The following is a 230686-nucleotide window of genomic DNA, read 5'->3' as shown; positions in this document are numbered from 1 at the left end:
GTGACGATACACCAATGGCGGTACTCTCGCAGCAAATTCGCCATGTCGGTGATTTCTTCCGTCAGCAGTTTGCACAGGTGACCAATCCACCGATTGATCCGTTACGTGAATCTATCGTTATGTCGTTACAGACTTGTCTTGGTGCGGAAACCAATGTGTTTGCACCATCAGCAAGAGACGCACATCGTCTTATCTTGTCATCACCGGTGTTATCAGCAAGTAAAATGCAGCAACTTGAAACCTTGGATGATCCTGCCTTTAAGCTGGCACGTATCGATTTAAATTATGAGCGTACATTAAAGCTGTCTGATGCCATTATCGCTATCTGTGAGCAAGTTGCCAGTAGCATTCGTGCTGGTCATACCTTGATTGTCTTGTCTGATAAAGACATCGCAGCAGATAAAGTCCCTGCCAACGCCATAATGGTCACAGGGGCGGTGCATCATTATCTGATTGCACAAGGTATTCGTACTGATGCCAATTTAATTATCGAAACCGGTCTAGCGCGTGATTCACATCAAGTAGCGGTACTGATTGGATTTGGTGCGACCTGTGTTTATCCTTATCTAGCTTATGACGTGATTGATGATTTGGTTGCGACTGGCGAGCTGCTTGGCGATCCGATTCAGGCACGGGTAAATTTCCGTAAAGGCTTAGATAAAGGTTTGCTAAAGATTTTATCAAAAATGGGTATCTCTACCATTGTATCCTATCGCGGTGCACAGTTATTTGAAGCGGTAGGTCTTTCTGAAGAAGTGGTTAATCTGTGCTTTAAAGGCGTGCAAAGTCGTATTAAAGGCGCAACCTTTGCTGATTTGGCAGCAGATCAAACACAGCTCGCGGCAAATGCTTTTAAGCGCCGTGCACCACTTGATCAAGGTGGCTTATTAAAATTTGTCTTTAATAAAGAGTATCATGCCTTTAATCCTGATGTGATTAATAGCCTACATCTGGCGGTACGAACTGGTAATTATGACAATTACCGTCAATATGCAGAAATCGTCAATAGCCGTCCGGTCGCTACATTACGTGATTTACTACAGCTTAAAACTGATAACCCACTTGACGTTGATGAGGTTGAAGATATCTCAGCCATTTTGTCACGTTTTGACTCTGCAGGCATGTCGTTAGGTGCACTATCGCCAGAAGCGCATGAAGCTATCGCTATCGCTATGAATACCATCGGTGGTCGTTCAAACTCAGGTGAGGGCGGTGAAGACCCTGTACGATACGGCACGCTACGTAACTCAAAAATCAAGCAAATTGCTTCTGGTCGTTTTGGTGTAACGCCCGCTTACTTGCGCTCAGCAGAAGTCTTACAAATCAAAGTTGCTCAAGGCGCAAAACCTGGTGAAGGTGGTCAGCTACCAGGTGGTAAGGTCAATGCCTTAATTGCTCGCTTACGCTACTCTGTGCCTGGTGTAACCTTGATTTCACCGCCGCCGCATCATGATATTTACTCGATTGAAGATTTGGCGCAGCTTATTTTTGATCTTAAGCAAGTCAATCCAGATGCGTTGGTGTCAGTTAAATTGGTCTCGCGTCCAGGCGTTGGTACCATTGCAACTGGTGTGGCAAAAGCCTACGCCGATTTGATTACCATCTCAGGTTATGACGGTGGTACGGCAGCGTCGCCACTGTCTTCCATCCATCATGCTGGCTCACCTTGGGAGCTGGGTCTTGCTGAAACTCATCAATCACTACGAGTGAACGGCTTACGTCATAAGGTTCGTATTCAAACCGATGGCGGTCTAAAGACAGGACTTGATGTGGTCAAAGCCGCTATTCTTGGTGCTGAAAGCTTTGGCTTTGGTACCACGCCGATGATAGCGGTCGGCTGTAAATACTTGCGTATTTGCCATTTAAACAACTGCCCAACGGGCGTTGCCACTCAAAAAGCCCAGCTGCGCGATGATCATTTCATCGGTGAAGCTGAAATGCTGATTAACTTCTTTAAGTTTGTCGCAACCGAAACTCGAGAATGGCTTGCCAAGCTGGGCGTACGTACGATGGAAGAGTTGGTGGGACGTACGGACTTACTTGATATATTGGAAGGTAACACGGCTAAGCAGCAGCACCTTGATTTATCGCCTTTACTATTTAGCCATCCTGCCAGTAGCGGTAAAGCACAAACTTGTCAGGTTGAGCGTAATGAGCCATTTGATAAAGGCTTACTTGCTGAGCAAATGATTAGCGATATGCTGCTTAATATTCGTCAAGGCAATGGCGGAGATTATAGTTACCATATTGGCAACTGTGATCGCTCGATTGGCGCGCGTATCTCAGGCGAGATTGCAGAGTTATGGGGCAATCTTGGCATGAGTGACAAACCCATTAAGCTGCATTTGACCGGAACAGCAGGACAAAGCCTAGGTGTTTGGAATGCTGGTGGCTTGCATATTGAGCTTGAAGGCGATGCCAATGATTATGTTGGTAAAGGCATGGCAGGCGGTGAAATTGTAATTTATCCACCAAAAGACTCAAGCTTTGTGACGCAAGATACTGCCATTGTAGGTAATACCTGCTTGTATGGCGCAACAGGTGGCAAGCTATATGCTGCTGGTACGGCAGGGGAGCGTTTTGGCGTTCGTAACTCAGGTGCTCATGCTGTTATAGAAGGTACAGGCGATCATTGCTGTGAGTATATGACTGGCGGCATCATTACCATACTGGGGCGCACTGGTCTTAACTTTGGTGCAGGGATGACGGGCGGCTTTGCTTACGTACTCGATTTGGAAGGGGATTTCTTTGATCGCTGCAACCATGAGCTGATTGATTTAAATCGTATCTCAAGCGAGCAGATGGAAAGCCACCGTATCTACTTACAGCACGTTATCGAGCAGCATGTCGATAAGACGGGTAGCGCATGGGGTCAGACAATATTGGCGGATTTTGAACATTACGCACGTAAGTTCTACTTGGTTAAGCCAAAAGCGGCAAACGTTGCAACTTTGCTAAAAACCACGACCGCTGATCCACAATAATTGGTCTAACTTATTGATAGCGTTGTGGAACCTATAGATGTCAGAAGTACACAACGCTATTTTAAAGATAAATTTATAGATGTTTTGAGCAGGTAAATGACCGTCAGTATCCGTAAATTTGCCTCGGTGAGGCTACAGATACGGACGGTCGTTAGCCACTATAAAAGACCCCTATATAAAAGAGACAATACCATGGCAAAACGCTTAGAAAATAGTTTTCAGTTTTTAGATGTACCACGGGTTGAGCCGATCAAAAAAGACATTGCGACTCGTTCAACGGAGTTTGTTGAAATTTATCAGCCGTTTGAAAGTGAATCAGTCGCTCAGCAATCGCATCGCTGTTTAGAATGTGGTAATCCATATTGTGAGTGGAAATGCCCCGTACATAATTACATTCCTAATTGGTTAAAACTGGCCGCTGAAGGTCAAATTTTCCAAGCGGCAGAATTGTGTCATCAAACCAATACTTTACCTGAAGTCTGCGGACGTGTGTGCCCGCAAGACCGCTTATGTGAAGGCTCTTGCACACTTAATGACGGCTTTGGTGCCGTGACGATTGGCAATGTCGAGAAGTATATCAATGACACCGCTTTTGCCCTCGGTTGGCGTCCTGATATGTCCAAAGTAATTTGGACAGACAAGAAGGTTGCCATCATTGGAGCAGGACCTGCAGGACTTGGCTGTGCAGATATCTTGGTTAGAAATGGCGTCAAACCCGTTATCTTTGATAAACGCCCAGAGATTGGTGGTTTATTAACTTTCGGTATTCCAGAGTTCAAAATGGAAAAAGACGTCATGCGTAATCGACGTGTCATCTTTGAAGGCATGGGCATGGAGTTTCGTCTTGAGACAGAAATCGGTACAGATGTCACTATTGATGAGCTGCTCGGCGAGTATGATGCGGTATTTATGGGCATGGGTACTTATACCTATATGCGCGGCGGTTTTGCTGGTGAAGAGTTAGAAGGTGTTTATGATGCCCTAGATTACTTGATTGCCAACGTCAATCGCTGTAATGACTGGGAAAAAGACTCAGCAGAATACATCGACTTTAAAGGTAAAAAGGTGGTGGTGCTTGGCGGCGGCGATACCGCAATGGATTGTAACCGTACCAGTATCCGCCAAGGCGCACATCAAGTGGTCTGCGCTTATCGCCGTGATGAAGAAAATATGCCCGGCTCACGTCGTGAAGTGGTCAATGCCCGGGAGGAGGGCGTTGAGTTTTTATTTAACCGTCAACCAACTGAAATCATCGGTCTCAATGGCAAGGTTAATGCAGTTAAAGTCATCACGACCCAATTGGGTGCGCCAGATGAGAATGGTCGTCAGTATCCTGAGCCAATTGCCAACTCAGAGGAGATTATCCCCTGTGATGCGGTGATTATGGCATTTGGTTTCCGTCCAAGCCCTGCGGATTGGTTTGACGCGCAGCAGATTTCTATGGACAAATCTGGTCGAGTATTGGCAGCGGAAAAACAAACCTTTAAGTTCCAAACCAATAATCCTAAGATCTTTGCCGGTGGCGATATGGTACGTGGCTCTGATTTGGTTGTTACTGCTATCTGGGAAGGTCGTGAAGCAGCTGAAGGTATTTTAGATTATTTAGAAGTGTAGTCATTAGCCTGATTAACACCCAAATGCTCACTTAATCATATTTTTTTCTGGCGATGTGCGAGCTTGTTTTGACACTTAACGTCTTTTATCTTTTAATAGGTAAAAGGCGTTATTTTTATGCTTTTTTTAATTCTAATTCTCATTAATGATAAGAGATGTGCTGTGTGAAGCCGACTTTTTTACAACGATTTACCGCGCCTGTGATAGAGCCATACGCTCGCTATCAGCATGCTGATGTGCTGCATGCCATACGTTTGGGCGTGGCAGTTATACTCGCTTTATTAGTCAATAAAGTCACCAATTTTCCACATGGAGAATGGACGACTATTACTGTTTTTATTATTCTAGGATTGCTACAGTATCAAGGTGCAATCTATACTAAGGCTAAAGAGCGAGTCCTTGGTACTTTATTAGGTATTGGTGCTGCGCTCGGTATTGTATGGTTTAGTCAAGGTGTAGGGACATGGTTGTGGGTAGATTATGCCATCATCGGACTGATGAGTGGTATTATTGGCTATCTGGCGATTAGGAATCTTGGCTACACAGGGTTATTGACTGGTATAACCATGTTGATGATTGTCTCAGATTTGGGTCAAAGCACTATTGGCCAAGATGGTATCTACCGTGCCCTCAATATTTTACTTGGTACTGGCCTTGCCGTTGCAGCAACATTGATTTTGCCATTGAAGTCCACATTGATGTGGCGATTTTTACTGGCTAGTAACCTCGATGCTTGTGGTAATCTGTATGCTAGGGTAGGCAATCATATCGATACTGCTGAAGGATTGATTGATGGTACTGTTCAGTACGTCAATCCAGCTGTCTTTGCCGTTGATGGAGTACCTGTTGATAAAGCTTTAGTGACAGAGCTACAGCAGATCAATAAAAGACTCTTAGCGGTACGCCCACATATGGCAGCAACAACGAGCGAGTCTGGTATCGATAAAGAGACAATTGAGAGTATTCAACGTACCCACCGAAATATTATTGGCACGATTGATCTGCTGCTAACGGCAGCACCGCGCTTAGCCAGTATCGAGATCGATGAGGATAATCATATCCTGCTCAGACATTATCAGCACGAATTAACCCAAGTGATGCAAAATATGGCAGCAGTGTTGCGTAGCCCAAGTGATGAGGTGTTTCGTCCCATTACGCGTATTACCTTATCAGAATATCCAAGCGTAGAAAATTTAGGCTTTGAATGGCAGGGCTACTTTTGGTTGACACAAACTCTACAAGTGCAATTACAACAGCTCAGTAACTTATTGCAAGAGACTAAGCCGCAGTGGTTTGCGGCTTCTGGCCTGCGCTACCAGCGTCGTGAACAACGACGTATAGAGGAGCATGGCGGCGAAACCGACTTACATTTATAAATAAAAAACGCTGACTTTATAGAGTCAGCGTTTTTTACCATCATAATTACTAAAAACGGTTATCAACAATCAGCTATTAATAAACAATGATTAACGACCGGTTTTTAGCTTATCCCAATACTGCTGATATACTTGCAATGCTTCATCACCAACATCTTCTTGGAATTCAGCCTTTGCTAGCACTTCTTTACTAGGATATATGGTTGGATCGTTTTTAACCTCATCTGGCATCATTTCACGTGCGGCGATATTAGGCGACGCATAACCTATCTCTTCACTGACAATTTTGGAGTTCTCAGGACGTAGTAGATAGTCTATGAACTTGTGGGCTGCATCGACTTGCTTGGCATTTTTTGGAATGACAAAGTTGTCCATCCATAATATCGCACCTTCAGTTGGGTATTTATACACTAGACTGCTGAGACCTTCACTATTGGCGATGATAGCTTCCCCATTCCATGTCATACCGACGCTGGTTTCACCTTCCATATATGGCATACGTGAGGCATCTGAATTAAAGGTTTTGACATTTGGCATCAAGGTCGTCAGCTTCTCATAAGCAGCTTTGATCTCGTCAGGATTTTTACTATTACCTGAATAGCCTAGGGTCAATAGCGCCATGCCAAACACTTCGCGCATATCATTCATCAGCATCACTTGACCTTTATACTCAGGACGCCATAAGTCATTCCAGCTATTGACCGTAGCTGGATCGACGATCTCGCCATTGATAGCAAGTCCGGTACTGCCCCACATATAAGGAATCGAGTATTTGTTTTCTGGGTCAACCTTGGTATTGGTAAATGAGGTATCAAGGTTTTTAAAATTACTTAATTTAGACTTATCAAGCTCTTGTAGCAAACCTTCTTTTGCCATTTTTTCGACATAATAGGTCGATGGAATCGCCAAGTCATATTGGCTAGAGTCATCAAGCAGTTTTAGCTTGGCATACATGGCTTCATTAGAGTCAAAGGTGGTGTAATTGACTTTGATACCGGTCTCTTCAGTAAAGCCATCAAGAATCTCTTGTGGCATATACTCTGACCAATTGTAAAGGTTCAACGTGACATCGCTGGTCGCAGCCCCATCGGCAGGCGCGTTATCAGATTTGCTACAGCTGCTGATAGAGAGCCCGATGGCGGCACAGAGCAATGCTTTAGGCAGTATTTTAATAGAGGCGCGAATAGACCAATTGGATGAGGATAAATGGGACAAAATGTCTCTCCTAAATTAGGGCAAAAGGTGAAAAGCGGCGCATGAACCGTCATGAAATTCATTCATTATACGGTTATGATCATGGTAAGTCGAAATTTATAAGGCAGTGATTTAACTGAGTTCAGCACTAGCCAATGCTAGGAATACTGCTCATGAAATGATAGCAATCAATCATGCTATGATAAGCAAGACCTGGTCTTTAGCCAAAGCTTTTTAAGTATAGTCATACTCTAACCATAACCATAACATAATAATAAAGGATACAACATCATGGCTCAAACCGTTATTCCGGCACTTCTTACGGGTAAAGTTGCTATCGTTACAGGCGCCAGTCGTGGTCTTGGCGCTCAAATTGCCATGCAGATGGCCGCAGCAGGCGCAAGCGTTTGCGTGAATTATTTGCATAGTAAAGAGGCGGCTGAAAAAGTGGTTGCTGATATCGAAGCAGCAGGCGGGCGTGCTTTTGCTTACCAAGGGGATGTAACTGATTTAGCACAAATGCAAGCAATGGCAGCGGCAGTCATAGAACGTTTCGGGCGTATTGATATCTTGGTTAACAATGCTTTGCCGAGCTATCAGTTTAACCCGAGTGCTGATTACACCAGTATCGAGACTGTAAAATGGGCACATTTTTCTCAGCAAATTGACGGCATTGTCCAAGGTGCCGTCAATACAGTACAAGCAGTATTACCGCAAATGAAAACTCAGCAGATGGGTAAGATCATCAATATCTCAACCAACTTGGTTTACAATCCGGTGGTTACTTATTATGACTATACCACTGCAAAATCTGCATTGATTGGTCTGACACGTAATCTAGCAGCGGAGCTTGGGCAATATGGTATTCGTGTGAACTTACTAGCAGGTGGACTATTAAAAACGACTGACGCGAGTAAATTAACCACTGAAGAAGTGTTTGATTATATCGCCACGACAACGCCACTACGCCAAGCGACCTCAGTTGCCGATTTCGCCAATTCAGTACTATTGATGGCATCTGATTTGAGCTCAGCTATTACTGGTCAATCTATCGCCGTTGATGGTGGTTTAACGATGCCTTAACAGTAGAACTATTTTTTTTGGTTACTAAATTGATTTAATTGTACAAGAGAGACGAGATGACGAACCGTAAAATCGCTGGCATTATGATTGCTGTTATAGGACTGTGCGTCATTATTGCGTTTTTCAATGATGGTATGAATACACCCTTGTTAAGCTGGCCATTGGAAGCTTATCTTGGCGTGGCATTCACTATTGGCTGGTTGACCAATTTACCCACTTTTTTGGTTTATTTAATCGCCGCATTGATCTTTGTTTTGATCGCTGGCGCACTTTATAAACTAGGCATTTGGGTTTATGGGTTGGTATTTAAACGCAGTTAAATGTAGTGATAGATCAGATGAATGATTCAACCTGCCTATTTGCAGACCATCCATCTGCTTGACTAAACTAATAACCTATTTAAGCCCACACTGTCACGATGCTATATGAAAATGATCGAGTACCGCTTGTATTCCATATTCTTCAATTGTCCCAGTGACAAAATCTGCACGCGCGATCAGTTCAGGTTTTGCATCGCCCATTGCCACTGCATAGCCGACCAAATCAAACATCTCTAAATCATTTAGCCCATCACCAAACGCCATACAATCCTTTGCATCAATATCGTAATGCAGGCACAAATCGATAATACCGCGTGCTTTAGATGCCTCGATTGGTAATATATCTGCGCCAATATGATGCCAATGTACCAGTTTTAAGTCATCTTGGGCAAAATCGACATCCTGCATTTTTTCTTCTTGATGGTTAAAGAATACAGAACATTGATAAACGGTATTTGCCTTATGATAATCTGGGTCAAGGATAGAATTAGGCGTTATCGCATTGTATTCACGCAAGCGCGCGTTTTCATGTGACCATGCAATATGCGTTGCCGAATCAAACTTGTGAATGAGTTCACTTTTTTGGCATAGCATTACAATCTTGTTAATCTGCGTATCAGTTAATGGATAATGACTAATAACGCCATCTTTATTAAAGCTATATTGTCCATTCATACAGATAATGGCATCCAATACATCAGCCTCAAGCAAAGCTAATATATCAGCAGGCAATATCGCTTTGGAACGTCCAGTTGAAATCACCAGTTTAATGTCAGTTTGGGCAAGCGCTTCAAGCGTTGCTTGATTGTGTTCAGCAATGATGCCGTTGCGGCTCAAGGTATCATCGATGTCAAAGAAGATGATTTTAGGTATCGAGGTCTTGGCTTTTATACTTTCTTTGGAAACCTTATCTTTAATAAACATGATAATCCTATTATTTTTAGTCATTTAGATACTTATGATTCAGAGACTACTACAATCCACCTAAAGAGATAAACACCTATAAAGTAACCTGTGATGTTGCATATGTGCCTGCTGATCCATTATCAATCTTACTATCTCTACGATTGCTTATTACTCATCTAAAGAGTTAATAAAAATCCTAAACGATATAATTGCCTTAATGGCTTTGATTTATTATGAGGATATGATTAATTATCAAATTTTATCAGTGCATCAGCTACCTAAAAGAACGAATATGAACATCTTTACCTTGAAATTGTTCACCGCTATGACAGCGCTGGTACTATGTACTAAATATTGTGTATAGGCGGTTTTTTGGTGAAGAGTTGACAGGCGTCTATGATGCGCTAGATTATTTGGTGGTTGCTATTTTGGGGTTGAAGGACAGTTATAGGCAAATACAGACGAGACTTTTGAGCTATTAGAATAATGCAAATGCACTGATTACACCAATTTTTGTAGTATAGTCGATTCTAAATAAAACAGATGCATTATATTTCAACGCTGAACTAGAATAAATTTTTCTTGCTTGCTGTGCCTTCGCAGACAGAGGCTGCGAAAAATTCATTCCAGTCCCGCTGTATTATTTTTATACTGAACTCACTATATTATTTTACAATTATAGATATCGGCATGCGATACCATTAAATAAAACTTCTATGTAATAAATTATAGTAGAGGATAAAAATTTGGTCAAAACGCAACAATTTTATTGGTTATATTTTATAATAAAGTGTATCTTAAATTAGATTGGGTTTTTATAAATAAGGTTTCTTATGACTATAACGAAAAGCCAACCTTCAGAATATAGAAAAAGGCATGGCGAGCATATTCTTATCCATATGACATATATCGCCAAAAATGTCGACCTAAATTCGGGAATCGAGCTGACTCGTGCACTTGAGTATTGGCGAAGATATTTTGAAGAAAATAATATAGTTTCAGCTTTAGTCATTAGTGAAGGTTATTTCGTTCAAAGTTTTCAAGGGACAAGGCCTGCTATCAATACTGCCTTAGCAAAAATACTTGACGAGCATTCAACCATTTTTCCTAATATTGTTAATATTGAGGAAATAGAATCACGCCAATGGAATGGTTTTTTAGTCAAACATCTAACGTCAAGCGCTGAAGATGAAGAATATGCCCTAAAAAGCTTCTCAGCAGGTTCCGACTATAACCCATATCTAATGAAAAGCTCTCAGATTGAAAACTTTTTAACAGCGGTCTTTACAGAATCCAAATCCAAAAATTTTTAGAAAGGTAGTATCTGCTTATTATATAATAAGGCTCATCTATTCTAACTAGCGTAAAAAAGCCGTCTATATAGTGCGTATAGGCGGCTTTCTGCTCTTTAATGTATCTTAAATATTGAAACGATAAAACTTATTCTGCCACCTCAATACTCGTTACATTCTGAAAGCCTCTTGGCAGCTGACCGCCACGACTGCCACGCTTAGCAGTATAGTTGGCTAAGTCCATTGGCTTTAAGGTCACATGACGCTTGCCAGCCGTAATGACTAAGCTGTCCTGCAAGCTGAGTGGCGTAATAGTGAGCACTTCTTCATCACCTTTTAGAGTAATCATCTTATTACCCTTACCACGAGCCTGTTCAGGCAAATCATCAAGCGCAAATATCAACAAATAGCCAGCATTGGTCACGACAGCGATATGATCAAGCGTAGCGCTGTTTTCGCGAGCAGAGATGCCATTATTCTCAGCGCTTACCATTAAATCAGTTTGAGCATCGATACGTACGATAGGTAATAGGCAGCTATTAGCCGCTAGATTGATGATATTTTTACCGGCTTTTTGATTGCTATCTAGATTGCCAAGTGTGTTAATAAAACCATAACCTGCGGAACTAGCAAGGATGATGCGCTGGTCATTGGCACCCGTTAATAATTGTTCAAAAGTCGCGCCTGATGGCGGTTTTAAAACGCTGGTGAGCGGATCGCCTTGACCACGAGCAGAAGCGAGGCTATGCGCATCGATACTATAGCTGCGTCCGGTACTATCGAGCACGTAGATTCTCTCATTGGATTTAGCGCGGATGTGGGCTTGGTAGCTATCACCTGAGCGATAAGTCATTCCAGCAGCATCAACATCGTGACCTTTAGCCGCGCGAATCCAGCCAGCTTTCGATAGGATAGCGGTGACAGGCTCGCTTGGTACGAGGTCAGATTCTTTGAGCGCTTGCGCTTCTTCGCGGTCTGCCAATTGCGATACGCGCTCATTGCCGTGTTCTTTCATATCGGCAGTGAGCTCATCAATCATCAAATTGCTCAAGCTATCTGGATTATCCAAGTATTCTTGAATGATGGCGCGTTCAGCAGCTAGCTCATCTTGCTCGCGGCGCAACTCAATCTCTTCTAGTTTAGCTAACTGACGCAAACGAATATCCAAGATAGCATTGGCTTGTATCTCAGTCAGGTCATAATCTTGCATTAATGATAATTTTGGGTCGTCTTCTTCACGAATGATGCGTATAACTTCATCGATATTCAGATACGCAATCAGCAAACCTGCAAGAATATGCAAGCGCTTATCAATTTTATCAAGGCGATATTGCAAGCGGCGAGTGACCACAGAGCGACGGCAAACGAGCCATTCTTCAAGGATTTCTTTAAGGTTTTTAACTTGCGGTTTACCATTTAAGCCAATCATATTCATATTGACGCGGTAATTACTTTCTAAGTCGGTACTGGCAAATAAATGGCTCATGACGCGAGCGACATCGACCCGTGTTGATTTTAGCTCAAGCACGATACGGCAGGCATTTTCGTGGTCTGATTCATCATGAATATCAACAATCCAAGGCAGCTTCTTATCGGTCATCAGCTTGGCGATTTGCTCTTGAATCTTATTGCCTGAGACTTGATAAGGAAGCGCGTCGATGATGACAAGATTTTTCTCTTTTGGGTCAATATGAAAGGTCGCGCGCATTTTATAGCTGCCACGTCCAGTCTCATATATCGACTGCAAATCTTTCTTACTGGTAATGATTTCAGCTGGCGTTGGCAAATCAGGCGCTGGTATCGATTGGGTGAGCTGCTTAACCGACAGCTCAGGATTTTTTAGCAAACGAATCGCCGCGCGTATCACTTCATTAAGGTTATGCGGCGGAATATCCGTTGCCATACCGACGGCGATACCAGTTGTTCCATTCAATAAAATATTGGGCAAGCGGGCAGGTAGGGTTGTTGGCTCCAACATCGTACCATCGAAGTTATCTTGCCAATTAACCGTACCTTGACCAAGTTCCGTGAGCAAGGTGTTGGCATAAGCAGACATTTTGGCTTCGGTATAACGCATGGCGGCAAATGATTTTGGATCATCTGGACTGCCCCAGTTACCTTGACCGGTGATGAGTGGATAGCGATAGCTAAACGGCTGTGCCATGAGCACCATGGCTTCATAACAAGCGCTATCGCCATGCGGATGGTATTTACCTAAGACGTCGCCAACAGTACGGGCAGATTTTTTCGCCTTCGCTGTCGATTTTAGCCCAAGCTCACTCATGGCATAAACAATACGGCGCTGGACAGGTTTTAGACCGTCAGCGATATTGGGCAGCGCCCGATCCATGATGACGTACATGGCATAATTAAGATACGCTTGCTCAGCGAACTCTGCCACTGAACGCGTATCCATTGGTTCATTTACAAGGATTGGGTCAAGCATATGATCGATAACATCGGACATAAAATAGGGTTCACTTATCAGTTTTAATAGGTATAAAAAATCGGTGCAATCATGCAAATAGGATAGTGCTATCCTAAAGGATATTGGCGCAATTAAAAAGCCACTACTCAGTATAAACGACAGTGCATGACGTGCTTAGGACAATGGGCTTATTAAACATGATGATCCCATAACGTTTTGGTCGATAGTTTTTAGAAAATAAGAAGAGTGTCGTTCATGTTATTTTTTTTATCCTCTTACTTATCACAGTAACGTTTTCATCCATATAGCCTTAATAATGCTCATAATCATAAAATCGATGCAAGTAAGCGGTGTGCAGGCAGGCCAAGCGCTTATTGTCTTATTCAATGCCATTTCCAGATTTTAATGGATTTTATCTATGAATAGACGATAAATATTTATCAACAAAAAGTAGGTTTACTGCTTGGATTTCTGGCTAACTCACTGATATAAATGTAAATATTGACCGTCAAGTTACTTTGCGAACTCAAGTAGCATTTTTTTGTATTGAGTAGTTTGTATAAAGTGTGTATGTTAAACAATAAAGGGCTATTTACCACTAAATTGTTGACTCATCAAAATATCTTTGCATCGCCAACCTTGCTTGCCATCACTGTGGTGAGCTTGCACACCGAGTCTTTGTACGTTTATCACATTGTGATAATTATGGGTTTACAGCAGCGCATTATTTATTAGGAGTAAGAAGATTATGGAAAATCAAGGTAACCAGATTCGTCGTAATGACAAAGTATGGGTCAAAACGTATGAGAAGCTTGGCATTCAATATGATATCGATATGCCACCAGCCAATACGTCTTTAATCGATATATTTGAACGGAATTTTGTTAAATATGCTGGTAAAACAGCGTTTGTGTGTATGGATGTTAAGCTTTCCTACGAAGATTTAGATCGCTATAGTAAACAAATTGCTGCCTACTTACAGTCACTTGGACTGAAAAAAGGCGATAAAGTTGGTGTTATGATGCCAAATATTTTGCAGCTACCGGTTGCAGTATTGGGTGTGCTGCGTGCTGGTATGACCTTGGTCAACGTCAATCCGCTTTATAGCTCAAAAGAGCTTGAGCATCAGCTAACAGATTCTGATACCAAAGCATTATTTATTTTAGAGAACTTTGCCAAAACGTATGAAGAGATTGGCAAAGACTTGGTTGACCATGTCGTCGTAACCTCGATGGGCGACTTGATGAGTCCGTTGAAAGGCTTTATTGTCAATATGGTCGTGCGCCATGTGAAAAAACTGGTACCTGATTATAACCTTAAAAGCAGCACCAACTTTAAAACGGCACTGAATCGCTTTCCGACGGAAAATTATAAACGTCCAGATAATATCTGCCTTGATGATATAGCCGTTTTGCAATATACCGGTGGTACCACAGGTGTGGCCAAAGGCGCGATGCTTACCCATGGCAACTTAGTCGCCAATCTGATTCAGTGTGATACCTATCTTGGTGATGCTTTCGATAAATTTGACGGTATGGCTGAGCAGCCTGTTATCATGACGGCGTTGCCGATGTATCATATCTTCTCATTTACTGTTTGTGGCATGTTCGGCTTATATCGCGGCTGTATCGGTCTACTGGTGCCAAATCCACGTGATGGTGCAAGCTTAATCAAAGCTTATAAAGATTACCCACCTGCGTTTTTCCCAGCAGTTAATACCCTATTCAATGCGTTAGCGAACAGTGAGGTATTTAAAGCCTTAGATCATAGCAAGCTTGAGATGTCTATGGGCGGCGGCATGGCAGTTCTAAAGGATACTGCTGAGAAATGGCAAAAAATTACTGGTAACGTGATTGTACAAGGTTATGGTCTGTCAGAGACTTCTCCGGTTGCGTCTGCAAACCCACAAGGTAATGGCGAATTCTCAGGCAATATCGGTCTGCCAATGCCAGCGACTGAGATGGCTATCTTGGATGAAGAAGGCAATGAAGTAGCCCTTGGTGAGCGCGGTGAGATTTGTGTTCGTGGTCCGCAAGTGATGAAAGGCTACTGGAAACGTGATGATGCTACGGCTGAAGTCATGACGTCTGATGGTTATTTCCGTACGGGTGATATCGGTGTGATGGACGAAGAAGGCTATTTTAAAATTGTTGATCGTAAGAAAAACATGATTTTGGTATCAGGCTTTAACGTCTATCCAAACGAAGTAGAAGATGTGATGTCAGCACATCCAAAGATTTTGGAATGTGGTGTCATCGGTGTCGAAGACGAAAAGAGTGGCGAAGTTCCGAAGATTTATGTGGTACGTAGTGATGACAGCTTGACGAAAGAAGAGGTGCTTGCCTATAGCAAAGAAAACCTAACCGGCTATAAGCGTCTGCGTTATGTTGAGTTCATCGATGAGTTGCCAAAATCGAACGTCGGTAAGATTCTGCATAAAGATCTGCGTTTACTTGAAGAAAAGAACCACGGTTAGAGTATTTACCATCAAGTTAAAAGCGCTTTTTATCTGCTTTCATCTTTATCTATTAGTAAGAAGCAGGGGCGAAAACCGCTTAATAGCTGATGTGGCAGTTAGTAAAAACAGCCAGTAAAAATAGCTATGATACATTGATTGAAAAGATGGTTATCAATAATGATAAGGTCACTTATATAGGGCCTTATCATTTTTTTTGTTTTCCTATTATGATTTGGTGGTATTCATAGAGAATTCTCCATAAAGCTGATATAGTCCGTATCGATATTTTTTGCACTTAACGATAAAAGTGTAGATTTTTTAGCCCAGAGCTTTCACAGAGTGAGCACTATAAAGCACTATAAAGCACTATAAAGCACTATAAAGCACTGTAGCCGTGTTAGCTTTAACGGTTTCATAGTAAATAATAGAGTGGAGTGTGAAGGTGATAATGTTGATTTAAGAGATTTGTGAATGACAGGATCTGTTTGCTTGTGAGTGAAAAGACTTCTTATTCACAAGTTTTTGATTTTGCAAATGAGTGACTAACGACCACGGTGATTTAATTAGACATATTCTATATTTTAACGGCCACATTTAAGGAAAATTATGACTGATAATATCAATAAAGAGATGACAGACCATAAAGCTGCGAATAATATTCAGTCAAAGGCTGAAACTAACACGTTTCCTACTATGCCGACGATAGCGAGTGACAGTCCATGGTTAAGTGCTTATGAGCGCTATGGCATTAATGCTACCATTGAGATGCCAGATGACAGTACCTCTTTACTTGATGTGTTCGAGCGTAATTTCAGCCGTTATGGACAGAAAACTGCCTATATCTGCATGGGTGCTTCTATTAGCTTTAAGCAATTGGATTTATACAGTCGTCAAATTGCCAGCTATTTACAGTCATTAGGGCTCGTAAAGGGTGATAAAGTCGGTGTCATGATGCCCAATATCTTGCAGTATCCTGTGGTGGCTTTGGGTATCATTCGCGCAGGTATGGTGCTGGTCAATGTCAATCCATTGTATACCAGCCGCGAGTTATCGCATCAGCTGCATGACAGTGGCACCAAAGCATTATTCATCGTCGAAAACTTTGCAAAAACTTATCAAGATGCGCAAGATAAGGGTCAAGTGAAGCATGTCATCGTCTGTAAAATTGGCGATATGTTAGGTACGATCAAAGGACCTGTGGTCAATCTGGTCGCCCGCCATGTCAAAAAAATGATTCCCGCATATCGTTTGCCAGAGAGCACGAGCTTTAAGCAGGCATTAAATGCCGTATCAGCTAGCAAATATCAGCGTCCTGATTTGAACTTAAGCGATGTGGCATTATTGCAATATACCGGTGGTACGACTGGGGTAGCTAAGGGTGCGATGCTGTCTCATGGTAACTTAATCGCCAATATGTTACAGATTAGCGCGCTCATGGACAGCGCTTTTGAAGAGGATATAGACGCTACTGATGTGCTTTTGACCGCGCTACCGCTATACCATGTGTTCTCGTTTATGGTTTGCGGAATGTATAGTATGTACCAAGGTTGTGCTGGTTTGCTGATTCCAAATCCGCGTGATCTTGATGGTTTGATTAAAGAGATGGGCAAATATAAACCGGCCTTTATTCCTGCAGTAAATACTTTGTTTAATGGCTTGGTACATAAAGAAAGTTTTGCAGATTTGGATTTCTCTAGTTTAAAAGCCTCTATCGGTGGCGGGATGTCAGTACTACCAAGCGTGGCAAAAGAGTGGCATAAAATCACTGGTTTGCCTATCGTTGAAGGTTATGGCTTGTCTGAAACCTCACCAGTGGTTGCCTTTAACCCAATGACCATTGCTGAATTTACTGGGAAGATTGGTATCCCTGCCCCTAGTACCGATGTCATTTTGATTGACGATAATGAAAACATGGTGGCTATCGGTGAGCGCGGTGAAATCTGTGTCAAAGGTCCACAAGTCATGATTGGCTATCAAAACCGCCCTGAAGAAACGGCTGAAAGCTTTACTGCCAGTGGTCATCTTAAAACAGGTGATATCGGCATTATGGACGAAAAAGGCTTTATCAAAATTGTTGACCGCAAAAAAGACATGATTTTGGTCTCTGGTTTTAATGTCTATCCAAATGAAATCGAAGAAGCCATGAGCGAGCATCCAGGGATAGTAGAGTGCGGTGCGATCGGGATTCCAAATGATGATCGTGGCGAAGACCCAAAGCTATATGTGGTCAAAAAAGGTAATGTGACCGAGCAAGAGCTGCTTGATTTTGGCAAAAAACAACTGACCGGCTATAAGCGTCCACGTCATATTCAATTCGTTGACGAATTACCAAAATCAAACGTGGGCAAAATCCTGCGTAAAGAATTGCGTAAGATGGAAGGTTTAGAATAACTTTTACAGCTATTTTTAATCAAGACAGCGGTGCGATAGCTTGTGTGAATCTTGCTATTGCGCCGTTGTCACGTTAGGATAACCTAACATTTAGCCCTGTTAGAGCATTCAGCTGTCATTTATTTTAATATATAAATTTGCTGGAAATACTGATTGGCTAATCAGATAACGATAAACCTTTTATTTTATAACACTGCTTTTACAGCTTCATACTAGGGAATTTTATGCGTATTGACAACCGTGAGCTTAATCAACTTCGCTCAATCAGCTTTGAGCGCCATTACACTAAGCATGCTGAAGGGTCAGTATTGGTCAGCTTTGGCGACACCAAAGTACTGTGTACCGCAAGTGTAGAGTCTGGCGTACCACGCTGGCTCAAAGGTAAAGGGAAAGGCTGGATCACGGCTGAATATGGTATGTTGCCACGCGCGACCAATACTCGTAATCAACGTGAAGCGGCTCGCGGTAAGCAATCAGGTCGTACTCAAGAAATTCAGCGTTTAATCGGTCGTAGTTTACGTGCCATGATCGATTTAAGTAAGCTTGGTGAAAATACTATTTACCTAGATTGTGATGTCTTGCAAGCAGATGGTGGTACTCGTACTGCTAGTGTGACCGGTGCCGCGATTGCCCTTATCGATGCCTTAGAGAGTATTCAAAAAACTAAGAAACTAAAAGCGGATCCATTGATTGGTTTGGTTGCTGCCGTTTCTGTCGGTATGAAAGATGGTAAAGCGTACTTAGATTTAAACTACGAAGAAGATGCCAGCTGTGATACTGATCTAAATGTGGTTATGACCCAAAAAGGCGAGTTCATTGAGCTACAAGGGACGGCGGAAGAAAAGCCATTTACTCGTGCTCAAGCTGATGACATGCTTATTCTAGCCGAAAAAGGTATCGCTGAGCTGATTGCTATGCAAAAAACTGCCTTAGGTTGGTAGTCATATAAGACCGCAATATGGCTTACTATTCATATTTTTATAATACTTTCACTGCTTTTCTATAGGTAAACGTGCATGCTTAAGCTGACTGATGACGGCGCCAAAATCACCTTACAAGGACAGCCCCAAGCATTAGATAATGGGTTGTTTTGGTTTGGTGCGGCGTTATTGGTAGGCGCAGTATGCGTCGCGCTGGCGATAAGTTTGTTGCCGGTACGCTGGTCAATTGGTGCGCTTGCACTGCTGATTATTGGTAGTTTCTTTTTTAATCGGCAGCGTCAACAGCATAAAAAAGTGACAGCGGGTAATATCAGTAGCGGCATCTTATGGGTGCGAGCTGGTGAACTGGTACATGACAGTCAAGGCAAGCGTACGCCTATCCAGCTCACTGACAGCGATAGGATAAGTCTTGTGGGCGAGCAATTAGAGATTATTGATGGCAATTCTAAATGTAAATATTATATTAGCGGCTTTGATAATCTCCAAGAAGCCACTGCTACCAAAGCCATTCTACAAGGTCAAACATTGACCAAACGTCATGTCACTATCAAAATGAGCAGCGATTAATGCCTTTATTATTAAAGGCTTTTTTATGTTAAAGTTTTTTAACCCGCTCATCTTGCCTCGTTTGTGCACCGCTTATTCTTATATTTATACCTTTTATCGTTTACTTAAGCGTGATAAGGCTTGCAGAATCCTGTCCGAATGGTTTATAAGTAAGATTGAAAAATCTCATCATACTTATAATGAATACGGTTATCACTACTATGGTTATTGATACTATATTGACAAGGAGCTAGTCATGTCGCGTTTGCCCATTTGGTCAATCACAACGTCATGCAGTGCATTATTAATTACTTTGGGTGTCGTCGGTCAAGTTCACGCCGATAGTATGAGCAGCTTAATTGCTCAAAAATCTTTTTTAACTGATTATAGCGCCCGTTATACACCATCGTACCCCGCTGTCCCTGCTGCTAAAATCAGTACACGATCCACTATCCAACGTGCTGGTACTTCTAGTAGTTATCGTTCGAATACCAGTAATACACAACCAAGTTATTCTAATAGCAGCTATGCTAATAAAACTTACTCTAACCAAAATGCTTATGTTAGCAATAACCAAACTAAGTATCGTTACCCTGAAGTACAACGCCAAACATCATCAGTTCTGCCCGCATTTTTATCAGGCAACTATGACAATGTTGATAGCGAGTATCTACCGTTACTCAGTAATGCCGAAACGCAAAGTAGTCTGGCTGCCCGAGAAGTAATTAGCACTGCCCGTAAAATGGCGTTGAACGAACGTACGATTATTCAAGGCGGCTGCTGGGATTATCTGAATGCAGTGTTCAAACGAGCAGGGGTGATGCGCGATACCATCCATAAAGGTACTTATGGTCAAGGTCCTTATGCCAATAGTGATGAAATCAAAGTTGGTGACTGGCTCTACTATATCAATCATGGTTATAACGGTGTCGAGCACAGCGGATTGTTTGTCGGCTGGGTTGATGAGCAAGCAAAGCAAGCGCTGATATTAAGCTATGCTGGTGAGAGCCGCCGCGAGCCTGCACGCTATCGTGTTTATGATTTGAGCAATGTCTATCAAATTATGCGCCCGAACGTTTAATATAGACCTTCTTAATATAGTTTATTCAAACATAAAAAAGCGTCCCTCACTTCATCAAGTGAGGGACGCTTTTTTTGTTAAGTATGGCCTATACTAGAGTCAATTTTAGAACGGTTTAACCACCACTAGAATCACAATAATGACTAAAGCAAATACGGGTACTTCATTAAACCAGCGCCAAAATACATGCGATTTATATTGCGGGTTATCGACCAGCTTTTTACGATAAAAACCACAGGCACCATGATAAGCGGACAATAGAATAACTAGAAAGATCTTTATGTGTAGCCAGCCTTGGGTTTTATAGACATCCCAACCCAAAAACACCATCCATAACCCAAAAGCCCAAGTCGCTATCATAGCTGGCGTCATGATGCCGCGATATAGCTTGCGCTCCATGATAGTAAAGCGCTCTTGACTGATCTTGTCATCGCTCATTGCATGATAGACAAATAGGCGCGGCAAGTAGAAAATCGCTGCAAACCAGCACACCACGGATATAATGTGTGCCGCTTTAATCCAATTAAAATAATCTGCCATGCTGAAGTCTCTTTGGTTATTTTAAGCAATGATAAACGCGGGCAAGCTTAGCGCAGATTATCTGATAATGGTAGCGTTATGCCAAAACTACTCAGCCAAAACTACTTGTGATTGATGACCGCTCATAGCATCCATGACGGGCACTTGCTTTGGTGCACGAGGGGCGGCAAATTGTTTGGTCAAACCAAGCTCGCGCATAAGTCTATCATCGCCTGATTGACTGGCATTGCCCGTGGTCAGCAGTTTGTCACCATAAAAGAATGAGTTGGCACCCGCCATAAATGCCAATGCTTGCTCAGCGTCAGATAAGCTTTCGCGTCCAGCAGATAAACGTACATAGCTACTTGGACAGCAAATACGTGTCACAGCAATGGTACGAATCCACTCAAGCACTGACAATTGACCTTCTGCCAAGACCTTATCACCGATTGGCGTGCCCTGAATTGGAACCAATAAGTTGACTGGAATAGACTCTGGTGCTTTGGGCATTTTTAGTAGTTCGTGCACCCAATCGATGCGGTCATCACGGCTTTCACCCATACCGACGATATTGCCGCTACAGACATTGATACCTGAGTTGCGTACGTTTGTAATGGTATCTAGACGCTCATCGTAGCTGCGCGTACTGACTACTTGCTCGTAGTAACTTCTTGAAGTATCTAAATTATGATTGTAGTAATCCAGTCCTGCCTCTGCCAGTTGCGTTGCTTGCTCCGTATCTAGCATACCCAAAGTCATGCAGGTTTCAAGCCCTAAGGCTTTGACTTCTTTGACCAGCTCAACCACATAAGGCATGTCTTTGGCACTAGGGTGCTTCCATGCTGCGCCCATACAAAAGCGTGACGAGCCAGTGGCTTTGGCACGTTTGGCAGCAGCAATGACCTTATCGACCTCAATACGTTTTTCTGCTTGTAACTTGGTAGTATCGCGGTGGTGACCGGATTGTGAGCAGTAGCCGCAATCTTCAGGGCAGTTGCCAGTCTTGATAGACAACAAGGTGCTGATTTGTACTTCATTAGCATTGAAGTTTTGACGATGTATGGTTTGAGCTTGCAGTAACAAATCCATCAAAGGCAAATCGAACAATTGAGCAATCTGCTCACGGCTGTATTTTTTTGTGGCATCGGTCGTTAGTGATGCTAAAAAATCGTTGTCATTGCTATTAATGTTGGTATTCGGCTCTGTGATATTGAGCAGTGCTGACATAATATAAATCCTTTTATAGAGGTATTAAGCATGGTCGTAGAAGATAAACAGTAGCTGTCGCTCAGCTGTTTTAATTTTTCGTAGTACGAACTACAATAAAAAAGGTTGCGCTATAGTATAGCGCAACCTTTTTAGAAAATCAGAATCTAGCGAAACAGACATTTAGCTATCGCTTCTGATTATTCGATTATTTACCCAACTTGTGCTTAGCAACGCCGACCCAATGGTTAGTAAGTTTTTGTGCCTTATAAGCATATGGCTTGGCTTTTTGGATATAAGGTTTACATTCTTCTGGAATGGCTGGCACGATATGCTGAGCAAGTTTGTTGAACCACATCATTAGGCTGTAGTCGCCTTCGATGCTTAAGTTGCCTTCTTGTACGGCAGTCATAAAGGCGGGAAGGCTGCCTTTAGTTAAAAGCTTAACGCCTGTCATAGAGTCTTTAAAATTGATAGTCAGGTCAGCTTCTTTAGCATGACCACTATGTTGGCTAAAATCACCATTATCAAAGCTATAATAACGTGCCACATCGGCGTCAGTGCTAGCAAGCTCAATGATAACCTTACGATCTGCAAGTATGGCTTTAACATCTTCATTATCGCTATCAGCGAGCATAGACAAACGATAACCAATCACAGCTAATAAAACATCTAATGGATCAGACTTAATATCCAGAACAGGCACAGTAAACATAGACAAACTCCTAAAGGATGAGACGCAAATAATGCGTACTTTATAACAATTTTTGTGACAAATATATAAGTAGATTATAAACGATTGCTAGGTGTCATTTCTTTAGGAGTTACGTAGAGAGCCTTGAGTATCTTGTAACATTCGATGACAGCAATATGATAGCGCAGGGCTCAATGAAAGCGTGGCTGATAGTCGTCGTCATAGACGGGTGTATGCTCTATATAACGCGCTGCTTGTAGCTCACGCTCTTGTATCATACCGCGACTGACATCCTCATAACGTAACGCTCGATATAAGACCCATGCGCCCAAAGGCAGCCAACTGATACCCATAGCAATTACATAATTGTGCCATTCTGACCATAAGAACCAATGTGTCACTAAACTATGAATCATTTCTACGGCTAACCAATATCCCATGCCGCCAAACAAATACCAAAGCAACCAGCGCTGTGATGACACAGCAATGGCAACAACTGCGATTAAAAATAAACCATAGCCCAATATGGCACTTGTACTCAACGCCTCGCTACCAAATGTAGAAAATATTGTTAATAACATTGTTCATCTCGCTCTTCATAAGGTGAATTCCAACAAGGCTATTATGGAAGTTTGTAGCCCAAAGCTAAAGCCTCTGAAGGCGACTTTGCGACAACAGCTGACGTTTGATTTTTTAAAAGTATTTAGCAAAATAAATGGTAAATCTCACAGTTTTAGAGAACAAAAAAACGCCTTAATCTGGGCGCTTTTTTTTGATGGTAAGATTTAATATAGTGAGTTCAATATAGAAGAGTTATGTTAAGAATAGCATTATGCTGGTATAAATTTCTCTCGCTTGCTGTGCGCTTTGCACTCCAGAGGCTTCGCAAAATTTATCCCAGCAGTACTGTATTCTTTTTAAATTGAATCGACTATAGCAAGAGTAGACAATACTAAGGGCGAGGGCTACGGCGACCCCAAAGCGATAAGGCAGTCACTAGAATGGCACCTAATAGCATCAAGCTCAAGGTCGTTAACCACTCTGCGCCAGTAGGGTAATGCCATGGCATGACGTTATGTATGGCTTCACTATTTAATGTCCCTAGGGCATCTGTTTTCCAAGGCCAGACTTTGACTAACGAGCCTGCGATAAAGCCGATAAGTAGCGCTAAAGTAGCTTGATAATAACGGGACAATAACCATTTGAGCATACGGGTAAAGAGCAATAATCCCGTTGCCATCCCAGCCACCAATGTAAAGATAATAGCAAAGTTTAAAGTATGAACCGCTTCGAGCACCGTATCATAAGCACCCATCAACAATAAAATAAAAGATCCTGAGATGCCTGGTAATATCATCGCGCAAATAGCGATAGCACCGGCAACAAACAAATACGGCAAACTTGGCGTCGTGTTCATCAGAGGCAAGCTGCTAATGATAACGGCGCTGGCTACTCCAAGCAGGAACAAAAGCGCCCGTCCGATATTCCAGCGCTTAATCTCACTTAATAACAGAAAAACAGTTGCAATGACCAAACCAAAAAAGAAAGACCAAATCATTAAAGGCTGATTGTCTAATAAATGCTTAATAACACCGGCAAGCGTTGCAAGGCTGGTGGCAATACCCATCAACAAAAACAATAAAAAAGTGGCATCGACTTGTCGCCATACTGCAATTAAGCCTTTGATACCACCCTCTTGGCGAAAGACCTGCCAAAGATTGGGACCCATACTGCTCAAAGCGTTAATTAAGCGCTCATAAATACCTGCAATCAATGCAATCGTACCACCAGAGACGCCCGGTACAATGTCAGCAGCGCCCATTGCCAACCCTCGCACATAGACACCCAGTAATTCCTTGGGGCTATTTTTATAAATCGGGCTGCTTTCGTCAGCCGCAGGTTGGTTATCTAACTGGGTGGAAGATGACTGGGCATCTGGCCGTGGTGATTGTGATGCCGTCATGGACAATCCTTTTTATTGGACAAGATAAAGTTACTGGATAAGATAAAAGTGTCAATATGAAATGACAATCGTGAATGGCAGTATAGTAGCGCCAAAAAACACTGTAAAGCAGAGAATAAACCACAAAAGCTGGACCAATTAAAATGTATCAGCCCAGCTTTTGGTTTGAGATATTTTATAATTAGCTAAACTTTGCTGCGTTCAACACTGCGTACAAATGCAGGATAGCCTAGAGCATATAGCACACCTTCAAGCCCTGTGACATTCACAGCGGCATCAGCGCGCGCTTGTACGATAGGTTTGGCATTAAAAGCCACGCCCAAATCGGCCAAAGCCATCATCGGTAAGTCATTGGCGCCGTCACCGACACAAACCACTTGAGACATCGTAATACCTAGGCGCTCAGCCGTATGAGCGACGATAGCCGCTTTTTTGGCACCATTAATGATAGGCAACTGTATATGACCAGTGACTTCACCTTCTTCGATATCCAATGGATTGGCATGCACTTCATCAATACCTAATTGCTCGGCGATATAGCGAGCGAAGTACGTAAAGCCACCGGATACAAGCACCGTATGATAGCCCAAAGCTTTTAGAGCGTTAATGGTAGCCAAGGCACCTGTTGATAATGTTAAGCGATTGCAAATTTCATCAAGCACGCTGGTTGGAATACCTTGCAATAACGCCACGCGCTGTGCAAAAGATTCATCAAAATCCATCTCGCCCCGCATGGCGGCTTCAGTGATGGCTTCTACTTGCTCGCCAATACCTGCCGTTTTTGCCAGTTCAACGATGACTTCTTGTTCAATCAACGTAGAGTCCATATCAAAACAGGCAAGCTTATGAGTGCGCAGCATATGACCGACCGATAAGATATGACAATCGACGACATCCAAATGATCGCTTATGACGGCGTTTTGAGCGTTGTTATAAGCTTCAGTCAAGTCGCGACGCAAACGCGTGGTCAATTGGTCATCAATGATATGTGCAGCGGCAGTTTTTTTGGCAGGATGCATCAGAGTATCAGTCACTGGCACCAATAAATAACGGAACACTTGCACATCGATAAATGAGCGTTTGGCAAAAGGTTGCGCTGTGTCTACATCAGCAATATTAACATCTACAAAATTGGCATCAGCATCTTCTGCAACCGTGACCAGATGCCAATTGGGCTGCTCATCAACCCATGATTGCACATATTGGTGGATATCAAGTGAAGATACATGCGTCGGCAATACCACAATCAAGGCAAAAATAGGCAAGGATTGTAGTACATCAAAATCCTGTAAATTGGTCCCCTCTGGTAATAACGAGGCCACGGAATCAACCGCCTGTTGCCATGCTTTGCTGTCTTTTGGTAACGAGTAAGAGGTATTGTTTGGCATCGCTCAATTGTCCCTTGTATGCTGATATAAGATTAGGAATAATAACAGCTTTAGGGGGCAGCGACTATAGATGAGACGCAAAGCAACAGCAGCAAATAAAACGGCGACTGTTGCAAAAAAAATCTCAGTAGGATTGAAATGACTCATTACAAAAAAATTATGATACTCGCTAACGCCATAACTCTTACTATGGTGATATAGTAGATGTCAATGTGTGGGTAAGTGAGTCGTAAATGCTGCTCAAATGCTTGCGCCACACATAATTGAACAACATAACTACTGTACGATGGCAGCGTTAAATAATCAGTCTTATAAAAAAGATTATTTAGACAATGCGGTATTGAATTGAACAAATATAGCTGCATATTCTTACAAAAATGAGCGAATGAGCAATAGCCTCGTTTTTTAACTCCATTTATCCAAAAAAGTTTCCCATATCATGACCTATTTAGCGCCGCGGCAAGGGTTGTTTGCCATCATTCTTCTGGTTAGTTTTTGTTTGCAAACCCTATTATTGGTCATCAGTACCGATCAACAGCTGAGCAACAGTCGTGCGCAAAAAGGCGAGCAAATGGTCGCTCAGCTCATTGACGAAGCGCGCCTGTCTTTAGAAAATAAAGACCGCGTCAGCTTAAGCGTTATTGCCAATCGCTATACCAGCGAACAAGACGTAACCCGTATTCTGATAAAAGACAATAATGGCGATATCTTGGTGCCTGTCGGCAATGCTCCGATGCAGCAAGGTGATACCGTTAGCCAAATTGCCACCAAAGGCGATGCGGTCATCGGTAGTGTGGCATTGACTCTAAAGGATATTAGCAAGGGTGAAATCATCGCCATGCAATGGCCATTTGTGATTGGTTCGATGGTGCTGCATTTATTACTGTGGCTGATTTACAGCTATATCGCTCGTCCAACCAGAGAGCAAATCAACGCCATTAGCCGCGATGTTCAAGACTTGCATCGTGAGCAATATACGCAGCTCGACCAGCGCAGTTATGCTCGTGAGCGGGAACGTCGTCAATCAATGTCTGATAGTGATAGTAGTGAGACAGGTACTAGCCAAAGTGATCGTTTAGTAAATGATGCTCAAGCAGCTGCCCGTACAGCGTATAACCAGCAACCTAATACGCGTAAATTAGATATTCATAGTGCTGTCAATCAGTATGTCAGAACCCAGCAGAATCAAGATTCGACACTCAATGATAATGCTAACGGTACAACTGCGGATGCTGCCAGTAATATGACAGACAGTGATGTCAATGATCATACTGCTTATAAAGCAAAAGACAGTAGCCAGCATGCTAACAATCATCTCTCTCGATTGTCTGCCACCAGAGCATTTGATAGTATCAGCGTCCAGATTGTTTTTCATGATGAGTTTAATATGCTTGAGCGCTTGGCACCGTCTCAACGTCTGCCGTATTTGGCACTCTGTACGCAGCTACTAAACCAAGCGGTGACTGAGTTACTGAAACAGCCATTGTTGCTGGGCGTGAGCGCACTCAATGAACCACACTTTGATGAAAGTGGTGCTTATGTGATGCTTAAAGCAGAGAATAGCCATGCAAAAGTTGCATTGGCAGGCGTGATGCTAGCCAAGCTATATTTGATGCTGAATAAAATTATCCATGATAAACATATTGAGCTGTCACGATTTGCGCTGCCAGCCAAAGCTGGTGTGAGTGACAATGCCCAAGTGGATGCCATGACGCATCTACTAGATAGCGTCGGCAAAAAAGAGCAGATGCTGATTTTATTGCCGAATGGTGGTCTCAAACAAATCAGTCATCATGTACAAGTACAAAGCGTCATGCGTCCAACGACGGTTTATGAGCGTGAGTGTGCAATATTCGATGGTGGCAATGATGCGATGATTCAGCGTTTGGCCGATGTGCGTAATGCGGTACTGATGATTGATGACTCAGAAGAGTAGGAGTAGATAATCTATTTAACTTGTAGCAACTCCCTACAATTGCCTGCGCGATAATGACTAATAGTGTCTTGTTGTTGACTTGTAAATGCGTCATAGTAATAAAAAGCATTGACAAGGCTTAATAGAGACTTTATAAGGCATATATATATTGATAAATTTTCAGTAATTTTGCCAAAAAAGATAGGAGTTGGTCATGAGTGATGCTGATATCGATGACGATTTTGATGATGATTTCGTTGATGATGATGATGCAAAGATGGTTGAAGAAGCAGAGACGAGTGTACGTACACGCTTAAGTAGCCTTGAGAAGCGTCGTCTAATTGATAATCTACTAGAAGAAAAGCGTTTGGCTAAAGAGCTAAAAGATGATCTAGACGATATCGATAATTTCGATGAAGATGGCGATGATTGGGATGATGACGAACTTTAATTGTCATCGCTATAATAAGGTTATCACGCAAATATTTTGCGAATAATTTTTAATTGTTGATTTGCACTCTTATGGCTATTAGCTAACCATCGTTAACTAATTATAATAAGTGCGCTATGTTAAGCTGGTTGGGTTCTGATTTTAATAGTATCAATAGTGAATAGCACCTATTTAACCAGCTTTACTTTAGCAATGAGTGAGTTAAAAAATCTTTGGGTAGATTGACTTATTCCAGATAATCGTCATCTTTATACCTCTCGTTATTTTATATAACCCTTATTTATTGCGCATGACGCAATCCATCTTTTAAGGACAATGACAACATGACCAACCAACTTAGTTTCGATGAACTACTCGATTATTTAGACAACGAAGAAAGCGCATTTGTACTTGATAGTGTTGCCACTCATGGTTTTTTGACTGCGACGGTTATTGGGCGTCCATTACCTAATTGGCTAGAAGCACTGTTTGAAGATAATGTGAGCGAGATTCCAGCAAACGTGATTGATGGCATTCAGCGCTGGCGCGAGTCGATCATCGCTGAGCTAAAAAACGAGACGCCTATTGAGCTACCATTTGGTGAAGATGCGGGCAATGAAGAAGTGGCGGTCGATTTTTCTGATGATTCAGATATCGTTGCTTGGTCGATTGGCTTTGTGGATGCTATGTATGGTGATGAAGCCAGTGATTGGATGGAAAACGAAGAGACTGCAGAAGATGTGGCCGTTTTGACCTTGCCGATGATTGTGCTGAGTGGTATCGATGATGAAGACCCTGAGCTTGCTGAGATGCGTCGTGACCAAGATAAAATGGTACAAATGGTAAACAGCATCGAAGGCAACTTAACTGAGCTGTTTTTGTTGTTCCATACTAACGACTAAAGACTTTGCTCAATATAAATTGTTTGAGCAATGTGCGTTTTAAAGTATCGCGCTTTTATCTTGAACGGGCGATACGTTTTTATCATTCTGTAAGTCACTAATTCTGTAGTTTATCAATAAGGCTGTACTATGACTGTCCAACTCTCCAATCTTGAGCACTTGCCCAACTATCAGATTACTGAGCGCTTGGATGTGGTATACGGCAGTACTGTGCGCTCAAAGCATGTTGGTAAAGATTTATTTGCGGGTCTAAAAAATATTGTAGGCGGTGAGCTCACTGCCTATACGGAGCTGTTAGAAGAATCGCGTCAAGAGGCGATTGATCGTATGATCGTCAAAGCTGAAGCGTTGGGCGCTGATGCAGTGGTTGGACTACGTTTCTCGACCTCTAGTATTGCGCAAGGCGCCTCTGAGCTATTTGTTTACGGTACAGCGGTCAAAGCCGTACGGATGCAACAACAGCCTATCTATCAATCAACGAATCAACCGCCGGATCAGTCATCAAATCATCATTCTCAATATGAAGAGCCTGTGGCGTCAGTTGCTCCACCTTCAACAGTAAAGTCACCTGATGATTTACCACGCTTTAATCCTTTTGGTGAATAAGAATACGCTCAGGTACTGACTGGTAGCCTTTTTGACGATAAGAGACGTTCCATGAATCAATCGTTCAGCCAAATGTTGATGAACTATGCACCGCTACTGGTCTTATTTATAGTGGGCTGGTTTTTTGGTGCGCGTCATGAGCGTCAGCATTTGGCAAGATTGACTATAGCCGAAGCTGAGTTGAGCCATATTATTGTCTCAAGTGAGCGTTTTTATGTACCAAAATTAGTCTCGCAGTCTGAGAGTGAGCTGGTGCTTGGTAGCGTCGTTATTGCGCAAGATTATTTTAAAATGGTAATTGCCAAAGTGTTGAATTTCTTTGGTAAAAACCTCACTACGTATGAGACCTTGCTTGATCGCGCCCGCCGCGAAGCTCTAGTACGTATGCGCACCCAAGCGCAGGCAAAAGGCTATAACCATATTTATGGTTTGCGTCTTGAAGTTAGTAATATCAATCAATTGGGTAGTATGGTCGAAGCGATCGCTTATGGTACGGCGGTTATGAGTACTGAAAGTTCTAATAAAGCGCCCAATAACGCTTTCAGTAATACTGCTGCCAAAACCTCAATCAATATTTCCAAAATATAACTTCTTATACCGTCATAGCTATTTAACACCAATTATTAAAATCCAAATTATCCAAAAACTCACGTTAAACACTCTCATTTAATCTCGTTACAATCCCTTTCACTCAATCTCTATATTCTGTATTTGACTGGCGAGTTGCTGAATAAAACAGCTAAACCTAACTTTTGCCCTATATACTCCCCTTATTAATTCTTAATTGTTGATAATTAGCAATAACATGCTATGAGATATGCTAAAAAGAATTGTTTAAAACGGGTGATGTCCGTTATTTATAAGTATCAGCAGGTAGTAGCAAGCGTATTAGCAAGGATTGCTAATTAGGCATCATTTGATCATTATAAATTGACCTAGTATTAGGTCTTATCTACAAGGATGTAGTTATGGAAAGTCTTGAGATAGTCACGTTAGTAAATTCAGTTGTCATTCCTATTTGCCTGTTTTTGATTATGATGGGTATGGGTCTGACCCTCGTTGCAAACGATTTTAAACGCGTTCTAAAATACCCGAAAGCCGTTGGCATTGGCTTGACCAATCAGCTGTTAATGTTACCGATTATTGGTTTTGCGTTGGCAAATATCATGCCATTAGAGCCTGAGTATGCAGTCGGCGTTATGCTCCTCGTTCTGTGTCCAGGTGGCACTACCTCAAACTTATTTACCTATTTGGCTAAAGGCGATGTGGCGCTGTCGGTGACGATGACGGCAATTGCCAGCGTCATCACCGTATTTACCATTCCTATTGTGTTGAGTTTTTCATTGATTCACTTCATGGGCGCGGGTAGCGAGTTTCAATTACCCGTATTAAAGACGGTGCTTACCTTGGTGTTGCTGACGATTGTACCTATCAGTGTTGGTATGCTCATCAAACGTTATGCGCCAAAGCTTGCGGACAACTCGCAGCGATATGTGTCTAGATTTGGCGTTATATTTTTGGCCTTTTTGGTGGCTTTTTTGAGCTATGTACAAAGAGATATCATCGTTGAGGCCTTTTTTGCCACAGGGCCGGTCTCTTTATTATTGAATGTTTCAACCATGGCGCTGGGTTATTACAGCAGTAAATGGTTTGGGTTGAACTTAGCACAAAGAGCGTCTGTGACGCTAGAAGTCGGCTTACAAAACAGCACGTTGTCGATCTTTATGGCACTGACGTTATTGGCCAATTATAAAATGTCATTGATGCCTGCTATTTATACGTTAATTATGTTTTTAACCGCAGGTATTTTAGTCAGGGTATTCAGCGCCAAGTACAATAAGCTCAAAAAATCTGAAATAGAAAGAGGTATTTTGGCCGCGCGCAGACTTTAGGTAGAAGGTATCAAAGAGGGATTGGTTATCGAGTTTGATTAGCTATTTACTCCCAAAACAAGTTCAAGTTTTTATGCTTGTTTTGGGAAATAGATGTGTTTATTGCTAATGTCTGCACGCCCTAAAGACGAGAATCATTTATTTCTGTTTTTGCTTCTGTTGTTTGTTCTTTAACCCTAAGATATGCTCGGCATAAGCGTCAATGTCACTTGCGCTAAATAGCTACATATTTAAACCTAAACTTATTTTATTGCATGACGGTCATCGGTTCTGTTGAGCATGGGGTCGATTGGCTTTATTAATTATTCCATACCGTTTTTCCAGCCTGATAAATTGCCTTAACCTCTAACAAAATCTGGCTATCTGCGTTAAAATCACGCTATTAATTATTTTCCTTACTTATCCGTATATGTGTTTGACCACATTCATTATTAACAAAAGACCATTCCATTATGAGCAATCCTGAAAGCACAAATACCAAAACCAACCTGACCCAATCCATCCAAGCGGCTTTGACTCAATTAGAAAACGCCTACAATCCTGCGGAAGTCGAAGCAGGTATGTATCAAGGCTGGGAAGAAAGCGGTTATTTTAAACCAAGCTTTGATAAAGACGAGTCGTTCTCTATCGCGCTGCCACCACCAAACGTCACCGGCTCACTGCACATGGGTCATGGTTTTAACAATGCGATCATGGATGCGCTCACACGTTTCCACCGTATGGATGGCGACAATACGCTGTGGCAGCCGGGTACAGATCATGCCGGTATTGCCACGCAAATGGTGGTTGAGCGTCGTTTGGAGGCGCAAGGTATCAAGCGCCGTGATATGACGCGTGAAGACTTCGTCGATAAAGTGTGGGAGTGGAAAGAAGAGTCGGGCGGCAATATTACGAGCCAAATTCGCCGTTTGGGCAGCTCGGTTGACTGGTCACGTGAGCGCTTTACCATGGATGATGGGTTGTCCAATGCGGTAAAAGAAGTGTTCGTTCGCTTATTTGACGATGGTTTGATTTATCGTGGTAAACGCTTGGTAAACTGGGATCCTAAGTTCCAAACTGCGCTGTCTGATTTAGAAGTTGAAAACCATGATGAAAAGGGTAGCTTGTGGCATTTCCGCTATCATTTCACTGACAAAGACCTGATGACTCAAGATGGCAAAAACTATCTGGTCGTCGCAACCACGCGTCCTGAAACGCTACTTGGTGATACGGCGGTTGCAGTCAATCCTAGCGATGAACGTTACGCACACTTGGTCGGCAAAACCATTACCTTACCAATCACTGGTCGTGTTGTCCCTATCGTCGCTGATGACTATGTTGAAAAAGACTTCGGTACTGGCTGTGTCAAAATCACGCCTGCTCATGATTTTAACGATTATGAATTGGGTCGTCGTCACAGCTTGCCGCTGATTAACATCCTCGATGAACGCGCCAATATCTTGACCGCGATGGAAGTCTATCCTGACTTGCAGACGCGTGAGCCAACGCTTGAGACCACGCCAAGCGACCATTTAGGTAACAGCTATGCAGGACTTGAGCGTTTTGCCGCGCGTAAAATCCTTGTTGAGCAAGCAGGCGTGCAGGGCTGGTTAGAAGACATCGAAGACTACGCCCTCAAAGCCCCACGTGCTGAGCGTGGCGGCACAATCGTTGAGCCGTGGTTGACCGATCAGTGGTATGTCGCTGTCAAAGAGCTTGCCAAGCCTGCGATTGACGCGGTAGAAGACGGTAGCATCGAGTTCGTCCCTGCACAGTACAAAAACATGTATATGGCGTGGATGACCGATCTACAAGACTGGTGCATCAGCCGTCAGCTCTGGTGGGGTCATCGTATCCCTGCATGGTATGACGATGCGACAGGTGAAATTTATGTCGCCCGTGACGAAGCGGAAGTACGCACTAAGTACAATCTCAGCGACGATATTACCTTACGTCAAGATGATGATGTGCTTGATACGTGGTTTAGCTCGGGTCTCTGGACGTTCAGTACGCTGGATTGGGCAGATGTGAACGCTGACCCACGCGTGATGGACACTTTCCATCCAACCAGCGTGTTGGTGACAGGTTTTGACATTATCTTCTTTTGGGTGGCGCGCATGATCATGATGACCATGCACTTCGTGAAAAACGAAGACGGCACGCCGCAAGTACCGTTTAAGACAGTCTATGTCCATGGTCTGGTACGTGATGGCAATGGTCAAAAGATGTCAAAATCTAAAGGTAACGTCTTAGATCCGATCGATCTAATTGACGGTATCGACCTTGAAGCGCTGGTAGAAAAACGCACCAGCAATATGATGAATCCAAAAGATGCGGCCAAAATCGAGAAGCAAACGCGTAAAGAATTCCCGGAAGGCATCCCAGCTTATGGTACGGATGCACTGCGCTTTACCTTTACTTCGCTTGCCAGTACGGGTCGTGATATCAACTTTGATCTCAAGCGGGTTGAAGGCTATCGTAACTTCTGTAATAAAATCTGGAACGCTAGCCGTTTTGTGCTGATGAACTGCGTCGATAGCGAAGGCAGTGCCAAGCCTATCGACCAAACGGCGAACCCTGACGTGTGGGAGTTGCCAGAAAAATGGATCATGAGTCGTCTGAATTCTAGTATCAAAGACATTCATCAGCATTTTGCCCAGTATCGTCTCGATATGGTCAGCCAAGACATCTATGAGTTTATCTGGAATGAGTACTGTGATTGGTACGTGGAGCTTGCCAAAGCCAGTCTGAATGACGACTCGGTATCAGATGAGCGTAAAGCACAAATCCGCTATGTGCTCTTGCATGTGCTTGAGACCGCGCTACGTTTTAGCCATCCAATCATGCCGTATCTGACTGAGCAAATCTGGCAGACCATCGCGCCGCTACTGGGTCGTAAAAACACCGACAGCATCGTGGTCGCTGACTATCCACAGACTGATGCCAGCCAAATCAGTGAGCAGACTGAGGCGGATATGGCGTGGCTACAAGAGCTGATCGCGAGCGTTCGTAATATCCGTGGTGAGATGAAACTGGGTAATGCGGTACGTCTGCCAGTGCTATTACAAAACGTCTCTACTGATGAAGATGCGCGTCTGTCACGTATCAAAAACCAGTTCAAAGCGCTTGCCAAAGTCGAGAGCTTAGAGATCGTCAAAGAAGGCGATGAGGTGCCACTATCATCATCAAGTATGGTTGGTCAGTTACGGGTACTTGTCCCTATGAAAGGTCTGATCGATCCAACGGCTGAGCTGGCGCGTTTGGGTAAGTCATATGATAAGTTGAAAGGTCAGGCCGACGGTATCGCACGTAAGCTGGGTAATGAAGGCTTTGTGAGTAAAGCACCTGCGGAAGTGGTCGATGCTGAGAAAGCGAAACTGGCTGAGTTAGAAGGGCAGTTGACAGCGATGACGGCGCAGATGGAGCAGCTGAAAGCGTTGTAAGAAAAGCAAAAGCTTAAAGAGCATGGCCTAAGATTTTATTTTGTGATTTATAATTACGCAAAGTTGAATAATATCTGTGAAGTAGTTACAAGTAATTTACTACTCACTCTTAGTGTCTAAAATTAAGTTTCTAATTTGCCTGAAGTGAAAAAACCGTTACAATTTCATGCTGTAGCGGTTTTTTTCAATGAATACTTTACTGGTATTAGATTTGTCTCAACTGTATGTATCGATATATTCTTTTACTTGATAATAACGGTCACCCAGTAACTCTGATATACATTGCATACGAACAACTTCTTGCCAAGCTACTTCTGACTCTTGAGCACGGTTGATACAAATTTCGTCACGTTCTGCTACCCATTCCTTTTGTCCTTCTGCCAAAGACTCTCTAATCTCAGTCGATGCTGAACTCCATAATTCGTTAAATTCATTACGTTTATAATCCATTGTAGCCTTAGCTTTGGCTTTTTCAGAAGAAATATTGGCAAGCTCCTCCGCAGCCTCCATACTCGCATTTGCTTCAGCCTCTGCGGTTGATAAAGCTTCAGCTTCCATCGCCTGTTTTTCAGCAATAGCTCTTTGTGCATTATCCTTTTGTTCTTGAGACTTCATTGCTTGTACATTGTTTTTCTGAAGAGCACTGACTACTGTCGTACTAATAAAATCGATAAGCTCTGAACCATTTTGTAATTGACCATAAATATTTTTTCCATCATCAGTAGGTTGTATAGAGTATTCAATTGAATAGTTTATAACGTTACCATCCATGTCAATATCCTGTTGAAACGCTTGTTCATTAACTTCTGATATTCCATAGTACTCATTAACTAAATTAGCACGATCAATTGTTTCAGTATCCAAATTTGTAGACAATGCTGCAACACAAAAGACTTTTGTGCTGTTGGGATCAGTTTTAGAAGTACGGACATCTTCTAATGAATAAGTAATTTGACTAGTACTAGCTCTCAAAGCAGAACTATCCGTCGATACACCTTCATTGGAAGCGATCCTTTTAACGTAAGATTGAGTGCTATCATCTAACAAAGATTGAACTAATTGAAGAGAACTTTCATCGCCACAGTTTGTGTTGTTACTAGATATAGAACTAAGACCTTTATCACAGGCACTAAGACCGATTAAGAAGGGTATGGAAAGCACAATCGCAAATTTTAACCTCATGAATCACCTGTAATGTATCGCGAATTAGCGAATTAAATAATAATTTAGAATTATTGGGGTTATAGATAGTTACTTTTAATACATAATTAAGCAACATAAAAATTATGCCTGAGTTTTTCGCTAATTGCCATTTAATAAGGCAAACTAAAGTTCTGTCTCCAATAAGTAATTTTAATTTTTTAGTTATAACTAGATTTGAGTTTGCCTTAAAAATTGTTATGACTCATGCTGTAGCAGCTTCTTAATGCCAGTAACTAGCTTATTATTTTTAAAGGAATAAAACGCTAACGTAAGGAACATCATGAACCATCTCACTGTCGGACAACGCTCGCCTTTAAGCAATCTTGCTATTGACGATACCGCACCAATTACGCTTAAGTTCACTCGCCAAAGCCCAATAGAGATGGACATCAGCTGCTTTGCCTTAGATGCAGCGGGTAAACTGATCAATGATGATTACATGGTGTCTTATAATCAGCCAACCTCACCATGCGGGCAAATCGAACTCACCCATTACGAGTCTCAGCCATCATCTTCTAGCAGCATCCAAGCTGAATTTGAAGTTAACTTATCTAAACTGACGGATAATATCGACAGCTTGTTTTTTGTGTTATCAGCCGACACCCCGCTGTATCAAATCCAATCGCTAGAGATTGGCATTTGGCAGCAGTCGCAAAAAGCGCAGTCAGAGTATCAAGCAGCAGACTTTGCCCAGCAGCAAGCCAGTATGCTCATGCAGCTGTATCGTAAGGGCGGTGTGTGGCGTGTATCTAACGTCGCGCAAGGCTTTAATGGTGGACTTGCCGCCATCGTGCAGCATTTCGGTGGCGATGTAGAAGAGGGTAGCTCGCAAGCAGACGTAACGGCAACGCCATTTCAAGCAAAACCATCATTAGAAAAGGTCATGCTAGAAAAAGCACCAAAGCTGGTCAATCTTGCCAAAAAAGCCACGATATCGCTTGAGAAACGCCAATTGCAGCAATTAACCGCAAAGGTAGCACTGGTGTTAGATGCCTCAGGCTCGATGAACAGACAGTACAAAAAAGGCCGCGTGCAAGAGGTGGTCAATCGCATATTGCCATTGGCAGTGAACTTCGATGATGACCAAGCGCTAGACTGCTGGGCGTTTGCCCGAGATCCGCAGTATTTGGGCGAGATTGGACTGAGTAACTATGACGGTTTCATTGATAACGCTCATGGTGGCTGGCGCAAATGGGCGCTTGGCCCACGTGTGAATAACGAAGCAGAAGTCATGAAAGCCGTGACTGAGTTTTATCAAAAAGACGGCTTGCATGTGCCCGTATACGTGCTATTTATTAGTGATGGCGGGGTGAGTGACAATCGAGGTATCACCAGAGTCATGACGGAAGCGGCAAAACTCCCAATATTTTGGCAGTTTGTGGGCTTAGGTGGTCGTGGTTATGGCATCCTAAAAAAACTAGACGATATGACAGGGCGCGTGATTGATAATTGCGACTTTTTTGAACTCGATGATTTGGATGATATCAGCGAAGAAGCCTTGTATGAAAACATGCTAGAAGAGTTCCCAAGCTGGCTAAAAGAGGCACGGAAGATAGGATTGATAGCGAAGTAAATTAGGATAGCATCCTTAATAATAAAACATGGTCAAAGAGCGTGAGCTCATTTACCCAACCACTAACCAAACATACCTATTGATAGCAAAAAACTCGTAAAAATAGCCTTGTACCATTTTGAGTGATATTGCATGCTTAGCTACCTATATAGATAGGCAGTTCTATAAATGATTATCTGGTTTAAGACGTTAGCTGTCTAACCTTTATCAAATATCAGCCACTCCATATCATTTAATGACAGTATTTTTATGAGCCAACACAAAAAAGCCTTTTATTATCGACCCAAGACCAATCAACATAACAATCCAACGGTGCGTTGGATGTTTTTGTTATTGGGCTGGCTGTTTTTTGCCTTGGGTATCATTGGGGTATTATTACCTGTCATGCCGACCGCACCTTTTATCTTGTTGGCGGCGGGTTGCTGGGCACGTAGCTCACGACGCTTTCATTTTTGGCTGATTAATCATAAATATTTTGGTAAATTCGTCCGCGATTGGGAAAATAATCATGCGGTACCCCTCTATGCTAAGTGGCTAGCGACTATAATGATGACCATTTCAACAACGATGTTATTTTTTAACATTCCTGCTGACATGATGTGGGTAGCTTGGCTGGTAGCCACGGTCTGTACTGGGGTAGCGGTCTATTTATTCCGTTTGCCAAATGCCTAAAATGCGTTGATTTTAGGGCGAAAAACAGTCAAAAAGTGGCTTTGGTTACATGAAATCTAAGATAAGACTTGCGAAAATGGGATCTTGCCCTTATAATACTTCCAAGCTTAAGAGCAGTTCTGCACCAAATCATTACCTCGTAGTATTAGTTATAATCCTTCGTTTTAATATTTATCGTTCAGTAGCTATTTGCAAGCGTTACCGGTCACTAGACCATTAATAAATTTAAAAGTAGGATTATCAATATGTCAGATACTCAAAAAGGTACAGTTAAGTGGTTCAACGAAGCTAAAGGCTTTGGTTTTATCGCTCCAGAAACTGGCGCAGACGTTTTTGCTCATTACAGCGAAATCACTGGTTCAGGCTTCAAAACTTTAGCTGAAGGTCAAGAAGTTGAGTTCACTGTAACTCAAGGTCAAAAAGGCCCACAAGCTCATAACATCGTTGCTATCTAATCTGTCTTTATAGACGCTTAGAGCAAGATGAATAAAAAACGAACCTTCGGGTTCGTTTTTTTTCGTCTACACTTTATATTGATTGGCTTTTAAATCAAACGATAAACCAAAATACCGATGACTACTCTGGTCGGCGGCATTTTTGATCTATATAACTCACAGCAAGAATGATAACGAACGGCAAGGGTGTTTGGGAGTTTACTTTAGCCAATCAAGCTAATACCAATATTAATCAATCCACCTCCAACGATCAGCCAAGCAAACATAATCGTCCCTAAGATAAGAGGTTTAACGCCCGCTTGTTTAATAGCACTCAGATGAGTCGTTAAGCCCAGCGCAAACATTGCCATCGTGAGCAGCACATCGTCTAGCATCACCATACTATGCTCAAAGCTTGCGGTCATCGGCACCCAAGTGTGCAGTAAGACGATGACAATAAATATAAAGGCAAACCAAGGGACTTTGACTTCTTTAATACGGCTCATAAATGAAGCACTTCCACCATTTTCGCTACAGCCTTTGGTCAGAGCAAAAGACAATACCAGTAAGAAAGGAGCGAGCATCATGACCCGTATCATCTTGGTGACAACAGCTGTGTCACCCACTTCGGGACTGACTGCGTTACCAGCGACGACGACTTGCGCCACTTCATGTATGGTTGAACCCGTATAAACTCCGTACTGCTGAGCATTTAACCAAGGTTGCAACCAACCAAGATGATAAAGAAAGGGGTAGAGCAGCATGGCAACCGTACCAAAGACCACTACTGTCGCCACGGCAATAGTGACTTTATGCGCTTCTGCTTTAACGATTGGGTCGGCGGCGATGACGGCGGCAGCACCACAAATACTGACGCCTGAGCCTATCAATAGTACGGTTTGTTTATCGACTTTTAATAATTTAGTACCTATCCAATAGGTCAATAAAAAGGTTGAGGTGAGTACCAGCGCATCGCTCATCACTGCTGGTAGACCCACGCTAGCAACTTGTGTGAGGGTTAATTTAAAACCATAAAACATAATGGCGAGTCGTAAAATCTGCCCTTTAGCAAAACAAACCCCTTCATTTAAACGCTCAGCAAAATTGGTATAGACCGTATTGCCAAGTATCATCCCGATTAAAATCGCCAGCGTCAGTGACGACAGTCCTACGATGCGCCCATTTGTCCATGTGTTTACACTAGTATTGAGCCATAAACAAAATAAACTGCCAATCAGCACGACGATGAGCCCTGCTAGATGGCGGCTGCGTGGAAAATAGTTGTTCACTGATTGGGTCAAGGCGTACATGACTGACCGTCCTATTATCTATAATCGAAATAAGCATAAGCTTATGAATAGACATTATAAGATAGACCAATCTATAATAAAAACAGATTAATTAGATACAAATTATCGATTTTATGGGTTAATGGAAAGTTTTAGGGTTAAAAAGACAGTTTTTAGATAATAGAGAGTTTTTAAAATAACAGATGGTTTTTAGGTTGTATCAATAAGATAGGATGTCAGAGAAATTATGAAAAAAGCCATGCAGGGATTACCAAAGATTACCCTCAAGCAACTATCGGTGTTTGTCAGTATTTATCAAACAGGTAGTACCAGTCGTGCCAGTGAAGCGCTACATTTATCGCAGTCGGCGGTCAGTAGTGCGTTGACAGAATTAGAAGCAAGGCTGCAAATGCCATTGTTTGAACGGGTTGGGCGTAGGCTCAATCAGCACCCCAATGCCCATCCTATTTATATACAAGCTCAAGCTATCCTAGGGCAGTCTTTGACACTAGAGCATTATCATAAGCACCAAGCAGGGCAGATCCATATCGGTGCCAGTACCACCATTGGCAATTATGTGCTGCCGCCGCTGCTTGCCAAGCTCTATGAGATGCTGCCAGATGCAGATGTCGATATGTATATTGCCAATACTCAAGAAGTAGTAGCAGAGGTGGAGCAACTAAACATTGATATTGCTTTAGTCGAAGGTATGCCGCGCCCAGTAGATATGAAGGTGATTGAGCAGCGCGTGTGGCGCACTGATACATTGATGCTTTTTGCTAAGCACGACAGCAAATGGTTGACCGATGTGGGTTATTATAACGATGCAAATAATTGCTATGAGCTGAGTATTAAGCAGCTATCAACGCTACCACTATTGGTACGAGAAACGGGGTCTGGTACGCGGCAGATCATTGATGAGCAATTATTGCAGCATTTGCCCAATGCTGAGGTGATTATGGCAATACAGCAGTCAGAGGCGATTAAGCATATGGTCAGCGCTGATATTGGACTTGGGTGCCTGTCACAGCACGTCATTGAAGCAGAGCTTGCAACAGGGAAGCTGGTACAAGTGCAGGTTGCAGGAATTGATTTGTCACGTACATGGTGGCTGGTATGGCATAAAGCGCGCCATCAAAGCCCGATTTGGCAAAGCTTTATTGATATTATTCAAGAGGATCATGTGTAAAGGTAGCTATAGTCAGCCCCATATTAAAAAATAGGGCGAAACTGGGATAAATTTTTTGTAGCCTCTGTCGGCGCAGCCACAGCAAGCAAAAAAAACTTGTACCAGTTTCGCCCTATAATAAAGTGCATTTATCTTATTTAGTATCGACTGTATTCATTCTATGCTGACACTTATTTATTGACCGGCTTATCAAGCCTTACAACTAAGCTGTCACAAGGTACATTTGGCAAGATATTATCTGCCGTTGCACCGCTAAGCCAAGCTGCGATCCCATGACGTTCATGACGACCAATAACCAATAAGTCAACGTCATTCTTATGGCAATAGTTGACAATACCTTCACTATTAGAGATGGCAGTCGTCACTTCAGAGTTAACCACATGTAAGTCGTTACGATCTAAGAACTGCGCCAGTTTTGCACGCGCTTCTTGGCAACGCTCATCATCAATCTCATCATATAAGCTTGAGGCAGGCACCAGCTCGTAGCCAAAGCCAACCATGGTATCTTTTACGATATGCAATACCGATAATTTGGAGTCAGGACGATTATCAACGATACGCTTGGCTTTTTGAGCAACCAAGTCAGCATCAGATAGTAAATCGGTGACCAATAAAATATGTTGGTAACTCATGAGCGGCTCCTTCCTTGTGGCAGATGATTTTAACTATAGCACTACTAATGACTGCTGTTAAGTAGGCTTTGTTAAATCGGACGCTATCCTTATCCGTTATTCTTGATGACTTATTGTTTTTCTCCACCCACTGTCTTGACTTACTAGCGTATTAGCCCCATCTACTGTCATTAGGCAAATTCTTTTTAGCTGATAAATGCCATTCAATTCGAAGATGACCTATGAGGCTTTGATAACTTTAATTGTTTATTCAAAGCGATCTTTTTATAAATATAAATTTTACTATTTTAATTGCTGATATCGATTTCATACCTTGGTTATTGGCTAAGATGATACTGAAGTAATTAATGCATAAGGATAACCATGACTGACACGCTATTTACTGCCGATTTAACCTTGCATCCTGCCTTTGAGCTGATTGAGCACCGCCATATCGATGCATTATCGATGGATGTGCTGATCAGTCAGCATATCAAAACCGGAGCGATGCATTATCACTTGGCGCATCCGAGTGATGAAAATGCCTTTTTGGTTGGCTTTCGTACCCAGCCGATGGATTCAAAAGGTGAGGCGCATATTTTAGAGCACGTGGCTTTATGTGGCTCTGAGAAGTTCCCCGTACGCGACCCGTTTTTCTCAATGATTAAGCGTTCGCTCAATACCTTTATGAATGCGATGACCGCTGCTGATTGGACAGCGTATCCGTATGCGACGCAAAATAAAAATGATTATTTTAACTTGCTTGCTGTCTATCTTGATGCCTCATTTTTTCCCAATATTCATCCGCTTGATTTTGCCCAAGAAGGTATCCGTGTTGAGTTGGATGAAAATGATAAGCCACAGTTTAAAGGTATCGTCTTTAATGAGATGAAAGGCGCAATGAGTGGCGAGATTGACCAGCTGTATCATACGGTCGCCCATCATTTGTTCCCAACGACGACGTACCATTATAATTCGGGCGGTGATCCTGCTGATATCCCAGACTTGACTCATAATGAGCTGGTTGAATTCCATCAAAGCCATTATCATCCGTCAAACAGTGTGATTATGAGCTTTGGTAATATTCCAGTTGCCCAAACGCAAGCAAAAATTCATGACGATGCTTTGATTGAGTTTGAAGCGGGCAAAAAACATGTTTCGCGTCCAGAGCAGCGTTTGTCTGCGCCGATTAGCGCGGTCGATACTTATACTGCTGATGAAGCTGGTCCCGATCAGACTCATCACGTGCTTGCGTGGTTATTGCCATCGATTACTGATCCGAAGCAGCGTTTGGCACTGCGTCTCTTAGAGGGCGTATTGATTGAGCATGCTGGCTCGCCGTTACGTGCCTATTTAGATAGCCATCCACTAGGCAAAGCGCCAAGTCCGTTATTGGGACTCGATGACAGTCATTATGAGATGGTTTTTTATACCGGTTTACGCGGCTCTAACCCTGAACACGCCGAAGCGGTAGAGCAGGGTATTATTGATTTGCTTAAAGAGGTCGCGAGCAAACCGATTGACGATGAAACCATTGAAACTATCTTGCACCAAATCGAGATTGATCAGCGTCATATCGGCGGCGATAGTATGCCTTATGGTCTAAATCTCATGCTAGAAGGCTTTAGCACTGCCATCCATGATGGTAATCCTATTGATGTCTGGGAAGTTGATGAGCATTTGCAATGGCTACGTGAGCAAGTCGTTGACGCGCAGTGGCTGCCAAATTTAATCAAAATCCATTTGCTTGATAATCAGCATCGTGTCCGCGTTACTATGACGCCTGATAGCGAAAAAACAGCCCGTTTGGCAGCAGCGGAGCAGACCCGTCTTGATACCATCGAGATGGATTTGACCGCTGATGATAAAGCTATCTTAAAACAACAAGCGCTTGATTTGGCAGCGCGCCAAGCAGCACCTGATGATTTAAGCTTATTACCAAAAGTGGGTTTAGAAGACGTACCGACCGATATCAGCTTTAAGCAAGGCACGCAAAAGCAGATTAATCTAAGCGGTAAAGAGAGCACCTTATTTGAATATGAAGCGGGCACTAACGGCTTGTATTATTATCAAATCATCGTACCTTTGACTGATGCGATTGGTAATGAGGATACAAGCGAGCTACCCTTTAATGAAGTCATCAATCATCCGCTGTTGCCTATCTATTTAAGCTTATTATCAGAGCTAGGTACAGACTCTCTTAGTGCTCATGAAATGCAAGCGAAGCAAGCGGCGCACTCATCAGGGGTGACCGCCAGAATCAGCCAACGTACCAATATCGATGACAGCCAAGCGATTAGCAGCTATTTTGTGGTGGCAACGCGCGCGCTGAATCGTAAACCTGAAGCGATTGATTTGCTCAAAGAAGTCATGGAACATAGTGTATTCACTGAGCATGACCGTATCAAAGAAATCTTGCAGCAGCGTCAAGCAGGCTGGCAATCAAACCTTGCCGGTTCAGGGCATTCCTATGCCATGCAAACCGCCAGTCGCGGTATGAGTCGCCAAGCGCAGCTAGAGTATGTGCGCAGTGGTCTGCCAGCATTGAACGCGCTAAAAGACTTCTTAACCCATGCCAGTAGCGATGATGCACAATGGGATCAGCTTGCGACGAGTTTGATGGACTTACATCAACGTCTAATCAGTTTGCCTAAGCACGCGGTTATCATTTGCGAAGCGGAGCAAACTGAACGCTTGAGTAACTTAATCGTTGAGAGCTGGAAAGACAGCCAAGCGCCAAAAATTGCAGAGCAGATACACAACTCTGATAAGAATATTGAAGCAAATATCCCAAGTGAGTTTACGGAATTATCGCTAAATGCTGCATTAGGTAGTGAGAACACAGCTGCAACAGAAGAAGTAGCCGTTGACGATCTGGCATGGCTGGTTCCGACCAACGTCTATCATAATGCCAGTGCTTATACCGTGCCAGCGGCTGATCATCCTGATACGGCAGCCTTGATGGTACTAGCGCCTTATCTACGCAATGGTTATCTGCATAGCGCCATTCGTGAGCGCGGCGGTGCTTATGGCGGCGGTGCGGGCTACGATGCCAATGCATGTGCCTTTAAGTTCTTTAGCTATCGTGATCCGCAGTGTGCTGAAACTTTTACCCATTTTGACGCCAGTATCGAGTGGCTATTGAATGAGCCACAAACCGATGAGCAGTTAGAAGAAGCCATCTTAGGTATTATCTCAGGTATGGATAAGCCAGGCTCTCCAGCAGGTGAGGCAATAAAAGCCTGCTTCGCAGATTTGCATCATCGCGGTGTAGAGTGGCAACGCAAAATGCGCGCAGCGATATTGGCAGTGACGGTTGCTGATTTACAGCGTGTGGCGAGACAATATTTGCAGGGTCAAAAACATGTGCGTGCGGTATTAGCGCCTTATGATAAAGAAGAAGTAGTAAAAGAGTTAGGCTTTAACGTCTGTAAGATTAAAAGCTAATCATTTAATGTTTACTGACTTAATCGCTATATAAAAAACCGCCGCTTTCACAAAAATGAAAGCGGCGGTTTTTATTTTTAGGCAGTATTTTTTAAAGGCTTACTTTCTAATTAAGTAATTGGCGACTGCTTTATAGGCAGGTAGCGAAGTTGGGTCGACTTTACCATTACTGGCTTCAGGGTATGAGGAAAAGCGAACGATGACCATATCGGCTGCTGGATCCACATAGATCGTTTGACCGTGGACGCCGCGCGCTGCATAAATAGGCGTGGGGTTATTAAACAGCCACCACATACTTTTATATAGTTGAAATACTTTAAAGTCGCTACAGTGCTACTGGGATAAATTTTTCGAAGCCTCTGGAGTGCAAAGCGCACAGCAAGCGAGAAAAATTGATACCAGTAGTACAGGACTATTGATGTATCGATTTTACTTTTCATTGACTATAGCTGCCATCATTAAGCTGTTTATAGCCTGCTTTTGCACATGCACCTTTATCACCGCCAGCTTCGATATTATCGACTACCGCTGTTGGGAATAAGCGCTCACCATTCATCTTGCCTTTATTGAGCATCAAGCTGCCAATATGTGCCATATCATGCAAACCTGCACTGATGCCGCCGCCAGCAAACGGCGTACCCTTGGCATCGACCGTCATAATTAATAGCGTTTAATGGCTTGGTCTTTGCCAATGATCTCTTGATGAATTGGGAATTGATCATAACTGTCGTAATGTTGACGGTCTGCAAAATAGCTTTTTAGGGTACGGCGTACCGCCTCAAACGCAAGCTTATCCCAAGGAATGTCTTCTTCTGTGAATAACGCACAATCAAGACTTTCAGAGCCGATGCCATAAGCACCGTCTTTTAGTTCGGTGATATAGATGCTATAAATTTGACCAATATCTGGAATGTCATACAAGCAATATAAATGTGGATTGATCACGACCGCGTCAGCCTCTTCAAAGCTCTCACGCGCGGCGCCTTCGGCCATGGTTTCGCCGTTTTCCATGAAGCCTGCAGGCAAAGTCCATAAGCCATACTGCGGCTCGATTGCCCGTCGACAGAGTAGTACCCGATGTTTATGGACGACCAGTGAACCACAAATTATCTTTGGGTTTTCATAATGAATATAATGACAGTTTGGGCATACCAAACGCGGTATATTATCCGTAGCTGGTATTTTGCGTTCTGCTTCACAACCGCATTGTAGACAATAGCGCATATCGACTGCCTTATATAATAAAATGAGAGAGATAAGGTTAATTTAAGGACATATAACTTTAAGATTTATAATGATGGTTGTATGAGATAGTAGGGATATCGAATATCAGATGATTATCTGACAATCGCTCTTTATATTAAGATAACACAAATCTTCCTCATACTGGCAATGATAATAACAGCGTATTTTGTGAATTGAATCACTGTTGATTCCCTTGTGTGCTGATAGGTTAGATAAAGCATGTCAGTCACATAAAAGGTATGCAGTGATAGCGAGATTGCGCTAGGCTAAAGTCATTGAGCAAGGATAAGGTTTTTATCGGCACGCTTACCAACAGAGCGGGTAGTGTCTGCTACGACCAATGTTGTTGTAAATCAGTGCCACCCCGATTCCCAGTAATGCCAATACAGCAGTGGCAAATGTCCCGCCAGTCCAAGCAATGGCAATGATGACTAATAGCAATATTTGCGGGAAATCATCAGTTTTGCCCTGCATTTTATGTAATGAAAAAATCTTATCCACGAGCATTTCCTAAATAATATATGAATGACACCCTTGATCCATGAGGACCAATTGCAGTCATACAATGATAAAAGACCATGTCTGTCTGACGGTTGTCGAAACCTGCTTGTTGCAATTATTCAATATTTTGATGGCTAAAACTGATAAAAATACAGGGCAATTATAATGCTAAATCCCTCACAGTCCGTACGTTTTGATGAAATGACAGTCGCTGTACCAGATTTTATACGTTATCCCACGATCAGAAGGTTGGCTGAACGAGTGCAGTACGAGACTTTAAAGGCTATTGTGAGTCCTGCACTTTATGACTCTCACGACCATTCGCGCAGTACCCGTATTCTAAATAGTCTTTATCAAACCCCAATTGCCGATGCCTCTATCTTGGTCGCTATTACTCATGAACGCCATCCTAAGCTGCTGCTGACTCGCCGCGCTGCTCATATGAACAGTCATGCGGGTGAGGTATCCTGTGCTGGTGGCAAACATGAAGTAGGTGATGGTAACAATGTCGTTACTGCCCTACGCGAGGCTTGCGAAGAAACTGCGCTACCGCCTAATAAAGTTCAGCTGCTTGGTCAACTGCCTATCCAAACCTCTAAAAGTGGTATGAGTGTGCGTCCTATTGTGGCGCTTATTGCGCCAGATCTGCTTTTGGTACCAGAGCTTGGGGAGATATCACGCATTTTTTGGGCAGATTTTGAGACGCTATTAACTCAGCCGACCGTCGAATATTCTATTGAATATACGTTACAAGATCAGACAGCGACGCTACTCACGCCAAGTTGGCAAGTGGATGGTGAGACGGTATGGGGTCTGACAGGACGAGTCATTGCCAGCTTATTGGAAACAGGCTTTGATCGGCAGCTTGAGTGGTATTACCGTATACAGGACACACGGCTGTAGAGATGGTAAAGGTGAATAAGAACCACGATGAAACACATCTTTTGTAAGATGATTATCATATAGTTAAAATACCTTAAAAACGCTACGATACTGCTAGTATAAATTTTTGTATCAGAGTGTTTTATTTATAATAATCATCATTTTTCTTTAACCACCAGTTCATATTGTCTTGGCGTTTAGCACGAAATGCTTCTAGCTTGTTGGCGACTCTACTATTGTGGTGACGGGCAATATCGAGCGCAAATAGAATCGGCACGGAAGACAATACGCCAAAGCGTATTTTTGATTTTGGCAGGTTTAGCCCATCACCAATATCATCACCAACCAAGGTACGGGTCACGCTGGCATTGACCATCTCAATAAAACGCCCACGGCGATTGTCCTCACCCATCAGCTGACGTGGCAAATCGTGCAGGGCTTTTGCCAGTGGTCGTCCCATTTTAAAATCAAGCTGCTGAATCGACAAATAGGTATAGAGCCATTCCCAACAAGCGGCTTCATCTTTTGGCAGTCGCTGCAAATCAACGCCCATCCAGTAACTGGCAAGATTCCATAAATGCAAAATGCCTTCTGCTTCCTCAGTGCTAATACGGGCGCCAAGCAATCTTAAGCCGCGCATAATCAACAGTGAAAACTGCAAATGAGTAGCAATCATATCGGTTTGGTTGATAGGAATACCCCAATATGCCGTATTCCAGCTGCCATCTGGGTTGTGATGTTGGTTGGCATCTGGTATGACGCTTTTAGCAGCATTTGCTTTACCTCTAAGCAGGTTTTGCCGCACCAAGGTATGAATTTGACGTACTTTAATGGATTGCTGCCAACCTTCAGAGCCGATAGCCAAGACTCGTTCAATATTAGGTTTGCTATGCTCTGAATCTAAATGCAACTGAGGGTGCTCAGAGACTGCCAAGATATAGGCGTAGGTACGCATCAATCTTGGTAAAGCGTCGTGCATCAGTGCGCCAGTCTGAATCAGTGGTAGCGATAAGGCAGGGATACTATAGCCTGCCATGAGGGCTACATTACGCAACAACCAAATCAGCATCAGTGGATAACGGCGATAGGCAACCGCGCCGATTTGGGCCAGCTTAGGGTCAAACCAATCAGGATGGCGACTAAATTGTTCAGTTAATGCGTTGAATGAGGAATTATTCTTGAGGTTAGCGTTCGCTTTCTTATCAATAATAAAATGCTGTAAGGGCTTGGCAAAACGAATGCCATCAGAGGCTAGATCATCTGCTATTGGATCGCCAATATCGTAGCCTGCAACTATTTCCTCTAATAAATCCTGCGAGATAACAAAGTCTTGTGGCAGTAGATAACGCTTAATGCGTTTTAATACTTGCAGATCACTATGGTCATCAATAGCAGTGGTGCGTCCATGACGCTGATAAGAAGAAACAGGCGCTTGATGACAGCCTGCACCTTGCCGAGCACTGGTGGCACTTGTTTTAGCGATTTTTTTAGAGATGTCGATGGAATCCATATTTATGAGCAACTCTGTAGCAACTGCTCTTTATTAAGTTGATTGAGCTACTTTGGGATAAAGTAGCTCAATCGTACCTTAAGAATGGCGCGTTAGGTCTACAGAGGTTACATTAACCTCATCTTTTAAAGTGGCTTTGAGCATCATATAACCTGCGATACCAGAGACGATTGAACCCATAATGATACCCAAACGCTCATCAAATAATGGCGTCTCACCGGCAAATGCAAGCCCACCGATAAACAAACTCATGGTAAAGCCCACACCACATAACAATGCTGCGCCGTAGATTTGCTTAAAGTTCATGCCTTTTGGCATAGTAGAAATGCCCAGTTTAAAAATTAACCAGCACATAAACATAATGCCTATTTGCTTACCAATAAATAAACCAGCGGCAATACCAAGCGGCACAGAATGAAACAGCTCACCAAACCCTGCGCCCTTAAGTGAAATGCCCGCATTGGCAAAAGCAAATAATGGCAAAATACCAAACGCCACGGTCGTATGTAGATCATGCTCTAGCTCTTCAAGCGGGGAATGCTCAGGATCAGTGCGGTCAAACATAGGGATAAAAAGTGCCAAGACTACGCCAGCTAACGTTGCATGGATACCAGATTTGAGTACGGCAACCCACATGATAACGCCAATTAGCAAATAAGGAGTTATGCTAGTAACGTTACGGCGATTAAGCAGATATAAAAACGGCAGGCATAAGCCTGCGATAGCCAGTGAACCAAGCGATAAATCATTGGTATAAAATAAAGCAATGATAATAATCGCGCCGATATCATCAAAGATAGCAATCGAGACTAAGAATACTTTTAATGAATTGGGTACGCGATTACCAAGTAAACTCAAAATACCAAGAGCAAAGGCGATATCGGTTGCGGCAGGAATCGCCCAACCTCGCCAAAACTCAGGTTCATTATAGTTAAAAAACAGATAGACGATGGCTGGCATGATCATGCCGCCAAGAGCCGCCCCTGCTGGCAAGATAATTTGCTTTATATTGGACAGCTCTCCGATTAACACTTCACGCTTAAGCTCAAGTCCTACTAAAAAGAAGAACACTGCCATCAAGCCATCGTTAATCCAATGATGCGCATCTTTAGCGATTGAGAAGCTGCCAATTTGAATAGCGACAGGTGCATGAATAAAGGATTCGTACCACGTATTTAGAGAAGTATTAGCAATAATCATTGCTGCGATAGCTGCCAGCGCTAGGACGATACCGCCTGAAGCCTCGAGATTAAAAAACGCTCTGATTTTATGTATTGCCATATTGTCCTCATTAACTAAATAAAACGTGTGAAAGTATTCAAAAACTCAAGTATTTTTGTATATCTGTAATGGCTCTGCCTTAAGTGCGTGACCACCTATGGGGACGAATCTTTGTTAGCACTGATGTTTATAATACCAGTGTAATAGATGCATATCCCTAGTTTCTCATATTCTTATTCATATAAACAAATGAAATAGGTTACCGGTTTTACCTTTTAACTTAAAAGCTTAATGACGAAAAAAGCTGTTTTTAAAGTATAGTCAGGGAAAAGTAATATCGATACATCAAGTACTGCTGATATTAATTTTTCTTGCTTGCTGTGCCTACGCAGACAGAGGCTGCAAAAAATTTATACCAGCAGCACTGTAGCGTTTTTGAGATATTTTAACTATACCTTGTGCGATAAATCTAGCAGACTTTGCTAGGGTAATGGCTTTTTTCGCAGTTTTATCTTTATAATAAGCCGCTTTACATAATGGTTAGCACCGGATTTGACTCCCATATCATAAATTTTGCAGGTCAGTGTCATGGACGTATCCCTTTCTATTGAAGTTATTTTAATGTTGACTGCTGTGGCCACGCTAGCAGGTTTTATCGATGCTATTGCTGGTGGCGGTGGTTTGTTGACCATTCCTGCCATGCTACTTGCCAATATTCCGCCTGTATTGACATTGGGTACCAACAAACTACAAGCAGCATCAGGGGCACTAGCAGCGTCTATCACCATGATTAGAAAGGGTGTGGTCAAACCCAAGAATATTAAAGCAGCGATTATTGCAGCTTTTATTGGCTCTATCTTCGGCTCTATCGCGGTGCAGTTATCGCCACCTGACTTGTTAGAAAAACTGATTCCGTTTTTGATTGCAGCCATTGGTATCTATACTTTGTTTGCCCCCAAACTTGGTGAAGTGGAAGCTGCCCCTCGTATCTCAGAAGGTGCTTGGCAAAAAATTGCCGCCCCTTTAATTGGTTTTTATGACGGCTATATGGGACCTGGGACAGGTATGTTTTTTGCGCTTGGCAATGTGGCGTTACGTGGTCGAAAAATTATCGAAGCAACTGGTACGGCAAAGGTACTGAATTTATCGACCAATATTGGCTCATTAATCTTCTTTATATTGGGCGGTAATGTATTGTGGACAGTAGGGCTAGCAATGATGGTAGGGCAAACTATAGGAGCGTATTTTGGCTCGCATATGGTAGTAAAAGGTGGCAGTAGACTCATTCGTCCCATGATTGTATTGGTTTGTCTTGTGATGGTGACCAAATATGTACTTGGTTAGTGGAGAGTAGGTTGATCAAGAAGAATGCAACTCTTGGTCTACAAACGTAATTGCTGCATAAAAAAACCTCAGACCAATCGGCTGAGGTTTTTATGACTTATTTATAGGCAATCACTGATCACAATTAGCCGCGCTTAACATCATCATATTCACTGCCCATCACACCATCGTGAAAGACTGCTGATAGTTCACGCTCGCTGTCTGCGTCGATATGACCATCAGACATCTCTTTTGCACCCGCATTAGGATCGTTATAAATTGCTAAATCCATCTCACCTTCTGACTTTGCAACGATGACTGTAACTGCCACATCGCCACTGACGTTCACTGCGGTACGTAGCATATCAAGAATACGGTCAACCCCTAAAATCAGACCAATACCTTCAATCGGTAGACCGACTTGGGCAAATACCATGGATAACATAATCAGACCTACGCCCGGCACGCCTGCTGTACCTATAGAGGCAAGCACTGACATCAAGATAACGGTCAGGTAGCCGGTAACGCCTAATTGAACACCATACAGATTGGCGATAAAGATGGTCGCCGTACCTTGCATGATTGCCGTGCCATCCATGTTGATCGTCGCGCCAAAAGGGATGGTGAATGAAGCAACTGAGTTATTAACACCCATGCGCTTGGTGACCGTACGCAAGGTAATCGGAATCGTTGCATTCGAGCTTGAAGTACTAAAAGCAAAAATCTGTACTTCACGCATTTTTGCCAAAAAAGTCTTAACAGATAGCCCTGAAGTCAGCTTGAGTATCACCATCATCGTGACGAAAAAGTGAAAGAAGAGTGCACCAACCAATACAGCGACATAACCCAGTAGTGACCAAATAAGATCTAATCCAAGCTCAGCCATTGCTTTGGTCAACAGTGCAAATACACCATACGGCGCTAGATTCATAATGATGGTCACCATTTTTAAGATGACTTCATTGATAAGCTCTAAGCTTTGTACCAAACCTTTGGCGGGCTTACCCACCATTAAAATACTAATACCAATCAACATCGCAAAAAAGATAATCGATAGCATATCGCCATTTGCCATCGCGCTGATGGGGTTAGAGGGGATAATATTGGAGAAAACGTCAATAAGGGGCGGCGCTGACTCGGCTTCGAAGACCGTTTCGGTTTCGATTTGCATGCCTTTACCAATCCCAAATAGTGAACCAAGCCCGATAGCAGTAGTAATCGCTAGTGCTGTGGTCACCATATAGATAAAGAAGGTTTTGCCACCAATACGTCCTAATAGACGAACATCCCCGATACCGCAGACGCCGCAGATCAGTGAAATCAAGACCAACGGTACGACGAGCATTTTTAACGAGTTCACAAACAGCTTACCGACAATGGCAAGAAAACCATTGGTGACATAATTATTAATGAAGCTGCCTTCCGTGTTCAAGCCAGAGTAGTTTATAACTAGACCCAGTATAATACCGAGCACCATGGCAACAATGATTTTGCCGGTCAAACCCATATTTTTCCACATAAACGCTATCCTTGGTGTCCGTTACGCACAACAATAGACACAATAGCGCGCTCAATATGAGTGCAAGATTGTTGTCATGACTGTTGCTGTGACGTCTATAAATATATGAACTGATCATTAAGTCAGATTTTGGGGGGACAATATAAAAGAATAGTTAGGGATACTGCAAGATGTTTTTATGACTTAAATGACGTGACATTACAATATTAGTATGTTCGAGTTTTTCATCTGTCAAAAATTCATATAAATTTGGCTGAATGAAACGTTGTTGAAGGAGTATAAAAAAATAATATGAGCGGTAAAATAAAAAAGCGAGATGGCTCTGATAAGAACATCTCGCTTACTTCAATCAATATAGATAAATGCCGATAGGTAGATCAATCCTAGTTAGACATTGTCGTTTTCGTCACGGCGCAAACCATCTTTCCATGTAGGGTCACTGGTTTCTGTTTGCTGCTGGTGATTGTTTTGCTCCGTACTTGTGCTAGCAAATTTATCTTTGTTTAATCTATGGTTATAACTCATACGTTCATTTAGATGCGATGCTGCATCACGGTGACGCGAGCCAAGGGCTTCTATTTCAGGATATGAATCCTGAAAATCAGTTTGTGCATTAATTTCCTTGGCGGTATCTTGTTCATTGACCATTTTTATATCACCATCACTCTCGTAACCATGATCAGGGTTATTATCTCCTGTTGGTTGGTTATTTTCTGGCATTGAATCAACTGATGCGATATTCTCAGAGGTTTGCTGCAGATTATCAGGGTTTAATGGCTGATTTAACTGAGCATTGTTTTTTAACTGAGCATTACTTTTTAGTTCAGCATAGTCAGTTAGTCTATGTACAGCGTTCTCTAAACTGTGTGGGTTAGCACGTTCTTGCACTTTTGATAAATGCTTATCAAATGTATCGGTCAATAAGGAATCATAGCGTATCGAATTATAGGTTATTAACTGTTCGGCTTCTTCTTCAGTAATGTCGCCATTTTGACTGGCATAGACCACATGATCTTCAAAAGTTAAACCTTCAAAACTGTCTTTATGTTCTGCTTTTTTAAATTTCTGCCATAAGGGTTCGACTTGGAGGAGTATTTGATAAGCATGCTCCATACGACCCGTGACATCATCCGGCTCAGTATTATAATAAACCATGGTTTTAAGATAGTCGCGGAAGGGATTTGCTTCAAAATCATCCATAAACGTATCACCCAGTTGGCGTTTTAATTCATCACTCACTGGGGCAAAGATACGACCACTGGGAAAAGTCACAAAGCTCACTAATTTGGCTGCAAACTGATTTGGAAAATTGGCAAATAAAGATAGGAATGCTTCTTGGATAGTATAAAGGCTATTTTTTAACGCCACTTCAGCATGCAAGCGCTCAGCGACTGATTTGCTGCCATATTCATAAAACTGCAAAATAGCTGTACAGATAAATAGATGAGAGTGGATGTCTGCTAAGCGCCCAGATAGCATCTCTTTGCGTTTTAAATCACCAGCCAATAACCCTAAAGACATGTCAGCAGTTAAAGCAAAGCCTGCGCTTAAGCGGTTAATGTCTTTGTAATAGGGACGGGTAAAGTTATCCGCAAAATTTGGCGCATCATTGCTGCCACCAACATAGCCTGCAACGAACGCTTTGGCACCGCGATTAAAGGTATAGCCCAAATGCTTAAAAAATAAATTGTCGAACTGCTTGAGCGCGCCTTCTTTATCTTCGCTTTGTAGTAGTTGCAGCTCATCGAATAGATAAGGGTGACAGCGCATCGCCCCTTGACCAAAAATCATCAATGAGCGCGTCAATATATTGGCGCCCTCAACAGTGATTGATACTGGGATCGCTTGATAAGGAATGGCTAAAAAGTTGCGCGGTCCCATTTGTACTGCGCGACCTCCAACGACATCCATACCATCATTAATCACTGAACGCATGGTCTCAGTGGCATAGTATTTTGCCATTGCCGTCATCACTGATGGCGTACCACCTTGGTTTAGACCACAAGTCACCAGATGCCTAAACGCTTCTAACATATAAGTATTACTGGCAATGCGGCTGGTGGCATCTTGCACGCCTTCAAATTTGCCGACGGAAATTTTAAATTGCTCACGAACCTTTGCAAAGGCACCAACCGACAAATAGCTCATTTCACTGGCTGAAGTTGAGAGGGCAGGTAATGAGATCCCGCGACCAACGCCCAAGCATTCCATCAGCATACGCCAACCGCGACCCGCATTTTCGATCCCGCCGATAATATAATCTAGCGGTATAAAAACATCTTGACCATCGACTGTCCCATTCATAAATGGCGAACCGATCGGATTGTGACGTGGACCGATAATGACCCCTTTATGCTTAGCGGGCACCAGCGCACAAGTAATACCGTAATCGGTTTTTTCAGGATTACCTAGCAGACCTTCTGGATCATGCATTTTAAATGCCAAACCTACTACTGTTGCGATAGGGGCTAAAGTAATCCAGCGCTTAGAGAAATTCATGCGTAGCCCCAGCACTTGCTTGCCTTCATGCATGCCATAACAAACCACGCCAGTATCCGGAATCGCACCTGCATCAGAGCCAGCTTCTGGACCTGTCAGGCCAAAGCACGGAACTTCTTCACCTTTGGCAAGACCCGGTAGCCAGCGCTGCTTTTGCTCATCAGTACCGTAATGCATCAGTAGCTCACCAGGACCAAGCGAGTTCGGTACCATACAAGTGACTGCGGCAGTCGGCGAACGCGATGCAATTTTGCTCATCACGCGACTTTGGGCATACGAGCTAAATTCTAATCCACCGTATTCTTTGGGAATAATTAAACCCAAAAAGCCATTGGCTTTGATAAATCGCCACGCTTCTGGTGACAGCTCTTTATCTTCATGATGAATTTGCCACTCATCAAGCATTGCACAGAGCACTTCTACTTCATTATCTATAAAGCTTTGCTCTTCTTCTGACAATTCTGGATAGGGGTATTTTGCAAACGTATCCCAATCAGGCGCGCCCATAAATAACTCTTTTTCCCACCAGCTAGTACCAGCATCAAGTGCTTCACGCTCGGTGTCACTCATGCTTGGCATGGCACCGCCCAAGGCTTTATAAGCAGGCTTGGTGATCATGCTTTGACGAATAGGGGTGATCAGTAACAGCAAGCAAAGTAGCGCAATGGGTAGACCTAGGATAAGTGACCATGGACTGATCAAAGCAGTAACGAGGACAGTGATTAAAGCAATAATGCTGCCTGTGACACGCGATAATGACAACAAAAAGATGGCTAAGACCATGGCTAATTGAATGATAACTGCCAAAATAAATAAGCCAATGGCCATAACTGCCTCCTTTGCAACGCTTAATAAAAAAGCGCCAAAATATAAGTAAATAAGAAAGTTTGAAATAACTATGATTGTTGTTTTATATTTCAAGCTTCCTTTTCTATAGTGAAAAATAGTTTTAGTTTTTTGACATTAGTGATTTCAAATAGAGCTAATATAGAATAAAAACTCTCCCAAAAATAAAGTTAACTACCAATATGGAACAGTTGTTTATAACTATCAAGAGCGAAAACGCTACGCTGTGTCGATAATATGTATCAAGATTTGTCTATATAATCAAATGCGAGTCATTAAACATTACCTAAAAGGCGGTAAACTGTTTTCAGCATAAGATAAAGTCTCATTGCGCCCAACAATGACATGGTCAATCAAAGATAAATCTATGAGGTCACAAGCTTTTTTGAGCTCATAGGTTAACAAGTTATCCGCTGTCGATGGCTTAGCATCGGTATGTGGATGGTTGTGAGCAATAATGAGCTGGCTTGCGACATGACTTAACGCATGACGCAGCACATGCTTGATACAAACGGAGCAAGAAGAGATACCGCCTGTAAACAATATCTCAAAATTGATTAGATTCAAGGCATTGTCCAAACATAGCACAGCGAACACTTCCCGTGGCTCACCGCGCAGCTGAGTGCTGATATAGTCTTTGACCATTTGAGATCGCTCAAGTCCTTGCCCCGTTTTAAGCTGACTGTCCAAATAGCGTCTGCCCATCTCAAGTGAGGCGAGTATCTGCGCGTATTTGGCAGGACCGATGCCATGACAAGCAAGGACAGTTTCTTGTGGGGCGGCTAACAACTCTGCTAGGCCGCCAAATTGCTCGATCAGATGGCGAGCCAGCTCAATAGCTGACTGCGACTGCGTACCTGTGCGCAGAAATATCGCCAATATCTCAGCGTCAGATAAGCGCGCTGCGCCAAATTTTAATAGCTTCTCACGCGGTCTGTCATCTTCATGCCAATCTTTAATCGCCATTGCTACTCCTTGAATTGTCATTGCCACGAGATAAATTCAGAAAACTTTCCCTAACTTATCGCATAATTGCTACTATAAGCGCAATTTTATCTTTCATTTTTTTGTTGATGCTCTCCTTATGTCAAATATTCTGCTTGCTATCACCGGCGGTATTGCCGCTTATAAATCTGCTGTGTTTGCTCGTCTATTAATCAAGGCAGGCTTTGAGGTTCGCGTTATTATGACCTCGGGTGCTCAAGCTTTTATCACACCGCTGACCTTACAGGCTTTGACTGGCAATGAGGTGCATATCTCGTTACTCGATGAAAAAGCAGAAGCAGGTATGGGTCATATTGAGCTTGCCAAGTGGGCAGACCTTGTGGTTATCGCACCGGCATCTGCCAATACATTGGCGCGCCTTGCAATGGGTATGGCTGATGATTTATTGACCACTGTATGCTTGGCAACGACGGCACCTGTTATTCTTGCGCCAGCGATGAATCAGCAAATGTGGGCGCATCCAGCGGTGAATCTGAATGTGCAAACCTTGCGTGATATGAATTATCAAATCATTGCGCCTGCTAGTGGTGAGCAAGCTTGTGGCGATGTGGGTGCAGGACGCTTACCTGAGCCTGAACAGTTATTAGAAGAGATACTGCTGTTTCAAGCAATGCAGACGACGCCTCAGTTATTGGCAGGTAAAAGAGTGGTGATTACCGCAGGACCGACCGTTGAAGCAATAGATCCGGTACGTTACTTGTCTAATCACTCTACTGGCAAAATGGGTTTTGCTTTGGCGCGTGCCTGTGTTGCGGCCGGTGCAGACGTTATCTTGATTGCTGGGGGCAAAATCGCTTTGCCAACACCGCTCAATGTCACACGCATTGATGTATTGTCAGCTAAAGAGATGTTGACGGTCGCGCAGCAGTGTGTGACAGGCACGCATAGTGCACTACAATATATGGTTGAAGATGAACATGATCATTCTCACGATCATAGCCACGAACATACGCATGCTCATCTTCATGGCGATTGTGATTGCGATGATGAGAATACTGATGCTATCGATGACAATAGCGTGAAAATGGCTGATATTTTTATCGCCACCGCTGCGGTCGCTGACTATCGAACGGAAGAGGCGGCACCGCAAAAAATAAAAAAAACCCAAGACGCAATGACGCTAAGCTTGGTCAAAAATCCTGACATTTTAGCGACGATTTCGCTTGCTCATCCTGAGTTGTTTGTCGTTGGATTTGCAGCAGAAACTCAAGATGTTGAACGTTATGCTCGTGGTAAGCTGCTTTCTAAAGATTTAGATTTGATTGCTTGTAATGATGTCTCACGTGCTGATATTGGCTTTGCCAGTGATGACAATGCAATGCAAGTATTTTTCTCAACACATTATGAGCACGATAGCATCATACTTGATAAAGCGAGTAAGGATAAAATTGCTGAGCAGCTAACGACGATTATTGGTGAGGCGATTTGGCAACGTTACGGGGTTTAGTAATATTTAGTGCTACTCAATGCTGCTCATTACAGTACGTATTGTAGTGACGATTAGTACGATTACTTGTTACATAAGCATAATACATATCAAAGAAGATATGAAGTCTTGACTGGTAGGGCTAATATGATAGATGGCGATAGTACTCAAATGTTATTGCTCATTGCGATTTTTGCTCTCGCATCCTTACTACACGGCATTAGTGGCCTAGGTATCACCTTGGTAACTACTACCGCGCTTGCCAGTATGTATCCTTTACCACATGCTATTGTATTAGTCATTTTTCCATCGTTATTACTCAATGCGATGACTTGGCTAGCAGGTGGTGGTCGCACGATTTGGCAAAATTTTATTTATTATGGCAGGCGCTATTGGTTACTGGCATTGACCAGCTTGCTCGGTAGTATTTTAGGCGCGAAGCTCTTACTATGGGTCGATAGCGCATATATTTTATTATTATTGGCAGCCGTTATTGGTTTTTATGTCATAAGCAGCTTGCTTGGTAAGCAACTTCGTCTACCCGCTACCAAGCCTGTGTTAATCATCGTTGGCTTTAGTGCAGGCGTGATTGGCGGCGCGACCAATGCTATGTCGACCATATTGATGATGTATTTATTGTCTGCAAGCAACGATAAGCATACTATCGCTAAAGTCGGCAATATGTGCTATTTTTTGGGTAAAATTGCTCAAATCATTGTATTACGCGAGCCAATCATGGCACTAAGCAGTGGTGAATGGCAACTGATTGCTTTACTTAGTGTCATGTCAATCACCGCGCTCTTAGCCGGCATCCGCTTGCGACGTTATCTACCACAAGCACGCTTTCGTCAGCTTATCTTAGTGATCCTCACAGTACTTGGTATACGTATTGGCTGGCAAGGGATTATGTCGTTTATGGCTTAGCAGAAGCGAGAATAGAGTTGGTGCTAAATTTTAGTCAGTCGCCTCATCGAAGAACATCTGTTGCGCCAGTCGAAAGGTATTGCAATGTGCTTCAACCACATCATTAATATCCTCTGAATAACCGCCGCCCATGACGATAGCGATTGGAATATTGGCAGTTTTGGCTTGGCGTAAGACGTATTCATCACGCGCCTTGCAGCCCTCTATGGTGAGTCCAAGTTTGCCCAATTTGTCCGTCGCTAGCACATCAACCGCCGACTGATAAAAAATCATATCTGGCGCAAATTCGCTTATTAAGCGCGGTAATGTATTTTCTAATATCTGTAAATATTGCGCATCATCGGTATCGTTATCTAGCTCAATATCTAAGTCTGATACTTGTTTGCGAAACGGATAGTTCTTTGCACCATGCATACTAAAGATAAAAACACGTGGCTCATCTGCCATGATACTGGCATTACCATTGCCTTGATGGACGTCTAAATCAACGACCAATATCCTTTGTGCTTGTCCGCGATTTAATAGTAAATTGCTCGCGACACAGACATCATTAAAGACACAAAACCCCTCACCATGATCGGCAAAGGCATGATGGGTACCGCCCGCGACATTCATTGCGACGCCGTATTGCTGTGCAAAAAGCGCGCATTCATAAGTCGCGTGAGCAATATAGCGCCCACGCTCTACTAACTCAGGTGTCATCTCAAAGCCGATTGCTCGCGCTTCTTTTCTTGGTAGCGTTTGGGTCTTAAGTTGATACCAATAGTCAGCAGTATGCGTCGTTAAGATTTCATCTTCGCTTAAGTATGTGGGCGCAAAAAAGTTATTCGCACTAATAGTCTTTTCCGCTAATAAGCGCTCAGGAATCATGGTGTATTTTTGCATCGGAAAACGATGTTTTTCAGGTACTGAATAACGAAAAATATCAGAGTATGCAATTTTTAACATAGTATTTTTAATATCGTATTGAAGGCTTTCTGAGTAGAGGGTTGTCTAACATAATAAGTTTGAGCCGATGGTTTCACTGGGAAAAAATCCAGTCTCACTGTACAAACTGAGTGGGCAAAAAGAAGGTTCTTGAGTCTGCTTGTTGACGTAGCTGCAAAAGCAGATCGGGTAATTCTTCAGCAGGGTATTGGTTATTGAGCAAATCACTGAATATCTCATGAGCGACTGTGGTCATGGCAATGATACTTTGCAATAAATGCTCAAGGATATCGTCGTCAAGACCGACTGCTTCAACATCAATAGCGTTTTTATAGCGTATCTCACTCTCTGATCCATCCATCTCTAATCAGCATTTGGCAAATTCTTAGATAATTTGATCTTCTCAATAACAGAGCGCACAGTGGATGTGGTTAGCAGCTGCTTCATTTTTTGCCATAAGCTGAGTTTATTACGTTGACTCATAAATAGTCTGCTAACCAACAAATGAATAATAGGGATTAATAAGAAATACGGATAAACAAGTAGGCAAAAATAAATTACTGCTCGTTCAAACCCAAACTATCTTTGATATTAGGCTGGCTATAAAACGCTTGCAGCATTTCACGCAGATGGGCAGTCAGCCATTCGCTTTCAAGCGCATCATAAACGATAGGCAGCAGGGTAGTAGATAGCTGCTCAATCGCTGCCTCATCGATATGTAAGCTTTCTGCCACCTGTGCGATGGTATCGGACTTATGATTGCGATACCAAGTATCGACGCTCGCTGCTACCAGGCTGTGCAAATAAGGTGACATGCGTAAACGATTGTAACTCTGCTGAATACTGGCTTCAATATGATCGATGCTACTGTTATCAGGCTCATCACTTAGATAGGTTTGGATATGGCTAATCGGCTGCTCTTTAATCCGCGCCCAACCAGTAACCAATAATCGCGACACCTCTTCATTGGATAAATGTTCTTGAGCATTGGCTTCTGCGCGATGCGCCAAATCTTTAATATTGCGATGCAGATACGTCTGTAATTTTTCATCAAGGTTTCTGTTGGTTGCCTTTTCAAATGAGCTGCGTCCAAGCTTCATCAGTTTGCCAACACCGCCCGCTTTTTCTAGCGTATTTTCCATAAAGTCGTTGATGGCGTGGTATAGCGTTTGGGTCAACAAATCTGCAAATGTATCGTTGCCAACCAAGGTATGAATCAAGATATTACGCTGCTGCTCATGGCTGCCGATATAGTCGGCCAGCGTTGCAACCTGTGTATCATCGATAAGCTCTGATAATGGCACATTGTCATTGGCTGGGTGATAGATAATGCCATGCAAGATATCACGGATATCGGCACGCATCACCTCACTTAAAGGATGGTCTAGTAGCCAATCATTAAGTAGGCGCTGTAAATCATCGTTACTGATATATTTGTCCAATGGCTGCGCACCAATCCACTGCCAAGCTTCCATGCTCAGCGGTTCAGCTTGCTTACGTAGCCAGTGCTGCATAAACGTGACTTGTGCATCAATTAAGCTGTTTATCGTTAGCATAAGCGTATTTGGGGTTTGAATATCTTTTGAAGTCTGCATAGGTTTTGAGGTCATAGTAATCGACAATTTGTTATACTGTGTGGTTATGGGGCATAAAGTATTATGCCACGAACATCGTCTGGGTTTGTGATGAATATTGACTGCGGCTCAATAAATAACGAGAGGTTGTAATGACGGCTCTGAATACCGCCTTACTTGCGCTTGATGAGCTGACCGTTCAGCGTGGTGAAATCCCTCTATGTGAAGGGGTGTCACTCAATTTGGCTGCAGGCAGCATTTGCCATTTAATTGGTGCTAATGGGACTGGTAAGACCACGTTACTTATGCAACTGGCTGGGTTATTGCCGGTGCTAACAGGTGATACTTATTATCAAGGGACAGCCAGTTTACCGATTCAGCCTTTGTATGTATCGCATCAATTGGGCATTCATCCCAATCTTACCGTTGCTCAAAACCTCACTTTTTTGCTGAATTTGTACGGTATCACACCAAGCAATGATGATATTGATGATGCTCTCACTTGGGTAGGGTTACAAGGATTTGAGACCATCAGCTCAAGTCATTTATCTGCGGGTCAAACTAGGCGAATTACCCTAGCGCGCTTATACTTACTGACGCCTGATGTGACGCCATTATGGCTGCTTGATGAGCCGTTCACCGCACTCGATGTCGATATGGTGGCGCGGATGGAAGACAGATTACGCGACTTTGCTCATGAGGGCGGTGCAATATTAATGACCAGTCACCAAGCAGTCGGCGTTGCCAATCAAGTGCTCGATTTATCCGATTATATGGTATGAAAGCTATCAATATCATTGTCAGTATAAATGCGATACGCATCAGTAGAAGAGCAAACAAATGATAGAGTCAGATACTCCAACACAAACCTTAAATACAAGCTCAAATGCTCATATAGCTGATGTGCGCAGTATCAGTTTTATGCAGCTGTGGCGCCGCGAATGGCAGGTCAAGCAGCAAGGGGCAGTGCAGTGGTTATATCCGCTGGTGCTGTTTTTGGTGATTATTACCTTGTTTCCGCTAGCGGTTGGCAGTGAGCCTGCACTATTACAACGCCTCGGGGTGTCAGCGGTGTGGATTGCCGCTTTATTGTCATTGGTGATGGGCGTTGATGGTTTGTTTAAGCCGGCGCTTGATAATGGCACATTGGCGCAATTGGTCGTTGCTAAGGCGTCGCTGCCTTTATGGGTGCTGATTCGTTTGGTCATACATTGGATTTTTAGTAGCGGCATTGTGGCGGCATTAAGTTTGCTTGCCGTGCCTTTATTTCAGCTGAGCTGGTTTGAGGCGTGGATATTGATGGCATCAATTGTTGCGGGTAGTCCGATGCTGCTCATGCTATCTGCGGTTGCTAGCAGTTTGACGTTATCATTGAAGAATGGCGCTGTGCTAGTGCCTTTAATCGCTTTGCCGATGCAGTTGCCGGTATTGATTTTTGCCACCGGTGCGGTTGATTTATTTGCTACAGGTCTTAACGGTTTGCCTATTTTGGCGTTGCTACTGGCAGGTAGTATTATCTCAGTGCTGGTGATGCCATGGGTGATTGCTATGACGTTAAAAATGTCGTGGTTGAATTAAAGTTTACACTGGCATGGTGTTCCTTCTCTTATTAAAGCCTTTTATATTAACAACATGATGAAAATTGGCAACTTTGCTATAATAGTCTATTAAACACACACTCACGTGTAGATTCTATCCATCGTTTAACGCCAGCAGGTTAGCGGATAATTGTATGAATCATGCGTTTAACTTGATAATCACTAGCTGCGTAATAGGTTTATTTCCATGCCCAACCTAAATAATGTCTCATCTCCTAGCCTGTGGCAACGCATTTGGCAAGTTTTCCTGACCACGGTGGGTACCAAGGAATTCTTTCGCATCTTTTCGCCTTGGGTCAAGTGGCTGGCGATACTAGCAAGTCTTTGCCTGCTCATCGGGAGTATCTGGGGTCTGGCGTTTGCGCCGCCTGATTATCTGCAAGGCAATAGCTATCGTATTATCTTTATCCATGTACCAGCAGCAAGCCTTGCTATTTCCATTTATTTTGCTTTAGCGGTACTTGGGGTAATCTATCTAGTCTGGAAAATCAAGACCGCAAGCCTTGTGGCGCAGGCAATTGCTCCTTTGGGGTTTTTATTGTGTGTGATTAGTTTGCTGACCGGTTCTATTTGGGCAAAACCCACGTGGGGTACTTATTGGGTTTGGGATGCGCGGCTGACATCGATGCTGATTTTGGCATTTTTATATGCAGGTGTGATGGCCTTGTTTGCAGCCTTTGAACATACGGCAAATCGTGGTAAAGCGGCGGCTATTTTGTCGATCGTTGGCGCAGTGAATTTGCCGATTATTAAGTATTCAGTAGAGTGGTGGAACACCTTACATCAAGGGGCGACTTTTACTTTGACTGCGGCACCTAAGATGTCAGCAGATATGTGGCTGCCACTGTTACTGATGACTATCGGTAGTTATCTATTGGTTGCAACTTTAGCGATTTATCGTACCAATACGCTAATCCTACATCGTGACCAAGGTAAAGCGTGGGTAAAAGAATACATTCGCAGGCAACACAAATAACGGCTAGGAAAATATGATGCAGCCTTACTTTTATAGTTTTTCTGAGTTTATTGCCATGGGTAAGCATGGGGTTTTTGTCTGGTCATGCTGGGCGATTACCGTTGGTATGATGCTGGCTTTTGTATTTTATAGCCGTCGTCAAAGACAAGCCCTTATCAAGCAGCTGGCGATTCAGCAAGCCCGTCAAGCACAGCGCACGACCAAAACGTCTACGCCAGTGATTAAAAGCACCAAATAAAAACCATTAAAAATCCTGTTATATCATGCCTTTGTTAGCTGTGTTTTTGAACATCGCTGATATAGCTGATATATAAATAAGTCGGCAAAGGTTTTACTGAAAAGTCTTGGTCTTATTGAGTTATCGGTAAAATGCTCCTATATAGTTATTAGAAGAGTACGATTAGAAAGACATTTTTAGAACGTTTTTCTAATCGTGGTTTCTTTAATATTTTCTGTTTTATAGATGGATAGTGTCTAAAACAGCGACTCATCAATGAGGTAATAGTATGAACGCAGTTCGTCGTAAAAAACTGATGTGGGTTATGTTTACGCTTGCAGGGGCAGCCATAGCCGTAGTATTGGTGATTTATGCTATTGGGCAACAGACTGATTACTATTTTGACGCAACTGCCATTGCAAATGGTGAAGCGCCACAAGATAAGCGTATTCGTGCAGGGGGTATGGTGGTTTCAGGCAGTGTACAGCGTGCGCCAAACGATCCACTGAGCGTTGAATTTGCTATCACAGACTTTCAATCGACCGTGCCAGTGACTTATCAAGGTATCTTGCCGGATTTGTTCGCTGAGAACTCGGGTGTTGTGGCGACTGGCAAAATGCAAGGCGATATCTTTGTCGCGGGTGAAGTATTGGCAAAGCATGATGAAAACTATATGCCGCCAGAGGTTGCCAAGTCGATGAAAGAAAATAATCGTAATGGTGCAGTTCCTTCTTCTGAACAATACAATCCTGCTGAAAAAGTTCATGAGACCAAGACTTTACAGTAGTAATTGCGCTCGCCACAATAAATGATAGTTATCATAAAAAGCCTTAAACATAAAAATCCAGTGACCTTTATCACTGGATTTTTTGTTCTTAGTATTCAAATAACTATGGTTTATTAATCATCCCATTCTGGTGAATAATCTGGATGCTTAATTTTACGACCATCAGCACGTGCTAAGCTGCCGATTTCCTCAAGTTCATCTGCACTGAGCGTTACCCTAATGGCATCTAAGTTGCCTTGTAAGTGCTCAGGATTAGAGGTTTTTGGAATCGCAATACGCTGCTTATCGGATAATATCCAAGCCAGTGATACTTGTGCTGGCGTGACATTATGACGATCGGCAATCTCCTTGATGATCTCATTATCAAATACATCACCGCGGGCGAGCGGCGAATACGCTTCTAATAATATATGGTGGTTATTTAAAAAGGTCTGCAACGTTTTTTGCTTAATAAAAGGATGAAACTCGACTTGGTTGACCGCAATAGGCACATCAGCATATCTCTTGGCTTCAATGATATTAGCAATATTAAAGTTAGACACGCCAATATTGCGAGTCAGGCCCTGTTTTTGTAGCGCACACAGAGCCGGAATAGTTTCTGATAGTGAGACACGGTCATCAGGCCAATGTAGCAGCAATAAATCAACATAATCTGTATCTAGATTTTTCAAAGAGTGCTTAGCAGCGGCAACAAGTTTTTCTGGCTCAAACTTCATGTCATCAGGGAATATTTTAGTTGTTAAAAAGAACTTATCGCGAGCGATACCTGATTGCTTAATACCTTTACCAACCTCGACTTCATTGCCATATGCTTGAGCTGTATCAATGTGTTCATAGCCCATTTTTAAACCTTGGCTGACGACATCGATACAGTCCTGACCCGTTGATTGCCAAGTACCCAATCCAAGTACCGGAATGTTGGCTTGTCCTGCCGTACGAATATTGTAATGTTTAGCGTGCATATTATTATCCTTGTTATGTGAGGGATTTATCAATATAAGAGTCAGTATTAGGATACTGCTTTCTACTTAGCCCATTGACTATAGGAAAAATCATGCGCCAGCGATAGGGCGGGTGACGCTTTTCTACAAACCACAAACAGGCTGTAACGTCATTTTTGTCGCTGCCTGCTTAAACAGTAAAGCAAAAGAAGCCCATTATTAAATAATAATGGGCTTCTTTTATGCAAAATGACTCATTGATTTAAACGAGCTATCTCAAATGTAACCTTTTTTCATGACGGCGTTAGCTATTTGGCAGCTTCTGCAACCGGAGCAGTTACAGCAGTGTCAGCACCCCAAATCTTTGGATATTTATAACCAGGGAAGCTGTCATGAGCATACTTTTTAAAGGCTTCTGAGTTATAAGCGTTAGTGACATCTTTTACCCATTTTTTATCTTTATCAGCCGTTTTAACCGCAGACCAGTTCACATAAGCGAAGCTTGGCTCTTGGAACAGGGCTTCTGTCAGCTTGATGCCTGAATCGGTCGCATAGTTACCGTTGATGATGGCAAAGTCGACTTCATCACGTGCACGAGGCAACTGAGCGGCTTCTAGCTCAACGATTTTGATGTCGTATTTGCTGTTGTCAGCGATATCAGCTTTTGAGGCGGTCAATGGATCAATGTTGTCTTTTAGCGTAATCCAGCCAAGCTCATTCATCATGACCAATGCACGTGCAAAGTTACTTGGATCATTCGGAGCAGAGACGCTCATACCTTTAAAGGCTTCGTCGATTTTGGTTTTCTTACCTGAGTAAATACCAAGTGGTGCTGTTGGTACTTGGAAAACTTCTACCAAATCAAGGTTGTTTTCTTTTTTGAAGGTATCAAGGTAAGGCTTATGTTGGAAGATGTTGATGTCTAAGTCGCCATCTGCTAGCGCAACGTTTGGACGAACATAATCAGTAAAAGTGACCAGCTCAACTTCATAACCTTGGGCTTCTAATGAGCCTTTTACTTGGTTACGCACCATATCGGCAAAATCGCCTTCGGTCGTACCAATAACAATTTTACTGTGTTCAGGGTCAATATCACTGGTTGTAGTAGCTGCTGTATTGGCAGTTTCAGCTGCGCCTTCAGTGGTACCTTCAGTGACTGGCTCTTTGGTAGCTTCTGGCGCTGATGAATTGTTGCAACCAACCAATACGAGACCTGATACGCCAACAGCAGCAAATGCAGTCGCTACTTGACGGCTGATATCTGTTAATTTCATGGAACTTCCTTAATAAGGGTAGGGATCAAATAATAAATGATGAGACTCAAAACAGGATTAAAACCGCATTAAAAAAGCAACATTATACATAGTAATGCTGCTAAGTTAACGAGTGTTAAGATAGTATCAAAATTAAAGGGAATCAGTTACAAAGTCAAGCATTTGCTTAGGATGAATCAGCATTAGACCCTATAAATTATTCATATCAAGCATCACTCAGTCATCAACATCTAATCTTAATAAGCCAAGTGATCACGGGTTTTTAACGTTTATCCAATCGAGTCGCGACCCAATTTCCTAAGGCTTGAATACCAATAACCATGATCGATAGCATAATCACGATGAATACCATCACCTCAGTCTGATAACGATAGTAACCATATCGAATTGCCAAATCACCCAAACCGCCGCCGCCAATCATACCGGCTGCTGCTGAAAAGGACAGCAAGCTGATACAAAGGATGGTCACAGACAAGACCAAGCCAGAACGAGCCTCGTTTAGTAATACTTTGATAATCGTAAAAGGTCTTGCGCCCATCGACTCGGTCGCTTCAATAATACCACGCGGTACTTCACGTAAGTTTTGCTCAACCAAACGTGCAAAGTAAAATGAGCCAGCAATCGCAAGCACCAATGAGGCGGCGATAGGACCAATACCTGTACCGACGATGGCTTTGGTAAAGGGACTCATGGCAATCATCAAAATCACAAACGGGAAGGCACGCATAAAGTTTGTGATGCCACCCAGTACAGCATAGAGCGTTTTATTCTGCAAAAACTGCCGATCACTGGATAAAAATAAGAAGACGCCAAACAGACCGCCGATAAGAATGGCTACTGTGGTTGAGATACCCAGCATAATAAAAGTATCTAAAAACGCCTGCCAAATCTCTTTACGCAGCACAAGCAGCTTGTCTATCGAGGCGGATAATTCTGCACCGGTTATCATGTTTATCTCTCCTGCCTCATTAGTCTTCGTGGACTAAGCCTTTGCCAATTGGGGTGGTGGCCTGAATGAGACCGTCGCGGATGTCCGCTACTTCGAGCAATTGTCCTTGATGTAACAAGGCTGCACGGTCACATAGTCTGCGAATGACGCTCATCTCATGAGTTACAATGACGATAGTGACGCCAAGCTGCTCATTGATATCACGTAAGCAAGTCAACAAACTACGCGTAGTGGCAGGGTCAAGCGCACTAGTCGGCTCATCAGCAAGGAGCACTTTTGGGCTTGGCGCAATCGCACGGGCGATACCAACACGCTGTTTTTGTCCACCTGATAACTGCGCTGGATAGTGACTAGCGCGGTCGGTTAAATCAACAATGTCTAGACAATCCATGACACGCTTATGAATATCAGCGCGAGGGTAGCCTGCAACCGTTAAGTTAAAAGCAACATTGTCAAATACGGTGCGATTAGACATCAGATTAAATTGCTGAAAAATCATGCCGATATTATGACGGGCGATACGCAAGTCACTGGCAGACAAAGAAGTTAGGTCTGTACCATCGATAATCACTTGACCTGAATCAGGACGTTCAAGCAAATTAATCAGGCGTAAAAGCGTTGATTTGCCCGCACCTGAATAGCCCATCAAGCCAAAAATCTCACCTTGCTTGACGGTTAGTGACGTCGGCTCGACAGCAGTAAACCAATGCGGCTTGCCGTTTTTATCTTTTATAGACCGGTCACTCAAAAAACTCTTGGTCACATCGTTTAAGACAATCATGTCACTCATGGAAGGCTCAAAATTCAATAAATGTTTTAGTGGTTATGAAGTGGTCGTAATTTCCTTGACTGCTGAACAGTTGAGTTAAAACCACATTCGATAACCCCATAATAAGGGGCGCTAATATAGCATATTATGCAAGGTTTTTGATACAGGCATTGGTGATTGACTTTGAACTTAGCTTAGTCAATATCAAGATATATAGAATGAAATAGGTAGGATTTCATTATGGTATGTTTTCTGACTTATTGATCGCTATGCACGCTAAAGGTTTGTAGTTCTTATCCTAGAGTACTTCTGAGAGTTTGTTTATGATATGAATGAATAAAATCAATTACGATTGTCATGATGATGGTAATGCGGATCGAGTTTAATAGGTAATACCACCAAAAATCGCGTGTGACCATTGATAGTGTCAGTGGTGATTCTTCCTTGATGGGCGGTGACAATTTGTGAGACTAAGGACAAGCCAAGACCTGAGCCTTTATTTTTTTGTTGCAGGCGTACAAAGGGGCTAAAAACTTCTTCACGTTTAGTTTCAGGGATGCCATCACCCTCATCAATCACTGCCAATACCACATACTTCGGAAGCGGACGTGTTGGCTCCGGTTTAGATTTTTTGAGATGTTTGCTAAATAGGCTTTCTTTACGGGTGGTATTTGTCGTTTCAGGACTTTCTTTATCAATTGCTTTATCACTGTCTTTTATCGCCACATCACCATTTTTATTCACTTTATTGGCATCTTCTTTATTGCTATTGATAGCATTTTTACCAGAGATGTCATCAATAGCATGATCAGGATCTTGAGAAGACTGTTGCTTCTCAGGCACGGCACGCCACATCACTTTCTTTAGCTTATCGGTCAAATCTGATGTAAAACTATGATAATTATCAAACAATGAAGAATTACCAATCTTTTCAAGTGTCTCGCTTGTATTGGTAAGGTCTACTTGCTCTAAAATAGTACTATCGCTATCTTGACTCACAGTATTATCAGATTCGCAGTCAGGACTAATATGAGCATCATTTACCAAATTTTCACCATTCTGATAAATAGGCGGGGCTGGTAATATAACTATAGACTCGCTATTTGCCGCTTTTGGCTTTGGAAGTGCTGCGCTAATAGAATTATTCAGCTCTGATACGGTATCTTGATGATGAGCAAGCGGATTTGTACTATGAGATGACTCATCAGAATAAAAGTCTGAGCTGTTATAGTCTATAAAACTACTGCACAACACTGTCTGCAATAAAAAATCAGGAATAGCTTCAGCTTCTTCAAGGGTTTGCACCCCATAAAGCAACACAGTGACTGGTGGTTTTCCATGCAGCATGGCATTGGTTAATAGATTGCGAATTAAATGGGTGAGCATTGATGATTGACCGTCAATCATGATGTGCTCGCCAATTAACGTTGCTTCAGGATAATGTTGACGTTCTTGATTCACCAAATCATATAAATCTAAATTTTCAACTTGCTGCAAGGCATGACCAGCATCCAAACGGCTCACCAATAGAATACTTTCAACCAAATCATTGAGACCTGAAAGGTCGCGATTAATGGCTTGAGCACGCTTATCAAACTTGGCTTTGTTGTCACTTGGCAATGGACCTGTCAGCATATCCATCATCTCAATCTGTAGGCGAATACGTGTTATGGGCGTACGCAGCTCATGAGAGGCATGTGCAAGTAACAAATTATTGGCATCAATAAGGTGTTCAATCTTTTGTGCTGCTTGATTAAATCCACGTGCCAGTGAAGCGATTTCATCATTGCCGTGTGCATTAACCCGTACCGTAAAGTCACCATCGCCAAGCTGAGCCATCTGTAGACTCATCTGATTAATACGCCAAGTAATGGTCCGGGCAATCCACCAAAGGACGCCTGCCATAATGAGTAGCAATAAGAGCGTGCCAGTAAATAAGTTAAGCGCTGCAGAGAGAACCGGCTTTTTGGGTGGCAAGCGTGACTCATATAATAGCGTATAGCCAGTACTGCTATAAACCTGTGCTTGCTTGGTTGGTGACGTTTCTGCAAAAGAGGGGAAAACACGTGAGAACAAAGAAGGCGTGGCAGGAAGCTCTAGCGGCAAATCGCTATTATCTGTTTGCATCAGCAGATGACCTTCGCTGTCATATAAGCCCATTTTTGCCTGCAATGACTCATCAAAGATATCGAAGCTTTTTTTGACTACGGCTAGCATAAAACGCGATTGTAGGCGATTTTCCTTACTAACTGCGATATTTAGCTCATGCAAAAAAGGATCGATCTGTCCTAAAATTTGCGTTGCCAATACCTCTGAGCGAATGCCAGCATCTTTATCATGTACCAACTGTGTCAATGATACCATCGCAACAGCAAACAAGATAAGCGCCAGCATGACACTGGCAAATAGCTTGGCAAATACGGAGCGAAAACCCAATTGCTGCATCAAATCATCTCTATTATCGAAAACTCATGTTACTTTATATGGTCAAACATAAAAGGGGTATCATACGTATGATACCCCTTTTAACGAACCGTTTTAAAGCAGTTTGACTGTTTATTTACCAACAGTTTACTACTAATTACACTTGGTCAGTGGCAAACTGATAGCCGACGCCACGTACTGTGATAATACGCTTTGGTTGACGTGGATTGTCTTCAATCAACGCACGAAGACGCGAGATATGTACGTCAATGGCGCGATCAATATTGTCTGAGCTGTCATCATTTGGCATAGCTTGCCACAATTGCTCGCGGTTCAGTACTTTGCCTGAATGTGTGGCAAAATAATGCAGCAATTGGAACTGATGCGTCGTCAAACGTACTGGCAGATCATCGATAGTCACTTCATGACTGTCAGGGAACACGCTCAAACGGCCAAAAGTTAAGCTGTCTGACTGACTGTCCGCTTGGTTTGGCTGCTCATGACGACGAATAACCGCACGAATACGGGCGAGCAGTTCACGCGGCTCAAACGGTTTAGAAATATAATCATCAGCGCCCATCTCAAGACCCAATACGCGGTCTGTGGTATCACCTTTTGCCGTCAACATAATGATCGGCACTTTATTGGTCATATTGTTTTTATTGCCACGGATTTTTTGGCAAACTTGCATACCATCCATGTCCGGTAGCATGAGGTCAAGTACCACCAAGTCAATATCACGCTCTTTAGTGTCTAATAAATCTAGACCTTCTTGACCAAGACCTGCATGATGCACATCATAATAATTCATGGTCAGATAATCACTGATTAATTCTGCCAAATCTGGATCATCTTCAATTAACAAAATCTGCTTGCTCATAATGTTTCCTCTAGTTGTTTTTATAATTTGTCTTAATACACTTTTACAATTTATAAAAGTGGCGTCTGCCCTTAGTTTTCAATTATCCAAAATGCTCATATTACAAACATGTAAATTATAAGCACCTATAGATACAAGCCATGCTCGAATACTATACAATAAAAGTATGCAATCCGTACTATCCATAATACGCTATATTGCCTAAACAGAATGTTATTAAACAAGGCGTGCTTTGTTAATGTTTCTACACAATGTAACTGCGGGATTCTGTGCTTAAGACACCACCACTTTTTTGCCTTTAGATTCAATGGGTAAGTTCGCCAAACAAATCAAACTGTCACTACTGATACCTGCGATTAAATATTGTTTGGTCAGCGGATCGTATTCAATCACTTCAATAGGCTGACGGGTTAAGCGCTGGTCTTGACCTATAATCCAGATATTGGCAGTCAGAGAACGCAGCGGTTTGTAAGGCGGCACCTGTATTTGTCTTAAATCCACATTATGTAGGGCAATTTTAGGCACAATAGTACCCACTTCTATCTGCCCGTAGTCAACTCTGCCAGTGACTTGCATATTAGGCGCTAGCTGATTGCGACTGACTTCATTGTCAATCACATTGACATAAACTAAAAGCTGTATCGGTTGTTTTACCGCCTGCACTTTACTAACCTGACCGGTAAATTTATCCACTCTACCTTCGGCAGTAAAGTTAACGGTTTGACCAACAGAAATTTGCGATTCGGCTTCAATCGGCAACGTTGAGATAAAATGCAATTCTGTTTCGTCACTGAGCTTTAATAACACTGTTTGAGCTTCTATCTTTTGTCCGGTTTGCACTGACAGATTCTCTACGCGTCCTGAAAAGCGGGCACGCAATGTGATTAAATCAGAGGTCGGGCTAGTATTGTCAGAAGTGCTAGCTCCATCAGCATTACTAGCAGTCGTATTTAATTCTGCTTCTATATTGGTTTCAGTATCGCCTAAGCCTATCGCTGTGTTTAGAATTTCCTGACGTCGAACTGTGAGTAGGGACGTACCTTTTTTCACCCATTGGTTGTCACTGACTAATACTTGCTCTACCGTCAGCGGCTGTGCTGCCATAAGGTTGATCTGCTTGATAGGTTCGATACGACCTTGCAAACCAAGGCTGGGCTGATAACGGGTAGGTTTGATGCTTAAAATATGATCAGGTGTGATGGTGACACTATCGGCACTAATGAGTGGTATATCAACTGGCTCATTATTGTCTCTACTTAACGCTTCGGTAGGAGATGTTGGCTGGCAGGCGATAAGAAATAGCGCGCTCAATATATAGAGGCTCTTTTTCAACGGCGCAGTCTGTAAGCATATAAAACGCATGTAATGCAGCGAGCGCATAAAAGATGTCATACCAATCACCATCATAAACGACTTTTTATTATATAGGGAATTCAAAGTATGGAAAATGGTTCTACCTATATTGTATTTAACTGTTTTTTTAAGCACTAGATGAGACGCTGTAGAATGCCTTTTTTATATAGAGAATAGTCGTTAAGTAGCTAAACTTAGAACATAATTTCACCAATTACTGGATAATAGCTGGTAACTGTGCTAAAACGAACATATCAAAATATATTGATACATTTTTATTACAAAGGTAAATTATTCAGTAAGATGAGTACTGGTTCTATATAATGGCTGCGATTCGAAAGACGATATTTAATAACAAGACTATTCACTTGTAACTTAGTCGATTTTTTCAGTTTTTAGTACAGTGGATTTTTGATGAGACTAGATATTCAACTGTTTTTATAGCAAGCAATATTGAATAAGAGCTACTCGTTTATTGACAGAGGATTCGATTACATTATTCATTAAATTTGCCTGCGATAATTAATGGTTGCAGATTATGAGTAATCATTGAATTTATGGCTATAATAACACTGTAAGAAATTTAGCATAACGCCCAACATACTAAGATAATTCATTGTGAGTAAACAGTACTACACGTGAGTAGTACTGTAAACATATCGCATAATGAATAAATAGTCGTTAATAGGACAATAAGAATGGAAAATAATTTTGATGGTTTAAAAGTAATGGTTATTGATGACTCAAAAACCATTCGCCGTACCGCAGAAACCTTGCTGCAAAAAGCTGGCTGTGAAGTTGTCACTGCCATTGATGGATTTGATGCCTTGGCTAAGATTGTCGATCATAATCCAGATATTATTTTTGTGGATATCATGATGCCACGTTTGGACGGTTATCAAACTTGTGCCTTGATTAAAAATAACCCTGACTATGCCAGTAAACCTGTGATTATGTTGTCATCTAAAGATGGTTTATTTGATAAAGCCCGTGGACGTATTGTAGGTTCTGATGAATATCTGACCAAACCGTTTAGTAAGGATGAGCTTTTTGAGGCAATTAATCAGTATCGTTAATCTGTAAAATGATCATAAAAAGTGGTCAAGAATGTTTCATATAACGATAAATTATTATTGTCATAATCAGTAATATGCATTCAGTTCAGCATAAAGTATTACTCCAAACGGTTTGTTTTAACACTATATATCTAATGGATATCATCGAAAATAAAGGAAATAACCATGACTACTGTATTAGTCATTGACGATTCACCATCTGAGATGGCGAAATTTCGTGACATGCTTTCTAAAAATAACTATAAAGTCTTGGAAGCAACCAATGGTGAACAAGGCTGCCAGATGGCCATTGCCCATCTACCAGACGTCATTTTGATGGATGTGGTCATGCCTGAAATGAATGGTTTTCAGGCAACTCGTAAAATCACTCGTGACAAGGCAACAGCACATATTCCTATCATCATGATCAGTACCAAAAATCAAGAAACCGATCGTGTATGGGGCAAGCGTCAAGGCGCAAAAGAGTATCTTACCAAGCCTATTGATGAAAGTGGTCTGGTTCAGATCATTCGTAAAGTAATGGAGTAGCTTGTGGCATCGAGAGGATTTATTGAGCTTCTGCGTATAGCAGATATGGCACGTTCGCGTAAAAGCGGACGCCGCGGCGGACAAGAATTTGACTGGCAAGGGGTCGTATTTGAGATTGGCGGTCAACGCTTGGTTGCGCCAATGGGTCAAGTAGCAGAAGTATTGTCCATGCCAGAATATACCAGCGTGCCCTTAGTAAAGCCTTGGATGCTTGGTATTGCCAATATTCGTGGGCGTTTACTGCCACTAACCGATTTGTCTCGATTTTTACAAGTGCCAAGTCGGTTAGCGCAAATGAGTCAGCGTAAAGTCATGGTCATCGACCATGATAATGTGTTTTCAGGGTTACTTGTTGACCAAGTGATTGGTATCGAACAGTTTACTCAAGACCAATATCGTCCAGAAGCCATTGAACCAAATTCGCCATTTGCACCTTATAACCATGGCAAATTTCTCAAAGATGAACAAGATTGGTATGTGTTTATGCCAAGCTTACTGACACAGGACCTACAGTATACCGATGCTGCAATATAACTGTTTTTAATGACCTGTCATGTTTGATCATTAGGTGTTCATTAAAAAGATGATAGAAGAATCATAGCTGACATTATCCGGTGGTGTGTCAGCATTCATACAGGCTTTGTTCATCACGGTTGTTTTGATAACACTATGATTTCAGAGTCAGACTCAATAAGACTTTGACGATTGTTTGAAAGGAATAAGTGCGATGAGTGATGCTATAAATAATCCTGTAAGTGGCGTAAATAGAGCGGCGACAAATACTGATAGTCAGTGGAAACTATTACTAGGCGGATGTGCTCTAGTGGCTATGGGTGCCCTATTGGCGCTGATTAATGCCATATCATCGGTCAGTGAGTATTTAACTGATTTTAATCAGGCAGTCATAATACCGGTAGTTGTCTTTGTGCTCAGTGTACTGGGTATCTTTTTCGCTTTTTATAAGTTGCTACAGCAGCGCGGTGGCTCAGAACGTTTACTTATTGAAAAGGAAACTTTGCGTCGTCGTCAAGAAGCAGAAGCTGAGTCTGAACGTGCACGCCAAATTCAAGAAGAAAATGAGCGTAACCAGATCGCTATTTTGCGCCTACTTGATGAGTTGGGTGATTTGGCAGACGGTGATTTGACGGTCAATGCAACCGTATCAGAAGACTTCACTGGTGCAATTGCCGATTCTGTTAACTTTGCTATTGACCAACTGCGCCAATTGGTATTGGTTATTAATAGTACCGCTGAACGCGTTTCGCAGTCATCAGAGCAAACGCAGATGAATGCAGTCGAGCTTGCGACAGCTTCTGAGCATCAAGCACAGGAAATCGCTGGTGTGTCTGCGGCTATTAATGAGATGACGGTGTCCATTGACCAAGTTTCGAATAACGCTGCAGAGTCTGCAACAGTTGCTCAGCGTTCGGTCGCCATCTCTTACAATGGAGCAGAAGTAGTACAGCGCTCTATTGAAGGTATGAATGTTATCCGGGATCAGATTCAAGAAACCTCAAAACGTATTAAACGTCTTGGTGAGTCTTCGCAGGAAATTGGTGATATCGTTGGTTTGATTAATGATATTGCAGACCAAACTAACGTTTTGGCATTAAACGCAGCGATTCAGGCATCGATGGCAGGTGAAGCAGGACGAGGCTTTGCAGTTGTTGCTGATGAGGTTCAACGTCTTGCTGAGCGTTCGGCAAATGCAACTAAGCAGATTGAGACGTTGGTAAAAACCATTCAGGCAGATACCAGTGAAGCGGTCATGTCGATGGAATCAACGACGTCTGAAGTCGTACGTGGTGCGCGGTTGGCTAAAGATGCGGGTGAAGCACTAGAAGAGGTGCAAACCGTTTCTAATACTTTGGCTGATCTCATTCAGAATATTTCAAATGCTGCTCTGCAACAGGCGGAGTCGGCAGGTCATATCTCTCATACTATGAACATTATTCAAGATATTACCTCTCAAACGTCTTCTGGCACGATGGCGACCGCACGTTCTATTGGTGAGCTTAGCCAAATGGCTGCAGCACTACAAGAATCAGTCACTGGCTTTAAGATATCAAACGATGATGAGCAGTTGAATCATGAAAGCATGGATCATGAATATCTCGATATGGATGAAAGAGTCTCAGCCAGTATGTAAAACTGTCGATAATAGCTATGATTTTTTCTATGGAAATGTTAACCAAATTGCTGCTCTAAACAGACATTATAAAATTTGGAGCAGCAACATTAATAGCAGGTCGCATGAATCATCATATTCAAAAAGGCAGTAATAGCATTCATATAATTGAAGCTACATCAATAGACTGCCTCTTGCAAGATAATGTGAAAGTGATACGGCATGACGATTATTTTGATACTAGACAGTGGCAACGTTACATAGAGTGTGAGATTGGTTTTATTTTACCTAATATCCAACGAAATTGGTTGGAAAACGCGGTGATTCACACGGCATTGTTTTATGGATTGACTACCGTCCAGTTGTGGCAGCAGTTGCCGTTTAATAATGAGCTACGCCAGCATTTGCTTGATAAAGTATTGATCCATGAAAGTCGATTTTTTCGTCATCTGCCTTCTATCAATTTTGTCACAGAATGTGCAGAGCAGTATCAGTGCCACACGCGAATAGCTGCTGATACTAGTGAGATGTTTCGCATATGGAGTGTAGGCTGCGCGAGCGGACAAGAGACGTGGTCTCTAGCAATGAGTTTGGCTGCAAAGCAATTGAGCAACTACACGATCTTGGGCACAGATGTCAGTCAACAAGTACTAGCAAAGGCGCGATTGGGTCAGTACGACGCCAAGCAGCAATCATTAATCCCGCCATATTGTCAGCAGTTTGTGCAACCATTATCACCAGCAATCATGGCTGACGAAGCGAGTATTGGTAACCCTTATCTAAATAGAACCACGGCAAGTAGTAGCTATGGCTACTGGCAGGTCACAGCAACGTTAAAATCGCAGGTCCGTTTTGTTATACACAATATTATGGATGAAAAACCGCCTACCGCGCATATACAACAGGTGATTGTTTGTCAAAACATGCTGTTATATTTTCGCAAATTTGATCAGCGTGATATTTTAGCTCGATTATCAAAACAATGCGCCTTAGGTGGTTATATTATATTGGCTCCAGGTGAGGCGCTATTTTGGCGTCCTTCAAATATGCGCCGTATTGCGCACCCACATCTCAATGCGTGGCAAAAAATCAGTACCTAAATTAGCGCCTAAAAGAGTCAGGATGAATCTATGAAAAACCAGCCCAATGACATGGTAACGCTTGAGTGGTTATTGCCACTGTTTAATCAGCACTTAACACAGGTAGCTGATGGCTGGCAATTAAAGGCAGCACGCACTAAAGATGAGCAAATGGCACAGTACTATCATGAGATTGCTGGTGCCCTAATCATGATTAATTTGCCTGCTCTAGCAAGTTTAGCGAATAAGCTTAGCCTATTAGCAGAAGCCAGTGTTTTTGATGATCTAAACAATGATGATCTAGATAATGACAGCGTAGATATAAATTTGGCTGCTGAGAAACTCAGAATAGGGCAGATTGCTCATAAAGTGTTACAGCGTGAGCTAGAATATTATGTGCGCACAGGTAGATATCATAGTGTTTTAATGAATAAAACGCTGTCTGATCTAGCGCAAGTCTTATCGCAGTTTGATGTAGTCACAGAACCACCTGCAGATACGTTATCATTGACGACAGACAGTCATTTGGCTAGCTTATCGGATTATGATGATATTGACATAGCCCTACCTGTGAATAGGGCAGTGTCAGATTTAGATAGTCAACAGCATCGGCAATTGCTATTAGCGTGGCGGCAACAGACGCAAAAATTGCTCGCTGCCAATATGAATAAGCCTGCTATCCTGACTGTGCTACAAAAGGTCAGCCATTATTTATGGCAAACGGCGCAAGAAGCTGATTTGCAGCGCTTGTGGTATCTGGCTGAGCTGTGGCTACAGGATCTTGGACAAAATGAAATACCACTACCTAAGCAGTATGCAGGAATATTAAGTCAACTCGATCAATTGATAGACAGTCATCAAGATCAGATTGAGCCATCTATAAGCGAGATTCAAAGTCTCATTAGTCATATTTATAGTGAATTAAGTAGCCTTATTCATAACAGTGATAATGCTGAATCTTTATTGAAGGGTGGTGTACAGATAGACTGTGAAGTACGTCTCTTACCTCGTATATTGAGTGAGATTGAGACGATTATTTTTGCACTTGATAAGCCTCATACTTTGCTAAAACCTTTAGCGAAAATAAATAATCAGCTTAAAAGTCGTGGCTGGACATTATTTGCCTCACAAATCGATGCTATTGCGATTAATGTAGAGCGTAGCCTCTTATCAGAGCAGGATTTTACGCAAGAACAATGGCAGATTGAACGTCAGCTACAAGAGTTGTATAGCGCTGTCTATAATACAGAACAAATGATTTCTATCAAGATGGATGATGGAGCTGCATTCACTATTTCTGCTCGCACTGATAATGACTTGCAACCAGCAAACAGTTTAGATGTTGGTTCTATTAATGTGGATTTACGTGAGTTACGTATTGCGGCTGAAGAAGTTAAGCAAGATTTTCATAACTATATACAACGCCAACAGTTAGAATTATTGCCAGAGCAGGCAATTTTTATCAGCATGAGCCAGACTTTTAATAGTATGGGGCTGCCAGCGATTGGCAAAGTAGTCGACAAGATAGCCGATATATTTGTACAGATACGTACTCATAATATTACCATATTAAGCTGGGACGTTATCGAAGCGTTGGCAGAGAGTTTGAGTGCCATTGAGCTATTATTGGATTATCTTGCGCAACAGTTTGTTGATCAAACACTACTAGAAAAAGCAAATGCTTATATTGATACGGCAGCCAAGCTACTTAATACATATATCGATGCGCCTGAAGCAGTCAACGATACTTTGCTCACCCAAAAACCAGCCGCCAATGATGTATTGCGCTATGACGACAGCGGTGAGATTGCGCCTGTCACTGAGCCGTCTTTTAATGCCGAGACTTTGACTGGATTACTGTTAGACAATAAACAGTCTATAGAGACAGAGTATAGCGAAGCTTTATTGAAAATGCGTCAACAGCTAAATCCTGATACCTTCGATATCGATGAAGACATTCGAGAAATATTCATTGAAGAAGTTGCAGAGGTGATTGGTGATCTAGAAGATTTTTTACCAATATGGCAGGAAGATGCGCAAGATTTAACCCCATTAACGGAACTACGTCGCGGTTTCCACACCTTAAAGGGCTCGGGACGTATGGTTGGTGCTGTTAGCATCAGTGAGATGGCATGGTCTATTGAAAATCTACTCAATCGTTTATTGGATAAAACCTTATCCGTAACGGACGATGTAGTAACGTTGATAACAGAAACCACCAAACGCCTACCTGTTATGCTATCTGACTTTGCAGCACAGCAGCCACCAAGCTTTGACCCTGCTATTACTCTTTTGCAAAGTCATAACTTGATGACTCAGCAACCACTAAATGCAGGTTTACCAGTAGCTGCGCCTATGTCATTAACAGCTGATATTGAAGAATCGGACCTTGCATCAGATCATTATGTACTTGACCATAATTTACATGTGACAGCCGTAAGTTCAGTCTCTGAGCCAGCTAACACTTTGGATGCATGGTCAGATTTAGAGCTACCTTTGGTACTGCAGCCATTTATTTTGGAAGCACAGTCGCTAGTGACAGATGCAAACGATGCTGATCCTGATATTAAAGAGATATTTATAGAGGAGGCTAATGAAGTTTTAGGTGAAATCATCCCTTTATATGAACATTGGCAGCTTTTACCTACTGATTTGACTGAACTGAAAGACATACGCCGTGGCTTTCACACTCTAAAGGGCTCTGGTCGGATGGTCGGTGCTCATTACAGTGCTGAATTAGCATGGTCTATAGAAAACTTGCTAAACCGCATTTTAGATAAGAGCATAACTGCCTCAGCAGATATACAGCAGCTGATTGGTGATGTATTGGCCGTATATCCTGAGTTGTTAAGCACTTTCAAGCGTGAAAGCCAAGATTACCCTGCTATGATGCCATTGTGGGTTGCCTGTGCTAATGCTTATAGCAAACAATTAGGTGATGAATTCACTTATCGTACATTATACAATCAATGGTTACAGCCTGCTAAGCATACGCCAAGTCATATTGATTTAGACAGTCGTATTCAAGATTTGGAGAATGATGCAGCAATCGATCGTACCTTGCAGACGATTTATTTGGTCAATGAAAAAATGGCAGAAGCACCAGTTATTGTGATGCCTCAAAGTGAAGAAGAACAGGCGTTCTTTGATATCTTTATTGAAGAGGCAGAAGAGTTGTTACAAGGCGTTAATGACTTTGTATGTCATCATAAAAATGAGCCATATGTCGAGGTAAGTGACGAGATTGTGCGCGCATTCCATACTTTGAGAGCAGCTTCTGGCTCTAGTGTATTGACTGCCATTAGCGATGTGAGTGCGACGATAGAGCAAAGCTTAGAGCTTCTACAGCAGCAGGATATACCGATGAATGCAAGCCATTTGACTGCACTCGCCCAATCTGTCACGCTTATTGATGGTTATCTCCATAACTATAAACAACATGCAAACCAGCAAGATATGTCGGCAGAGCATATGCAAAGCGAGCAGGATATTGCCTCTTTACAGGCGATGCTTGAAGAGCAAGATGCCGATAGTGAGGCAAGCACTGAGGATAAACCAACGATTAATGACTTATTAGATGGCAATATTGATAAGTTATTAGATGCCGAGTGGCAATTAGATGAAGCGCTTAACAGTGCTGATATCGAGCAAATCCAAGCCTATATCGCTGAGCAAATTTTACAAATTAAATATTTAACTGGTAAAGCACAAGCCTTTCCAAAATTCGTCTCTATTCTTGATGCCTTACAAGATGCTTATCATTATTTGAGCCAGTATCCAAAAGAAGCGGCAGATATTGATATCCAAGAAATTCTACTTGCAGGTCATGCGCAGTTAGTTGGTTTATTTGATGCTTTAGCAGGCAGTATGTCATTAAAAATTGATGAGCAAGTACTACAGCAGTTAGAGGGTATCAAGCAATACAACGCCGTGCAAACTGGTATCGAGCAAGACAATATTGTGCAAGATAAGAATGAAAGTGATGAAAATATAGCCGCTGAAGAACAGGCTACTGTACAAAGTATTGCCGCACCTGAGCTAGAGCTTGAAACCATCGATACGGATATTGAGCTACTAGAAATCTTCTTAGAAGAAGCGCAAGAGCTTGATGATGCGCTGGTCGATAGTTTCAGTAAGTGGCGTGTAGACATCACCCATATTAATACCTTAAAGGTACTCCAACGCCATCTGCATACCATCAAAGGTGGTGCTCGTATGGCAGGTATCCGCAGTATTGGCGACTTGACTCATGAGGCAGAAAGCGTTTATGAGGCGTTTGTAGAATCTAAACGCGAGCCAACCGCGCAGTGGCTTGAGATTATGCAAGTGGTGCAAGATACCTTATCGCTGCAGGTAGCACACATTGTACGTTATCAAAAATCTTTTTTTGCGCCTGAGCTCATGGCGCAATTACAGCAGTTTTTAAAAGCCCAAGCCTTGCCAAAAACGGTACAGCTTATTATTCCTATGCCAAATAACCATGTGGCAGCTGAGCCTCAAATCTTTGCAAATCAAGATGCCCAGCCTGTAGCAAATGAGGCAGATGCGTTAAGTTTAAATAAAATCATCCAGCAATCGTGGACGCATGGTTTACCTGATGCTGATATTTTAGAGGTTTTCTTAGCTGAGGCAGCAGCGCTCATCAATCATAATGAATATCTACAGCTATTCTTAAGTAATGCTGGTGACATGGTTGCGCTGCAAGCACTACAGCGCGACTTGCATACCTTAAAAGGTGGTGCACGTATGGTTACCGCTACTGGTCTTGCTGATTTAGCTCATGAAATGGAGTCAGCTTATCAAGACTTTGTTGCTCAGCGCCGCCCTGTAACCACGAAAGTGCTGGAGTTGCTCGCTGCTTGTTATGACTGGCTAGCAGATGCTGTTTTTATCCTATCGCATCAAGTGAATCCGCCAACACCTAGTTTACTAATTGAGGCATTACAGCAATTTAGTAAAAATCCTAATAGCTTAAAGCAGATACCAGTAGAAACCTTGCAAGAACAGCGTGACGCGATTTTAATTGCCAAAGAAAACAAAGAAACGATCGGTATCCAAAAAGATATCAGTGCCATGCCGCTGATGGTGAGCGAGGTAACTGAGCAAGATCAAAATGCCAATAATAATGAGATGATTCGTATATCAGGCAGTCTGATTGAGCATATGATTAACCTGTCAGGTGAGTCTGCGATTAACCGTGCTCGTATCGATATGGGTATCAGTAGCTTGACCAACAGTATCGAAGAGATGGGTACTACCGTACAGCGTCTAGCGGATCAGTTGCGCCGTATGGAAATTGAGCTTGAGGCACAGATTTTATCGCAGATTGATGAAGAGCTGGTCAATCATGAAGGCTTTGATCCGCTGGAGATGGATCAATACTCTTCTTTAAATCAGCTGTCAAAATCTTTGTCAGAGTCGGCATCGGATTTGGTCGAAATCAACCATACTTTGTTAGAAAAAACGCGTGATAGTGAAAGTCTATTGCTCCAGTTATCTCGGACGCAGACTGAATTACAAGATGGTTTGATGAACTCACGTATGGTTCCTTTTACGCGATTAACACCAAGGCTTGAGCGTATTGTCCGCCAAACGGCTAATGAGCTGAATAAGTCAGTTGAGTTAAAAATTATCAATGCTGATGATGAGATGGATAGAACCATTCTAGAGCGCATCACCTCACCGCTTGAGCACATGTTACGTAATGCAGTCGATCATGGTATCGAGAATGTGGCAGCAAGGCTGGCAGCAGGTAAAGAGCGCAGTGGTCAAATCACGCTAGAAGTGCTACGTGAAGGAAGTGAAATTGTCATTTTGCTCAATGATGATGGACAAGGGATTGATGTAGAAGCGGTACGTGAAAAAGCCATCTCTCAGGGTTTGATTGACGCCAAAGATAGGAGTCTTAGCGACCTTGATATTATGCAATATATTTTTAATGCCGGTCTTAGTACCAGCAAACAGGTCACGCAGATATCAGGGCGCGGCGTCGGTATGGACGTTGTTATCAGTGAGATTCGTCAACTAGGCGGTGCCGTGTCCGTGGTATCAGAGCTTGGCAAAGGATCAAGCTTTACCATCCGTGTACCATTAACGGTGGCTGTGTCTGACGCTTTGATAGTTCGAGCAGCAGATCGTTACTATGCCATACCTTTGGTGCAGATTGAACGCGTTGTCCGTATCAATCCAGAAAAAGTCTATGACTATTATCAATCGGGCGAGGCGACTCTCAATTTTGAGGATACCGACTATCGTGTACGATATTTAAATGAGATTTTATCAGGCAATAAGCTCAATGAGCTGGTCGTTAATACCAATACCAGCGTGCCGCTTATTATTATCAAAAATCGCAGTGGTCAGAATATGGCCCTACAAGTTGATCAAATAGCAGGCTCACGTATTGAAGTAGTCGTAAAACCTTTGGGGCAGCAGTTCTCAAATTTATCAGGTATCTCAGCGGCTACCATTATGGGCGATGGCTCGGTGATGCTCATTCTAGACTTGATAGCCTTGATGCGTAACACGGCTTTAGTCAAAGAAGTCACGCATTCTAAAGCTGCTAAACAAAGAAACGTGGAGTCCAATACCACTATTTTGGTCGTTGATGATTCAGTCACAGTCAGAAAAGTAACATCAAGATTCTTAGAGCGTCAAGGGTTCAATGTCGTACTTGCCAAAGATGGTATCGATGCGCTTGAGATACTACAAGAGATGACGCCTGACTTAATGCTGCTTGATATTGAAATGCCGCGTATGGACGGTTTTGAAGTTGCTACCCAAGTCAGACATAATGGACGCTTGCAGCATCTGCCTATTATCATGATTACCTCGCGAACCGGTGAGAAGCATCGTGAGCGTGCATTTGAGATTGGGGTAAATGACTATATGGGCAAACCTTTCCAAGAAAACCAGCTGCTTGATAAAATCCAAAGTTTATTGGATGAAAAGGTCCGCCTAACTCATCATGGCTAACATACGTGCCTTAGCGTTAAAGGATAAAAGTGAGATTAAAGTGTTGGTAGTGGCAGAAGACCATCAGCAGCGGATGGCGTTCTCTGATACAGTGCGGAGCTGCGGCTTTCATCTGGTAGATTGCGTTACACCATCGCAGTTGAAGGATAAGTTTGATGGTTATGAAAGCGCTATTGATATCTGGTTGATAGACAGTGATTACGATGAGCATCTAGCGACCATGACAGCTGCTTCCAATCCTGTAGCGATGTTGGTCGGGTTTAGTCAAGCGCCTTATCTTAATGAGGTGCAGCAGTACGCTAAATGGCAACGTAAACTTAAGCGTAAGCTTGCGCAACTGCTGGATTTGCCAACACTTATCGATACTTCTGTCTATAAAGAGGAGGGTAGTGAGTGGCGCTATGTGGTGTTTTTAGGGGCATCTATGGGTGGTCCTAGTGCGGTTAAAGAGTTCTTAGATCACTTATCGCCAACACTGCCGATAAGTATTTTACTAGCGCATCATTTTAATCAAACCATGATTAGCACCTTGCCGCGTATCTTAAGCCGCCATAATGACTGGCACTGCCAGATGATTACTTCCTCGCAACGCATGCGTACAGGTCAATGTCTGATCGTACCTATCGATCAACAGATTGTCTGTGACTCAACTGGTCGTATTATCTTATTAGATCAGGCTTGGGTAGGGGATTATAAACCTGCTATTGGTCAGATTCTTAAAAACACCAGCGATGTTTATGGTAGCGAGCTGATAAACATTATCTTTTCAGGTATGGGCAATGATGGCACTCAGTATTTAGATTTGATACAAGATAATGGCAGTCAATTATGGGCACAAGACCCAAATTTAAGTACTTGTTCCAGTCAGCCACAGGCTATCATTGACTCAGGATATTGTACCTTTATCGGCAGTCCTCAAGCATTGGCAGAAAAGCTGACCAACTATATTGCTAATAAAGCGACAAGCGACACTCCACATTCATTTATTGTGAGCGACTTATGAGACAGATGTTAAAACATTCATTTGAGGCAGTAAGCTTACTGACCACTACTAACGGTATACTCGATGTGTCGATCATTCCAGCGCCTGATCAGCCAGATTGGCTTGTTCCTAGTGGTTTGATTTTAAGTATAGATGAGTACAGCGAATATACGCAATTTTATGAGTGGCAACAGCAACGGATCGCCGTGTTCCATATGTTACCGAGCCATCAAACGCCAGACACGATGGTGGTATTAGAAGGAAACACATCAGCGCATCGTATTGCTTTGCAAACTGTAGGTGAGATGCGCCAACTACAGGTGCGTATTTCTGATGTGAAAGATGTTGAACTACCTGAGCATTTTATCAAGTCAAATAGCAATATCGATACGGTTTATGAACGTGTACAAGAAGAGGTTGTGCTATCCTATCTTTTTCAGACGGTCATGATTGATAATACGCTGTATCTGGTGCCAGATTTGGATAAAATCGCGCATCAATTGGTAGATTTAGATGTCCAGTTTTCTCATTAGACAGTCACTGTCTACGTCTAAGCATTTATTAATCAATCAATAGCGACAGAGGTAATACGGTCAATTATGAATACTACTCATTCCAAACTAACAAAATGGTCCTTTGCTAGTCGATTTTTTCACTGGATTAGCGCGATTTTATTGCTGATTACGTGGGTCATGATATTTTTGTATGACAACCTTGATAGCAGTCTTTATATTGGGCTACACAAAGCTTTTGGGGTTAGCCTATTATTTTGGATGATAGCGCGAGTCATTAATCGCATCTTTACCAAAGCGCCACCCGCAATATTGATGCCGAAATGGCAAATGCTGCTTTCCCGATTGTCGCATTTTGTACTTTATGCTCTGTTAATTGCGATGCCAATAGCAGGGTTAATGATGTCTTTGTATGGTGGCCGTCCAGTTGATATATTTGGTATATTCCAGATACCTGTATTAGTAACCCCAGATAGAGGGTTGGCTCGACTCTTTAATGACTGGCATGTAGATATCATTTGGCCTATGATTATCGCCTTTACTGTGCTTCATATCGGGGCGGCTTTGTATCATCAGTTTGTGAAAAAAGACAACCTCATAGCACGTATCAAATAATAGACTTTTAATGTCGTTATGATGTATCAAAAATGCTGCTCATAGCACCCTTGTATTAAGCAAGGGTAATGATTTTTATAGACAGCAGGGTGAAATCTACTCGTAAAAAAGCCCTATTAGCATACACAGGGCTTTTTTGATCATCGATATCAATATGGTACTGACTACAAATTTACTTTTTATGCTCAGGCAAACTGATATTCATCTCAAGTACATCGAGGCTATCTTCAGAACGATGATTGATGTTGACATCATCAATCTGTACACCATTGACATATTTATTGACTACTTCTAATATCTCACGCTTCATCTTTTCGATACGATCTGCGGTCAAGCGATTGTTTAAGCGATTTTCACTTGCGACAATAACTTTTAAGCGCTCAGTTGCCATATTGGCACTGCCTGCATTGCTGTCGTCAGTGCCAAATAAGCTACTCCAAAATCCTTTTTTCTTACTCATTATTAACTCCCAAACCAGCGCTGTAATAGACTCTTTTTCTTCACATCAATATGACGTAAGGGACGTTCTTCCCCTAGGAAGCGAGCGACAATATCATCATAACATTGACCAGCGATAGAGTCGGTATAATGAATCACGGGCTCACCATGGTTAGAAGCTTCCAGCACGGAATGACTCTCAGGAACAACGCCCAGTAATGGAACTTTTAAGATGTCATTTGAGATGGTTTCGATATCCATCATCTCATTGGCTGCTGCGCGCTCTGCATTGTAACGCGTGATGATTAAATGCTCACGTACGGTCCCTTGGTTTTCAGCCACCTTTTTGGTCTGGCTTTGCAAGATACCAATGATGCGATCTGAGTCACGTACTGATGAGATCTCAGGGTTGGTAACGATGATAGCTTCATCCGCATGATACATGGCAAGCTGCGCGCCGCGTTCGATACCTGCAGGTGAGTCGCAAATAATGTAATCGAATTGCTTAGAAAGCTCTTCCATAATCTCTGCCACACCGTCATCTGTTAACGCATCTTTATCGCGCGTTTGACTGGCAGGTAGAATGTAAAGATTTTCTAATTGCTTATCTTTGACAAGCGCTTGTGATAGGCGTGCATTGCCATTGATGACATCGACAAAGTCATAAACAATTCGATTTTCGCAGCCCATAATCAAGTCTAGATTACGCAAGCCTACATCAAAATCGATAACAACTGTCTTATAGCCACGTAATGCTAAACCGGCGGCAAAAGAAGCACTGGTCGTGGTTTTACCCACACCGCCTTTACCCGAAGTGATTACAACAATCTTCGCCACAATGGCACACTCCTATAAATTGATGAATTGATGAGAGAGATATTATATAAAACAGCATATATATTATATATAAAGCATTATGCTTTCTGGTCGTCCATAGACTTTATATATATGCTCTTTGCGAGCGTAAGCCTAGCATAAATATAGCAGAACTTATACCAAGTCTCTATTAAAGCATACAAACGGCTAAGATATAAAATTAAGCGGTTACCTAACTGATATATGGCGTAGGTGTGGTAAATAGTGGCAGAGCTAAAAATTCATCATAGCGCAGTTTTGTTAAATAAACTTACTACAATATGAATTAGAAAGGTTTTTTGACATATTTACTTTTTAGCCTTAACAGTATCTATATAAATAACTAGGGTTTGATGCTTTTGTTAATCTGAGATTCATCAATGATCGTAAATATCAAACCTTGACCTTCTAAAAACCGCACTTCGACCGATTTATCGATCACATGCTCAGGCAGATTGTCGCGTAAGCAATAAGTACCGGCGACTGAAACCAAAGAGGGGTTAAAAACTTGGCAAAAAATGCGTGCGTCTTTATCGCCCGTAGCACCTGCGACCAGGCGACCTTGAGCACGACCATAAACGTGTAAGTTGTTATCCGTAATGGCCTCAGCACCACTATTGACACTGTTGGTCAAAATCAAATCGCCACCGACATGATTAAGACTTTGTCCTGAGCGCAGCATTTGATCATAGATAAGACTGGTAATATGCTCAGTACTGATAAGAGTTTCTGCTGTTTCTGCAGATACATCAGCTTGCATCTCCATGCTTGTTTGTAACGCTTGATGAGCACTCACGTTATCCGTCTTAGACTCACTATTATCAATAGCAGCCGTTGTAGAAGCAGCAACTTGACTTAGTTGCGTTACTGCTTTCTTACTGGGTAAAATGCGTTCGATACGTTTGCCATCTGCTGGAAATATTGCCAAGCGTAGCTCACGTGCTTGCGCGTCTAGCAAACCTGTCACGACGCCGATAGGCTGTAAACCCCAAGACCATAGCAATTCGACCAGTGCTGATAGATCTTGTTCAACCTCGCTATCAATCAATACAGGAATATCACTGCTCTTATTGCTCAACGTGCTTTGTAATTGAGCGGCAATCGCTACAAAGTCATCGGTGCTAAACTGTACCCGTGAAAAGGTCAGCATTTTGCCATAAAAGGCTAAAGCAGGCGTGGCTGACGAAGTGTCGGTATGGTTGTCGGCAATGGTCATAATCTACATCCTTAAAAGGTAATCGTAATGCTGTATTCGTGGTGATATTTTTCTTATCAAATCATTATTTTAAAGCTTTAAAAATTTTATAATTTAAGCAAGTCTTGATGCTTCCACTGTTGAACTTTTATTTGCGCTTCAAATTCTGTCAGACCATCATCGATAATGCTAGCAATGAGATGGTCTAATGCTGGATTGTCTGTATTGATTTGAGCGATACCACTAGCGATAGCGACCATCAATGCATCAAGTCGTTCAGCGTCAAGCAGACGCTCGTTGAGCGCATAAACCACATTTTCACCAATATTGTGCCCTACATGTTGTAGCTGTGATTCAATCAAGCTACCCGCAATAGGTATCATACGCAGATAGCGGCGCAATTCTGGTGTATTGGCAAGCCCATCTTGGATCGCATTGCCCACTTCACTAGCGATAATAGCGCCGCCACCTGCTGACTCGGTCAGTGCTTGTAGCTTTGGTGCCATCTCTTTACGCAGTAGTGACAGTATGGCGGCCTCAATCTCATCACGATTGCGCGAGAGGGTAGAGTCGATAAACGATTTTTGCCTTTTCGGATCAGTAAGCTCCTGCCGAAAGGTCTGAATGGTCGTTAAAATAACGCGGTCAGACAATTCCTCTAATACTACATCGATATAGAAGTTGATTCTATTGATCCATGGCTGCGGCAATACTTGATAGCCTAGTTGATATAGTCGTCGTCCGATAATAACAACGCGAAATAATCGCAGCGCACGCAATTGCGGAAAACAGCCTAATACCTCGTACCAATGCACAAAAGGAAAAAAGAACCAGCGGTAATAGATTTTCTCTTTGATGGCAATCGCCCAGCGTAATAGCAGCTCTGCAATCAAAAATAAGGTAAAAAAGCCGCCCACGGTACGTAATGAGTCATGGATATTACTTTGATACCAGATCAATTGATTGGAAATTCCAAGCCAGTTTGCCGCGTCACTACTAAAACTACTCATCAAAATAGCATCAGTACTGATAACCAATAAGTCAATACTGATGGCGATAATCATCACGATATCATATGTAAGCTTTAAACGATTTGGTTTAGGGCGATTTGGTCTTGAAGGCGGAGTCTCTGGTGACCCTATTTGTGGCTCTGACCCTGCTGACTGATTGAGCGTGGACGTTGACTCTATGGGCGGGCGAGTAGTGGAAGAGGCGGGCACAGTCAGTCCTTATAAGTAATAAATGGCAGCAGTTATGGGAGGTATTACACCATTCATAACAAAATCAACACAGCGTTCTAATGTTCATTCACATTATCAATGAATAACGCCAAAAAACAAGACATCAACCATTATAATTTGATATTTTGCCATTTATCTTTTTTCAAGGAACATTGTCATTTAATTGCTTGAATTGTCAACCTTAGGATTGGTTTCAAACTCAGCCAGCATAGTGGTGATACGCTGATCTTTTTGTTGCCAAACATGCTCTACCCACTCAAACATTTGTGATTTGATATCCTCATCATTTTCATAGCCACCTTCTTTGATTCCAGAAAATAAATTATCAGGTATTTCAAGATAGCGCACATCAACGCCTAAGCGTTTGATATTGCCTTTCCACAAATCCCCGTAAGTCGGTACCCCATCAGGATAGACAATGGTCATATCTAAGATACCATCGATGTGTTCACCTAAAGCACTAATCGCCAGCGATAAACCGCCAGCTCTTGGTTTTAGCAGATGGGTATAAGGCGAGCTTTGCTTATTATGCTTTTCTTTGGTAAAGCGAGTGCCTTCTAAATAGTTGAGCAAGGTAAAAGGTTTGTCTTTTAATAACGTGCAGGCACGCTTTGCTTCGTCAATATCTTTACCTTTTAAAGCAGGGTTTTTGGCAACCGCTTCTTTAGAATGACGGCGCATCATTGGAAAATCTAAGAAGTAAAAAGCCTGACCAACAATCGGGATATAAATCAGCTCAAATTTCGTAAAAAATCGCGTGAGGGGTAAGCGTTTTTCGCTAATGTACTGCACAATACTGGTATCAACCCAAGATTGATGGTTGCTGATGAGCAGATATTTGCCATGCACATGTACATCATCAGGTATCGCGATACGCCAATCTTTTTTCGGTAAGAGGTTTTTTATTAAGGCATTGTTACTACTAATCCAGTGATTGGTAATTTTAATCACTGTTTGATCTGTAATAGGTGCGCCAGTGATGATTTTGCCCATACCCATTAACCATAAGGGAACACTACCACCAAAGCTATTGGCAGCAATGACACCCGTTGCCGTTGCTAGCGAAACCACTTTGCCCAATTTAGGGGCACGCTGATGGAGTTTTTGCATGGTGGCGTTTAAGCGCATGACCCATTCCTCTCTGTTAATTTTATAAATATATCAATAGTATGTTTTAAGTATATCTAACACTATATAGCCTCGCAGGCTTAGCTTGCAGGCAATAGGACAACACATATAAGCTTTATTTTTACGCGTTTTGACTTTGCTAGACTCTTGATAGTATAGTCATATTCACCCAGCCTATAGATACTGCTGATATTAATAGTTCACGGCAGCCTTTTATAAATAAAGCTTTGATAAGTAAAGAGTCTTCTATGCAGAGTGATTTTATTTTTAGACTCTCGCACTGGCTGCTAGTAAAAGAGCTTTTGATTGATAAGACACCTACTTTTATTCTTGTAATGTTGCTGAGGGATTTTAGCAGAAAAAAATAGAGCGTACGGCTGAAAACGTGACTTGCGATAGCAAATTATGCATTTAACAAAGTCGTATTTATCAACACTTATGCACTTCTCATACATAGATGTGACAAAATATTACACAGAATTAGAGTGAGATTGCCATAATACTTTTAATGTCGATAAACACCCAAACAATATAGTTAATGGCAACTTTGTCGTTGGCGTTTTTTATAAAAGTACGATTATCTTTTCAACTTAAGAGGACATACTATGCGTAATACATTAATGGTTGCAGCAATCGCTTCAGGCTTGGTTCTTACTGGCTGTGTGACTGATCCTAGCACTGGACAACAACGTCTTAACAAGTCTGCTATCGGCGCTCTAGCCGGTGCTGCAGGTGGTGCGACTATCTCAAAAGCCACTGGTGGTGATAAAACTGGTCGCGATGCTGCTATTGGTGCTGCATTAGGTGCTGGTGTTGGTTACTATATGGAGCGTCAAGCTCGTCAGCTTGAGCAACAGATGGCTGGTACTGGTGTAACTGTTACACCAAATGCCAATGGTAACATTGACCTAGTGATGCCAGGTAGCATCACGTTCTCGTTTGATGACGCGACTTTGAACAACTCATTTAAGCCAACGCTTGATAAACTTGCATCTACAATGAATGAGTATAACCAAAACACCATCACTATTGCTGGTCATACAGACAGCAAAGGTACTGATGCTTATAACATGAAGTTATCACGTGACCGTGCTTATGCAGTAGCGAACTATTTAAGTGCACGTGGTGTAGCATCTAACCGCATCAACGTGGTAGCTTATGGTGAGTCACGTCCTGTTGCTGATAACAACAGTGAATATGGTCGTCAGCAAAACCGCCGTGTTGAGCTGACAGTTAATGCACCACAAAGCGTTCGTTAATTTTAAATGATTAGCTAATAGGTAATATTGAATAAAGGTCAGCATAAAGCTGGCCTTTTTTTTGGCTTGAATTTTGTCCATTACACCAAAAATTATATTTGATAATAGTTATCAATAACATTATAATTCCCATGCATTTATTTTGCGGATAGCTACTTTTTTTCAGTATTTAATAGCAAGCTGATAATTGCTATTATCTATAATCAAGCTGTTTCAATGCTCAATACCATGCTGGTTTCGTCTATTTTCATTACTAGTATCGATGTGAAAGATTTATCTCTTCTTTGTTTTGTAGCCCATCAAGGACATCTATGAATATCAAGACAGCGCCAAGCCGTAAAATTTTACCGACTACTTTAGCTGCTGCACTGGCGGGGATATTGATGGTTTCAGGTTGTAGCAAACAGTCTGATGAAAAAGTGACGACCGACACGCAAACGGAAACAACTAAAACGACAGACAGCAAAACCTCATCAGCTGCTGACCAAGCCCATATGGATCGCTTGCTTATTAGCTATGCCGATATGGCGCATGCTGCATACAAGGATTCGTTAGAGACGGCAAAACTTTTACAAAGCACCGTTAATACTTATGTAGAAACCCCGACACAAGAAAATTTGGATGCTGCAAAAGCCGCTTATAAAGCCGCGCGCCAGCCATACTCACAGACTGAAGTATTTAGATTTGATGAAGGTTTTGTGACTGCCAATGACAAGCGTAGCATTGCCAGTACGGACAGCTGGGAAGGGCAGGTGAATGCTTGGCCTTTAGATGAAGCCTTGATTGACTACGTAAGCGCTGACTATGAAGGCGAGTACAACAGTAAAGACAACATCATTAATAGCGATAGCATTAGCGTTGGTAGCCTCAAGCAAGATACCAGTACCATCACGCCTGAGCTGCTCGCAGAAATGAGTGAGATTGGCGGTAGTGAAGCCAATGTGACCACAGGCTACCATGCTATTGAGTTTATGCTATGGGGTCAAGATACCAATGGCGTCGCTGAAGGTGCTGGCAACCGCCCGTTTAGTGATTATCTAACGACTGACGGTCAATGCACTAGCGGCGAGAGTGTCAATCCTGATGCTAGTATCTGTGAGCGCCGTGGACAGTATTTAAAAGCAGCAACTCAACTGCTGGTTGATGATTTGACCACGATGGAAGCGCAGTGGCAGCCTGAAAGTGAAAACACTTTACGCAGTGACATGATGGCACGTAAGGATAGCAACAGTCTGCGCCAAATCATGTATCAAATGGGTAGCTTAGCACTCGGTGAGCTTGCCTCTGAGCGCATTCAAGTGGCGTTTGTCACCGGCTCTACTGAAGATGAGCATGAGTGCTTTAGTGATTTGACCCACTTAAGCTATGCTAGTAACGCTCGTGGTATCCAAAATGTCTTTAATGGTAGCTACAAAACAGTAGCTGGAAAAACGGTAGGCGGGTATGGGCTCAAAAACTATCTTATCGATACAGGCAATACCGAAGCTGCTGATAAGCTAACTGCTGATTTTGCAAAAGTAGAAGCAGCATTCAACGTCATTGTTGAAAAAGGCGAGAAGGAAAATATCAAGATTGATCAGATGATTGCCACCGTAGGACAGGCGAGTAAATATGGTGTTTCTGCTGAAGAGCAAAACAAGCGTCGCGGCTGGATTGAAAGCAGTATCACAAGTCTGCAAGAGCTGACAGCTGGTATTGAAAATGCTGCAAAAGCCGTCGGTATTGACAATTTAGATGCAGATGCAGGTTCGCAGTTCTAATTTTTTATTCACTAATAATACCTGAAGGGTCGTTATCCATGAATGAGACTTATTTTCTTATGAAAATAAGTTTTATATTATAAACACGTTGTCAATTTTGCTTGGCAACGTGTTTTTTCATAGCGTATTAAAATAGCCAAATAAGTCAGTGTGCCGCCGCCACTTATCGACTAGAACTAAGGTACTCTATGCACGTCAAGAAAGCTTCTACCGTCAAACCACTCTCCGCAATGCATTCTTCTGTTAAATCCCAGTTTAAAACAGCCGCTGTCAGCATGTCTGCGCCATTAACATTATCGCTGGCATTAATAGGCGCCCTGTCAGTTAGCGCCTGTCAGCCAGTCAAAGACAATAATGATAACGCCGCTGGTAAAAACCGCCAAAATTTAGAAATCCTGCAGTCTGAGGTCTTGACCCCTGAGCGCATTCAGACGATTGAAGCGCTAGCAGGCGTGCCTATGCAGCAGCTAGCAAGCTTTGATCCACAAGAGATTAAACAAGGCGGTGATACTGGGATTAGGGTTAGTAGTAGTGAGAGCTACTCTAAACCTTCATCGAATATTACCGCATCTCGCAAAGGCTCATTCTTTATTGGCAATGCGTTTTTCCGTCAGCCGTGGGTGATTGCCCCTGCCAGTACTGACAGTCGAGATGGTCTTGGGGCTTTATTTAATGTCGCCGCCTGCCAGTCATGTCATGTAAAAGACGGTCGTGGGCATGCCCCCATGAACGCTGATGACGATGCCGATAGTCTGCTGATTCGTCTTGCTATGCCAGCAACCACAGATGAGCAGCGTCAGCAGTTAAAGGACTCACTCATTGAAAAAGTCGCCCATCCTATGTACGGTGGTCAATTACAAGATCGCGGTATTCAAGGCGTGCCAGCAGAAGCAAGGATAGCCGTGCAGTGGACAGACAAGCCGGTTACCTTTGCGGATGGGCATGTCGAAACCTTGCGCGCGCCAACCTTTAACTTAACCAATCCAGGTTATGGTGCATTTGATGAGGAGCTCATGGTATCGCCACGTGTTGCTTTACCTATGATTGGACTTGGGCTACTCGAACAAATACCCGATGCTGATATTAAAAAACAAGCGGCTATCAATCATAAAAATAACAATGATATTAAAGGTAAATTTAACTGGGTCATGGATCCGCAAACAGGAAAGGTAGCATTAGGTCGCTTTGGCTGGAAAGCAGGGCAAACCAAGCTAATTACCCAAAATCAAAGTGCCTTTAATGAAGACATGGGTTTAACCTCAAATATCCGCCCACAGGAATCCTGCATGCCAGCGCAAACCGCTTGTAAGAATGCGACAACAGGCGCTGATGAGCAAGGCAATGGCAAACCACCGGTTGAAGTCAATGATGAGGTGGCAAAATTTGTAGAGTTTTATACGCGCAATTTGGCAGTACCGCATCGCCGTAATGCGGATGATAAGTTGGTATTAGCAGGTAAAAAACGCTTTTACGATATGGGTTGTCAAAGCTGCCATACGCCAAGATATCAGCTACCAAAAACCGCTGATGACCATCTTGAGCAGCATGGACAGGTGATTTACCCTTACACAGATATGTTGCTACATGATATGGGTGATGACCTTGCGGATCGTACCGTTGCTGGCAAGCTGCCGCCAAAAAACTGGCAAGTTGAGTTTTTAGCCAACTCTTATGAGTGGCGTACGCCTGCTTTATGGGGAATTGGACTTGCTCAAACCGTTGATCCACAAGCGACGTTTTTACATGATGGTCGTGCCCGCACGCTGATGGAAGCGGTGTTATGGCATGGTGGTGAAGCCAAAAAACAGCAGCAGAAAGTGCTGACGCTTGATAAACAAGGACGTGCTGAATTGAATGCGTTTTTAAAGTCACTATAAGCGTCTGACTGTGTATTTCTAATGCTTAAATAACAGATAGATAAGGTTATCCGCCTGACTGCTCTGTCACTACGATACTGATGCTCTACAATAACGATTGATAATATTACCGAGAAATCTATGAAAATAAACCATGCGTTAGCAATGGCGCTATCGGCATTAAGCGCCGGCATACTCATTAGCTGCGTCAAACCTGCTGATGACAATAAAGCGGCTGAAGTAGATAGCCAAGTTGCACAAGACAGCGCTGTGCCGAAAACTGGCGAAAATGCCGCAGTTAATGGCAGTACAGATAAAAATGCGGAAAAAATAGTCGCGGTCGATATCAGTGCTGAGACTGAAAAAACTTATTTAACCCATGTGGCTAATGAGATTGTCATACCCGCTTATGCTGACGCGGCGAAACAAAGTGATCTATTGCATGATTTGGCACAAAAACATTGTCAAAAATCGCCAGTCAGCGGTGATGAATTGCAAGCGCTACGTGACCAGTGGCTAGTATTGGCACAAGCATGGGCAAGTGCTGAGATAGTCAATTTTGGTCCTGCGACCGCCAGTATGAGCAATCTATATATCAACTACTATCCTGACGAGCGCGGCTTGGTACATAGCGGAGTGGCAGATCTTATCGCTGCCAATCCAAAACTGACGGCTGAACAACTTACTAACGAAAGCGCTGTTGTCCAAGGCGTCCCTGGTTTAGAGGAAGCACTCTATGTCAATGACAGCTTAGATGTCGGTCAGTGCGCCTACGTTATAAGTGCGAGTAGTGCGCTAAGTACACGCCTAAAAGCTATCGAGAAAAACTGGCAACAAAACGCCACTAAGCTGTTGGCTATTGATAAAACTGCCGAAAGTGACCAAGGCTTGAACCAATGGATTAACTCTCTACTGTCATTGGTTGAGACGATGAAATCTGACGCCATTGAGCAGCCATTAGGCTTGAGCGGTAAAGCCAAAGGTCATCTACCTGCTGCGACCGCAGGACAAAGCCGTGCAATTATCAATGTAAAATTGGCGACCTTAAATAAAACCCTGACCGATCCGGTACTGACTGCTATCTTGGGCAGCAATAATGACAATAGCGTAGCAGATACGCTATCGACAGCCCTTTCTGATACCACGGCGCTATTGGCACAAATGCCAGAAGATCTGGCTACCGCCGATAAAGCCACGCAGCAAGAGCTATATGATCATCTAACTATCATTACGCGCTTAATCAAACGTCAATTGATTCCAACGCTCGGCATCCGTGTTGGTTTTAATAGCACCGATGGCGATTAAATAATGGCTATTATTAAAGCGAGTACAGCAGCGTCCGTAGCTGAGTTAACTACGGACATGGATCAGCAGTCGCCTCAGCCAAAAGCAAAACCATTTAGCCATGAGCTGCTGACAACCTCAATACTGACAGTGCTTGGCACAGCAACTTTCGTTGGTATACATCATCGTTATCGTAAGCAGCATCGACCTGATGCTAGTTTACAAGATTATGTAAGCGGCATTTATACTCAGTTGAATGACTTACAGTCAGCCAGTCATACAAGGTCAACGCTCAGGCGTTTTTGCTATGCTTGCCAGCAGGCAGCGTCGACGTTGCAACAAGCGTACCGCTTGTCAATGATTGATAAACAGACCAGTAGCCATGATTTGGCGACTAATGATTTTAGTGTAATACATACTACTACCATGCTTACTCGCCCTGTATGTTGGGTTAGTGGTGTGGCTTCTATGCCAAAAGATATCTCATTGCTAGATGAGAATAATGAAAACGATTTTGGTGTGGTCGGTATCGATGCTGACAGAGAGATCGTATGGCAAACCACCATGCCTGAGCGCGTCCATGATACCGTCGTTCAACCTGTATTTAGCGATCAAGATAGTGCGGTCAACGATCATCTAAATAATCATCAAAGTCGTGACGTTGTGGTGATGGGTCGTCGACCGAGTGAAAAGTTTTGGGTACTTAATACTGCGACAGGACAAGTAAAATTTGCTATTAGTTCGGTAACCAATCGTCATTTTTATGGTCATGCTTGCTATAGCTTAGATGGCTCAAAGTTATATGTGACTGAAAATGATACGCTAAGTTTAGATGGCAAAATCGGTGTTTATGCCGCTGATAGCGCTTATCAAAAAATAGCAGAATTTAATTCGTATGGAATCGGTCCGCATGAGCTCATCATGCATCCAGATGGCAGGACTTTAGTGATTGCTAATGGTGGTATCAAAACTGAAAAAGCCTCACGAGAGGAGCTGAACCTTGATACCATGTACTCCTCACTGGTGTATCTAAACTGCCATGATGGGTCATTGCTTGAGCAGATTACTCCTGAACACAATCAGATGAGTATACGTCATTTGGCGATGCACGATGATGGGACGGTGATGATAGGCATTCAGTTTCAAGGTGAGAAGCATGTCAATGTGCCATTAGTATTGACGCACAAGCGCGGTGATATTGACTTTAAACCCCTTATTATGCCAAATAACCAATGGCAACGCTTCCACCAATATATCGCTAGTGTGGCTGTCGACAGTGAACGAAATTTACTATGTGTAACCACACCAATCGGTGGCTGTGCGGCAATATTTGATTTGACCGCTCGAGTATTAATCAACTCTGTCAGTTTACCAGATTGTGCAGGTGCTTCCGTTTATAGCCGTAATATATGCAGTGGTAACGATGTTGTTAAGGCTAATATAGAGCAACAATCCGGCTTTATCGTGAGTGATGGGCAAGGTCAATTAACCAGATTAAATATCAATGAGTTAACTCTATTAGACTCAGAACTAAACTCAGACACTATCGCCAAAAATGCCGCTATTGGTACAGATAGCAAACGCCATATGATGTCTTTTGATAATCATCTGCAAGCGCTGTGACCATGAATGTGACACCTGAATACCATAGCCCTTTATTGCAAAGCACTATTTACTGTTTGTCAGAGGCAGGCATTGAATTACAAATAATCAAAAAGCGGGTTAAAAATATTAATTTTCGCTTAAAGCCACATAAGCTAATGGTGTCTGTGCCATCGTTTATTAGCTCAGCACAAGTCGCACAGGCGGTAGCAAAACGTGTGCCATGGGCGATAGAAAACCACCCGCAAGTCTTAGAACAACATAAGCGTCAACAGTTTCCTTCAAAGGAATCTTCAACGGCTGACAGCACCTTGCTATTGTGGGGTATAAAACAGTCATTCACCTTAAACCACGATAAAAAAATTGCTTACTATCGGCAACATCTTTCTGAAGCAATGCCTGCATTATTTGCAAAGTGGCAACCGATTGTCGGTGCGACAGCCAATGAGATACGCCTAAAAAAAATGCATACGCGCTGGGGCAGCTGTAACACGCGTGCGCAACGAATTTGGTTATCTGTGTATCTGCCTGCTTATCCTATTGAATGCACCGAATACGTCATCGTCCATGAGCTGTGTCATTTACATTATGCCAATCATAGTGCTGCTTTCTGGCAAACGGTGGCAACAGCGATGCCTGACTATCAGCATTGGCACGATATGCTGGCAGGTAAAGGTGGTCAGCTTGATTAGAAATAATACTTAGGTGGTTTCAGTAATGTCGATAAGCCTGATATGATAAGATATAACGGTACCAATTGTTTCGTTTAAATAATAAATTTATCTACAGAGATGTCATATGGAAAACGTCAATCAAGCGCAGTTTTGGCAGCAGCGTTATGAGCAAGACAGTATTGGTTGGGATATGGGACAGGTGTCGCCGCCACTAAAAGCTTATATTGACCAGTTACCTGAAGCCGCTAAAAATCAGGCTGTTTTAGTGCCAGGAGCAGGTAATGCTTACGAGGTGGGCTATCTACATGAGCAAGGTTTTACCAATGTCACCTTGGTTGATTTTGCACCTGCGCCGATTGCAGCGTTTGCTGAGCGTTATCCTGACTTTCCAGCTAAGCATCTAATCTGTGTCGACTTTTTTGAGTTATCGGCTGATCAACATCAATTTGATTGGGTGCTTGAGCAGACGTTTTTTTGTGCGATAAATCCATCACGCCGTGACGAGTATGTGCAGCAGATGGCAGCATTATTGAAACCGAATGGTAAGCTCGTTGGATTGCTATTTGATAAAGATTTTGGGCGAGATGAGCCACCGTTTGGTGGTACAAAAGATGAATATCAGCAGCGTTTTGCGTCTCATTTTGACATTGACATTATGGAGCCGAGTTACAACTCACACTCAGCACGGCAAGGCAGTGAGCTTTTTATCGAGATGCATGTAAAAGACTGATTTCACGCTTGATATTGTCTCGAGCTTGTACTTCGAAGTGGTTATGATAATACACTGTCAAATAAAGTACTGGGTGTGCGAGTAATTTCTGCAAGACCGTAATACACCCAGTACGATAATCCTCGTTTGCTATATGGCGGTACTCTTGACGCACCGCTTGTGCATAGACCTGATATTCAGACCAAGGCGTACCCAAAATACTTAAATCCATATCTAAGAAATAAGCGGCATCACTGACGGTATCTTTATCTAGACATTCATGCAGCTCATGAGTGGCTGTCATCATAATCAGTGCGTAGATATGTTGGCATTGCTCAGCACTCAAAAACCTTACCAAGCTCAGTCTCTATTTGTGACAATCCGTCCATATTCAACCTTCGTTTGATGATTGTCTATCATTTAGAAATTGTTACTTATTTCTTATTGGCAGCGTCTTCAAATGCCTGTTTAAACACCTTACCAAGCAAATTGACATCATCAACACGGGCATAATTTAGACGTGTGACAAACGCAATATGACGATGAGGGCCTTTTTCTGCTAATGGTACGGCGACCGCATTTTGGTTTTGCAGATGCAGCTGGTCTAACGCCATTTCTGGCACTAACGTCGTACCCATATTAGCAAGTGCCATTTGAATAAGTGTGTTTAAGCTGGCATCTGAAAAGCTGGACTTCATCTGCGCGCGGTCAAAATGGCAGACAGATAGCGTTTGGTCAGTCAAGCAATGCCCCTCGCCAAGTAACATGAGATTTGCTGTTGCCAGCTCATCAGCGTTGATCGTTTTGAGCTTGGAATGTATATCATTTTTTGGAAAGACGGCAAAGAAGTCTTCGCTCCAAAACTCAAAACTATGTAAGCCATCGATTGCATAAGGTAGCGCGATAATAGCGGTATCAATATGTCCATAACGTACTTGCTCCAGTAAGCGCTCGGTTTGTTGCTCGACGATGGTCATACGAAATTCTGGATAGTGCTCACGCAGCGCAGGCAATACTTTTGGTAGCAGATAAGGCGCAATCGTCGGAATAATACCAACGGTCATAGGGTAGGCAAGCGGCGATTGATGGCTATGCGCGCGCGTGGTCAAGTCGTTGACTTCAGAAAACACCCGCTGCGCCCGCACTAAGATATCTTCACCGATAGGGGTGATCAAGACTTGTTTATTATTTCGCTCAAAAATCTGTGTATCAAGCTGTTTTTCCAACTCAGCGATACCCAAGCTCAGCGCTGATTGTGAGATATTACAATCTTCTGCTGCCCGTTTAAAATGACGGTGTTTGGCGACGGCTAAGGCGAACTCAAGTTGACGTAAAGTAATCATACAACCTCTCTATCAATGGGTTTTTAAGGCGATTTTATTTACTCATTTACATTATGTACACTATCTATTACTGCTGATACACAGCTAAAAAGCAGATAGACCAGTTTAACAAGTTTAATAAAACAAAACATCACATTAAAAACTTTTAACTGGATTAACCATAGAATTCGCGTATAGTTTGTCAGGTAGCCCCGATAATGTAAGGGTTAATAGATACAAATCTATAAATAAATTTCAATTAACAAAACTTTCATCAATCAAAAAAAGGAGCCACTCATGGCGTCTATTATCAATCAAGAAATCCCAGAATTTTCAGCAGATGCGTTTGTAAATGGTGAATTTAAAACCATCACCTCAGAAGATGTAAAAGGCAGCTGGGCAATTTTCCTGTTTTATCCAGCCGATTTTACCTTTGTTTGCCCAACTGAACTTGAAGACATGGCCGCTCATTACGACGAGCTTAAAAGTTTGAACGTAGAGGTGTACTCAGTATCAACGGATACACATTTCACCCATAAAGCATGGCATGATTCTTCAGAAGCAATCGGCAAAGTACAATACCCAATGATCGGTGATCCTACTGGTCGTATCACTCGTGGCTTTAACGTCATGATCGAAGAAGCTGGTCTAGCTGAGCGCGGTACATTTTTAGTAGATCCAGACGGCTTGATTCAAGTTGCTGAGATCCATGCTGGCGGTATTGGCCGTAGTGCAAAAGATATGCTACGTAAAGTAAAAGCGGCACAATATGTTCGTGAAAACGACGGCGAAGTTTGCCCAGCCGCTTGGGAAGCTGGTCAAGAGACTTTAAAACCAAGTCTTGATCTGGTCGGTAAAATCTAAGCAACCATTGCTTCGATAGGATGAAAGAAAGCAGTATCTGCTTATTCATCATACTAAATAAAGTATGAAAAAACCCCATTAACTTATGCTAATGGGGTCTTTTTTTGTCTAAATATTATCATTTTTCATAATAGCTAATGGTCTAAATAGCTGTTAGTTAGGCATGAGATCCTAATTTATTTTTATCAATTACTTTATAAATCTCATCTTTTAGATGCAGCTTTCGCCGTTTCATCTGCTCGATTTCCTCTTCACGGCTAGCGTGCATGACCAAATCTTTATCAAGCTGATTAATTTGCTGGTCTAGCTGGGTATGTTCATCAAAGATAGTTGCAAAGTGACTGTCTTTTTGCTTAAGCTCAGCAATAATATCTTTGTTATCTTGCCATGTATCTGTCTTTCTCATCTTGTCATCCTTGTTATGAAGCGCAAGCTTGTATAAGCATCCGCGCATGGTCTTAAGATTGTTTTGATGAATTACTATGATTATGAGACTTAGATTTTATGGAAACGAACCGTTATTTAATTGAATAACGATGAGGCTTCATGCCAGCGAATCTACTTTTAAAAAGTATGTTTAATAAACAGATTTATCGAATACTTATAAAAGTAAATCTGCCATAACACGCATAGAATTCTTCTATCCGCTTCACTCGATTGTAGCGAAAAAAATACTTAGATACTATAGTTAGTATTGATTATCATTTAGAAGTAATTTTGAAATTAAATAAAAATATTGATCTATGATAGGTTTTATAAAACATAAGGTTTGAGTTTATCCGCTTGCTCAATACTCTCAAACCTTTGATAATAGACGTATCAAAGATTATATGCCACGTATAAATAGCAGTATTGGCATATGACTTTTACTCATTTAAACGCGCAGTACTGATGCTGACGTTACATATTCGATAATAACAAGGAACAATTATGATAGACCAAAGCTTATTAGATGCAGTAAAGAGCTATAGTGTAAATATGACCCGCCCAATTAGCTTTATCTTAGGTAGTGGCGAGCATAGCAAGCGTGCTGAGTTGATTGATTTTTTGAGCAAAATCGCTGGTACGACAGATAAGATTAATTTTGATGCCACAGCAACGGATGACAGCTTACCAAGTCCAATTAGTTTTGCTGTGCGTAGTCACATCGATGGTGCTTTGACGGATACGGGTATTGTCTTTAGTGGTATTCCTGGTGGGCACGAGTTTACCTCGCTGATATTGGCAATTTTGCAAGCTGGTGGTCATACGTTGAAACTGGATGAAGGCATTCAAAAGCTGATCAAGCGTTTCAATAAGCCGCTACAATTTCAGACTTACGTATCGCTCTCTTGCCATAGCTGCCCAGAAGTTGTGCAAGCGCTGAATCAGTTTGCGTTACTGAACGATGACATCAGCAATGAGATGATCGATGGTGCGTTATTCCAAGAACAAGTAGAAGCGAACAACATCCAAGGTGTACCAGCGGTATTTTTAAATGGTAAGCCGTTTGCTAATGGTCTTATCGATACAGCAAAATTGATTGGCAAGTTGCAAGAGCAGTTCCCTGACTTATTATCAGAAACGGACGACGACGCTGAGCAGTTAGAGCAGCAAGATGTGACGATTATTGGTGCAGGTCCTGCGGGGGTTGCTGCAGCGATTTATACCGCTCGTAAAGGTTTAAAAGTCACCATAGTCGCTGACCGTATTGGCGGGCAAGTAAAAGATACGCAGGATATTGAAAACTTAATCTCAGTACCTTTAACGACAGGTGGCGAGCTGTCAGCGAACTTTGAGAAGCATTTGCGCGAATATAACATCACGCTTAAAGAGCATGTCAGTGTCAAAGAGATTAGTGAGACAGCTGATGAAAACTATCGCATTCATCTAAATACTGGTGAGACCTTTGAGACGCGCAGTATTATCTTGGCGACTGGTGCTCAGTGGCGTAAGCTTGGGGTCGCTGGCGAAGAAGAAAACATCGGTAAAGGCGTGGCTTTTTGTGCGCACTGTGATGGTCCATTCTTCAAAGGTAAAGATATTGCCGTCGTCGGTGGTGGTAACTCTGGTATCGAAGCGGCATTAGACCTTGCTGGTATCGTGAAGCATGTGACCGTCCTTGAGTTTGCTGATGATTTGAAAGCGGATCAGGTATTGATTAATAAAGCCAAAGAAAAGGCGAATATCGATATCATTACCAGTGCAGCGACCCAAGAAATTAAAGCGACTGATGGTAAAGTATCATCTATTGTCTATCAAGATCGCAATAGTAGCGAGAATAAAGAGCTTGATGTTGCAGGGGTGTTTGTACAGATTGGCTTGATACCCAATACTGGGTTCGTTAAAGGCTTCATCGATTTAAACCGCTTTGGTGAGATTGAAATTGATGAGCGCTGCCGTACAGATCGCAAAGGCATCTTTGCTTGTGGTGATGTTACGACTGTACCCTTTAAGCAGATTAATATTGCAATGGGCGAAGGTTCAAAAGCGGCATTGTCAGCGTTTGAATATTTGGTTATGCATTAAATTTAAAGAAATAGTAATTATGAAAAACCATCTCGAATAATTGGTTGAGATGGTTTTTTTATGCTTGTTACTCAGTTTTTATTCCTAATAAAAAAATAATAAGCAACGCAATCATATACACCAGCATGCCATATAGCGCGGCGGGTAGGGCAATGACTGGTAATGTACTGACGCCCATATGTTTATATGGGCTTCTTGGATTATTGCTTTAGATTATTGATTATGATATCAGTCGTCTAGCAAATCCATGCGCTTAGCCGCTTCATAGATGCCAGTTGAGCGATTGCCCGTACGGCAAAATATCAACATTGGTTGCTCGGCTTGATTAAAAAAGTCAGCAAATTCTTCAACGTGGTTCTGATTGAGCTCACTACCAGCAAAGGACACTTCTTTATAAGCCAGTCCTGCTTTTTCAGCGGCAGCAGCAATCTCAGCACTGGTTGGCTGGTTCGGTTCTTCACCATCTGGACGATTGTTAATAATGGTTTTAAAACCATTTTCTGCAATCATCGGTACTTGGTCAGGGGTGATTTGTCCGGTAATACTCAATTGATGGCTCATAAGAGCTCCTTTTATTTTTTATATTAAAATTAAATGGGTAGTACAAGAATACAAAGCCTAAGCGCAATCGATAATTTTCTAAAGATAAAATATGTAAGCTTTATTGCCTTTTTATATCAACGCCTATAGCAGCCCTTGCATCAATGCGCTTTGGTACAACAGTTTGGCACGTGCGCCCGTACCACAAAACATCAATATGGGTTTTGGCATCGTACGATAAAAAGTAGCAAACTGCTCCACAGTCGCCATACTCAAGCGCTCATCATCAAAGGGTAAATGCTGATAATTCAAATTGGCTTTCGCCGTTGCACTGCTAAAGTCACAGCTATTAGGCTGCGAATCAACCTCAGCGTCAGGACGAATATTGAGTACAGAGCGGTAGCCAAGCTCTGCAATTTTGATACATTGGCTTGGGTAAATTTGCTTATAAATGGTCAAGTCATCGGTCATAAATAATATCAATAAAGGTTATAAAAAAAGTAGAGGATATAATGAGTTCAAAAAAGCGCTACAGGCTAGTATTTATTCTTCACTAGCCCTAATAATTTAGCATAACACAGCTTTTGTCATATCTATATGTTATAGACAGCCAATAATTATTCTTAGCCTTATAAGTAGCGCAAAGGCCGTTAATGAGTGTCTTTTAAACCGTTAACTGCATCCATAGTGCTTAAATAAACGTGTCCCGATAAATCAGTAATCACTGGTGTATGTTCAATGATGTCCATGACAGGACCCTTAATAAAGCTAAAGCTCAACTGCTTATTTTGATTTAATAGCTCTTGGTTTAAGCTGATCAGCATCTCTTGTCCGGTAAAATCAATATGATTGACTGCCGACATGATAAGAATAATCTCGCTTGCCTCTGGGTATTGACGCGTAGCTTGTACCACGAGACGATGTACCGATTCGCTATTACCAAAAAACAAACTCTCATCAATACGCAGCATCAACAGATTATGAAAGGTCAGTACGTCATGACGATTAATATTACGAAAGTGCTCCGTACCGGCCAGTTGGCCCACAATGGCCACATGCGGTTTGCTTGATTGCCAAATGAGACTGGCAAATGACACCATCAGTCCAATCACGAGCCCCGTATTCAGCCCAAATATCAATACACCGGCGAAAGCGGCGATAAAGCTCGCGGCATCTAAGCGGTCACGGTGCCATGCCGATTTCAACGTCGCTATGTCAATAAGACCGATGATAGCTGCCATGATGGTTGCGCCCAAGATTGCATAGGGCAGCGGGGCAAGCAGATACCCAAATGCTATCAAGGCAGCTATCATAACTAACACTGTGACCAAGCTCGCTAAAGGCGTTTTGGCACCTGAATCGACATTGATAGCCGTACGCGAAAAGCCACCAGCGATAGGAAAGCTTTGAAAAAAACTACCGGCAACATTCGCCAGTCCAAGCCCTGTCAGCTCGCGATTGGCATCAAATAGCTCACCGCGCAAACGTGCATAAGTGCTAGCAACAGAGCTGCTTGATACAAATGCAATCAGCGCCATCAGTCCTGCAGTCGGTAATAAATTGAGCGCTTCATGAAAGTCTGGCAGATATGGCGCTGTAAAGCTTGGCAGTCCTTTCGGTACATTACCAATCGTTGCCACACCGCTTGTCGTCCAGTGTAAAACGATACTGAGCGCGATTGCAGCGGTCAGCAGTATAAGAGGAAACAGGCGCTCTGCCCATTTCGCATAAGAGGCGGATAACCAAGACTGCCAAACCCATTTTTTACCATAGCGATTAAGAAGCATGAGTGCAAAGGCGCTGATACCAATCAATAGCGTCAACAGATGCAGCTGATTGGCATACATCTGCATGCTCGATAAATAACCGATTAAGCCATCGCCTGAAATGGGTATGCCGGTTAAATATTTAAGCTGGCTTATAAAGATAAGTACAGCGGCACCACTAATAAACCCAGCAGAGACGCCACGGCTGATAAACTGCATAATCCAGCCCAATTGCAGCTTTCCTGCCAGCCACAAAATCGCACCCATCATCAGTGCTAGGAGGGCTGCCATCAAGACATACTGCTCAGCGCCCTTGTCTGCATAAGGGTGCAGCGCGCTTGCAGTCATAATAGCGGTCACAGCAGCAGGTCCGACGGCTTGTACACTACTAGAGCCGAGCCACGCATATACCGCCACAGGTACGATAGCCGCGTATAAGCCATAGACCGGAGGCAAGCCTGCCAAGACCGCATAACCCAAGCTTTGCGGAATCACGAGCACACCAACGACTATCCCTGCAATGATATCAGTTGACAGGGCAGACAGCTGGTATTGACGTAACCAAACAGGTATCAGTCGAGTGGCGATAGAGGGCATAGCAGTACGTCCTCACAATAAAAAATGTTCATTAACACCAGAGTTTAATCAACGAGATTTAGCCAATCATTTATGCCTTAGCAGGGGCACAAAAACGCTGATATAGCAGCTCTAGTACGGCTAATGCATCATCACTGGTGATTCTATAGTAAATTTGCTTGCCTTCACGGCGTGTCGTCACTAGCTTATCTTTACGCAAAATACCAAGCTGCTGCGATAAGCTTGGCTGCCCAACACCAACTAAGCTTTCAAGCTCGCTGACGCAATACTCTCCTTGAGTTAGCTGACAGAGGAGGAGCAAGCGATCAGGATGCGAGAGTGATTTAAGCAGTTGGCTGGCTTGCATCGATGCTTGCTGCATTTTTTCAGCCAGGTCTTTTGGTGCAAAGCCGTCATTGTTGTCACCATTGGTATCAAATGTGCTCAGTACTGAGGTAGAAGTGATCAGAGCGAGCTCCTTAGATAAGAGATAAAAATATAAATGGAAAAATTGTATATAACTGTATAGGGTCGATTATCAATTATATCGCCATTTATAGCAAGTTATCATTATTTACATTATATAAACTGATATATTATAGAATAATTGCTATATTGATGCTCATAGCCAATTAATAGACCTATTTTAAAGACGATAGATATTGTCCTATTATACGTAACAATTCATCGAAAATTGAAACATTCCTATAAAAATGGAGAGTAGCCATGCAAGTTCATTCATTCTTACATAGCGATACAGAAACCTATACCCATGTGCTCGCCGATGCTGAGCAGCAAGTATGCGCGATTATTGATCCTGTATTGGATTTTGATGGCAAGTCAGGACGTACGAGTACAACGAGCGTCAATGAAGTGATTGAGTTTGTCAAAGAGCATGGTTGGGAGCTCATCTATATCATCGAAACTCACGCTCATGCTGACCATGTATCGGCCGCTATTCATGTCAAAGAGACGCTTGGCGGGCAGTTAGTGATCGGTCAACACATCACTGAAGTACAAAAAATATTTAAGCAGATTTTTAACTTTGATACCAGTTTTCGCACCGATGCCGGTCAGTTTGATATTTTGACTGATGATGGCGATACGTTAGCACTAGGCGGCATTACTATTACTGCTATGTATGTCCCCGGTCATACGCGTGCTGATATGGCTTATCTTGCCACTGACGACGAAAAAACCGTGGTGTTTGTCGGTGATACTTTATTTGCCCCTGATGTGGGTACGGCGCGCTGTGACTTCCCAGGTGGGGATGCGAAAACTCTATACCAATCGATTACAAAATTGCTCGAATTGCCCGAAGATACGATGATGTATCTTTGTCATGACTATCCTAGTAAGGGTCGTAAACATTGTCCAACCACGACGGTCGCTGCGCAAAAATTAGGCAATATTCATGTAAAAGATGGTATCAATGAAGCAGAGTTTGTAGAGATGCGTGAGCGCCGTGATGCCAATCTTGAGATGCCAAGGCTTATTATTCCAGCAGTACAAGTCAATATCGATGCGGGTCATTTTCCGAAACCTGAGGATAATGGTACACGTTATCTAAAAGTACCTATCAATGTCCTTGGGGAATAAACACCGTATGAGCACAGTGTTATCTAATTCATGCATTTTTACGATGATTTCATATTTATGATAATTTAACGGAGTCTTATTATGAGTAAAAAAAATGCTCATGTAGTATGCCCACATTGCCAAGCAACGAATCGTGTACCAGATTCCAAACTCAGTGCTGCACCAAACTGCGGTAATTGTGCGAAGCTTTTACTGACTGCAACGCCGCATGAATTGAGTGCCCAAACGGTGAGTAAAGTTATTCAAAAAAATGAAGTGCTGACCATCGTAGACTTCTGGGCGAGCTGGTGTCAGCCTTGTATTATGATGGCACCAGAGTTCAAAACTGCGGCTGGTCAACTGCCGCATGTGGTCTTTGCTAAAATACAAACCGATAAATATGAGCAAGCAGCGGCACCTTATAATATTCGTAGCTTACCAACGATGGTAGCATTTAAAAATGGTAAAGAGATAGCGCGGCAGTCGGGAGCGCTACCAAGCCATCAAATCGTACAATGGGTACAAAGCTTAAAGCAGTTATGATTGAGGTACATGCTGTCTCATAAGTCTGACTTTGTTGCATCCAACAAAAAGCCAATACGCGATAGACGTATTGGCTTTTTTATTATGCTGGATGAATCAAAGCAGTTTTAGCCTACTCACCATAAATCTTGATGCCATTAGCAAAGCCACAGCGCTGAATACGTGCTGACTGGATAATCGCATCACGTTCGCCGTATAGACGCGATAACTTGGCATCACGAGCTTTATTATTTTTGCTTTGACCAACGCCAAAGCTGATGTTAGGGGAAATTCCCCAGCGTCCCGCAGATACCCCAACACCCACACCTGTCGATGATAAGGTTGATTGCTCGTTACGGGCAGCATTCACATAACTATTAACACGGACATACTCTTGATTTAATGCTTGGCAATCATAGCTTTGATAGGTGCTTGGCGGAATATACTGCGGCGTAATATTACCCGTAGAAGCACAGCCTGAGAGACCAAAAATGCCAGCGGTTGCTAGTAATGCTGTTACAGAAAAAGTTTTCATAGCGGCTCCAGTAGGCTAATATTGCGTTTTTATTTATGTAAGATAGCAAAAATAATCTCATTAAGATATTGAAAATACATAGAATATTTCGTCATCTTCATTGCAGGAGTATTTATGATTATCTAAGTAATTATCAGAATAAGTTACCCGGTTTGGTAAAGGCAAGTATCACAATACCCACATATGCTGCTCCAGCAATGAGGATACCGGTTTTTCTTTGGCTCGGTGTTGCAATATTATTAAAGGCTTTTATACTGGCGCTGATAGCAGCCACAAGCAAGATGATTTTGGCAAATACCCATTGTACAGGTGCATTGGCGCTCATCAATTGCATCAGCATACCAACACCCGAAAGAATCATAACAGCGTAGAGGATGTGCGACGATATCTTGACCATGCGTGGTGCTTGCTTATTTGCGCTTAATACCAGATAGCTTTGATATAAAAACAGCGCAATCAACAGCACCGCTATGAGCATATGTAAATGTTTCATTGAATACGGTTCCCTTTAAAATTATAGTGTTTATCGATAGCATTTGATTGTTTATTGCAAAAAATAAATATCATTTAGCCTTTATTTTGTCCGGCACATAACGGGCTATCAGGGTTTTGACCTTGCCACTCTGTCGGTGTATAGGCATGAATCGCTAAGGCATGGATTTGACCGCCTTTTGAGGTTAACAATGCATCTACTAGATGATAAACCATTTGGTGACGGGCAACCAAGCGCTTGCCTGTAAACGCTTCGCTGACCATAATAAGTTTAAAATGGCTCTCTTTACCGTCAAAGTAACCGGCATGATTCACTGATTCGTTAACGAGTTGCATATGCAGCGGGTGTAATTCTTGCAACTGCTGACTAAGTGCGTCGGCAATAGGGGTGCTACTGGTGGTAGAGGTAATGGTAGTCATAACAATCCTTTATTCTATTGAGCTTTATCATCGTTAGACAATATATCGTCACCATTATAGCAGACACCGATATCGAGTCTGCATGGTATTGATAGAATGCATTCTATGAGTGACAGGTATAAAAAAGCAGAGCGCCACATGATGATATGGGCTCTGCTTGTCATGACTTATGAGTGTCTACTTCAAAATTCTGCCTAAAAAGCACTATTAACGACGTGCTCTTTGATAGAGTGGCATTACTTTTGGCATCAATGACTGCAACTCAGCGATACGATTGCTACTAGAGGGGTGAGTGCTTAAGAATTGTGGTGGCTCGCCTTGGCTGGCGCGCTGCATTTTTTGCCACAAGGTAATAGCGGCTTGTGGGTTGTAGCCTGCACGTGCCATTAGTTCAAGACCGATTTGATCTGCCTCAGCTTCTTGGGTACGACTATGCGGACGGCTCAAACCTAGGTCACCAGCGACGTTTGCAATCTGAGCTTGTCCTTGTGACAGACCAAAAATACTGGCTGCGACACCGATACCAGTTTGAGTTGCATATTGACGCGATAGGCGCTCACGTGAATGCTCACGTAAGGCATGAGACATCTCATGACCCATAATCGCCGCGATTTCATCATCACTTAAGTTCAGACGATCGATAATGCCTGTGTAAAACATGATTTTACCACCTGGCAACACAAAAGCATTCAAGTCGTTAGATTTAATCGTATGTACTTCCCATGGCCATTTTGCCGCATCAGGACGATAGACGCCAACTTGATTGACCAAACGGCTAGAGATATTCTTCAAGCGATTTAGCTGAGCAGTGTTCGTATCTAGTACACCTTTTGATCTTGCGTCTTGTAGTGTTTTCGCATAGCTTTGGGCAGATAGTTGTAATACTTGCTCACTTGATACGAGTAGCAACTGCTGACGATCAACGCCAACCGCACCTGTGCTGGTCGTGCTAGTACAACCAGTTAAAGTTAATGCCGACAATGAAGCTGCCATGACCGTTGTGGTTAGTAGTTTTTTCATAAAAAACGTCCTCGCTATAGATGGGGATATAAAGTTAAATAAACGCAATATTGATACAGTAGAGATAAGGGAAGTTTATTATTAAAGTTCTATTTCCTGCTCCCAATCCACCAAAACAGTAGAATTTTACCTCAATTGTTCTTGTACATAAGTATAATAATGTTAACTGTTGAAAGCCAGTAGAGCAAAAGTAACAATACAAGGTAGGATTGTAAGTAAGATAAACCGTCAAGATACTGATAATTTTGTTCAATGATCAGTACAACAGGTTGAAGCTAGTAATAAGGGTAGCAACAAAAGAATTATTTATAAAAATATTTGTATTTTTAACTTAAAAAAATAAACTGTAAAATCAATTGTCTAAAGAAAATTCTACCTTGAAAGCAAGTGAAAGACAGTCGTAGTGATAAGAAATTTAAAAAAACCTGTTGACACGCTCAGAATATTTGCTAAAATAGCCAGCCTATCGAGACGTAGCTGTTAGCAATAACGCTATAGATTGATACTAAGCGGGAATAGCTCAGTGGTAGAGCATAACCTTGCCAAGGTTGGGGTCGAGAGTTCGAATCTCTTTTCCCGCTCCAAATATGGCTTGTAAGAGCACTAAAGCATCACTTCTTATAGTAAGAAGTGATGCTTTTTTTATGTCTAAAATTTGGGTTAGCAATCAGTTAGCAGCATCCACAGTGACAGTGACAGTGACAGTGACTAGAGTGGCATGATACTCAGTCAAATATTAATCATTACAAATTAAAAATAATATCGACTCTCATTATCTGATTTAGCTATGATTCACTAGCTCGCTTACGTCTCATTAAGCTATTTGCAACCCATGCAGGACCAATCAACAAGAATTGTAAATCTTCAAAAAAAGAAGGTTTTTTACCTTCAAGCTTATGACCGATAAACTGCCCAATCCATGCCACCACAAAGACCGCCGCCCAAACTTTAAAACCCCAAGGGAATAGAGATATTGCTGAAAGACAAATAAGAATAAAAATACCCATTGCCATAAATAGTGGCGTTGATAAGCGCATATAAAATAACAATACCAAGGCACTCATGATTAAGGTAAACCAAACGGATAGCGACATCCCCATCCCAAGCAGACTGACAAAAATAGCCGGAACACAGAGCCAATGGATTTTTTTATTGATAAGATTTTGATGACTGACTGAATACTCACTGAGCCATTGCTCAAGCGTGCGTTTGGACATTCGTTTTTTCTGAGTGATAGACATACCAACCTCCTTGTTAGTAAATGATTAATAGATAAATAAAGTTACTTACGACTACCAGTTGTAGCACTAATCTGAGTAATTCGCCATTTTATCTGTTAGACCGCCGAGTCAACTACTCTAATCTCAAATTCTTCCATATACTCAAACTGAAGTGCCACATTATTTTTCATATAAAATCGGCCTATTGGTCTTTATTTTCTGATGTGTATTGGTGTCTCGACCGATTCTTGCTCGCTGCGGTACCATTCATAGAGCCCGACAAACGAGTTTACTTGATAGACCATGGTCTGAATGGCAAAGATGTAATTGCCTGACATCAAGTTTACGGTCAACCAAACGAAGTTGGATAAAATCCATAACCACCAGTTAAATGAATAGCGCAGAATCATCGCTGCCTGAGCGGTAATAGACAGTACAAAGGCAATGACGTTAATCCAAAAGAAAGAGATAAGGCCCAAAAATTTACTGTTGTCGTCTTCAACGACCGCATAACCATAGCTTGCCAATAAATTATTTACCGTTGGGAATAAGGCAAGTCCAATCACCATGAAGCTAATGGTCAGTAGCCAAATCCATTTGCTCGCAGATTTGGGCACCATATCACCATCGGCATCAGTATGCTTTGACCAATAAAAAATACCATAGACGTGGGTAAAGAAATTGAACAAAGGCGCAAGCATCAGACCAACAGCGCCAGAGGTCGCTTGTACGACCACTTCACCGGCTGTGGCGCCCATACCAAAGCCATTGCCTAAGATGTTTTTACGAAAGGATAATGAAACCACGCATACCAGTCCGATAAAAGACACGCCTAAGTAAAACCAATCGAGCATGGTATGTTCGGTGGTCAGCCAAAACCCTGTAGATAAGGCAAGCACGCCGCAAACGAACCAGATGACAGTCCATTGTATGGCCCATTTCCCAGTGATATTGTCCAGAAGCTGAATACGCATGGCGTTATATTCCTAAAATAAATAATGGTGTCGGTGATGCTTTTTTAATTTGGGTTATCTTTTACGTCTTTTGACCATAAATACACTGGTCGATAAATAACAAGGCTTGCTGGTAGCGCGCCTCATAATCTGATTGATCAATCATGTGCGGCTTAATATCATGACGGGCGAAAATATCCAATAGACGCGCCTCAAAACGTCCACGTGCCTCAGGCGTACCCAAAGAGCGCATACCATCATCAATCCAAGGCACATTGTTATCGAGCATAATTGTATGGTCTAAGCGAAACTCATCGATACAAGCAGCCACAAAAGGATGGGTGCGACCCTCGTACTCTTCACAAAACGCTTGAGTCGTGACAAAATCGGTATCAATTATCGTCACTGGCGCCGTGGCTATGCTTGTTGCATCACGTATCGCTTGCGCATGGTGCAAGGCAATCGCTCCATAATCGCTATATTGTAGTCCAATTTCGGTGCCGCCCAAATCTGTACCGACATAAACCCGTCCCATCTCAAGAGCAAAGCTAGCACCATAATAATTGGCCAGCTTATGCACCAATGTCGTCTTACCTGAGCTTTCGCCGCCGACAATAGCAACCGTCTTAGTATAGTCACTGCGTGCTTGCGGATGTAATGCTGTCCAATATGCAACCGGATTTCGTGCAATGGCATAAGAGTCAAAGTCAGGCTGTAACGGTGTTGTGACCACCTGCATGATTAGCTGCTTACAAATATCAGACTGTGCTAACGGATGGTTCTCTGCGACAAATACTACAGTTTCAGTAGGCAAGTTTAACGCATCTATCAAATGTCGCAGCTTAGCGTTACTGGCAGTGATATCAATCGTCACATCTTCAAAGCTTTCATGTACTGGCAGCTCAATCTCATCAGTAGTATGAATATGGATAAAAGGTAAATCAGCACAAGCCATCTGTAACCAACGCGCTTTATCTTGCAACGTAATTTTAAAATCTGGATGCGGCGATGGATGCGTCATAATGACAAGATGTAAGTTTTTTGCTTGTCCTGCTGCATCCAATATACTGCGCATTTGCCCCAAATGTAGCGGCTCAAAATGTCCAATCATCAATCCTGACTCGTACATAGCTGTCCTTATTCATACTTACTGAGTGCAATTTATTTTTGGTTATCTAAAGTTTCTAGTAGTTATAATTATGGTATAAAGATTAGTGAGGACTTACCCGTAGATTATTGTAAATAGTGCGTATCTTACGGTGTATTTATCAATAAAATAATGATTTATCTGCTTATTACGTTTTCGTTTTCGTTTTCGTTTTCGTAAATTGTGATTTTCATAAATAAGCGATTATTTTTAAGATAGAATAATAAAGTCTAAGCATTTGGTTTCATTAAAGAATATAGCACATGTAACAAAGGTTGTAATATCCGGGAAACAAAGCCACCTTTGAAACAATTTGAAATAACTATTTAAAATCAGAGATTTACGGGTATCAATGAGAGGTTCTAGTAAGCTTAAGTAGCATAAATTCACAAAGCACGTCTACACAGTCAACAGATATAAGAAAAATAATTGCTATACTTATTCATAAGTTTAAAGACAAACGTAAAACGTCTTTATAATAAATCATAAAACAGTTCATAAGAGTAATACTAAGATAAATAATAAAAAGAGGTATTTGATTTGGCTAAGCTAGCAAAATTACATCGTTCACAGAATAACCGCATGATAGCGGGCGTGATGGGCGGCATTGCAGAATATGTCGGTTGGTCACCAACTTGGGTGAGATTACTGTTTTTTATTGTCTCAACTTTGAGTGCCGCAGTACCTGGTATTTTGATTTATATCATATTATGGATCATCATGCCGAAGGCAAATGCTCAGTCTTATCAGTAAAGGATTGATTTATAAGAGCAGTGGTAAAGTAAAATAGTTCAATAAGAAATTGCAATACCCCAAAAAACAAAAAGCCTGAACAATCAGGATGCCCAAGACATACCTTTCCTCCTGCCCAAATGCTCACGCATTTGGGTATTTTTTTGTTCATCGTACTGACTGTTTTTAGCCCTAGATTGTATTCATTCACTGCTTTAAAAATTTACTATCTCTGCCTGATATATAAATTTAGTTCAGGTAAATATAGATAAAATAGTCAATTTTTAGTAAGGTGAGCAGTCAAATAGACTCGTTGTCATATAGGCAATACGAGCGCTATCAATATTTTATTTCAAAATACTAATTCCACAGTGGCTTTATTACGAGGCCCCAAACTATGACAATCCAAACTATGACATCACAAGCGATAACCTCGATGACACAAGAAAAAGACTCTCAACCGATGACATTTCAAGATTTAATCATGACCTTGCAGAATTATTGGGCGGATAAGGGCTGCGTGATCTTACAGCCTTATGATATGGAAGTCGGCGCAGGTACGTTTCATACCGCAACATTTTTGCGCTCATTAGGTCCTGAGCGCTGGAACGCAGCCTATGTGCAGCCATCACGTCGCCCAACCGATGGTCGCTACGGTGACAATCCAAACCGCTTGCAACATTATTATCAGTTTCAAGTGGTGCTTAAGCCCAATCCGCCTAATATCCAAGAGCTGTATTTAGGCTCACTTGAGGCGATTGGTATTGATCCATTGGTACATGATATACGTTTTGTCGAAGACAACTGGGAATCGCCAACGCTAGGTGCATGGGGGCTTGGTTGGGAGATTTGGCTAAACGGTATGGAAGTCACACAGTTTACATACTTCCAGCAAGTAGGCGGTATTGAATGTTTCCCTGTGACTGGCGAGATTACTTATGGTCTTGAGCGCTTGGCAATGTATGTGCAAGGCGTCGATAGCGTATATGATTTGGTTTGGGCAGATGGTGAGTTTGGCCGTGTCACTTACGGTGATGTTTTCCATCAAAACGAAGTTGAACAATCAACTTATAACTTTGAACATGCCGATGTGCCAATGATGGGTCAGATGTTTGATTTTTATGAGCAGCAAGCCGATAAATTGGTTGCTGAAGGTTTGCCATTACCAGCCTATGAGATGGTACTAAAAGCCTCACATGCTTTTAACTTGCTCGATGCTCGTGGGGCGATTTCAGTGACCGAACGTCAGCGCTTTATCCTACGAGTACGTACGCTAGCACGGAAAGTGGCCTTTGGTTATGTCGAAGCACGCGCTAAGCTGGGCTTCCCGTTGGCGGATGAGGCGCATCGTCAAGCGGCGCTCGATAAGTATTTGCCAAAAGAAGACGCTGACATGGCAACTGAAGAATTAAACACAAACCAATCAACTAACAATAATAAATAGGAGCATCCCATGAGTACTATTCTATTTGAACTGGGGTGTGAAGAGCTGCCTCCAAAAAGTCTAAAACCTTTACGTGACGCATTACAAGAAAGTGTTACCGAGCAATTAGCAGACGCTAATATCAGCTTCGATAGTATCAAAGCCTTTGCAGCACCGCGTCGTTTAGCAATACAGATTCAAGGCATTAGCGATAAACAGCCGGATCGTACTGAGGAAAAACGTGGACCTGCGATTAAAGCGGCTTTTGATGCCGATGGTAATCCTACCCGTGCGGCGATGGGCTTTGCAAAAGGCTTGGGTATTGAAGCCAGCGAGTTGACCACTATCAATACCGATAAAGGTGATTACATCGGTTATGAGCAAACGATTCAGGGTCAAGCGACCACTGAGCTGTTGCCCGCCATTTTTCAAACCGCGCTTGATAATTTGCCGATTGCTAAACGTATGCGTTCAGGCGCAAGCCGCAATGAGTTCGTGCGTCCCGTACAGTGGGCAGTCTTGATGCAAGATGATGCTGTCATTGATGCCACTATTCAAGGTCATCAGACAGGGACACAAACTCGTGGTCATCGCTTCCATAGCCCTGATTACTATAACATTGCACACGCCAATGATTATGAGCCACTACTTGATGGTTTAAAAGTCGTGGCTGATTTTGATAAGCGTCAAATGCTGATTAAAAACCAAGTCAAGGCATTGGCAGATGAGGTTAGTTCTGACGCTATCGTGCCGCAGAGTTTATTAGATGAAGTCACCGCATTGGTTGATTTCCCCATTGCCCTGCGTGCAAGCTTTGAGGCGCGTTTTTTAAAAGTGCCGCAAGAAGCGCTTATCTCTACCATGCAAGCGGATCAAAAGTATTTTTGCTTAACCGATAAGGCTGGGAAGTTGCAGCCATATTTCATTTTTATCACTAATATTGAATCAAAAGATCCGAATCAGATTATTGAAGGTAATGAAAAAGTTGTGCGTCCACGTTTGGCTGATGCAGAGTTTTTCTTCTTACAAGATCAAAAGCAGCCGTTGTTTGCGCTGACAGAAAGCCTAAAAACCCGCGTGTTCCAAGACAAGCTAGGTACGATTTGGGAAAAATCTGAGCGCATTGCTAAGCTTGCAGCTTTTATTGCCGCTCTGATGCAACAACAAGGTAGTGAGATTAGTATCGATGAAACGGTACGTGCAGGCATTTTGTCCAAAGCGGATTTGGCAAGCTCATTGGTCGGTGAATATCCTGAATTACAAGGTATTGCAGGCACTTATTATGCGCGTTTGAATAATGAGCCAGAAGCAGTTGCGGCAAGTTTAGAAGAACAGTACCTACCTAAGTTTAGCGGTGACGTATTACCACAGACGCCAATAGGCATTTGCTTAGCGCTAGCGGATCGTTTGGATACGCTCGTCGGTATTTTTGCGATTGACCAAGCGCCGACAGGCTCAAAAGATCCGTTTAGCTTACGTCGCTCAGCCATTGGTATTTTGCGTATTTTGATTGAGAAGCAGCTACCGATTAACTTGGTAGCGCTGGTTGAGCAAGCCATCAAAGGCTATAGTACCGCGGAAGGTAGCAAGATTGCCAAGATGGGCGATACCTTTACTCAAGTGATGGCATTTTTGAACTCGCGCTATCGTGCGATGTATACGGAGCAGGGCGTTAGCGTCGATACGATTCAGGCAGTGCAAGCGATTAACCCGCATATGCCGCTGGATTTTGATCAACGTATTCGCGCCGTTCAAACCTTTAGCGACTTACCTCAAGCGTCGATGCTTGCTGATTCAAACAAGCGTGTTGCCAATATATTAGCCAAGTCACAAGTGAGCGTTGCTGACACGGTTGATGAAGTGTTGTTATCTGAGTCTGCTGAGCAAAATTTATATGCGAGTGTGAAGCAAGCACAAACAGTGGTACAACCATTAATTGAGCAGGCTGACTATACGCAAGTATTGCAAACCCTTGCTAGCTTAGATGAGCCGTTGACACAGTTTTTTGACAGTGTGATGGTCAACAGCGAAGATGCAGCACTCAAAAACAATCGCTTGGCATTGTTAAAGCAAGTTCGTGCGTTATTCTTGACCGTGGCTGATATCAGTGAGCTACAGCTGTAGTTCTACTCACATTTGATTGTGAATTTTGATGCAAAAAAACTGGCTCAATGTGGCCAGTTTTTTATATGACTATTCTGAATCGTTACGTTTATAATGTATTCAGCCATATTTGAAGGAGCGCTGCCGTGTTAGCTGTTATTATTATCATCATCATTATCTGGGTTTCGATGTGGGGATTTTATAAGTTCATGTACCCGCGTGCGCCCAAAAGCATGATGCCCAAAAAAGGCGATGTCATTACACCGCGTCAGTGTGACTTTTGTGGCAATAGCTTGGCTGAATATCGTGGCGTGCTTGAAAGCAGTGTCAGCGCTAAAACGATTGATGTCAGCGCGGATGCTGATGCCAATATGGCATCAGAGATTATGGATAAATCAGCATCTGGTGAGCTGTTCTTTTGCAATTATGAACACCAAGCAGATTTTCATGCTGGTAAGGTTTATCAGCCATAAGTCTAAAAACAGCATTATCTAATGATCATAAAAAAACGCTTAGTTTCATAAACTAAGCGTTTGATATATTTATAAGTATCAAGAACTGCATTGGCTTATAAAATAGAGTGGGCATCTTGAATAACTTTGTTTAGCAAAGCCATAGACTGCTTATCCTGTTGTCCGCGATCTTCTTCACCTCTTTCATGAGTTTGGATTTTTTCATATAAATTTAGGCAGCATAATACCAATAAGCTTTCTTGGCTAAGACTTGGTGCGTCCCTTTTTAAATTTAAAGCAAAGTCGTTGATGTAAGATACCGCTGAACGCAACTCTTCTTGTTCGTGTACTGGGCAGTAGACAGGATAAGTAATGCCAGCAATCGCAATATCGACTTTCTTGATTTGCGGCTCAGGTACGCTATTTACTTTAGCAATGGGGCTGCTTTGCGTATTTGCATTAGTTGATAAAGTTTTCTGTGCCTGATTATTTTTTACTTGGTTGGTTTCTACTTGAGCATTCTTTACTGGGCTGTTTTTCTGTTTTTCAGTGATTTTGTTATGGTTGTCGGTCATGATAAATCCTACAATGTCTGGTCAATAAAGTGGAAGAGGGATGCTGTCATCGTGAGCGTTTGTGAGCCTCATTAACGAAAATAGTGCTAACTTTTGACTATGAGACACTACTGGCTTTCTGTTTGATCAATACGGGTTAAGCGTTGTAATACCACTTGTGTACGCTCCGCTGCCAATTCATTCTTCTTTTTTAAGTCACTGTTTTGCTGTTTTATATCGCTATACTGCTGCTTTAATTCATTATTATGCTGTTTTAGGTCGTGGTTTTGTTGTGCTAGCAGCTCAATCTGCTTATGAAGTTTATCTTGCTCTTCACCGATCATATGGTGCGCTTCAGCCAAGCTTTGGTAGCGTTTATCAAGATCATTAAATTGTTTTTTGGCACCATCGCGTTCGGTATAGCTGCTATCTAACTTAGTTTTTAGGGCACTCAGTTCTTTCGGGTCAGTTAATGGTTGTTGCTTGAGACTGCTAAGTTCAGCACTGACAAGCTGATACTGTTTTTTGATGTCGAGTATCATTTTTTCTAATATTCTAAGTTGGTCATACATAGTCAGTTTTTATCCTTAACAAATAAGCGTAAATGAATGTTGTTGCCTGCGTTTAATAATGCCATAGGTGACCGCATAATATCTATACCAACAAAGTAATTACCAGCGTTGGGCTTGATCTCTTTATTTTTTATGAGTCACTGCCTCATCGATAACATTGTACTGATTTTATTTTATAAGCAATCATTAACCATCAATTATTAGGACATCTATTATGAATGACAATATCTCTGGCTGGAATACATGGTTAAAGGCTTTTGACGACTGGACTGATGTGTCTATCAGTGAGGTACATGGTCTAATGACTGGGCTGATGACTGCTTGTGACGCGCCTGATGAACAGGTATGGGCCAAGGTATTTGAAGAACTGAGTTTTGCGCCATTACCTGACGAAGCGTTGAGCTTGCTGACTGAAGAAGCCGAAGACACCGTATTTCAGCTAAAAGACAAGGATGATGCTTATTCCTATACGCCGCTTGTGCCAGATGATGAACATGACCTATACGAGCGCGTAATGGCATTGAAACAGTGGGCAAATGGTTTTATGACAGGTTTTGGTATCACTGATTGTCGTCTGAGCAGTGAAGAAAATGAGATGCTTACCGATTTGGCAAAAATTGGTGGCATTCGTTTAGAAGACGATGAAGATTTTGAAGGCGGCGAAGAGTCATATTTGTACATTTATGAATTTGCCCGTATGGTACCAGTGAGCTTTGCCACTCGTCAGCGTAAGCCTGTGAAAGACATTGCGTTGATTGCGGGACTGGCTATGGATGCCAAAACCACTAAAGAGTTACAATCAGAAGGTAGGGCTTCTAATACTAAGCCAAAACCTATGCCACCTGTCATTGATGTGATGAATCAGAATCATCCATCGTAAGTCAGATCTGTCATAAAGGGTTTGAAGATATGGGGTACTATAAAACCTAACAAGGAATGTAACTTGCTATAAGGCAATAAAAGGGAGACTGAGATGATAACTGACAATGATGATAAAGCCGATGATATGATTCATTTGCGCCGCTCTATTGAGCTTGCTACCGAAGCCTTGGAGGCAGATGATTATCCATCGAATAGCCTTGACTGGCTTACAAGGCTGATTGCTTTTGATACGGTCAGTCGCCATTCAAATTTGGCATTGATTGAAGATGTGCAACACTATTGTGAGCAATTAGGCTTAAGCGTAGATTTGACCTTTAATAATGCCAAAAATAAAGCCAATTTATTTGTCACCGTAGCAGCAGGTGGCAATGCTAATAACAGTGCTGATATCATCAATCATGGTTTGGTGCTATCAGGGCATACTGATGTCGTACCAGTTGATGGTCAAGCATGGACATCAGAGCCGTTTACTGCGACGATTCGTGGTGACAAGCTATATGGACGCGGTGCTTGCGATATGAAAGGCTTTATTGCGTGTGCGCTAACTTTATTGCCAAAAGCGGTACAGTTATCGAGTAGTGGTCAGCTGAGTCGTCCTCTTCATTTGGCCTTATCCTTTGATGAAGAGGTTGGCTGTCTAGGTGCGCCATTAATTTTGGCAGACTTAAAAGCTCGTGGTATTACCCCTGATTATTGTATCGTCGGTGAACCTACCAATATGGCGATGGTCGTGGCGCATAAAGGCATTGCCGTCTATCGCTGCCGCGTCCACGGTAAATCTGCGCACTCATCATTGACAGCAACAGGTGTGAACGCCATCAGTTATGCCAGTCGTTTGATTAGCTATGTTGACACCTTGGCGGAAGAAATAAGCCATCGTGACGATAATGACGCACTGTTCGATGTCCCTTATTCGACATTGTCTGTGGGTACCATACAAGGTGGTACAGCGACCAATATTGTGCCCAATCTGTGTGAGTTTACCTTTGATTATCGCAATCTACCACACATGACACAGGACGATATTCTACTACCGATTCAAGCAAAAGTTGCAGAATTAAGGGCACAGATGCAAGCGCGCGCTGCCGATACCGGCATTGAGCTGATGCAAGAAGAAAGCGTACCAGCAATGACAGATAATGATAGTGCCGAGCTACAAGCATTGATAGCGGCACTGACGGGGGATGCTAAGCGTCATAAAGTTGCTTACGCTACCGAAGGCGGGCAGTTTACTAATAGCGGTATCCCAACGATTATCTGTGGTCCCGGCAGTATTGAGCAGGCGCATAAAGCTGATGAATATGTTAAGTTAAATGAGATTGAGCGCTGTGATAGCTTCTTACAGCGTCTATTAGAAAGTTGTACTATGGATAAATAAACCGCAAGGTTTCGATCGTGGTTGATATAATAAACACTGTCTTTATGGCGGTGTTTATTTTTTCGTTTAGTCAGTTTAAAATAAAAAAGTAGGGGTTGGTTGATGTCTTGGCATCTGTTTGCGGTATTTTTTGCAAGTACGTTTTTTATCTCAGCGACACCGGGTCCGAATATGCTACTGGCATTTCAATATGGGATTAATTACGGAGTCAAGCGGACATTATGGACGCTGGCAGGTCTCAGTCTTGGGCTGTTTATCCTGTTGCTCTCGACACTACTGGGATTGGATGTCATTAGCCGTCAGTCGCCATGGTTATTGACGGTCATTAAAACAATCGGTGCTATTTATCTTATCTATTTGGGCATTGCATCGTGGCGTGATAGTGGCAGCAATAGTAGCTTAATGAATGATGCCAATGCTATGAGCGAAGAAGTTAGCACAGAGTTGGCAACGAGCTCAAATCGTTCTGATAGCGTTCATAAATCTGAGCCACTCAAGCCGCGCTCGCTCTCTAGTGCTGCGGTCAAGATGGCACCTAGTAATGCTATGCTATTTCGAACAGGGATGTGGGTATCACTCTCTAACCCAAAAGCGATTTTATTTTTTGCAGCCTTCTTTCCTAAATTTATCAATTTTAGTGCACCGCTATGGCCGCAATATATTGTGCTTACCTTAGGACTGTTTCTAAGTGAGACGATTTGGCAGATAGTATATACATTAGGCGGCAAAAATCTGGCAGGGTGGTTAGATGTTGGTGAGCGTTTGGCTTGGCTCAATCGTGGTTGCGGAATAATATTTATATTAATTGCTGCCACTTTATTGGCTGATGTGTCCAATAGTTTTATAATTTAAAAGTTGCTATTAGGGCGTGTTGAACATTGGATAGAAATTGATGGCAAAAAAAATAGCGAACGGTTAATCTTTAAGTTCTGACACAAAAAAGATATCGTTCGCTATGCCTCGCACTATGCTCAAAGATGAACACTGGACAAGACTGAAACCTATATTACTAGAACTTAAGATCTATGACAAAGAAAATCTTAGAAATACAGTTGAAGGCGTGCTTTATCGTATGCGTGTTGGCTGTCCTTGGCGGGATCTGCCAGCTTACTTTGGCAAGCCTAATACAATATACAAAGCTTACCAGCGCTGGTTTAAGAGTAATAAGCTGATTGCGCTGTTTGCTTTATTAATCAAAGACGCTGACTGTGAATGGGTATTTATTGATGGTACTCATATCAAAGCGCATCAGCACAGTAGTGGTGGTAATGAGAACACCCAAGCCATTAGTAAAAGTGTGGCAGGACGCGCGACCAAGATTCACTTAGCCGTTGATGCTCATGGCAATCCACTGACCTTTATTTTATCAGATGGTACCACCCATGATGTTAAGGTCGCACCTGATTTAATAGACAAGATAGATTTAAGCGATACAGAGGTTTTATGTGCCGATAAAGGCTATGATTCTGATGCACTACGAGCCCATATTGAACAAGCAGGGACGCATGATAACATCCCTAGAAGATCAAACACGAAGTCCTCTAATGATCATATGGACTGGGACTTGTATAAAGTACGCCACTTAGTAGAAAATGCCTTTGCTAAGCTAAAGCAGTATAGGGCGGTTGCCACTAGATTTGATAAGCTCAAGCAGAGTTATGAGAATACGGTGGCGCTCGCTTGTGCTTATATTTGGCTCAAATTATGAATGTTCAACACGCCCTAGTTATTCCTATATAGTTGAAATACTTTAGAGTCGTTACAGTATTGCTGGTGTAAATTTTTTGCAGCCTCTGGCAGCAATGGCACAGCAAGCAAGAAAAATTTGCACCAGCAATACGTGTTGTATCGATATTACTTTTCACCGACTATAATTACTTTTCACCGACTATAAAGGCTAATCTTTAGTCATAAAAAAGCCGCTTACTATTGAATAGTGAACGGCTTTTTTGATATTTTATTTAAAACAACCATTAAGCTAAAACTGCTTCAATCTCACCTTTTACCATATGCGGACTCACAAATTCAGTAATGTGTACGCTCACAATTTTACCCAACATCTCATCCATTTTATCAACATTGTAAGGGAACATTACGGTACGGGTATTGTCTGCTGTACCAATTAAACAATCAGGATGGCGATTGGCGACTTGCTCAACCAAGACGCGGGTAGTAGTGCCGACCATCTCATGGGTCTTAGCGAGTGTTGAATCAATAATTACTTTTTGGAATTCTGCCAATCGCTCTTTTTTAGTTTTGAAGCTCACATCGTCCGGCAACTCCGCTGCTGGCGTACCCGGCCGCTTAGAATAGATAAAGCTATAAGAATGATCGAAGTTTAACTCTTTTGCTAGATTTAAAGTATCTTGGAAGTCTTGATCTGTCTCACCTGGAAAACCAATAATAAAGTCGCTAGATAAGTGAATATCCGGACGTATGGCTTTGAGCTTATTAATTTGATTGATATAAACATCAATCGTATGGTTACGCTTCATTGCCGCCAAGATCGCATTTGAACCACTTTGTACGGGCAGATGCAAGTGTGATACTAGCTCTGGCAGTTGTGCATAGGCATCAATGATGTCATCAGTAAATTCTAGCGGATGGCTAGTAGTATAACGAATACGCTCAACACCATCGACGTGTGATACATAATGTAAGAGTTCTGCAAAACGGCAAATACTGCCATCGTCTTTTTCGCCGCGATAGCCATTGACGTTTTGACCAAGTAGGTTGATTTCACGGACACCTTGTGCCGCTAAGCTGTCAATCTCAGCCAATACGTCATCAAGTGGACGTGACAATTCTTCACCGCGCGTGTAAGGAACCACGCAAAATGAGCAATACTTTGAGCAGCCTTCCATGATAGAAACAAAGGCCTTAAATCCTTCTACTCTTGGCTCTGGTAAAAAATCAAACTTTTCGATACTTGGGAAGGATACATCCACTGTGCCAATACGGTTTTTTGGGGCAATCTCACGCTGTTGATGCGATTGGTCATATAGCTCTGGTAAACGGTGCAACGTTTGTGGACCGAATACCATATCGACATAAGGCGCGCGCTTTTGAATGTTATCGCCTTCTTGCGAAGCCACACAACCACCAACACCGATAACAAGGTCAGGACGTTTTTCTTTCAATTTGCGCCAGCGACCCAATTCTGAAAAGACTTTTTCTTGGGCTTTTTCGCGAATGGAGCAAGTATTCATCAGCAGTACATCGGCTTCGTCGATATTATGCGTCACTTCCATACCATGTGAGTCACCAAGCACATCAAGCATTTTGCCCGAGTCATAGACATTCATCTGACAGCCTTGGGTGGTGACAAAGACCTTTTTGGTAGCTGCTTTTTCGACAGGAGCTTGTGCTGAACTTAGTTCGTTGAGTGCGGTGACCGCAGGCGTGACAGCAGTAATGTCAAAGGCAGCAGCGTCATCGATGCGGGGATTGAATACAGTAACACTCATAAGGAGAAGTCCATGATTGACCAAAAATATAGCGGGCTAGCCGATTAACAGGTGGCGTATTTTATCACAACCCCGTGCTAATGTGAAAAATTAGCGTCTGCTCATTATTATAAGTAGATGGGATTATTTATAATAGTATCAATTGCTTATCGATGATTATCTGGTTATAACTAGGATGCATAATGATTGATGCCGATTTGTACGCAGTAACACCTTCGTGTTACGCGGTGCTATCCAATTTATTAACGAAAAGTAAAGCTTATGGTTGAAAGTGCAACGAGTATAGTATGATGAATGTCATCCTATTAGCGTCATTGAATAAATCCTGATTTCTATCTGTCTAAAATATCGATTTAGGAATGTATTTTTTAAACCTATATTTTAGAATCATTTGATTAGAGTCACTTTTTTAAAAGCCTTTTTAAAATATTATTTAAGACCCATTATAAAAGAGAGTCAGTATGAAAAAGCCGCAGGTTGCTCCTGATATGATTGATAAGAATATCTATCAAAATGAGACGCATAAGAGTTTTAAAAAAATGACGCTTAAAAAAAGTGCGCTGAGCTTGGCAACTGCAGTCGGTGTTTTGGGCTTTTCGCAAGTAGCTTGTGCAGAATTGACATGGGGCGAGAGCGGTAGTTCTGAACAACAAGACAAATATCAAGTAGAGCGCTATCAACCTGATGGCTATCAACCAAACAGTCAACAAAACACTTCTCAACAAAACAATGCTTATCAACCAGATAATGGCGTGGGTTCATTCACTGCAGCAGCCATTGCGGCAGAGCGTGGCGATGTCAATGCGCTTTATAATTATGAGCAAGCTATGAGTGGTGGCTTATTTGCCATGTATCCTACTTATTGGCGGATGAATGTAGATTTGAATTCGCAAAGCCCTGCGGCAGTGTCGCAGTTTGTGCGCCAGTATCCAGACACTGTCATGGCAGAAAAGCTCGTTGCTGATTTTGCTGAAACCAAAGCGGGTTCAAATGATTATGCAGCCGTGCGTCAAGTGGCAAATCTGATCACCAATGCTGATGACAGTGAGAAGTGCGCCATTGCGCTTGGGTTTAATAATGGCGGCGATACCATGCGTGCTATGGCAGCGAAATCTGATGTCTGGTTGACGACCAAAAAACAGCCTGCCCTTTGTGATCAGCTAGCGCTTGAGATGAATAACAATGCCTTAATTAGCAACCCAGAGAGAGTATCTCGCCTCAAACGTATGCTGCGTAAAGGCAAAACCGGTGATATCATGGCGTTATCTTCGCGCTTGGGGACGCCTATTCCTTATGCGTCACTGAGTGAGATTCAACTTAACCCTTCGTCGTTCTTTAGCCGTTTTGCCCGTGAGCCTGCTAGCCAAACCAATCAATATCTGTATCTTTACGCGATGGGGCGTGTCGCCGAAAAGTCTTATCGTGAGGCGGCGTTGCAGTTAGAGTTTGATATCAAGCAAGACAATCAGCGTTCAGCCAAATTGTTAACCGATGATACTCGCCGCGCAGCTTATCGTACCCTTGGCGTACAGCGCATGAATCATAATACCGATGATGGCTTTAACGTTGAAGCCGTAGACTGGTTCCGTAATAGCTTAGACAATGACTTTAGTTTTGAAGAAGCAGAATATTATGCCATGGCAGCGATTCGCTTTAGTCGCTGGGATGATGTGGTCGAAGCCATCTCAAGAATGGATGCTGAAACCCAAAAAAACAACCAATGGCAGTATTGGTTAGCGCGCGCTTATGAGCAGTCAAATGATGCCAATAAGCGCAATACGGCTAAGAAAATGTATCAAAATCTCGCTAAAAGTAACGAATATTATGGTTTGATGGCAAAAGAAAAAGTTGGTCAACGTTTTGATTCCAGCCGTTTGGGGGGCAGTAATTTACCTAATGTCAGTAGCGCAGATCGTGCTCGCGTCATGCAAAATCCACATTTTGCCCGCGCATTTGCGTTATATAACGCTGATGCCAGCCGAGCTTATGCCAATCGTGAGTGGAACTGGGCGGTCAAAAAAGCACGTGACAATCGTGATGAAAAATTGATCATTGCAGCAGCGCGTCAAGCCTATGATATAGGCTGGCTAGACCGTGCGATATATGCCATTGACAATACTGACAACGTCAATAGCCTTGCAATATCGCATCCGATGCCGCACCAAGATGCTGTAGTACGTTATAGTCAGTCAGCTGGTATCGATCCTGCTTGGGCATATGGCATCATGCGTCAAGAGAGTCGATTTGTAGCCTCTGCGCGCTCAAATGTCGGCGCAAGTGGACTGATGCAAGTCATGCCAGATACTGCAAAATATATCGCTCGTAATTTGGGTGAGACATATAATGCAAGTCGTGCCAATAGCGGTGATACCAATATCCGTTATGGCACATGGTATATGGGTGATATCTTTGGGAAGCTAAACAGTCAGCCTGTATTGGCAACAGCAGGCTACAATGCAGGTCCAAACAATGCTAAGCGTTGGCAGCCAACCTATGGCTCATTGGCAGCGGATCAGTATGTTGAGTCTATTGCTTTTCCTGAAACACGAAATTATGTCAAACACGTGATGGAAAATGCCACCATTTATAGCAGCTTATTGGGTAATGGTCAGCCAATCACTCAGCGTATGGGTACGGTACCTGCCGCATTTTAATTTAAGTAATAGCAAAAAACCATTAACGATAAAAGGTTAATGGTTTTTTTACAGCTGCAATTTTTTAGCTTAACAATCGTATTTTGATGACCAAATTTTTTTAATAATGACAATGGTCAACATAGATGATTCATTTATTGTGTATGTTTACGTTTTTGCTATAGATTAACAGAGGGTTTTTGTTACCATTGCTGGCATTATGAGCGATTTTTTATAAGGCGTTTTTGAGGTAATCAATCGATGCTTTGGGTTTGATTAGCCAATTTGAGTAATACCACTCGAATCTAAAAGCTGATTTTTATCATTACTCAATATTTTATCTTCATATAGTTAAAATATCTCAAAAACGCTACAGTGCTGCTGGTATAAATTTTTTGCAGCCTCTGTCTGCATAGGCACAGCAAGCAAGAAAAATTAATATCAGCAGTACTTGATGTATCGATATTACTTTTCTCTGACTATATAATAAAAAATATCTCAATCTGTCTATATCGTTGCATGTTAGGCATCGGTTAACTCTTTAAACCAAACTGGGCTTGATGCCAAAAAACAGTGATATCAGAGTACGTAAGTGACAATATGATAAGTAAACAGTATAACTATAGCGGTTGGACAGCTTTTAGTATCACCACTTTGCTACTGTTGCAAGGGACAATGGCTATGTCTGCCCAAGCGGCTTATGCGAGTAAGAGTGGTCAGCGCGTGCTGATGATTGAGATGACACCGGCATTATGTAATTTGCAACCAACGCGTTCGCGTATGCGTCAGTGCTTAGAAGGTTATTTTTTGACTGTGTCTGGTTTGGACATGGGTTATGGGGAACGCTGTGGACGTGGTAGTGAGCCGCGTATCACACCGCTACAGCTAAAAGTCGTCAACCGTATTATGCCCGATAACACAGTGCGTACCCAAGCGTGGCAACGTTATGGCGCTTGTAGCCCATTAAGTTCCAGTAATTACTTCCGTCAAATCACTAACTATGCAGGCGCTCTAAAGTTGCCAAATGAGCTAAACACAGGCAATAGTTATACAGTGTTAAAATCTCGTTTTATCGGTCAAATGACCAACTTAAATAGTGGTATGACCCCTGCTAGTGTCGATCTGATTTGTCAGTCAGGTACGCAACGTCAAATGATATTGACGGATGTACATGTCTGTTATGAAGGCAGTAAATTTGGCAATTGTCATAATGTCGTGGACAATTGTGGCAGTAAATTCGTTATTTCAGGCGGTAAATAATACCCCTTTAATCTAGCTGATTATCTCTCCTGTTATATTTTCTTTTGTCTTCTATAATCCTCTCTTGCTATATTTGTTCTCGCTATTTCAGCGTATAAAATGTAACAATATAGTTAGGGATAGGTTTCTTGCTTTACCTAGACGCTTAATAGACTGAAGTGCTACACTAGCTCTCGGTTTATGACTACTATATTAATCGAGTAAGCATTCAGCGAGTAAGTCGCTATCTAAATCGATAATCACCAATTAGAATCGTGACTATCTAATCAATAATTAGGGAGTATTCAATGTCAATGAAACAGCCTGTACGCGTTGCCGTGACTGGTGCCGCTGGTAATATCAGCTATGCTATGTTATTTCGTATTGCTTCTGGCGAGATGCTAGGTAAAGATCAGCCAGTGATCCTGCAATTGCTTGAAATCGCTCCAGCACTCGACGCCCTAAAGGGTGTGGTCATGGAATTAGAAGACTGTGCATTCCCATTATTGGCTGGTGTCGTCCAAACTGATGATGCAACCGTGGCTTTTAAAGACGTCGATTATGCTCTATTAGTAGGCTCACGCCCTCGTGGTCCTGGTATGGAACGTAAAGATTTGCTAGAAGCCAATGCTGCGATTTTCTCAGCGCAGGGTAAAGCATTGAATGACGTTGCAAGCCGTGACGTAAAAGTATTGGTAGTGGGTAACCCTGCGAACACCAATGCGCTTATCGCTCAGCGTAACGCACCAGATTTAGATCCACGTAACTTCACTGCTATGACGCGCTTAGATCATAACCGTGCAATGGCACAGCTGGCTGGTAAGACTGACAGCACGGTTAATGACGTGAAAAAAATGATTATCTGGGGCAACCATTCATCGACTCAGTATCCTGATTTGACCGCTAGTACTGTAAATGGTAAACCGGCGTTAGATTTGGTTGATCGCGCATGGTATGAAGGTACTTATATTCCAGAAGTACAACAACGTGGCGCTGCAATCATTAAAGCTCGCGGCGCATCATCTGCTGCTTCTGCTGCCAATGCTGCTATCGCTCATGTACGTACTTGGGCGTTGGGTTCTGATGAGAACGATTGGGTATCTATGGGTGTCTATTCAAACGGCGAGTACGGTATTGCCAAAGGTTTGATTTACTCATTCCCAGTGACTTGTGCTAATGGCGATTGGTCTATCGTAGATGGCGTTGATGTGTCATCAGATTTCTCAAAAGAGAAAATGGCAGCCACTGAGCAAGAGCTGAGCGAAGAGCGTGATGCAGTAGCACACTTATTACCGTAAGCTTTTAGGCTATTGTCATATTAGGGCTACTTATATTCAGCACTAAGTAAAAAGTCCTCATTTATCATGAGGGCTTTTTTTTGTTCGAGTTTTAGCGTGCTGTCAGCATTATTTATGTTTTATCGATAAATAGCCTACTTATGATGCCTATTTTCGTATAATGCTTAAGGGTTAATACAATTGATAACGTTAGATAAACGTGGATTAACAGCTATTACTATAAAGCTTGCTACAATAATCAGGTTCATTTAAATAATAAGCATAAGTAAATTACCATTTAAGGAGAAAATGTATGTTAGGCGAATCTGAATATAATATGAGTGAGTTATTCGCTCAGCTGGGTCTTGATAGCTCTGATGAGGCGATTGATCATTTTATTGAAAACAATCAATTAGCAAAAGAGGAAAAGTTGATAGAAGCCAGTATCTGGAATGACAACCAACGTATGTTCCTACAAGAAGAATGGGAAAAAGATGCAGCGTGGGTAGAAGTGATTGATGAATTGAATGTACGTTTGCACCCATAAGCGTAAGTTATCAGCTAGGCAATAAAAAATAACCTGATAATAAAACAGCCATTGAAAAACCCACAACTTTAAAGGTTGTGGGTTTTTGTTTATCAATGATCTACTTAAAAGGGTCACTACTTAACCGCCCGTTTGCTTGTTTCGCCATTCAATCAATTCTTGTACATCATGATGAATACCTTCTTTTAGCGCATCCAAACTTTCGTAATGACGTTCTCCATGCAAATAATGCAAAAAACGCACCTGCAAGGTTAAACCATATAAGTCGGCTTGTAGTTGTGGAAAGTGTACTTCCAAACGCCAATCGTGGGTTTTGTCGACAGAAGGTCTAGTGCCGATATTAGCAGTACCAAACAAACTGTGTGCCTGCAAACCTGCTATGCCTTTATGACCATTATCTGCACGTTTGACTAAGTCGATTGGTATAACATTGCCATCACTATCCAGGCTAACCACATCGACCGCAAAAATACCATGTAAGGCAGGCTTAATACGTTTTAGGTCAATATTAGCGGTCGGGAAGTCCATGGTGCGACCAATTTTATCACCGCCAACGACCGTGCCAGTAATGGCATAATCACGACCAAGTAATGCATTAGCCGCATCGATATCACCTGACAATAAGAGATCCCGAATACGAGTGGAGCTGATGCGTGCTGCTTTATGATTATCGTCAGTAATCGTATCTAGATTGGTCACATGCAAACCATAATCACGTAAAAACTGACTGTCGCCGGTACGATCATGCCCAAATTTAAAATCATCACCCAATACCAAGGCTTGTACGTTCAAACGCTGCGCTAAGATATCTGCAAATGCCTGCGCTGATAATGAGCGAAATTCGTTGTCGAAGCCTGCCACAATCAAGGTTTCAACACCATATTCTGCTAGTAACGCTTGCTTTTCGGCAAGGTTGGTTAAACGGGCTGGGGCAGCAGCAGGAGCAAAGAACTCCCTAGGCTGTGGCTCAAATATCATCACGGCAGAGCCAAGATTACGCGCCTTTGCAAGTTCGCGCACTTGAGTAAGCATCGCTTGATGTCCCAAATGCACGCCATCAAAATTGCCAATAGTGAGCACACAGGGCGCTAAAGCTACTGGGTTGGCATTGGTAGGCGAAGCGTCTGAAGACGCCATCAGTTGCTCAAGAAAATAGGTGTTCATAAATGTTCAGCTATGATAGATGAAACCGGATAAAAAATGAAAAACACGTCTGGATATAAAATCGATGTGTTTAAAATCAGCCATTATAAAGTAAAATAGACACACTAACATCCTATAGTCTGCTGATAATGACGGAACGGCACTATCTATTTGACAGCATAGTTACTTTATTGGACTCAAGCTTGTTTGAATGTTGAGATGTCGATTTATAGGATGGTCAAACCATCAACAATGAATAACCCATTATGGAGGTGCTATGTCTGCAATAACAGCTAACCCAAATTCTAAACCTATTTTTGATTGTGCTAACTTGCCTATATTAACAAATAAGTTTGGCGATACATTTACGGTGCAGTATGCGACGGCAGAAGATCTATCTGAAGTTTTAGCCATCTATAATCAAAGTATTGCTGGTAAGCAGGCGACAGCCAATCTAGAACCAGTGACTTATGAAGAGCGGGCAGCTTGGTTTGCAGAGCATATCGAGAGTGCAACACGACCTATCTATGTAGTTAGAATGGCTTTGGAAACAGCAGTTAAAAGCGCTGAACAGATACAGTTATATCCTATCGTTGCTTGGGGCAGCTTTAGTGATTTGTATGCGCGTCCGGCTTATCATATCAGCAGCGAGATTAGCGTTTATATCCATAACGACTATCATGGTCAAGGGCTAGGTAGTTTATTGGTACGCTGGATGTTACAGCAAGCGCCAAGTCTAGGTATTCATAATGTCACTGCGCTTATTTTCGCCCATAATCAGCCAAGCTTAGGACTATTTCGTAAACTTGGCTTTGCACAATGGGGGTTGATGCCTCAAGTCTGTGATATGGATGGATTCATCGCTGATGTGGTGATGCTGGGCAAACGGGTGCTAGATAATGACAATAATATCTAAGATAACTCTGTTTATATTCCTGCTTTAAACAAGCATTTTTTACCCCAATATTTTCCATTCACCATTGATTTTTTGCAGCTCATAAGCCAAAGGCGCAGGCTCACTTTGACCTTTTAGTCTTAGCTCACCTGTGACCGTGGCTTTTGTTTTATCGTTATTATATTTGGTGTCAATAATAGTGACCGCTTCAACTGTCTGCTTAAAGGCAAACTGGGTATTTTTTAACTCTTCAGCGAAATTCTCCATATCGACTTTATAGTATGACGCCGCTTTTTTGACGTCGCCATAATATAAGGTATCAAGCGCTAGTTTCACTGTATTTTCTGGCGTACCTGATTGGGTTCGATTGGTTAATATACTTGGCTCTTTTACAGCGGCTGCGATAGGGCTGATATCTTGACTGACAATGTCGCTATCTGTAGTAGCCGTATCACTATTAGCTATGCTATCAGTCTTATTAACATCAGGAGTAGTATCGACATCATCCGTGCTGCTAACGGTATTTATGGCAGATGAGCCGTCTGTTGTCTCGTCTGTTGTCTCGTCTGCTGGCTGGTTCTCTACCTTGTTATTATCGCTACAACCGCTTATTAATAGTCCAGCACTGAGTAGACCGGTCGCAAAAATTATAGGTAAGCGTTGAGCGGCAAGCTGCTGAGTAGTCATATAAAACCTTAATAGTGAGTGATTTAACAATAAGCCATTATGGCAACTACCAGCAGTATGTACTGTCAATTCTCATATTGCGCTTGTTTTGGTTTGGTAAACCAATAATTTATCTAGCACTTTTAACCATGTTTGAGCTGGCGAGGACGGAAGCCTGTTGCCAATAATACTCCGCCGTAAACCAACGCACCGACCACACACATAATCAGCAGCGCAACCAAACGTTGCCACTGTGCCTTATCGGTTGGAAAGTACGGTAGCATGACATAAAGCACAGCGACCATGGCACTGGTAGAGATTGCAAACTGCGCAAACAGTTTTTTCCAGTGACTGCCAAAACGGAAAATATCACGCTTATGCAAGAAGTAATATAACAACCCTGCATTCACAAATGAGGCACCAGTTGTCGCAAGTGCCAGTCCGCCATGCAATGGAATCTCAAGGAAGTAAAATATCCCAATGAAGATAACACTAAAGATCATATTAGCAAAAACGGAAATAATACCGATTCTGACGGGCGTACGAATATCTTGACGAGCAAAAAACGCAGGGGCAAAGACTTTAATCAACATAAAGCCTAAGATGCCACCCGCCATGCTTTTTAGCGCAAGCGAACTCATTTGCGCATCACGTAAAGTAAATTCGCCACGTAAAAATAGCGCTTGCATGAGCACGTCGGACAGAATAAACAGTGCTGCCGATGCAGGTACACCGACTAAGATAATTAAGCGAGCTGCCCAATCAATGGTCTTTTTAAAACTGACATCGTCTTTTTGGGCTTCACTTTTTGATAAGCTTGGCAAAATGACTGTACCAATTGCCACCCCAATTAAACCAAGGGGTAACTCGCTCATACGCTCAGCGGCATATAGCCACGAGACTGAGCCGCCAATCATCAAAGAGGCAAAGATAGTATTTAATAGCAGATTAATTTGAGTCACCGATACCCCAAAGATAGCAGGTAGCATCAGCTTTAATATGCGTCTGACGCCTTCATGCTGGAAGTCGATTTTGGGCATCACCAGTAGTTTTTGCTGGGATAACTGCGGCAATTGCAGTAGAAGCTGTAATAAGCCTGCGATAGCGACCGCATAACCGAGCGCCATAATGGGCGTCTCAAACATAGGTGCAAAAACCAGCGCGCCACCAATCATACACAGATTGAGTAATACAGGTGCAAAGGCTGGTGCCGCAAAACGTCCATAGCTTTGCAAAATACCACTGGCAAATGCAGTCATTGAGATAAATAACAAGTAAGGGAAGGTGAGGCGCAACAGCTCAGCGGTAATCGCAAACTTATCAGGTTGATCGGCAAAACCGGGTGCAAATAAAGTCACCACCCACGGTGCCATCAAGATAACCACCACAGTCAGCATCGATAAAATTAACAGCAGCGCGCCTGAGGTGCGACTAACTAATATCTGTACTTCTCGTAAGTTGTATTTTTCTTTATATTCGGATAAAACAGGTACAAAGGCTTGACTGAATGCGCCTTCAGCAAACAGGCGACGCAAAAAATTGGGTATCTTAAAGGCGACCAAAAAGGCATCCATCAGGCCACCAGCGCCAAAGACGCCCAATAAAACAATATCACGTACCAGACCTAAAATACGTGACAGCATGGTCATGCTGCTGACCACCATGGTTGAACGAAATAACCGACTTTTTGCCATGAGAACCTATTCTGCTAATTTGTTTGGTGATGGTTGCTTGCTGATTTACGAGAGTCAAAAAAACTGACAGATTATAGCACTTTCATTATCCTGATAAATGGATTGAATGTGGAATATATATCCTGTTATCAAGAACGGCTTTGTCTTAGTTAACATTAAATTTAGGTATCAAGAAGGCTTGCAACCATCTGACGCAATCTCTTCCATTCAAAATAATCACCGGGGTCAGTCTTACGACCGGGTGCAATATCACTATGACCAGTCAGATGGCGACGAGTTTTAGGATAAGCGTCATAAATGGCAACGATGGTTTGAGCCAGAGCTTCATATTGTGCTGCACTAAAGGACACAAAATCTGATCCTTCAAGCTCAATGCCAATGCTATAATCATTACACTCGGCTCGACCAAGATAGCTTGACCTGCCAGCATGCCATGCGCGCTCATTAAAATTGACAAACTGAGTGATAGTGCCATCACGCTCGATGAATAAATGCGCAGAAACTTCAGCACCTTTAATGGTTTGAAAATAAGAATGAGCGTCCCAGTCTAATTGATTGGTAAACAAAGCTTTGACGTAATGAATGCCATCAGCTCCGCATGCACCAAACTCATTAGGTGGTAAGCTGATGTTGTGAATAACAATGGCATTAACCGTAGTATTTTCAGGTCGTTTATTATAATTTGGCGATGCAAGCCAAGTGGCGGCAGATAACTGACCCTTATTAATAGTCATCGATGACGCTATAGACATAGTACTCTCTTTTATTATGGTTATTGATCAGCGAAGCGCAAATGCGTTTTATCATAAATTTTGTATAAATGAATAGCAAATATACTAAGCTCAGTATAAAAACGATACAGCGGGACTGGAATGAATTTTTTGCAGCCTCTGTCTGCGTAGGCACAGCATGCCAAAAAAATTTATACCAGTCCCGCGTCAAAACATGATGTATCTACTTTATTTAGAATCGACTATATATCGTCATCTTGGTACAAAAAAGCGCTACTTAAATAATGCTGCGCAAAAAAATCATAAACAGTCAGCAATATCCTTATAAATCTGATAACGCAATAAGCGTATTATTCTTAACGTGCGAGATTTTGTCTTATGTCTATACGCTCAGTTTCAAATCGTGTTGTGCTAAATGATAGGCCAATCAAAAAAAGCCGATACGCGCGTTTGCCATTGGCGATTGCTGGACTGCTGCTAACCGCGCAGGCACAAGCATTTTTACCAACGCCTGCTTCACTGGTCACGACTGGTGAGCTTGCGCTTAATACCGATGACAGTATCCATAACAACGCTAAAGCCGAAACAGCTGCTGAAATAGACACCAAACAGCTGCTAGCTTCATGGCGTGAGCAGGCTAAGACAAAAAATCTTGCCCAACATACGACATGGCGCCGCTTATTATATTTCTCTGATGAGAAAAAAGGCTTGTTTGGCAAAAATAAAAATATCAGTGCGGTCGATGACGCCAGCTTCTTTTTAAGCCCAAATGGCCGTGAGGATTCAGGTGCTGAGCTTGATGCCATGCTGGTTGCTTTTGCTGAGGAGAGGGCTCATAAAACCAGTAACTCTAAAACTAATCATACTGCCCAAGCTAGTAATAGTAACTCTGTGCTATGCCGTTTTCCAGCGCGAGCAAAATGGCTAAGTGATACCTTAGCTATTGATAAGTCAGCGATGCAGGTAACTTGTCCAGAACTAACCGCATGGATGCAAAAGCTTGCCCCTGAGCAGCTGTCTATTATGTTTGCGCAAGAGTACTTAGACAATCCTCTGTCTGCTTTTGCTCATACCTTGTTGCGTATCGATTCAAAAGCTAGTGTGGCTGATCCAAGCCAGATTCATCATGCTTATGCGCTAAATGATACAGTCGATGGCGATACCAAAGATAACTTTGTATTGTACGCCATCAAATCTATGACGGGCGGCTATAACAATCTGATCGAGATTGACCCTTATCCTGAAAAGCTGGCTAAATATCTGCAAGACGATGAGCGTGATGCGTGGACATATCAATTGGATTTGACCCCAGAAGAAGTACAGCAAATCATATTGCACGTTTGGGAAACCAAAGATTTAAAATTGCCCTATTACTTTACCACTGACAACTGCGCCTCTGAGATTTTGCGCCTGATAGATGTGGTACGTCCAGAGCAGCACTTATTAAGTCAGCTGCCTTATGCTGTTATTCCATCAGATGTGGTACAGCTGCTGAACAAAGAAGGTTTTCTTGCTAGCACCCATTATACGCCGGCTGATAGTACCTTACGCCAAGCACAATTGAACAAAGTCAAACAGGAGCGTGAGCAGCTCGGCTCCCATAACAACCCCAAACAGATGCTTCATGAGACTAAGTCGGCCCAGCTCAATAAAGTTTCGAGCATGTCACCTGACGGTCAGACGTTACTCACTCACCAGATTGCGGTCTCAGATACCAATCCTCTCAATCGACATTCGCTGCAAATGGGCAGTATTGGTATCGGTCAACGCGGAGATAATAATTACATCGAGCTTGGGGCGCGCGCAGGCTATCACGATACCCTTGATCGTCCGTCTGGTTTTCCGCAGTTCTTTGATTTAGAAGGTGCTTCTGCGACTGTACGTTTGTATGACACAGATAATGATAAAGCCAATCAGCCAAAAAGTGTGGTGTTACAGAATTTTACGTTAATTAAAGGGCGTTCTTTCAATCCGGTCAATTCTGCTAAGAAGGGCAAAACCTGGGGCGCGAGTATAGAGGCCACGCGTGTAAACGATGGCTCGCAGCAAGACGGTACCGACCATTTAGTTGGTAGCTTGGGCTATGAGTCTGGTTGGTCATGGGCATTTGGTACGCCTAGTGCAGGTACAGGCGAGATGCCGCCGCAGCTTTGTTATACCTTTTTTGCAGGTACCGTGCAAACGGGGCGTGGTATTAATAAAGGCTTTCGTGTCGGCGCAGGCGTAAACGCTGGCTGCCGTTATCAGATTAACAATCAGTTACGTGCGCAGGCTGAATTGCAATTGCCATATTGGTATCATGGCAACAGCGACGACTCTAATGTGCGCGGTCACTATTGGCAGCCGATATCAAGCTTAGGGCTACAATATGATATTGATAAAAAGCAGGCATTACGTATCAATGCCAATTATGAATGGCAAGATCGCATTGATGCCAATGACGATGTACAGCTGTCATATCGACGTTATTTTTAAGTAGCCACCAATATTTTTAGCAGCATCTTCAAAGGTAGGCAGGAATTATGATGAATACGCACAATATACTGATTATCGGTCAAGGTGACATTGGATTAGCAGTGACCAATAAGCTTGCTCAAGACGGTGTTTGCGTCACAGGATTGGCACGTCGTGAACGTCAAAATTACGTATTGAGCGATCATGCCAAGTTTATGCAAGCAGATGCGTTGACGATTAGCGCTGAGCAACTACAAGACTTTACTCATATTGCTATCATCGTCACCCCTGATGAGTACTCAACCAGTGGTTATCACAACAGCTACTTGGCGATTAACCAGCATTTAGCGTTGCTTGCGGATAAATTATCCAATCTTCAGCGCATTGTTTTTATTTCTTCAACTGGTATCTATGGGCAAGATAATGGTCAATGGATTGACGAAGATACTATACCAATGTTGCCTAAACGCGAAGCATCACAGGTCATATTGCAGGCAGAGCAGGTACTGCAACAAGGTTTTGATGATAGAGCCATTATCATCCGCCCAAGTGGTATTTATGGACGCGAGCGCTTAATGCGTGTGCGTAAAGCCAAAGAGTCAGAAAAACAGCCAATAGCAGCTGGCGCATGGACCAATCGCATTATGGACTCTGATTTGGTGAATATTGTTGCCAAGGTATTGACGATAGAGGTATCAAAGCCTGTATATATTGCAACCGATTATCTACCAGTAACTTCCTTTACGCTGACCACTTGGCTATGTGAGCAACTGGGCGAAGCGCTGCCAACACGTGACGATAAAAATAGTGCCATGACCGGAAAACGCTTGCATAGCAATATTCCGTTAGCGTGGCTGACGTATCCTGATTGGCAAAGCGGTTATCAAGATATTTTGAGTCATCAAGAGTGATAGAGTCGCTATAGCACTGAAATACGTTTTCTAATATGTTGTTTACGGGTGCCTTTATAAGAAGGCATTTATTTAGGGAGATTTTATGACCCAGCCTTTTACTTCTGATGAGAGTTTATTCAGTGTTGATCTTGTGATAAAGGGTCAGTTTGCAAACAGTAATGCGGCGCAATCAGCTGCTTTTTTCAATAGTGACCAGCCTGCGATTGTCCATCCTAATTTTGATCCGACCCAAGTGCCGTTAGATCCTGCAAGAGCGCTGACGGATATTCCCGAACCAGCACGCCGCTTAAATGGGCAGTTACGTCGATTATATGGCAATGCTGCGCGTTTTTATCAGCCTGATAAGGACAGCTTGTCAAAATGGTCGCTCATTGCTTCAGAGGCATTGGCAGAACATTTATCATTACTAAACGCTGCTAAATTGATAGCGCTCCCTGATAGTTTTTATCACAATCATAGCGAGCAGCCGTTAATGTCGTCGTTAAATGAGATGGTTTTGCTAGATATGTCAGATATCCAACAAGCAATTCGGGCGTATCCAAGATTGAATCGTTATGGATTTTCAGAGGTGGAGAACGGGGATGTTGATAAAGATATTAATGTTAAAACCAAAGCGTCTGCTGCATTATCTCTGCGCACCCTGACCAAACGCTATAATCCTGATGAGCTTTTAAATAGTATGTATGCTGATGACTGGCACGTAATATTGCAGCCGCAGCAGTTCGAGTTAGGCGAGGGCAGTTTAGCGACTGATACTATGGCGTGTAGCGTTGCTGTCCATGCTTTAAAGCAGTGTAGCCGTCGCAAAAGTATCAACCATAGTTATAGTACCGCGCAAATTTGCCAGCATATACGCAGCTATTTACTCAGTCAGAGTATCTGTGAGCCTGCTCAGCGACATTCTTATCGCCAAATCCGGATTTTTGCAGGGCATATTATCGTTGCGGCGCATTATTTAGGTTTTGAGATGCAAGTGAGTAGCGATGGTCAATGCTATTTTAATCTCTCATCACGTTGTGGTCTTTTAACCCGATATCCCAATATGCAAGATTATGATATCAATGGTTGGTCAAGTTAAGCGCCAACGCCTATAATGCGCATCATCATAACTGTTTTTAAACTTTCTTTTTGTTCATAGGAATCCTCTAATGCCCCATGCCCAATACGCTAACAATGCCCTATTTTCCTCTCATGCCTTTATTCAACTGGCTTTAGATAATCAAGTCTTAAAATTTGGCGAGTTTGTCTTAAAGTCTGGTCGCATTAGCCCGTATTTTTTTAATGCAGGTTTGCTTGCATCAGGTGAGATGTTGTCGTTATTAGCGCGTGGTTATGCAGATGCTCTAGCTGAACAGATTGCGGCTACGAACGATGGTCAAGGTGCCCAAGAATTGGTTATCTTTGGTGCCGCTTATAAGGGTATTCCCTTTGTGGCAGCAACCGCACAAGCTTTATGGCTATATCATGGTATCAATGCCAACTGGGGTTACAACCGGAAAGAGGCCAAAACGCACGGTGAAGGCGGTAATTTGGTCGGCGCTGATGTCAATGGCAAAGCCGTTTGGGTATTGGATGATGTCATTACCGCAGGTACAGCGATGCGTGAAGTGGTTGAGATTTTAGAACAAGCAGGCGCACAGGTTGCCGGCATTATTGTCGCCCTTGACCGTAAGGAAAAAGGTTTAGCAGAGCGCTCGGCAATTCAGGAGCTGGCGGCAACTTTAAATGTGCCAGTGCGCGCCCTTGTTGATATTGATGATTTAATCAGCTATTTGGTAGAGACTGATAATCCGAACAAAGACGCAACCCAACTTGCAAAAATGCAGTATTATCGTGCCCATTATGGCGTATAGTTAATCGCAATTGTTGCTATCTATATTTGCCTATATTGGCGTAATGATATGTGATTTTCGTGTATTTTATCTATTACTAACATCCTGTAAATGAGTACTCTTATGAGCCTAGAACAGCCAAAAAAATCTTTGAACATACTTGTGATTATGGATCCCATTGAGCAAGTGAATTATAAAAAAGACACCAGTCTGGCTATGATGTGGTCGGCGCAAGCTCGCGGTCATCGTTTGGGTTATTGTCAGATTCATGATTTATGGCTCGATCGTGGGCAGTTGATGGTCGATACGCAGTCTGTTACGGTCAAGCGTGATCCTGAAGATTTCTATACATTGGGTGAAAAAGAGACGAGCACAGTTAGCGCTTATGATGTGATTTTGATGCGTAAAGATCCACCGTTCGATATGCGCTTTATCTATGCAACTTATATGCTTGACCATGCCAAAGCCGCAGGCGTATTGGTGGTCAATGACCCACAAGCCATTCGTGATTGTAATGAGAAATTGTTTGCTACTTGGTTCAGTGACTATATGAGCCCAACGATTGTGACCAGTAAACAGGCACATATTCGTAAGTTTATCGCTGAGCAGCAAGATGTTATTGTGAAGCCGTTAGATGGTATGGGCGGTACGGGTATATTCCGCCTGACTGCTGACAGTCCTAATATTGGCGTGACGCTTGAGATGTTGACTGAGCTTGAAACGCTGCCGATTATGGCGCAGCGTTATCTACCAGAGATTAAAGAAGGTGATAAGCGCGTTCTTATTGTTGATGGCACTGTGGTTGACTATACCTTGGCTCGTATTCCAACAAAGGGTGAGACGCGCGGTAATCTTGCCGCCGGTGGTAGCGGGGTGGCCATGCCGCTGACCGATATCGAACGCCAAGTCGCAGAAGTGGTCGCGCCTATTGTCAAAGAAAAAGGTCTAATGTTCGTTGGTTTAGACTTAATTGGCGGACGCATTACGGAAATTAATGTCACCAGTCCGACCTGTGTGCGTGAGATTGATGACCAATGTGGTACTGACATTGCGACCGATTTTATCATCTCTATCGAGCGAAAACTGGCAATCTGATAGGTTGCTAAAGTTTGTTAGTTAAATAAGCTGTAAGGATAGAGTAATGTAATGCTCATCTACTGGCACAATGAGTAAAAATAGTTGTGCTAACATAGATCGTTAAAACGTCAGTGAACTAGCGTTTTGATAATGATTTCGCGGTATTTACCAAAGCCAAGTCGCGATTATTCACGGCTTGGATTTTTGTTATTGGTCGGGCAGAAATGACTATATATCAGACCACGATTTACACTATACTATGCGGGCTTTTAAACAGCTCTAATGACCCGATGAGTAAGATGGCTATAGGACAATAAGTCCTTCATATTAATACGAAAAAGATAGGCAGGCGTTTCATGAAGACACCGCACATATTAATGATGGCTGCCGGTACTGGCGGGCATGTATTTCCAGCACTTGCGGTTAGTGAAGAACTGACTAAGCGCGGTGCGGTGATTCATTGGTTAGGCACACCAAACGGCATGGAGAATGGTTTGGTGGCGCCAACCGGTTATCCTTTTCATGCGATTGAGATGCAAGGCTTACGCGGTAAAGGAATTGGGCGTCTGCTTAAGATGCCCGTGACCTTGCTGTCTGCGACTATGGCGGTTATCAAAATTATTCGTGGTAATAATATTGATATGGTGGTCGGCTTTGGCGGATATGTCAGCGCACCCGGCGGTATAGCAGCCCGTTTGACCAAGACACCGCTTATTATCCATGAACAAAATGCGATTGCCGGCATGAGTAACCGCTACTTGGCAAAGATGGCGACCAAAGTCTTGCAAGCGTTTGAAAATACCTTTGGCAATAGTCAGCTTGATTCAAAACTTGAAACAGTCGGTAATCCAGTACGTAATGCGATTACTGGAGTCGCTGAACCTGTGGCGCGTTATGATATAAATCACCGCTCAGCATTAAAGCTGCTAGTGGTTGGCGGCTCACTTGGTGCACAAGTGCTAAATGAGACTGTGCCAAAAGCGTTGGCATTGATAGAGAGTCCGTTTGAAGTGCGTCATCAATGTGGACGCAATAACGAAGCGGCGACGCAAGCGGCATATAATAGTGAGAATTTAAGTACGCATCAGTTTACCGTACAGCCCTTTATAGATGATATGGCAGCGGCTTATAACTGGGCAGATATTATTGTTTGCCGTGCTGGTGCCTTGACCGTTACTGAAATCCAAAATGTCGGTATTGCTGCGATTTTTGTACCATTGCCAAGTGCGGTTGATGACCATCAAACAGCGAATGCGCGGACGCTGACATTACATAAAGCAGCGATCTTATTGCCGCAAAATGAATTGACGCCCAAACGCTTGAGCGAAGAGCTTGCAGTCCTTAATCGACCGGCTTGCTTAGAAATGGCAAAAAAAGGTCATGCCCTTGCCAATCGCCAAGCCTGCCAACACGTTGCTGATATTATTTGGCAAACTTTATAGATAAACAAATAAACGCCTGATATTTTTACCTCATTATATTTTATCCGTCTTATAAAAAGAGAAAACGCTATGCCTACCTCTGCTAAAGCTTTAACCAAACGCTTGATTGAAATACCAGAAATGCGCCGTATTCAGCATCTGCACTTTATCGGTATTGGTGGTTCGGGGATGTGTGGTATTGCTGAGGTTATGAATAATCAAGGCTATCAAGTGAGTGGTTCTGATATTACTGAGAGTTTAGTGACCAAACGCTTGGCACAGATTGGTATTGATATTGCTATCGGTCATGATTCTAAAAACATCGCTAATGCGGATGTCATCGTCGTATCGTCTGCCATTGACCGTAGCAATCCTGAAGTAAAAGCAGCACTCGAAGCGCGTCTTCCTGTGGTTCGCCGTGCCGATATGCTTGGTGAGTTGATGCGTTATCGTCATGGTATCGCGGTTGCCGGTGCGCATGGTAAAACCACGACGACTAGTTTGTTGACTACTATGATGGCAGAAGGAAAGCTTGATCCTACTTATGTGATTGGCGGTAAGCTCAACGCTTCAGGTAAAAATGCTGCGCTTGGTAGCAGTCGTTTTTTAATTGCAGAAGCAGATGAATCCGATGCGTCGTTCTTGTCATTACGTCCGATGGCAGCGATTGTCACCAATATCGATCAAGATCATATGGAAACCTATGGCAATAGTTTTGATAAATTAAAAGCAGCTTACATTCAGTTTTTACAAAATATGCCGTTTTATGGTTTGGCAGTGGTCTGCGGTGATGACCCTGAGCTCTATGCGATGATTGATGATATTGGACGTCCGGTATTGACCTTTGGTCTTGAGCCATTTAACGATGTACAAGCCGTTGATTTGGTCACCGAAGGTACAAAAACCCACTTTACCGTATTGCGCCGTGATCATGAGCCATTACGTCTGACGCTGAATATTCCGGGCGTGCATAATGTCTACAATGCGCTTGCAGCCATTACTATGGCAACTGACGAAGGCGTCGATAATGCGGCAATCACCCGTGCGCTACAGAAATTTGAAGGAGTTGGTCGCCGATTCGAGCAGCATGCCTCTGTGGAGATAGATGATGGTAATGTGCTATTAATTGATGATTATGGTCATCACCCAAAAGAAGTTGATGCTACCATCAAAGCGGCCCGTCAAAGCTTCCCTGAGCGTCGCTTAGTGATGATGTTCCAGCCTCATCGTTATAGTCGTACACGTGACTGCTTCGATGATTTTGTCGAAGTACTCTCAAGTGTTGATGAGTTATTATTATTGGATGTCTACTCTGCTGGTGAAAGCCCTATCGCTGGCGCGGATACCAAAGCCTTAGCACGTAGTATACGACTGCGCGGTGCGGTCGAGCCGACGATTATTGATAAAGATAATATTGCCCCTGTCATGCAGCGATTACTCAAAGCAGGTGATATGCTGATCACCCAAGGCGCGGGTAATGTCGGGCAGATAGCGATCGATCTCGCCGCCAATAATCTTTATATCAAATAAGCCTTAGAGGCATTGCTTTAAAAACATTAGGAGCACTAACGATGACCATGAATAAGACTAAAGAAAATAATAATATTGATGAAGATGGCGTTAATGTTGAGCAAAACGCTACAGATAACAGTAACAACAACATTAAAGGCAATGCTCAAAATAACGCTGCCCCTATTATCAATCCAGAAACAGCTTTAGCAGCTGCTGCACAAGCAGAGCAGGATAAAGTAAATAACAATAGACAAAGCGCTGATACGTTACCCGCTATTAAAGAAAGTAAAGTAAAAGAGGCGAGTGAATTTGGTAAAGTGGCGGTGATTTACGGTGGTAGCAGCAATGAGCGTAGCGTTTCTTTAGATAGTGGCGCTGCTGTATTGCAAGCACTGCAAAACCAAGGCGTTGATGCCACGCATTTTGATCCTAAGCATCAAGACATTACTGAACTACGTCAGTATGATCGTGTATTTAATGTCTTACATGGTCGCGGTGGCGAAGATGGTCTGCTACAAGGCGTGCTGCAGTGGTTTGATATTCCTCAAACAGGCTCAGGTATTTTGGCGTCAGCACTTGGTATGGATAAAGTACGTACCAAACAGCTGTGGCAAGGCTGTGGATTATCGACTGCACCGTTTTCACTGCTAACCGCTGATACCGACTGGCAGCAAGTGGTTAATATGTTAGGGCTGCCACTTATTATCAAGCCGGTACACGAAGGCTCAAGCATTGGTATGACCAAAGTCAATCACCTTGATGAGCTGCCGGCTGCCTATGCGACCGCAGTACAGTGCGGTGATGCCGTGATGGCTGAGCGCTGGATTACCGGTCGTGAATTCACGATTGTTATCATCGATGATGAAGCTTATCCTGTCATTCGCCTAGAGCCTGCTGACATCACCAATTTTTATGATTTTGAAGCCAAATACAATCGCAACGACACCAGCTACTATATTCCTTGTGGTCTAAGTACTGCCGATGAAAAGCATTTGCAAGATTTAAGCTTATCGGCGTTTCGTGCCGTTGAAGCAAAAGGCTGGGGACGTATTGATGCGATGCAGGATGAAGCGGGCAACTTTTGGCTACTTGAGATTAATACCGTACCGGGCATGACCAGTCATAGTTTGGTACCAATGGCAGCGAAAGCTCGTGGTATGGATTTCGAGAGCTTGTGCTGGCATATTTTGGCGCAAACGGTGTAACAGCTTATTTAATAAGTCACTGCCTATATACAACAAGCTGTTTTTAGTAATTACATAAGAATGATTATTTAAATAAATGAGGCATTTAAGCTATTTATCATTGTTTAGTAGTAGCTTCTTATTATTCGTAATGTATCGCTATAGCTGCTATACCACAGCTTCGTGTAAACTTGTGTAAAATCGTTAGGAGTAGTAGGGGTTAGGCTATTGTTTGAAGCTAAAATGCGTTAATATTGTAACTATGTAGTGGTTTTGGTGATAGTTATGCAATGCTTTGGTAAGTCCTTCATTAAATAAGAGAAATGTTACATTTAAAGGCCGATAAGCACACTTTATATTGCCGTTTAAAGTTATGAATTGATAGCATATCTATTAAGTAGATTTTACATAAATAAAAAAATCATCGATTTACGTGAACATGAATCAAATGTATGAAATATACAGATTATTTTGATTAAATATAGGGACGAAGTTTAGTATGGCTCAAACTGTCAATGACGTCGCTGACTTGATGAGTGATAAAACCCGTCACCCAAAATCAAACTTTCAAGTACCCACTGCGGTTAGATACTTTTTTGCCGTATTGGTGCTTGGGTTATTAGTGCTGATATTGATAATGGGCGGTAAGGCTTTACGTGAAGCACCTCCAGCAGCTATTCATGTCGATCATCAAGGATTGAAGGTTGCCGAATATCGGGCGCTACAGCATATTATGGATCAGCAAAGTGTGAGCAGCTTTTTCACCTCTGATTTGCAAGCGCTGAGAGATATTACCACTGGTTTGGCTTGGGTTGATCAGGTCGGTATTAGTCGTGACTGGCAAAAAGGTATTGTGGTTACCGTACTGCCTAAGCAAGCAGTGGCAAATTTCGGTACTGAGCGTCTAGTGGATGCAACAGGCAATGTGTTTGTTCCTGCTGATAGTAGAGATTTAACGCAAGAGAACTTTGCAACTTTGCAAGGCAATATGACTCAAGCACCAGTCATAATGCAGCAGATGCAGCAAGTCAATGACTGGTATGCTCCGCTTGGCTTACAAGTTGAAGATATTATTTTGTCGCCAAGAATGACGTGGCTGATTCGTTTTGATAATGGGTTACGTCTTATCGTTGATAATGAGAATACAGCGCAAAAGCTCCTGAACTTAAGTCAGCTGCTGGGTAATCAATTAAAAAACCGCCGTGATGAGATACAGTCAGTAGATCTTCGTTACAAAAATGGATTTACGATTGCATGGAATGTAGCGGTGCCAAAAGATAATGACACACCCATAAACGAAAGACCATCAACTGAAGCACCTCTATAAGTAATATAAAGTAGCCAACACGCTAAACTTGTCTGCTTTATTTTTTATACAGAGTATACATACGCTATTATCAGCTGATAATAGACTTATTTTAATGATTTAATGGAGACATCATTTGTTCTCCTGTTTAGCGATAATTTGTCTGGTACCATGAAAAATACTGAAAATTTGGTTGTTGTCCATTTAAGTGCCACGGCAGTTTATGTCGTCATTGGTAGTGTTGTGTCTGCAAAAGACATCCGTATTATGGGTGTGGGGCAAGTTAAGAACAGCGACTTTTATCAAGGTCAAATAAAGCATCGCGAACGCTTGCAAGGTGCTATCAAACAGGCTATTCAAGAAGCGGAAGATACCGCTAATTGCCGTGTACATAGTGTCTGGCTGACGCTGGCGACTCCTGAGCTATTGAGCAAAAATAGTGCGGGCGATGTTAGAGTAGAAGACGAATTCGTTCGTGCTAAAGATATGGTGCAAGCGCTCTCAAATGCCAAATCTCAAGATTTGTCATCTGACTATTATTTGATGCATTGTTGTCAGCAAGGTATTTATATCGATAACCAAGAGTTTATGGTTGATGATGCTATTGATATGGTGGCGCACAATATAGCTGTGATGTATCACATGATGATGATGCCAGTTGCTGGTCGTCAAAATATCCAAAAACTATTGCAAAGTTGTGATGTGGGCATTGATCATATCGTATTCGATGCGGTAACCAGTGCCGAATATAGCTTGATGAGCGAAGAGCGCCAACAAGGCGTTTGCTTGGTAGATATAGGTGCCAGCACCACAAGTATTTGTGTTTATAAAGAAAATAAGCTGATTTTTACCCATTGTATCGCAACAGGTAGTCATGAAGTGACGATGGATATTTCAGCAGACATGGGTATTTCAATGATAGAGGCTGAAAAGCTGAAAAAATCGCATGGTACAGTGGATGTCAACAGCGTAGATCCAAGCTCATTTTTCCTATTTAAACCGCAAGGGTCAGGTGATGAAATCAACATTGGTATCTACAACCTTGCGCGTATTATCGAAGCCCGTTACGTGCAGATTTTCACTGAAGTAGTACGCCAGTTACATGAAGCGGATTTATTAGGCTATATTGATAAGGGCATTGTGCTCACAGGCGGCGGTAGTGCGATTAAAGGCATGATACCGTTTGCGAAAAAACTATTAAAAATGCCAGTGGTATTGACCAACACCCATCCTGCGATTAGTGCTTATAATCATTTTGATAATGATGAATCCTTTAAGCAGCTGAATCTACAGGTTAATGATCGGGCTTATCAAACGGCATTTGGTACACTATTATATAGCCAAAGCGAGCAGTTTCGGCGCAGTGAAAAAAGCGAGCCTGAGGCGATTCAAAAAAATCGTGTGACGGGTGTTTTTCAAAGTGCTGGTCAACGTTTTGCCAGCGTCCTGAAAAAGATATTATAATTGTCCTATAATCCTGTTGACAATCTACTTACCGTGATTAGGTAAGCGGTTTGTCAGCAAGACCAAGCAAGCATATTAAAAGCAATACCCTGTATAATAACGGCATATCTTGGTTAAGCATTACTATTTAAGCCATGGCCTTGTTTTAATCAAATACATTTATATATAGTAAGTCGATAGCGCGCCATATGCGTGTGTTATTACGTATCGACCATCACGCTATCTGCAACTGGAGAAACTTTTTTATGTCAAAATACACCATGCCAGATGATAATCAGCTTCAAAATAATGGCCAGGCAAGCTTCACTGTATTCGGTGTAGGCGGCGGCGGCGGTAATGCAGTTGAACATATGGTACAGCAAGGGATTAGAGGTGTAACATTCGTCTGTGCCAATACGGACAAACAGGCGCTTGATCGTTTGACCGCACCACATAAGCTACAACTTGGCGCAAAAACCAACCGTGGTCTTGGTGCAGGAGCGAATCCAGAAGTGGGTCGTGAAGCGGCAGAAAGTGACGAAGAAGCGATTCGTGCACTGCTCGAGCATTCAGATATGGTCTTTATTACCGCTGGGATGGGTGGTGGTACGGGTACGGGTGCTGCACCAGTCGTAGCGCGTATTGCCAAAGAAATGGAGGTACTGACCGTTGCTGTAGTTACTACGCCGTTCAAATTTGAAGGCGGAAAACGCATCAAGGCTGCCAAAGCGGGTATCGAGCAGCTGACTAACTTTGTAGATTCTATCATTACGATTCCAAATGATAAGTTGATGAGTGTCTACGGCAACATCTCTATGCAAGATGCGTTTAAAAAAGCAGATGACGTGCTATTGCATGCCGTCCAAGGTATTGCAGAGACCATCGCTAGCGAAGGCATGATCAACATTGACTTTAACGATATCCGTACAGCAATGACCGCTAAGGGCCATGCGATGATGGGTATCGGTCGTGCCAGCGGTGACGATCGTGCGCGTCAAGCGACTGAAAAAGCCATCAGATCGCCATTACTTGATGATTTGCGCCTAGAAAATGCCAAAGGCTTACTCGTCAACGTGATCTCATCTGAATCGTTATCTTTAGATGAGATGAGCAAGATCAGTGTGATTGTCGAAGAAATTACTGATATCGATGAGGCACATATCTTCTATGGCTCAGTGATTGATGAAAAAATGGGCGATGACTTGCATGTAACGGTTATTGCAACTGGTTTAACTTTAGATGAAAACGCTGGTGAAGAGCTTGAAGTGGTTGAGCAACCTGTACCTTCTGTAAACAGTACACAACCTGTTGACCCAAACTTGCATACCAGTGCATTAAATAGCCAAAAGCAGGCTCAGGCCCAGTACCAAGAAACTCCAGTCCGCTCAAATACTTTACCAGAGCAGACAAAAACCAAGACCAACAGTATTCAAGATTATTTGAAACGCCAACAGAATAAATAATTATACAAATATAATTATTAAAAAAGCCAGTGTTAATCACTGGCTTTTTTGCGCTTAACACTCGTCTCTTTTTAAATAAAATCTAGCGTAAATGCTAGCATATGCGCTGTTCAAATCTACTGGATGGATGGTGATAATTAGCAAAAAAATCTTTATAAATCACCATTTCATAGCGATTTATATATGCTTACGCCATTAAAATCCTCAGTAATAGCAGTTTGATAAGTGTTATCAATCAAAGAGATAGATAAATTAACGCTTTTTATCGCTAGCGAACAGGGTTCGGGTAATGATACACTATGGCAATTGTAACAAAATATGTGAGAAGACAGCCATGAATCAACGAACCATAAAGACAGCAATTGCTGTTACAGGTACTGGTCTTCATAGTGGTCAACCTGTTGATTTAGAATTTCATCCGCAACCAATTGATACTGGAATCGTTTTTGAACGTTCTGATATTACTGGCAGTACGCCAATTCCTGCCAGTGCTTTTCTGGTACAAGATACCATGATGTCATCTAATCTGGTGTTTGGTGGTACACGTGTCGGCACGGTTGAGCACTTGCTCAGCGCGATAGCGGGACTTGGCGTTGATAATCTATTAATTCGTGTATCCGCATCAGAGATACCTATTATGGATGGCAGTGCTGCGCCTTTTGTAGGACTGTTATTGCAAGCCGGTTTCTACGAACAGGATGCTTCAAAGAAATTTATCAGAATTGTACGTACTGTACGTGTCAAAGTTGACGATAAATGGGCAGAGCTACGTCCTTATAATGGATTTGAGCTTAATTTTGAGATTGATTTTGATCATCCTGCGATTGATAAGAACTTTCAGCATGCCCAATTGCAGTTTTCAACCCAAAACTTTATTGAGCAGCTGAGTTCAGCGCGTACTTTTGGTTTTTTACGTGATATTGAAGCCATGCGTCAGAACAATCTGGCATTAGGCGGTAGCATGGACAATGCGATTGTTATCGATGAAAATAATATTTTGAACGAAGAAGGTCTGCGTTTTAATGATGAATTTGTTCGTCATAAAATTTTAGATGCACTTGGTGATCTATATCTGATTGGATATCCTATTTTGGGTCGTTTTAATGCCTATAAATCCGGTCATGCTTTAAATAACTTATTGGTACGCGAGATCTTATCTGACCATAATAACTTTGAAATTGTAACTTTTGATGACAATGTAACATGTCCTATCGAATATTTACCTTTGAATAGTATAACTGTCGAAGGATGAATACAGGAATATACACGAAGTATCGAAACATTTACGCAATATTACATAAAATGGTTATAAGTAGAGTGAAATAATATTCATATAAGTGCATATGTACTTCCTTATATTATGATAACTTGCCTGTACAGTAGATGAGATAAAAGCTGTAGCGAATCGCAAAATCATCTGTCAGTGATGTTCACAATGTGAATGACACTGACAGATGATTTTTTTTGTTTTTGAAATTACAAAAACCCAGCCTGAATCTTATTATTTACTGGATTGGTTTACATAACTTTACATTATCTATAGGAGTTTTTTACGGATTTATAAGGCGTAATAGTGCTTTTTTGAGGTTTTCATCAGTGGTGACATGCTCTGCTGCCTGTGATATAGTCCGCTTTGTGTTTTGGCTAAGAGCCTGATTTTCATGGGCTTTAACGGACATTGAGCATGGTGATAATGAGCCTGATGATGATTTAGAATAATTATTATTAGTAGATTTGTTGGCTATGACGACGCGAATTTGTTTGAGTTGTTTAAATGTAATTGATTGCTGTGTTAACACTTGCAAATACGCGTTTTGCAAATAGCGAATATGATTGGCAGCAGTGACTGATTCGACACTGAGTGTTAATTGCTCAGACGTTAAGCCTACGACCCAGCAGTTATTGAGGATTTCCTCAGGTAGACAATCTACCAAAAGCGCTTTTATTTCAGTGGTCGCTTGCACATATAAACGCATACTATCAGATAGGCTTTGAGGTAGCGCACTACCAGCAAAAGCTTGATGATCGATAAGAGTGGCAAGGCGGTTAGGGTTTTTTTTGGACATCGTAATGACTCATCTAATAGGTGAAAAATCGATACTCATAATAAACAGGCTCTAAACGCTCATTTTTAAAGCAAGGTATGACGTAGCAAGCGATTTATGTAGTAGATGATTAAGCTGCTAATGATATCAGCATCAGCTACTTAAGAAGTAAAAGAGCGATTGTACTAAATATTTTATCATGTTTATTTCATGATTATATTCTCTAAACTAATTCATGCTTTGTCACGGATGACGAGCAATTCTGTTTTCACAATGGGTAGTAAATTTATGAAACAAGCTTTATTAATTTTATCAGTATTGGGAATGGGCGTAGCACAGACAAGTGGTGCTGCCGAAACAACCTTTCAATCAAATAATACCTTGAGTCATACCATCACCAATATCACTACTTCTGCGAACTATGGTTCTAGTCGTAACATCTACAGCACCAACAGCGGTGCATATGTTTCTAGCAATGATGAAATAAGCCAAGCAATCGATAATTTAAGCGCGCATGCAAAACAAAAAGAATATCAGCTTGCTTCGCTAACCAATCGTTTGTCTTATGAGCAACGTCAGCAGAAAGTAAGTTTAGTGCCAGACCGTTATTCGGCGCCTGCTATTGCAGCAGCGAATGCTTCACGAGTCGCTTTATCTAGTAGCACAGGCTATTGCGCTCGTTATGTTCGTAAAGCGTTACAATCAGCGGGCTACAAATTCACACCTAATCCTTCAGCGTATCAATATGCGTCTCGCGGCACACTGTCACAAGCGGGTTTTACCAAAATCAGTAATAACATGGAACCCCAGGTTGGTGATGTGGTTGTTTATGACCGTACATCAAGTCGTCCTCATGGCCATATTCAAATATTTGATGGTAATGACTGGGTATCTGACTTCCGTCAAAACAGCATCAGCCCATACAGCGGTCATTACAACTATACGACGTGGCGCGATGCTAGATACGTCGATGATGCTTCAGATCGTGGTATCTACCTTGCTATGGCTGACAAATAAGTATCAGTTAAACGTTCTCTCCGGACTCAGTAATGCTCTTTATGACATTACTGAGTTTTTTTATGTCTTAAATAAGGCTAGCTATTAAGTGGATATTTTTACTTGGCAAGGGCTGCTAGCCTATCAAATGGTGTCCAATACTGACTATCATGAAAGTCGGGTGGCGAGGCATGTTTGGGCGCAAAGTATAGAATCGTAGCGCCAAAGGATAAAATGACACAAGGATGTATATCGTTAATAATGGCATCATTGGAGCAATCTACTTTGTAATGCAGTGGCGATAATGAGCCTAATGGCATTCTAAGGCTACGTTGGTAGTGATAAGGTTCATGTGTTGATATCGGGTAGTCTATTAGCAGTTTCGGGTTGTTACCGTCTATCCAATCGATAGCAGCACGTGTCTGTCCATTAGCTTGTGTAAGAGGTCTTGGCGGTAGTGTTATAGGAGAGCGATAGCTGTCAAATTCATAAAGTGCATACTGACCTTCAGGACTGGCATTGATCTCAATATAGGACGTTGTCATATTGGTTTTGGGGGACTTATCACTATCTTCTGAACGGCTACTTATTAAAGAATCTGCTAAAAAGCACTCAAGGCAGGTGTGTTCCCACAGATAATCCTTGAAGCCTACTTTATCTGCTTGCCACTTTGGCCAAGTTAATTGAGCAGCTAGTGATTCAGAGGGCAACGTCACACGATACTGTAGCTGCAGATAAGCGTCTGGCTGTACTACAAGCGTTGCGCTTACCTGTACGCTAATTTGCTGTAAAGCTTCTGGCGTTACGCCAAGTTGCTGCGCATCTTCTACTAAGGTTTCAGTTGCTAGGTATAAATCAAAAATTTGGCTCATTATCTTATTATCTCAAAAATTATTAGCATCATAAAACATGATATAGCTGCTAACGAATATTGCCTGTTAAATAGTAAACTATAAATGGCATAAAAGCCGCGAGCAAAAGTGCATCGCGGCTTTTATTATTCACCATCATCATCTGTCTAAAAATAAATCAGTAGTATTCTAAACCGCTTTATATGCCACAGACGATATAAACTTAGCAAGCAATGAGGCATTACACATTACGAGCAAGATTTGAAAGCTTAGGATTGGCATTTGGGTTTTTGCGTAGCAATAGCGCCATACGACCAATTGAGTGAATCAAAGTTGCCTTCGCAGTAGCAGCAAGCTCAGCGCCGATGACATCACGCTCTTCCTTAGTACCAGCAGGCAATTTTACTTTAATCAGTTCATGATCTGATAAGGCGCGATCAATCTCTTCAGTAATGCTTGGCGTAACACCTTTATTGCCAATCATGACAATCGGTTTCAGATCATGACCAATGCCTTTTAAGCGTTTGATGGTTGCGTTATCAAGTTGCATATAATTCCTAGAGTTTGTTAAAAATAAATGATAATAAAATTGAAAGCAATTGAAGACCATTATAATTAATCTATGATCATCTTGCATGAGATCAGCAGGATTTTGCACGATTTTACGTGATGAAAATGTTAAACTGTCATTATGGATACATTATAAACGCTACGCTCTTATAAAGCAGTGTTTTCACTAAGAAAAATTAGCGGTTTAGCCTTTTAAAGATAATAAATAGCTTGATAGTATTTAAAATCATAGTTAATAATGTTTTTGATTGCATGGTTGTAGAAAGTGACATATAGCAAAAATTCTATTAAGACATCAGCTAATAAATATATATGCGCATATATAAAAGCACGTTATAGGAGCAGGAATTTTGGCCACACGCATTGAAAACAAAAAATTGTCAAAGAGCAGTAGTGCTTGGATGAAAGAGCACATTGATGATCACTATGTGCAGAAGGCCCAAAAAGATGGTTATCGTGCCCGTGCTGCTTACAAATTATTAGAAATAAATGAAAAAACAAATCTGATCAAAAAAGGTATGACCGTTGTTGATTTGGGTAGTGCCCCTGGCAGCTGGTCTCAAGTGGCTGGTCAATTGGTCGGTGACAAAGGCATCTTGATTGCCTCTGATATTTTGCCGATGGATACCTTACCGGATGTTACCTTTATCCAAGGTGACTTTCGCGAGCCAGAAGTGTTTGACCGCATTATGGCTGAGGTTGGTGATAGATCAGTTGATGTGGTGCTGTCTGATATGGCACCCAATACGGCAGGCAATAGTGCTATTGACCAGCCGCGTATGATGTACTTATGTGAGCTGGCGGTCGATTTCGCGCTGGCAACCTTACCAGAAGGTGGCGCGCTTATTATGAAAGTGTTTCAAGGCGAGGGTACACAAGAATTACGTAAGCAGATGCAGGCGGATTTTAGTAAAATTCGTAGTATTAAGCCTGGTGCTTCTAGACCGCGATCGAAAGAGATATTTTGGATCGCAATCAAGTAATATGAAATGAAACTTTCACCTCAAAATTAGCCAGTTAAAATCATTGAATGAAAACGGCTACAATCGTTAACTGAATAAATGGGAATGCTGCTTGAATTATTCAAGTTAATACCACATATCATGATATATTAACTTTGTTTGAAATCAACTCTTAAGCATTTTTCTGAGTGCTTATATGATATTTTTAGCAAAGTCGTCTGACAGTAAGCGCCTTATAAACTCAGTTATTTATCGTTATTGCCCGGCTTATTTCTCTAATAAAAATATAAGGTTCTTTTATACCCTAGATTTGCAATGAGAAATGATAATTCGTCAATAGACCTTGAATAGCGAGACATACGTTTATATATAGACGTCACGTGTTTAGTAAACACACCAATAAGTATGGGATGGGAATAACTAGTGAGCGACATGGTAAAAAATACCTTATTGTGGCTGGTGGTAATCGGCGTTTTAGTGCTGGTGTTTAGTGGCTTTGATAAATCATCTGAGCCCGATAACCTTAACTACTCTGAATTTGTGACCGCTGTGTCAGAAAATCAAGTAGCCAGTGTTGAGATCGATGGCGAGCAAATCACCGGCGAGAAGAAAAATGGTTCTGAATTTGAAACCATTCGTCCAGCTGTGATGGATGACGAGCTGATGCCATTGCTGCGTGAAAAGAAAGTTGAAGTCCAAGGCACTGCACCGAAGCGCCAAAGCGTATTGATGCAATTGCTGATAGCCAGTTTCCCAATTTTGCTGATTATTGGTCTGTTTTTATTCTTTATGCGTAATATGCAAGGCGGCGCTGGCGGTAAAGGCGGTGGACCGATGAGCTTTGGTAAATCAAAAGCCAAAATGCTAACTGAAGACCAAATCAAAGTAAATTTTGAAGACGTTGCTGGTTGTGAAGAAGCTAAAGAAGAAGTCGTTGAAGTCGTCGAGTTCTTACGAGATCCTGATAAATTTACCAAGCTTGGGGCGACGATTCCACGCGGTATCTTGATGGTCGGTCCACCGGGTACAGGTAAGACTTTATTAGCTCGTGCGATTGCTGGTGAAGCTAAAGTACCGTTCTTCTCGATTTCAGGTTCTGATTTTGTTGAGATGTTCGTCGGTGTTGGTGCATCACGTGTCCGTGATATGTTTGAACAAGCAAAGAAAAGCGCGCCATGCATTATCTTTATTGATGAGATTGATGCTGTCGGTCGTCATCGTGGTTCCGGTATGGGCGGCGGTAATGATGAGCGTGAGCAGACGTTGAACCAATTGTTGGTTGAGATGGATGGTTTTGAAGGCAATGAAGGCGTTATCGTCATCGCTGCTACTAACCGGGCAGATGTTCTTGATAAAGCACTATTGCGTCCGGGTCGTTTTGACCGTCAGGTACAAGTAGGGCTGCCAGATATCAAAGGTCGTGAGCAAATTCTTAAAGTACATTTGAAGAAACTGCCTAATACTATTGGTGTTGACGCTCATGCCTTAGCCCGTGGTACGCCAGGATTCAGTGGCGCGCAGCTTGCTAACCTTGTTAATGAAGCTGCTTTGTTTGCAGCGCGTCATAACAAGCGCAGCGTTGATATGAATGACTTTGAAGATGCTAAAGACAAGCTATATATGGGTCCTGAGCGTAAATCAATGGTCATACGTGAAGAGGAGCGCCGTGCTACTGCTTATCATGAAGCAGGCCATGCGCTAGTTGCTGAGCTACTACCGGGTACCGATCCTGTACATAAAGTCACTATTATGCCGCGTGGCTTTGCGCTTGGTGTTACGTGGCAGTTGCCTGAGCACGACCAAACCAGTATGTATAAATCAAAAATGCTGAGTGATATTGCAATTTTATTTGGCGGTCGTATTGCTGAAGAAGTCTTTATAGATCAAATGTCGACGGGTGCCTCAAACGACTTTGAACGTGCGACCAAAATGGCACGAGCAATGGTCACCAAATACGGCATGTCTGATGCGCTTGGTATCATGGTCTATGAAGATGATGACAGCTCACAAGGTTACTTTGGTGGTGGTGGTCGCACGATTTCAGAAGCAACACAGCAAAAGGTTGATGAAGAAGTACGCCGTATGCTAGAGGAGCAATATGATATCGCTCGTGAATTGATTGAAGGCAATCAAGAAAAGATGCATGCTATGGTTGATGCCTTGATGAAATGGGAAACCATTGACCGCGATCAGTTGCAAGATATATTAGCGGGCGAGCAACCTCGTCCACCAAGAGTCTATCAGCATCACGAAGTCAACTTATCAAAGAATGGTGTGAAAACAACCGGAGTAACCCCTCCGCCATTACCAGCGATGTAAAAGTTACTCTTAAGTTTTGAATAAAAAAAGCCCTTTTGATAAAGGGCTTTTTCTTTATTAGTAATTTAGAATGACATCAGATTTACTGGTATCATAAGCATCATAAGCATCATAAGCATCATAAGCATCATAAGTTAGAGCTAAAATCAATTTTACAAATTCAAATTATCATGGATAAGTGATGTCATTATTTCAACCTTTAACTGTTTATAGTATAAACAGTCGTGATAAGGTTCTAGATTTATCACAGCCTCGTATCATGGGTATTTTAAATGTCACACCTGATTCGTTCTCAGATGGTGGGCAGTTTAATGCGGTTGATAAGGCGGTAGCGCATTGTAAGGAGATGATGGCAGCAGGTGCTACCATCATCGATATTGGCGGCGAGTCTACCCGTCCAAATGCTGAAGTGGTAGCGACTTCTGATGAGCTACAGCGTGTGGTGCCAGTCGTGACAGCGATTAGGCAGCAGCTAGGCAATGACATATGGCTATCGATTGATACCAGTAGTCCTGAAGTTATGCAAGCAGCATTTGAGGTAGGCGCGGATATTTGGAATGATGTACGGGCACTCAAGCGTGAGGGCGCAGCGGTGATGGCAGCTAAGCTTAATATTCCTGTTATGCTAATGCACATGCGCGGTGAGCCAACTACGATGAATAATCTGGCACAGTATGATGATGTGGTTAGGGAAGTCATGACAGAGCTAGAGGTGCGTATTGATGAAGTAACAAGCATTGGCGTCATGCGCGAAAATATTATTATTGACCCCGGTTTTGGCTTTGCTAAAAACTATGAGCATCACTGTGCATTATTGAGTGAGCTTAAGCGCTTACAAACACTCAAACTGCCAATGATGTTTGGTATTTCACGCAAGCGGTTTTTAGCAGAAGTGCTGACCAAAACAGGTCTACAAGCGCTTGCTACCACCCAACCGCTTGAGCGTGATAACGTGGGTACTGCTGCAGGTCTTTTTGCATTGCAGCAGGGGGCAAGTATCATTCGTACTCATAATGTTGCTATGATGCAGCAAGCCATAGCGTTATGGAGCCAGCTATCTGCATATGATCAAACATAAATTTATCGATGATAACAATTGCGAATAATAGAGTTAGAGTTTTGGCACTTTAATATTTATTTAAAGCCCTTTTAAACGGATGAGAATACCTTTATGAGCATTAGTAACCAGCCAGAGCCCACCAATGAGCAGCGCCGTATTATTTACCAAGCACGTCGCGGTCTAAAAGAGTTGGATTTTTATTTTGAACCCTATATTAAAGAGCTTTATTTAACAGCAGAAGCTGCCGAACAAGAAAGTTTTGCGCAAATGCTGACTCATGAAGACCCTGATTTATTAGATTATTTTACCAATCAAAGCCAACCAGAAGATGAGGCGATATGGGAGTTGGTTAATAAGATTAAAACGTGGCGTCATGGTAAAAGTTTGAGTTAATTGTTTAAATGGTTGGTTTTATTTTTTGATTGTTAAAGTAATATTGAGTCTTTTCTATTAATCAGAAATATTCCTTGGTGGCTCACTATGACAGCATTAACCTCGCTACGTATCGACACTGCCATCAAACCTATAAGCTATTTATACTTGCTATTTTATATGGCATTATCCAGTATCATCATGGTATTGGCGGCGCTTGCTTCATTAGTTTTATGGCAATATGTGGTGATACTCCTCATCAGCGCTGCAGTCATTGGCTATTTAGCGTTATCACGACCCATACTATTACATCTAAGCCAGCCGCCACTTGATAAAAGTGTTTATCAAGGTTGGCAGTTGTTAATACGTACGAGTCATGGGGATGCTTTGTGGAAAGCAAAGCTTAATACAGTCAGTCATTCTCATTGGGTTATCAGTTTTGATTTTAGTATCATAGAGCCTTATCAACGCCGATTTTCTGTGGCTATATTTCGTGATCAGGTTAGCCCCGAGCAATGGCGTGAGTTAACTATCTTGGCAAATATGATTGCAAACAAAACCGTTTAATTGAACTTAGTTTTAATTGTAGATGCTTACCTGCCTTATCTTACCGTGCTAAATTATCTCCTACATCTCATAACAAAATACCTATCTAAAGAGACAAATAGATTTGCTATATTGGAATTTATATTTATAGGTCGGTTTAAACACTAGGTGATGGTAGCAGTCGTTACTTTGCTATACCAAAACCTGTATCGACAAATTTTATTATAATAAAAAGGATAAAGTTATGAGTTTGCTAGGGAATTTAGTGAGCCAAGTAGCACGTAGTGCCATGGATCCAGAGGACGCACAGCGTAATCCAGTTAATCAACGTATCAATCCGCGTCGTACTGGTGGTCTTGGTGATATATTGGGGAGTGTGCTTGGCGGTGGCAATCAGTCAGCAGGCTATAATCCGCAGCAGTATGAGCGCCGCTCAGCAGACAATGGTTTTGGGTTAGATGATATTATCGGCGGGTTAACAGGTGGTAAGCAGCGTGGTGGAATGAGCTCAGGCACTGGTGGACTTGGTGATATTTTAGGTAGTGTACTTGGTGGTCAAACGACAAGAGGTGGCTTCAATGGTAAAGGTATGCTTATCGCTGCCCTTATGCCTATGGTACTGAGCTGGATAAAGCGCAATGGTGGATTAAGTGGTGCTCTCTCGAAAATTACTGGTATGGGCTATGAAAAACAAGCGCGCTCTTGGTTGAGTACTAATGAGCTTAACGATAATCTTGATCCTAATGATATCAATCGATTGTTTGATGACAGTGAAATCCAACAAGTTGCTGCTCATACAGGTGCTAACGAGATAGAAGTACGTCAAGGCTTGGCTGAGCTATTACCTGAAGTCATGAACCAATTGACGCCAAATGGTAATTTGGAAAACGAACCTGAAGCCAATGAAGAGATTGATCAAATTATTAGTCAATTATCAAGCCGTCTAAGGGCACTAAAATAATTAGGTTATTATTTATAGCATTTAAAATGATAACAAAGCGTACCTGATTAAGTGCGCTTTGTTATATCTAAAATATAATAGCAATCGTTAAAGGTTAGGACTGTTGCATTAAAAATTGCTAAAAACGTTCATCTAAAGTATCTAACGTATAGCTCAATGCTGCAAAGCAAATATCACTATTAAAGCCACGATACTGTAAAAAGCGCAGCTGCCTTGCTTTGTCTTTTTGTTCAACGGGTATGTCATCACCGTATTTTTTGATACGTGCTGTGACTGCCAGTTTGAGCCAGTCTATGCCTTCGACCAAATTATCTGCGCTGCCATCTATAAATTCGCCAAACTCGTCCGACTCAGCATTAGCCATATCGATAAGTTCATCGATATTATCGGGCATCGCCATCTTTTTACGATGGAATTCTTGCTTGATACGACCTCTGCCACGTCCTTTTCTGATATTTTCACGAATCAGCATTAGAGTAGTGCGGTAATCACTTTGATAGCCTTTTTCTTCGAACTCATCGAGTAGGGCATCAATTTTAGCCGCTTCTTGCTCTTTATCTAGCAATTTTTGCTTAAGCTCAGCCTTGCCGTATTCGCGGCGTGACAAATAATAAAATGCCAACCAACGTAAGCGACTTTCTGCTTTGACTACATCCATTTCTGCTTGGCGCTGCTCAGGCGTGCGCAAATATGCCTTGAGAGCAGCTGGTAGGTTGTCGATTTGGCTATTTTGGTCGCCTCCCTCACTATCATGAGCAGCTACCGATTCAAATACTTGTTGTGAGTTTATTAAAGCTGAATCAACGCCAGCCCCATTAATAGAGGCACTATCTTCTTTATCGTCATGAACCGCATGTTTAACTTCAGCCAGCATCTCTTTGATACTTTGCGCAGCAGGTGGCTGATAAGCAGGTACAGTATTAGGCTCAGCGTAGAAAGTAGCAGCTGGATGAAAGCGTTTTTTACGTTTTTTGGATTTGGATGAAACTTTTAAAGAGGAAGAGGCGCTAGTCGAATTTGCCGTAAAGTTAGTATGGTTATCTACTGTACACTTCTCATCTAAATCATACGTATTTAGATTTTGAGAGCGCTTGCCAGTTTTACTGGTGCTTTTAGGCTGGTCTTTATATGAGTGCCTAGTAGATGAATGTTGTTCAATGGATTTCTTGTTTTTATGCGTAGAACTCGCTGAGTCAGTATCCGACTCAACGAGTATTTCAGCTAACGTTTTAATTTTCATAAGACATCATAGTTGCTGATAATGGTTTAAAAATAAACCGTTATTGTACAGGTTCAGAGGCTAGTTCTTCGTTAGTCTCAGCTATGATCGCCGCTTCGCTGTCATCTTTCACACCAAGCTTTTCAGCACGGATTTTGGCCTCTATCTCTTCAGCAATAGCAGGATTCTCTTTTAAAAACAGTACAGAATTGGCTTTACCTTGACCGATTTTCTCATCGCCATAGCTATACCAAGAGCCTGCTTTACCAACTGCACCAATCTCAACACCCAAATCAATCACTTCGGCTAAATGATTGGTGCCTTCACCGTAAGTAATCTCAAATTCAGCTTGGCGGAATGGCGGTGCCATTTTGTTTTTGATGACTTTAACGCGAGTTTGGTTACCAATAATTTCATCACCATTTTTGACTGCACCGATACGGCGAATATCCATACGTACCGAGGCATAGAACTTAAGCGCATTACCACCAGTTGTGGTTTCAGGGCTACCGAACATAACGCCGATTTTCATACGAATCTGGTTAATAAATAACACCATACAGTTTGAACGTTTGGCGTTACCAGTGATTTTACGTAAAGCTTGACTCATCAGACGGGCTTGCAGACCCATGTGTGAATCGCCCATCTCGCCTTCAATCTCGGCACGCGGCGTCAAGGCTGCGACCGAGTCAATAACGATCATATCGATTGCACCTGAGCGTACTAACATATCGGTAATTTCAAGTGCTTGTTCACCATTATCAGGCTGTGAAAGTAGCAAATCATCCGTATTCACACCAAGCTTGCGGGCATATACAGGGTCTAAGGCATGCTCAGCATCGATAAAGGCACAAACGCCGCCCTGTTTCTGGCACGCTGCAATTGCCTGCAATGTCATAGTCGTTTTACCTGAGCTTTCAGGACCATAAATTTCAACGATACGACCTTTTGGCAAACCGCCAATCCCGAGTGCAATATCTAAACCTAATGAACCAGTCGATACCACGTCGACATCAAGCGTTGCTGAGTTGTCACCCAAATGCATAATGGTATTTTTACCAAACTGCTTTTCGATTTGAGCTAATGCAGCTTTAAGTGCTTTGGCTTTATTGTCGTCCATGTAGGACTCCTTTTTATCAATCCTTTATAAGGATAAGTTGTATTGATATAAAAAACGGCTTGTTCAATGCTATCAATGGCAATGTAAGCTATCGCTGGTAGTATCTTGAACTAAGCTTAGAGTAGGCAATGAGATGAGTCTTGTAGATCGCGATGTCAGTGACATCACCCTACTATACAGTAAAATTAGATGCTGTTAAAAGCGAAAAAAAGTTTAGAGATTTTAATGAGGCTCATAGCGCTTGCAACTTATACCACCAAATCATATTTTCCTCTAACTTTGTATCATTGTTTGTTAGATAGGGTAATTATAACAAAATCCAAGTTATATATTGAGCATAACTGAATACTAGGCGACAGTAGATGTCGTATGGGAAAACAAAAATATTTGTATATAACGCTTAAAATTGCTGTTTATATTTGAACCTGAGCGGCATACTAATTGTCAATAGTTTTAGAAGTTATCCACAATAAATAAATGAAGTTTATTTAGCAGGTGTGAAACATATTATAGGATAAAACTAATATTAAAAATTTTATAAATAAATTATTTTGCTTTTTAATTATCATTAACTTATTGATTTCAATAAATTTTTAAATCGTACAAAAAATGAACGATTTTACCTAAGCCTTTAAGCTATCTAGGAAAATGCTTGTCAAGTAGCGACTTATGCACAGGGTTATCCACAGCTTATGGGGAGAACTCACCAAGCCCTTACGGTATCAATGATTGCGCAGACAAGAGTTATCCTCTAATTTACAAAACTTGGCTTTGTCTGATTTTACAAGCTTAAATTTATCATGATTTTAGTATGGGCAATGCCTATGTTTCACATCTATGCTGATAATTTTTTTCGAGTTACAAGCTCTTGATATGCATCAAACATATTCAGAGTAAGTTATATCAGTCTTTAACCCTTATGAGTAAAAGGTTTGAAAACTGACAGATATAAGAAAGCGGCTAAGATACTGATAAGTATCTTAGCCGCTTTAGAGGAAGCCGACGTAATGTGTTTGGTATTAGTCTTTTAAATAGATTAAATCCCAAACCCCATGTCCGCTTGCTAGACCGCGGCGCTCAAATTTTGTCATTGGACGAAAGTCAGGGCGGTCAGTGAAATTGCCTGCGCCTGCTTGATTGCTTAAGCCTGCAAAACCATCCAAAACTTCTACCATCCAAAAGGCATAATGTTCCCAGTCAGTGGCGGTATGGAACCAGCCGCCTTGCTTTAAGCTGCGGGTGACAATTGCCATGCGCTCAGGGCTAACAAAGCGGCGTTTATGATGGCGCTTTTTTTGCCATGGGTCAGGAAAGTAGAGCTGAATGCGATCGATATGGTTTTCTGGTAACTGTTTAAGTAGTTGAATGGCATCACCATTGATAATTCTGACATTACTCAAATTTTGAGTGCCAGCCATATAAGCGCATTTGCCGATACCCGGCTCATGGACTTCAATGCCAATAAAATTACGACTTGGCTCGGCTGCTGCCATTTCAATGAATGAATCTCCAAGTCCAAAACCAATCTCAAGGGTCAAGGGTGCCTCACTGCCATTTGGCAATTCAGCAAACAGTGTGCGCAAATCATCAATACCTTCAAGATTACCATCACCAAAGCTGTTATTAACCAAGTAATGCGAAAATTCAGGCGCCGTCAATGCCAGCTCGGCATTTTTATTCATGTGCGTACGGCGTTTCATAAAGGTGTTGACGATACGAATATGCTTACTGCCGTCAGGTGCGACCTCATTGCCACTGGTAGCATTAGTGTCTAAAGATTTTTGATCATCGGTAAGGCTGGTGGCGTCGACGTTGGTATTAATATCAGGATGTTGACTCATAGGATTAACAAGGCTTAATAAATGGGTAGTGCGCTTATTATAAGTGAAATCTGTACGGCTGTGAATGAACAATACTTTTTTAATAATGTTAGCGCGCTTTGTAATTTGGGTGCATTATTTATCTGGTGTTTCTCTGGCCCATGCAATGCTATTAGCGTTATCATATAATCCCAATAGTTAAGTTAAATGTCTTTTTAATCGCATGCAAGGCTTGTCACTATGTTATTTATTGAGACGGATTCGCCGCCACCTTTTTACCAAGAGAAATTGCCTCCTGCCAGACGCACACAACTGGATAAATGGTTTATCGGGCATCGTAGCCAACGCTATTATCTAAAACGCTTTGAGCAATTTGATGAACAAGGCTATCTGTCGCCAAAATGGCATTGGGCAGCATTTTTTGTGACCTTTCCATGGTTACTCTATCGTAAGCGTTATATGGATGCGCTCGTCTACAGCGTGGCAGGATGGTCATTTATTCAGCTTAATATCGCGCTCGTTTTGGTAGCAGTCGAGTTCTTAGCAATGCCTTATATTGCTCATGCTTATCAGATGACAATACGCGTTAGTATTGCCGCGCTGATTTGGCTGTTTTGGTCGTTTATGGTGGCACGCTGGACGGACGCTTACTATTACCGGATGGCACGACGTGAGATTGCCGACGCGATTAATGATTATCCACAAGATGAGCGCTTGCAACAAGCCCATCTAAACCAAGAGGGCGGAGTGAGCTTATTTGGGCTAGGATGGGGTTTTGGATTTTTTGCCTTTATATTAATGGTCATTAAAGTGCAGTTCTTACCTATTATTGCCAAACCAAAAGAAAACGAAGTGCTGTTTGATGCGTATGATACCGTTAAAACCACACAAAATTATGTGGCGCTAGCGTATCGGCAAACAGAACAATGTCCGCTGGAACTGCCTATCGATAGCGGAACCGAGCAGGTGCATATTGTGATCGATCGTAGCGCAGCTGGCGTTGCAGAAACTGATTGTGCAGTGATTGCAACCATTCAAAATATAAAATTCCCTATACGCTATCTCAATGATCAGACACTGGTGTTTTATCATCTGCCAAACAGTGATGATTGGGAATGCATCAGCTCATTGAATAAAAAACAAGCACCGGAAAATTGTAGCCCTGATTAGGTGGCTACAAAGATTAAGAGTTATTTTTGACAACAATTTCTATAGTTGAAAAAATTAATGCTTAGATTCAGTCGTATTATTATTTTTATCATCGACTGGTATGGCTTGGCTTTTTAGCGCTTCATAAAAATCGCTCAAGTCCATCTTACGGGCTTTACCAATATCTTCATCAAATAAGCTTTCAAGCTCCGCCATCGATGATTGAGCCGACTCGATCATACTGGCCTCATCATCATAAATAGCTTGTTGACGTTCAATCAGATCATCATCGTAATCACGGAAGGTTTGTACTGTCTCACGCGCTTTTTCTGGTGATATGCCAAGCAGTTGTAGCGACTCACGCGACATATCTAGCGAGGACAAATACGTCTCACGCCAGATATGACGAACCCCAACCTCACGTAATCGGTAGTAATGCTGGCGGTCACGTGCCCGTGCTAAGATAATTAAATCTGGATAGTTTTTACGTAAATATTGGGCGGTGGTGATAGAACGTTCTAAATCATCGATGGCAAGGATAAAGATACGTGCTTTTTTGATACCTGCTGCACGCAGGATTTCAGGGTTTTTGGGATCGCCATAATAGACTTGGTTGCCGAATTTACGGACAAAATCGACGCGGTTTGCCGAGCGCTCAATCGCGGTAAATTCAATATTGTGCATACGTAGCACACGACCGATAATCTGACCGACTCGCCCAAAGCCAGCAATAATCACCTGATGTTCATGATCTGGAATCGTATCGTATTCGCGACTTGGTTTGCTTTTGGCAAATAATGGTTCGCCGACTTTTTCTAATAACAAGAATGCCAAAGGAGTAAGTGCCATAGAGATGGTTACGATCAGGTTTAACGTATTGGCAAGTTCAGGTTGTAAAACGTTTTGGGCACTTGCAACACTGAACAAGACAAAAGCAAATTCACCACCTTGAGCCAGTGTAACCCCCAGTCGAATACTGGTTGGCCAGCGATTACCTGAGATTTTTGCAATTGCTGTAATCACTCCGAACTTGATAAACATCAATGCCATCGCACAGCCGATGATAAAAATGGGTTTCGCTAATATCAATTTCACATCAGTCAACATACCGACTGACATAAAGAACAGACCTAATAACAATCCTTTAAAAGGCTCGATACTGGCTTCAAGCTCATGGCGGTATTCAGAATCCGCCAACAATACACCAGTTAAAAATGCGCCCAACGCCATTGAGAGCCCGATTTGACCCATCAAAATTGACACACCCATTACGATAAATAGCGCGACTGCCGTTAGTAATTCTGACGCACCACTTGAGGCGACAAATTTAAAAAATGGACGAACGACGTAGCGACTGGCAAAAATAAGCCCAGCAAAAACCGCAAAAACTTTACCAAAATAAATCAAATCATAGCTTTGTTCACGCACCCCTGATAAAAAAGGAATGACCGCTAATAAAGGGATAATCGCAATGTCTTGGAATAATAAAATCGTAAAGGCTTCACGACCATGAGTGCTCGATAGCTGCTGTTTTTCAGTTAGAATTTGTAGGACAAAGGCAGTGGATGAGAGTGCAAGACCGAAGCCAACGATAAAAGCAGTATCGAGCTGCAAGCCAAAAATCTGATGTAACAGCCCCATCAATAAGATACCAGTCAAACCAACTTGCAAACCGCCAAGGACGAATATTGAGCGCCTGAGTGCCCAGAGCCTTGATGGCTGCAGCTCAAGCCCAATGATGAACAGCAGCATCACCACGCCAAACTCAGAGAAATGTAGTAAGCTCTCAGCGTCACCTGCTACGTCCAGTACACTTGGACCTAATATCAATCCTGTGATCAGATAACCTAAAACCGTCGCAATACCAAAACGTTTACCAAGGGGTACAAAGAGCAAGGCTGCTCCCAAGAAAATTGTCGCTTGTAACATTAAATTTGGTGAGCCGGTGGCGGCAGCGAACATCTGGAATCCTTAGCAATGACGATAAATGGGCAGTACAGCAGCAGTATTAGAAATAAAAAGCAATTTTATAACGATTATTTTTTATGATAAATCTTCCATATGCCATTATCTGCCAGCGGATTGTTATAAGCATCGTTACGGCGCTTGCGTGGTGTTTGTCGACTGTCTACGATTTTAAAATCGGGTAGGGCATGGACAATAAGTCCAGTGCGATAAAATCGTACTCGCTCAGGCTCTAGCATCTCACCCTTATTATCTCGGCAAAATACATAAGCACGCAAATCAATAAACTCACGGTGCGCGACCAAACGCGTCTCCTCATCCTTATCAAACGCAGCAGTCATACGTGCAATGTCATCAGCACTATAATGGCCGCATTTATCCGTAAGTGCCCCGACCGAGCCGAAATTCTTGGATTCTTTTGCATGGGTTTTGGTTAGATGTAGGCGCTGAACATGATATATAAACTGGGGTAGCTCAAGACTGGCAGGCAGTGGCAAATAGTCAGGCGGTAGATTGGCAGCAGGATAAAACGCCATGGCGCGTTCAAGTAAATTGTGCCAACGTTGCTGATAGGCTTGGACTTCTGCTAAGTTACCTTCATAGATAGGCATGTCACGAATTTGACGTAAGATATCAGGTGGAAACTGTACGTCTCGAAAGCGAGCAATGTCTTCTTGCAGCGTAGATAATAAAACTTTGGCGTGTTTTTTGCCATCCTTTGAAATCGGGTCATCGATATAGTTTGGGGCGACGAATGGCGCTGAGCGTCTAGACATAGCAAAAGGTCATCCATTGGTGGCAAATGTGGCGTTTCAATTTTCAGTATACAGAATTTATATTAAAAATATGACAGCGAGGCTAAATTTCTCATCATTTTTAACATGTGCTTACATTGATAAAAGTCAGTGTGATATTGGTATATGGGAGCCGCTTATTTGCCTCATATTATGAATGGATTCTTGGATTCGGATGACTTTGTTAAGAGTGGGAGTGGGCATTTGGATAAGCATTGCCGTATGGTTATTATGGCGTATACTGTGTTATTTTCATGATTTGATTAGACGTCATTAACAATTGACAATACTTAAATAATTAATGACGTCTAGATGACTGGCAGCATTTTTTTAAACCAGACTTTTTCAATGACAAACTATTTTAATGATTGTGCCCGATATGATTATTCTCTGCTGGTCGCTCTGAGATATTGCAGACTAGGGCATCGCTATGGGTACTCGTTTGTGGGTGTGTCGCACTTTCTACCTGAATAGTAGCGTGATGGATGCCGAGCTCAAGCAGGCTTTGTTCTAGACTGCCAATCAATATACTGGACTCATGAATACTCATTTCACCATCGACGACCACATGACAAGATAAGGCGTTTAAACCACTGGTAATACTCCAAACGTGTAGGTCATGCACTTTTTGCACCTGCGGATGAGCAAGGAGTTTTTCCTCGACATTCACTAGAGAGATACCTTCTGGCGTCCCTTCCATTAGAATATGTACAGAATCACGCACCACACGGTAGCCCTAAATAAAATAAGTATCACCACTACGGCTACCTCGATGCATAAGCCACGTAACCAAAATATTGATCAGCATACCGATAGTGGCGACGATAAGCATGCAAGATTTCCTTTGTCATAGAGGTTAAGTTTTAGTAATATAGGTTTCAGTCTTGTCCAGTGTTCATCTTTGAGCATAGTGCGAGGCATAGCGAACGATATCTTTTTTGTGTCAGAACTTAAAGATTAACCGTTCGCTATTTTTTTTGCCATCAATTTCTATCCAATGTTCAACATGCCCTAGAAACTGTACTGACGAAGTAAAGATAAAGGAGTAATGCGACAAATGATTATGCTAGCAATAACTCGCAAATTTCCATTACCAGCCGACAGGGTCAATATCTAAAGTAAGCTTAAGATATTTAGCGCTCGGTAGGGTAAGAGCGTGTTGCCACCAATGGTTTAAAACATGATGCAGTTGCTGCCGATCCTTGGCCAATAGCAAAAGCTGGGCATGATAGCGACTGTTCTTTTTACTCATGGGCGCATCGATAGGACCAAGAACGGCTAAATTGTGCCCTGTTGGCAGAACGGCAATGGCATCTTTGAGTGCTTGTGTGGTGGCAGCAAGGGTTTTACCTTCGCAGCGTATCAGCGCAGCATGACTATGAGGGGGCAGTCCCATCATTTTACGCTCTTGCAACAGCTCACGAGCAAAAGACAAATAACCGTCTTGCACCAATTTTAATAGTAAAGCATTGTCCGGTTGCAGCGTTTGAATCAATACCCGTCCTGATTTATCACCGCGTCCTGCACGCCCTGCTACTTGGATCATCAATTGGGCAGTATGCTCTGGAGAGCGAAAGTCTGCAGACAAAAAGCCACGATCAGCGTTAGGTAAGCAAACGAGCGTGACATTGGGGAAATGATGACCTTTGGCAACCATTTGCGTACCGACCAATATGGCAGGATTGCCTTCATTAATACGCTGATAGATATTTTCCCAGCTGTCTTTACGCCTAGTGGTATCACGATCAATTTGGATAATGGGGTAAAGCGCTTTACTGGTTTGCGGATTGGCAAAGATAGCGTGCAAATTTTCGCTTAGTCTTGTCGTGCCCATCCCTTTGGCATCTAGATTTTGACTGCTACAATCAGGGCATACAGTCGGAATATAGGCTTGCCAATCACAATGATGGCATTTTAAATAAGAGTTGCTTGAATAGTTGCTACGCTGGGCGTGATTATTATAATGAACGGTTAAATGCGCGTCGCAGCGCGGACAATCTGCCTGCCAACCACACGCCTCGCATAATAAAACAGGCGCATAGCCGCGACGGTTTAAAAATATCAAAACTTGATCGCCAGCTTCTAGGGTTTGCCTTATGGCGCCGATAAGCGCATCCGTCAGTCCGGTATCATAACGCGCGCCATCATTTTGCGTTTGCTGATGAGTACTTTGCAAGCGTGCATCAATCAGCTGCATGGGCGCAGGTTTAGCATTGCCAGGGCGCGTCGATAATTGACACTCTACTAGCTTGCCCTCATCGACTAATTTTAAATGTTCAAGAGAAGGAGTAGCCGTACCAAGGACGACCGGTATTTTGGCTTGGAATCCTCGATAAAGTGCGACATCAGCAGCATGATAGCGCAAGGTATCCTGCTGTTTATAGGAGCCATCATGCGCTTCATCAACGACAATTAAGCCTAAATCTGCAAACGGATATAGTACTGCTGAGCGCGTACCAATAATGATTTGAGCATGACCCGTACGACAATCTTGCCAACCTTGCAATCGATGAGTATTGTTCATACCAGAATGTAGCAAGACGATATGCGCAGCGAAGCGACTGGCAAAACGTGCACGTGTCTGGGGCGTTAAACCAATCTCAGGCACTAAAATAAGCACTTGCTTGCCAGCCTCTAATACTGCTTGCATGGCTTGTAGATAGACTTCAGTCTTGCCACTACCAGTAATGCCATTTAATAAAAAGCCCGTGTAGCATTTGGATTCATGTGCAGCAACAATCGCTGCAACGGCAAGCTGTTGCTCCTCATTAAGATCAAGGGGCATTTTTGCCAATTTGACAGGAGTAGGTGCTTGTTTTGGTTGAATATAGCGCTCAATCAAACCTTTATCTTCTAGTGTTTTTAGAAAAGCACGCGCCATACCTTCTAATAACAGTACATCTTCACTTGCACCATGTTGACCATGTAGCTTTAGCATATCAAACTGCTGCTTTTGCTTTTTGGCGTTAGTACGAAAGTCGTCGTCAGTGACATGTGGCAGAATTCGCCAATGGGTAATGAGTAAATCTAGCGGTTTACCTTGACGAACCAAGGTGGGCAAGATGACCGCTAACACCTCACCAAGCGGATAATGATAATAACGAGCAAGCCAATAGGCGAGCTTTAGCATGCTGCTATCTAAAATAGACTCAGCATCTAAACACTTATTAATGGGTTTCAGCTTATTGAGTGGTACGCTGGTATCCGCTTGCGCAATATGAGCAACCACGATTCCGATTAAAGTCTGACGACCAAAGGATACCTCAACACGACTGCCAATTTGCGGCAGTTGTATTGAGCTATTGTTTGGCGAAGCATTTGGCAAAGCACTTATATCGGACGGTAGGCTATAGTCAAATACCCGATAAAGGGGCACGGGCAGAGCAACTTGTACCAACATAAAAAGGCTTCGCAGTTTGATTAAGTCAATATGAAATAAAAATAAAGAAGGAGAGACAAATAAGCTTAGCATGAGGTTAAGCTTATGGTGATTCAATATGAAATACTGTTATTCAAGCAGTATTGAATTTCTAACTTATTCAATATATAGAATAGACTCAATTTCGACCACGCCACCTTTAGGCAATGCCGCTACTTGCACCGCTGCGCGGGCAGGGTAAGGTTCAGTCAAATTAGCCATGAATACTTCGTTTAATGCTGCAAAATCATTTAAATCAGTTAACGATACATTGAATTTGACCACGTCATTTAGGCTGCCACCAGCAGCTTCACAGATGGCTTTGATGTTTTCAAATACTTGCTTCGCTTGTGCATCAAACCCTTCTTTTAGTTCCATGGTGATAGGGTCAAAACCTAGTTGACCTGAAATATAAACAGTATTGCCAACTTTTACCGCTTGTGAGTAAGTGCCAACGGCTGCAGGTGCTTTATCCGTTTGGATGGTTTGACGTGTCATGATATATCCTTATCGTATTTTTTGGTGTTTGATGTGCTAAAGCTATTTTCTAAAAATTAATAGAAGCATTTAGCACGATTAAAAGTTTTACATGTTTCAAATCATCTATGTGTTAAGAGATGATTTGAGAGGCATATATTTTAACAGTTATGATTATAAAAGTATTTATAGTTGATATAAACGCATAATATTGGGGAAACCAAGTAAGGAGCGTAGTTCACGAATACCTTGGGCTAAGTGATTGCGACTACGAACCACAATATGAACGATAGTATCATTGCTGCGTACGTCGACCTTTTCAACCCCTATATTTAACTGCCGAAGATTATAAATAACTTTACTGATTTGCTCGTCGCTCAGTGCTATAGACAGTTTTAGATAAGCAGGAAAACGAATTTTATTACCGTGATCTTCTGAGTCACCTTGCTTGATCGCCTTATCATTGCGCCAACGTAATTGGATGACTTGATAAGGATTGTCTTTACGAATATCGTCTAGTGAAAAGCACTTATGTCGATGCACGACCAGACCATGACGGGATAAATGTCCAACGATAGGATCACCATAAATCGGATGGCAACAATTGGCAAAATCAAGCTCAACGCCTGAAGCATTGACGATCAGTTGCTGTGGTTGGGTCATGTCATCGATACGTTCTTGCGATTGGATATCACAGACTTCATCGCTAAACAAACGCGTGACCACGAGTTGCGGTAATAACGTACCGGAGCTTATTTGCTCAAATAGCGCTGATTTCTCAGTCAGTCCACGCCATTCAGTTAGATTCTTCCAGTCGCTATCAGTTAGGTCATCCAAGCTTTTTTGATAGGTTTTTAGCGCGCGATCTAGTGCTTGTCTACCATGATGCTGCTTATCCGCCGCTGATAAATCTTTGAACCAACGCAAAATCTCTACACGGGCTTTATTAGTAACCACAAACCCAAGCCATTCTGCTTTTGGCTCAGAATGGCTATTAACCTCGATTTCTACTAACTGTCCATTTTTGACTACCGTCCCAAGTTTGGCATGTTTTTTATCAATATTGGCGCCAACCGCGACATTGCCAACCATCGGACCAACGGCATAAGCAAAGTCTAGCGCAGTCGCACCTTGTGGCAATTCATAAGCGCGACCTTGCGGGCTATAACAGATGATTTTGCTAGAATGCAGGTAATCCATCAGCTCATTAATGGTCGATACCGCGGCGGCAAAATCAGGGTTGCCTTCGTTTAAACAGTCCTCATCGACCAAATCTTTCATATTGCGTAATGACGCCTGAATGACTGATTGACTGACATCAGAGGCATGCTCTGCACCAATGACACCAAGCCTTGCGGCACTTTGCATCTGCTTAGTCAAAATTGTTACTTTAACAAAGTCATTGTCGCGCTCGTAGATAAGCGTCAGCGATTGATTGCCGCCAGGTAAAGGTCTACGGATATTGTCCGCAATATGACTGTCCGCAATTTGATATTTTTTAATGAGATAGTAGGCAAGTTTGTCACAAGCTTCGATATTATCTAGCACAATCTCAAACGCATAATGGCGTAGCAGTGCATTAATCTCGCCGCGATTACGGAAAAATTGTCGGAAGATAACCACGCGATTGTCTAAGACTTTAACCATGCCATCAAGATCAAGATTATTTAGAACAATACTCAAGTAACGATGAATGGCTTCTCTTTGAAAATTTCGCCCGAGCCCATGTTGTAGCAATTTATCAGAGATCTTGTTATACATCTCAGAGTCAAGATTGCGATAACAAAGTACTTCAATATAATCAGCAATATCGTTGAGACCCATGAGCCGTGCAAAGGGCACATAAAAGTCTAACGTTTCTTGCGCGGTGGTACGTTGTTTTTCAGGACGTACCGCATCTAGGGTCGACATATTGTGTAAACGGTCAGCAAGCTTGATAATCAATACACGTGGGTCTGCGAGGGTAGCCGTCAGGATTTTATGAAAGGTCGCCGCTTTATTTTCTTGTTTATTATGCGTCGATGATTTTAATTTGGTCACACCATCGACCAGCCTAGAAACCACTTTGCCATAACGCTGTTCTATCTGCTCATCGCTCACTTCCGTATCTTCAACCGTATCATGCAAAATTGCCGCAATGATGGTATCTCGATCTAAGCGAAAGCCAGCTAGTATCTCAGCGACCGCAATCGGATGCGTGATATAAGGCTCTCCTGACTTGCGCTTGTCTTTAATATGCGCAACATCACCGAACTCACAAGCATCAACAATATCACGGCGTTCAGCGCCCGTGAGGTAACCTACTGAACGCAGCAGGTTATATTGAGCGTCATCAACTAACGGATGACTGAGTTTGGGCAAGTTTTGAATCATAAAGTCACGATCCTATGTTCTTTTACCTGTTTAAAGGATGATTTAGCAAGGTAAAGAATGGCTGAATAAGTGCTGAGCTATTAATATAGAGCTTAAGAATAAAGCTTAAAATTGGGCAGACTACCCTCTAATTAATCGTAAATCGCCGTCAATGTCAACCGCTAAGCAATAAGCTAATGTAAAAACTGGAGAATTCTTACTTAAGGTTAGGTTTTAAAAGCCAAACGGTTACTAAAACAGTAAAGCCAGTATCATTACAACCAAAAAACCACAGCCTACGCTGTGGTCTCTATCGTCAGTCAATACTCGTATACTTGCTGAATTCATACTTTTTACGGTAATTTATTAGAAGCTGTGATCGCCTGACAATGCTAAATCTAATGAGCTCGTAGCAAAATTATGCTCGGGCTGATTTAAAATGTCACGGGTAATTTTGCCAGCAGCGATTTCACGTAATGCCAATACGGTTGGCTTGTCGTTATCAACATCAACCAACGGCTCTGCAATACCTTTAGCCAACTGACGTGCGCGTTTGCTTGCGACCAGAACCAGCTCAAAGCGATTATCAACATTATCCAAACAATCTTCAATCGTCACTCGTGCCATAAATAGCTACCTCGGTTGTTTTTACTGGTTGCGGACATGGCGCGCCACTCAATAAAAATAATATCAAAAATATAAAGGGGGATAGCGAGACATTATAGCATTTTTTGCTTGCAGGCGTAATGGCTTTTTGCTTGTCTGCTACTAACTATTATCCCAGATAAACTATTAAGGCGTACCAGCGCTTTATTTACTCGTCTACTGTGTTTTTTAGTAGGTTGTTGATCGTACGCTGATAACGCTGCTGTTGGCGTTTTAGAGTCTGTCTATCGGCAACGATGATTGCTTTAAGCTCAGTTAAAGCCACCTCAAAACTGTCGTTAATAATGACATAGTCAAAATTGACGTACTGCGCCATCTCATTAACAGCACCAGCCAAACGCTGCTCAATCACCTCCATACTGTCCTGTCCACGCGTTGATAAGCGTTGACGCAAAGTGGCGATACTTGGCGGTAAAATAAAAATCATGATGGCATCGGTAAAGATTTTTTTGACTTGTAGCGCCCCCTGCCAATCAATCTCCAAAATCACATCAACACCGGCGTCCAGCTGCGCGCGTACGCTTTGTTCTGAGGTACCATAATAATTGCCAAACACTTCGGCATGTTCTAAAAACTGACTTTCGCCGATGGCTGTCACAAATTTATCAACGTCAGTAAAATGATAATGATGACCGTCAATCTCGCCTGGACGCGGTTTGCGCGTGGTGTGTGAAACACTGACAGTCAAATCATTGGTGGTAGCAAGTAGCTGCTTAACCAATGAGGTCTTGCCTGTGCCAGACGCGGCAGTGATAATAAATAATGAACCTGTCATACAGTGTGTCCTAGTGAATTGTGTCTTGATAAATAACTGAAAGTATTTGATTGAGTATAAAAGGGTGGTAAAAATAAAAAACACCATCATGTATGGTGGCAAAAGTAGTAATCAATGCCTCATTATAAACTGCTTTAAAAGCAAATTATGCTAAAGTAGGGTATCGATTTTACCGAAACTTTTAAATAAAAGTTTCGGTGGCTTAGGCTTTAAGCCTAGGCTTTTATATAAATTATCTAATGATAGGTCTTCTTATGCAAATTTATCTTGCCAATCCACGTGGATTTTGTGCTGGTGTGGATCGCGCGATTGCGATTGTCAACGAAGCACTGTTACGTTTTGAGCCACCCATTTATGTCCGTCATGAAGTGGTACATAACAAGTTCGTGGTATCCGACTTGGCCAATCGCGGTGCTGTTTTTGTGGAAGAGCTGCATGAAGTGCCAGATGGCTCTATCGTTATTTTTTCAGCTCATGGAGTTTCAAAAGCGGTAGAAGATGAAGCAGAGCGCCGTGATTTAACGGTATTTGATGCCACTTGTCCTTTGGTCACCAAAGTACATATCGAAGTCGCTAAATTTGCTCAGGATGGTATGGATGCAGTATTGATTGGACACGCAGGACATCCTGAAGTAGAAGGCACTATGGGACGCTTTAACCATCGTCATGGCGGACAGATTCATCTGGTTGAAAACGAGAGCGATGTTGAAGCTTTGAGCGTACAGAATGCTGAGCGCTTAGCATTTGTGACCCAAACGACCTTATCGATGGATGATACCGCGCGCGTTATTGATGCGCTACGTGAAAAATTCCCAAGCATTCAAGGTCCACGTAAAGACGATATTTGTTATGCCACTCAAAATCGTCAAGATGCGGTCAAGGATTTAGCGGGTCGCTGTGAGGTGGTCTTGGTCGTTGGCTCACCAAACTCATCAAACTCAAATCGTTTACGTGAATTGGCAGAGCGCATGAATTGCCGCGCGTATTTGATTGATAATGCCACTGAAATGAATAAGAGCTGGTTCGATGGGATACAAAGTGTCGGCGTGACTGCGGGTGCTTCAGCGCCTGAAGTATTGATTCAAGAGGTACTGCAGCAGCTGCAAGATTGGGGCGGCGATTTGCCAAGTGAGCTGTTGGGTATTGAAGAAAATGTCACCTTTAGCTTGCCAAAAGCTTTACGAATTCCAATGACGCAAGTTGGCAAATAAAATAAGCAGGCTTTGTATGCAGGCTTTGTATATAGCGCCAGAGAGGTAACATAAAATGAAACAGCAGAAAAAAAGATTTGTCTTGGCAGAAGCTAGCCTTGATGAGATCAATAAACAATTAAAAATTAATACGTTTACGATCATCATCCTGATAGGGATGCTGATGTTAAATACGACCCAGTTTATGAGAGATTATAGTCTGTTATATGGCGCCCTTATTGCCATTATGGCTTTCTTTTTATTTGTAATGGCTAAAAGTCGCACGCTACTGACGGTACAAAAACAAGCCCTTATGCGCTAAACAAGGAAAGCTTACCTTTATTTTATACATAATCAATCTATTTTAAAAAGAATTCAAGGACATTCATGCCAGCTTATTACACTTTTATAAAACGTGAGCAGCAAGCAGATGGTAGTAGTGTTGCTTATTATCAGCCAACCAAGCATGCGCAAGGTGCTTGGAACGAGCATGAACAACATATGGCGCCAGCCACCGGCTTGCTCACTGCCGAATTACAAAGTTTTATACCACAAGAAAATATGCGCATTGCTCGTATCAGTTTAGATATTTTAGGGCTGATACCGCTTGATAACTTCACTATTACCACGCGCTGTATTCGTCCGGGTAGAACCATAGAGCTTATCGAAGCAGTGATGAGCAGTCGCGGTCGTGATGCGATTATTGCACGGGCATGGCGTCTGCTGACCCAAGATACCAGTGACATTGCAGGCATTGAAGATCAGAATGCGCTACATCAACCTGAAGCGCTGCCCATTTGGGAAGACATGAAAGGCTGGCCGGGCGGTTTTATCGAAAGCGTGCGCTTAGTCGCTGATCCAGACCGTCGCCCTGGTCGCGGCATGGTCTGGATCACCAACGATGTCGAGATGATAGAGGGTAAGCCGACTGACGACTTGGTGCATCTGCTGGGTATGGTCGATACCGCCAATGGCGTTGTGCCGCGGCTTGGGCTTGGCTTGTCAGAATTAGATTGGATGTTCCCCAATACGGATTTGCAAATTCATATGCACCGCGCGCCGCAAGGTCGCTGGCTTGGCATTGAGGCAGTGCAGCAGTACGGTGATGATGGCATCGGGCTGACCAGTGCTGTGTTACACGATTTTCAAGGCCCCTTTGGTCGTAGCGAGCAAATCTTGACCATTCGTCCGATGCCGCATTAATTGCTCAATACTATTTTATAAAGCACTTTGTGATAGGGTCAATTCACTTTAAAAAGTGATGAACAGATCGATAGTACGCTTTTGTTGTTCATATTTGTCATTATTAGTCGTTGTTAATAATAGCCGTTCTAGTGAATAAAGCAGGTGGACGAGTCACAAACAAGGTAAGTTGTTCTGAAAAACAAAACCAAAGCATGTAATTAATTAATTATACAAATCAATGGTAATGAGTTGTAATAGGATCTAACCACAGAACATGACTGTCATTAGGCATCACTATGAAAAAAACAAACCGTTTTTCGAACAAGCTGACAACTATTCTGGAACTATTAATAGAAGCGTATTCAGAATAGGTTTTGTACTTTCATCCATTTGCTAACCAAAGGAATATGATTATGAGCGATAACAAGAGCGCCAAAAACTGCCCCTATGCACCGACCCAATTGACGATGAGCAATGGCGCACCAGTTTCAGACAATCAAAACAGTCTCACTGCAGGCAAGCGTGGTCCATTATTAGCACAAGATATCTGGCTAAACGAGAAGCTAGGCAACTTTGCCCGTGAAGTGATTCCAGAGCGCCGCATGCATGCTAAAGGCTCAGGCGCATTTGGTACTTTTACCGTGACCAATGACATCACTAAATATACTCGTGCTGCTATCTTTAGCGAAGTAGGCAAGCAGACGGAGATGTTCGCGCGCTTTAGTACTGTAGCAGGTGAGCGCGGCGCGGCTGATGCCGAGCGCGATATTCGCGGTTTTGCGCTAAAGTTTTATACTGAAGAAGGTAACTGGGACATGGTGGGAAATAATACACCTGTATTCTTCTTACGTGATCCGCGCAAATTCCCAGATTTAAACAAAGCGGTCAAACGTGATCCACGTACCAATATGCGTTCGGCGACCAATAACTGGGACTTTTGGACTTTACTGCCAGAAGCATTACATCAAGTCACCATCGTTATGAGTGATCGCGGTCTCCCAGCATCATATAGAAATATGCATGGCTTTGGCTCGCACACTTATAGTTTTTGGAACACCGCCAATGAGCGTTTTTGGGTCAAATTCCATTTCCGCACGCAACAAGGCATTAAGAATTTAACTGATGCTGAAGCGGCGGAAGTCGTTGGTTCGGATCGTGAAAGTCATCAAAAAGACTTATACGATGCCATCGAAAATGGTGATTTTCCAAAGTGGAAAATGTATGTGCAAATCATGCCAGAAGCTGAGGCAGATACCGTTCCTTATCATCCGTTTGACTTGACCAAAGTATGGCCAAAAGGCGATTATCCACTGATTGAAGTGGGTGAGTTTGAATTAAATAAAAACTCGGACAACTACTTTGTTGATGTGGAACAAGCAGCATTTGCCCCAAGTAACTTAGTGCCAGGTATTAGTGTATCTCCGGATAAAATGCTACAAAACCGCTTGGTTAACTATGCCGATGCGCAGCGTTATCGTGTTGGGGTCAATCATCAGCAAATTCCGGTAAATAAGCCGCGTTGCCCTGTGATGAGCAATCATCGTGATGGTCTAGGACGTGTCGATGATAACTATGGCAGTCGCCCGCATTATGAACCAAACAGCTTTAGCCAGTGGCAAGAGCAGCCTGATTATGCTGAGCCACCATTAAAAATTGACGGCTATGCGGCGCATTATGATTTCCGTGAAGACGACAGCGATTATTTCAGTCAACCGAGAGCGTTGTTCAATTTGATGAGTGCTGAGCAAAAGCAGGTACTGTTTGAAAATACAGCGAACAATATGGCTGGTGTGCCGGACTTTATCCAGTATCGTCACATTCGCAACTGTAACTGGTGTGATGCCTCCTATGGCGAAGGCGTTGCCAAAGCATTAGGATTAAGTGTTAAAGATGCAATAGCAGCCCGTGATTCGGATCCTGCTCGTCATTTGCCTAGCTGCTTATAATGGATAAGATTTATACATAAGCAGTTAATCAGTTAAATATCATTACAATGACACCGCCTCAGGAAACTAGGGCGGTGTTTTTTATCGAATCAAGTTTTTACGCTTGAAATTTTCTCCTGCGCCCCTATTAGTATAAACAGCTTAGCAGTGTTCAAAACGTAAGCTCTCTAATATTCATTGAGTAAGCTTCGTCTGAGTACTGCTATCTTATAATAAGTTTTTAACATGAATTGAAGGAGTTTTTTATGAGTGAACAGAACCCAGTTGATAATCAAAAAGTTGATAGCATCAATATTAATAAAAGCAGCCCAGAATTAAAAAAACATACCTTCGAAGCAGAGGTAGCTCAATTATTGCATTTAGTGACGCACTCGCTATATTCTAATTCCGATATTTTTGTCCGTGAGCTGGTTTCAAACGCCTCTGATGCCTGTGATAAATTGCGCTTTGAAGCGACCAATGACGACAGCCTTTATGAAGACGATGGCGAGCTAAAAATTCGCATTGCGGTTGATGAAGATGCCAAAATCATCACCTTTACTGACAACGGTATCGGCATGAATGAAGCTGATGCCATCGAAAACTTGGGTACGATTGCCAAATCTGGCACTAAAGCATTTTTAGACAAGCTGTCTGAATCACAAAAGCAAGATGGTCAGTTGATTGGTCAGTTTGGGGTTGGCTTTTATTCGGGTTTTATCGTTGCTGACACGATCAGTGTTGAAACCCGCAAAGCTGGCGAACCTGCGGATAAAGGCGTACGCTGGGTATCTGATGGTACGGGTAGCTTTACCGTTGAGCCTATCACGAAAGCGACGCGTGGTACCGCCATTACTTTGCATTTAAAAGAGCAATATAGTGAGGGCGAAGACAGCTATTTAGACCGTGGCAAAATTAAGCAGTTGGTTAATAAATACTCTGACCATATCAGCTTACCGATTCAGATGCGTAAAGAAGTCTGGCAAGAAGATGAGGTTGAAGAAGGAAGTGACACGCCTGCCAATGGTCAAATGGTCTTAACTGACGAATGGGAAACCATTAATAAAGCCAGCGCCCTATGGACACGTTCAGCCTCTGAGATTGAAGATGAAGAGTATGTCGATTTTTATAAAAATATCACCTATGACATGGACGCGCCACTAGCATGGACGCATAACCGTGTCGAAGGTCGTGTTCAGTATACGCAACTATTGTATATTCCTAAAAAAGCCCCTGTAGATTTATATACTCGTGAGCAGCAGCATGGTCTAAAGCTTTATGTTAAGCGCGTCTTTATTATGGACGAGGCAGAGCAGCTGTTGCCAATGTACCTGCGTTTCGTCAAAGGTGTCATCGATTCAGCCGACTTGCCATTGAACGTCAGCCGTGAGCTATTACAAGAGTCGCGTGATGTGAAGTCTATCCGCGATGGTAACGCGCGTCGTATTTTGACTTTGCTGGCTAGCCTTGCCAACAGTGAAGACAGTGATAAGCAAGAAAAATTCGCGCAGTTCTACGCTGAATTTGGTGATGTTATCAAAGAAGGTCTAGGCGAAGACATGGGCAATCAAGAACGTATTGCCAAATTGCTGCGTTATGCAACCAGCATGCAAGATGGTGAAACCACCAGTTTTGAAGACTATAAAGCACGTATGAAAGACGGTCAAAAAGCCATCTATTATCTAACGGCTGACAATCTAGCGGCTGCTAAAAATAGCCCACAACTTGAGCTGTTCAAAAAGAAAGGCATCGAAGTTATCTTGATGACTAGCCGTGTTGATGAATGGGCGATGAATTTCTTGACCTCATTTGATGAGACACCGCTACAAAACATCGCTAAAGGTGCAGTTGATTTGGGCGATTTGCAAGACGAAGCCGAAAAAGCTGAAGCTGAAAAAGCGCAAGAAACCATGAAGCCAGTCGTTGATAAGCTAAAAACGGCGTTAGGCGAACGTGCCAAAGACGTTAAAGTATCGACGCGTTTGGTTGATAGTCCTGCCTGCTTAGTCGTTGGAGAAGGTGAGTTATCACCACAAATGATTCAGATGCTTAAGCAAATGGGTCAAGATGTGCCAGAAAGCAAACCGACGCTTGAGGTAAATCCTGATCACCCACTCATTAAAAAGTTAGAGACCAGTGAGCAGTCAGCCGAAGATTTTGACAAATTGGCGCAAGTTATTTTCGACCAAGCATTACTAGCAGATGGTGGTCAGTTAGATGATCCAGCGGCTTATCTCAGACGTGTTAATGAGTTATTAATGAGATAATGTTCAAGGTTTGATAGAAGATTTTGATAAAAAAGGAGGTCTTAAATTTAAGACCTCCTTTTTTGATGGGTTTTTAAGCGAATTTTACAATTCAGCCTTATGCTCTTGACCGACAATCCGTTACAATCGCGATAGATTAGCGAGCTAAAATATTAGTCAGTAATATTGATGTGCGCTATCCGTCTCTTATATCCATTTCATAGTGAATTAAATATAAAATTGATATCCTTATGCCGTGTAAACAAGTTAAATGAAAGACGATAAACGGCATCGATATCAAAATATTTTATCATTGATTTGTTTTATTTCTCTCGACTGGCTAGAGGTCTAAGTCTTTGTCACTTGCGTCGTTAAAAACCGTTTCACTGCAGCGCTTTTCGCTCAATTTCGCTGCCAATATTATTGCAACCTTGTGGATGCTAGTAGGCTCAACACGGGCATTCTCTTGGGTCAAACCTACCTTTGTTCAGTTCGCTGTATTTGCGCTATTGGCATTGGGTAGTAATGTCTTATTTTCTTGGTTAGCTGCTCCAGACGGCAGTATATTCAATGAGCAAGGACTGGTCAGCTATCTCATATGGCCGATGATTATTCTACTTGGCGGTATTATTCTGGCACGGCGCGCAGGCAATCAAGCACTGGTTTTTGTGCCTGTCGTACTGTGGTTAGTTGCTGATACTTTATCTGCTCTATTACAAAGCTTAGTACAGTTTTTGGGCAGTTATAGTTGGTTGCCTGATTGGAGTTATTCGTTTTTACCAACGCTATTTTTGGTGCTGTTTTTATGGCAGACCTTGGCATTGTTATGGATATTTTCTCGTCGCCTGCGTATACCGTGGTGGGAGCGTATCATCGTCCTCATCGGTGCTGTTGCACTATTGACGATTTGGCAGCGTAACGTCGCTGATCAGCCCATATTTAAGCAGATACCGGTAGAGCCAGTATTAGAAGAAGCTGCCTTATATGAACAGCCCCGTTTACTGCAAGAGGCACTGGCCCGTATAGATCCTAGCATACCGGGCAAAAGTGATTGGTACTTTATGGGTGTGGCGGGATTCTCTGATCAAAACGTTTTCCGCTCTGAGATTAATAAAATACGTGAGCTGTTTGATGTGCGTTTTGGTACTAGCGGGCATTCATTGGCACTAATTAATAATAACTATACTTGGCTAGATGAGCCAATTGCCACCAAAACAAGTATCTTACGCGGCTTAAAAAGAATTGGTCAGCAGATGAATGCTGATGAAGACGTGCTGTTTATGACACTATCATCGCATGGCGATCAGGACTTCATTCATTTATCCAATCCGCCACTTGCGATAGATAATTTGGATGCGACATGGCTTCGAGAAGCGTTAGATGCCTCAGGTATTCGCTGGCGGGTCATCGTGGTATCGGCGTGTTATTCAGGCTCTTTTATTGATGAATTGGCGTCGCCCACGACGGTGGTGATTACCGCTTCAGCAACAGACAAGATGTCATTTGGCTGTACCAATAGTGCTGAGATGACCTATTTTGGGCAAGCCTTTTTTGCTGAAAGCTTAAGAGAAAACACCAGTTTTTCTGCTGCCTTTAAAGACGCCGCTTATCGAGTAAAGGAGCGTGAGCTTTACATGGGGTTTGAGCCATCAGAGCCACAAATGGTGATCGGTAGTTTGATGGAAACGGCGTTGCCAGCATTTGAGCAAGTGTTATTTGATAAAATACGACCGCCGCTTGCTAGCATTACAGATACGTCGAATGCGATAACGACTATCAATATTTCACCAAATACGGGCGCAGACACAGTTGTAGGTAATAAGAACACAGCGAACTGATTTTTGTCCCATTTTTAATCAGATGCTTTTTTAAATAAGCATCTGTTTTCAACTATTTTGTCTTAGCTAGAAAGGATATTGCTCATGAATAATTCTTATAACCACAGTCTCTCAGCCAGCACCCAGCTGACGCAAAAAAGTGTCAATCGTTGTTTTGATGGTGAGCAGCGTTATTACAGTCATCAATCAGCAGCTACCAAGACGCCGATGACCTTTAGTATTTATCTGCCTGATGAGGCACTAGCAGGGCAGCGTTGTCCGGCGATTTTATATTTATCAGGTCTCACTTGTAATGCAGATAATGTGACCCACAAAGCGCATTTTCAACAAAAATGTAGCGAACTTGGCATGATATTTATTGCGCCAGATACCTCTCCTAGAAGTAGTGAAGATAATGAGGTGGCAAATGATGAGCGTTATTTTGTCGGTCAAGGTGCAAGCTACTATGTCGATGCGACGCAAGCACCATGGGCTGAACATTTTAATATGCAAAGCTATATCGTTGATGAGCTATATGATTTATTACGCTCAGAGTTTCCGATTCATAGTATTGGTATCACGGGTCACTCGATGGGTGGACACGGTGCGTTATTATTGGGCTTTAAATTCCCAAGTAAGTTTGTCAGTGTGTCAGCTTTATCACCTGTGTGCGCCGCTAGTGAGTCGGCATGGGGCCAAGCGGCTTATACAGAGTATTTTGGTGATGACAAGAGCTTGTGGGCGCAAGCAGACGCTTCTCAGATGATTGAACAAGTTGGTCAGCAATACTCAAGCATCTTGGTTGACCAAGGCGCTGCCGACGAGTTTTTAGCCGATGGTCAATTACAAACGTCAAAGTTACAACAAGCCTGTACAAATGCCAAGCAGCCATTAACATTGCGCTATCAAGCCGGTCACGACCATAGCTATTATTTTATCCAAACAGTGATCAATGACCATATTGAACATCACTGGCGTATGGCACAGCTTAGCTAAAATTTAATCTCATATTGTTCGTTATAGTGTTTCAGATTTAAAAGGTCGTATCTATGGCAAGTTATCAAGATTTAAGCACTGTTACCGTCGATACTCCATCAGTAGAGGGTAATTCCGTTGCTGCTGCATCTACGCTTGCTACCATGCAAGCGGATATGGATGCTGCTTTAAAGAATAAACAGCGAGACCATACCAGTACCAATTTAAATAATCCTCAAACTCATGCAGTCAAATCAAGCCCAGCTATCGCAGCTTCTAGCAATGATATGACTAATCATGACCTCGATGAGTCACAAGTGTCGCGAGTGATAGAGATGGCGTGGGAGGACAGGACACCGTTTGAGGCGATAGAGCATAGCTATGGGCTCAATGAGTCCGATGTCATTACACTTATGCGTCAGGCGCTAAAACCGTCCTCGTTTCGCTTATGGCGAAAGCGGATGAGCAATCGCGCTACCAAGCATGAAGCAATACGAAGTTTTACGATAGGTCGTGCTTATTGCAAAACCCAATATAAACCGCGCTAATTGTCTGCATGTGTCTGTATCTGCTGAGTGCAGCTATAATATCGATACTCAGTACCCATTATAGACCCTGATTATCCGTTATAATAGACATACGTATTATTCGTGCTATGCATACATCTATATATTAAATCCTTAGTCAAATATCCATTAGGTAGCTCAATTATGATCAGTCCCTCTAAGCCGTATTTAATCGCCCCTTCTATATTATCTGCTGACTTTGCACGTTTAGGTGAAGAGGTAGAACGTGTATTAGAGTCTGGTGCTGATGTCATCCATTTTGATGTGATGGACAACCATTATGTGCCCAATTTGACGTTTGGTAGCATGATTTGTAAGGCGCTGCGTGATTATGGGATTGATGCACCAATTGATGTGCATCTAATGGTTAGCCCTGTTGATAGTATGATTGAGCAGTTCTTAGAGGCAGGTGCCAGCATCATCACATTTCATCCGGAAGCAAGCTCGCATATCGATCGTTCTTTGCAGTTGATTAAAGATGGAGGCGCAGAGTGCGGTTTGGTATTGAATCCAGCAACGCCATTACATTATCTAGATTATGTCATGGATAAAGTGGATCAGGTCCTACTGATGAGTGTCAATCCTGGCTACGGTGGTCAGTCATTTATTGAAGGGACGCTAGAAAAGGTTCGTCAAGTGCGTCAGCGTATCATTACCAGCGGTCGAGACATTAGATTAGAAGTAGATGGCGGTATCAAAGCCAGTAATATCCGTGCCATTGCCGAAGCAGGTGCCGATATGTTCGTCGCCGGTTCAGCGATATTTAACCAAGAAGACTATAAAGCGGCAATCGATGCCATGCGTGCAGAGCTTGCCTTGGCAAATGGGGAGTAACGCTCCATATAGTAAGTTGTATACTATTAAATAGTAAAGTTACCTATTATTAATAGCCGCTGTATGATTGATTATATAGTCGGTCCTAAATAAAAGAAATACAAATGTTATAAAGTGCTACTGGGGTCAATTTTTCTTGCTTGCTGTGCCTACGCAGACAGAGGCTGCAAATAGGGCGTGTTGAACATTCGACCATGGCACTGACAAAGACTATTTTTTAGGCGATTCGAAGGTAAAAATAGTAAGTATAGTCATTCTATACGTCTATTTTTAGCAATGAAGCGGCAAAAAAGAGTCCTGTCCTTTCAGGCTGATGCTAAAACTGCCCCATACGGTGTTGCAAGTCTTGCTAAGGTTATTCACATTATCATCGACTTGCGCCTTGTCTGGAACAGTTTTAGCGATCAGCAGTGCCTATTTGTGAATGTTCAACACGCCCTAATTAACCCCAGTAGTTTTGTACCCTTTTAAAATTGGATTAGCTATATTAAGCGACACGTCAGCTAAAGGTAAAATATGCATATGCAAAACCTAAAACATCAAAATTCAGACTTGCCATCACGTAGCTTGGTACCTAAAGGTATTACGATTGGCTTAGCCATGTTCGCCCTTGTGCTGAGCCTAGCTGGCTATGGCTTTCGCTTGATGGTTGGGGAGGATGTTGGTGAAGTATTACGCCATGCTGCGGTGATCGTGCCTGCATTTGTGATTGGCATTCCATTATTTTTTTGGCTCGGTTCACGACTGCTGAATAAAGTAAAAGGCCTGCATATTGAGACTAGAAATGCCTTAACGCTTGGCTGGTTGACCGCTTGTGTGGCTATGTTGTGGCTGATGGGTACCTATAGTTAAGTTTTTATCGGTATAGATAAAGCGCCTGAACAAATAGTGCGCGATAATATTCATAAGCTGTTTTTGTGACACTTTTTAATCGTTAAGTCAGGCTCTATAAGCTTGACTGGAATTTTACATGAGAATTATCCCGACCAGTATTGCCGACATCATTTATCCAAAAGACTTACCCAATGGTTTATTTACCAGCTTAATTATTGCCTGTCTGCTGCTAGGACTATCGTCACTGCGACATGGTACTGATTTACAAGGTTGGCTACACGTTTTTGAAAACTGGCTGCTGATGTTATTGATAATACCAACCGCGACCGCGACAGTCGCCTTACCATTCAAATATCGCGATCCAACATTAGAGTTAAAGCTTATGTATTATCTGGGTATGTTTGTTGCCTTCTTATTTACCCTAGCAAAACTGCGCTACTGGCGCTAATGTTACAAGCACCGCACATCCAAGTAGTATTTATATAGAGGACTTATGTGACAGACCTTGAATTTCAAGGCTGAAGCGTCCATTGTATGAATAATGCTGTTTTATCCGTGTGATTGTAAGATGATAGCCTTGCTATATGAGAGTGTCTTTGCAAGTATGAGACGGGACAATAAGGAATAAATGAATGCCATATGATATCGATAATGATATAGAAGTAGATAATGACAGTACCGACCAATTTGCAGGATTTGCCAAAGAAACCACACTTGAGCTGGTAGAGGCGGCGGATGGTAAGCTATTATTACGCGATGCTGAACAGGACGATGCGCCGCTGATGACCATTGATTTCTCTGATAAATTAAAAGAGATATTAGGTAGTGATACCCAAGCGATAGGTCAGCATATGATTCATGCCGCAATCCAAATCATCATGCAAAAGCAGATGAGTCAATGGCATGCGCATGTCTATGATAAAGAGCCGACGCACTACAGTTGATGATGTATAAATCAATAGCAAATAGATGAATAGTAGTCAGTCTAAATAGCGATAATAAAAAAGGGTTTATCGATTGATAAACCCTTTTTTTGTTCAAATAAAACCATTTATAAAAATGGAGATTATTTGATTTTTGCTTCTTTAAAGATCACATGCTGGCGTACTTTTGGATCAAATTTTTTGATTTCCATTTTGCCAGGCATAGTGCGCTTGTTTTTGGTAGTGGTATAGTAATACCCAGTACCAGCAGTTGATACTAACTTAATTTTATCTCTCATGATGGCTTTCCTGTAAATGAGCGGTCTTCAATCGATAGGTATGGATCTAAAGTATTAAGTTGCTGTAGATAGTATCCAGTCATAAACGTATGAGCTGGTAAATATTCAGCATAGCAGCAGCCTAAATAGCGATATTCATCGATAGATTAGGCTGCCAATATTTACTTAAACTTTTTGACCTTGTGCGCGTAGATCTACTAGCACTTTATCGATACCCAATTTGTCAATGATGCGCATACCTTTGGTAGACACACGTAGACGTACAAAACGATTTTCCGACTCTACCCAAAAACGATGGTTGTGAAGGTTTGGTAGAAAGCGACGACGGGTTTTGTTGTTTGCGTGCGAAACATTATTACCCACCATAGGGCGCTTTCCAGTCACTTGGCAAACTCTAGACATGGCGAACTCCTAATCTATGAGGTATGAGGGATTCTCATACCAGTCTGGGCAAGTTGCACGTATTTGCGGCATGGACACAGCAAGCGGCAGCTTTGCACCAAACAAAACTATATGAAGGTTGAGCTGATTTACTGTCATCTAAAGGCAAATAACAGGCAAACCAAATCAGAAAATTTTAAAGCCGACATTTATACCATAAAAGTAATGAATACTCAAATATTTTTGTGATAGTTGTTGGTTTAAAGGGTAGCTATTATACCCTGAAATGATCGCCCTATGTTATTGATTATTTAATAATAAGGATTCACTTTTTAGTTGTAAGTTATGACAAAAGTCAGTAAAGTCTCAGTTATATATTTAATACAATCTGTTAATACTACTGGCATTATTGTAAATGTGTGTATCATTACCAATCTACTAAGATTCTGTGTAATGATTTTGCCTGTCCACTTACATAAATGATTGCCGCTGCGGAGTTCCAAACATGTCATACAGCTCATTGCCATTTACTTCTAAATTATTTCAGCTCACCCTTTTGACTTGTGCATTGGCATTGGCTGGCTGTGGGGGTGGTGACGGCACAGACATAATTGCGCCTACACCTGACTTAGAGGTACAGCAGCCTGGTACCAGTGGTGAAGATGGAACAGGAATACCAGTAAGTGCTATTAATATAACATCTATAATATTAGTAGATCCTAATGGTAACGTGACTCGAACTATTACTTCAGCTGGAGCAAGCGCAACAGTAATAGTGACTGATAATAATAAAAAGCCAATAAGCAATGCTTTAGTATCTTTTCAGGCTGAAGGTGTTACGTTTGGTACGAGCAATAACACTGTTTTGACTAATGAGAAAGGTGAGGCAACTATATCTGTTAAACCTTCAGATAGTACAAATACGGGGAGCTATCAGCTCAGCGCGACTGTTAAATATAATGATTTGACCAAAACTACGCTTGGCTATAACTTTTCTTTACAGGCTATACAAGTGTTATTAACTGAATTTACATTGTCATCTACCAATTTGGACTCGGGTAGTAATACAAATATCACTCTCAAAACAAAAGATGCAATCAATGACGTCTACCAAAACGATGTTACTGTAAACTTCACTACTAGTTGTGGCAGTTTTGATAGTAATAGTGTCATTTCAAGCAATCAAGGTGATGTAAGTACAACTTATAAGGCTATTGATGATAATGGTAACTTATGTGAAGGTGCACAAACCATCACTGCTGCTCCTGTGAACAATCCAGTAAACAGACAAACAAAGACTATAAACATCTCTGGTATTGAAGCGAGCTCAATATTTTATACCACAACTGAGAAACTGCAGTTAGGAGCAAGTAATAGTGGCTCATCAAGCTCAGGTCAGATAGAATTTACTGTATTCGCAAATGGCAGACCTGCTGCCAATCAGCAAGTTGAAATAAGTAAATTGCAGGTACCTACTGACTTTAGTTTTGTAACATTAAATAACCAAGCCCCTAGAACAGTAACTAGTGATTCGCAAGGTAAGGTCGTCGTCAACTTATATCCAGGTGCATTACCCGGTCCTGTAGAAATTAAAGCCACCTTAAAATCAAATACCAGTATATTCGCTTTATCAAAAGACGTCTCTGTAGCGACAGGACGTGCAACTCAAAATGGTGTTAGTATTTCGTTGAGCAAAAACGTATTAGCTAATAGTGTAGATGGCGATACTGCAACCATTACAGTACGATTAGTAGATAGAGTAGGTAACCCTGTACCTGATGGTACAGTAATGAGTTTCGTCAGTGAAGGCGGTAGAGTAACGCCAAGTTGCGCGACTAACAAAGGAGTATGTACGGTTGAATTCAGTACTCAAAACCCACGTCCAGTAGATAATCGTGTCGCAGTAATTGCTTATGTAGAAGGTGATAAAGCTTATATTGATAAGGATGGCGATAATCAATTTAGCGCTGGGGATATATTCACGCATAACATCGGCGACTTCTTCCGTGATGATAATGAAAACAACAAGTATGACTCTGAAGCTGGCGAATTTGTATATAGAAGAGGGGCTACTGGCGCTGTTTGTGCACCTTCTCCTAACTCTCAACCAAATATTACAGATACCTGTGATAATAAGCTGTCAGCTATCTTACGCCAACAGTTTATACTAGGTTTAGCTTCCGATAGTCCAGTATATGAGGGTTTACCTGATTCTCTTAATCCTAATTTAGGAAAGACGGCTATTACCCGAGCTTTTAAAATGTATGGTAATAGTGCACGTACGGTCAGTATGCCGTCAGGAACTACCATTAGTGTTGTGGCTGAAGATAAGACTGACTACTCTCCTACGGTAGAACTGACGAATGGTGTAATACAGGTATCAAATGCTGAACCAAATACTACGGCTATTGTTAAATCAGGTTCAACCTCTATTAGTGTTTCAATCAGTGGGAACGGTACGGGTTCAGTAAGTACCACGTTGCCAGAAGGGTCATCCTTAACTATAGCAAATACGAATGTGACCTGTGAAGCAGAACTTACTTCTGGCAATTTGAAATTACCTAGTACTATTAATCTAGGAGTTGGTAAAGTAGTTGATAGCGCGGTAAGCTATAAGTTCGAATATAGCGGCTGTCGTCCTAATGATAAAATCAAAGTATCAGTAACAACACCAGCTCCAGCCGCTACTACGACAACGACCACAATATCTGTCATATAGTAAGCATCTTACAATATTATAAATACGAAAACCCCCAACCCTCGCGTTGGGGGTTTTTGCATTGACCTCTCAAACAGCCAAATCAATCTAAATAACCAAAAACAACTAACGCGCTCAGCAAAACATTGCAAAAAAGATTAGAATAGTCAGTTTCCTATGCTGCTATCTATACACAGTAAGCAGCACATTTTATTTTTAATTGGGCGCACTATGTCAGACATTGCAACGATTGCTTCACCAAAAAAGTCACTTCAAGTGGCATCTAAAGAGATCTCCGCTATCACTGCTACAGCCACGTTATTGATTAAATGCCGTGACCAAGCCGGTATCGTACAAGCCGTATCTGAGTTTATTCATCGCTATGGCGGCAATATTATTACGTTAGATCAGTACTCAACTGCCCATGAAGGCGGTCAATACTTTATGCGCTTAGAGTTTGCCTTAGCAGGATTGAGTGAGATTATCGATAACTTTGAAGCCAGCTTTGCACATACCGTTGCCAAACGCCACAATATGGAATGGCGCTTACATGACAATGCGATTAAGACCAAGGTTGGTATCTTGGTATCTAAATTTGATCATGCCTTATTAGACTTGCTATGGCGTCATCAGCGCGGTTTGCTTGATTGCGAGATTACCTGCGTTGTGAGTAATCATAGTGCTTTACGCCAAGCAGTCGAAAATTTTGGTATCGTTTTTCATCACGTGCCAGTGACCAAAGACAATAAGGTAGAGGCAGAAGAGCAAATCCATACGTTAATGGCGGGTAATGATTTATTGGTGTTAGCGCGTTATATGCAGATATTGTCATCAGACTTTGTTAAGCGCTGGCCGATGCAGATTATTAATATTCATCATTCATTTTTGCCAGCGTTCGTCGGTGCTGACCCTTATCGTCAAGCTTATGATAAAGGAGTGAAGCTAATTGGCGCAACCGCGCATTATGTGACCGCTGAGCTCGATCAAGGACCTATCATTGAGCAAGATGTCCACCGAGTCACTCATCGTCAAGGTGTCACGGAGCTACGTGCTATTGGTCGCGACATTGAACGTAATGTATTGGCACGTGCCGTCAATTGGCATGTACAGAATCGGGTGATTGTGGCGGGAAATAAGACAGTTGTCTTTAATTAGGTTTTCATTAGAGTGGTTTGAAGTTTAGAACAAGGTATTAAAAGGTATTTAATAAAAAAGCTGCCAGTATTACCATTTAATACTGGCAGCTTTTTTCTAGACCACTATCGTAGCACGAGTTTTATAACAGCATCTCCAGCACAAATTTACTGCCGACAAAACCAATAGCCAATAAAATAAAAGCATAAATAGTCATATTTGCGGCACGTTTTCCGCGCCATCCAGCACGCCAATTACCGATAAGTAATGCGCCAAACAGGAGCCAAGACATTAGGCTAAAGGCTGTTTTATGGACAAGGTGCTGTGCCATCAAGTCTTCTACGTAGATAAACCCAATGCCGAGTGCAACGCTAAGTAGGACAAAGCCGACCAATAGCATATCGAATAATAGACTCTCCATGCTTTGAAGAGACGGCAGCTTATTTACCCAAAAGCGGTGAATCGATTGATGCTTAAGTTCACGTATCTGTAGGCGTAAGAACAACGCTTGTACTGCTGCCATCAGCAGCACACAATAGGCGGCAAGCGAAAGCAAGATATGAGTCTCAAGCCCTATGCTAATATCCGTAATCGGGCGATAAGGCGCACGCCCAACATAACCGATTAACATACCTACAAGGCCAGTCGGTGCCGCCAATATGCCGAGACTAACAATTGGTCGATACAGAGAAAACATGACGTAAAAAAACAAAAAAAACAAACTGATTAGGCTGAAGATATTGAACAGATTGAAATTTAGCCCGTAGAGTGTGACCACGTGCGGATAAAGTAGCGCTGCGTGTGCCAACATACCCACAAACAATAAGCCTAAGCTGGTGCCTTTATGAATAGGTTTATCCTGAATCAGCGCCCAACCCATATAGACGCTGACTAAGAGGTAAGCCATCACAGCAAGTAAGAATGCAAGTTGCAAGATAAAGAACCTCATCTCATTTTGCGCGCAAAATACGCGCTTAATTTAATGCTAAAGTGGTATTATTAGAATAATTACCCAATTTATCATAAAATGGCAATCAATTGAGCACCATCTTATGTATTCATGATAAATGCTTGGCAATTGCGCTTGAATACTTGCGATCAGATACCAATACCGGAATCGTATTTATCAGTGCGTTAACTTCCGAAGCCAATCTCTACTAAGCGCCAAGTTTCATAAAGAATTATTTTAACTGAGAGTTATTTATGTTTGATACTTTAACAGAACGATTATCGTCGAGCCTGCGCAATATCGCAGGTACAGGGCAATTGACCGAAGATAATATCAAAGACACCTTACGTGAAGTGCGTATGGCGCTATTAGAAGCCGATGTCGCATTGCCGGTCACCCGTGATTTTGTAAAGCGTGTGAAAGAGCAAGCGCTTGGCGCTGAAGTGCTTAAAGAGTTGGCGCCAGGTCAAGCTTTTGTCAAAATCGTCCATGACGAGCTGACCGAAATGATGGGCAGTGCCAATCAGCAGCTTGAGATGACTGGCAAGCCACCTGTCGTTTACTTATTAGCAGGTCTGCAAGGTGCTGGTAAAACCACCACTGCTGGTAAATTGGCAAAGTTTTTACAAGAGCGCCATAAGAAAAAAGTCATGCTGGTATCTGCTGACGTCTACCGTCCAGCAGCGATTGCCCAGCTTGAGCAAGTAGCAGGGCAAGTAAATGCCAAGTTCGTTAACTCAAGTACTGATGAAAAACCGATTGATATTGCGCTACGGGCTATAGAAGAAGCTAAAATACAGTATCAAGACATCTTGATTATTGATACTGCCGGTCGTTTGGCTATTGATGAAACCATGATGGATGAAATCAAGGCGTTAACCGCTGCGGTTAATCCTTCTGAGACTTTGTTTGTCGTTGATGCGATGACCGGTCAAGATGCGGCCAATACTGCCAAAGCTTTTAATGATGCGCTGCCATTAACCGGCGTTATTTTGACCAAGACTGACGGTGATGCTCGCGGCGGTGCGGCGCTTTCTGTACGTGCCATCACAGGTAAGCCGATTAAGTTCTTGGGTCGCGGTGAGAAACTTGATGCGCTAGAGCTATTCCATCCTGAACGTATTGCTCAGCGTATTCTTGGTATGGGTGACGTACTGAGTTTGGTTGAAGAAGTTGAGCAAAAAATCGACCGTGATAAAGCCGAAAAAATGGCGAAAAAGATGCAAAAGGGCGGCGAGTTCGATCTTGAAGATCTATTGACCCAGTTTCAGCAAATGAAAAGTATGGGCGGCATGGCAGGTTTTTTAGATAAGATGCCAGGTATGGGCGGCTCTGATATGCAAAAAGCCGTCGAAGATGCCAAGCCAGAAGAAAAAGTACGTGAGATGGAAGCATTGATCAATTCGATGACCCCGTTTGAGCGTAAAAATCCTGATAAAATCAACCCAAGTCGTAAGCGCCGTATCGCTGCAGGCTCAGGTCGTGAAATTCAAGACGTCAATCGTTTGCTCAAGCAGCATAAGCAAATGGCAAAAATGATGAAGATGATTTCTAAGCCTGAAGGCATCAGCAAAATGATGAAATCGATGCAAGGGCTGATGGGCGGCGGTGCTGGAGCGGGCGGCGGTGGTCCATTGTTCGGTGGTGGTCAAAAAGGTGGGGTCAAAGATGTGAATCCGCAGCAAATGGCAAAACAGATGGGACTTGACCCAAATAACATGCCGAGCGCTGAAGACATGCAAAAACAGATGCAAGAGCTACAAGGTCAAGCGCCAAAGAAGTTTAAAACACGTTTTTAAATGATTTAGTGCTACTGGGAAGTATTGATAATAAAACCTCAAAGCTAAATGAGCTTTGAGGTTTTTTCATATTTTAGATATTTGAGTGAATTCTCACAAACAATGTGTGAAAAATATAGAAAGTGAGTCAATTAATCTGTCCTAAATGCTATGATAGGCGCTGTTTTACGATGCCAAGAGAATTAGCCGAGGTTATGATGTTTTTAGCAATGGATACCGTGTTCGATCAATGTTCGATCGCCATTTTAGATGCCGACGATCAAGTGTTATCGAGTCATACCGAGACAGGTAAGCGCCAGCAAACGCAGCAAATATTACCGATAATTGACGCGGCATTATCTGAGGCGCAGCTAAAACTGGCTGACATACAAGCACTTATCTTTAATCGTGGTCCTGGTGCCTTTAGCGGTATACGTATCAACACGGCAGTGGTACAGGCATTGTCGGTTGCGCATGATACCCCTTGTGTAGGTGTCTCAAGCCTGCAAGCGATTGCGCAAGCGGCGTATCAGCAACAGGGTTATAGTGAAGTATATAGCGCCCTTGATGCGCGTATGCAGCAGGTATATTTTGGGCATTATATGCTGGTAGATAACATTATGCAGCCTGTTAATCAAGACAGTGGAGAAGATACTGAGCAGCTACTTGATTATGATTGCCAGACAGCGCTCAATCTTCCTATCGTTGGTAATGGTGCTGGTTTATTAACTTTGCATAACGGTCAGATTATCCATGCTGATATCCATCCTGATGCAACCGTAATAGGACAACTGGGTATGGCCCAGTTTATGGTCAATGGCGGAACAGAAGCGGCGCAAGCTTTACCTAAATACTTACGCAATCAAGCGTGGAAAACGCTCAAAGAGCAAGGTAAGGCTTAGTATACCCTATCTATATTTAGTGGTCATAAAGCTTTCAGATGTCGAACACGACAATAACAGTATTATGAATATAGCAATATAAAACAAACGCCTTTACTGTTTTCGGAATTTCTTAGGAATAATTTTGTGGATATTATTTTATTAATTCAAGCTGTCATCATGGGTATCGTTGAAGGTATCACTGAATTTTTACCCATCTCGAGCACAGGATATCTGATTTTATCCGCTGATTTGATGGGTTTTTGGACCAAAGAAAAAGTCGATTTGTTTGTGGTGGTGGTGCAGTTTGGCGCTATTTTAGCGGTCATATATGACTATTGGGGCAGACTCTGGCAGGCACTAATGGGTTTGCTGACGGGTAAAGCAGAAGGCATGAGTAATCCACGCCAACTTGGACTTAGCCTAATTGTCGCGACTATTCCGGTGATGATTGTTGGTTTCACTTTTGCTGATGAGATTAAAGCCTATTTATTCAATCCTATTGTCGTGGCGATTATGCTAATTATCGGTGGTTTACTTATATTTTATGTTGAAAATCGCCCGAAAGCCATTATTGCAGCAGAAGCAGAGGACGTTAGCCTAAAAACAGCTTTGATGATAGGTTTGCTGCAATGTTTGGCATTGATACCCGGTACATCACGCTCAGGTGCGACAATTATTGGTGCGCTGTGGCTTGGCGTCTCACGTAAAGCTTCCGCTGAATTTTCGTTCTTTTTAGGTATTCCAGTCATTATTGGTGCAGCGCTATTAGATTTTATTAAGCATCATGACGTTTTAACCAGTAGCGAAGATTGGTTGGTGCTAGGTATTGGTACTGTCGTATCATTTATCATCGCCTTGCTTTGTATTCGCTTATTAGTCGCTTGGGTCAGTCGCCGTGACTTTAAAATCTTTGCATGGTTGCGTATTATCACTGGTGTGTTGGTTTTAATAGCCGCTTGGGGTTTTGGATATCAGATGGCAGGCTAAACTTCATGATGGAATGGTTTTTAATAGAGATTCATGGTGTTATAAGTTTTAAAAAGGAATGGCAGTCATGACCGATTTGAAGCAAGTGCTGACTGCTGATATTAGCTGCCAACTACTTTGTGTGAATGAAACGCAGGCAAGTCAAGTCGAGAGCTTGCAAGCACTCATAGCTGAGCATAAGCTACCCATTATTTTGAATACTGAACTGGTGACAGAGAAATTGAATCAAAAACGTCGCCAGCAGTTAAGCCAGATAGCTACCCAACCTATATTGCTGTTAGATGAAAAAGATAAACTTTCATGGTTGATTGATGGGTTAAGCGTTGCCCCCGAATGGGATAAACTGCAGCGTCGTGTAGTCAGTGCAGGGCGTAAATCTGAGCTTTTATTACAAGCAGCGAAATTGACCGCAGATAGTCAGGTCATTGATGCAACTGCTGGTTTTGGTCATGATAGTCTGATACTGGCGAGTACTGGCGCCCAAGTTACCATGCTTGAGCAGCAGCCATTTATGGCGTTATTGTTGCTTGTAGAGCAGCTGCGTATTAGTACGCTGCCAAATTGGCAAAAGCTGATGTCACGTTTGCAAATCATTAATACCGATGCGCTCACTTATTTTGCAAGGTTTAATAACTATTTAGAGGCTGATAACGAGCAAGCCATTGATGTGATATATCTTGACCCCATGTTTCCAGAAGACAGTTATCAAGATAGCAACACGGGGAAGGGCGCGAAAGTCGGTAAGCATATGCAAGCGTTGCATCAATTAGCGCATCCGCCAACTTTAGATGAAGAGCAGCAATTACTACAATCTGCGCAAGCCGTTGTCAGTCGAAACGGTCAAAAACAAGGTCGTGTCATCGTTAAGCGTCCACAATTTGCGCCGTTACTTGCTGATCAACAGCCAAGTGAAAGCTGGAATAATGAGGCAGTGCGTTTTGACGGTTATTTCGTTTAATGATATTAAATAAGACAGCTAATAAATTTAGGAGCAGGGAATGTCTGTGTTAATCATTTGGGCTATGGGTGCGGCGTTATTATTAATCAACATTATGCTGCGTACCAGAATCTTGCGCCTTGAAGCACGTCTAAAAGAGTTAAGTAATCCTAAAGAGCAATTGGCATTTTTACGCCAGCAAGCTGCACAAAAAGAGAAAGTTGCTGCGATTAAAGCCTTACGCAAGCAATATCCCGAGCTATCACTCATTGAAGCCAATAAGATGTGGCAACAAGTCTAGTGGCATTATTATGATTAACAGTAGCAGAGTAGCAGAGTAGCAGAGTAGCAGAGTAGCATACGCCAAGTTCCATGTACTAATTTGCTATACACCAAAACCATTATTTACTATTTTCTATCCATGATAATTAAAACGCCATGACATTTAACGACAAGCTACAAGCTTATATTCAGCTGACACGTTTTGATAAGCCTGTCGGTATTGAACTGCTACTGTGGCCAACATTATGGGGCGTGTTATTTGCGGCGATGGGGCAGGCGCAGCAACAAGGTGCAGGCATTACGGCAGGACTACCCAGTTTCAGTATCTTTGTGATTTTCGCCCTTGGAGCGATATTGATGCGGGCAGCTGGCTGTGCCATTAATGATTTTGCCGACCGTAAAGTCGATGGTCACGTAAGCCGTACTAAAGGTCGCCCGTTAGCTGATGGACGTCTGTCTGCTAAAGAGGCAATTGCAGCTTTTTTAGTATTAATATTATTAAGTGCAAGTTTGCTTCTGTTTTTACCCATTCAGGTGTTTTATTGGTCATTTGGTGCCGTCATATTGGCGTTTATTTATCCATTTATGAAACGTTACACGCATTTGCCGCAAGTGTTTTTGGCAGCGGCTTTTGGTTGGGCGATACCGATGGCATATGTCGCGATACAAGGCGCGCCTGATATCTGGTGTTGGCTGTTATTCACTGCCTATATGTGTTGGACAGTCGCTTATGATACTCAATATGCGATGGCTGACCGAGAGGATGATATAAAGATAGGGGTCAAATCAACCGCGATATTATTTGGTCGTTATGATGTGATTGTCATCTCGTTACTACAGATGTTGTTTTTAGTTATCATGGGCGCAGTCATGTGGCATTATTTTGCGCCGACCCGTTTAGGTATTACGCCAGTCTTTGGCTTGGCGTTAGTCGCGATGATGTTTGCTAAGCAAAACAGTGCATGTGCCAGTCGCAATGCTTTGGCTTGTTTTAAAGCATTTTTAGCCAATATATGGGTAGGACGTTATGTCTTTGCGCTTATAGCCATCGCTTGTATCTGGACGACTTTTAATGGATAAGCTCAATAAATTTTCGAGACTAAAGACCAAGAAGTCATCTGCGCATAATATGCCTAAGAGTGATTATGAGGCAAGATTGGCTGAGAATGGTTTGACGCGCGAGCAAGTAATTGAGACGGAGCGTAAATTGGCAAAATTTGCCAATACCATGGATTCGCTCGTACGTGTGCCTTTTACCAAACAAGGCATGGGCGCAGATGCTGCACTTTCGACCATTCCGCTGGCAGGGGATTTAGCAGGTCTGGCATTAACAAGTTATGCCTTTATATTGGGTCGTCAGCTCGGTGTACCCGCGCATAAAATGACGCCCGCTGTCAGATTGGCACTGATTGATATGGTAGTTGGCATCATACCGGGTATTGGGACGCTGCTTGACATCTTTATTCGCCCGAGTCGTAAGACCTTGAGCATCGTGCATGAGCATCTACAAAACGAGTATGGCATCATCGAAACCATCCATATGGATCGCCCATTTTTACATCAATCACTTGAAGATAAGCAGCAGAGTCGTTTTGGCGCTTTTTGGCGCAATCCAATAGTTGCTTGGCTGTATCTGCATATTCCTGATATGTTGGGGCTCGTTGTCATTGTTATTATCGGTTGGGGTTTGTGGTCATTGATGAGCTGGCTGGTGAGTCTGTTTGGTAAAACTACTGGATTTGGTTAAATAACAGAAGAATGGGTCAGTTAGGCAATAAAAAAGGCTGCAAACGTTGATATCGTTGCTGCCTTTTTTATTGCCATCTTCACTAACTTTACGACATATTTTTATATAGTTGAAATACTTTAAAGTCGCTACAGTATTGCTGGTGTAAATTTTTTGCAGCCTCTGTCTGCGTAGGCACAGCAAGCAAGAAAAATTTGCACCAGCAGTACGTGTTGTATCGATATTACTTTTCACCGACTATACTTATAAAGCCTATTCAGTAATCACTTCTGCATCGGCACTAATGGCATCAAAGCTTGTCATTTTATTATTTTGAATAAAATCTACCGTGCCACCGCCAGTATGACTAACTAACTGAATATTGCCATCGCTTGAGCGATAAGTAGGATTATTACCTTGACCCTCAGACGCGCTCAAGGTCATTTTAGGTTTGTTTGGTACGGTGATGATGGCATTAAGCATGCCCGCTGCTGAAGTCTCAAAAACGACTGATAATGATTCGCCCGAAGCACTTCGATACTTAACGTCAGTGATTTGCGCGCCTTTAATGGCTTGCTCTGGATTGGGCGCTGGAGCAGGGTCAATGACAGAGGTATCCGATGTGCCAAGATTATTCTCTAGCTCCGTTAAGTTCTCATCCTGTTCTGGATTCGCAGCAGACGCATTGGCATTAATATCATCAGCAACATTGGGTGCATTAATGTTGGAAGTCACAGGTGTCGTTTGAACTGCCACTTCTGTGGCTGTATCATTATTTGCTTCAGGTTCTGGTGTTTTTTTGCAGGCAATCAACAGTGATAAGCTTAAAAAAATGGCAGATACAGCCTGAAAATATGGTTTTAATTTTATAAAGGTAAAGGGAAAAGTTTTCATAATAAGACAGCTATCCATTAGTGAGGGTCATAATTAGGCACATAGCTAAAGTGCTGAACCTAAATTACTGCTTGACGTGTTTTATGCTTATGTACTTTATGTAGCCGCGCCCGATTGGGCGATAGACGCGCCAACATAGCGGCAGATAAAGGTGTAAAACAACCTAACATCATATCTGCTAAGGCTTCGGCACATATGGGTGCAATCGCATAACCTTTTGCACCCATTGCTGACATTGTCCATAAACGCTGACTTTGCGCAAGTAATCCGACCAATGGATGATAATCCATCGTTTGAGTACGAATGCCAGCACGCGCATGCCATGTACTGATATCATTTGGTAAGACGCTGCTTAATTCAGGCATATCTCCAATCAACTTGTCATAATTTTGCTGATTTTCTTCATCTCGGACATCGATATTGGCATCACCATCGATAAAGCTTGCACCAAGTAAAAACTGTGGCTGATTTTCGCTAATATGGTTCAGTTCCGCATCACCGCTCTGTCCAATAAATGGCGCACAGTAGCCACTGTATTTGAGCGGCAATTTAGGCAATTTAGTCAGTTGCTGCGCAGTTGGCGTAAACCAAGACAGTTGCCCGCGAATCGTACGGCACTTAACGATACGTTTATCCAATTGATGGCTTTCATAAGCCGCGCAAATCACAACATGGTCAGCTGTGATAGTCAAAGAGGCTTGGCTCGCATTTTTATCCTCTTTAGTACCTGTCAAAATGATACTGTTCTCGGTTTCCTTAATATTAATAATATTGAGCTGCCGATAGATGATATTGGGGTGCGCAAGAATAACAGTTTTTAAGGCTTGTGGATTGACCAGACCGGACTGTGGCAGATACAAATTATGAGCCAAACCTTTATCTTTTAGGCCACTGATATCCTGTGTTTTTTGAGTGCTGATGATGGTTGCCATGGTATCTGGATACTCTGCAATCTGCTCCGTACCAATATTGGTTTTTACCAATAAGTCTAATGTGCCGGTCTGCTCAAATACCAATGGCGATTTTTGCAAAGCGGCTTGCTGATTAAAGTGGTGATATAAGCGACCACTGTATAAGTAACCAATAGAATGCAGATGCTCGTATACATGATGAATCGGCGTCATATTAGGCGCAAGGAGGGCGCGCGGATTACCAGATGCACCAGCCAGCGGTGCGTCCTTATCGAGCACTGTCACGCTGATACCGCGATTGGCAAGTGACCATGCAGTCAATAGTCCTGCCACACCAGCACCGATAACGACTGCATTATTAGGATGGTTGGACAAGAGTGCCTTATTAGACAGGGTTGAAATAGGCTTATCTAAAGATGACATCTCGCTCATAACGGCCGTGAGTATCTCACGCTTAGACTCAAACCCTTTGCTCTTTTTAATGACAAAACCCTGCGATTGTAATCCACGTTTGATGATACCTGCACAGCTATAGGTAGCAGCAGTCGTGCCAGCACGTGATAAGCGTTGCATATGGCTAAAGATACGCTCTGTCCATAAGATCTCATTGCAAGAAGGCGCAAACCCATCTAGAAACCAGGCATTGATATACGGACGCTGAGTCGCTACTGCACCATCTAAACTTGCTAAGCTATCACTAGCATCTCCCAGCCAAACATCAAGGGTTAAATTATCATCAATAAAATCTAACCGATGACAACCAGCGATAAGAGGAGGATAACTGGTTAAAAGTTGCTCAATCAACAGTGACAGTTCAGGTGTACGTTGTCCTAGTGGGGCAAGTATCTTCGCTAAGTCACGAAAGGGGATGGGGTGTTTTTCGGTAGTAATAAAGTGCAAACGGGCGCTTGCTAAGTGCGGGTGTGTTAATCGAAGCTGTCGCCACAACTGCCAAGTCGCGAGTAAATTAAGTCCTTTACCAAAACCTAGTTCGTAGATCGTAAAGCATTGCTTAGGAATAAGGTTTGCCAATCGCGTGGGCAGCTGATTATGTGCCAAAAATCCATGGTGAGATTCTGCTAAACCATCTACTTGCGAAAAATAGGCATCGCCAAACTCACCTGATACTGGCACTTCATTACCAGCGTCATCAGTTTGCCATTCAATGTTGGCTGGAGAGATAACATGTGGTGGTGTCGTGCTTTTGGTTGTATTAATAGCCATAGAAGCTGGTTTGGGCATAATTATTTATCAACCGCACAGTGTTCAAGCAAGTAGGAAGTGGAGCATTAAATCGGTAGACATCAATCCAATAGATGATTTCAATCGATAAAAATGCAACTACCAGCGTTCACGGCGAACAAATACTAGCCATGAGATAAAAATACCGACCAATAGGCTAAGCAAAACAGTGAATGCACCATATAAAAATAATTGACCTTGACTTTCATAAACCAAGACGTTTGCTTGCGTCTGTAAATCATTGACTTGGCGTTGCAGATGAGCATTACGGCTTAGTAATTCTTGGTTAGCAGCCGATAAAGCTTTATTTGATGGTTGCAGCTGTGCCGCCAAGGTATTGTTAATATCGGTAGCAGGCTTCGCTGCGGTAGGCATTTCTATGACCGGAGCAGCTGTTTGAGGGTCGCTCGATTGAGGAGCGTTGCTAGCTGCGATTAGTGCTGGCATAATCCCTGCTGCGGGCTCGGTTTGAGTAGACAGTGTTGGCGCTGCATGTACTGATATAGACAGGGCAGTAATGGATACTATGCCCGCAAAAGCAGTACTTGCAAGACCAGTTTTACGACTTTTTAATGGGAGTAACCGCTGAATCACGATGATGCTACCTCATTTGTTGTGCTGACATTCACTGCTGGTAGGGCTTGAATAAATGGCTTGATGTCAACATGACTGTAGACACCATCACGCAAATACGGCTCAGCGCTTGCCCAGTTTTGAGCTGCCTCAAGCGAGTCAAAGTCAGCGATAATCAGGCTACCTGACATCTCGCTTTTACCATGTTCAATCGGTGTTGGACCAGCGATAATCAAGCGATGCTCACGACTCAATACTTGTAAGCGCTCAACGTGCTCTGGGCGTGTCAGCTGACGTTGCGCGCTACTGCCTGCTACGTCGTGACCAATAATGGCGAATAAAGACATGTTACTTCCCCAATTGATAATAAAAATGAAGCGTTGGAATTAATAACCATAAGGCGTCATTTTGTCTTCTCAGACTTTACAAAGCATTATAGCTACCATTGACATTCAGAGATAACAAAATATCTACTATTAAGTTATCAGTTGCTATTTAACTGTTTATTTAGCAGACTTATCTGTCAATGCAGGGTTCAGATGCTTTTTCAATAACAAAAACTGAGCAACTACGAATACCAGCATCAGCGGAATCCAGCCATAAGTTTTAAAGTTAATCCAAGCTTCATCAGACATGGTAAATGCCGTGATATAATGTAGGATAGCCATCATCGCAAAAAACAATGCCCAAGCAATGGTCAGTTTTTTCCAACCACTCATCGTGAGCGAAAAAACATCTTTCATTGCCAACTGCATCAAAGGTTTATTGATTGCGGCACTGATCAATAGCGTTAGCGCAAAAATACCGTTAATAATCGGTGATTTCCAGCGTAAGTAAATATCGTCACGCAACAGCAGGGTACCACCGCAAAAAACGATGGTTAGCAATAAGACGACCCACTGCTGTTTGTCGAACTTGCCCTTTTGACGCACAAAGTGAATCGCATAGACGATGACAGTGGCAATGAGCAATGCGCCAGCTGCTGCTAAAATGCCATTGTAACGAGCAGCAATAAAAAACGCGATCAAAGGAATGAAGTCTAATAAGGCTTTCATAGCAAATAAAATGTCCAACTAAAACGTATGCGCTAGTTTACACGTCTACTGCGCCAAAAAAAAGCAATCAACACTATAATCCTCTGATATGAGCTGCTTTGGCACTTTTAACCTTATTTTACTCAAGAATATTCAAAACCCTAAGGCTTGCTTTATGAAAATCGATTTACATTGTCATAGTACCTGCTCTGATGGCACTTATGCGCCGGCAGAAGTGGTACAGCGCGCCCATACGGCTGGCATTAATGTATTGGCTTTGACCGATCATGATACTTTGCTAGGTATTGATGAGGCACGCGCCGCGGCAGAAGCTTGCAATATACAACTGATTAATGGCGTAGAAATCAGCTGTGAGCACACCTTAAGCGGCGGCTACGGTAAAAATAAATCTACTAACAAAATTATTCATGTACTTGGTCTTGATTTTACCGACCGCGAGAAAATGCACGCCACTCTACAACAGTTGCAAGACAGCCGCGCCACTCGCGGTCAGCGTATTACAGAAAAACTCAGTAAGTTGCTTGGAGTCGATTATGATGAGCTGTGGCAAGCTGTTCTTGCTAAAGCCAGTGGCAATCCGCAAGCAGTTGGGCGCGCACATATCGGGCAAGTGTTATTTGAACGCGGTGAAGTAAAGACGGTACAAAAAGCCTTTGATAAGTATTTGGCAGACAATAAACCCGCTTATGTGGCGATCGAGGCGCTGACGATGCAGCGCGGCATTGAGCTGATACAGGAATGTGGTGGCAAAGCAGTGTTGGCACATCCAACGCGGTATCAGCTGTCAGCGACGCGCGTCCGTAAGCTTATCGAAGAATTTGCGCAGCTGGGTGGCGATGCTTGTGAGTTACCTGCCAATAGCGAGCCTGTCAGTACGCGTAAAATGGTTGACCGTAGTATTGCTGAACACAAGCTGGCTGCATCGATAGGTAGTGACTTTCATGGGAGCAATATGCCATGGCGACGATTGGGGGATGTCCCCAATATGCATTCCGAACAGCAAGGTATCTGGCAATCTTTTGCCGCTTTATCTTAAATAATAAACGGCTGCACTTATTATCCGATGAATTAATTAAACGGATTGATCAATAGATCAAAAATTGCCACACTCAATGATAAGTTCAGATTTAGTATCAATCATGACACCGGATGGATTGCTCTGGTTTTAACTCAATCACTTTCATTGTTTTCGGTCGCCCATTATGGCTTTTTCGATATTTCATCTAGGCTACAGAGAACTCTCTCGAGTGATTTTCGAGTGGCAGGCTGCTGATAGAGCATTGCTGCTAGCATTGTTTGTGTTGATGGAAATCACCTTACATTGGATTTGGTGCTTGTATGTTTGGTGTTGTAGAGAGACCTATGACTCCTACGTTGATATGGCGCTGTTGTATCCTTTATGGATTGGCATTACGCTGCTCGGACTCTTCTTTTTATGGATGATCAGTCGCTCATCGCCTATCAAAACCGGTCACGGCTCGCTACATACATGGCAGGCGGTCTTAATCACACTTTATAGTACTTATATTGCGGTGGTTATTTTGGTGATGGGGCATAGCAGCTTGGTGGCTGGGGTGTCGCTGGTGGGCGGGGCGATGCTGGGTATGATGCTTATACGGCGACGTTATGTATGGAGGGCTTTTTTGGCTCATAGTATGTTGATTTTTTTGGCTACATTAATTCCCTATTTTGGCTTTACAATTCCCAATCTGCAACAAATGACAATAAGCTCTTTTCCCTTAGATAGATATAACTATTTGACCTATAGCGAGACCACGGCTATCGAAAATGCCATCTCTGCGTCCATATTTCAGAATGGGACGCTTAGCTGGGATACGTTTAATCAAATGCGTTTTTCTTCTGCGTTTTTTTGGCGCAGCACGCATATTTATATGTCGCTGCCAAAAGCGATTTTTATCATCTATATGTTTCGCACGCTGTTATTGATATTGGATAACAGTAAAGCTGAGATTATGCAGTACGCCAATCATGACGAATTGACTCAGCTGAAAAGTCGCCGTTATGGCTTAACGCAAATGCAGCAGGCACTTTTGGCAATGGGAGATCAGCAGGACGTCAGTATTATATTATTAGACTTAGATTGGTTTAAAAATATTAATGATAATTACGGTCATGATGTTGGCGATCAAGTATTATCAGAGGTTGCACAGACCTTATTGAATTCATTGACAGAAGAGGCGATTGTGACTCGGTATGGTGGAGAAGAGTTTTTAATCGTGCTCCCAGATACCTCGCATGATAGCGTCATGACGATTGCTAAACAGCTGCGACGAGATATTGCTGAGCAAGTCATCAGAGGCGACAACCATACAGATTTTAATGTCACGGCAAGTTTAGGGGTTTATACCTTGACGCATGCTGAGCGTACTCATATTCAAAGTGAATATAGGACTACTGAATTAGAAGAGAATATACAATCGCCAAATAATTCAAAAAAAGTTCGTTCATCTGTTAAAGGATTGCAAAAAAGTAGCCCAATACAAAACAGCTCGCAACAAAGAATTACCCACAGAAGAAAACGAGTCGCCACAGAAATCGCGCAGGCGCAATTGCCCATCGACATTTGCCAGCGCTTGATTTGTATCGCTGATAAAGCACTATACGAAGCAAAGGATCGCGGACGCAATCAAGTCGTTAGTGCCAACGAGGTACTAGCAGCAGAAAATAGCACGGTTATCTCATTTTATACCGCTAGCAAATAAATCAGTACTTTAACTTTTTAGATCCTGAACCGGTTATGACATAGATAATGTCTAGGTATTTAATTCTTGTACCAAACTTGCTAATACGCTGGTCGCAAAGCTACCGGTCGTCAAAGTAAAGTTTAAGATCAGTAACTGACTACCTTCTGTATCCTGCCATTCCCAACTTAATGCTTCAATAGGTAATCGCAGTGCTCGCCTTTGCGCTTTGATATCACGCTGCTCTAGACCTGTGGCTAGCTGTTTTAATAATGGACTATGCGCTACGATATCAGTTTCCATGGCGGCCGCTTTGCCGCTGACCTTCTCATTACCTGTGCCCCACAGCACGGCGGTCGGATGGATATCGCCTGATTCAAGACGGGCTCGTAAGGTATCGTCTATCTCATCGCTTGCAAATATCGAGCCTGAGCCATCTAGATTAAATACTTCACCTGCAAGTCCGTGGTTCCAGCTACCATCACGGACACGTGCTGCCAATATTTCATTAAATATCAAACTGCGTGCTGCTGACAGCTCCATGGTATTTTGCTCGCGTGGCACGCGTTTACGTTTGCCTTTATTAGACGGCGGACGGGCCTCAGGTACAGGACGCGCAAACAATGACAATGCTTCTCTAATATTATTGCCACTGCGACCAAAGCGCTGCGGTCCAAAATAATTGGGCACGCCACTTTGACGAATAATCACTAAGTGCTGCTCGACGGCTTGCTTGACAGACAATAGCTGTTCAGGTGATGGTGTATCAAAGCCTACAAATTCAATATCACGTAAGGTAATAATAAATTGATTGGCGCGGTGCGTGCCGCGATTGAGCTTTTTATTGTGCCACTGCTGCTCAAGGATAGTGATTGACTCATTAGCACCGATATCTACGGGCGCAAACTCAGAGTCTGGTAATTGCTTCTTTGGTATGCGCAGGCTAAACCACTGCGTCGTTAGCGCATGACGGTCTTTCAGCCCTGAGAAGCCGACATCACGTAAAGGAATATCCGCCCATTCGGACAATAATTTGGCAAGATATGCCGTGTTCATCCCTGACTTTTGGATATGGAGCCAGAGATGCTCACCCTCACCTGCGAACTCTAATGGTAGCAACTCGTTAACAATAAAATCCGTGGTATGAGCCTTATAAGTAGCATGCTTTAACAACGGCGGTATCGGCTGCGGTAAATTGGCAGTATCAGTGGCAACGGTAATATCATGGTCTTGAACAGTCATAAGATAGTCTTTTACGTTTTATAGAACATTAATAGGGATTGAAAAAGCAGTCAGTATGTTTTGTAACGTCGTCAATATACAAAAGAACAGCATAAGTGAAGGAGGCTTGCTACTATCGATAAGTCTCGAAACGCTTTAAACAGGAACCATTATAACTGTTAAGGATGACTTATGAGTAAGGCAGCTACTATAAATACAGTCACTATAAACAAAGCTGACATTATCAGCGGCGGTATGAAATCCTACAAACAGGATGATGATAGTATCATTTTAATTACCCGCGACGACAGCACGTTTCATGCTTTCGATGGGAAATGTCCGCATGCTGGGGCGAATCTGGGCGACAGTTTGACGGTTTATACCTCAATCAAAATAGATAATCATATTGAAGCGGACAAATTAACTGACACCCATACTATTATCGTTGGCGGCGGTGGTGCAGGATTTATTATCCAAAGCTTTTTAGCAGGGAATATGCCTGAAGAAAAGCTATTACCGTCATCGGGCAAGACCATCGCATGATGGGCAATATCGTCTCCAAAACGGTCAGTGATGCATTGATTAAATTGCATAAGGAAAAAGGTCTTGAGTTCGTGTTTAATGCCAGCGTCGCTGAAATTATTGAAGCTGAAAATACGACTGACAATGGCGAAGAGAATTTTTCACAAGTTAATAGTGTCAAAATAGTATGGTCACGGCAGCAGCGATATTAAATAATAACAACGTCAAGTCGCTAGCGGAGCGTACCCCTTTCTTTTGGACGATGCAATATGGTAAAAGTTTACGCTATAGCGGACATGCTGCGATGCCAGATCATGGCATTTTCTGAGTTATTGCGCCAAGGTCATGCACCAACACGGGCAAAAATTAACGCAAAATTTGATATTATCGAGCAAGCGCAAACGTTATTGCACTAGTACTGAAAACGAATAAATATTACTATCAAAGCTGGGCTATTCATTTAGGTCAGCTTTTTAATATAGACGTAAAAACAGGAAAAAATAATATGAATAAAGGCAATACTAATAATGACAATATTAATAAAGAAACCGTTTTTTTACGTCAAGCTGAAGCTAATGATATTGGCGCACTTGAGCAGCTATTGAACCGATGCTATCGGCAGACAGAAGGCTGGACCAATGAAGCAGATTTAATCGGTGGTATACGTATTACTAAAGATGAGCTGGCTCGTACTATCGCTAATCCCACGCATTATCTTTTCGTTTATCCAAAAACCATAACAGGCGAGCGTGATGGAGAAGAAACGGGTGAGCTGTTAGGATGTATCGGAGTGGATATGAAAATTAATGCTGCTGGTGATAAAAAAGCCTATATCGGCATGTTTGCCGTCCATCCTGAGCTACAAGGGCAGGGCGTTGGCAACGTGATTTTGCAAGCAGCTGAGACATTTGCAGGTCGTCATCTACAACCAGATGAGCAAGCTTCTGATAAAAAACCGGCTCGTTTGACCATGTCTATTTTAAGCCATCGTCCTGAGCTGTTGTCTTATTATCAGCGCCGCGGTTATCAGCTAAATGGCAATAAAATGCCGTTTCCAAATGATGGTAATAATGGCGAGCCAAAGCGTCAGGATTTGGAATTATTAGAATTAGAAAAACCAGTCAGTTAAAAAATATGTAGAGGCTAATATTATCGACCCCAAAAGTATTTGAAAGTCATAAACAGTCCCACGCTCAGCAGTAAAAATGCCCCCACAATTAAGCGCTTAAACCAGTTAAATGCTGGTAAGCGTGTGGCGTTGTCATTAGAGGTGATATAGACAAATAAAAATATCAGACTGACAACCAAGGTTAAGATGCCAAGCCCAATCGGTAATATAAAAAAATACGCCTGCCACATGAGTATCTCGCAACCATCATTATTAAGCACATCATAGCAGCATCCCGATTGTACTGTCTGACTTATCCGCACCTTAAATTTTATAAACATATCAGGAAGACGATGTGAGAAATTTCAAAAAATCGGTATTCATTATGGTATTCACGCCGTTTTTTGCCGCGTGTTCTAATGCGCTTCCTGACGATACAGTTGAAGGTCTGATCGAAGCGCAATATGAGCAAACTACTAAGATAGTAGAGGACGCAAAGGCTAACGCAGGCAATGATAAGATGGCAAAAGCCATGAGCGGGATGATGGAGACCATGATGCCAAAGCTTGAGCACATTGAGAATATCGACTGCGATACCATTGAGGGTGAAAACGCCTATTTCTGTAGCGCTGATGTCACTCAAACGATTGCGGGTAATAGCCAAACCAATAAGACGGGATTTAAAGTTTATCTAGTCAATGATGAGTGGGTATTGGGTCATTAGAGGCTTTGATGCTTTCTAAGCAATAAGCACTAATACATAAGCACTTCTACTGGTTGCTGATAATCAAAAAGGATGCCCAAACGGCATCCTTTTTATGTAATAGGTAAAGCTATTACTAATATTACCCGGTCCATTGCTAGCGCATCGTCACAAACTCTTCTGAGCCAGTGGGATGAATGGCGACGGTATTATCAAAGTCAGCTTTGGTTGCGCCCATTTTGATCGCTACCGCAAAGCCTTGAATCATCTCATCCACGCCAAAGCCGATACCGTGCAAGCCAATGACTTTTTCTTCATCACCTAAACATATCAGCTTCATTGTAGATTTTTGGCGATGCTGAGTCACCGCACTATACATATCCGTAAAGGTGGAGGTATAGCATTTAATATTGCCTTTACCAAATTGATTTACGGCATCGATTTCAGACAAACCAATGGTGCCAATAGGAGGGTGGGTAAAGATAACCGTCGGTATCAGCTCATAGTTTAGATGTTCATCAGGTTTGTTATTAAACAAGCGCTCTGACAAGCGACGACCTGCTGCGATAGCCACTGGGGTCAAATCAATACTGTTTTCGATAATATCGCCTACCGCATAAATCCCTTTAACATTGGTGTTTTGGAATTTATCGACTATGATTTTACCAAACTCGGTCGTTTCCACGCCCGTCACTTGCAAATTGATATTGTCCGTCGAAGGCGCGCGACCAATCGCCCAAATCAAACAATCTACCGTATCGAGGCTACCACTTTCGGTACACAAGGTTAGGCTACCGTCGTCATTTTTAACAACTTCGGTGAGCATGGTGTTGGTATGCAATTGAATGCCATCTTGCTCCATTTCTATTAGCAAAGTCTCCACAATAGTGTGATCAAACGAGCGCAGCGGCGAGTGCTGACGGACATACAAGTGTACCTCCGCGCCGAGACTATTCATCACACCAGCGATCTCAACGGCGATATATCCTGCTCCAACGATAGCAACCCGCTTTGGCAAATGATTCAAGGCAAAAAAGCCATCAGAGTCGATGCCGTATTCTGCGCCTTTGATATTTGGCTTTATAGGATGACCGCCTGTGGCAATCAAAATATGGTCAGCGGTAATCAGCTCGCCATTGACCTCTACGGTATTGCTATCGACGAATGTGGCAAAGCCTTTTATCACTTCAACACCGTTTTTTGCCAAATTGTTATCATAAGCGCGATGAATGTTTTGAATATATTGTTGACGGCTCTGTACCAGTTTTTGAAAGTCAAAGCCTTTTAGTTCAACGTCAAAGCCATAATCCGGCGCATACTTATGAATGGCTCCAGCAACTTGCGCGCCATACCACATCACCTTTTTAGGCACGCAGCCCAAGTTTACGCAAGTGCCACCCAATTGGTTGGCTTCGATAATGGCACATTTTTTGCCATAGCTCGCGGCTCGATTAATCGAAGCAATGCCGCCGCTACCGCCGCCAATGGCGATATAGTCATAGTGTTTGGTCATATTGAGTCTCTTTATTGAGGGGTTGTTAACATAATTTTGAATATTAATTGAAAACAGTCCATCATCTATACGATGGCACGACGTCTATAAAATAACAGCCCGGGAATGGACAAGCCCAGCACCAATCCTGAAGTCACAAATAACGCCTCAAACAAATACACCATCATTTGGCTAAATAACTCGTCGGAAAAGCCAAAATAGCCAATCTGAACCATACTCACCATCGCCTTATAAGCAGCGATACCGGGCATCATACAAATGACACTGGGCGAAATTAATGCTTTGGGCGGTAGCGTATACTTTTTAGAAAAGTAAACGCCCAAGAAGCTGGCAAGCATCGCCCCAAAAAAGCTGGCCACCACGAGATGGACGTGTTGATAGACAAGCGCTGTTTTGAGCCCGAATCCGAACGCGGTCATCAGCAAACAAGGCAAAATGTAACGTTTGGGAACGCTAAACATCAGCGTCCAACCAAGGGTGATGATACACGACAGCACCAGGGTTTCAATGAACCACATGTCAAAACCCCCAGTGCTGTATTTGAAGTAACACCAGCGCCATCACGATGCCAACGCACGCGGACAAGGTCAACATATAGGTAAACACGGCACGTCCAATCCCAATATTGACATAGCCTTTTAAGATGTCTGAGAAAGAGTTGATCAAAGGAAAGCTTGGCACCAGTAAGAGCACGCTTGAGGCAACGGCAATATCGGCATTATTACCGATATCAAAATAATAGGTCGTCGCCCCAATTAAAGAAGCAATAAAAGCCGTCACAATGACTGCTATAAAGGGGTTGAAATGGTGCTTGGCCAGATAAATACGCGTGAACATCGCTACCATACCTGCGATAAACGTCACGCCAGTAATCGACCAACTGCCGCCATTTAGATAAGCAAACGCAGCACAAGATGCACCAACAAATATGCCCACTAGCCATGTTGGATAAACGGTTTTATCTAATTCATCAAAGGCAAGGGTAGTGCGTTCAGTCAGTTCAGACTTCAGTTTGTCATTATTATTATCGTTATCTGTGACGGCTTCGGTTCTATTGACAATTTGCTGGATTTGTACCAATAAATTGACATTGATGCTTTGATTGATCGTGTCTCTGGTGGTGGTGATACAGCGCTCATCGCAGATGGTGGTCAAGGTCAGGGCATTAAAATTCAGCGAACACTCTACGCTGTTCATCCCCAACGCAAGCCCTAGGCGTTTGGATAAGTCCACCACGACGGCAGACTCAGCACCATATTGCATAAGAAGTAAGCCGCAGCGCACGCATAGTCGAGTGATACGCTGCTGCTGGACGTAGCTGATAGAAGTCATGGGTGAGATACGCATGTTGGTTGGCGATTGATACGCTATTATAAAGGGTATGGATGCTGAGGCGCAGCCATTATCAGCCATTATCGAATATTATATTGGATGCCAGTATAAAATTTTTTGGCAAGGAGTCTAAAATGCACATCGCTATTTTGACACTGACGTTTTCATTGCCTGGATGTAGCTCGCTAAAAGAAAAGCGGCAACGCATGGGCGGCTTGCATGCACGCTTTAGTAATACGCCAAGCGTTGCGGTCTGTGAGAGCGGTGAGCGGGATCGGCATGACGCCAGCGAATGGACGTTTGTGATCGTTGGACTGTCCAAACGTGAGGTTGAGTCGCAGTGTAGTCAAATTGAGGAAAAGATAGAGCGTACGGTAGATGCGCGGGTGATGAATGTTGAGAGAGAGTTTATTTAGGAGGTGGCTTTTTGGAGAGCCAATCCCGCTTTTCGCTTATATCTTGGCTAGCACATGGGTAGGCGCTAAAGCCAGTGTCATTCCAACATTTGAGCGACCAACTCTAGCCAAGCGCCCGCAGCCTTGCGCGTTGCCAAGGATAACCGCTATAGTTAAAATACCTTAAAAACGCTACGGTACTGCTGGTATAAATTTTTTGCAGCCTCTGTCTGCGTAGGCACAGCAAGCAAGAAAAATTGATATCAGCAGTACGTTATGTATCGATATTGCTTTTCCCTGACTATGCAATCGGGGCTAAACCGCGCCTCAAGGCAAGTATCTAGGGCACGTCCTCAATTCAATCGATGGACATCTAAGTGGGCTAAATTTTGTCAAACATCGTCAAATAGCTGGGTAATATCCCGATAGTAACAGCGCTATTTTCCTTGTTTGACTGCAATTTATCTCATTTTTATCTCCATTTTTAAAATGAGGACACGCCTTATCACTGAATCTGAATGAAACCCAACAAAAAAGGCCACTCCCTAAAGAGTAGCCTTCTATCAACAACTAACCAATTTTATTAGCTAACTTCTTTCAACCCTTGTTCAAGCATGGGCTTTAAGAATACACCCGTGTAGGATTCTTTCACTTCAGCTACTTCCTCAGGCGTACCTTCAGCGATGATCATACCGCCACCTTTACCACCTTCAGGACCTAAATCAATTACCCAATCCGCAGTTTTGATGACGTCAAGATTGTGCTCGATGACGACGATGGTATTACCTTTATCGCGTAGGGCATGCAGGATATGCAGCAGCTTATCGATATCATGGAAATGCAAACCAGTCGTTGGCTCATCCAAGATATAGAGCGTCTGTCCGGTATCACGCTTGGCAAGCTCACGCGCCAATTTGACACGCTGCGCTTCACCACCTGATAGCGTCGGTGCAGACTGACCCAAGCGAATATAGCTCAGACCGACATCCATCAAGGCTTGCAAACGACGATAGATCGCCGGAATCGCTGAGAAAAACTCAGTCGCATCCTCAACCGTCATATCGAGTACGTCGGCGATGTTTTTACCTTTATAGTGAATCTCCAAGGTCTCGCGATTATAGCGTTTGCCTTCACACGTATCACATGGCACATACATATCAGGTAAGAAATGCATTTCGACTTTTATGAGACCGTCGCCTTGACACATCTCACAGCGTCCGCCTTTGACGTTGAAACTAAAGCGACCGGCTTTATAACCACGGGCACGCGCTTCTTGCGTTTGGGCAAACATTTCACGCACAGGGGTAAATACGCCGGTATACGTCGCTGGGTTTGAGCGCGGTGTACGACCAATAGGGCTTTGATCGATATCGACCATCTTGTCCAAGTGCTCAAGGCCACTGATACTGTCATGCTTATCCGCGATAAGTGTTGAGGCGTTGTTGAGCTGCGTTGCTGCCAATGGCATAAGTGTACGATTAATCAAAGTCGATTTACCAGAGCCAGACACGCCAGTGATACAAGTCATGATGCCAATTGGTATCGTCAAATTCACGTCGTGTAAGTTGTTGCCTGACGCGCCTTTGAGCTCAATCGTCATCGGGACTTGTTTGGGCTTGGCTTTCCCTTTAACTTCCATATTCATCGTTTTGGCTTTATGACGAATAGTTGGAATCTCGATTCTTTTCTTACCAGACATATATTGTCCAGTCAGTGATTCTTTGTTCGCCATGATATCGTCGACTGTGCCTTGAGCAATGATATGACCGCCATGTACACCCGCGCCGACACCGATATCGATGACGTGATCCGCTTGGCGAATGGCATCTTCATCATGCTCAACGACGAGTACGGTGTTGCCCAAATCACGCAAGCGCGTTAGGGTTTTTAGCAGGCGATCATTGTCACGCTGATGCAGACCAATGGACGGCTCATCGAGCACGTACATCACGCCCATGAGTCCCGCGCCGATTTGGCTGGCAAGACGAATACGTTGTGCTTCGCCGCCGGACAACGTTTCGGCAGAGCGGGCAAGCGATAAATAATCAAGACCAACACTGACGAGGAAGTTTAAACGCTCATTAATCTCTTTAAAGATTTTTTCCGCGACTTCGCCTTTATGACCACCAATTTTGAGGGTTTTATAATAGTCAGCCGCATCACCGATAGACAGTTTGACGATTTGAGCGATGGTTTGATCGTCAACGCGGACGTTGCGTGAAATTTCATTCAAACGCGCGCCATCGCAGACATTACACGTGGTATCGGCCAAATATTTCGCCAGCTCATCCCGTACGAGGTTACTTTGTGTCTTGGCATAACGACGCTCTAAATAAGGCAATACGCCTTCAAATGGCACGGTTTTATTGGTTTTGCGACCGCGCTCATCGGTAAAGTTAAAAGTCAGCTTTTCTTTACCAGAGCCATGCATGATGAGGTCTTGTTGCGCTTTGGGTAGGTCTTGCCACGGCGCATCCATGTCTATTTTAAAGTGTTTGCAGACGGTGCTGAGCAGACCGAAATAATACGCATGACGCTTGTCCCAACCATTGATTGCGCCTTGATTGAGTGATTTTTCGTGATGAGTAATGAGCTTTTCGGCAGCGAAATACTGACGTTTACCCAGACCATCACAGCTTGGACACGCGCCATATGGATTGTTAAAACTGAACATGCGCGGCTCAAGCTCAGAGACCGCACGATCACAGACAGGGCAAGAGTGCTTGGCTGACATGACTTGGTTTTCATCGCCGCCTTCTTTTGGATTGCCATCCATAAAGTGTAGCGTCACCAACCCTTGACCTAAACGCAGAGCAGTCTCTAGACTTTCAGCGACACGGTTACCCAAGTCATCACGGACTTTAAAGCGATCAACCACGACTTCGATGGTATGTTTTTTCTTTTTGTCCAGTGTCGGTAGCTCATCGGTATCGTAGACATCGCCATCGACACGTACACGCACAAAGCCTTGCCCAATCAGTTGCTCAAGCAAGACGGTATGCTCACCTTTACGCTCACGAATGACAGGTGCCAAAATCATAATCTTCGTATCATCTGGCAGTGCCATGACTTGATCGACCATCTCAGTCACCGACTGCGCAACCATTGGCTCGCCATGCTCTGGGCAATAAGGGGTACCAATGCGCGCATACAGCAGCCGCAAATAGTCATAAATCTCGGTAATCGTACCGACCGTTGAGCGTGGATTGTGGTTGGTCGATTTTTGCTCAATAGCAATCGCAGGTGACAGACCTTCGATACTATCGACTTCTGGTTTTTCCATCTGTGACAAAAACTGACGTGCATAAGCCGATAGGCTCTCGACATAACGACGTTGCCCTTCAGCATAAAGGGTATCGAATGCCAATGAGGATTTACCAGAGCCTGACAAACCCGTAATGACCACAAACTTATCTCGTGGAATGTCTAAATCGATATTTTTTAGATTGTGCGTGCGTGCGCCGCGAACCTTAATATACTCGTGTGCCATCGGTGATAGGTTTCCTATTTGCTAAAATGGTATTTTCAAAAAATTTAAAAGGGTCAATCAATATGAGTTAAGTGATTCATTGAAGGCGTAGATAATTTTGAAAATGCTGTTCAAATTAATATGGTTTTATAAAAATATGCAGCTTTCGTAAAGCGATAGTAATGGCTGTCTATTTTAGATCATGCCTTTAATACTTGAGATGGATAAAGGTAATCTAAATAAAGGTTAACTAATATGAGTGGTTTGTTATAGATTTAGCCGAACAACATCGTTCTGTAAAAAGATTTATCATGAAGTTTTTTCAGACAACAATGTTCTCGACGTCTTACTTTATTGTCATGATAGCCGTATTATTCAAGGTGTGATGACCAATGAGACGCACTTAGTAACAAAATTATCGCATAAAATGAATGGCTTAAGTCGGTGTCTACTATGATGCTGAAGTAGGAGGGCAAAAGTCTCGGCAAGCAAACGGCGAATGTCTTATACTAGTGAGCTTCATTTGTAGGCTAAACCCTTGATACAGTCGTAATAATACAAGCAGAGCCGCCGTGATAAACCAGCAATGATGAACCAGTGAGGCAAGTATGAATAGCGTAGAAAAACGGGCAATCCTCGGGGTCGGTGGCATCTTTGCCTTACGGATGATTGGTTTGTTTATGATTGTGCCTGTGTTCTCTGTATACGGTGATAATTATGCGCATGCCACCCCATTTTTGATTGGTTTGGCGGTTGGTATTTATGGGTTAGGGCAGGCGATATTTCAGATCCCGATGAGCCTTGCCGCTGATAAGTTTCCACGTAAGCCGATTATATTTTTAGGTCTTATCTTATTTGCTATAGGCGGTATCATGGCTGCCAATGCCACGGATATTTATGAGGTCATTATTGGTCGAGCGCTGGCCGGTAGTGGCGCCGTCTCTGCGGTGCTCATGGCATTACTGGCAGATGTAACTCGTGAAGAGATGCGCACCAAAGCGATGGCGACGATGGGATTGACCATTGCCACCTCTATCATGCTGGCTTTTGCTTTTGGCCCCTTGCTGGTGGGTTCGCTTGGCATCTCAGGATTGTTTTGGCTGACTGCAGGCTTCGCTGTTTTGGCGATGGTGTTGTTATTGGTTGTACCCACACCGTTACGTGTACTCAAGCACAATTTGGACAACAAATCGATTGGTCAGCAGTTAGCAACCGTCCTGAAAATCGGCGATTTAAACCGTTTGCACATTGGCATATTTGCTCTGCATCTGACCATGACGGCGATTTTTGTTATTTTGCCGCATCAATTAAATGAGGTGATGGGGTTGTCGGTACGCCAACAAGGCTTGGTGTATTTGCCCTTATTATTTATTGGCTTTGCGGTCGCGATTCCTTTTATCATCATTGCCGAAAAGAAACGTAAGATGCGCCAAGTGTTTTTAGGCGCGATTGCATTAATGACTGCTTCTTTGGTCATACTGGCGCTTGGTAGTCAGGTCGGTGTTGGTATTATTTTCGGATTATTGCTCTATTTTATGGGCTTCAATCTACTTGAGGCGACGATTCCTTCGTGGATATCGAAGCGTGCACCCGTGGCTAATAAAGCAACTGCGATGGGGCTCAATTCATCCAGTCAGTTTTTTGGCGCGTTTGTTGGTGGTGCGATGGGTGGCTTGCTATTGAGTCAGCCAAATGTGCTGGCGTGGGGCATATTGGCAATTATAATGGCCGCCTCTTTATTGCTGATTATTCCTATTGCTGATCCACCATATTTATCAAGTACGACTGTGACGATACCAAAGAATATCGATATTCAGGACTGGTCACGGCAAATGCTGGCAGTAGAGGGTGTGGATGAGCTGGTGGTCATGGCAAAAGAACAGGTCGCTTATTTAAAAGTGGACAAGACGCAGCTCACAGATTTGTCGCGACAGGAGCTGTCGCATTTAGCCCAATATCCTCTAGATATTTAACAGAAAAATGGTTAAAGTAAAAGTATATTAGTGCTAAGATTGAGTCTTTATATGAAAGACTCGATTAAAGCTGGTAATAGAATTATTCATAATAAAAGGACGATATCATGCGCGGTGTTAATAAAGTTATCATCATCGGTAACCTCGGTGCAGACCCTGAGGCACGTCAATTCAATAACGGCGGTAGCGTGACCAATATCTCGGTTGCGACATCAGAGCAGTGGACAGACAAGCAAAGCGGTGAAAAAAGAGAAGCGACGGAATGGCATCGTATTTCGTTGTTCAATCGCTTAGGTGAAATCGCTGCGCAGTATCTTCGTAAAGGCAGTAAGGTATATATCGAAGGCAGCTTACGCACCCGTAAATATCAAGATCCCAACGGACAAGACCGTTATATCACTGAAATTCGTGCTGAACAAATGCAAATGCTAGATGGCTCGACAGGTGGTAGTAATGATGCTGGTGGTGGCTTTGGTAGCAATAACCAAGGTGGCTATGGTAATCAGGGCGGCGGGTTTAGTAGCCAAGGTGGCCAGAACGACTATGGTCAGCAAGGAGGCAATCAGCCCGCGCAACAAGGCGGTTATAATCAAGGCGGCAGTGTGTCACAGGGTGGTCATCAAAATAGCTTTAACAATCAGAATGCGCCCGCTCAGCAGAATCAATTTACCAAACCAACTCAAGCACCAGCGCAGTCGAAGCCTACAGCGATACCAGATGGCCCTGTAGACGATGACATTCCGTTTTGAGGAATACATAATTAAGTAACGTTGATTAAGTTAGATAGAGCCTATGTGAATAGGCTCTTTTTTTATATCTTTAATATAAAAAAAGTTTATAATATATTTATGAATAACATACATGATTTAATGTTGATTAAAGGGTTCGTCATATGTCTCAAATTAAGAATTTGGTATTTAGTAATGGCGAGAGATATCCAATCCTAATAGATTCAGATGGTACTCCTGACTATTGGGTTACTTTATATGTAACAGAGAAGCTAAGACCTTCTCAAACACAGTCTGCAATCATTAATACTCTTGGGCATTTAGTACACCTTAAATTATGGGAGGAGATTAATAGTCGAAACCTTATAGAAGAGTTTACAGAATGTAAGTTTCTAAGTAATGAAGATGTCTACTCTATTCGTGATCATTGTATGTTGGATAGTAGAAGCTTGAGAAAATGGTTGAAAAGATCGAGGAGAAATACTGTAAGGTTTCCGTCAGCATCAACTGCGAATTTCACACCTATCCAAAGTGTTTCTAGCAATCATGCTTCAAATAGAATGTCACATATATCTTCCTACTTAGATTTTGTAGCTAGAGTCTTACTAAAAAATAAATTGATGAATGGGACTGTGTCATCTTCACTTACTAGTATGAACAAGTTGTTATTAGCTAATAAACCTAAAGGTAACAAGGGAAGAGGTCTGGCTACTGACCCTAATTTAAAGTCTGCGCCACCTGAAGCTTTCGCTCGAATATTGGAGATTGTAAAAGAAGACTCATCTGATAACCCTTTCAAAGGTACGGATGTTAAATTACGCAACGCGATTATATTTGAAGTTATGAATATAACAGGTATGAGAGCTGGTGAAATTCTAGCCTTGCAAATTGATGACGTAGATTTCCGTAACAACTTTATTACGGTTGTAAGGCGTCATGATGCTATCGAAGATCCTCGAAAAAGGCAGCCAGTAGCTAAAACTAGAGAGCGTAGAATTCCTGTTAATGCAAATCTCATCAAACGATTAAACACCTATATTATGGAAAATCGTGCAGCTACAGATAAAGCTAAAGGTCACCCCTATATCTTTGTCACTCATAAACATGGCAAATATTTTGGTAAGCCAATATCTAATAGTACGTTTGTTAACCGTATTGTTAAGCCAGCAATAGCAGTGAATCCAGAGCTACTTGAAGAAATAACAAGGCATGGTTTTCGACATAATTTTAATTACAATCTTTCAAAGAGTATAGATGCGAATAATGCGTCAGCAAAAAGCAATTCAAAAATAGCACTAGTCACAGAGAAAGCGGAAATGCAAATTAGAAAGCATCTTAATGGATGGAGTTCTGATAATACTGCTGAAATTTATAATTTAAGACATATAAGAGAAGAGGCTGATCGTTTAATGCGTGAAGATATAGAGCATTGGTCTCAATTTATTGATAAGGATTTATAGCGTGCAAAGTTTACTAAAAAATAATAGTAGTTTAGAAAGTCTCGCTGGTTTTGAAACAGCAGAAGTCAAAGTACCTGTACAGCACACTAGTAAAAGTGGGTATCTTTTCCAATTTGACAGTGATGAGTGGCGACTAGATGGTTCGACTGTTGTTAAATTCGAAAATCTTGTGCCTATGAATTATGAGTTAGAAGTAGGCTTCAAGAAAGCTCTATGTCGCTATGCTGAGGAACTGTCAGCAATGCATACATCTAATATGTTTAAACACTTTAATGCTTTTATGAAGAGTGACAACGAAAAGGAAATTACAGTAGAAGCTTTATCAAAATATAGAGCTTCACTGGATTCAGAAAATGAATATAAATTAGGTGCTTTAAAAGGATTTTTACTAGCTTGGTATGAGTGGCAATTCAAAGGTGTTGATAAAGATGTTGTAAGTTATTTAGATGAGTTAATACTTAAAGGTAATTCTAAAGGCAATGCAGTCAAAGGTGCATGCCCGTATTCGGGGCCGTTAACTCATAATGAGTTAGGAGCATTGATTGATTGGTCATCAAATGCATTTAACACGAAATTGCTGAATCTTGAAGAGTATGCCTGTTTTATGACACTAGCATTAACTGGTCGTCGATTTGTTCAGATTCGCTCGTTAAGATCCATAGATCTCATTTTACGTGAAGATAATAACGGTAATGATTATGTTATTAACTGTCCTAGAGCTAAGCAACGTGGCGTTAGTTTTAGAGGTCAGTTTACACCTCTTCCGATTAATGAAGATCTATACCTTATTTTGAGTAACCAACGTGACAAGTCGATAAGGCTTATTGAAAATAGATTGGGAATTACTTTACCTCTGAAAGTTCGTAACCAAATCCCTATTTTTTTAGAAGAAGGGAGAGTAAGTAAGATAGTAGATCAGAAGGACTTAGTAAGAAAATTGACTGACACACCTGATTATTTGCATATTACGCGTGAGACAGCCTCATACTTGCTTAGAAATGTCTCTATTAAGAATACTGCTTATTCAGAAAGAACAGGAGATTTTATCAATTTTACCGCCTCTCGATTCAGATATACCAAGGGTACTAATCTTACACGTCGAGGTATAAGAGGTGTTGCGTTAGCAGCTGCATTAGACCATACAGATACACAGAATATTGGCATTTATGTGGAAAATACTGAAGAGACAGCTCAGCAAATAGACGAAGTGATGGCTCCTATATTAGCGCCTTTAGCACAAGCATTTGCTGGAAAGCTGATTGCTTCCGAAAGAGACGCTATCAGAGCCAATGACCCAAATAGCAGAGTAAAAAATAGTGTTTCAGAAAGCGTAGGTAACTGTGGGACGCATTCATTTTGCGCATCTGGCTATAGGGCGTGTTATACCTGCGTAAATTTTCAACCTTGGTTAGAAGCTCCGCATACTGTTGTTCTTACAGAAGTCATAGAGGAAAGGAAAAGACAAGAGGAGCTCGGACTTTCAAAGAATGTTATTCAATCCACAGATAAATTACTGCTTGCTGTACAGCAGGTAGTTCTTATGTGTGAAGCTATTAAGTTAGAGGGGAAAATAGTAAATGTGTGATGTGATTCATTTTCAACCTAGAGATGAGCTAACAGCTCAAAACAACTTAGAAAACTTTATTATCCATTGTCGTGATCACTTAACACTCTACGAAGATCAGGGAGGTTGGCAGAGTAATAACTGGAAGCATGAACAAAAAGGTCGTTCAATCGCAATGACCTTTTCGAAGTATCGTGAAATTTCGAATCCTGCTAGTTTTGACCCTTTAGAAGAACCTTTCCTATCTTTTGCAAAGGCTTATATCAGGTATAATCAAAGCATTAAAGCTGTATCTAGCGTTACTAATAAGATGGTTGCCTTGCGCATAATCCATGATGCTTTATTTGAAGTTCATGACGACACGGATATATTAAAAGTTGATGGTTTGGTCTTAAGCAAAATGATTGAACTGACTACGCTTCGAGTAAGTAATGATGATCGTAGA

General features: G+C 42.4%; 203 protein-coding genes, 1 tRNA gene and 2 pseudogenes (2 of these 206 only partly in view). 120 read left to right on the top strand and 86 right to left on the bottom strand.

Going from position 1 to position 230686, the window contains the following annotated elements; all coding sequences use genetic code 11:
• From gltB to AC0J5Y_RS10770, 3 genes are all read left to right on the top strand, one after another.
• A protein-coding gene (gltB, locus tag AC0J5Y_RS10780; RefSeq protein ID WP_475130679.1) for a glutamate synthase large subunit crosses the window boundary here: on the top strand, window positions 1-2984 show its 3' portion. Its footprint begins 1480 nt before the window's first position; the window shows 2984 of its 4464 coding nt (coding positions 1481-4464); the start codon falls outside the window, past its left edge; its stop codon occupies window positions 2982-2984.
• A gap of 192 nt (window positions 2985-3176) precedes the next feature.
• Window positions 3177-4598: a glutamate synthase subunit beta gene (locus AC0J5Y_RS10775; RefSeq protein ID WP_475130678.1), complete on the top strand. Its 1422-nt coding sequence runs from the start codon at window positions 3177-3179 to the stop codon at window positions 4596-4598.
• 155 nt (window positions 4599-4753) lie between these two features.
• Window positions 4754-5974 (top strand): FUSC family protein, encoded by a 1221-nt coding sequence (locus tag AC0J5Y_RS10770; RefSeq protein ID WP_475130677.1) that lies wholly within the window; start codon window positions 4754-4756, stop codon window positions 5972-5974.
• 90 nt (window positions 5975-6064) lie between these two features.
• Here AC0J5Y_RS10770 and AC0J5Y_RS10765 read toward each other — a convergent pair whose 3' ends face one another.
• A complete protein-coding gene (locus AC0J5Y_RS10765) occupies window positions 6065-7189 on the bottom strand; it encodes an ABC transporter substrate-binding protein (protein ID WP_475130676.1) in 1125 nt (374 codons plus the stop codon).
• A gap of 270 nt (window positions 7190-7459) precedes the next feature.
• Between AC0J5Y_RS10765 and AC0J5Y_RS10760 the strand changes: the two genes are divergently transcribed.
• Complete coding sequence (locus AC0J5Y_RS10760; protein WP_475130675.1) at window positions 7460-8251, top strand: 3-oxoacyl-ACP reductase; 792 nt, start codon at window positions 7460-7462, stop codon at window positions 8249-8251.
• A gap of 56 nt (window positions 8252-8307) precedes the next feature.
• On the top strand, window positions 8308-8571 hold the full coding sequence (locus AC0J5Y_RS10755) for a hypothetical protein (RefSeq protein ID WP_475130674.1): 264 nt from the start codon (window positions 8308-8310) through the stop codon (window positions 8569-8571).
• A 93-nt stretch (window positions 8572-8664) separates the two neighbouring features.
• Here the strand turns inward: AC0J5Y_RS10755 and AC0J5Y_RS10750 are convergent, their stop codons facing one another.
• Window positions 8665-9495 (bottom strand): Cof-type HAD-IIB family hydrolase, encoded by an 831-nt coding sequence (locus AC0J5Y_RS10750; protein ID WP_475130673.1) that lies wholly within the window; start codon window positions 9493-9495, stop codon window positions 8665-8667.
• 815 nt (window positions 9496-10310) lie between these two features.
• Between AC0J5Y_RS10750 and AC0J5Y_RS10745 the strand changes: the two genes are divergently transcribed.
• Window positions 10311-10790 carry a BLUF domain-containing protein gene (locus tag AC0J5Y_RS10745; RefSeq protein WP_475130672.1) on the top strand — a complete coding sequence of 160 codons (480 nt, stop codon included), beginning with the start codon at window positions 10311-10313 and terminating at the stop codon, window positions 10788-10790.
• Between the two features lie 127 nt (window positions 10791-10917).
• Here AC0J5Y_RS10745 and parC read toward each other — a convergent pair whose 3' ends face one another.
• Window positions 10918-13236: a DNA topoisomerase IV subunit A gene (gene parC, locus AC0J5Y_RS10740; protein ID WP_475130671.1), complete on the bottom strand. Its 2319-nt coding sequence runs from the start codon at window positions 13234-13236 to the stop codon at window positions 10918-10920.
• Window positions 13237-13945: 709 nt separating this feature from the next.
• Here parC and AC0J5Y_RS10735 point away from each other — a divergent pair.
• The 5 genes from AC0J5Y_RS10735 to AC0J5Y_RS10715 all read left to right on the top strand — a co-directional run bounded on the left by AC0J5Y_RS10735 (window position 13946) and on the right by AC0J5Y_RS10715 (window position 20614).
• Window positions 13946-15673, top strand: a complete 1728-nt coding sequence (locus AC0J5Y_RS10735; protein WP_475130670.1) for an AMP-binding protein — start codon at window positions 13946-13948, stop codon at window positions 15671-15673.
• A gap of 588 nt (window positions 15674-16261) precedes the next feature.
• Window positions 16262-18046 (top strand): AMP-binding protein, encoded by a 1785-nt coding sequence (locus AC0J5Y_RS10730; protein ID WP_475130669.1) that lies wholly within the window; start codon window positions 16262-16264, stop codon window positions 18044-18046.
• A 224-nt stretch (window positions 18047-18270) separates the two neighbouring features.
• A complete protein-coding gene (gene rph / locus AC0J5Y_RS10725; protein ID WP_011514467.1) occupies window positions 18271-18987 on the top strand; it encodes a ribonuclease PH in 717 nt (238 codons plus the stop codon).
• Between the two features lie 75 nt (window positions 18988-19062).
• Window positions 19063-19554 carry a hypothetical protein gene (locus AC0J5Y_RS10720; RefSeq protein WP_475130668.1) on the top strand — a complete coding sequence of 164 codons (492 nt, stop codon included), beginning with the start codon at window positions 19063-19065 and terminating at the stop codon, window positions 19552-19554.
• A 235-nt stretch (window positions 19555-19789) separates the two neighbouring features.
• Window positions 19790-20614 carry a hypothetical protein gene (locus tag AC0J5Y_RS10715; protein ID WP_475130667.1) on the top strand — a complete coding sequence of 275 codons (825 nt, stop codon included), beginning with the start codon at window positions 19790-19792 and terminating at the stop codon, window positions 20612-20614.
• A 105-nt stretch (window positions 20615-20719) separates the two neighbouring features.
• On the opposite strand, the gene hemJ is transcribed toward AC0J5Y_RS10715, so the two are convergent.
• The 6 genes from hemJ to serB form a co-directional block, all read right to left on the bottom strand.
• Window positions 20720-21154 carry a protoporphyrinogen oxidase HemJ gene (gene hemJ / locus AC0J5Y_RS10710; RefSeq protein WP_475130666.1) on the bottom strand — a complete coding sequence of 145 codons (435 nt, stop codon included), beginning with the start codon at window positions 21152-21154 and terminating at the stop codon, window positions 20720-20722.
• A gap of 87 nt (window positions 21155-21241) precedes the next feature.
• On the bottom strand, window positions 21242-22360 hold the full coding sequence (gene bioB, locus AC0J5Y_RS10705; RefSeq protein WP_475130665.1) for a biotin synthase BioB: 1119 nt from the start codon (window positions 22358-22360) through the stop codon (window positions 21242-21244).
• Window positions 22361-22547: 187 nt separating this feature from the next.
• A complete protein-coding gene (locus AC0J5Y_RS10700) occupies window positions 22548-23054 on the bottom strand; it encodes a hypothetical protein (RefSeq protein WP_475130664.1) in 507 nt (168 codons plus the stop codon).
• A 170-nt stretch (window positions 23055-23224) separates the two neighbouring features.
• A complete protein-coding gene (aciT, locus tag AC0J5Y_RS10695) occupies window positions 23225-23614 on the bottom strand; it encodes an AciT family ciprofloxacin tolerance protein (protein ID WP_011514461.1) in 390 nt (129 codons plus the stop codon).
• A 371-nt stretch (window positions 23615-23985) separates the two neighbouring features.
• A complete protein-coding gene (locus tag AC0J5Y_RS10690; protein WP_475130663.1) occupies window positions 23986-24996 on the bottom strand; it encodes a DUF368 domain-containing protein in 1011 nt (336 codons plus the stop codon).
• Window positions 24997-25181: 185 nt separating this feature from the next.
• A complete protein-coding gene (gene serB / locus AC0J5Y_RS10685; RefSeq protein WP_475130662.1) occupies window positions 25182-26384 on the bottom strand; it encodes a phosphoserine phosphatase SerB in 1203 nt (400 codons plus the stop codon).
• A gap of 439 nt (window positions 26385-26823) precedes the next feature.
• Between serB and AC0J5Y_RS10680 the strand changes: the two genes are divergently transcribed.
• From AC0J5Y_RS10680 to AC0J5Y_RS10650, 7 genes are all read left to right on the top strand, one after another.
• Window positions 26824-28320, top strand: coding sequence for a hypothetical protein (locus AC0J5Y_RS10680; RefSeq protein ID WP_475130661.1), 1497 nt, complete (start codon window positions 26824-26826; stop codon window positions 28318-28320).
• A gap of 193 nt (window positions 28321-28513) precedes the next feature.
• Complete coding sequence (locus AC0J5Y_RS10675) at window positions 28514-28750, top strand: PA3496 family putative envelope integrity protein (protein WP_011281113.1); 237 nt, start codon at window positions 28514-28516, stop codon at window positions 28748-28750.
• A gap of 323 nt (window positions 28751-29073) precedes the next feature.
• Window positions 29074-29631, top strand: a complete 558-nt coding sequence (locus AC0J5Y_RS10670; RefSeq protein WP_475130660.1) for a UPF0149 family protein — start codon at window positions 29074-29076, stop codon at window positions 29629-29631.
• 129 nt (window positions 29632-29760) lie between these two features.
• A complete protein-coding gene (locus tag AC0J5Y_RS10665; RefSeq protein WP_475130659.1) occupies window positions 29761-30237 on the top strand; it encodes a YbjQ family protein in 477 nt (158 codons plus the stop codon).
• A gap of 51 nt (window positions 30238-30288) precedes the next feature.
• On the top strand, window positions 30289-30825 hold the full coding sequence (locus tag AC0J5Y_RS10660; protein ID WP_475130658.1) for a YbjQ family protein: 537 nt from the start codon (window positions 30289-30291) through the stop codon (window positions 30823-30825).
• A 380-nt stretch (window positions 30826-31205) separates the two neighbouring features.
• Entirely contained in the window at window positions 31206-32129 is a 924-nt protein-coding gene (locus tag AC0J5Y_RS10655) for a bile acid:sodium symporter family protein (RefSeq protein WP_475130657.1), read from the top strand.
• 452 nt (window positions 32130-32581) lie between these two features.
• Window positions 32582-35551 (top strand): valine--tRNA ligase, encoded by a 2970-nt coding sequence (locus AC0J5Y_RS10650; protein WP_475130656.1) that lies wholly within the window; start codon window positions 32582-32584, stop codon window positions 35549-35551.
• Between the two features lie 216 nt (window positions 35552-35767).
• On the opposite strand, the gene AC0J5Y_RS10645 is transcribed toward AC0J5Y_RS10650, so the two are convergent.
• On the bottom strand, window positions 35768-36733 hold the full coding sequence (locus AC0J5Y_RS10645; protein WP_475130655.1) for a DUF1311 domain-containing protein: 966 nt from the start codon (window positions 36731-36733) through the stop codon (window positions 35768-35770).
• A 301-nt stretch (window positions 36734-37034) separates the two neighbouring features.
• On the opposite strand from AC0J5Y_RS10645, the gene AC0J5Y_RS10640 reads away from it, so the two are divergent.
• The 3 genes from AC0J5Y_RS10640 to AC0J5Y_RS10630 all read left to right on the top strand — a co-directional run bounded on the left by AC0J5Y_RS10640 (window position 37035) and on the right by AC0J5Y_RS10630 (window position 39454).
• Complete coding sequence (locus AC0J5Y_RS10640) at window positions 37035-38327, top strand: VWA domain-containing protein (RefSeq protein ID WP_475130654.1); 1293 nt, start codon at window positions 37035-37037, stop codon at window positions 38325-38327.
• Between the two features lie 249 nt (window positions 38328-38576).
• A complete protein-coding gene (locus AC0J5Y_RS10635; RefSeq protein WP_475130653.1) occupies window positions 38577-38999 on the top strand; it encodes a YbaN family protein in 423 nt (140 codons plus the stop codon).
• Between the two features lie 245 nt (window positions 39000-39244).
• On the top strand, window positions 39245-39454 hold the full coding sequence (locus AC0J5Y_RS10630; RefSeq protein ID WP_010201661.1) for a cold-shock protein: 210 nt from the start codon (window positions 39245-39247) through the stop codon (window positions 39452-39454).
• Window positions 39455-39657: 203 nt separating this feature from the next.
• Here the strand turns inward: AC0J5Y_RS10630 and AC0J5Y_RS10625 are convergent, their stop codons facing one another.
• Complete coding sequence (locus AC0J5Y_RS10625; protein ID WP_475130652.1) at window positions 39658-40743, bottom strand: YeiH family protein; 1086 nt, start codon at window positions 40741-40743, stop codon at window positions 39658-39660.
• A 226-nt stretch (window positions 40744-40969) separates the two neighbouring features.
• Between AC0J5Y_RS10625 and AC0J5Y_RS10620 the strand changes: the two genes are divergently transcribed.
• Window positions 40970-41911, top strand: a complete 942-nt coding sequence (locus AC0J5Y_RS10620; protein ID WP_475130651.1) for a LysR substrate-binding domain-containing protein — start codon at window positions 40970-40972, stop codon at window positions 41909-41911.
• Window positions 41912-42081: 170 nt separating this feature from the next.
• Here AC0J5Y_RS10620 and AC0J5Y_RS10615 read toward each other — a convergent pair whose 3' ends face one another.
• A complete protein-coding gene (locus AC0J5Y_RS10615; protein ID WP_011514445.1) occupies window positions 42082-42543 on the bottom strand; it encodes a universal stress protein in 462 nt (153 codons plus the stop codon).
• 363 nt (window positions 42544-42906) lie between these two features.
• On the opposite strand from AC0J5Y_RS10615, the gene AC0J5Y_RS10610 reads away from it, so the two are divergent.
• Window positions 42907-45969 carry an insulinase family protein gene (locus tag AC0J5Y_RS10610; protein ID WP_475130650.1) on the top strand — a complete coding sequence of 1021 codons (3063 nt, stop codon included), beginning with the start codon at window positions 42907-42909 and terminating at the stop codon, window positions 45967-45969.
• Window positions 45970-46068: 99 nt separating this feature from the next.
• Here the strand turns inward: AC0J5Y_RS10610 and AC0J5Y_RS10605 are convergent, their stop codons facing one another.
• The 4 genes from AC0J5Y_RS10605 to AC0J5Y_RS10590 form a co-directional block, all read right to left on the bottom strand.
• Window positions 46069-46263, bottom strand: a complete 195-nt coding sequence (locus tag AC0J5Y_RS10605) for a hypothetical protein (RefSeq protein ID WP_475130649.1) — start codon at window positions 46261-46263, stop codon at window positions 46069-46071.
• A gap of 142 nt (window positions 46264-46405) precedes the next feature.
• Window positions 46406-46627 carry a hypothetical protein gene (locus AC0J5Y_RS10600; protein WP_475130648.1) on the bottom strand — a complete coding sequence of 74 codons (222 nt, stop codon included), beginning with the start codon at window positions 46625-46627 and terminating at the stop codon, window positions 46406-46408.
• A 2-nt stretch (window positions 46628-46629) separates the two neighbouring features.
• Entirely contained in the window at window positions 46630-47193 is a 564-nt protein-coding gene (locus tag AC0J5Y_RS10595; RefSeq protein ID WP_011514442.1) for an NUDIX hydrolase, read from the bottom strand.
• 327 nt (window positions 47194-47520) lie between these two features.
• Window positions 47521-47715: a hypothetical protein gene (locus AC0J5Y_RS10590; protein WP_475130647.1), complete on the bottom strand. Its 195-nt coding sequence runs from the start codon at window positions 47713-47715 to the stop codon at window positions 47521-47523.
• Between the two features lie 165 nt (window positions 47716-47880).
• Between AC0J5Y_RS10590 and AC0J5Y_RS10585 the strand changes: the two genes are divergently transcribed.
• Complete coding sequence (locus AC0J5Y_RS10585) at window positions 47881-48618, top strand: NUDIX hydrolase (protein WP_475130646.1); 738 nt, start codon at window positions 47881-47883, stop codon at window positions 48616-48618.
• 121 nt (window positions 48619-48739) lie between these two features.
• On the opposite strand, the gene AC0J5Y_RS10580 is transcribed toward AC0J5Y_RS10585, so the two are convergent.
• Both AC0J5Y_RS10580 and nhaA read right to left on the bottom strand, forming a co-directional pair.
• On the bottom strand, window positions 48740-50107 hold the full coding sequence (locus AC0J5Y_RS10580; RefSeq protein ID WP_475130645.1) for an oxygenase MpaB family protein: 1368 nt from the start codon (window positions 50105-50107) through the stop codon (window positions 48740-48742).
• Window positions 50108-50185: 78 nt separating this feature from the next.
• Window positions 50186-51388: a Na+/H+ antiporter NhaA gene (gene nhaA / locus AC0J5Y_RS10575; RefSeq protein ID WP_475130644.1), complete on the bottom strand. Its 1203-nt coding sequence runs from the start codon at window positions 51386-51388 to the stop codon at window positions 50186-50188.
• A 528-nt stretch (window positions 51389-51916) separates the two neighbouring features.
• Here nhaA and AC0J5Y_RS10570 point away from each other — a divergent pair.
• Window positions 51917-52672 (top strand): TSUP family transporter, encoded by a 756-nt coding sequence (locus AC0J5Y_RS10570; protein ID WP_475130643.1) that lies wholly within the window; start codon window positions 51917-51919, stop codon window positions 52670-52672.
• Window positions 52673-52796: 124 nt separating this feature from the next.
• On the opposite strand, the gene AC0J5Y_RS10565 is transcribed toward AC0J5Y_RS10570, so the two are convergent.
• The 3 genes from AC0J5Y_RS10565 to radC all read right to left on the bottom strand — a co-directional run bounded on the left by AC0J5Y_RS10565 (window position 52797) and on the right by radC (window position 58481).
• On the bottom strand, window positions 52797-54170 hold the full coding sequence (locus tag AC0J5Y_RS10565) for a dicarboxylate/amino acid:cation symporter (RefSeq protein ID WP_475130642.1): 1374 nt from the start codon (window positions 54168-54170) through the stop codon (window positions 52797-52799).
• 387 nt (window positions 54171-54557) lie between these two features.
• On the bottom strand, window positions 54558-57497 hold the full coding sequence (locus tag AC0J5Y_RS10560) for an acyl-CoA dehydrogenase (protein ID WP_475130641.1): 2940 nt from the start codon (window positions 57495-57497) through the stop codon (window positions 54558-54560).
• A gap of 300 nt (window positions 57498-57797) precedes the next feature.
• Entirely contained in the window at window positions 57798-58481 is a 684-nt protein-coding gene (gene radC, locus AC0J5Y_RS10555; protein ID WP_475130640.1) for a RadC family protein, read from the bottom strand.
• 118 nt (window positions 58482-58599) lie between these two features.
• Here radC and coaBC point away from each other — a divergent pair, with 118 nt between their 5' ends.
• Window positions 58600-59967, top strand: coding sequence for a bifunctional phosphopantothenoylcysteine decarboxylase/phosphopantothenate--cysteine ligase CoaBC (coaBC, locus tag AC0J5Y_RS10550; protein ID WP_475130639.1), 1368 nt, complete (start codon window positions 58600-58602; stop codon window positions 59965-59967).
• Window positions 59968-60093: 126 nt separating this feature from the next.
• Window positions 60094-60870 (top strand): sulfite exporter TauE/SafE family protein, encoded by a 777-nt coding sequence (locus tag AC0J5Y_RS10545; RefSeq protein WP_475130638.1) that lies wholly within the window; start codon window positions 60094-60096, stop codon window positions 60868-60870.
• Between the two features lie 30 nt (window positions 60871-60900).
• On the opposite strand, the gene AC0J5Y_RS10540 is transcribed toward AC0J5Y_RS10545, so the two are convergent.
• From AC0J5Y_RS10540 to AC0J5Y_RS10530, 3 genes are all read right to left on the bottom strand, one after another.
• Window positions 60901-61818, bottom strand: coding sequence for a histone deacetylase family protein (locus AC0J5Y_RS10540; RefSeq protein ID WP_475130637.1), 918 nt, complete (start codon window positions 61816-61818; stop codon window positions 60901-60903).
• A 94-nt stretch (window positions 61819-61912) separates the two neighbouring features.
• Window positions 61913-62158 (bottom strand): hypothetical protein, encoded by a 246-nt coding sequence (locus tag AC0J5Y_RS10535; RefSeq protein WP_475130636.1) that lies wholly within the window; start codon window positions 62156-62158, stop codon window positions 61913-61915.
• A gap of 196 nt (window positions 62159-62354) precedes the next feature.
• Complete coding sequence (locus tag AC0J5Y_RS10530; protein WP_475130635.1) at window positions 62355-63407, bottom strand: hypothetical protein; 1053 nt, start codon at window positions 63405-63407, stop codon at window positions 62355-62357.
• A gap of 116 nt (window positions 63408-63523) precedes the next feature.
• Here AC0J5Y_RS10530 and ccmA point away from each other — a divergent pair, with 116 nt between their 5' ends.
• The 5 genes from ccmA to ccmE all read left to right on the top strand — a co-directional run bounded on the left by ccmA (window position 63524) and on the right by ccmE (window position 66949).
• A complete protein-coding gene (gene ccmA / locus AC0J5Y_RS10525) occupies window positions 63524-64153 on the top strand; it encodes a heme ABC exporter ATP-binding protein CcmA (RefSeq protein WP_475130634.1) in 630 nt (209 codons plus the stop codon).
• Window positions 64154-64292: 139 nt separating this feature from the next.
• Window positions 64293-64949 carry a heme exporter protein CcmB gene (locus AC0J5Y_RS10520; RefSeq protein WP_187289148.1) on the top strand — a complete coding sequence of 219 codons (657 nt, stop codon included), beginning with the start codon at window positions 64293-64295 and terminating at the stop codon, window positions 64947-64949.
• A gap of 207 nt (window positions 64950-65156) precedes the next feature.
• Window positions 65157-65945 (top strand): heme ABC transporter permease CcmC, encoded by a 789-nt coding sequence (gene ccmC, locus AC0J5Y_RS10515; protein WP_475130633.1) that lies wholly within the window; start codon window positions 65157-65159, stop codon window positions 65943-65945.
• A 16-nt stretch (window positions 65946-65961) separates the two neighbouring features.
• Entirely contained in the window at window positions 65962-66183 is a 222-nt protein-coding gene (gene ccmD / locus AC0J5Y_RS10510) for a heme exporter protein CcmD (protein ID WP_372843552.1), read from the top strand.
• Window positions 66184-66451: 268 nt separating this feature from the next.
• Window positions 66452-66949, top strand: coding sequence for a cytochrome c maturation protein CcmE (gene ccmE, locus AC0J5Y_RS10505; RefSeq protein ID WP_475130632.1), 498 nt, complete (start codon window positions 66452-66454; stop codon window positions 66947-66949).
• A gap of 113 nt (window positions 66950-67062) precedes the next feature.
• Here ccmE and AC0J5Y_RS10500 read toward each other — a convergent pair whose 3' ends face one another.
• The 7 genes from AC0J5Y_RS10500 to AC0J5Y_RS10470 form a co-directional block, all read right to left on the bottom strand.
• The gene (locus AC0J5Y_RS10500) at window positions 67063-67911 is read right to left on the bottom strand and encodes an aldo/keto reductase (RefSeq protein ID WP_475130631.1); all 849 of its coding nucleotides are present in this window, start codon (window positions 67909-67911) and stop codon (window positions 67063-67065) included.
• Between the two features lie 287 nt (window positions 67912-68198).
• Window positions 68199-69164 (bottom strand): MetQ/NlpA family ABC transporter substrate-binding protein, encoded by a 966-nt coding sequence (locus tag AC0J5Y_RS10495; protein WP_475130630.1) that lies wholly within the window; start codon window positions 69162-69164, stop codon window positions 68199-68201.
• Between the two features lie 262 nt (window positions 69165-69426).
• Window positions 69427-70113 carry a methionine ABC transporter permease gene (locus AC0J5Y_RS10490; protein WP_475130629.1) on the bottom strand — a complete coding sequence of 229 codons (687 nt, stop codon included), beginning with the start codon at window positions 70111-70113 and terminating at the stop codon, window positions 69427-69429.
• Window positions 70114-70132: 19 nt separating this feature from the next.
• A complete protein-coding gene (locus tag AC0J5Y_RS10485) occupies window positions 70133-70903 on the bottom strand; it encodes a methionine ABC transporter ATP-binding protein (protein WP_475130628.1) in 771 nt (256 codons plus the stop codon).
• A gap of 321 nt (window positions 70904-71224) precedes the next feature.
• The gene (locus AC0J5Y_RS10480; protein WP_475132159.1) at window positions 71225-73327 is read right to left on the bottom strand and encodes an ATP-binding protein; all 2103 of its coding nucleotides are present in this window, start codon (window positions 73325-73327) and stop codon (window positions 71225-71227) included.
• Window positions 73328-73463: 136 nt separating this feature from the next.
• Window positions 73464-74186 (bottom strand): response regulator transcription factor, encoded by a 723-nt coding sequence (locus AC0J5Y_RS10475; protein ID WP_201561987.1) that lies wholly within the window; start codon window positions 74184-74186, stop codon window positions 73464-73466.
• 273 nt (window positions 74187-74459) lie between these two features.
• On the bottom strand, window positions 74460-75578 hold the full coding sequence (locus tag AC0J5Y_RS10470; protein WP_475130627.1) for an efflux RND transporter periplasmic adaptor subunit: 1119 nt from the start codon (window positions 75576-75578) through the stop codon (window positions 74460-74462).
• Between the two features lie 659 nt (window positions 75579-76237).
• Here AC0J5Y_RS10470 and pilG point away from each other — a divergent pair.
• From pilG to AC0J5Y_RS10425, 9 genes and pseudogenes are all read left to right on the top strand, one after another.
• Window positions 76238-76615: a twitching motility response regulator PilG gene (gene pilG / locus AC0J5Y_RS10465; RefSeq protein WP_011514416.1), complete on the top strand. Its 378-nt coding sequence runs from the start codon at window positions 76238-76240 to the stop codon at window positions 76613-76615.
• A 165-nt stretch (window positions 76616-76780) separates the two neighbouring features.
• Window positions 76781-77143 (top strand): response regulator, encoded by a 363-nt coding sequence (locus tag AC0J5Y_RS10460; protein WP_475130626.1) that lies wholly within the window; start codon window positions 76781-76783, stop codon window positions 77141-77143.
• A gap of 3 nt (window positions 77144-77146) precedes the next feature.
• Complete coding sequence (locus AC0J5Y_RS10455) at window positions 77147-77677, top strand: chemotaxis protein CheW (protein WP_475130625.1); 531 nt, start codon at window positions 77147-77149, stop codon at window positions 77675-77677.
• A gap of 526 nt (window positions 77678-78203) precedes the next feature.
• Window positions 78204-79208 (top strand): annotated as a pseudogene (locus AC0J5Y_RS10450) (methyl-accepting chemotaxis protein); the annotation flags it as partial.
• A gap of 257 nt (window positions 79209-79465) precedes the next feature.
• Window positions 79466-80371, top strand: a complete 906-nt coding sequence (locus AC0J5Y_RS10445) for a CheR family methyltransferase (protein WP_475130624.1) — start codon at window positions 79466-79468, stop codon at window positions 80369-80371.
• A gap of 30 nt (window positions 80372-80401) precedes the next feature.
• Complete coding sequence (locus AC0J5Y_RS10440; RefSeq protein ID WP_475130623.1) at window positions 80402-87322, top strand: Hpt domain-containing protein; 6921 nt, start codon at window positions 80402-80404, stop codon at window positions 87320-87322.
• On the top strand, window positions 87315-88325 hold the full coding sequence (locus AC0J5Y_RS10435) for a chemotaxis protein CheB (RefSeq protein ID WP_475130622.1): 1011 nt from the start codon (window positions 87315-87317) through the stop codon (window positions 88323-88325). The genes AC0J5Y_RS10440 and AC0J5Y_RS10435 overlap by 8 nt, the downstream gene beginning before the upstream one ends.
• Window positions 88322-88837: a hypothetical protein gene (locus AC0J5Y_RS10430; RefSeq protein WP_475130621.1), complete on the top strand. Its 516-nt coding sequence runs from the start codon at window positions 88322-88324 to the stop codon at window positions 88835-88837. The genes AC0J5Y_RS10435 and AC0J5Y_RS10430 overlap by 4 nt, the downstream gene beginning before the upstream one ends.
• Before the next feature lie 66 nt (window positions 88838-88903).
• Entirely contained in the window at window positions 88904-89431 is a 528-nt protein-coding gene (locus AC0J5Y_RS10425; protein ID WP_475130620.1) for a cytochrome b, read from the top strand.
• A 172-nt stretch (window positions 89432-89603) separates the two neighbouring features.
• Here the strand turns inward: AC0J5Y_RS10425 and minE are convergent, their stop codons facing one another.
• The 5 genes from minE to AC0J5Y_RS10400 all read right to left on the bottom strand — a co-directional run bounded on the left by minE (window position 89604) and on the right by AC0J5Y_RS10400 (window position 94288).
• The gene (gene minE / locus AC0J5Y_RS10420; protein WP_317199176.1) at window positions 89604-89891 is read right to left on the bottom strand and encodes a cell division topological specificity factor MinE; all 288 of its coding nucleotides are present in this window, start codon (window positions 89889-89891) and stop codon (window positions 89604-89606) included.
• A 2-nt stretch (window positions 89892-89893) separates the two neighbouring features.
• Window positions 89894-90706 (bottom strand): septum site-determining protein MinD, encoded by an 813-nt coding sequence (gene minD / locus AC0J5Y_RS10415; RefSeq protein ID WP_475130619.1) that lies wholly within the window; start codon window positions 90704-90706, stop codon window positions 89894-89896.
• Between the two features lie 361 nt (window positions 90707-91067).
• Window positions 91068-91940 (bottom strand): septum site-determining protein MinC, encoded by an 873-nt coding sequence (gene minC, locus AC0J5Y_RS10410; protein ID WP_475130618.1) that lies wholly within the window; start codon window positions 91938-91940, stop codon window positions 91068-91070.
• Window positions 91941-92026: 86 nt separating this feature from the next.
• Window positions 92027-93139, bottom strand: coding sequence for a hypothetical protein (locus tag AC0J5Y_RS10405; protein WP_475130617.1), 1113 nt, complete (start codon window positions 93137-93139; stop codon window positions 92027-92029).
• Window positions 93140-93319: 180 nt separating this feature from the next.
• Window positions 93320-94288, bottom strand: a complete 969-nt coding sequence (locus tag AC0J5Y_RS10400) for an acyltransferase (RefSeq protein ID WP_475130616.1) — start codon at window positions 94286-94288, stop codon at window positions 93320-93322.
• A 605-nt stretch (window positions 94289-94893) separates the two neighbouring features.
• Between AC0J5Y_RS10400 and AC0J5Y_RS10395 the strand changes: the two genes are divergently transcribed.
• From AC0J5Y_RS10395 to AC0J5Y_RS10365, 7 genes are all read left to right on the top strand, one after another.
• Window positions 94894-95547, top strand: a complete 654-nt coding sequence (locus tag AC0J5Y_RS10395) for a YiaD family glycine zipper/OmpA-like lipoprotein (RefSeq protein ID WP_475130615.1) — start codon at window positions 94894-94896, stop codon at window positions 95545-95547.
• Between the two features lie 311 nt (window positions 95548-95858).
• Window positions 95859-97307: an imelysin family protein gene (locus AC0J5Y_RS10390; RefSeq protein WP_475130614.1), complete on the top strand. Its 1449-nt coding sequence runs from the start codon at window positions 95859-95861 to the stop codon at window positions 97305-97307.
• A gap of 188 nt (window positions 97308-97495) precedes the next feature.
• Entirely contained in the window at window positions 97496-99184 is a 1689-nt protein-coding gene (locus tag AC0J5Y_RS10385; RefSeq protein WP_475130613.1) for a di-heme oxidoreductase family protein, read from the top strand.
• A 120-nt stretch (window positions 99185-99304) separates the two neighbouring features.
• Window positions 99305-100468, top strand: coding sequence for an imelysin family protein (locus AC0J5Y_RS10380; protein ID WP_475130612.1), 1164 nt, complete (start codon window positions 99305-99307; stop codon window positions 100466-100468).
• Between the two features lie 3 nt (window positions 100469-100471).
• On the top strand, window positions 100472-102070 hold the full coding sequence (locus AC0J5Y_RS10375; RefSeq protein WP_475130611.1) for a DUF1513 domain-containing protein: 1599 nt from the start codon (window positions 100472-100474) through the stop codon (window positions 102068-102070).
• A gap of 2 nt (window positions 102071-102072) precedes the next feature.
• Window positions 102073-102741, top strand: a complete 669-nt coding sequence (locus tag AC0J5Y_RS10370; RefSeq protein ID WP_475130610.1) for a M48 family metallopeptidase — start codon at window positions 102073-102075, stop codon at window positions 102739-102741.
• A gap of 106 nt (window positions 102742-102847) precedes the next feature.
• Window positions 102848-103453 carry a methyltransferase gene (locus AC0J5Y_RS10365; RefSeq protein ID WP_475130609.1) on the top strand — a complete coding sequence of 202 codons (606 nt, stop codon included), beginning with the start codon at window positions 102848-102850 and terminating at the stop codon, window positions 103451-103453.
• Here the strand turns inward: AC0J5Y_RS10365 and AC0J5Y_RS10360 are convergent.
• Window positions 103428-103778: an HD domain-containing protein gene (locus tag AC0J5Y_RS10360; RefSeq protein WP_475130608.1), complete on the bottom strand. Its 351-nt coding sequence runs from the start codon at window positions 103776-103778 to the stop codon at window positions 103428-103430. The two genes, AC0J5Y_RS10365 and AC0J5Y_RS10360, sit on opposite strands and share 26 nt — an antisense overlap.
• A gap of 88 nt (window positions 103779-103866) precedes the next feature.
• Window positions 103867-104775, bottom strand: coding sequence for a hydrogen peroxide-inducible genes activator (locus AC0J5Y_RS10355; protein ID WP_475130607.1), 909 nt, complete (start codon window positions 104773-104775; stop codon window positions 103867-103869).
• 276 nt (window positions 104776-105051) lie between these two features.
• On the opposite strand from AC0J5Y_RS10355, the gene ahpC reads away from it, so the two are divergent.
• On the top strand, window positions 105052-105618 hold the full coding sequence (gene ahpC, locus AC0J5Y_RS10350) for an alkyl hydroperoxide reductase subunit C (protein WP_475130606.1): 567 nt from the start codon (window positions 105052-105054) through the stop codon (window positions 105616-105618).
• A gap of 157 nt (window positions 105619-105775) precedes the next feature.
• On the opposite strand, the gene AC0J5Y_RS10345 is transcribed toward ahpC, so the two are convergent.
• Complete coding sequence (locus AC0J5Y_RS10345) at window positions 105776-106024, bottom strand: HP1242/YdcH family protein (RefSeq protein ID WP_475130605.1); 249 nt, start codon at window positions 106022-106024, stop codon at window positions 105776-105778.
• A 524-nt stretch (window positions 106025-106548) separates the two neighbouring features.
• On the opposite strand from AC0J5Y_RS10345, the gene ahpF reads away from it, so the two are divergent.
• Window positions 106549-108126, top strand: coding sequence for an alkyl hydroperoxide reductase subunit F (ahpF, locus tag AC0J5Y_RS10340; protein ID WP_475130603.1), 1578 nt, complete (start codon window positions 106549-106551; stop codon window positions 108124-108126).
• Between the two features lie 228 nt (window positions 108127-108354).
• On the opposite strand, the gene AC0J5Y_RS10335 is transcribed toward ahpF, so the two are convergent.
• The 4 genes from AC0J5Y_RS10335 to AC0J5Y_RS10320 all read right to left on the bottom strand — a co-directional run bounded on the left by AC0J5Y_RS10335 (window position 108355) and on the right by AC0J5Y_RS10320 (window position 111390).
• Window positions 108355-108687 (bottom strand): protein tyrosine phosphatase family protein, encoded by a 333-nt coding sequence (locus tag AC0J5Y_RS10335; protein ID WP_475130602.1) that lies wholly within the window; start codon window positions 108685-108687, stop codon window positions 108355-108357.
• A gap of 123 nt (window positions 108688-108810) precedes the next feature.
• A complete protein-coding gene (locus AC0J5Y_RS10330) occupies window positions 108811-109137 on the bottom strand; it encodes a protein tyrosine phosphatase family protein (RefSeq protein ID WP_475130601.1) in 327 nt (108 codons plus the stop codon).
• 179 nt (window positions 109138-109316) lie between these two features.
• Window positions 109317-111029 carry a SulP family inorganic anion transporter gene (locus AC0J5Y_RS10325; RefSeq protein ID WP_475130600.1) on the bottom strand — a complete coding sequence of 571 codons (1713 nt, stop codon included), beginning with the start codon at window positions 111027-111029 and terminating at the stop codon, window positions 109317-109319.
• 70 nt (window positions 111030-111099) lie between these two features.
• Complete coding sequence (locus AC0J5Y_RS10320; RefSeq protein ID WP_475130599.1) at window positions 111100-111390, bottom strand: ArsR/SmtB family transcription factor; 291 nt, start codon at window positions 111388-111390, stop codon at window positions 111100-111102.
• 344 nt (window positions 111391-111734) lie between these two features.
• Here AC0J5Y_RS10320 and AC0J5Y_RS10315 point away from each other — a divergent pair, with 344 nt between their 5' ends.
• The gene (locus AC0J5Y_RS10315) at window positions 111735-112607 is read left to right on the top strand and encodes an MBL fold metallo-hydrolase (protein ID WP_475130598.1); all 873 of its coding nucleotides are present in this window, start codon (window positions 111735-111737) and stop codon (window positions 112605-112607) included.
• Between the two features lie 81 nt (window positions 112608-112688).
• Window positions 112689-113129 carry a thioredoxin gene (gene trxA, locus AC0J5Y_RS10310; RefSeq protein WP_475130597.1) on the top strand — a complete coding sequence of 147 codons (441 nt, stop codon included), beginning with the start codon at window positions 112689-112691 and terminating at the stop codon, window positions 113127-113129.
• Between the two features lie 112 nt (window positions 113130-113241).
• On the opposite strand, the gene AC0J5Y_RS10305 is transcribed toward trxA, so the two are convergent.
• The 4 genes from AC0J5Y_RS10305 to AC0J5Y_RS10290 form a co-directional block, all read right to left on the bottom strand.
• Window positions 113242-113643, bottom strand: a complete 402-nt coding sequence (locus tag AC0J5Y_RS10305; protein WP_475130596.1) for a hypothetical protein — start codon at window positions 113641-113643, stop codon at window positions 113242-113244.
• Window positions 113644-113776: 133 nt separating this feature from the next.
• Complete coding sequence (locus tag AC0J5Y_RS10300; protein WP_475130595.1) at window positions 113777-114136, bottom strand: SirB2 family protein; 360 nt, start codon at window positions 114134-114136, stop codon at window positions 113777-113779.
• Window positions 114137-114210: 74 nt separating this feature from the next.
• Window positions 114211-114555, bottom strand: a complete 345-nt coding sequence (locus tag AC0J5Y_RS10295) for a BolA family protein (protein ID WP_475130594.1) — start codon at window positions 114553-114555, stop codon at window positions 114211-114213.
• A gap of 207 nt (window positions 114556-114762) precedes the next feature.
• Complete coding sequence (locus AC0J5Y_RS10290; protein WP_475130593.1) at window positions 114763-115575, bottom strand: M48 family metallopeptidase; 813 nt, start codon at window positions 115573-115575, stop codon at window positions 114763-114765.
• Window positions 115576-116084: 509 nt separating this feature from the next.
• On the opposite strand from AC0J5Y_RS10290, the gene AC0J5Y_RS10285 reads away from it, so the two are divergent.
• Window positions 116085-116159: transfer RNA gene (locus tag AC0J5Y_RS10285), tRNA-Gly, on the top strand.
• Window positions 116160-116360: 201 nt separating this feature from the next.
• Here the strand turns inward: AC0J5Y_RS10285 and AC0J5Y_RS10280 are convergent.
• The 3 genes from AC0J5Y_RS10280 to nadR all read right to left on the bottom strand — a co-directional run bounded on the left by AC0J5Y_RS10280 (window position 116361) and on the right by nadR (window position 118877).
• The gene (locus AC0J5Y_RS10280; protein WP_475130592.1) at window positions 116361-116816 is read right to left on the bottom strand and encodes an Mpo1 family 2-hydroxy fatty acid dioxygenase; all 456 of its coding nucleotides are present in this window, start codon (window positions 116814-116816) and stop codon (window positions 116361-116363) included.
• 191 nt (window positions 116817-117007) lie between these two features.
• On the bottom strand, window positions 117008-117769 hold the full coding sequence (pnuC, locus tag AC0J5Y_RS10275) for a nicotinamide riboside transporter PnuC (protein WP_475130591.1): 762 nt from the start codon (window positions 117767-117769) through the stop codon (window positions 117008-117010).
• A gap of 61 nt (window positions 117770-117830) precedes the next feature.
• A complete protein-coding gene (gene nadR, locus AC0J5Y_RS10270) occupies window positions 117831-118877 on the bottom strand; it encodes a multifunctional transcriptional regulator/nicotinamide-nucleotide adenylyltransferase/ribosylnicotinamide kinase NadR (protein ID WP_475130590.1) in 1047 nt (348 codons plus the stop codon).
• A gap of 558 nt (window positions 118878-119435) precedes the next feature.
• On the opposite strand from nadR, the gene AC0J5Y_RS10265 reads away from it, so the two are divergent.
• The 4 genes from AC0J5Y_RS10265 (at window position 119436) to AC0J5Y_RS10250 (ending at window position 123626) form a co-directional block, all read left to right on the top strand.
• Entirely contained in the window at window positions 119436-119648 is a 213-nt protein-coding gene (locus AC0J5Y_RS10265) for a PspC domain-containing protein (RefSeq protein WP_475130589.1), read from the top strand.
• A 442-nt stretch (window positions 119649-120090) separates the two neighbouring features.
• Entirely contained in the window at window positions 120091-121071 is a 981-nt protein-coding gene (gene glyQ, locus AC0J5Y_RS10260; RefSeq protein WP_475132158.1) for a glycine--tRNA ligase subunit alpha, read from the top strand.
• A gap of 9 nt (window positions 121072-121080) precedes the next feature.
• Window positions 121081-123174, top strand: a complete 2094-nt coding sequence (glyS, locus tag AC0J5Y_RS10255; protein ID WP_475130588.1) for a glycine--tRNA ligase subunit beta — start codon at window positions 121081-121083, stop codon at window positions 123172-123174.
• Between the two features lie 125 nt (window positions 123175-123299).
• The gene (locus AC0J5Y_RS10250) at window positions 123300-123626 is read left to right on the top strand and encodes a hypothetical protein (RefSeq protein ID WP_475130587.1); all 327 of its coding nucleotides are present in this window, start codon (window positions 123300-123302) and stop codon (window positions 123624-123626) included.
• A 95-nt stretch (window positions 123627-123721) separates the two neighbouring features.
• Here the strand turns inward: AC0J5Y_RS10250 and AC0J5Y_RS10245 are convergent, their stop codons facing one another.
• A complete protein-coding gene (locus AC0J5Y_RS10245) occupies window positions 123722-124180 on the bottom strand; it encodes a cell division protein ZapA (protein ID WP_475130586.1) in 459 nt (152 codons plus the stop codon).
• A gap of 107 nt (window positions 124181-124287) precedes the next feature.
• A complete protein-coding gene (locus tag AC0J5Y_RS10240; RefSeq protein ID WP_011514369.1) occupies window positions 124288-124731 on the bottom strand; it encodes a hypothetical protein in 444 nt (147 codons plus the stop codon).
• A gap of 214 nt (window positions 124732-124945) precedes the next feature.
• Here AC0J5Y_RS10240 and AC0J5Y_RS10235 point away from each other — a divergent pair, with 214 nt between their 5' ends.
• From AC0J5Y_RS10235 to AC0J5Y_RS10220, 4 genes are all read left to right on the top strand, one after another.
• A complete protein-coding gene (locus tag AC0J5Y_RS10235; protein ID WP_475130585.1) occupies window positions 124946-125611 on the top strand; it encodes a UPF0149 family protein in 666 nt (221 codons plus the stop codon).
• Between the two features lie 126 nt (window positions 125612-125737).
• On the top strand, window positions 125738-126991 hold the full coding sequence (gene argE / locus AC0J5Y_RS10230; protein WP_475132156.1) for an acetylornithine deacetylase: 1254 nt from the start codon (window positions 125738-125740) through the stop codon (window positions 126989-126991).
• A gap of 102 nt (window positions 126992-127093) precedes the next feature.
• Window positions 127094-127843, top strand: a complete 750-nt coding sequence (locus AC0J5Y_RS10225) for a LysE family translocator (protein WP_475130584.1) — start codon at window positions 127094-127096, stop codon at window positions 127841-127843.
• A gap of 103 nt (window positions 127844-127946) precedes the next feature.
• Window positions 127947-128699: an IS5 family transposase gene (locus tag AC0J5Y_RS10220; RefSeq protein ID WP_475130150.1), complete on the top strand. Its 753-nt coding sequence runs from the start codon at window positions 127947-127949 to the stop codon at window positions 128697-128699.
• A gap of 265 nt (window positions 128700-128964) precedes the next feature.
• Here the strand turns inward: AC0J5Y_RS10220 and miaB are convergent, their stop codons facing one another.
• On the bottom strand, window positions 128965-130458 hold the full coding sequence (miaB, locus tag AC0J5Y_RS10215; protein ID WP_475130583.1) for a tRNA (N6-isopentenyl adenosine(37)-C2)-methylthiotransferase MiaB: 1494 nt from the start codon (window positions 130456-130458) through the stop codon (window positions 128965-128967).
• Window positions 130459-130919: 461 nt separating this feature from the next.
• Here miaB and AC0J5Y_RS10210 point away from each other — a divergent pair, with 461 nt between their 5' ends.
• The 4 genes from AC0J5Y_RS10210 to AC0J5Y_RS10195 all read left to right on the top strand — a co-directional run bounded on the left by AC0J5Y_RS10210 (window position 130920) and on the right by AC0J5Y_RS10195 (window position 136154).
• Entirely contained in the window at window positions 130920-133112 is a 2193-nt protein-coding gene (locus AC0J5Y_RS10210; protein ID WP_475130582.1) for a lytic transglycosylase domain-containing protein, read from the top strand.
• A gap of 579 nt (window positions 133113-133691) precedes the next feature.
• Complete coding sequence (locus AC0J5Y_RS10205) at window positions 133692-134351, top strand: ribonuclease T2 (protein ID WP_475130581.1); 660 nt, start codon at window positions 133692-133694, stop codon at window positions 134349-134351.
• A gap of 287 nt (window positions 134352-134638) precedes the next feature.
• A complete protein-coding gene (locus AC0J5Y_RS10200) occupies window positions 134639-135628 on the top strand; it encodes a malate dehydrogenase (protein ID WP_475130580.1) in 990 nt (329 codons plus the stop codon).
• A 292-nt stretch (window positions 135629-135920) separates the two neighbouring features.
• Window positions 135921-136154 carry a DUF2789 domain-containing protein gene (locus tag AC0J5Y_RS10195; protein WP_475130579.1) on the top strand — a complete coding sequence of 78 codons (234 nt, stop codon included), beginning with the start codon at window positions 135921-135923 and terminating at the stop codon, window positions 136152-136154.
• Window positions 136155-136274: 120 nt separating this feature from the next.
• Here AC0J5Y_RS10195 and ribF read toward each other — a convergent pair whose 3' ends face one another.
• On the bottom strand, window positions 136275-137291 hold the full coding sequence (gene ribF, locus AC0J5Y_RS10190) for a bifunctional riboflavin kinase/FAD synthetase (RefSeq protein WP_475132155.1): 1017 nt from the start codon (window positions 137289-137291) through the stop codon (window positions 136275-136277).
• A 283-nt stretch (window positions 137292-137574) separates the two neighbouring features.
• Here ribF and AC0J5Y_RS10185 point away from each other — a divergent pair, with 283 nt between their 5' ends.
• Window positions 137575-138213 carry an N-acetyltransferase family protein gene (locus tag AC0J5Y_RS10185; RefSeq protein WP_475130578.1) on the top strand — a complete coding sequence of 213 codons (639 nt, stop codon included), beginning with the start codon at window positions 137575-137577 and terminating at the stop codon, window positions 138211-138213.
• Window positions 138214-138252: 39 nt separating this feature from the next.
• On the opposite strand, the gene AC0J5Y_RS10180 is transcribed toward AC0J5Y_RS10185, so the two are convergent.
• The 3 genes from AC0J5Y_RS10180 to ampD form a co-directional block, all read right to left on the bottom strand.
• The gene (locus AC0J5Y_RS10180) at window positions 138253-138879 is read right to left on the bottom strand and encodes a nuclear transport factor 2 family protein (RefSeq protein WP_475130577.1); all 627 of its coding nucleotides are present in this window, start codon (window positions 138877-138879) and stop codon (window positions 138253-138255) included.
• Between the two features lie 122 nt (window positions 138880-139001).
• Entirely contained in the window at window positions 139002-140552 is a 1551-nt protein-coding gene (gene murJ, locus AC0J5Y_RS10175; RefSeq protein ID WP_475130575.1) for a murein biosynthesis integral membrane protein MurJ, read from the bottom strand.
• Window positions 140553-140713: 161 nt separating this feature from the next.
• Window positions 140714-141304 (bottom strand): 1,6-anhydro-N-acetylmuramyl-L-alanine amidase AmpD, encoded by a 591-nt coding sequence (gene ampD / locus AC0J5Y_RS10170; RefSeq protein WP_475130574.1) that lies wholly within the window; start codon window positions 141302-141304, stop codon window positions 140714-140716.
• A gap of 357 nt (window positions 141305-141661) precedes the next feature.
• Here ampD and AC0J5Y_RS10165 point away from each other — a divergent pair, with 357 nt between their 5' ends.
• The 12 genes from AC0J5Y_RS10165 (at window position 141662) to lpxC (ending at window position 157141) form a co-directional block, all read left to right on the top strand.
• Window positions 141662-143758, top strand: coding sequence for an Lnb N-terminal periplasmic domain-containing protein (locus tag AC0J5Y_RS10165; protein WP_475130573.1), 2097 nt, complete (start codon window positions 141662-141664; stop codon window positions 143756-143758).
• 50 nt (window positions 143759-143808) lie between these two features.
• Complete coding sequence (locus AC0J5Y_RS10160) at window positions 143809-144648, top strand: SDR family oxidoreductase (protein WP_475130572.1); 840 nt, start codon at window positions 143809-143811, stop codon at window positions 144646-144648.
• Between the two features lie 85 nt (window positions 144649-144733).
• Window positions 144734-145729: a hypothetical protein gene (locus AC0J5Y_RS10155; RefSeq protein WP_475130571.1), complete on the top strand. Its 996-nt coding sequence runs from the start codon at window positions 144734-144736 to the stop codon at window positions 145727-145729.
• A gap of 70 nt (window positions 145730-145799) precedes the next feature.
• The gene (gene pyrE / locus AC0J5Y_RS10150) at window positions 145800-146504 is read left to right on the top strand and encodes an orotate phosphoribosyltransferase (protein ID WP_475130570.1); all 705 of its coding nucleotides are present in this window, start codon (window positions 145800-145802) and stop codon (window positions 146502-146504) included.
• Between the two features lie 102 nt (window positions 146505-146606).
• Window positions 146607-147578, top strand: coding sequence for a glutathione synthase (gshB, locus tag AC0J5Y_RS10145; RefSeq protein ID WP_475130569.1), 972 nt, complete (start codon window positions 146607-146609; stop codon window positions 147576-147578).
• A 338-nt stretch (window positions 147579-147916) separates the two neighbouring features.
• Window positions 147917-149002, top strand: a complete 1086-nt coding sequence (gene murG, locus AC0J5Y_RS10140; RefSeq protein WP_475130568.1) for an undecaprenyldiphospho-muramoylpentapeptide beta-N-acetylglucosaminyltransferase — start codon at window positions 147917-147919, stop codon at window positions 149000-149002.
• 69 nt (window positions 149003-149071) lie between these two features.
• Complete coding sequence (gene murC, locus AC0J5Y_RS10135) at window positions 149072-150511, top strand: UDP-N-acetylmuramate--L-alanine ligase (RefSeq protein WP_475130567.1); 1440 nt, start codon at window positions 149072-149074, stop codon at window positions 150509-150511.
• A gap of 47 nt (window positions 150512-150558) precedes the next feature.
• Window positions 150559-151698: a D-alanine--D-alanine ligase gene (locus tag AC0J5Y_RS10130; RefSeq protein ID WP_475132154.1), complete on the top strand. Its 1140-nt coding sequence runs from the start codon at window positions 150559-150561 to the stop codon at window positions 151696-151698.
• A gap of 478 nt (window positions 151699-152176) precedes the next feature.
• The gene (locus AC0J5Y_RS10125) at window positions 152177-153004 is read left to right on the top strand and encodes a cell division protein FtsQ/DivIB (protein ID WP_475130566.1); all 828 of its coding nucleotides are present in this window, start codon (window positions 152177-152179) and stop codon (window positions 153002-153004) included.
• 150 nt (window positions 153005-153154) lie between these two features.
• Entirely contained in the window at window positions 153155-154447 is a 1293-nt protein-coding gene (gene ftsA, locus AC0J5Y_RS10120; RefSeq protein WP_475130565.1) for a cell division protein FtsA, read from the top strand.
• Between the two features lie 245 nt (window positions 154448-154692).
• Window positions 154693-155889 carry a cell division protein FtsZ gene (gene ftsZ / locus AC0J5Y_RS10115; RefSeq protein ID WP_475130564.1) on the top strand — a complete coding sequence of 399 codons (1197 nt, stop codon included), beginning with the start codon at window positions 154693-154695 and terminating at the stop codon, window positions 155887-155889.
• Window positions 155890-156223: 334 nt separating this feature from the next.
• Window positions 156224-157141, top strand: a complete 918-nt coding sequence (gene lpxC / locus AC0J5Y_RS10110; RefSeq protein ID WP_475130563.1) for a UDP-3-O-acyl-N-acetylglucosamine deacetylase — start codon at window positions 156224-156226, stop codon at window positions 157139-157141.
• Between the two features lie 298 nt (window positions 157142-157439).
• On the opposite strand, the gene AC0J5Y_RS10105 is transcribed toward lpxC, so the two are convergent.
• Window positions 157440-157955 (bottom strand): hypothetical protein, encoded by a 516-nt coding sequence (locus tag AC0J5Y_RS10105; protein WP_475130562.1) that lies wholly within the window; start codon window positions 157953-157955, stop codon window positions 157440-157442.
• 267 nt (window positions 157956-158222) lie between these two features.
• Between AC0J5Y_RS10105 and AC0J5Y_RS10100 the strand changes: the two genes are divergently transcribed.
• Window positions 158223-158951, top strand: coding sequence for a CHAP domain-containing protein (locus AC0J5Y_RS10100; RefSeq protein WP_475130561.1), 729 nt, complete (start codon window positions 158223-158225; stop codon window positions 158949-158951).
• A 98-nt stretch (window positions 158952-159049) separates the two neighbouring features.
• Here the strand turns inward: AC0J5Y_RS10100 and AC0J5Y_RS10095 are convergent, their stop codons facing one another.
• A complete protein-coding gene (locus AC0J5Y_RS10095) occupies window positions 159050-159802 on the bottom strand; it encodes a DOMON-like domain-containing protein (RefSeq protein ID WP_475130560.1) in 753 nt (250 codons plus the stop codon).
• Window positions 159803-160022: 220 nt separating this feature from the next.
• Complete coding sequence (locus AC0J5Y_RS10090; RefSeq protein WP_011514339.1) at window positions 160023-160331, bottom strand: YhbY family RNA-binding protein; 309 nt, start codon at window positions 160329-160331, stop codon at window positions 160023-160025.
• 370 nt (window positions 160332-160701) lie between these two features.
• On the opposite strand from AC0J5Y_RS10090, the gene AC0J5Y_RS10085 reads away from it, so the two are divergent.
• The 6 genes from AC0J5Y_RS10085 (at window position 160702) to AC0J5Y_RS10060 (ending at window position 166571) form a co-directional block, all read left to right on the top strand.
• Window positions 160702-161334 carry an RlmE family RNA methyltransferase gene (locus tag AC0J5Y_RS10085; protein WP_475130559.1) on the top strand — a complete coding sequence of 211 codons (633 nt, stop codon included), beginning with the start codon at window positions 160702-160704 and terminating at the stop codon, window positions 161332-161334.
• Between the two features lie 402 nt (window positions 161335-161736).
• Window positions 161737-163632 (top strand): ATP-dependent zinc metalloprotease FtsH, encoded by a 1896-nt coding sequence (gene ftsH / locus AC0J5Y_RS10080; protein WP_475130558.1) that lies wholly within the window; start codon window positions 161737-161739, stop codon window positions 163630-163632.
• A gap of 181 nt (window positions 163633-163813) precedes the next feature.
• Window positions 163814-164710, top strand: coding sequence for a dihydropteroate synthase (folP, locus tag AC0J5Y_RS10075; RefSeq protein WP_475130557.1), 897 nt, complete (start codon window positions 163814-163816; stop codon window positions 164708-164710).
• A 93-nt stretch (window positions 164711-164803) separates the two neighbouring features.
• Window positions 164804-165085 (top strand): FAD assembly factor SdhE, encoded by a 282-nt coding sequence (locus AC0J5Y_RS10070; RefSeq protein WP_475130556.1) that lies wholly within the window; start codon window positions 164804-164806, stop codon window positions 165083-165085.
• Window positions 165086-165172: 87 nt separating this feature from the next.
• Entirely contained in the window at window positions 165173-165631 is a 459-nt protein-coding gene (locus AC0J5Y_RS10065) for a hypothetical protein (protein ID WP_475130555.1), read from the top strand.
• A gap of 223 nt (window positions 165632-165854) precedes the next feature.
• Window positions 165855-166571, top strand: a complete 717-nt coding sequence (locus AC0J5Y_RS10060) for a YidB family protein (protein WP_475130554.1) — start codon at window positions 165855-165857, stop codon at window positions 166569-166571.
• 118 nt (window positions 166572-166689) lie between these two features.
• Here the strand turns inward: AC0J5Y_RS10060 and AC0J5Y_RS10055 are convergent, their stop codons facing one another.
• From AC0J5Y_RS10055 to trmB, 3 genes are all read right to left on the bottom strand, one after another.
• The gene (locus AC0J5Y_RS10055; protein ID WP_475130553.1) at window positions 166690-167811 is read right to left on the bottom strand and encodes a regulatory protein RecX; all 1122 of its coding nucleotides are present in this window, start codon (window positions 167809-167811) and stop codon (window positions 166690-166692) included.
• A 40-nt stretch (window positions 167812-167851) separates the two neighbouring features.
• A complete protein-coding gene (gene recA / locus AC0J5Y_RS10050) occupies window positions 167852-168910 on the bottom strand; it encodes a recombinase RecA (RefSeq protein WP_475130551.1) in 1059 nt (352 codons plus the stop codon).
• A gap of 1019 nt (window positions 168911-169929) precedes the next feature.
• On the bottom strand, window positions 169930-170751 hold the full coding sequence (gene trmB / locus AC0J5Y_RS10045) for a tRNA (guanosine(46)-N7)-methyltransferase TrmB (protein WP_475130550.1): 822 nt from the start codon (window positions 170749-170751) through the stop codon (window positions 169930-169932).
• 219 nt (window positions 170752-170970) lie between these two features.
• On the opposite strand from trmB, the gene AC0J5Y_RS10040 reads away from it, so the two are divergent.
• Complete coding sequence (locus AC0J5Y_RS10040; protein WP_475130549.1) at window positions 170971-171900, top strand: DUF2628 domain-containing protein; 930 nt, start codon at window positions 170971-170973, stop codon at window positions 171898-171900.
• 54 nt (window positions 171901-171954) lie between these two features.
• Here AC0J5Y_RS10040 and AC0J5Y_RS10035 read toward each other — a convergent pair whose 3' ends face one another.
• The 9 genes and pseudogenes from AC0J5Y_RS10035 to gmk form a co-directional block, all read right to left on the bottom strand.
• Window positions 171955-173841, bottom strand: a complete 1887-nt coding sequence (locus AC0J5Y_RS10035; protein WP_475130547.1) for a monovalent cation:proton antiporter-2 (CPA2) family protein — start codon at window positions 173839-173841, stop codon at window positions 171955-171957.
• A gap of 74 nt (window positions 173842-173915) precedes the next feature.
• Window positions 173916-174620: a hypothetical protein gene (locus AC0J5Y_RS10030; protein ID WP_475130546.1), complete on the bottom strand. Its 705-nt coding sequence runs from the start codon at window positions 174618-174620 to the stop codon at window positions 173916-173918.
• Window positions 174621-174999: 379 nt separating this feature from the next.
• The gene (locus AC0J5Y_RS10025; RefSeq protein WP_475130545.1) at window positions 175000-175365 is read right to left on the bottom strand and encodes a cation transporter dimerization domain-containing protein; all 366 of its coding nucleotides are present in this window, start codon (window positions 175363-175365) and stop codon (window positions 175000-175002) included.
• Window positions 175366-175472: 107 nt separating this feature from the next.
• Window positions 175473-175559 (bottom strand): annotated as a pseudogene (locus AC0J5Y_RS10020) (IS5/IS1182 family transposase); the annotation flags it as partial.
• 169 nt (window positions 175560-175728) lie between these two features.
• A complete protein-coding gene (locus tag AC0J5Y_RS10015; protein WP_475130544.1) occupies window positions 175729-178038 on the bottom strand; it encodes a primosomal protein N' in 2310 nt (769 codons plus the stop codon).
• 135 nt (window positions 178039-178173) lie between these two features.
• A complete protein-coding gene (locus AC0J5Y_RS10010; protein WP_011514323.1) occupies window positions 178174-178554 on the bottom strand; it encodes a RidA family protein in 381 nt (126 codons plus the stop codon).
• A 165-nt stretch (window positions 178555-178719) separates the two neighbouring features.
• A complete protein-coding gene (locus AC0J5Y_RS10005) occupies window positions 178720-180906 on the bottom strand; it encodes a RelA/SpoT family protein (RefSeq protein WP_475130543.1) in 2187 nt (728 codons plus the stop codon).
• A gap of 345 nt (window positions 180907-181251) precedes the next feature.
• Window positions 181252-181512 (bottom strand): DNA-directed RNA polymerase subunit omega, encoded by a 261-nt coding sequence (gene rpoZ, locus AC0J5Y_RS10000; RefSeq protein WP_011280985.1) that lies wholly within the window; start codon window positions 181510-181512, stop codon window positions 181252-181254.
• Between the two features lie 187 nt (window positions 181513-181699).
• Entirely contained in the window at window positions 181700-182326 is a 627-nt protein-coding gene (gmk, locus tag AC0J5Y_RS09995) for a guanylate kinase (RefSeq protein WP_475130542.1), read from the bottom strand.
• Between the two features lie 254 nt (window positions 182327-182580).
• Between gmk and ispH the strand changes: the two genes are divergently transcribed.
• The 12 genes from ispH to AC0J5Y_RS09935 all read left to right on the top strand — a co-directional run bounded on the left by ispH (window position 182581) and on the right by AC0J5Y_RS09935 (window position 194842).
• Window positions 182581-183537: a 4-hydroxy-3-methylbut-2-enyl diphosphate reductase gene (ispH, locus tag AC0J5Y_RS09990; protein WP_149492073.1), complete on the top strand. Its 957-nt coding sequence runs from the start codon at window positions 182581-182583 to the stop codon at window positions 183535-183537.
• Window positions 183538-183592: 55 nt separating this feature from the next.
• The gene (locus AC0J5Y_RS09985) at window positions 183593-183838 is read left to right on the top strand and encodes a hypothetical protein (protein WP_475130541.1); all 246 of its coding nucleotides are present in this window, start codon (window positions 183593-183595) and stop codon (window positions 183836-183838) included.
• 65 nt (window positions 183839-183903) lie between these two features.
• Window positions 183904-184719 carry a thioesterase family protein gene (locus AC0J5Y_RS09980; protein WP_475130540.1) on the top strand — a complete coding sequence of 272 codons (816 nt, stop codon included), beginning with the start codon at window positions 183904-183906 and terminating at the stop codon, window positions 184717-184719.
• A gap of 395 nt (window positions 184720-185114) precedes the next feature.
• Window positions 185115-186647: a catalase gene (locus AC0J5Y_RS09975; RefSeq protein ID WP_475130539.1), complete on the top strand. Its 1533-nt coding sequence runs from the start codon at window positions 185115-185117 to the stop codon at window positions 186645-186647.
• A 245-nt stretch (window positions 186648-186892) separates the two neighbouring features.
• Window positions 186893-188893, top strand: coding sequence for a molecular chaperone HtpG (gene htpG, locus AC0J5Y_RS09970; RefSeq protein WP_475130538.1), 2001 nt, complete (start codon window positions 186893-186895; stop codon window positions 188891-188893).
• Window positions 188894-189228: 335 nt separating this feature from the next.
• The gene (locus tag AC0J5Y_RS09965) at window positions 189229-190710 is read left to right on the top strand and encodes a C13 family peptidase (protein ID WP_475130537.1); all 1482 of its coding nucleotides are present in this window, start codon (window positions 189229-189231) and stop codon (window positions 190708-190710) included.
• An 84-nt stretch (window positions 190711-190794) separates the two neighbouring features.
• Complete coding sequence (fghA, locus tag AC0J5Y_RS09960) at window positions 190795-191685, top strand: S-formylglutathione hydrolase (RefSeq protein ID WP_475130536.1); 891 nt, start codon at window positions 190795-190797, stop codon at window positions 191683-191685.
• A gap of 266 nt (window positions 191686-191951) precedes the next feature.
• Complete coding sequence (locus AC0J5Y_RS09955) at window positions 191952-192212, top strand: TIGR03643 family protein (RefSeq protein ID WP_475132153.1); 261 nt, start codon at window positions 191952-191954, stop codon at window positions 192210-192212.
• 162 nt (window positions 192213-192374) lie between these two features.
• Entirely contained in the window at window positions 192375-193064 is a 690-nt protein-coding gene (gene rpe / locus AC0J5Y_RS09950) for a ribulose-phosphate 3-epimerase (protein WP_475130535.1), read from the top strand.
• Between the two features lie 516 nt (window positions 193065-193580).
• Complete coding sequence (locus AC0J5Y_RS09945; protein WP_475130534.1) at window positions 193581-193916, top strand: hypothetical protein; 336 nt, start codon at window positions 193581-193583, stop codon at window positions 193914-193916.
• Window positions 193917-194034: 118 nt separating this feature from the next.
• Window positions 194035-194346, top strand: a complete 312-nt coding sequence (locus tag AC0J5Y_RS09940; protein WP_475130533.1) for a hypothetical protein — start codon at window positions 194035-194037, stop codon at window positions 194344-194346.
• A 184-nt stretch (window positions 194347-194530) separates the two neighbouring features.
• On the top strand, window positions 194531-194842 hold the full coding sequence (locus AC0J5Y_RS09935; protein WP_475130532.1) for a hypothetical protein: 312 nt from the start codon (window positions 194531-194533) through the stop codon (window positions 194840-194842).
• Window positions 194843-194964: 122 nt separating this feature from the next.
• Here the strand turns inward: AC0J5Y_RS09935 and rpmG are convergent, their stop codons facing one another.
• Together rpmG and rpmB are read right to left on the bottom strand one after the other, a co-directional pair.
• Window positions 194965-195120: a 50S ribosomal protein L33 gene (rpmG, locus tag AC0J5Y_RS09930; protein WP_010201403.1), complete on the bottom strand. Its 156-nt coding sequence runs from the start codon at window positions 195118-195120 to the stop codon at window positions 194965-194967.
• Between the two features lie 165 nt (window positions 195121-195285).
• The gene (rpmB, locus tag AC0J5Y_RS09925; RefSeq protein WP_011280972.1) at window positions 195286-195522 is read right to left on the bottom strand and encodes a 50S ribosomal protein L28; all 237 of its coding nucleotides are present in this window, start codon (window positions 195520-195522) and stop codon (window positions 195286-195288) included.
• A 484-nt stretch (window positions 195523-196006) separates the two neighbouring features.
• Here rpmB and AC0J5Y_RS09920 point away from each other — a divergent pair, with 484 nt between their 5' ends.
• The gene (locus AC0J5Y_RS09920; RefSeq protein WP_475130531.1) at window positions 196007-198220 is read left to right on the top strand and encodes an Ig-like domain-containing protein; all 2214 of its coding nucleotides are present in this window, start codon (window positions 196007-196009) and stop codon (window positions 198218-198220) included.
• Between the two features lie 270 nt (window positions 198221-198490).
• Entirely contained in the window at window positions 198491-199354 is an 864-nt protein-coding gene (purU, locus tag AC0J5Y_RS09915; protein ID WP_372843110.1) for a formyltetrahydrofolate deformylase, read from the top strand.
• A gap of 121 nt (window positions 199355-199475) precedes the next feature.
• Here the strand turns inward: purU and AC0J5Y_RS09910 are convergent, their stop codons facing one another.
• Window positions 199476-200282: a cytochrome C assembly family protein gene (locus tag AC0J5Y_RS09910; RefSeq protein ID WP_475130530.1), complete on the bottom strand. Its 807-nt coding sequence runs from the start codon at window positions 200280-200282 to the stop codon at window positions 199476-199478.
• A gap of 254 nt (window positions 200283-200536) precedes the next feature.
• On the opposite strand from AC0J5Y_RS09910, the gene ffh reads away from it, so the two are divergent.
• From ffh to AC0J5Y_RS09875, 7 genes are all read left to right on the top strand, one after another.
• Complete coding sequence (gene ffh, locus AC0J5Y_RS09905) at window positions 200537-202081, top strand: signal recognition particle protein (RefSeq protein WP_475130529.1); 1545 nt, start codon at window positions 200537-200539, stop codon at window positions 202079-202081.
• 197 nt (window positions 202082-202278) lie between these two features.
• Window positions 202279-202962 carry a tRNA (adenosine(37)-N6)-threonylcarbamoyltransferase complex dimerization subunit type 1 TsaB gene (gene tsaB / locus AC0J5Y_RS09900; protein WP_475132151.1) on the top strand — a complete coding sequence of 228 codons (684 nt, stop codon included), beginning with the start codon at window positions 202279-202281 and terminating at the stop codon, window positions 202960-202962.
• A 126-nt stretch (window positions 202963-203088) separates the two neighbouring features.
• Entirely contained in the window at window positions 203089-203931 is an 843-nt protein-coding gene (locus AC0J5Y_RS09895; protein WP_475130528.1) for an undecaprenyl-diphosphate phosphatase, read from the top strand.
• 67 nt (window positions 203932-203998) lie between these two features.
• Window positions 203999-204889, top strand: coding sequence for a class I SAM-dependent methyltransferase (locus AC0J5Y_RS09890; RefSeq protein ID WP_475130527.1), 891 nt, complete (start codon window positions 203999-204001; stop codon window positions 204887-204889).
• Window positions 204890-204929: 40 nt separating this feature from the next.
• Window positions 204930-205169 (top strand): hypothetical protein, encoded by a 240-nt coding sequence (locus AC0J5Y_RS09885; protein ID WP_475130526.1) that lies wholly within the window; start codon window positions 204930-204932, stop codon window positions 205167-205169.
• A gap of 137 nt (window positions 205170-205306) precedes the next feature.
• Entirely contained in the window at window positions 205307-206230 is a 924-nt protein-coding gene (gene ubiA, locus AC0J5Y_RS09880) for a 4-hydroxybenzoate octaprenyltransferase (RefSeq protein WP_475130525.1), read from the top strand.
• Window positions 206231-206279: 49 nt separating this feature from the next.
• Window positions 206280-206897, top strand: coding sequence for a DUF4112 domain-containing protein (locus AC0J5Y_RS09875; RefSeq protein ID WP_475130524.1), 618 nt, complete (start codon window positions 206280-206282; stop codon window positions 206895-206897).
• A gap of 252 nt (window positions 206898-207149) precedes the next feature.
• Here the strand turns inward: AC0J5Y_RS09875 and AC0J5Y_RS09870 are convergent, their stop codons facing one another.
• From AC0J5Y_RS09870 to ispZ, 5 genes are all read right to left on the bottom strand, one after another.
• Complete coding sequence (locus tag AC0J5Y_RS09870; RefSeq protein ID WP_475130523.1) at window positions 207150-207770, bottom strand: hypothetical protein; 621 nt, start codon at window positions 207768-207770, stop codon at window positions 207150-207152.
• A 59-nt stretch (window positions 207771-207829) separates the two neighbouring features.
• Window positions 207830-209923 (bottom strand): FAD-dependent 5-carboxymethylaminomethyl-2-thiouridine(34) oxidoreductase MnmC1, encoded by a 2094-nt coding sequence (gene mnmC1, locus AC0J5Y_RS09865; protein WP_475130522.1) that lies wholly within the window; start codon window positions 209921-209923, stop codon window positions 207830-207832.
• Window positions 209924-210022: 99 nt separating this feature from the next.
• A complete protein-coding gene (locus AC0J5Y_RS09860) occupies window positions 210023-210517 on the bottom strand; it encodes a hypothetical protein (RefSeq protein WP_475130521.1) in 495 nt (164 codons plus the stop codon).
• Window positions 210514-210843, bottom strand: a complete 330-nt coding sequence (locus AC0J5Y_RS09855) for a YciI family protein (protein ID WP_475130520.1) — start codon at window positions 210841-210843, stop codon at window positions 210514-210516. Before AC0J5Y_RS09855 ends, AC0J5Y_RS09860 begins: the two co-directional genes overlap by 4 nt.
• A 156-nt stretch (window positions 210844-210999) precedes the next feature.
• Window positions 211000-211551, bottom strand: a complete 552-nt coding sequence (gene ispZ / locus AC0J5Y_RS09850) for a septation protein IspZ (protein WP_475130519.1) — start codon at window positions 211549-211551, stop codon at window positions 211000-211002.
• Window positions 211552-211705: 154 nt separating this feature from the next.
• On the opposite strand from ispZ, the gene AC0J5Y_RS09845 reads away from it, so the two are divergent.
• Window positions 211706-212587: a PHP domain-containing protein gene (locus AC0J5Y_RS09845; protein WP_475130518.1), complete on the top strand. Its 882-nt coding sequence runs from the start codon at window positions 211706-211708 to the stop codon at window positions 212585-212587.
• Window positions 212588-212753: 166 nt separating this feature from the next.
• The gene (locus tag AC0J5Y_RS09840; protein WP_475130517.1) at window positions 212754-214274 is read left to right on the top strand and encodes a GGDEF domain-containing protein; all 1521 of its coding nucleotides are present in this window, start codon (window positions 212754-212756) and stop codon (window positions 214272-214274) included.
• A 51-nt stretch (window positions 214275-214325) separates the two neighbouring features.
• Here the strand turns inward: AC0J5Y_RS09840 and truD are convergent, their stop codons facing one another.
• The gene (gene truD, locus AC0J5Y_RS09835) at window positions 214326-215495 is read right to left on the bottom strand and encodes a tRNA pseudouridine(13) synthase TruD (protein WP_475130516.1); all 1170 of its coding nucleotides are present in this window, start codon (window positions 215493-215495) and stop codon (window positions 214326-214328) included.
• Between the two features lie 171 nt (window positions 215496-215666).
• Between truD and AC0J5Y_RS09830 the strand changes: the two genes are divergently transcribed.
• The 4 genes from AC0J5Y_RS09830 (at window position 215667) to AC0J5Y_RS09815 (ending at window position 217125) form a co-directional block, all read left to right on the top strand.
• Window positions 215667-216017: a Rieske 2Fe-2S domain-containing protein gene (locus tag AC0J5Y_RS09830; protein WP_475130515.1), complete on the top strand. Its 351-nt coding sequence runs from the start codon at window positions 215667-215669 to the stop codon at window positions 216015-216017.
• Entirely contained in the window at window positions 216014-216208 is a 195-nt protein-coding gene (locus AC0J5Y_RS09825) for a hypothetical protein (protein WP_475130514.1), read from the top strand. Before AC0J5Y_RS09830 ends, AC0J5Y_RS09825 begins: the two co-directional genes overlap by 4 nt.
• 57 nt (window positions 216209-216265) lie before the next feature.
• Window positions 216266-216412, top strand: coding sequence for a hypothetical protein (locus tag AC0J5Y_RS09820; protein ID WP_475130513.1), 147 nt, complete (start codon window positions 216266-216268; stop codon window positions 216410-216412).
• Window positions 216413-216501: 89 nt separating this feature from the next.
• Window positions 216502-217125, top strand: a complete 624-nt coding sequence (locus tag AC0J5Y_RS09815) for a GNAT family N-acetyltransferase (RefSeq protein ID WP_475130512.1) — start codon at window positions 216502-216504, stop codon at window positions 217123-217125.
• A gap of 20 nt (window positions 217126-217145) precedes the next feature.
• Here the strand turns inward: AC0J5Y_RS09815 and AC0J5Y_RS09810 are convergent, their stop codons facing one another.
• A complete protein-coding gene (locus AC0J5Y_RS09810; protein ID WP_475130511.1) occupies window positions 217146-217385 on the bottom strand; it encodes a hypothetical protein in 240 nt (79 codons plus the stop codon).
• A gap of 74 nt (window positions 217386-217459) precedes the next feature.
• Here AC0J5Y_RS09810 and AC0J5Y_RS09805 point away from each other — a divergent pair, with 74 nt between their 5' ends.
• Window positions 217460-217828 carry a hypothetical protein gene (locus AC0J5Y_RS09805; RefSeq protein ID WP_475130510.1) on the top strand — a complete coding sequence of 123 codons (369 nt, stop codon included), beginning with the start codon at window positions 217460-217462 and terminating at the stop codon, window positions 217826-217828.
• A 136-nt stretch (window positions 217829-217964) separates the two neighbouring features.
• Here AC0J5Y_RS09805 and gorA read toward each other — a convergent pair whose 3' ends face one another.
• The 3 genes from gorA to AC0J5Y_RS09790 all read right to left on the bottom strand — a co-directional run bounded on the left by gorA (window position 217965) and on the right by AC0J5Y_RS09790 (window position 220652).
• Entirely contained in the window at window positions 217965-219320 is a 1356-nt protein-coding gene (gene gorA / locus AC0J5Y_RS09800; RefSeq protein WP_475130509.1) for a glutathione-disulfide reductase, read from the bottom strand.
• 65 nt (window positions 219321-219385) lie between these two features.
• The gene (locus AC0J5Y_RS09795; protein ID WP_475130508.1) at window positions 219386-219838 is read right to left on the bottom strand and encodes a threonine/serine exporter family protein; all 453 of its coding nucleotides are present in this window, start codon (window positions 219836-219838) and stop codon (window positions 219386-219388) included.
• 1 nt (window position 219839) lies between these two features.
• Entirely contained in the window at window positions 219840-220652 is an 813-nt protein-coding gene (locus tag AC0J5Y_RS09790; RefSeq protein WP_475132149.1) for a threonine/serine exporter family protein, read from the bottom strand.
• Between the two features lie 134 nt (window positions 220653-220786).
• Here AC0J5Y_RS09790 and AC0J5Y_RS09785 point away from each other — a divergent pair, with 134 nt between their 5' ends.
• Window positions 220787-221068, top strand: a complete 282-nt coding sequence (locus tag AC0J5Y_RS09785; protein ID WP_475130507.1) for a DUF503 domain-containing protein — start codon at window positions 220787-220789, stop codon at window positions 221066-221068.
• A 562-nt stretch (window positions 221069-221630) separates the two neighbouring features.
• Here the strand turns inward: AC0J5Y_RS09785 and uvrA are convergent.
• Window positions 221631-224537, bottom strand: coding sequence for an excinuclease ABC subunit UvrA (gene uvrA / locus AC0J5Y_RS09780; protein ID WP_475130506.1), 2907 nt, complete (start codon window positions 224535-224537; stop codon window positions 221631-221633).
• Window positions 224538-225124: 587 nt separating this feature from the next.
• Here uvrA and AC0J5Y_RS09775 point away from each other — a divergent pair.
• The 5 genes from AC0J5Y_RS09775 to AC0J5Y_RS09755 all read left to right on the top strand — a co-directional run.
• Window positions 225125-226489, top strand: a complete 1365-nt coding sequence (locus tag AC0J5Y_RS09775) for an MFS transporter (RefSeq protein ID WP_475130505.1) — start codon at window positions 225125-225127, stop codon at window positions 226487-226489.
• 107 nt (window positions 226490-226596) lie between these two features.
• On the top strand, window positions 226597-227238 hold the full coding sequence (gene ssb, locus AC0J5Y_RS09770; protein ID WP_475130504.1) for a single-stranded DNA-binding protein: 642 nt from the start codon (window positions 226597-226599) through the stop codon (window positions 227236-227238).
• A gap of 143 nt (window positions 227239-227381) precedes the next feature.
• On the top strand, window positions 227382-228677 hold the full coding sequence (locus AC0J5Y_RS09765; RefSeq protein ID WP_475130503.1) for a site-specific integrase: 1296 nt from the start codon (window positions 227382-227384) through the stop codon (window positions 228675-228677).
• A 1-nt stretch (window position 228678) separates the two neighbouring features.
• The gene (locus tag AC0J5Y_RS09760) at window positions 228679-230262 is read left to right on the top strand and encodes a site-specific integrase (RefSeq protein WP_475130502.1); all 1584 of its coding nucleotides are present in this window, start codon (window positions 228679-228681) and stop codon (window positions 230260-230262) included.
• Window positions 230255-230686, top strand: the 5' end (the start) of a protein-coding gene (locus AC0J5Y_RS09755) for a hypothetical protein (protein ID WP_475130501.1). 732 nt of this gene lie beyond the right edge of the window; 432 of the gene's 1164 nt are visible here — the first part of the coding sequence; it begins with the start codon at window positions 230255-230257; its stop codon lies off the right edge, out of view. The genes AC0J5Y_RS09760 and AC0J5Y_RS09755 overlap by 8 nt, the downstream gene beginning before the upstream one ends.

The organism is Psychrobacter sp. TS_SC_6, assembly GCF_056156305.1.
This window is presented reverse-complemented; position numbering and strand designations above follow the sequence as displayed.

Coding starts and splice junctions, on each gene's coding strand:
- AC0J5Y_RS10160 (WP_475130572.1), top strand. CDS start 143,809: ATGAATACGCACAATATACTGATTATCGGTCAAGGTGACATTGGATTA.
- AC0J5Y_RS09940 (WP_475130533.1), top strand. CDS start 194,035: ATGAGAATTATCCCGACCAGTATTGCCGACATCATTTATCCAAAAGAC.
- AC0J5Y_RS10635 (WP_475130653.1), top strand. CDS start 38,577: ATGAGCCAACACAAAAAAGCCTTTTATTATCGACCCAAGACCAATCAA.
- AC0J5Y_RS10355 (WP_475130607.1), bottom strand. CDS start 104,775: ATGATTACTTTACGTCAACTTGAGTTCGCCTTAGCCGTCGCCAAACAC.
- AC0J5Y_RS10480 (WP_475132159.1), bottom strand. CDS start 73,327: ATGCAGCAATTGGGTTTTCGCTCCGTATTTGCCAAGCTATTTGCCAGT.
- AC0J5Y_RS10320 (WP_475130599.1), bottom strand. CDS start 111,390: ATGCAGCAAGCATCGATGCAAGCCAGCCAACTGCTTAAATCACTCTCG.
- AC0J5Y_RS09820 (WP_475130513.1), top strand. CDS start 216,266: ATGGTAAAAGTTTACGCTATAGCGGACATGCTGCGATGCCAGATCATG.
- AC0J5Y_RS10430 (WP_475130621.1), top strand. CDS start 88,322: ATGAGACAGATGTTAAAACATTCATTTGAGGCAGTAAGCTTACTGACC.
- AC0J5Y_RS10680 (WP_475130661.1), top strand. CDS start 26,824: ATGACCTATTTAGCGCCGCGGCAAGGGTTGTTTGCCATCATTCTTCTG.
- AC0J5Y_RS09870 (WP_475130523.1), bottom strand. CDS start 207,770: ATGAAAACTTTTCCCTTTACCTTTATAAAATTAAAACCATATTTTCAG.
- AC0J5Y_RS10655 (WP_475130657.1), top strand. CDS start 31,206: ATGGAAAGTCTTGAGATAGTCACGTTAGTAAATTCAGTTGTCATTCCT.
- AC0J5Y_RS10660 (WP_475130658.1), top strand. CDS start 30,289: ATGAATCAATCGTTCAGCCAAATGTTGATGAACTATGCACCGCTACTG.
- AC0J5Y_RS09975 (WP_475130539.1), top strand. CDS start 185,115: ATGAGCGATAACAAGAGCGCCAAAAACTGCCCCTATGCACCGACCCAA.
- AC0J5Y_RS10185 (WP_475130578.1), top strand. CDS start 137,575: ATGTCTGCAATAACAGCTAACCCAAATTCTAAACCTATTTTTGATTGT.
- AC0J5Y_RS10605 (WP_475130649.1), bottom strand. CDS start 46,263: ATGTGGTGGCTGTTTAATAACCCCACGCCTATTTATGCAGCGCGCGGC.
- AC0J5Y_RS10495 (WP_475130630.1), bottom strand. CDS start 69,164: ATGAAATTAACAGATATCAGCCGTCAAGTAGCGACTGCATTTGCTGCT.
- AC0J5Y_RS09765 (WP_475130503.1), top strand. CDS start 227,382: ATGTCTCAAATTAAGAATTTGGTATTTAGTAATGGCGAGAGATATCCA.
- mnmC1 (WP_475130522.1), bottom strand. CDS start 209,923: ATGCCCAAACCAGCTTCTATGGCTATTAATACAACCAAAAGCACGACA.
- ahpF (WP_475130603.1), top strand. CDS start 106,549: ATGATAGACCAAAGCTTATTAGATGCAGTAAAGAGCTATAGTGTAAAT.
- AC0J5Y_RS10305 (WP_475130596.1), bottom strand. CDS start 113,643: ATGAAAACTTTTTCTGTAACAGCATTACTAGCAACCGCTGGCATTTTT.
- AC0J5Y_RS10570 (WP_475130643.1), top strand. CDS start 51,917: ATGGACGTATCCCTTTCTATTGAAGTTATTTTAATGTTGACTGCTGTG.
- AC0J5Y_RS09985 (WP_475130541.1), top strand. CDS start 183,593: ATGAAACAGCAGAAAAAAAGATTTGTCTTGGCAGAAGCTAGCCTTGAT.
- gorA (WP_475130509.1), bottom strand. CDS start 219,320: ATGACCAAACACTATGACTATATCGCCATTGGCGGCGGTAGCGGCGGC.
- AC0J5Y_RS10040 (WP_475130549.1), top strand. CDS start 170,971: ATGTTATTTATTGAGACGGATTCGCCGCCACCTTTTTACCAAGAGAAA.
- AC0J5Y_RS10645 (WP_475130655.1), bottom strand. CDS start 36,733: ATGAGGTTAAAATTTGCGATTGTGCTTTCCATACCCTTCTTAATCGGT.
- ffh (WP_475130529.1), top strand. CDS start 200,537: ATGTTTGATACTTTAACAGAACGATTATCGTCGAGCCTGCGCAATATC.
- AC0J5Y_RS09935 (WP_475130532.1), top strand. CDS start 194,531: ATGCCATATGATATCGATAATGATATAGAAGTAGATAATGACAGTACC.
- AC0J5Y_RS10440 (WP_475130623.1), top strand. CDS start 80,402: ATGAAAAACCAGCCCAATGACATGGTAACGCTTGAGTGGTTATTGCCA.
- radC (WP_475130640.1), bottom strand. CDS start 58,481: ATGGCGATTAAAGATTGGCATGAAGATGACAGACCGCGTGAGAAGCTA.
- AC0J5Y_RS10060 (WP_475130554.1), top strand. CDS start 165,855: ATGAGTTTGCTAGGGAATTTAGTGAGCCAAGTAGCACGTAGTGCCATG.
- AC0J5Y_RS10290 (WP_475130593.1), bottom strand. CDS start 115,575: ATGAAAAAACTACTAACCACAACGGTCATGGCAGCTTCATTGTCGGCA.
- ftsZ (WP_475130564.1), top strand. CDS start 154,693: ATGTCAAAATACACCATGCCAGATGATAATCAGCTTCAAAATAATGGC.
- ampD (WP_475130574.1), bottom strand. CDS start 141,304: ATGTCTATAGCGTCATCGATGACTATTAATAAGGGTCAGTTATCTGCC.
- rpmB (WP_011280972.1), bottom strand. CDS start 195,522: ATGTCTAGAGTTTGCCAAGTGACTGGAAAGCGCCCTATGGTGGGTAAT.
- AC0J5Y_RS10325 (WP_475130600.1), bottom strand. CDS start 111,029: ATGCCCTCTATCGCCACTCGACTGATACCTGTTTGGTTACGTCAATAC.
- AC0J5Y_RS10650 (WP_475130656.1), top strand. CDS start 32,582: ATGAGCAATCCTGAAAGCACAAATACCAAAACCAACCTGACCCAATCC.
- AC0J5Y_RS10180 (WP_475130577.1), bottom strand. CDS start 138,879: ATGACTACTCAGCAGCTTGCCGCTCAACGCTTACCTATAATTTTTGCG.
- AC0J5Y_RS10730 (WP_475130669.1), top strand. CDS start 16,262: ATGACTGATAATATCAATAAAGAGATGACAGACCATAAAGCTGCGAAT.
- AC0J5Y_RS10535 (WP_475130636.1), bottom strand. CDS start 62,158: ATGGATGGATCAGAGAGTGAGATACGCTATAAAAACGCTATTGATGTT.
- AC0J5Y_RS10240 (WP_011514369.1), bottom strand. CDS start 124,731: ATGTATGACCAACTTAGAATATTAGAAAAAATGATACTCGACATCAAA.
- glyQ (WP_475132158.1), top strand. CDS start 120,091: ATGACATTTCAAGATTTAATCATGACCTTGCAGAATTATTGGGCGGAT.
- recA (WP_475130551.1), bottom strand. CDS start 168,910: ATGGACGACAATAAAGCCAAAGCACTTAAAGCTGCATTAGCTCAAATC.
- murJ (WP_475130575.1), bottom strand. CDS start 140,552: ATGGCAAAAAGTCGGTTATTTCGTTCAACCATGGTGGTCAGCAGCATG.
- AC0J5Y_RS10460 (WP_475130626.1), top strand. CDS start 76,781: ATGACTACTGTATTAGTCATTGACGATTCACCATCTGAGATGGCGAAA.
- AC0J5Y_RS10195 (WP_475130579.1), top strand. CDS start 135,921: ATGTTAGGCGAATCTGAATATAATATGAGTGAGTTATTCGCTCAGCTG.
- pyrE (WP_475130570.1), top strand. CDS start 145,800: ATGCCCCATGCCCAATACGCTAACAATGCCCTATTTTCCTCTCATGCC.
- AC0J5Y_RS10205 (WP_475130581.1), top strand. CDS start 133,692: ATGATAAGTAAACAGTATAACTATAGCGGTTGGACAGCTTTTAGTATC.
- AC0J5Y_RS09885 (WP_475130526.1), top strand. CDS start 204,930: ATGTCTGTGTTAATCATTTGGGCTATGGGTGCGGCGTTATTATTAATC.
- ribF (WP_475132155.1), bottom strand. CDS start 137,291: ATGGCGTCTTCAGACGCTTCGCCTACCAATGCCAACCCAGTAGCTTTA.
- AC0J5Y_RS10295 (WP_475130594.1), bottom strand. CDS start 114,555: ATGACTACCATTACCTCTACCACCAGTAGCACCCCTATTGCCGACGCA.
- AC0J5Y_RS10425 (WP_475130620.1), top strand. CDS start 88,904: ATGAATACTACTCATTCCAAACTAACAAAATGGTCCTTTGCTAGTCGA.
- AC0J5Y_RS10690 (WP_475130663.1), bottom strand. CDS start 24,996: ATGACGGCATCACAATCACCACGGCCAGATGCCCAGTCATCTTCCACC.
- AC0J5Y_RS10100 (WP_475130561.1), top strand. CDS start 158,223: ATGAAACAAGCTTTATTAATTTTATCAGTATTGGGAATGGGCGTAGCA.
- AC0J5Y_RS10530 (WP_475130635.1), bottom strand. CDS start 63,407: ATGACCTCAAAACCTATGCAGACTTCAAAAGATATTCAAACCCCAAAT.
- AC0J5Y_RS09855 (WP_475130520.1), bottom strand. CDS start 210,843: ATGTCTTTATTCGCCATTATTGGTCACGACGTAGCAGGCAGTAGCGCG.
- AC0J5Y_RS10750 (WP_475130673.1), bottom strand. CDS start 9,495: ATGTTTATTAAAGATAAGGTTTCCAAAGAAAGTATAAAAGCCAAGACC.
- pnuC (WP_475130591.1), bottom strand. CDS start 117,769: ATGCGTATTCAGCTTCTGGACAATATCACTGGGAAATGGGCCATACAA.
- AC0J5Y_RS10620 (WP_475130651.1), top strand. CDS start 40,970: ATGAAAAAAGCCATGCAGGGATTACCAAAGATTACCCTCAAGCAACTA.
- AC0J5Y_RS10745 (WP_475130672.1), top strand. CDS start 10,311: ATGACTATAACGAAAAGCCAACCTTCAGAATATAGAAAAAGGCATGGC.
- AC0J5Y_RS10600 (WP_475130648.1), bottom strand. CDS start 46,627: ATGACGGTCGATGCCAAGGGTACGCCGTTTGCTGGCGGCGGCATCAGT.
- AC0J5Y_RS10065 (WP_475130555.1), top strand. CDS start 165,173: ATGACAGCATTAACCTCGCTACGTATCGACACTGCCATCAAACCTATA.
- AC0J5Y_RS09910 (WP_475130530.1), bottom strand. CDS start 200,282: ATGAGGTTCTTTATCTTGCAACTTGCATTCTTACTTGCTGTGATGGCT.
- tsaB (WP_475132151.1), top strand. CDS start 202,279: ATGTTTTTAGCAATGGATACCGTGTTCGATCAATGTTCGATCGCCATT.
- AC0J5Y_RS10105 (WP_475130562.1), bottom strand. CDS start 157,955: ATGTCCAAAAAAAACCCTAACCGCCTTGCCACTCTTATCGATCATCAA.
- minC (WP_475130618.1), bottom strand. CDS start 91,940: ATGACCATTGCCGACAACCATACCGACACTTCGTCAGCCACGCCTGCT.
- AC0J5Y_RS10545 (WP_475130638.1), top strand. CDS start 60,094: ATGATAGATGGCGATAGTACTCAAATGTTATTGCTCATTGCGATTTTT.
- glyS (WP_475130588.1), top strand. CDS start 121,081: ATGAGTACTATTCTATTTGAACTGGGGTGTGAAGAGCTGCCTCCAAAA.
- AC0J5Y_RS10400 (WP_475130616.1), bottom strand. CDS start 94,288: ATGCGCTTAAACGCCACCATGCAAAAACTCCATCAGCGTGCCCCTAAA.
- AC0J5Y_RS09795 (WP_475130508.1), bottom strand. CDS start 219,838: ATGTGGTTCATTGAAACCCTGGTGCTGTCGTGTATCATCACCCTTGGT.
- AC0J5Y_RS10030 (WP_475130546.1), bottom strand. CDS start 174,620: ATGTCTAGACGCTCAGCGCCATTCGTCGCCCCAAACTATATCGATGAC.
- uvrA (WP_475130506.1), bottom strand. CDS start 224,537: ATGGCACACGAGTATATTAAGGTTCGCGGCGCACGCACGCACAATCTA.
- AC0J5Y_RS10715 (WP_475130667.1), top strand. CDS start 19,790: ATGTCGCGTTTGCCCATTTGGTCAATCACAACGTCATGCAGTGCATTA.
- trmB (WP_475130550.1), bottom strand. CDS start 170,751: ATGAGTCAACATCCTGATATTAATACCAACGTCGACGCCACCAGCCTT.
- ftsA (WP_475130565.1), top strand. CDS start 153,155: ATGAAAAATACTGAAAATTTGGTTGTTGTCCATTTAAGTGCCACGGCA.
- AC0J5Y_RS10005 (WP_475130543.1), bottom strand. CDS start 180,906: ATGATTCAAAACTTGCCCAAACTCAGTCATCCGTTAGTTGATGACGCT.
- fghA (WP_475130536.1), top strand. CDS start 190,795: ATGAATAATTCTTATAACCACAGTCTCTCAGCCAGCACCCAGCTGACG.
- AC0J5Y_RS10775 (WP_475130678.1), top strand. CDS start 3,177: ATGGCAAAACGCTTAGAAAATAGTTTTCAGTTTTTAGATGTACCACGG.
- AC0J5Y_RS10125 (WP_475130566.1), top strand. CDS start 152,177: ATGGCTCAAACTGTCAATGACGTCGCTGACTTGATGAGTGATAAAACC.
- htpG (WP_475130538.1), top strand. CDS start 186,893: ATGAGTGAACAGAACCCAGTTGATAATCAAAAAGTTGATAGCATCAAT.
- AC0J5Y_RS10385 (WP_475130613.1), top strand. CDS start 97,496: ATGCACGTCAAGAAAGCTTCTACCGTCAAACCACTCTCCGCAATGCAT.
- murG (WP_475130568.1), top strand. CDS start 147,917: ATGAAGACACCGCACATATTAATGATGGCTGCCGGTACTGGCGGGCAT.
- AC0J5Y_RS10070 (WP_475130556.1), top strand. CDS start 164,804: ATGAGCATTAGTAACCAGCCAGAGCCCACCAATGAGCAGCGCCGTATT.
- trxA (WP_475130597.1), top strand. CDS start 112,689: ATGAGTAAAAAAAATGCTCATGTAGTATGCCCACATTGCCAAGCAACG.
- truD (WP_475130516.1), bottom strand. CDS start 215,495: ATGACTGTTCAAGACCATGATATTACCGTTGCCACTGATACTGCCAAT.
- AC0J5Y_RS09955 (WP_475132153.1), top strand. CDS start 191,952: ATGACTAATCATGACCTCGATGAGTCACAAGTGTCGCGAGTGATAGAG.
- AC0J5Y_RS10225 (WP_475130584.1), top strand. CDS start 127,094: ATGTCTTGGCATCTGTTTGCGGTATTTTTTGCAAGTACGTTTTTTATC.
- AC0J5Y_RS10565 (WP_475130642.1), bottom strand. CDS start 54,170: ATGTGGAAAAATATGGGTTTGACCGGCAAAATCATTGTTGCCATGGTG.
- ccmE (WP_475130632.1), top strand. CDS start 66,452: ATGAACGCAGTTCGTCGTAAAAAACTGATGTGGGTTATGTTTACGCTT.
- AC0J5Y_RS10560 (WP_475130641.1), bottom strand. CDS start 57,497: ATGGCCATTGGCTTATTTATTTTGGCAGTTATCATTCAATTAGCCATG.
- AC0J5Y_RS10735 (WP_475130670.1), top strand. CDS start 13,946: ATGGAAAATCAAGGTAACCAGATTCGTCGTAATGACAAAGTATGGGTC.
- AC0J5Y_RS10210 (WP_475130582.1), top strand. CDS start 130,920: ATGAAAAAGCCGCAGGTTGCTCCTGATATGATTGATAAGAATATCTAT.
- ahpC (WP_475130606.1), top strand. CDS start 105,052: ATGGCGTCTATTATCAATCAAGAAATCCCAGAATTTTCAGCAGATGCG.
- AC0J5Y_RS10540 (WP_475130637.1), bottom strand. CDS start 61,818: ATGTTAAAAATTGCATACTCTGATATTTTTCGTTATTCAGTACCTGAA.
- AC0J5Y_RS09840 (WP_475130517.1), top strand. CDS start 212,754: ATGGCTTTTTCGATATTTCATCTAGGCTACAGAGAACTCTCTCGAGTG.
- AC0J5Y_RS10095 (WP_475130560.1), bottom strand. CDS start 159,802: ATGAGCCAAATTTTTGATTTATACCTAGCAACTGAAACCTTAGTAGAA.
- AC0J5Y_RS09845 (WP_475130518.1), top strand. CDS start 211,706: ATGAAAATCGATTTACATTGTCATAGTACCTGCTCTGATGGCACTTAT.
- AC0J5Y_RS10585 (WP_475130646.1), top strand. CDS start 47,881: ATGCTAAATCCCTCACAGTCCGTACGTTTTGATGAAATGACAGTCGCT.
- AC0J5Y_RS10165 (WP_475130573.1), top strand. CDS start 141,662: ATGTCTATACGCTCAGTTTCAAATCGTGTTGTGCTAAATGATAGGCCA.
- AC0J5Y_RS10755 (WP_475130674.1), top strand. CDS start 8,308: ATGACGAACCGTAAAATCGCTGGCATTATGATTGCTGTTATAGGACTG.
- AC0J5Y_RS09920 (WP_475130531.1), top strand. CDS start 196,007: ATGTCATACAGCTCATTGCCATTTACTTCTAAATTATTTCAGCTCACC.
- ccmC (WP_475130633.1), top strand. CDS start 65,157: ATGCCCAACCTAAATAATGTCTCATCTCCTAGCCTGTGGCAACGCATT.
- AC0J5Y_RS09830 (WP_475130515.1), top strand. CDS start 215,667: ATGAGTAAGGCAGCTACTATAAATACAGTCACTATAAACAAAGCTGAC.
- ispZ (WP_475130519.1), bottom strand. CDS start 211,551: ATGAAAGCCTTATTAGACTTCATTCCTTTGATCGCGTTTTTTATTGCT.
- ssb (WP_475130504.1), top strand. CDS start 226,597: ATGCGCGGTGTTAATAAAGTTATCATCATCGGTAACCTCGGTGCAGAC.
- AC0J5Y_RS10395 (WP_475130615.1), top strand. CDS start 94,894: ATGCGTAATACATTAATGGTTGCAGCAATCGCTTCAGGCTTGGTTCTT.
- AC0J5Y_RS10490 (WP_475130629.1), bottom strand. CDS start 70,113: ATGATAACCGGTGCAGAATTATCCGCCTCGATAGACAAGCTGCTTGTG.
- AC0J5Y_RS10470 (WP_475130627.1), bottom strand. CDS start 75,578: ATGACATCTTTTATGCGCTCGCTGCATTACATGCGTTTTATATGCTTA.
- AC0J5Y_RS10675 (WP_011281113.1), top strand. CDS start 28,514: ATGAGTGATGCTGATATCGATGACGATTTTGATGATGATTTCGTTGAT.
- bioB (WP_475130665.1), bottom strand. CDS start 22,360: ATGTCAGCACTGCTCAATATCACAGAGCCGAATACCAACATTAATAGC.
- AC0J5Y_RS10375 (WP_475130611.1), top strand. CDS start 100,472: ATGGCTATTATTAAAGCGAGTACAGCAGCGTCCGTAGCTGAGTTAACT.
- coaBC (WP_475130639.1), top strand. CDS start 58,600: ATGTCAAATATTCTGCTTGCTATCACCGGCGGTATTGCCGCTTATAAA.
- AC0J5Y_RS10055 (WP_475130553.1), bottom strand. CDS start 167,811: ATGAAAATTAAAACGTTAGCTGAAATACTCGTTGAGTCGGATACTGAC.
- AC0J5Y_RS10300 (WP_475130595.1), bottom strand. CDS start 114,136: ATGAAACATTTACATATGCTCATAGCGGTGCTGTTGATTGCGCTGTTT.
- AC0J5Y_RS10015 (WP_475130544.1), bottom strand. CDS start 178,038: ATGTTGGTACAAGTTGCTCTGCCCGTGCCCCTTTATCGGGTATTTGAC.
- serB (WP_475130662.1), bottom strand. CDS start 26,384: ATGCCAAACAATACCTCTTACTCGTTACCAAAAGACAGCAAAGCATGG.
- AC0J5Y_RS10010 (WP_011514323.1), bottom strand. CDS start 178,554: ATGACACGTCAAACCATCCAAACGGATAAAGCACCTGCAGCCGTTGGC.
- ccmA (WP_475130634.1), top strand. CDS start 63,524: ATGACGGCTCTGAATACCGCCTTACTTGCGCTTGATGAGCTGACCGTT.
- AC0J5Y_RS10280 (WP_475130592.1), bottom strand. CDS start 116,816: ATGTCTATCACTCAGAAAAAACGAATGTCCAAACGCACGCTTGAGCAA.
- AC0J5Y_RS09785 (WP_475130507.1), top strand. CDS start 220,787: ATGCACATCGCTATTTTGACACTGACGTTTTCATTGCCTGGATGTAGC.
- AC0J5Y_RS10315 (WP_475130598.1), top strand. CDS start 111,735: ATGCAAGTTCATTCATTCTTACATAGCGATACAGAAACCTATACCCAT.
- AC0J5Y_RS10220 (WP_475130150.1), top strand. CDS start 127,947: ATGCCTCGCACTATGCTCAAAGATGAACACTGGACAAGACTGAAACCT.
- rpmG (WP_010201403.1), bottom strand. CDS start 195,120: ATGAGAGATAAAATTAAGTTAGTATCAACTGCTGGTACTGGGTATTAC.
- AC0J5Y_RS10200 (WP_475130580.1), top strand. CDS start 134,639: ATGTCAATGAAACAGCCTGTACGCGTTGCCGTGACTGGTGCCGCTGGT.
- AC0J5Y_RS10380 (WP_475130612.1), top strand. CDS start 99,305: ATGAAAATAAACCATGCGTTAGCAATGGCGCTATCGGCATTAAGCGCC.
- argE (WP_475132156.1), top strand. CDS start 125,738: ATGATTCATTTGCGCCGCTCTATTGAGCTTGCTACCGAAGCCTTGGAG.
- aciT (WP_011514461.1), bottom strand. CDS start 23,614: ATGTTATTAACAATATTTTCTACATTTGGTAGCGAGGCGTTGAGTACA.
- ubiA (WP_475130525.1), top strand. CDS start 205,307: ATGACATTTAACGACAAGCTACAAGCTTATATTCAGCTGACACGTTTT.
- AC0J5Y_RS09825 (WP_475130514.1), top strand. CDS start 216,014: ATGATGGGCAATATCGTCTCCAAAACGGTCAGTGATGCATTGATTAAA.
- AC0J5Y_RS10580 (WP_475130645.1), bottom strand. CDS start 50,107: ATGGATTCCATCGACATCTCTAAAAAAATCGCTAAAACAAGTGCCACC.
- AC0J5Y_RS10435 (WP_475130622.1), top strand. CDS start 87,315: ATGGCTAACATACGTGCCTTAGCGTTAAAGGATAAAAGTGAGATTAAA.
- AC0J5Y_RS10625 (WP_475130652.1), bottom strand. CDS start 40,743: ATGTACGCCTTGACCCAATCAGTGAACAACTATTTTCCACGCAGCCGC.
- AC0J5Y_RS10365 (WP_475130609.1), top strand. CDS start 102,848: ATGGAAAACGTCAATCAAGCGCAGTTTTGGCAGCAGCGTTATGAGCAA.
- AC0J5Y_RS10665 (WP_475130659.1), top strand. CDS start 29,761: ATGACTGTCCAACTCTCCAATCTTGAGCACTTGCCCAACTATCAGATT.
- minE (WP_317199176.1), bottom strand. CDS start 89,891: ATGAGTAAGAAAAAAGGATTTTGGAGTAGCTTATTTGGCACTGACGAC.
- ccmD (WP_372843552.1), top strand. CDS start 65,962: ATGCAGCCTTACTTTTATAGTTTTTCTGAGTTTATTGCCATGGGTAAG.
- AC0J5Y_RS10235 (WP_475130585.1), top strand. CDS start 124,946: ATGAATGACAATATCTCTGGCTGGAATACATGGTTAAAGGCTTTTGAC.
- AC0J5Y_RS10595 (WP_011514442.1), bottom strand. CDS start 47,193: ATGCGCTATTGTCTACAATGCGGTTGTGAAGCAGAACGCAAAATACCA.
- gmk (WP_475130542.1), bottom strand. CDS start 182,326: ATGACAGGTTCATTATTTATTATCACTGCCGCGTCTGGCACAGGCAAG.
- AC0J5Y_RS10485 (WP_475130628.1), bottom strand. CDS start 70,903: ATGAGTGACATGATTGTCTTAAACGATGTGACCAAGAGTTTTTTGAGT.
- AC0J5Y_RS10500 (WP_475130631.1), bottom strand. CDS start 67,911: ATGCACGCTAAACATTACAATATTCGTACGGCAGGACAAGCCAACATT.
- AC0J5Y_RS10035 (WP_475130547.1), bottom strand. CDS start 173,841: ATGTTCGCTGCCGCCACCGGCTCACCAAATTTAATGTTACAAGCGACA.
- AC0J5Y_RS10700 (WP_475130664.1), bottom strand. CDS start 23,054: ATGTTTACTGTGCCTGTTCTGGATATTAAGTCTGATCCATTAGATGTT.
- AC0J5Y_RS09945 (WP_475130534.1), top strand. CDS start 193,581: ATGCATATGCAAAACCTAAAACATCAAAATTCAGACTTGCCATCACGT.
- AC0J5Y_RS10630 (WP_010201661.1), top strand. CDS start 39,245: ATGTCAGATACTCAAAAAGGTACAGTTAAGTGGTTCAACGAAGCTAAA.
- AC0J5Y_RS10760 (WP_475130675.1), top strand. CDS start 7,460: ATGGCTCAAACCGTTATTCCGGCACTTCTTACGGGTAAAGTTGCTATC.
- nadR (WP_475130590.1), bottom strand. CDS start 118,877: ATGTACGAGTCAGGATTGATGATTGGACATTTTGAGCCGCTACATTTG.
- rph (WP_011514467.1), top strand. CDS start 18,271: ATGCGTATTGACAACCGTGAGCTTAATCAACTTCGCTCAATCAGCTTT.
- AC0J5Y_RS09980 (WP_475130540.1), top strand. CDS start 183,904: ATGCCAGCTTATTACACTTTTATAAAACGTGAGCAGCAAGCAGATGGT.
- AC0J5Y_RS09875 (WP_475130524.1), top strand. CDS start 206,280: ATGCCTAAGAGTGATTATGAGGCAAGATTGGCTGAGAATGGTTTGACG.
- AC0J5Y_RS10615 (WP_011514445.1), bottom strand. CDS start 42,543: ATGAGTTACCAACATATTTTATTGGTCACCGATTTACTATCTGATGCT.
- rpe (WP_475130535.1), top strand. CDS start 192,375: ATGATCAGTCCCTCTAAGCCGTATTTAATCGCCCCTTCTATATTATCT.
- gshB (WP_475130569.1), top strand. CDS start 146,607: ATGAGCCTAGAACAGCCAAAAAAATCTTTGAACATACTTGTGATTATG.
- AC0J5Y_RS10390 (WP_475130614.1), top strand. CDS start 95,859: ATGAATATCAAGACAGCGCCAAGCCGTAAAATTTTACCGACTACTTTA.
- AC0J5Y_RS10720 (WP_475130668.1), top strand. CDS start 19,063: ATGCTTAAGCTGACTGATGACGGCGCCAAAATCACCTTACAAGGACAG.
- AC0J5Y_RS10770 (WP_475130677.1), top strand. CDS start 4,754: ATGTGCTGTGTGAAGCCGACTTTTTTACAACGATTTACCGCGCCTGTG.
- AC0J5Y_RS10640 (WP_475130654.1), top strand. CDS start 37,035: ATGAACCATCTCACTGTCGGACAACGCTCGCCTTTAAGCAATCTTGCT.
- rpoZ (WP_011280985.1), bottom strand. CDS start 181,512: ATGGCACGAGTGACGATTGAAGATTGTTTGGATAATGTTGATAATCGC.
- lpxC (WP_475130563.1), top strand. CDS start 156,224: ATGAATCAACGAACCATAAAGACAGCAATTGCTGTTACAGGTACTGGT.
- AC0J5Y_RS10245 (WP_475130586.1), bottom strand. CDS start 124,180: ATGACCGACAACCATAACAAAATCACTGAAAAACAGAAAAACAGCCCA.
- nhaA (WP_475130644.1), bottom strand. CDS start 51,388: ATGGCAATACATAAAATCAGAGCGTTTTTTAATCTCGAGGCTTCAGGC.
- AC0J5Y_RS09890 (WP_475130527.1), top strand. CDS start 203,999: ATGACCGATTTGAAGCAAGTGCTGACTGCTGATATTAGCTGCCAACTA.
- hemJ (WP_475130666.1), bottom strand. CDS start 21,154: ATGGCAGATTATTTTAATTGGATTAAAGCGGCACACATTATATCCGTG.
- AC0J5Y_RS10610 (WP_475130650.1), top strand. CDS start 42,907: ATGACTGACACGCTATTTACTGCCGATTTAACCTTGCATCCTGCCTTT.
- AC0J5Y_RS10130 (WP_475132154.1), top strand. CDS start 150,559: ATGAATAAGACTAAAGAAAATAATAATATTGATGAAGATGGCGTTAAT.
- AC0J5Y_RS09775 (WP_475130505.1), top strand. CDS start 225,125: ATGAATAGCGTAGAAAAACGGGCAATCCTCGGGGTCGGTGGCATCTTT.
- miaB (WP_475130583.1), bottom strand. CDS start 130,458: ATGAGTGTTACTGTATTCAATCCCCGCATCGATGACGCTGCTGCCTTT.
- parC (WP_475130671.1), bottom strand. CDS start 13,236: ATGTCCGATGTTATCGATCATATGCTTGACCCAATCCTTGTAAATGAA.
- AC0J5Y_RS10155 (WP_475130571.1), top strand. CDS start 144,734: ATGACCCAGCCTTTTACTTCTGATGAGAGTTTATTCAGTGTTGATCTT.
- AC0J5Y_RS10330 (WP_475130601.1), bottom strand. CDS start 109,137: ATGACCGATGACTTGACCATTTATAAGCAAATTTACCCAAGCCAATGT.
- ispH (WP_149492073.1), top strand. CDS start 182,581: ATGCAAATTTATCTTGCCAATCCACGTGGATTTTGTGCTGGTGTGGAT.
- AC0J5Y_RS10520 (WP_187289148.1), top strand. CDS start 64,293: ATGCAGCTGTGGCGCCGCGAATGGCAGGTCAAGCAGCAAGGGGCAGTG.
- AC0J5Y_RS09790 (WP_475132149.1), bottom strand. CDS start 220,652: ATGACTTCTATCAGCTACGTCCAGCAGCAGCGTATCACTCGACTATGC.
- AC0J5Y_RS10335 (WP_475130602.1), bottom strand. CDS start 108,687: ATGAGCCATCAATTGAGTATTACCGGACAAATCACCCCTGACCAAGTA.
- folP (WP_475130557.1), top strand. CDS start 163,814: ATGTCATTATTTCAACCTTTAACTGTTTATAGTATAAACAGTCGTGAT.
- AC0J5Y_RS10090 (WP_011514339.1), bottom strand. CDS start 160,331: ATGCAACTTGATAACGCAACCATCAAACGCTTAAAAGGCATTGGTCAT.
- AC0J5Y_RS10370 (WP_475130610.1), top strand. CDS start 102,073: ATGAATGTGACACCTGAATACCATAGCCCTTTATTGCAAAGCACTATT.
- AC0J5Y_RS10475 (WP_201561987.1), bottom strand. CDS start 74,186: ATGAGCAAGCAGATTTTGTTAATTGAAGATGATCCAGATTTGGCAGAA.
- AC0J5Y_RS09815 (WP_475130512.1), top strand. CDS start 216,502: ATGAATAAAGGCAATACTAATAATGACAATATTAATAAAGAAACCGTT.
- murC (WP_475130567.1), top strand. CDS start 149,072: ATGCCTACCTCTGCTAAAGCTTTAACCAAACGCTTGATTGAAATACCA.
- AC0J5Y_RS10345 (WP_475130605.1), bottom strand. CDS start 106,024: ATGAGAAAGACAGATACATGGCAAGATAACAAAGATATTATTGCTGAG.
- pilG (WP_011514416.1), top strand. CDS start 76,238: ATGGAAAATAATTTTGATGGTTTAAAAGTAATGGTTATTGATGACTCA.
- AC0J5Y_RS10670 (WP_475130660.1), top strand. CDS start 29,074: ATGACCAACCAACTTAGTTTCGATGAACTACTCGATTATTTAGACAAC.